General features: G+C 71.8%; 181 protein-coding genes, 1 tRNA gene, 1 rRNA gene, 4 pseudogenes and 1 riboswitch. Of the genes and pseudogenes, 111 read left to right on the forward strand and 76 right to left on the reverse strand.

What is annotated here, in order from left to right:
- The first annotated feature begins 32 nt into the window (after window positions 1–32).
- Window positions 33–719: an SIMPL domain-containing protein gene (locus LIU39_RS07085; protein ID WP_227045870.1), complete on the forward strand. Its 687-nt coding sequence runs from the start codon at window positions 33–35 to the stop codon at window positions 717–719.
- A gap of 143 nt (window positions 720–862) precedes the next feature.
- Window positions 863–2,299, forward strand: a complete 1,437-nt coding sequence (gene pyk / locus LIU39_RS07090) for a pyruvate kinase (protein WP_227045707.1) — start codon at window positions 863–865, stop codon at window positions 2,297–2,299.
- 51 nt (window positions 2,300–2,350) lie between these two features.
- Here pyk and LIU39_RS07095 read toward each other — a convergent pair whose 3' ends face one another.
- Entirely contained in the window at window positions 2,351–3,139 is a 789-nt protein-coding gene (locus LIU39_RS07095) for a helix-turn-helix domain-containing protein (protein WP_227045708.1), read from the reverse strand.
- A gap of 86 nt (window positions 3,140–3,225) precedes the next feature.
- A tRNA-Leu gene (locus tag LIU39_RS07100) sits at window positions 3,226–3,308 on the reverse strand.
- A gap of 88 nt (window positions 3,309–3,396) precedes the next feature.
- Here LIU39_RS07100 and LIU39_RS07105 point away from each other — a divergent pair.
- Window positions 3,397–4,047 carry an ANTAR domain-containing response regulator gene (locus LIU39_RS07105; RefSeq protein ID WP_227045709.1) on the forward strand — a complete coding sequence of 217 codons (651 nt, stop codon included), beginning with the start codon at window positions 3,397–3,399 and terminating at the stop codon, window positions 4,045–4,047.
- A 103-nt stretch (window positions 4,048–4,150) separates the two neighbouring features.
- Here the strand turns inward: LIU39_RS07105 and LIU39_RS07110 are convergent, their stop codons facing one another.
- Window positions 4,151–4,624, reverse strand: coding sequence for a PaaI family thioesterase (locus LIU39_RS07110; protein WP_227045710.1), 474 nt, complete (start codon window positions 4,622–4,624; stop codon window positions 4,151–4,153).
- A 114-nt stretch (window positions 4,625–4,738) separates the two neighbouring features.
- Entirely contained in the window at window positions 4,739–7,024 is a 2,286-nt protein-coding gene (locus LIU39_RS07115; protein ID WP_227045711.1) for an FdhF/YdeP family oxidoreductase, read from the reverse strand.
- A gap of 253 nt (window positions 7,025–7,277) precedes the next feature.
- Between LIU39_RS07115 and polA the strand changes: the two genes are divergently transcribed.
- Complete coding sequence (gene polA, locus LIU39_RS07120) at window positions 7,278–10,016, forward strand: DNA polymerase I (protein WP_227045712.1); 2,739 nt, start codon at window positions 7,278–7,280, stop codon at window positions 10,014–10,016.
- Between the two features lie 117 nt (window positions 10,017–10,133).
- On the opposite strand, the gene LIU39_RS07125 is transcribed toward polA, so the two are convergent.
- Both LIU39_RS07125 and LIU39_RS07130 read right to left on the reverse strand, forming a co-directional pair.
- Window positions 10,134–10,589, reverse strand: a complete 456-nt coding sequence (locus tag LIU39_RS07125) for a pyridoxamine 5'-phosphate oxidase family protein (RefSeq protein ID WP_227045713.1) — start codon at window positions 10,587–10,589, stop codon at window positions 10,134–10,136.
- 151 nt (window positions 10,590–10,740) lie between these two features.
- Window positions 10,741–11,613: a DUF4184 family protein gene (locus LIU39_RS07130; RefSeq protein ID WP_227045714.1), complete on the reverse strand. Its 873-nt coding sequence runs from the start codon at window positions 11,611–11,613 to the stop codon at window positions 10,741–10,743.
- 149 nt (window positions 11,614–11,762) lie between these two features.
- Here LIU39_RS07130 and LIU39_RS07135 point away from each other — a divergent pair, with 149 nt between their 5' ends.
- The 4 genes from LIU39_RS07135 (at window position 11,763) to LIU39_RS07150 (ending at window position 15,628) form a co-directional block, all read left to right on the forward strand.
- Window positions 11,763–13,643: a lytic transglycosylase domain-containing protein gene (locus LIU39_RS07135; RefSeq protein ID WP_227045715.1), complete on the forward strand. Its 1,881-nt coding sequence runs from the start codon at window positions 11,763–11,765 to the stop codon at window positions 13,641–13,643.
- Window positions 13,644–13,801: 158 nt separating this feature from the next.
- Window positions 13,802–13,936, forward strand: a complete 135-nt coding sequence (locus tag LIU39_RS07140) for an SPW_0924 family protein (protein ID WP_227045716.1) — start codon at window positions 13,802–13,804, stop codon at window positions 13,934–13,936.
- Between the two features lie 18 nt (window positions 13,937–13,954).
- Entirely contained in the window at window positions 13,955–14,980 is a 1,026-nt protein-coding gene (pgfA, locus tag LIU39_RS07145; protein ID WP_227045717.1) for a cell envelope lipid trafficking protein PgfA, read from the forward strand.
- Between the two features lie 9 nt (window positions 14,981–14,989).
- Window positions 14,990–15,628, forward strand: a complete 639-nt coding sequence (locus LIU39_RS07150; protein WP_227045718.1) for a hypothetical protein — start codon at window positions 14,990–14,992, stop codon at window positions 15,626–15,628.
- A gap of 177 nt (window positions 15,629–15,805) precedes the next feature.
- Here LIU39_RS07150 and hrpB read toward each other — a convergent pair whose 3' ends face one another.
- Both hrpB and LIU39_RS07160 read right to left on the reverse strand, forming a co-directional pair.
- Complete coding sequence (gene hrpB / locus LIU39_RS07155; RefSeq protein WP_227045719.1) at window positions 15,806–18,406, reverse strand: ATP-dependent helicase HrpB; 2,601 nt, start codon at window positions 18,404–18,406, stop codon at window positions 15,806–15,808.
- A 57-nt stretch (window positions 18,407–18,463) separates the two neighbouring features.
- The gene (locus LIU39_RS07160) at window positions 18,464–19,285 is read right to left on the reverse strand and encodes a class I SAM-dependent methyltransferase (RefSeq protein ID WP_227045720.1); all 822 of its coding nucleotides are present in this window, start codon (window positions 19,283–19,285) and stop codon (window positions 18,464–18,466) included.
- Window positions 19,286–19,656: 371 nt separating this feature from the next.
- Here LIU39_RS07160 and rpsA point away from each other — a divergent pair, with 371 nt between their 5' ends.
- The gene (rpsA, locus tag LIU39_RS07165) at window positions 19,657–21,174 is read left to right on the forward strand and encodes a 30S ribosomal protein S1 (RefSeq protein WP_227045721.1); all 1,518 of its coding nucleotides are present in this window, start codon (window positions 19,657–19,659) and stop codon (window positions 21,172–21,174) included.
- Between the two features lie 95 nt (window positions 21,175–21,269).
- Here the strand turns inward: rpsA and LIU39_RS07170 are convergent, their stop codons facing one another.
- Window positions 21,270–22,253, reverse strand: coding sequence for a right-handed parallel beta-helix repeat-containing protein (locus LIU39_RS07170; protein WP_227045722.1), 984 nt, complete (start codon window positions 22,251–22,253; stop codon window positions 21,270–21,272).
- Between the two features lie 421 nt (window positions 22,254–22,674).
- Here LIU39_RS07170 and LIU39_RS07175 point away from each other — a divergent pair, with 421 nt between their 5' ends.
- The 5 genes from LIU39_RS07175 to LIU39_RS07195 all read left to right on the forward strand — a co-directional run bounded on the left by LIU39_RS07175 (window position 22,675) and on the right by LIU39_RS07195 (window position 26,250).
- Complete coding sequence (locus LIU39_RS07175) at window positions 22,675–23,622, forward strand: proteasome assembly chaperone family protein (RefSeq protein WP_227045723.1); 948 nt, start codon at window positions 22,675–22,677, stop codon at window positions 23,620–23,622.
- A gap of 99 nt (window positions 23,623–23,721) precedes the next feature.
- Window positions 23,722–24,312, forward strand: a complete 591-nt coding sequence (gene coaE / locus LIU39_RS07180) for a dephospho-CoA kinase (protein WP_227045724.1) — start codon at window positions 23,722–23,724, stop codon at window positions 24,310–24,312.
- Window positions 24,313–24,471: 159 nt separating this feature from the next.
- Complete coding sequence (locus tag LIU39_RS07185; protein ID WP_372463822.1) at window positions 24,472–24,870, forward strand: cupin domain-containing protein; 399 nt, start codon at window positions 24,472–24,474, stop codon at window positions 24,868–24,870.
- A gap of 107 nt (window positions 24,871–24,977) precedes the next feature.
- Window positions 24,978–25,625, forward strand: coding sequence for a CatB-related O-acetyltransferase (locus LIU39_RS07190; protein WP_227045725.1), 648 nt, complete (start codon window positions 24,978–24,980; stop codon window positions 25,623–25,625).
- 214 nt (window positions 25,626–25,839) lie between these two features.
- The gene (locus LIU39_RS07195) at window positions 25,840–26,250 is read left to right on the forward strand and encodes a tetratricopeptide repeat protein (protein WP_227045726.1); all 411 of its coding nucleotides are present in this window, start codon (window positions 25,840–25,842) and stop codon (window positions 26,248–26,250) included.
- Between the two features lie 234 nt (window positions 26,251–26,484).
- Here LIU39_RS07195 and LIU39_RS07200 read toward each other — a convergent pair whose 3' ends face one another.
- Window positions 26,485–26,799, reverse strand: coding sequence for a DUF6343 family protein (locus LIU39_RS07200; protein ID WP_227045727.1), 315 nt, complete (start codon window positions 26,797–26,799; stop codon window positions 26,485–26,487).
- A 46-nt stretch (window positions 26,800–26,845) separates the two neighbouring features.
- Complete coding sequence (locus tag LIU39_RS07205) at window positions 26,846–28,477, reverse strand: UvrD-helicase domain-containing protein (RefSeq protein ID WP_227045728.1); 1,632 nt, start codon at window positions 28,475–28,477, stop codon at window positions 26,846–26,848.
- Between the two features lie 560 nt (window positions 28,478–29,037).
- Between LIU39_RS07205 and LIU39_RS07210 the strand changes: the two genes are divergently transcribed.
- The 4 genes from LIU39_RS07210 (at window position 29,038) to LIU39_RS07225 (ending at window position 37,976) form a co-directional block, all read left to right on the forward strand.
- Window positions 29,038–32,004 (forward strand): SCO1167/SCO6262 family helicase, encoded by a 2,967-nt coding sequence (locus tag LIU39_RS07210; protein WP_227045729.1) that lies wholly within the window; start codon window positions 29,038–29,040, stop codon window positions 32,002–32,004.
- On the forward strand, window positions 32,001–33,581 hold the full coding sequence (locus tag LIU39_RS07215) for an SWIM zinc finger family protein (protein ID WP_227045730.1): 1,581 nt from the start codon (window positions 32,001–32,003) through the stop codon (window positions 33,579–33,581). Before LIU39_RS07210 ends, LIU39_RS07215 begins: the two co-directional genes overlap by 4 nt.
- A gap of 14 nt (window positions 33,582–33,595) precedes the next feature.
- Window positions 33,596–35,527, forward strand: a complete 1,932-nt coding sequence (locus tag LIU39_RS07220) for a helicase-associated domain-containing protein (protein ID WP_227045731.1) — start codon at window positions 33,596–33,598, stop codon at window positions 35,525–35,527.
- A gap of 316 nt (window positions 35,528–35,843) precedes the next feature.
- Window positions 35,844–37,976, forward strand: coding sequence for a tetratricopeptide repeat protein (locus LIU39_RS07225; RefSeq protein ID WP_227045732.1), 2,133 nt, complete (start codon window positions 35,844–35,846; stop codon window positions 37,974–37,976).
- 88 nt (window positions 37,977–38,064) lie between these two features.
- Here the strand turns inward: LIU39_RS07225 and LIU39_RS07230 are convergent, their stop codons facing one another.
- Window positions 38,065–39,825: a CDP-glycerol glycerophosphotransferase family protein gene (locus LIU39_RS07230; protein WP_227045733.1), complete on the reverse strand. Its 1,761-nt coding sequence runs from the start codon at window positions 39,823–39,825 to the stop codon at window positions 38,065–38,067.
- Between the two features lie 362 nt (window positions 39,826–40,187).
- Window positions 40,188–41,849, reverse strand: coding sequence for an NAD(P)/FAD-dependent oxidoreductase (locus tag LIU39_RS07235; protein WP_227045734.1), 1,662 nt, complete (start codon window positions 41,847–41,849; stop codon window positions 40,188–40,190).
- Window positions 41,850–42,566: 717 nt separating this feature from the next.
- On the opposite strand from LIU39_RS07235, the gene LIU39_RS07240 reads away from it, so the two are divergent.
- The 4 genes from LIU39_RS07240 to LIU39_RS07255 all read left to right on the forward strand — a co-directional run bounded on the left by LIU39_RS07240 (window position 42,567) and on the right by LIU39_RS07255 (window position 45,827).
- Window positions 42,567–43,511: a quinone oxidoreductase family protein gene (locus tag LIU39_RS07240; RefSeq protein WP_227045735.1), complete on the forward strand. Its 945-nt coding sequence runs from the start codon at window positions 42,567–42,569 to the stop codon at window positions 43,509–43,511.
- Window positions 43,512–43,667: 156 nt separating this feature from the next.
- Window positions 43,668–44,594, forward strand: a complete 927-nt coding sequence (locus tag LIU39_RS07245; RefSeq protein ID WP_227045736.1) for an IclR family transcriptional regulator domain-containing protein — start codon at window positions 43,668–43,670, stop codon at window positions 44,592–44,594.
- Window positions 44,595–44,709: 115 nt separating this feature from the next.
- Complete coding sequence (locus LIU39_RS07250; RefSeq protein WP_227045737.1) at window positions 44,710–45,147, forward strand: hypothetical protein; 438 nt, start codon at window positions 44,710–44,712, stop codon at window positions 45,145–45,147.
- A gap of 41 nt (window positions 45,148–45,188) precedes the next feature.
- A complete protein-coding gene (locus LIU39_RS07255; RefSeq protein ID WP_227045738.1) occupies window positions 45,189–45,827 on the forward strand; it encodes a nucleoside/nucleotide kinase family protein in 639 nt (212 codons plus the stop codon).
- 52 nt (window positions 45,828–45,879) lie between these two features.
- On the opposite strand, the gene LIU39_RS07260 is transcribed toward LIU39_RS07255, so the two are convergent.
- On the reverse strand, window positions 45,880–47,310 hold the full coding sequence (locus LIU39_RS07260) for a WGR domain-containing protein (RefSeq protein ID WP_227045739.1): 1,431 nt from the start codon (window positions 47,308–47,310) through the stop codon (window positions 45,880–45,882).
- A gap of 215 nt (window positions 47,311–47,525) precedes the next feature.
- Here LIU39_RS07260 and LIU39_RS07265 point away from each other — a divergent pair, with 215 nt between their 5' ends.
- On the forward strand, window positions 47,526–47,984 hold the full coding sequence (locus LIU39_RS07265) for a type II toxin-antitoxin system PemK/MazF family toxin (protein WP_227045740.1): 459 nt from the start codon (window positions 47,526–47,528) through the stop codon (window positions 47,982–47,984).
- A gap of 49 nt (window positions 47,985–48,033) precedes the next feature.
- On the opposite strand, the gene LIU39_RS07270 is transcribed toward LIU39_RS07265, so the two are convergent.
- The 3 genes from LIU39_RS07270 to LIU39_RS07280 form a co-directional block, all read right to left on the reverse strand.
- Complete coding sequence (locus tag LIU39_RS07270) at window positions 48,034–48,576, reverse strand: DUF1697 domain-containing protein (protein WP_227045741.1); 543 nt, start codon at window positions 48,574–48,576, stop codon at window positions 48,034–48,036.
- Between the two features lie 40 nt (window positions 48,577–48,616).
- Window positions 48,617–49,171 (reverse strand): methylated-DNA--[protein]-cysteine S-methyltransferase, encoded by a 555-nt coding sequence (locus LIU39_RS07275; protein WP_227045742.1) that lies wholly within the window; start codon window positions 49,169–49,171, stop codon window positions 48,617–48,619.
- An 88-nt stretch (window positions 49,172–49,259) separates the two neighbouring features.
- Window positions 49,260–50,144, reverse strand: coding sequence for a glycerophosphodiester phosphodiesterase (locus LIU39_RS07280; protein WP_227045743.1), 885 nt, complete (start codon window positions 50,142–50,144; stop codon window positions 49,260–49,262).
- Window positions 50,145–50,718: 574 nt separating this feature from the next.
- On the opposite strand from LIU39_RS07280, the gene uvrB reads away from it, so the two are divergent.
- The 4 genes from uvrB to LIU39_RS07300 all read left to right on the forward strand — a co-directional run bounded on the left by uvrB (window position 50,719) and on the right by LIU39_RS07300 (window position 57,058).
- Window positions 50,719–52,860, forward strand: a complete 2,142-nt coding sequence (gene uvrB, locus LIU39_RS07285) for an excinuclease ABC subunit UvrB (protein WP_227045744.1) — start codon at window positions 50,719–50,721, stop codon at window positions 52,858–52,860.
- Window positions 52,861–53,073: 213 nt separating this feature from the next.
- On the forward strand, window positions 53,074–53,652 hold the full coding sequence (locus tag LIU39_RS07290) for a TerD family protein (protein WP_227045745.1): 579 nt from the start codon (window positions 53,074–53,076) through the stop codon (window positions 53,650–53,652).
- 87 nt (window positions 53,653–53,739) lie between these two features.
- Complete coding sequence (locus LIU39_RS07295; RefSeq protein ID WP_227045746.1) at window positions 53,740–55,803, forward strand: TerD family protein; 2,064 nt, start codon at window positions 53,740–53,742, stop codon at window positions 55,801–55,803.
- A 274-nt stretch (window positions 55,804–56,077) separates the two neighbouring features.
- Window positions 56,078–57,058 carry a TerC family protein gene (locus tag LIU39_RS07300; protein ID WP_227045747.1) on the forward strand — a complete coding sequence of 327 codons (981 nt, stop codon included), beginning with the start codon at window positions 56,078–56,080 and terminating at the stop codon, window positions 57,056–57,058.
- Window positions 57,059–57,151: 93 nt separating this feature from the next.
- Here LIU39_RS07300 and LIU39_RS07305 read toward each other — a convergent pair whose 3' ends face one another.
- The 3 genes from LIU39_RS07305 to LIU39_RS07315 form a co-directional block, all read right to left on the reverse strand.
- A complete protein-coding gene (locus LIU39_RS07305; RefSeq protein WP_227045748.1) occupies window positions 57,152–57,808 on the reverse strand; it encodes an MBL fold metallo-hydrolase in 657 nt (218 codons plus the stop codon).
- Between the two features lie 9 nt (window positions 57,809–57,817).
- Entirely contained in the window at window positions 57,818–58,543 is a 726-nt protein-coding gene (locus LIU39_RS07310; protein WP_227045749.1) for a maleylpyruvate isomerase family mycothiol-dependent enzyme, read from the reverse strand.
- Between the two features lie 80 nt (window positions 58,544–58,623).
- A complete protein-coding gene (locus LIU39_RS07315; RefSeq protein WP_227045750.1) occupies window positions 58,624–60,249 on the reverse strand; it encodes an FAD-dependent oxidoreductase in 1,626 nt (541 codons plus the stop codon).
- Window positions 60,250–60,332: 83 nt separating this feature from the next.
- On the opposite strand from LIU39_RS07315, the gene LIU39_RS07320 reads away from it, so the two are divergent.
- Window positions 60,333–61,007, forward strand: coding sequence for a TetR/AcrR family transcriptional regulator (locus tag LIU39_RS07320; RefSeq protein WP_227045751.1), 675 nt, complete (start codon window positions 60,333–60,335; stop codon window positions 61,005–61,007).
- Window positions 61,008–61,299: 292 nt separating this feature from the next.
- On the forward strand, window positions 61,300–64,269 hold the full coding sequence (gene uvrA, locus LIU39_RS07325) for an excinuclease ABC subunit UvrA (protein WP_227045752.1): 2,970 nt from the start codon (window positions 61,300–61,302) through the stop codon (window positions 64,267–64,269).
- A gap of 120 nt (window positions 64,270–64,389) precedes the next feature.
- Here the strand turns inward: uvrA and LIU39_RS07330 are convergent, their stop codons facing one another.
- The gene (locus LIU39_RS07330; RefSeq protein WP_227045753.1) at window positions 64,390–65,409 is read right to left on the reverse strand and encodes a carbohydrate kinase family protein; all 1,020 of its coding nucleotides are present in this window, start codon (window positions 65,407–65,409) and stop codon (window positions 64,390–64,392) included.
- Window positions 65,406–66,476, reverse strand: a complete 1,071-nt coding sequence (locus LIU39_RS07335) for a LacI family DNA-binding transcriptional regulator (RefSeq protein WP_227045754.1) — start codon at window positions 66,474–66,476, stop codon at window positions 65,406–65,408. Before LIU39_RS07335 ends, LIU39_RS07330 begins: the two co-directional genes overlap by 4 nt.
- A gap of 149 nt (window positions 66,477–66,625) precedes the next feature.
- Here LIU39_RS07335 and LIU39_RS07340 point away from each other — a divergent pair, with 149 nt between their 5' ends.
- Both LIU39_RS07340 and LIU39_RS07345 read left to right on the forward strand, forming a co-directional pair.
- Window positions 66,626–67,633 (forward strand): zinc-dependent alcohol dehydrogenase family protein, encoded by a 1,008-nt coding sequence (locus LIU39_RS07340; RefSeq protein WP_227045755.1) that lies wholly within the window; start codon window positions 66,626–66,628, stop codon window positions 67,631–67,633.
- A 124-nt stretch (window positions 67,634–67,757) separates the two neighbouring features.
- Complete coding sequence (locus tag LIU39_RS07345) at window positions 67,758–68,168, forward strand: Rieske (2Fe-2S) protein (protein WP_227045756.1); 411 nt, start codon at window positions 67,758–67,760, stop codon at window positions 68,166–68,168.
- 39 nt (window positions 68,169–68,207) lie between these two features.
- Here the strand turns inward: LIU39_RS07345 and LIU39_RS07350 are convergent, their stop codons facing one another.
- On the reverse strand, window positions 68,208–69,146 hold the full coding sequence (locus LIU39_RS07350; protein WP_227045757.1) for a hypothetical protein: 939 nt from the start codon (window positions 69,144–69,146) through the stop codon (window positions 68,208–68,210).
- 240 nt (window positions 69,147–69,386) lie between these two features.
- Here LIU39_RS07350 and LIU39_RS07355 point away from each other — a divergent pair, with 240 nt between their 5' ends.
- The 13 genes from LIU39_RS07355 to pgi all read left to right on the forward strand — a co-directional run bounded on the left by LIU39_RS07355 (window position 69,387) and on the right by pgi (window position 83,716).
- A complete protein-coding gene (locus LIU39_RS07355) occupies window positions 69,387–70,022 on the forward strand; it encodes a papain-like cysteine protease family protein (RefSeq protein ID WP_227045758.1) in 636 nt (211 codons plus the stop codon).
- Window positions 70,023–70,026: 4 nt separating this feature from the next.
- Entirely contained in the window at window positions 70,027–70,890 is an 864-nt protein-coding gene (locus LIU39_RS07360; protein ID WP_227045759.1) for a hypothetical protein, read from the forward strand.
- Between the two features lie 220 nt (window positions 70,891–71,110).
- Window positions 71,111–73,207: an excinuclease ABC subunit UvrC gene (gene uvrC, locus LIU39_RS07365; protein ID WP_227045760.1), complete on the forward strand. Its 2,097-nt coding sequence runs from the start codon at window positions 71,111–71,113 to the stop codon at window positions 73,205–73,207.
- Window positions 73,204–74,157, forward strand: coding sequence for an RNase adapter RapZ (gene rapZ, locus LIU39_RS07370; protein ID WP_227045761.1), 954 nt, complete (start codon window positions 73,204–73,206; stop codon window positions 74,155–74,157). The genes uvrC and rapZ overlap by 4 nt, the downstream gene beginning before the upstream one ends.
- Window positions 74,154–75,215, forward strand: a complete 1,062-nt coding sequence (locus tag LIU39_RS07375; protein WP_227045762.1) for a gluconeogenesis factor YvcK family protein — start codon at window positions 74,154–74,156, stop codon at window positions 75,213–75,215. Before rapZ ends, LIU39_RS07375 begins: the two co-directional genes overlap by 4 nt.
- On the forward strand, window positions 75,206–76,195 hold the full coding sequence (gene whiA, locus LIU39_RS07380) for a DNA-binding protein WhiA (RefSeq protein WP_159504431.1): 990 nt from the start codon (window positions 75,206–75,208) through the stop codon (window positions 76,193–76,195). The genes LIU39_RS07375 and whiA overlap by 10 nt, the downstream gene beginning before the upstream one ends.
- 291 nt (window positions 76,196–76,486) lie before the next feature.
- Window positions 76,487–77,491, forward strand: coding sequence for a type I glyceraldehyde-3-phosphate dehydrogenase (gene gap, locus LIU39_RS07385; protein ID WP_227045763.1), 1,005 nt, complete (start codon window positions 76,487–76,489; stop codon window positions 77,489–77,491).
- 145 nt (window positions 77,492–77,636) lie between these two features.
- Complete coding sequence (locus LIU39_RS07390; protein WP_227045764.1) at window positions 77,637–78,848, forward strand: phosphoglycerate kinase; 1,212 nt, start codon at window positions 77,637–77,639, stop codon at window positions 78,846–78,848.
- 38 nt (window positions 78,849–78,886) lie between these two features.
- Complete coding sequence (tpiA, locus tag LIU39_RS07395; RefSeq protein WP_227045872.1) at window positions 78,887–79,642, forward strand: triose-phosphate isomerase; 756 nt, start codon at window positions 78,887–78,889, stop codon at window positions 79,640–79,642.
- Between the two features lie 166 nt (window positions 79,643–79,808).
- Window positions 79,809–80,045, forward strand: a complete 237-nt coding sequence (secG, locus tag LIU39_RS07400; RefSeq protein WP_227045765.1) for a preprotein translocase subunit SecG — start codon at window positions 79,809–79,811, stop codon at window positions 80,043–80,045.
- A 157-nt stretch (window positions 80,046–80,202) separates the two neighbouring features.
- On the forward strand, window positions 80,203–80,538 hold the full coding sequence (locus LIU39_RS07405) for an RNA polymerase-binding protein RbpA (protein WP_006606296.1): 336 nt from the start codon (window positions 80,203–80,205) through the stop codon (window positions 80,536–80,538).
- Window positions 80,539–80,749: 211 nt separating this feature from the next.
- A complete protein-coding gene (locus LIU39_RS07410; protein ID WP_227045766.1) occupies window positions 80,750–82,006 on the forward strand; it encodes an MFS transporter in 1,257 nt (418 codons plus the stop codon).
- Window positions 82,007–82,063: 57 nt separating this feature from the next.
- A complete protein-coding gene (pgi, locus tag LIU39_RS07415) occupies window positions 82,064–83,716 on the forward strand; it encodes a glucose-6-phosphate isomerase (RefSeq protein WP_227045873.1) in 1,653 nt (550 codons plus the stop codon).
- Between the two features lie 84 nt (window positions 83,717–83,800).
- On the opposite strand, the gene pgl is transcribed toward pgi, so the two are convergent.
- The 5 genes from pgl to tkt are packed head-to-tail and all read right to left on the reverse strand — an operon-like array spanning window position 83,801 to window position 90,387.
- Window positions 83,801–84,583 (reverse strand): 6-phosphogluconolactonase, encoded by a 783-nt coding sequence (pgl, locus tag LIU39_RS07420; RefSeq protein WP_227045767.1) that lies wholly within the window; start codon window positions 84,581–84,583, stop codon window positions 83,801–83,803.
- Complete coding sequence (gene opcA, locus LIU39_RS07425) at window positions 84,580–85,620, reverse strand: glucose-6-phosphate dehydrogenase assembly protein OpcA (RefSeq protein ID WP_227045768.1); 1,041 nt, start codon at window positions 85,618–85,620, stop codon at window positions 84,580–84,582. Before opcA ends, pgl begins: the two co-directional genes overlap by 4 nt.
- The gene (gene zwf, locus LIU39_RS07430) at window positions 85,617–87,140 is read right to left on the reverse strand and encodes a glucose-6-phosphate dehydrogenase (protein ID WP_227045769.1); all 1,524 of its coding nucleotides are present in this window, start codon (window positions 87,138–87,140) and stop codon (window positions 85,617–85,619) included. The genes opcA and zwf overlap by 4 nt, the downstream gene beginning before the upstream one ends.
- Before the next feature lie 6 nt (window positions 87,141–87,146).
- Window positions 87,147–88,265: a transaldolase gene (gene tal / locus LIU39_RS07435; RefSeq protein ID WP_227045770.1), complete on the reverse strand. Its 1,119-nt coding sequence runs from the start codon at window positions 88,263–88,265 to the stop codon at window positions 87,147–87,149.
- Window positions 88,266–88,299: 34 nt separating this feature from the next.
- Window positions 88,300–90,387, reverse strand: coding sequence for a transketolase (tkt, locus tag LIU39_RS07440; RefSeq protein ID WP_227045771.1), 2,088 nt, complete (start codon window positions 90,385–90,387; stop codon window positions 88,300–88,302).
- A 431-nt stretch (window positions 90,388–90,818) separates the two neighbouring features.
- On the opposite strand from tkt, the gene LIU39_RS07445 reads away from it, so the two are divergent.
- From LIU39_RS07445 to LIU39_RS07455, 3 genes are all read left to right on the forward strand, one after another.
- Entirely contained in the window at window positions 90,819–91,775 is a 957-nt protein-coding gene (locus LIU39_RS07445; protein WP_227045772.1) for a heme o synthase, read from the forward strand.
- 80 nt (window positions 91,776–91,855) lie between these two features.
- Window positions 91,856–92,230, forward strand: coding sequence for a hypothetical protein (locus LIU39_RS07450; protein WP_227045773.1), 375 nt, complete (start codon window positions 91,856–91,858; stop codon window positions 92,228–92,230).
- Between the two features lie 111 nt (window positions 92,231–92,341).
- On the forward strand, window positions 92,342–93,394 hold the full coding sequence (locus LIU39_RS07455; protein WP_227045774.1) for an amidohydrolase: 1,053 nt from the start codon (window positions 92,342–92,344) through the stop codon (window positions 93,392–93,394).
- On the opposite strand, the gene LIU39_RS07460 is transcribed toward LIU39_RS07455, so the two are convergent.
- The 3 genes from LIU39_RS07460 to LIU39_RS07470 form a co-directional block, all read right to left on the reverse strand.
- The gene (locus tag LIU39_RS07460) at window positions 93,361–94,359 is read right to left on the reverse strand and encodes a COX15/CtaA family protein (protein WP_227045775.1); all 999 of its coding nucleotides are present in this window, start codon (window positions 94,357–94,359) and stop codon (window positions 93,361–93,363) included. The two genes, LIU39_RS07455 and LIU39_RS07460, sit on opposite strands and share 34 nt — an antisense overlap.
- A 108-nt stretch (window positions 94,360–94,467) precedes the next feature.
- Window positions 94,468–95,238 (reverse strand): ABC transporter permease, encoded by a 771-nt coding sequence (locus LIU39_RS07465; RefSeq protein ID WP_227045776.1) that lies wholly within the window; start codon window positions 95,236–95,238, stop codon window positions 94,468–94,470.
- Entirely contained in the window at window positions 95,235–96,206 is a 972-nt protein-coding gene (locus tag LIU39_RS07470; protein ID WP_227045777.1) for an ABC transporter ATP-binding protein, read from the reverse strand. The genes LIU39_RS07465 and LIU39_RS07470 overlap by 4 nt, the downstream gene beginning before the upstream one ends.
- Window positions 96,207–96,475: 269 nt before the next feature.
- Here LIU39_RS07470 and LIU39_RS07475 point away from each other — a divergent pair, with 269 nt between their 5' ends.
- From LIU39_RS07475 to LIU39_RS07535, 13 genes are all read left to right on the forward strand, one after another.
- Entirely contained in the window at window positions 96,476–97,309 is an 834-nt protein-coding gene (locus LIU39_RS07475) for a helix-turn-helix transcriptional regulator (RefSeq protein ID WP_227045778.1), read from the forward strand.
- Window positions 97,306–98,727: a Fe-S cluster assembly protein SufB gene (gene sufB / locus LIU39_RS07480; RefSeq protein ID WP_129296988.1), complete on the forward strand. Its 1,422-nt coding sequence runs from the start codon at window positions 97,306–97,308 to the stop codon at window positions 98,725–98,727. The genes LIU39_RS07475 and sufB overlap by 4 nt, the downstream gene beginning before the upstream one ends.
- A gap of 86 nt (window positions 98,728–98,813) precedes the next feature.
- The gene (gene sufD, locus LIU39_RS07485; protein WP_227045779.1) at window positions 98,814–99,998 is read left to right on the forward strand and encodes a Fe-S cluster assembly protein SufD; all 1,185 of its coding nucleotides are present in this window, start codon (window positions 98,814–98,816) and stop codon (window positions 99,996–99,998) included.
- A complete protein-coding gene (locus LIU39_RS07490) occupies window positions 99,995–100,324 on the forward strand; it encodes a non-heme iron oxygenase ferredoxin subunit (RefSeq protein ID WP_227045780.1) in 330 nt (109 codons plus the stop codon). Before sufD ends, LIU39_RS07490 begins: the two co-directional genes overlap by 4 nt.
- A 7-nt stretch (window positions 100,325–100,331) precedes the next feature.
- Window positions 100,332–101,096 carry a Fe-S cluster assembly ATPase SufC gene (gene sufC, locus LIU39_RS07495; protein ID WP_227045781.1) on the forward strand — a complete coding sequence of 255 codons (765 nt, stop codon included), beginning with the start codon at window positions 100,332–100,334 and terminating at the stop codon, window positions 101,094–101,096.
- Window positions 101,097–101,184: 88 nt separating this feature from the next.
- Complete coding sequence (locus LIU39_RS07500; protein ID WP_227045782.1) at window positions 101,185–102,441, forward strand: cysteine desulfurase; 1,257 nt, start codon at window positions 101,185–101,187, stop codon at window positions 102,439–102,441.
- 53 nt (window positions 102,442–102,494) lie between these two features.
- On the forward strand, window positions 102,495–102,953 hold the full coding sequence (gene sufU, locus LIU39_RS07505) for a Fe-S cluster assembly sulfur transfer protein SufU (RefSeq protein ID WP_227045783.1): 459 nt from the start codon (window positions 102,495–102,497) through the stop codon (window positions 102,951–102,953).
- Window positions 102,950–103,291 carry a metal-sulfur cluster assembly factor gene (locus LIU39_RS07510; protein WP_227045784.1) on the forward strand — a complete coding sequence of 114 codons (342 nt, stop codon included), beginning with the start codon at window positions 102,950–102,952 and terminating at the stop codon, window positions 103,289–103,291. Before sufU ends, LIU39_RS07510 begins: the two co-directional genes overlap by 4 nt.
- A 143-nt stretch (window positions 103,292–103,434) precedes the next feature.
- Window positions 103,435–103,755 (forward strand): DMT family transporter, encoded by a 321-nt coding sequence (locus tag LIU39_RS07515; RefSeq protein WP_227045785.1) that lies wholly within the window; start codon window positions 103,435–103,437, stop codon window positions 103,753–103,755.
- Entirely contained in the window at window positions 103,755–104,300 is a 546-nt protein-coding gene (locus LIU39_RS07520) for a TetR/AcrR family transcriptional regulator (RefSeq protein ID WP_227045786.1), read from the forward strand. The genes LIU39_RS07515 and LIU39_RS07520 overlap by 1 nt, the downstream gene beginning before the upstream one ends.
- 78 nt (window positions 104,301–104,378) lie before the next feature.
- Window positions 104,379–105,368, forward strand: a complete 990-nt coding sequence (gene dapD, locus LIU39_RS07525) for a 2,3,4,5-tetrahydropyridine-2,6-dicarboxylate N-succinyltransferase (protein WP_227045787.1) — start codon at window positions 104,379–104,381, stop codon at window positions 105,366–105,368.
- A 197-nt stretch (window positions 105,369–105,565) separates the two neighbouring features.
- On the forward strand, window positions 105,566–106,201 hold the full coding sequence (locus LIU39_RS07530) for a hypothetical protein (RefSeq protein ID WP_227045788.1): 636 nt from the start codon (window positions 105,566–105,568) through the stop codon (window positions 106,199–106,201).
- Window positions 106,202–106,227: 26 nt separating this feature from the next.
- Complete coding sequence (locus tag LIU39_RS07535) at window positions 106,228–107,172, forward strand: EI24 domain-containing protein (protein WP_227045789.1); 945 nt, start codon at window positions 106,228–106,230, stop codon at window positions 107,170–107,172.
- A 72-nt stretch (window positions 107,173–107,244) separates the two neighbouring features.
- On the opposite strand, the gene LIU39_RS07540 is transcribed toward LIU39_RS07535, so the two are convergent.
- A complete protein-coding gene (locus tag LIU39_RS07540; protein ID WP_227045790.1) occupies window positions 107,245–109,083 on the reverse strand; it encodes a DUF8508 domain-containing protein in 1,839 nt (612 codons plus the stop codon).
- A gap of 219 nt (window positions 109,084–109,302) precedes the next feature.
- Here LIU39_RS07540 and LIU39_RS07545 point away from each other — a divergent pair, with 219 nt between their 5' ends.
- Together LIU39_RS07545 and LIU39_RS07550 are read left to right on the forward strand one after the other, a co-directional pair.
- Window positions 109,303–110,811, forward strand: a complete 1,509-nt coding sequence (locus LIU39_RS07545; RefSeq protein ID WP_227045791.1) for a hypothetical protein — start codon at window positions 109,303–109,305, stop codon at window positions 110,809–110,811.
- A 324-nt stretch (window positions 110,812–111,135) separates the two neighbouring features.
- A pseudogene (locus tag LIU39_RS07550) lies at window positions 111,136–111,625 on the forward strand (alkaline phosphatase PhoX); the annotation flags it as partial.
- Here LIU39_RS07550 and LIU39_RS07555 read toward each other — a convergent pair.
- A complete protein-coding gene (locus tag LIU39_RS07555) occupies window positions 111,600–112,484 on the reverse strand; it encodes a class I SAM-dependent methyltransferase (protein ID WP_227045792.1) in 885 nt (294 codons plus the stop codon). The pseudogene LIU39_RS07550 and the gene LIU39_RS07555 sit on opposite strands and share 26 nt — an antisense overlap.
- Window positions 112,485–112,558: 74 nt before the next feature.
- Between LIU39_RS07555 and LIU39_RS07560 the strand changes: the two genes are divergently transcribed.
- The gene (locus tag LIU39_RS07560; protein WP_227045793.1) at window positions 112,559–113,602 is read left to right on the forward strand and encodes an MsnO8 family LLM class oxidoreductase; all 1,044 of its coding nucleotides are present in this window, start codon (window positions 112,559–112,561) and stop codon (window positions 113,600–113,602) included.
- 90 nt (window positions 113,603–113,692) lie between these two features.
- Here the strand turns inward: LIU39_RS07560 and LIU39_RS07565 are convergent, their stop codons facing one another.
- The 3 genes from LIU39_RS07565 to LIU39_RS07575 form a co-directional block, all read right to left on the reverse strand.
- Complete coding sequence (locus LIU39_RS07565) at window positions 113,693–114,946, reverse strand: TerD family protein (protein ID WP_227045874.1); 1,254 nt, start codon at window positions 114,944–114,946, stop codon at window positions 113,693–113,695.
- 82 nt (window positions 114,947–115,028) lie between these two features.
- Window positions 115,029–115,301 (reverse strand): GlsB/YeaQ/YmgE family stress response membrane protein, encoded by a 273-nt coding sequence (locus tag LIU39_RS07570; protein ID WP_227045794.1) that lies wholly within the window; start codon window positions 115,299–115,301, stop codon window positions 115,029–115,031.
- A 224-nt stretch (window positions 115,302–115,525) separates the two neighbouring features.
- A complete protein-coding gene (locus LIU39_RS07575; RefSeq protein ID WP_227045795.1) occupies window positions 115,526–116,335 on the reverse strand; it encodes an NAD-dependent epimerase/dehydratase family protein in 810 nt (269 codons plus the stop codon).
- Between the two features lie 283 nt (window positions 116,336–116,618).
- Between LIU39_RS07575 and LIU39_RS07580 the strand changes: the two genes are divergently transcribed.
- Entirely contained in the window at window positions 116,619–117,614 is a 996-nt protein-coding gene (locus tag LIU39_RS07580) for a 5-dehydro-4-deoxyglucarate dehydratase (RefSeq protein WP_372463823.1), read from the forward strand.
- Window positions 117,614–118,825: a hypothetical protein gene (locus tag LIU39_RS07585; protein WP_227045796.1), complete on the forward strand. Its 1,212-nt coding sequence runs from the start codon at window positions 117,614–117,616 to the stop codon at window positions 118,823–118,825. The genes LIU39_RS07580 and LIU39_RS07585 overlap by 1 nt, the downstream gene beginning before the upstream one ends.
- Before the next feature lie 61 nt (window positions 118,826–118,886).
- Here LIU39_RS07585 and LIU39_RS07590 read toward each other — a convergent pair whose 3' ends face one another.
- The 3 genes from LIU39_RS07590 to LIU39_RS07600 all read right to left on the reverse strand — a co-directional run bounded on the left by LIU39_RS07590 (window position 118,887) and on the right by LIU39_RS07600 (window position 121,403).
- Window positions 118,887–119,549: a class F sortase gene (locus LIU39_RS07590; RefSeq protein WP_227045797.1), complete on the reverse strand. Its 663-nt coding sequence runs from the start codon at window positions 119,547–119,549 to the stop codon at window positions 118,887–118,889.
- A 51-nt stretch (window positions 119,550–119,600) separates the two neighbouring features.
- The gene (locus tag LIU39_RS07595) at window positions 119,601–120,299 is read right to left on the reverse strand and encodes a GVDTG sorting domain-containing protein (protein ID WP_227045798.1); all 699 of its coding nucleotides are present in this window, start codon (window positions 120,297–120,299) and stop codon (window positions 119,601–119,603) included.
- 333 nt (window positions 120,300–120,632) lie between these two features.
- Entirely contained in the window at window positions 120,633–121,403 is a 771-nt protein-coding gene (locus tag LIU39_RS07600; RefSeq protein WP_227045799.1) for an IclR family transcriptional regulator, read from the reverse strand.
- Between the two features lie 120 nt (window positions 121,404–121,523).
- Here LIU39_RS07600 and LIU39_RS07605 point away from each other — a divergent pair, with 120 nt between their 5' ends.
- The 4 genes and pseudogenes from LIU39_RS07605 (at window position 121,524) to LIU39_RS07620 (ending at window position 125,570) form a co-directional block, all read left to right on the forward strand.
- On the forward strand, window positions 121,524–123,074 hold the full coding sequence (locus LIU39_RS07605) for an aldehyde dehydrogenase (NADP(+)) (RefSeq protein WP_227045800.1): 1,551 nt from the start codon (window positions 121,524–121,526) through the stop codon (window positions 123,072–123,074).
- 125 nt (window positions 123,075–123,199) lie between these two features.
- Window positions 123,200–123,517, forward strand: a pseudogene (locus tag LIU39_RS07610) (GNAT family N-acetyltransferase); the annotation flags it as partial.
- A gap of 171 nt (window positions 123,518–123,688) precedes the next feature.
- Window positions 123,689–124,393 carry a DsbA family oxidoreductase gene (locus LIU39_RS07615; RefSeq protein WP_227045876.1) on the forward strand — a complete coding sequence of 235 codons (705 nt, stop codon included), beginning with the start codon at window positions 123,689–123,691 and terminating at the stop codon, window positions 124,391–124,393.
- Window positions 124,394–124,505: 112 nt separating this feature from the next.
- Window positions 124,506–125,570, forward strand: a complete 1,065-nt coding sequence (locus tag LIU39_RS07620; protein WP_227045801.1) for an aminotransferase class V-fold PLP-dependent enzyme — start codon at window positions 124,506–124,508, stop codon at window positions 125,568–125,570.
- 20 nt (window positions 125,571–125,590) lie between these two features.
- On the opposite strand, the gene LIU39_RS07625 is transcribed toward LIU39_RS07620, so the two are convergent.
- The 5 genes from LIU39_RS07625 to ectA form a co-directional block, all read right to left on the reverse strand.
- A complete protein-coding gene (locus tag LIU39_RS07625; RefSeq protein WP_227045802.1) occupies window positions 125,591–126,910 on the reverse strand; it encodes an alpha/beta fold hydrolase in 1,320 nt (439 codons plus the stop codon).
- A 108-nt stretch (window positions 126,911–127,018) separates the two neighbouring features.
- Complete coding sequence (gene thpD / locus LIU39_RS07630; RefSeq protein WP_227045803.1) at window positions 127,019–127,918, reverse strand: ectoine hydroxylase; 900 nt, start codon at window positions 127,916–127,918, stop codon at window positions 127,019–127,021.
- 105 nt (window positions 127,919–128,023) lie between these two features.
- Window positions 128,024–128,437, reverse strand: a complete 414-nt coding sequence (locus LIU39_RS07635; protein WP_227045804.1) for an ectoine synthase — start codon at window positions 128,435–128,437, stop codon at window positions 128,024–128,026.
- 56 nt (window positions 128,438–128,493) lie between these two features.
- Complete coding sequence (ectB, locus tag LIU39_RS07640; protein ID WP_227045805.1) at window positions 128,494–129,762, reverse strand: diaminobutyrate--2-oxoglutarate transaminase; 1,269 nt, start codon at window positions 129,760–129,762, stop codon at window positions 128,494–128,496.
- Window positions 129,763–129,884: 122 nt separating this feature from the next.
- Window positions 129,885–130,451 carry a diaminobutyrate acetyltransferase gene (ectA, locus tag LIU39_RS07645; RefSeq protein WP_227045806.1) on the reverse strand — a complete coding sequence of 189 codons (567 nt, stop codon included), beginning with the start codon at window positions 130,449–130,451 and terminating at the stop codon, window positions 129,885–129,887.
- 454 nt (window positions 130,452–130,905) lie between these two features.
- Between ectA and LIU39_RS07650 the strand changes: the two genes are divergently transcribed.
- Window positions 130,906–132,006: an amidohydrolase family protein gene (locus LIU39_RS07650; RefSeq protein ID WP_227045807.1), complete on the forward strand. Its 1,101-nt coding sequence runs from the start codon at window positions 130,906–130,908 to the stop codon at window positions 132,004–132,006.
- Window positions 132,007–132,076: 70 nt separating this feature from the next.
- Here the strand turns inward: LIU39_RS07650 and LIU39_RS07655 are convergent, their stop codons facing one another.
- A complete protein-coding gene (locus LIU39_RS07655; RefSeq protein WP_227045808.1) occupies window positions 132,077–133,135 on the reverse strand; it encodes a bile acid:sodium symporter family protein in 1,059 nt (352 codons plus the stop codon).
- A gap of 57 nt (window positions 133,136–133,192) precedes the next feature.
- Entirely contained in the window at window positions 133,193–133,558 is a 366-nt protein-coding gene (locus LIU39_RS07660) for an ArsR/SmtB family transcription factor (protein ID WP_227045809.1), read from the reverse strand.
- A gap of 168 nt (window positions 133,559–133,726) precedes the next feature.
- On the opposite strand from LIU39_RS07660, the gene LIU39_RS07665 reads away from it, so the two are divergent.
- The 3 genes from LIU39_RS07665 to LIU39_RS07675 all read left to right on the forward strand — a co-directional run bounded on the left by LIU39_RS07665 (window position 133,727) and on the right by LIU39_RS07675 (window position 136,248).
- Window positions 133,727–134,134 (forward strand): hypothetical protein, encoded by a 408-nt coding sequence (locus tag LIU39_RS07665; RefSeq protein WP_227045810.1) that lies wholly within the window; start codon window positions 133,727–133,729, stop codon window positions 134,132–134,134.
- A gap of 52 nt (window positions 134,135–134,186) precedes the next feature.
- Window positions 134,187–134,933: an SDR family NAD(P)-dependent oxidoreductase gene (locus LIU39_RS07670; RefSeq protein WP_227045811.1), complete on the forward strand. Its 747-nt coding sequence runs from the start codon at window positions 134,187–134,189 to the stop codon at window positions 134,931–134,933.
- 202 nt (window positions 134,934–135,135) lie between these two features.
- Complete coding sequence (locus tag LIU39_RS07675) at window positions 135,136–136,248, forward strand: SCO1860 family LAETG-anchored protein (RefSeq protein ID WP_227045812.1); 1,113 nt, start codon at window positions 135,136–135,138, stop codon at window positions 136,246–136,248.
- A 172-nt stretch (window positions 136,249–136,420) separates the two neighbouring features.
- Here LIU39_RS07675 and cobC read toward each other — a convergent pair whose 3' ends face one another.
- The 3 genes and pseudogenes from cobC to LIU39_RS07690 form a co-directional block, all read right to left on the reverse strand.
- Window positions 136,421–137,509 carry an Rv2231c family histidinol phosphate aminotransferase CobC gene (gene cobC / locus LIU39_RS07680; RefSeq protein WP_227045813.1) on the reverse strand — a complete coding sequence of 363 codons (1,089 nt, stop codon included), beginning with the start codon at window positions 137,507–137,509 and terminating at the stop codon, window positions 136,421–136,423.
- Window positions 137,510–137,543: 34 nt separating this feature from the next.
- Window positions 137,544–138,314: pseudogene (locus tag LIU39_RS07685) on the reverse strand (sirohydrochlorin chelatase); the annotation flags it as partial.
- A 135-nt stretch (window positions 138,315–138,449) separates the two neighbouring features.
- Window positions 138,450–138,842 (reverse strand): annotated as a pseudogene (locus LIU39_RS07690) (cobalamin biosynthesis protein); the annotation flags it as partial.
- Between the two features lie 86 nt (window positions 138,843–138,928).
- Between LIU39_RS07690 and LIU39_RS07695 the strand changes: the two are divergent.
- Window positions 138,929–139,705 (forward strand): ZIP family metal transporter, encoded by a 777-nt coding sequence (locus tag LIU39_RS07695; protein WP_227045814.1) that lies wholly within the window; start codon window positions 138,929–138,931, stop codon window positions 139,703–139,705.
- Window positions 139,706–139,785: 80 nt separating this feature from the next.
- Here the strand turns inward: LIU39_RS07695 and LIU39_RS07700 are convergent, their stop codons facing one another.
- The 8 genes from LIU39_RS07700 to LIU39_RS07735 form a co-directional block, all read right to left on the reverse strand.
- On the reverse strand, window positions 139,786–140,436 hold the full coding sequence (locus LIU39_RS07700; protein WP_227045815.1) for a VOC family protein: 651 nt from the start codon (window positions 140,434–140,436) through the stop codon (window positions 139,786–139,788).
- Window positions 140,433–141,827, reverse strand: a complete 1,395-nt coding sequence (locus LIU39_RS07705; protein WP_227045816.1) for a cobyrinic acid a,c-diamide synthase CobB — start codon at window positions 141,825–141,827, stop codon at window positions 140,433–140,435. Before LIU39_RS07705 ends, LIU39_RS07700 begins: the two co-directional genes overlap by 4 nt.
- A gap of 7 nt (window positions 141,828–141,834) precedes the next feature.
- Window positions 141,835–142,431, reverse strand: a complete 597-nt coding sequence (gene cobO, locus LIU39_RS07710; RefSeq protein ID WP_227045817.1) for a cob(I)yrinic acid a,c-diamide adenosyltransferase — start codon at window positions 142,429–142,431, stop codon at window positions 141,835–141,837.
- On the reverse strand, window positions 142,431–144,626 hold the full coding sequence (locus LIU39_RS07715; RefSeq protein ID WP_227045818.1) for a putative cobaltochelatase: 2,196 nt from the start codon (window positions 144,624–144,626) through the stop codon (window positions 142,431–142,433). Before LIU39_RS07715 ends, cobO begins: the two co-directional genes overlap by 1 nt.
- 68 nt (window positions 144,627–144,694) lie before the next feature.
- Window positions 144,695–146,296, reverse strand: coding sequence for a cobyric acid synthase (locus LIU39_RS07720; protein WP_227045819.1), 1,602 nt, complete (start codon window positions 146,294–146,296; stop codon window positions 144,695–144,697).
- Complete coding sequence (locus LIU39_RS07725; protein ID WP_227045820.1) at window positions 146,293–147,291, reverse strand: cobalamin biosynthesis protein; 999 nt, start codon at window positions 147,289–147,291, stop codon at window positions 146,293–146,295. Before LIU39_RS07725 ends, LIU39_RS07720 begins: the two co-directional genes overlap by 4 nt.
- 148 nt (window positions 147,292–147,439) lie before the next feature.
- Window positions 147,440–147,590, reverse strand: a riboswitch (cobalamin riboswitch).
- 198 nt (window positions 147,591–147,788) lie between these two features.
- On the reverse strand, window positions 147,789–148,025 hold the full coding sequence (locus LIU39_RS07730; protein WP_227045821.1) for a hypothetical protein: 237 nt from the start codon (window positions 148,023–148,025) through the stop codon (window positions 147,789–147,791).
- A gap of 30 nt (window positions 148,026–148,055) precedes the next feature.
- A complete protein-coding gene (locus LIU39_RS07735) occupies window positions 148,056–149,309 on the reverse strand; it encodes an inorganic phosphate transporter (RefSeq protein WP_227045822.1) in 1,254 nt (417 codons plus the stop codon).
- Window positions 149,310–149,577: 268 nt separating this feature from the next.
- On the opposite strand from LIU39_RS07735, the gene LIU39_RS07740 reads away from it, so the two are divergent.
- From LIU39_RS07740 to LIU39_RS07750, 3 genes are all read left to right on the forward strand, one after another.
- Window positions 149,578–150,252: a class II aldolase/adducin family protein gene (locus LIU39_RS07740; protein ID WP_227045877.1), complete on the forward strand. Its 675-nt coding sequence runs from the start codon at window positions 149,578–149,580 to the stop codon at window positions 150,250–150,252.
- A 99-nt stretch (window positions 150,253–150,351) separates the two neighbouring features.
- Complete coding sequence (locus tag LIU39_RS07745) at window positions 150,352–151,479, forward strand: alpha/beta hydrolase (RefSeq protein ID WP_227045823.1); 1,128 nt, start codon at window positions 150,352–150,354, stop codon at window positions 151,477–151,479.
- Between the two features lie 170 nt (window positions 151,480–151,649).
- Window positions 151,650–153,071 carry a hypothetical protein gene (locus LIU39_RS07750; RefSeq protein WP_227045824.1) on the forward strand — a complete coding sequence of 474 codons (1,422 nt, stop codon included), beginning with the start codon at window positions 151,650–151,652 and terminating at the stop codon, window positions 153,069–153,071.
- Between the two features lie 54 nt (window positions 153,072–153,125).
- On the opposite strand, the gene LIU39_RS07755 is transcribed toward LIU39_RS07750, so the two are convergent.
- Window positions 153,126–153,539 (reverse strand): VOC family protein, encoded by a 414-nt coding sequence (locus tag LIU39_RS07755; RefSeq protein ID WP_227045825.1) that lies wholly within the window; start codon window positions 153,537–153,539, stop codon window positions 153,126–153,128.
- A gap of 321 nt (window positions 153,540–153,860) precedes the next feature.
- Here LIU39_RS07755 and LIU39_RS07760 point away from each other — a divergent pair, with 321 nt between their 5' ends.
- The 8 genes from LIU39_RS07760 (at window position 153,861) to amaP (ending at window position 159,509) form a co-directional block, all read left to right on the forward strand.
- Window positions 153,861–155,459: an ABC-F family ATP-binding cassette domain-containing protein gene (locus LIU39_RS07760; protein ID WP_227045826.1), complete on the forward strand. Its 1,599-nt coding sequence runs from the start codon at window positions 153,861–153,863 to the stop codon at window positions 155,457–155,459.
- Window positions 155,460–155,783: 324 nt separating this feature from the next.
- Window positions 155,784–156,005: a helix-turn-helix domain-containing protein gene (locus tag LIU39_RS07765; RefSeq protein WP_030283073.1), complete on the forward strand. Its 222-nt coding sequence runs from the start codon at window positions 155,784–155,786 to the stop codon at window positions 156,003–156,005.
- A 116-nt stretch (window positions 156,006–156,121) separates the two neighbouring features.
- Window positions 156,122–156,901 (forward strand): enoyl-CoA hydratase/isomerase family protein, encoded by a 780-nt coding sequence (locus LIU39_RS07770; protein ID WP_227045827.1) that lies wholly within the window; start codon window positions 156,122–156,124, stop codon window positions 156,899–156,901.
- Window positions 156,902–157,097: 196 nt separating this feature from the next.
- Window positions 157,098–157,589, forward strand: coding sequence for an Asp23/Gls24 family envelope stress response protein (locus tag LIU39_RS07775; protein ID WP_227045828.1), 492 nt, complete (start codon window positions 157,098–157,100; stop codon window positions 157,587–157,589).
- A gap of 69 nt (window positions 157,590–157,658) precedes the next feature.
- Window positions 157,659–157,856: a hypothetical protein gene (locus tag LIU39_RS07780; RefSeq protein WP_227045829.1), complete on the forward strand. Its 198-nt coding sequence runs from the start codon at window positions 157,659–157,661 to the stop codon at window positions 157,854–157,856.
- 21 nt (window positions 157,857–157,877) lie between these two features.
- Complete coding sequence (locus LIU39_RS07785; RefSeq protein WP_227045878.1) at window positions 157,878–158,255, forward strand: Asp23/Gls24 family envelope stress response protein; 378 nt, start codon at window positions 157,878–157,880, stop codon at window positions 158,253–158,255.
- Window positions 158,252–158,896, forward strand: a complete 645-nt coding sequence (locus LIU39_RS07790; protein WP_227045830.1) for a DUF6286 domain-containing protein — start codon at window positions 158,252–158,254, stop codon at window positions 158,894–158,896. The genes LIU39_RS07785 and LIU39_RS07790 overlap by 4 nt, the downstream gene beginning before the upstream one ends.
- A gap of 7 nt (window positions 158,897–158,903) precedes the next feature.
- On the forward strand, window positions 158,904–159,509 hold the full coding sequence (amaP, locus tag LIU39_RS07795; RefSeq protein ID WP_227045831.1) for an alkaline shock response membrane anchor protein AmaP: 606 nt from the start codon (window positions 158,904–158,906) through the stop codon (window positions 159,507–159,509).
- Window positions 159,510–159,562: 53 nt separating this feature from the next.
- Here amaP and LIU39_RS07800 read toward each other — a convergent pair whose 3' ends face one another.
- The 5 genes from LIU39_RS07800 to LIU39_RS07820 all read right to left on the reverse strand — a co-directional run bounded on the left by LIU39_RS07800 (window position 159,563) and on the right by LIU39_RS07820 (window position 164,434).
- Window positions 159,563–160,318: an SDR family oxidoreductase gene (locus tag LIU39_RS07800; RefSeq protein WP_227045832.1), complete on the reverse strand. Its 756-nt coding sequence runs from the start codon at window positions 160,316–160,318 to the stop codon at window positions 159,563–159,565.
- 4 nt (window positions 160,319–160,322) lie between these two features.
- A complete protein-coding gene (locus LIU39_RS07805) occupies window positions 160,323–162,116 on the reverse strand; it encodes a glycoside hydrolase family 15 protein (protein ID WP_227045833.1) in 1,794 nt (597 codons plus the stop codon).
- Between the two features lie 29 nt (window positions 162,117–162,145).
- Window positions 162,146–163,030, reverse strand: coding sequence for an SURF1 family cytochrome oxidase biogenesis protein (locus tag LIU39_RS07810; RefSeq protein WP_227045834.1), 885 nt, complete (start codon window positions 163,028–163,030; stop codon window positions 162,146–162,148).
- An 85-nt stretch (window positions 163,031–163,115) separates the two neighbouring features.
- Complete coding sequence (locus tag LIU39_RS07815; RefSeq protein WP_227045835.1) at window positions 163,116–163,349, reverse strand: metallothionein; 234 nt, start codon at window positions 163,347–163,349, stop codon at window positions 163,116–163,118.
- Window positions 163,350–163,411: 62 nt separating this feature from the next.
- Window positions 163,412–164,434 carry a DEDDh family exonuclease gene (locus tag LIU39_RS07820; RefSeq protein ID WP_227045836.1) on the reverse strand — a complete coding sequence of 341 codons (1,023 nt, stop codon included), beginning with the start codon at window positions 164,432–164,434 and terminating at the stop codon, window positions 163,412–163,414.
- A 291-nt stretch (window positions 164,435–164,725) separates the two neighbouring features.
- Here LIU39_RS07820 and LIU39_RS07825 point away from each other — a divergent pair, with 291 nt between their 5' ends.
- From LIU39_RS07825 to moaA, 6 genes are all read left to right on the forward strand, one after another.
- The gene (locus LIU39_RS07825) at window positions 164,726–165,652 is read left to right on the forward strand and encodes a sterol desaturase family protein (RefSeq protein WP_227045837.1); all 927 of its coding nucleotides are present in this window, start codon (window positions 164,726–164,728) and stop codon (window positions 165,650–165,652) included.
- On the forward strand, window positions 165,649–166,374 hold the full coding sequence (locus LIU39_RS07830) for a lysoplasmalogenase (RefSeq protein WP_372463824.1): 726 nt from the start codon (window positions 165,649–165,651) through the stop codon (window positions 166,372–166,374). Before LIU39_RS07825 ends, LIU39_RS07830 begins: the two co-directional genes overlap by 4 nt.
- 59 nt (window positions 166,375–166,433) lie before the next feature.
- Complete coding sequence (locus LIU39_RS07835; protein ID WP_227045838.1) at window positions 166,434–168,053, forward strand: TIGR03086 family metal-binding protein; 1,620 nt, start codon at window positions 166,434–166,436, stop codon at window positions 168,051–168,053.
- 419 nt (window positions 168,054–168,472) lie between these two features.
- A complete protein-coding gene (locus LIU39_RS07840; protein WP_227045839.1) occupies window positions 168,473–168,904 on the forward strand; it encodes a DUF485 domain-containing protein in 432 nt (143 codons plus the stop codon).
- Window positions 168,901–170,538, forward strand: coding sequence for a monocarboxylic acid transporter (locus tag LIU39_RS07845; protein ID WP_227045840.1), 1,638 nt, complete (start codon window positions 168,901–168,903; stop codon window positions 170,536–170,538). Before LIU39_RS07840 ends, LIU39_RS07845 begins: the two co-directional genes overlap by 4 nt.
- A 170-nt stretch (window positions 170,539–170,708) precedes the next feature.
- Entirely contained in the window at window positions 170,709–171,698 is a 990-nt protein-coding gene (gene moaA / locus LIU39_RS07850) for a GTP 3',8-cyclase MoaA (RefSeq protein ID WP_227045841.1), read from the forward strand.
- 79 nt (window positions 171,699–171,777) lie between these two features.
- On the opposite strand, the gene LIU39_RS07855 is transcribed toward moaA, so the two are convergent.
- Both LIU39_RS07855 and LIU39_RS07860 read right to left on the reverse strand, forming a co-directional pair.
- Window positions 171,778–172,023, reverse strand: coding sequence for a hypothetical protein (locus LIU39_RS07855; RefSeq protein ID WP_227045842.1), 246 nt, complete (start codon window positions 172,021–172,023; stop codon window positions 171,778–171,780).
- A gap of 244 nt (window positions 172,024–172,267) precedes the next feature.
- Entirely contained in the window at window positions 172,268–172,642 is a 375-nt protein-coding gene (locus LIU39_RS07860; RefSeq protein ID WP_227045843.1) for a DUF3099 domain-containing protein, read from the reverse strand.
- A gap of 219 nt (window positions 172,643–172,861) precedes the next feature.
- Here LIU39_RS07860 and LIU39_RS07865 point away from each other — a divergent pair, with 219 nt between their 5' ends.
- Complete coding sequence (locus LIU39_RS07865; protein ID WP_227045844.1) at window positions 172,862–173,140, forward strand: GlsB/YeaQ/YmgE family stress response membrane protein; 279 nt, start codon at window positions 172,862–172,864, stop codon at window positions 173,138–173,140.
- A 145-nt stretch (window positions 173,141–173,285) separates the two neighbouring features.
- Here the strand turns inward: LIU39_RS07865 and tyrS are convergent, their stop codons facing one another.
- Together tyrS and LIU39_RS07875 are read right to left on the reverse strand one after the other, a co-directional pair.
- Complete coding sequence (gene tyrS / locus LIU39_RS07870) at window positions 173,286–174,686, reverse strand: tyrosine--tRNA ligase (RefSeq protein ID WP_227045845.1); 1,401 nt, start codon at window positions 174,684–174,686, stop codon at window positions 173,286–173,288.
- A 99-nt stretch (window positions 174,687–174,785) separates the two neighbouring features.
- Window positions 174,786–176,243 carry a metallopeptidase TldD-related protein gene (locus LIU39_RS07875; protein WP_227045846.1) on the reverse strand — a complete coding sequence of 486 codons (1,458 nt, stop codon included), beginning with the start codon at window positions 176,241–176,243 and terminating at the stop codon, window positions 174,786–174,788.
- A gap of 302 nt (window positions 176,244–176,545) precedes the next feature.
- Between LIU39_RS07875 and LIU39_RS07880 the strand changes: the two genes are divergently transcribed.
- From LIU39_RS07880 to LIU39_RS34845, 3 genes are all read left to right on the forward strand, one after another.
- The gene (locus LIU39_RS07880; RefSeq protein ID WP_227045847.1) at window positions 176,546–176,791 is read left to right on the forward strand and encodes a helix-turn-helix transcriptional regulator; all 246 of its coding nucleotides are present in this window, start codon (window positions 176,546–176,548) and stop codon (window positions 176,789–176,791) included.
- The gene (locus LIU39_RS07885) at window positions 176,788–177,339 is read left to right on the forward strand and encodes a hypothetical protein (RefSeq protein ID WP_227045848.1); all 552 of its coding nucleotides are present in this window, start codon (window positions 176,788–176,790) and stop codon (window positions 177,337–177,339) included. The genes LIU39_RS07880 and LIU39_RS07885 overlap by 4 nt, the downstream gene beginning before the upstream one ends.
- 292 nt (window positions 177,340–177,631) lie before the next feature.
- On the forward strand, window positions 177,632–177,763 hold the full coding sequence (locus LIU39_RS34845; protein WP_264482502.1) for a hypothetical protein: 132 nt from the start codon (window positions 177,632–177,634) through the stop codon (window positions 177,761–177,763).
- Between the two features lie 80 nt (window positions 177,764–177,843).
- On the opposite strand, the gene LIU39_RS07890 is transcribed toward LIU39_RS34845, so the two are convergent.
- Window positions 177,844–179,379 carry a TldD/PmbA family protein gene (locus tag LIU39_RS07890; RefSeq protein ID WP_227045849.1) on the reverse strand — a complete coding sequence of 512 codons (1,536 nt, stop codon included), beginning with the start codon at window positions 179,377–179,379 and terminating at the stop codon, window positions 177,844–177,846.
- Window positions 179,380–179,610: 231 nt separating this feature from the next.
- Here LIU39_RS07890 and fabG point away from each other — a divergent pair, with 231 nt between their 5' ends.
- Window positions 179,611–180,315: a 3-oxoacyl-[acyl-carrier-protein] reductase gene (fabG, locus tag LIU39_RS07895; protein WP_227045850.1), complete on the forward strand. Its 705-nt coding sequence runs from the start codon at window positions 179,611–179,613 to the stop codon at window positions 180,313–180,315.
- Window positions 180,316–180,320: 5 nt separating this feature from the next.
- The gene (gene fabI / locus LIU39_RS07900; protein WP_227045851.1) at window positions 180,321–181,094 is read left to right on the forward strand and encodes an enoyl-ACP reductase FabI; all 774 of its coding nucleotides are present in this window, start codon (window positions 180,321–180,323) and stop codon (window positions 181,092–181,094) included.
- A 132-nt stretch (window positions 181,095–181,226) separates the two neighbouring features.
- Here the strand turns inward: fabI and LIU39_RS07905 are convergent, their stop codons facing one another.
- A complete protein-coding gene (locus tag LIU39_RS07905; protein ID WP_227045852.1) occupies window positions 181,227–181,910 on the reverse strand; it encodes a FadR/GntR family transcriptional regulator in 684 nt (227 codons plus the stop codon).
- 200 nt (window positions 181,911–182,110) lie between these two features.
- Between LIU39_RS07905 and LIU39_RS07910 the strand changes: the two genes are divergently transcribed.
- The 4 genes from LIU39_RS07910 (at window position 182,111) to LIU39_RS07920 (ending at window position 184,698) form a co-directional block, all read left to right on the forward strand.
- Complete coding sequence (locus tag LIU39_RS07910; protein ID WP_227045853.1) at window positions 182,111–183,439, forward strand: CynX/NimT family MFS transporter; 1,329 nt, start codon at window positions 182,111–182,113, stop codon at window positions 183,437–183,439.
- Window positions 183,440–183,455: 16 nt separating this feature from the next.
- Window positions 183,456–183,572, forward strand: coding sequence for an SGM_5486 family transporter-associated protein (locus LIU39_RS34850; RefSeq protein ID WP_264482503.1), 117 nt, complete (start codon window positions 183,456–183,458; stop codon window positions 183,570–183,572).
- Window positions 183,573–183,876: 304 nt separating this feature from the next.
- On the forward strand, window positions 183,877–184,092 hold the full coding sequence (locus tag LIU39_RS07915) for a hypothetical protein (RefSeq protein WP_227045854.1): 216 nt from the start codon (window positions 183,877–183,879) through the stop codon (window positions 184,090–184,092).
- An 87-nt stretch (window positions 184,093–184,179) separates the two neighbouring features.
- Entirely contained in the window at window positions 184,180–184,698 is a 519-nt protein-coding gene (locus tag LIU39_RS07920; RefSeq protein WP_227045855.1) for a SixA phosphatase family protein, read from the forward strand.
- A 162-nt stretch (window positions 184,699–184,860) separates the two neighbouring features.
- On the opposite strand, the gene serB is transcribed toward LIU39_RS07920, so the two are convergent.
- Window positions 184,861–186,108, reverse strand: a complete 1,248-nt coding sequence (serB, locus tag LIU39_RS07925) for a phosphoserine phosphatase SerB (RefSeq protein WP_227045856.1) — start codon at window positions 186,106–186,108, stop codon at window positions 184,861–184,863.
- A 404-nt stretch (window positions 186,109–186,512) separates the two neighbouring features.
- Between serB and LIU39_RS07930 the strand changes: the two genes are divergently transcribed.
- The gene (locus LIU39_RS07930; protein WP_227045857.1) at window positions 186,513–189,050 is read left to right on the forward strand and encodes an ABC transporter ATP-binding protein/permease; all 2,538 of its coding nucleotides are present in this window, start codon (window positions 186,513–186,515) and stop codon (window positions 189,048–189,050) included.
- An 85-nt stretch (window positions 189,051–189,135) separates the two neighbouring features.
- Here the strand turns inward: LIU39_RS07930 and LIU39_RS07935 are convergent, their stop codons facing one another.
- Together LIU39_RS07935 and LIU39_RS07940 are read right to left on the reverse strand one after the other, a co-directional pair.
- Entirely contained in the window at window positions 189,136–189,867 is a 732-nt protein-coding gene (locus LIU39_RS07935) for a transglycosylase SLT domain-containing protein (RefSeq protein WP_227045858.1), read from the reverse strand.
- A 326-nt stretch (window positions 189,868–190,193) separates the two neighbouring features.
- Window positions 190,194–190,895: a nitroreductase family protein gene (locus LIU39_RS07940; RefSeq protein WP_227045859.1), complete on the reverse strand. Its 702-nt coding sequence runs from the start codon at window positions 190,893–190,895 to the stop codon at window positions 190,194–190,196.
- A gap of 416 nt (window positions 190,896–191,311) precedes the next feature.
- Here LIU39_RS07940 and LIU39_RS07945 point away from each other — a divergent pair, with 416 nt between their 5' ends.
- The 3 genes from LIU39_RS07945 (at window position 191,312) to LIU39_RS07955 (ending at window position 193,606) form a co-directional block, all read left to right on the forward strand.
- Window positions 191,312–192,457, forward strand: a complete 1,146-nt coding sequence (locus LIU39_RS07945; protein ID WP_227045860.1) for a GAF domain-containing sensor histidine kinase — start codon at window positions 191,312–191,314, stop codon at window positions 192,455–192,457.
- Window positions 192,450–193,136 carry a response regulator gene (locus tag LIU39_RS07950; RefSeq protein WP_227045861.1) on the forward strand — a complete coding sequence of 229 codons (687 nt, stop codon included), beginning with the start codon at window positions 192,450–192,452 and terminating at the stop codon, window positions 193,134–193,136. The genes LIU39_RS07945 and LIU39_RS07950 overlap by 8 nt, the downstream gene beginning before the upstream one ends.
- A gap of 263 nt (window positions 193,137–193,399) precedes the next feature.
- Window positions 193,400–193,606 (forward strand): chaplin, encoded by a 207-nt coding sequence (locus LIU39_RS07955; protein ID WP_227045880.1) that lies wholly within the window; start codon window positions 193,400–193,402, stop codon window positions 193,604–193,606.
- Between the two features lie 203 nt (window positions 193,607–193,809).
- Here LIU39_RS07955 and LIU39_RS07960 read toward each other — a convergent pair whose 3' ends face one another.
- The gene (locus LIU39_RS07960; protein ID WP_227045862.1) at window positions 193,810–194,619 is read right to left on the reverse strand and encodes an Rv1486c family protein; all 810 of its coding nucleotides are present in this window, start codon (window positions 194,617–194,619) and stop codon (window positions 193,810–193,812) included.
- A 90-nt stretch (window positions 194,620–194,709) separates the two neighbouring features.
- Here LIU39_RS07960 and LIU39_RS07965 point away from each other — a divergent pair, with 90 nt between their 5' ends.
- The 4 genes from LIU39_RS07965 to LIU39_RS07980 all read left to right on the forward strand — a co-directional run bounded on the left by LIU39_RS07965 (window position 194,710) and on the right by LIU39_RS07980 (window position 197,887).
- Window positions 194,710–195,522 carry an ABC transporter ATP-binding protein gene (locus LIU39_RS07965; protein WP_227045863.1) on the forward strand — a complete coding sequence of 271 codons (813 nt, stop codon included), beginning with the start codon at window positions 194,710–194,712 and terminating at the stop codon, window positions 195,520–195,522.
- A 59-nt stretch (window positions 195,523–195,581) separates the two neighbouring features.
- A complete protein-coding gene (locus tag LIU39_RS07970; protein ID WP_227045881.1) occupies window positions 195,582–195,992 on the forward strand; it encodes an NfeD family protein in 411 nt (136 codons plus the stop codon).
- Window positions 195,993–196,116: 124 nt separating this feature from the next.
- A complete protein-coding gene (locus LIU39_RS07975; RefSeq protein WP_227045864.1) occupies window positions 196,117–197,055 on the forward strand; it encodes an SPFH domain-containing protein in 939 nt (312 codons plus the stop codon).
- 67 nt (window positions 197,056–197,122) lie between these two features.
- Window positions 197,123–197,887 carry a sulfite exporter TauE/SafE family protein gene (locus LIU39_RS07980; protein ID WP_227045865.1) on the forward strand — a complete coding sequence of 255 codons (765 nt, stop codon included), beginning with the start codon at window positions 197,123–197,125 and terminating at the stop codon, window positions 197,885–197,887.
- Window positions 197,888–197,927: 40 nt separating this feature from the next.
- On the opposite strand, the gene LIU39_RS07985 is transcribed toward LIU39_RS07980, so the two are convergent.
- The 3 genes from LIU39_RS07985 to LIU39_RS07995 all read right to left on the reverse strand — a co-directional run bounded on the left by LIU39_RS07985 (window position 197,928) and on the right by LIU39_RS07995 (window position 200,296).
- On the reverse strand, window positions 197,928–198,431 hold the full coding sequence (locus tag LIU39_RS07985) for an HNH endonuclease (protein WP_227045866.1): 504 nt from the start codon (window positions 198,429–198,431) through the stop codon (window positions 197,928–197,930).
- Between the two features lie 500 nt (window positions 198,432–198,931).
- Complete coding sequence (locus LIU39_RS07990) at window positions 198,932–199,471, reverse strand: YbhB/YbcL family Raf kinase inhibitor-like protein (RefSeq protein WP_227045867.1); 540 nt, start codon at window positions 199,469–199,471, stop codon at window positions 198,932–198,934.
- 42 nt (window positions 199,472–199,513) lie between these two features.
- Window positions 199,514–200,296, reverse strand: a complete 783-nt coding sequence (locus LIU39_RS07995; RefSeq protein WP_227045868.1) for a sporulation protein — start codon at window positions 200,294–200,296, stop codon at window positions 199,514–199,516.
- Between the two features lie 169 nt (window positions 200,297–200,465).
- Between LIU39_RS07995 and LIU39_RS08000 the strand changes: the two genes are divergently transcribed.
- Both LIU39_RS08000 and LIU39_RS08005 read left to right on the forward strand, forming a co-directional pair.
- Window positions 200,466–201,116: a DNA-3-methyladenine glycosylase gene (locus LIU39_RS08000; protein WP_227045869.1), complete on the forward strand. Its 651-nt coding sequence runs from the start codon at window positions 200,466–200,468 to the stop codon at window positions 201,114–201,116.
- Window positions 201,117–201,782: 666 nt separating this feature from the next.
- A 16S ribosomal RNA gene (locus LIU39_RS08005) occupies window positions 201,783–203,218 on the forward strand; the annotation flags it as partial.

Genomic DNA, 203,218 nt, shown 5'->3' on the forward strand with positions numbered 1-203,218 from the left:
ACCCCACCCCCGCCCAGCCGACCACCGACGCCCTGCCCTACGGCACCCCCGACACCCCCCGCCTCGCCGTACGCGGCGAAGCGCGCCTGGAGGTCGACCCCGAAATCGCCCGCATCACGGTCACCGTCAGCGCCCGCGGCACCGACCGCCCCTCCGCCCTCAACGACCTCACCCGCCGCAACGAGCAGGCCCTCGCCCTCATCAAGAGCTACGGCGACGCCATCGAAAAACTCGAAACCGGCTCCTTCAGCCTCACCCCCCAACTCTCCGACAAGGGCCGCCACGAACGCATCCGCGCCTACCACGGACGCGTCACCCTCACCGCCACCCTCAACGACTTCACCACCCTCGGCGAACTCACCACCCGCCTCGCCGACCTCGACCTCACCCGCGTCGACGGCCCCTGGTGGAACCTGCGCCCCGACTCGCCCGCCCACCGCGACGCCCGCACCCACGCCGTACGGGAAGCCGTCCAACGCGCCCGCGAATACGCCGAAGCGCTCGGCGCCCGCCTCGACGCCCTCGTCGAACTCGCCGACATCGGCGCCGAGAACACCCCGCCGATGCCCGCAGCCCCGGGCGCCCGACGCTCCTTCGGCGGCTACGCCGGAGGCCCACCGCCCCAGGCCGACACGCCCGCGCTCGACCTCGAACCCCAGCGCCAGACCGTCTACGCCCACGTCAACGCGCGCTTCACCATGACCCGCCCCGCACTCTGAGCCCCGCCCGCACCCCCGGAATTCCGCTCATCGGAGCGCCACCGCGCGCATTCCAATACTTGTCAACAGCCTTTCACCGAGAGGACGTTGGGCAGTCACTTCCACACAGTTCTCTACCCATGGGTAAGTCATAGGGTCGAACCATGCGCCGAGCAAAGATCGTCTGCACACTAGGACCCGCCACCGACACGTACGAGCAGATCAAAGCCCTCGTCGATGCCGGAATGGACATCGCACGCTTCAACCTCAGCCACGGCACCTACGCCGACCACGAGGCGCGCTTCGACCGGGTCCGCACCGCATCCGAAGAAACCCACCGCAGCGTCGGCATCCTCGCCGACCTTCAAGGCCCGAAGATCCGACTGGGCCGATTCCGCGAAGGGCCCGTACTTCTCGAACGCGGCGATGAGTTCACCATCACCGTCGAGCCCGCCGTCGAAGGCGACCGCCAACTCTGCGGTACCACCTATGAGGGCCTCGCCGCCGACGTCACCACCGGCGAACGCATCCTCGTCGACGACGGCAAGGTCACCCTGGAAGTCACCGGCATCGACGGACCCCGCGTCCGCACCCTGGTGATCGAAGGCGGCATGGTCTCCGACCACAAGGGACTCAACCTCCCCGGCGTCGCCGTCTCCGTCCCCGCCCTCTCCGAGAAGGACCAGGACGACCTCCGCTGGGCCCTGCGCACCGGCGCCGACATCATCGCCCTCTCCTTCGTCCGCAGCGGCCGCGACATCGAAGACGTCCACCGCATCATGCGCGAAGAGGGCCGCTTCCTCCCTGTCATCGCCAAGGTCGAAAAGCCGCAGGCCGTCGACAACATCGACGACATCGTCGCCTCCTTCGACGGCATCATGGTCGCGCGCGGCGACCTCGGCGTCGAAATGCCCCTGGAAACCGTGCCGATCGTCCAGAAGCGCGCCGTCAAGCTCGCCAAGCGCAACGCCAAGCCGGTCATCGTCGCCACCCAGATGCTCGACTCGATGATCGACAACTCCCGGCCCACCCGCGCGGAGGCGTCCGACGTCGCCAACGCCGTCATCGACGGCACCGACGCGGTGATGCTCTCCGGCGAGACCAGCGTCGGCAAATACCCCACCGAAACCGTCCGCACCATGAGCCGCATCGTCGAGGCCGCCGAGGAGGACATCCTCGCCAAGGGCCTCCCGCCGCTCACCGACCGCAGCAAGCCCCGCACCCAAGGCGGCGCCGTCGCCCGCGCGGCCGCCGAGATGGGCGACTTCCTCGGCGCCAAGTTCCTCGTCGCCTTCACTCAGTCCGGCGACACCGTCCGCCGCCTCTCCCGCTACCGCTCACCCATTCCCCTCCTCGCCTTCACCCCCGACACGGCCACCCGCTCCCAGCTCAACCTCACCTGGGGCGTGGAGACCTTCCTCGGACCGACCGTCAACTCCACCGACGAGATGGTCGCCCAGGTCGACGAGCAACTCCTCAAGATCGGCCGCTGCGAGAAGGGCGACGTCGTGATCATCACCGCCGGCTCCCCACCCGGCGTCGCCGGCTCCACCAACCTCGTACGCGTCCACCGCATCGGCGAGGACGATTCCCCGAAGTAGCCCCACCCCCGCACACGTTGATGCCGGGCCGAGGTCCTGACTGCGCCCCTGTCAGTACTTCGGCCCTATGTGCGCGTCCATGAGCACGACGGAGGCTTTGCGGGCTACGGAGATGCTGAACGGGTCGCTCCCGCGGGCGAGGACGGTCCATTCCACGCCGACTTTCGTGAGGGTGTCCGAGAACAGCCGACGAATATCGTCGGACTTGTTGGCGAAGAAGTACCGCGGATATTCATAGCGTTTGCGTTCGCCGCCCACGAACCGTGTTGTCCAGTTGATGATCCGGCAGCCGTCCGAGTGGATCAGTCCACGGACGAACTCCCATGGATGTGCATCCACGATCCGCTGTTGCCAGGGTTCGAGAACGATCGGACGCTCGTGTTTCTTTCCCTCGCCGTGCTGAGGAAACATGCACCACAAGTGCTTGGAGTAGATTTTCACGTAGTGGCAGCCGGTCCTGCGGACCCGGCACACGGAGTTGTCGGGGAAGACCGCGCGCATCGTTGCTTCGCAGGCGTCCATGAGGCCCGGCCAGTCGTCACCACACGCGATCACGAGGCTCGGTACGCGGTGCGCCGAGCACTGGATGATGTGGCCGTCACCGAGGTAGAGGGCCAAGAGGTAGGCGTACGCCGCGTCGTCGAGCTCGCGACCGTCGCATCGCGGGCACCTCGGGGCGTGAGTGCCGGGACACTCTCCGCGCTCGGCGCGGTCCATGTGCCGCCAGTAGCCAATGGTGCCGATGGGCACGCCCAGTGCGCGGGCGACGTCGGCGTTCCTCGCACCTGTGCGAAGTTGGGCGACCGCCCGATGCCGTAAGTCTGTGCCGTGAAGGTTCATTGCTTCACTGTGCGTGACGAAACACGGGCGTGGAGCGAAACCGCGTGCGGTTCACGGGATCGTGCAATTCCGCTTGTTTTCAGAGGTGCCCGGTGTGGGATTCGAACCCACATGCCCGAAGGCACGGCTGTTTGAGAGCCGCGTGTCTGACCAGTTCCACCAACCGGGCCGGTTGCGAGAGACACCCTACCGTGTGCATCACGATGACTGCCTCTAGGTAGGCTGCAAGGGCACCACCTGCCTGAACAAGGAGTCCCGTGAGCGCCCCCGAGCCCGAGCAGCCCGCCGCCGATGACGATCAGTCGCATGTCCCGCCGCTGACCACGCGCGTCGTGATCGCCGAGGACGAGGCTCTCATCCGTCTCGACCTCAAAGAGATGCTGGAGGAGGAGGGCTACACCGTCGTCGGTGAGGCCGGGGACGGCCAGAAAGCCGTCGAGCTGGCCCGCGAGCACCGTCCCGATCTGGTGATCCTCGATGTGAAGATGCCGATCCTCGACGGCATCTCGGCGGCCGAGAAGATCGCCGAGGAGAGCATCGCGCCGGTGCTGATGCTGACCGCGTTCTCGCAGCGTGAGCTGGTCGAGCGGGCGCGGGACGCGGGCGCGATGGCGTACCTCGTGAAGCCGTTCTCGAAGAGCGACGTGGTTCCCGCGATCGAGATGGCCGTCAGCCGGTTCACCGAGCTGAAGACGCTGGAGAAGGAGGTCGCCGACCTCTCCCAGCGTCTGGAGACGCGCAAGCTGGTGGACCGCGCGAAGAGCATTCTGCAGACCCAGTACGGCCTCACCGAGCCGGCCGCCTTCCGGTGGATCCAGAAGACGTCGATGGACCGCAGGCTGTCGATGCAACAGGTCGCCGAGGCGGTCATCGAGGACGCCGCGGAGAAGAAGCAGAAGGACCTGTAGAAGGACCTGTGCGCGGCGGGCGAATGCAGCGTTGCGTGCCGCTCCGAGTGGCCCCGTACCGGTGACCGGTGCGGGGCCACTCGCGTGCGGGCCCCGGGGCGGTTCAGCTGCGGTGGGTGTCGGGGTCCGCGTCGCGGAGCATGCAGGTGAGCCGGGCGGTGCAGACCCGCTTGTGCTGCTCGTCGCTGATGGCGATCTCGTAGGTGGCGGTGGAGCGGCCACGGTGGACGGGGGTGGCGATGCCGGTAACCAGGCCGGAGCGGGCGCCGCGGTGGTGGGTGCAGTTGAGGTCGACGCCGACGGCGAGTTTGCCGGGGCCGCCGTGCAGCATGGCGCCGACCGAGCCGAGGGTTTCGGCGAGGACCGCGGAGGCGCCGCCGTGCAGCAACCCGTAGGGCTGGGTGTTGCCTTCGACGGGCATGGTGCCGACGACGCGGTCGGGGGCGGCTTCCAGGACCTGCACGCTCATCCGTCGGCCGAGGTGTCCGGCGGAGAAGAGTGCGGGCAGGTCGTGGCCGAGGCCGGCCCACCGGTCGAGGATTTCCTGCGGAAACGTGGTGCTGTGCTGCTCACCCATGGCGTTCGGCTCCGTTCGCTCGCCTGATCGTCGTCGATCCGTTCCTGTTCCTATCAGGCCACTGAGCAAGCGCTCAGCACGGGGTCGTGGTTTCCGTGCGGCACGGCCGCCGGATCAGCTCTCCTGCGGTTGTTCCAGGCGGATCACCACGGACTTGGACGCGGGGGTGTTGCTGGTGTCGGCGGTGTGGTCGAGCGGGATGAGCACATTCGTCTCGGGGTAGTAGGCAGCGGCGCAGCCGCGGGCGGTGGGGTAGTGCACGATGCGGAAGCCGGGTGCGCGCCGTTCGCTGCCGTCCGTCCATTCGCTGACGATGTCGGTGTACTCGCCGTCGGCGAAGCCCAGTTCGCGGGCGTCGTCGGGGTGGACGAGGATGACGCGGCGGCCGTTTTTGATGCCGCGGTAGCGGTCGTCGAGGCCGTAGATGGTGGTGTTGTACTGGTCGTGCGAGCGGAGTGTCTGGAGCAGCAGGCGGCCTTCGGGGGCTGTCGGGTACTCCACGGGTGCCGAGGTGAAGTTGGCCTTGCCGGTGGCGGTCGGGAAGCGGCGGTCGTCCCGGGGGCCGTGCGGCAGGGCGAAGCCTCCGGGGCGGGCGACCTTGGTGTTGAAGTCCTCGAAGCCGGGGATGACGTGTCCGATGCGGTCGCGGATCGTCGCGTAGTCCTTCTCGAACGTGGCCCAGGGGGTGCGGCTGGTGTCGCCGAGGACGCGGCGGGCCATGCGGGCGACGATGGCGGTCTCGGACAGCAGGTGGGGGCTGGCGGGTTCCAGGCGGCCGCGGGATGCGTGGACCATGCCCATGGAGTCCTCGACGGTCACGAACTGTTCGCCGCTGTCCTGGAGGTCGCGTTCGGTGCGGCCGAGGGTCGGCAGGATGAGGGCGCGGGCGCCGGTGATGGTGTGGGAGCGGTTGAGCTTGGTGGAGACGTGGACGGTGAGGCGGGCGCGGCGTACCGCGGCTTCGGTGACGTCTGTGTCGGGGGTGGCGGAGACGAAGTTGCCGCCCATGGCGAAGAAGACCTTGGCCTGTCCGTCGCGCAGTGCGCGGATGGCGCGGACGACGTCGAAGCCGTGCTCCCGGGGCGGTGCGAAGCCGAACTCCTTTTCCAGGGCGTCGAGGAAAGCGTCGTTGGGGCGTTCGAAGATGCCCATGGTGCGGTCGCCCTGGACGTTGCTGTGGCCGCGTACGGGGCAGACGCCGGCGCCGGGGCGGCCGATGTTGCCGCGGAGCAGGAGGAAGTTGACGATTTCGCGGATGGTGGGGACGGAGTGCTTGTGCTGTGTCAGGCCCATCGCCCAGCAGACGATGGTGCGCCGCGAGTCGAGGATCATGCCGAGGGCGTTCTCGATCTCCTCGCGGGTCAGGCCGGTGGCGCGGAGCGTCTCGGTCCAGTCGTCGTCGGCGCGGGCGGCCTCGGCGAACGCCTCGTAGCCGTGGGTGTGTTCGCGGATGAAGTCCTCGTCGACGGCGCCTTCGGCTTCCAGGATGCGGCGGTTGAGGGCGCGGAAGAGTGCCTGGTCGCCGCCTAGGCGTACCTGGAGGAAGAGGTCGGTGAGGGCGGTTCCGCCGCCGGCCAGGCCGCGTGGGGTCTGGGGGTTCTTGAAGCGTTCCAGGCCGGCTTCGGGCAGCGGGTTGATCGAGATGATCTTGGCGCCGCCGGCCTTGGCTTTCTCCAGCGCGGTGAGCATCCGGGGATGGTTGGTGCCCGGGTTCTGCCCGGCGACGATGATGAGGTCGGCCTTGTAGAGGTCCTCCAGCAGGACGCTGCCCTTGCCGATGCCGATGGTTTCGGTGAGTGCGGAGCCCGACGACTCGTGGCACATGTTGGAGCAGTCGGGGAGGTTGTTGGTGCCGTATTCCCGGGCGAACAGCTGGAAGAGGAAGGCCGCTTCGTTGCTGGTCCTGCCGGAGGTGTAGAAGACCGCCTCGTCGGGGGAGTCGAGGCAGGTCAGTTCCTCGCCCAGGATGTCGAAGGCGCGCTCCCAGGGGACGGGGACGTAGTGGTCGGCGCCTTCGGCGAGGTACATGGGCTGGGTGAGGCGGCCCTGCTGGCCGAGCCAGTAGCCGCTGCGCCCGGCGAGGTCGGCGACGGAGTGGGCGGTGAAGAATTCCGGTGTGACGCGGCGCAGGGTGGCTTCTTCGGCGACGGCTTTGGCGCCGTTCTCGCAGAATTCGGCGGTGTGCCGCTGGTCGCCTTCGGGCCAGGCGCAGCCGGGGCAGTCGAAGCCGTTCTTCTGGTTGACGCGCAGCAGGGTGAGGGCAGTGCGGCGGACGCCCATCTGCTTCTGGGAGATGCGCAGGGCGTGGGTGATGGCCGGCAGGCCGACGGCGGAATGCTGGGGCTCGCCGACCTCGGGTGCGTCCTGGACGGGGTCGGTTGCGGGCGGCTTGCCTGCCATCGCGTTCTCCCTTGAGCCGGGTGCCGGGCCGTCTCGCGACTGGGCGGGCGGGACGGGGTGTTGTGATGCACAGGTGATCCTGTCACGGAGCGGCCGGACGGTGCAGGGGCGCGGGGGAGCCTGTGGATAACTGCGGTGACGGACCTGTCCGCGGCGGCCACGGACGGTGATTGCGGTGTCGCGGGCGACGGTCGGGGTGCGGGGACGGCCGTCGCGGCGGGGATTGTCAGTGGGGCGTGGCAGGATCGGGGGCGTGGCAGCAAAGGCAGCGAAGAAGAGCGAAGCGACCGGCACCGAAGCGGCGGGGGGCGGCCGTCCCCGTCTGCTCCTGATGGATGGGCATTCCATGGCCTACCGGGCGTTCTTCGCCCTGCCCGTGGAGAATTTCACGACCGCCACGGGGCAACCCACCAATGCGATCTACGGCTTCGCGTCGATGCTCGCGAACACCCTGCGTGATGAGGCGCCCACGCACTTCGCGGTGGCGTTCGACGTCTCCCGCAAGACCTGGCGCTCGGAGGAGTTCCCGGACTACAAGGCGAACCGTTCCAAGACGCCCGATGAGTTCAAGGGCCAGGTGGAGCTGATCGGTGAGCTGCTGGACGCGATGAAGGTGAAGCGGTTCGCCGTGGAGGGCTTCGAGGCCGACGACGTCATCGCCACCCTCACCGAGCAGGCGACCGCCCAGGGCTTCGCGGTCTCCATCGTCACCGGTGACCGCGACTCCTTCCAGCTGGTCTCCGATGACGTCACGGTCCTCTATCCGACCAAGGGTGTCTCGGAGCTGACCCGCTTCACTCCGGAGAAGGTTTTCGAGAAGTACGGCCTGACGCCTTCGCAGTACCCGGACTTCGCGGCGCTGCGCGGCGACCCGTCCGACAACCTCCCCGGCATCCCGGGGGTCGGCGAGAAGACGGCCACGAAGTGGATCAACCAGTTCGGTTCGTTCGCCGAGTTGGTGGAGCGGGCCGAGGAGGTCAAGGGCAAGGCGGGCCAGAATTTCCGCGACCACCTGGAGTCCGTCAAGCTCAACCGTCGGCTGACCGAGATGGTGCGTGACGTCTCGCTGCCCTGCGGCCCGGACGCGTTGGTCCGCGAGGCGTACGACCGTGAGGCGCTGGCGGTTTTCCTCAACGGTCTGGAGATCCGCAATCAGGGCCTGCGGGACCGGCTGCACGCCGTCGACCCGGGTACGGAGGAAGTCGCGGACGAGGCCGCTCCGGCCGGCGGCGTGGAGGTGGACGGCACGGTGGCCGGTGCCGGCGAGCTGGCCCCGTGGCTGGCCGAGCACGGCGCGGGGCTGCTGGGTGTGTCCACCGTCGACGTGTGGTCGCTGGGCAGCGGCAGTGTCGCCGAGGTGGCGCTCGCCGCGGCCGACGGGCCGGCGGTCTGGTTCGACCCGACGCAGCTGGACGAGGCCGATGAGAGGGCGTTCGCCGCCTGGAGCGCGGATCCCGCCCGGCCCAAGGTCATGCACAACGCCAAGGGCCTGATGCGGGTCTTCGGCGAGCACGGCTGGCACATCGAGGGTGTCACCATCGACACGGCGCTCGCCGCCTACCTGGTCAAGCCCGGCCGCCGCTCCTTCGCTCTGGACGCCCTGTCCGTCGAGTACCTCGGCCGCGATCTCGCGCCGGCCGCCGCGGGCAGCGGGCAGCTGGCCTTCGGCGCCGACGAGGAGGCCGAGGCGGACGCCCTGATGGGGAAGGCGCGGACGGTCCTGGATCTGGGCGCGGCCTTCGAGACCAAGCTGGCGGAGGTCGGCGCCGCCGAGCTGCTGCGCGACCTGGAGCTGCCGACGAGCCGGCTGCTGGCCCGGATGGAGCGGGCGGGCATCGCGGCGGATCGGGGCTGGCTGGAGCAGATGGAGCAGCAGTTCGCCGGAGCCGTGCAGCAGGCCGTGCAGGAGGCGCACGCCGCGGCGGGGCACGAGTTCAACCTTGGCTCGCCCAAGCAGCTCCAGGAGGTCCTCTTCGGTGAGCTGGGCCTGCCCAGGACGAAGAAGACCAAGACGGGCTACACCACCGACGCCGACGCACTCGCCTGGCTGGCCGCGCAGACCGACAACGAACTCCCCGTGATCATGCTGCGGCACCGTGAGCAGTCCAAGCTGCGCACCACTGTCGAGGGCCTGATCAAGACCATCGGTGCCGACGGCCGCATCCACACCACGTTCAACCAGACGGTGGCGGCGACGGGCCGGCTGTCCTCGACGGATCCCAACCTCCAGAACATCCCGGTGCGGACGGACGAGGGCCGGGCGATCCGCCGGGGCTTCGTCGTCGGTGAGGGCTTCGAGTCGCTGCTGACCGCCGACTACAGCCAGATCGAGCTGCGGGTGATGGCGCACCTCTCCGAGGACGAGGGCCTGATCGAGGCGTTCACCTCCGGCGAGGACCTTCACACCACCGTCGCCTCCCATGTCTTCTCGGTCGGGAAGCACCAGGTCGACCCGGAGATGCGCCGCAAGATCAAGGCGATGTCCTACGGCCTGGCGTACGGCCTGTCGGCCTTCGGTCTTTCGCAGCAGCTGGGCATCCAGCCGGATGAGGCCCGCAAGCTGATGGACAACTTCTTCGAGCGCTTCGGCGGGGTGCGTGACTACCTCCAGCGCGTCGTGGAGGAGGCCCGCGCCACCGGCTACACCGAGACGATTCTCGGCCGCCGCCGCTACCTCCCGGACCTCAACAGCGACAACCGCCAGCGCCGCGAGATGGCCGAGCGGATGGCGCTGAACGCCCCGATCCAGGGCACCGCGGCCGACATCGTCAAGATCGCGATGCTGAAGGTCGACGAGGCGCTGCGGGCCGCGGAGCTGGAGTCCCGGATGCTGCTCCAGGTGCACGACGAAATCGTCGTCGAGGTGGCGCCCGGCGAGCGCAAGAAGGTCGAGGAGCTGGTCCGCCGCGAAATGGCCGCGGCGGTCGAGCTGCGCGCGCCGCTGGACGTCTCGGTCGGCTCCGGCGGGGACTGGGAGTCGGCGGCGCACTGAGTCCACTGCCGCCCGCACTGGAGGCCCGTACTCGCCGGGGGAGTCACCTCGGTGAGTGCGGGCCCGGTGCTGCCGGGTGGCCAGGGGCGGCCCCGCCGGGGTGCGGCTGCTCCCGGATCACACCAGCCAGTGGCCGTCCCGCATCAACTCCCGGTCCGCCAGCTCGTTCTGCTCGCGCCAGGCCATGATCTGCCGCGGCCGGAAGCTGAGAAAGATCCACGGATCCTTCCCCCGGGGATCCCAGGCGAGCTTCGCCGCGAACGCCTTGCCCGCACCGTCGGCCAATACGTCGGACGTCACGGCCTCGGCGGTGCCCGTGAGGAGCACCACGTCCCGGGTGTGCCCCACGGCGATCCGGCATTCACCGCCCGCCATGAGGTTGCGGGCGGTGGGATTGGCCGCGCGGGTGGACATCACCAGTCGACCCTGGTGCCACACGAACGACAGCGGCACCAGGCAGGGTGTGCCGTCCGCTGCCGCCGTCGACACCCAGGCATCGATATCCGTCTCCAGCCGCTTCAGAACGTCCCGTTTCCGCTGCTCGGCGTTGCGCGCAGGAGGGTGCTGTGTCATCTCCGCAGGCTAGCGACGCCCGGCGGGGCGGCACCTCGGCCGTACGGCGTACGGGAGATGGGCCCTTGGCCGTAGGGCACAGCGGTAGGGCACGACGGATCGCTACCACTGCGTGACGCCCGAAGGGCCGGCCTCGGTGCCGGGTGCCTGGTCAGTCCCGGGCGGGCCGGTGTTCCGTGCGGCTCGGGCAGCGCAGTCGCACGGCCGCCGCGTAGAGCGCGAGCCCCACGATGAGACCGGCGCCGCCGCCGAAGAGCACCGAGGGGACGTAGTCGAACCAGGTCGCCGCGTCGCCGTAGACCGCGTGCGCCCGCACCGTGCGCTGTACGGCGCCGGCCACCACGCACAGGAGGACCGGCAAGGTCAGCAGCAGCCGCGCCCGCACGCTCATTACGGGGATGGCGGCAGGGCCGGCGCCCGGCACCGTTCCAGCCGGCCGGCCGTCGCCCCCGGAGGCGGGCGTTTCCCGGAGCGCGGTCCACAGGAACCAGCCGAGCGCCGCCAGGGCGAGCGCGGAGGTGGCGTACTGCAACGAGGCGGACAGCGGGATGCCGCCGACCATCTGGTTCAGCACGGGCACCAGCCGCGTCCCCCAGCGGCCCGCGTGGGTGAAGGCGTCCCAGACCACATGCGTGGCCGCCCCGATCACCGCAGAGACGAAGAACCAGCAGGCGGACGCGGCGAGTTCGCGCGGCCCCCGTGGGCGCAGGGGGCGGCCCCGGACCACGGCGTACACCCGGTCCTGCCGGTGGCGGGGCAGCAGGGCAACCAGTGGCTCCCGCACCAGCAGCCAGCCGCCGGTCAAGGCGGCGGTGATCAGGACGTCCACGGTCAGCACTCCGGGCAGGGAGTGGGTGACCTCCCCGAAGCGCATCGCGCCCGGTATGACGCTGTCCGCGAAGTACGTCAGGTCGGGTGCGAAGGACCCCGCGACCAGGGCGGCCGCGATCAGCGGGCCGCGTGCCGTGCCCGTCCGGTGCAGCCCCGGAAGCACTGCCGCGGCATGGCTGAGAGTGAACGGCATGCGCCTCTCCTTGATCGATTCGGATCATTATGTCGGCCGATGGGAGTGGTAGATGCACGGCCCGAGGTGTCGTAGTGTCACCTCAGTTGGAGCGCAGGGGAGTGCGATACCGCGGTGTCCACGCGGTCCACGTGGAGGGGATGTCACACATGGCAGCCATATTCGGGCGGCGACTTCGCAGGGGAGCGGCTTCGGCGGCGGTGACGGGCCTGGTGCTGGCCGCCCTGACCGCCTCACAGGCACCGGGCGTGGCGGGGACCGCGGCGGCCAAGGAGCCGGAGCCGGGCCCGCCGGCCGACGCCTCCATCGACGGCGGATCGTCGTTCTACACCGATCTGCCGCCCCGCAACAGCCCCACGCCGCCCGGAGATTCCGGCAAACCGGGCGGCGGCGAGGTCGTCACCGGGCCCGCCGAGGCGGGCATTCCCGCGACGGTTCTGGCCGCCTACAAGAAGGCCGAAGCCGGCATCGGCGCGTCCGACCCCGGATGCCGGCTGCCCTGGCAGCTGCTCGCGGCGATCGGCAAGGTGGAATCAGGCCAGGCACGCGGCGGCGCGGTCGATGCCGACGGCACCACCCTCAAGCCGATACTCGGACCGCAGCTCAACGGCGACGGCTTCGCCCTGATCACCGACACCGACCACGGCCGCTACGACGGCGATCTCACCCATGACCGTGCCGTGGGCCCGATGCAGTTCATCCCCTCCACCTGGTCCAACGGCGGCCCCGACGGGACGGGTTGGGGTGCGGACGGCAACGGTGACGGCAAGAAGGACCCGAACAACATCTTCGACGCCGCGCTCGCCGCCGGCCACTACCTCTGCAACGGCGGCCGCGACCTGGCGGTGCCCCGCGACCTGGATCGCGCGATCCTCGGCTACAACAACTCCGAGGACTACCTGCGGACCGTGCTGTCCTGGTACACGTTCTACCGCAAGGGCACGCACGAAGTCCCGGACGGCAAGGGCCTGCTCCCCGTACGACGTGGCGGAACGTCCACCGGAAGCGGCGACTCCGGTCAGGGCGCCCGGGACGGCAAGGTCACCGGCGCACACCCCGGCGACACCCTGGCCGGCACCCGTAAACCGGCCGCGAGCAAGCCGGGCACGGAACACGGCGACAAGAACAAGCCGGAGAACTCCACCACTTCCGGTTCCACCGGTACGGGAGGGACAGGTGGGACGGGCAGTACCGGCGGTACGGGCGGGACTCCCGGCAACGACGGCTCGTCAGGCACCGGTGGAACCGGCGGCACCGAGGGTTCCACCGGTGGCACCCCCACCCCGACCCACCCCGCCGACCCGGCACCGCTCACCGCCCTCGAACGGGTCGGCGGCAAGGAACTGACGGCGACCGCGGGTGACGAGTTCAGCGCCCCGCCGCAGGTACGAGCCAAGGACGCGGCAGGCAAGCCGGTAACGGGCGCCCCCGTACGCTTCACCCTCTCCGGCCCCACGGACACCCGCTTCCCGGACGATGCGACCGCCGTCACCGTCACCACCGGCAAGGACGGCCTGGCCACCGCGCCGGCCCTGCGCGCGGGCAAGAAGGCGGGCGGCTTCACCGTCCGTGCGGCCGCCGTCGGCCGCAGCGTTGCGCCCGTCGACTTCGGTGCCACCGTCAAGGCCAGGCCCGCCCCGAAGGCCGACGCGCTGGCCCGTACCTCCGACAAGGAGCTGACGACGGCGGCGGGCGGGACGTACGCGGCGGACACCATCGAGGTCAAGGCGACCTACCGCGGCAAGATCGCGGCGGGTGCGGCGGTCACCGCGACCATGATCACCGATGATCCTAAGAAGCCCGTCGAGAACGAGGCCGGGCCCTATTTCAAGGACCCGCAGGCCACCGGCGACGCCGCGGACAAGCCGGTCCGCACCCTCACCACCCTGCGGACGGACGCCGACGGCCTGCTGAAACTCCCGGCCATCCACACCGACTCGCACACCGGGACGTTCCTGCTGCGGCTGACCACGGCCGACGGCGCGACCCTGACCGTCGAGCTGAAGGTCACCGCCCCCGCCGGCGCGTAGCCGCCACCACGGGCGCGCCCCACGCGCCGCATCCAGCACATCCACCGCCGTCCCGCCCGCCTCCGGGCAGGACGGCGGTGCAACGTGTTCTCATCTCATCCCCCCGTTGCTACGGTGCCCCCGCCCTGACGCCGTATCAGTTCCACGGGAGGCCGACCATGCGCGCCCTGGCAGCAGCAGCCGTCGGACTGGCCGCGGCCCTCGCCCTCGTCCTCGTCCTCACGGCGATCGGCACGCCCGGCGGCGAGACCTCGCCCAAGCCGCTGCTGACCACCGTCCCCGCGCACCCCTGAGGGAGGGACGCCGCCACCATGCGCCGCAAAGCCAGCCTGGTCCTGCTCGCCTTCGCCGTCTTCTTCACCGCCCTGTCCCCGCTGATGCGGTGGTACGCGTTCCCCCGGCTCGCCAAGATCCCGCCCAGCCAGTACCAGACGATGGTCCTGGAGGCGAAGCCCGCCACCCTCATCGACTACGGCACGATGAAGGCCAAGAAGGTCCCCAAGGTCAGCATCGTGGAGACCCTGAAGGGGAACGTCGCCGCGTCCGACCGGATCGAGAAGACCGCGGGCCGTGACGTCGTCGTGTGGGACACGCTGACCCATGTCGCCGACCCCGAAGGCAAGATGGTCTCCCAGATCCCCGAGCGCTACATCTTCGACGCGCACTCCCAGGAGCCGGTGCACGCCACCGGAGAGATGGTCGACGGCGACCAGGTCCGCCGCGACGGCATCGAGTACAAGTGGCCGTTCCTCACCGAGAAGCGCGACTACGCCTACTTCGACGCACAGACCCGCACCTCCGCCCCCATCCACTACCGGGGCACCCGCACCTTCCACGGCCTGGAGGTCTACTACTTCGAGCAGACCATTCCCTGGACCAAGGTGCCGCTGCCCAAGAAGATGCCGGTCAAGGGCATCACGCCGGAATCCGTCGAGAAGATGGGCACCACCCGCTGGTACACCACCAAGCGGATGTTCTGGGTCGACCCGGTCACCGGGGCGCCCGTCAACGGCGAGGAGGTCCACAAGGAAGAGCTGCGGGGCGGGCAACTGCTGCCGGGCGGCGGCAAGGTCACCGCGTTCGCCGGCGACGTCAAGATGCGCCCCGACTACGTCGAATCCACCGTGGCCCTGGTCAAGTCCCAGCGGACGCTGGTGCTGCTGCTCACCAGTTACCTGCCGTGGGGGTTCCTCGTCCTGGGCGCCGTACTGCTCGCCTTCAGCCTGCGCCTCGAAGCCCGCAGCCGGCGGCCCAGGGGCGACGGCGAAGCCCACGACGCGGCATCCGCACCCGAATCGGGGCCGGGCACGCGGGAGATTGTCAGTGGCAGCCCGTAACGTGAACGCATGACGCTAGCGAACTGCCCTGTCACCGGCGAACTGGTGGACCACTTGCTGGAGTTGACCCATCTGACCTGCGAGGACGACGAAACCTTCGACAATTTCCTGACCGCCCACGGCTGGCGCTACTCCGAATTCGACGACTCCTACGAAACTGCCGCAGGACAGGTCGTCTCGTCCGGCCACTACGACGGCGGACCAGAACCGAACGGCCAGACCGCCTGGGCCACGTTCTGCGTCTACGACCCCGAGTACGACGGCGTGCCCGACGCCGACCACCTGGCCGCGGTCTGGGGCTGCGTCCGCGGCTGGACCCTCCATCCCGACCAAGGGCGCGGCCGGTTGGACGCCGACTGGCAGGACGCCGCCGCCCTCCTCACCGCCCGCTTCGGACACCCCTCCGCAGTCGCCGGCAGCCCCGGCCCGGCGGACCCTCCCACCGTCCCGCCCCGGCGCTACGCCCTCTGGCGCGGCGGCGACCGCGTCTTGTTCCTCGCCCAGGACACCGACCCGATCTGCTACTGCTGCTTCATCCGCAACGTCCTAGTCGTCGCCCCCGCCGACCGCGACGACGCACTACCGGGCCCCGACGCGCTGCCCGACTGGTACGCATCCAAGCTCCTGAGGGAAGGGGCGGCCGCCTGACAACGAACCGTCCGACAACGGCCATCGGGGCGTGAGGACGCCGGACACGGGAGAGCGGTCACGCATCTTCCCGCGCGGGGGCGCGCTCGGACCGCCAACCCGGCCGAACGGAAAACTGGACGACTTCGCGACCCGCCCGGCACATCGACCCGTCCCGGTACCGGAGTCCGCCCGGAATCAGGACCGCTTCAGCCGTGCCGTCGTATGCCGTGTCGGTGCGGCCGACGACGGATCCTCGGGCCAGGGGTGCTTGGGATAGCGTCCGCGCAACTCCGCGCGGACGGCCCGGTATCCGTCCCGCCAGAAGGACGCCAGGTCCGCGGTCACGGCCGCCGGGCGCCCGGCGGGGGAGAGCAGATGGACCAGGACGGGCACCCGCCCGCCGGCCACCCGCGGCGACTCCAGCTGCCCGAACAGCTCCTGCAACTTGACGGCCAGCACCGGCTGTTCACCGGCGTAATCCACCCGTACCCGCGAACCGCTCGGTACCTCGATCCGCTCCGGCGCCAGCTCGTCGAAGCGGACCGCGTCCCCGGTCGCCCACGGCAGCAACCGCGCCAGCGCCGCCCCCGCATCGACCCGCTCCAGATCGGCCCGCCGACGCGCCCGCCCCAGCTCCACACCGAGCCATTCCCCGGCCCGTTCCAGCAGCGCCTCGTCCGACACATCCGGCCACGGCGCTCCCAACTCCCGGTGCAGGAACGCCATCCGCTGCCGGGTCGCGACCGCACCCGCCGACCAGCGCAGCAGCCCGAGCCCCCCCTGCCGCAGACCGGCCACCACCGCGTCCCGCAGCAGCTCCGGATCGGGCTTCGCCAACGGGCGCTCCGCCAGCTCGATCGCCCCCAGCCGCGTCACCGCCCTGGCCACGACGTTCCCACCGGCCCAGTGGACCTCCTCGCCGCGGGAATACAGTGCCCCCGCCGCCGCACACGCCGTCGCCTCGTCGATCACCGCGGCGAGCCGCACCCGCGCGGACGCGGCGGCGACCGGCCGGTCCGCGACCGCGATGGCCAGCCACCGCGCGTCCCGCAGCCGCGACCCCTCACCGCCCCGCGCCGCCGAACCGTGCCCCGGCCCCGCCGAGCCCGTCTCCGCCCGGGTGCCGGACGCCATCAGATAGCTGCCCGCACCACGCGCCCGCGCCACCCGCTCGGGAAACGCCAGCGCAGCCACCAGTCCGGCGACCCCATCGTCATCCCGGGCGCCGGCACTCCCAGCCCCACCCGCCTCGTCATACTCGGCCGCGCCCTCCGCCCCGGCCGCTCCCACCGCCGCGGCCAACCGCCTGGCTTCCTGCCGCCACCGCCCCGCATACGCATCGCCGCCCCGTCGCGCCGTACGCCAAGCCGCCACCAGATCGTCCCCGTACGCACGCGGCGGTTCCTCGCTCAGCAGCGCCACGACCTCGGCCGCCCGCCGCACACCGACCTCCCTCGCGCCGTCCCACAACGCGCGGGCCAGCCGCGGGTGCACCCCCAGTCGGCTCAGCCGCAGCCCCCGAGCCGTCGCCCTGCCCTCCGCATCCACCGCACCGATCGCGCGCAGCACGTCCCGCGCCGCCGCCAGCGCGCCGGCCGGCGGCGGATCCAGCAGCGCAAGACCGGCGGCCGACGGATCGCCCCAACAAGCCGCCTGAAGGGCGAACGCCGTCAGGTCCGCCACCTTGATCTCCGGATCGGGGAACCGTGGCAGCCGCCCGTCCTCCCCCTCCGACCAGCAGCGGTACACCACTCCTGGCGCCTCACGCCCGGCCCGCCCGGCCCGCTGCCGTGCCGCCGCCCGCGAGGCGCGCACCGTCGCCAGCGCACTGAGCCCGCGCGCATGATCCGTCCGCGGCACCCGTGCCAGCCCGCTGTCGACCACGACCCGGACCCCGGGGACCGTCAGGCTCGACTCGGCAACGGACGTCGCCAGCACCACCCGCCGCACACCGTCGCCGCCCGCCAGCACCGCGTCCTGCACCTCGGCCGGCGCCCGCCCGTGCACCTGGAGGACATCCGCGTCCACACCCGCCAGCTGCCCGGCCACCCGTGCGATCTCTCCGGCACCGGGCAGGAAACACAGCACGTCACCCACCTGCTCACGCAACGCCCGCCGCACCACGGCCGCCACATGCGACAGCAGCACGGGATCCACCCGCATCCCGTGCGCCGGCCGCACCGGCCGCTCCGGGGGAGCCCACACCACATCCCCCGCGTGCGACACACCCGCCGCGTCCACCACCGGAGCCGGCCCGTCCGCACCGCCCAGCAGCGCTGCCCACCCCTCCGCATCCGTCGTCGCCGAAGCCGCCACCAGACGCAGCTCCGGACGCAGCGTCTCGCGTACGTCCAGGAGAAACGCCGCGGAGGTGTCGGCGTCGAGGTGCCGTTCGTGGCATTCGTCGAGCATCACCACGTCGACGTCGGCCAGCTCGGGGTCGCGCTGCAGCCGCTGCAGCAGCACCCCGGTGGTCACCACTTCCACGACGGTCCGCGGCCCGGCCCGCCGCTCCCCGCGCACCGTGAAGCCGACCTGCTCACCGGCCCGCTCGCCCAGCAGCCAGGCCATCCGCCGCGCGGCCGCCCGCGCGGCGATCCGCCGCGGCTCGGCGACCAGCACCCGGCGCCGCGGCCCGGCACCCGTCAACCCTGCCAGCTCCAGCGGGACCAGCGTCGTCTTGCCGGTACCGGGCGGCGCGCACAGCACCGCGCTGCCAGGACCGTCGAGGGCGGCGCGCAGCGCGGGCAGGGCGGTACGGGCGGGCAGCTGAGCGAGAGCGTCGTGGCGGATCACGGTCCCAGTCTGCCGCCCCGCCGGACCTCACCTACGGGCACGCCGCCCCCAGTACCCTCAGCCGTCCGCCACGCACACGAAGATCGCTGTGCCCGGAATCAGATGCCCGCGCAGCGGCGACCAGCCGCCCCATTCCTGGGTGTTCTCATCCGGCCATTCCGGTTCGACCAGGTCCACCAGCCGGAATCCGGCAGCCGCCACGTCCCGCACCCGGTCGCCCAGCGTCCGGTGGTGCTCGACGTACACCGCACGGCCGGTCTCGTCCTGTTCGACGTAGGGCGTGCGGTCGAAGTAGGAGGCGGCGACGGACAGCCCCTCGGGGCCCGGTTCGTCGGGGAACGCCCAGCGGATGGGGTGGGTGACCGAGAAGACGAACCGGCCGCCGGGCCGCAGCACCCTGCGCACCTCGCGCAGCACCCGCACCGGATCGGCGACGAACGGAATCGCGCCATATGCGGAGCAGGCCATGTCGAACGCCCCGTCGCGGAACGGCAGGGCCCCGGCGTCCGCCTCCACCAGCGCAACCGCAGGCCCGCCCGAGCCCTCGGCGATCCGCAGCGCATGCTGCAACTGCCGGTGCGAGAGGTCGAGGGCGACCGGGTGTGCGCCCTGGGCGGCCAGCCAGCGGGCACACTGCGCGGCTCCGGCCCCGATCTCCAGAACCCGCAGCCCCGTCAGCTCACCGGCGGGCCCGAGCAGCGCGGCCCGTTCCTCGTCCAGCCCCTCGGGCCCCCAGACGAAACGGTCGTCCCCGAGGAACGCACCGTGCTCGCTCTGGTACTCGTCGGCGTTGCGGTCCCACCAGCCGCGATTGGCCCGGCTGCTTTCCGTTGCCGAGGCGTCACGTCGGGTCGCCTCCGGCTCGTACTCTTGGTTCATCGCGCCCGTCGTCGTAGTCTTCGCTGAGCTTGTAGCTGTTGGGACTGTGAGGCCGCAAAAGCCTCGCGGAACATCACGCGTGCCGGTTATAGGGCGTTCCGCCCTGGGTGTGCGCCTTCGCGCATTGACCGTGTCCGGCTGCCCCCGTATGCTACAAGTTGCGCTGCGGGCTTGTGCGCCTCAGACGGAGCAGGCCGCGCTCGCATCTGTATATATGTCCCCTCGGTTTTCGAGGCGCTTCAGTTGCTCCGGTTTTTTGCGGGGCTTCGGAGGATGCGCCTTTGACGCTGTCCGGCTTGTGCAGAGGCGATAACGGCTCTCGGCGTAGCAGTACCTACGACTTCAATGTCCGCACCGGAGCCCTTTCCCACATGACGAGCAGCACCGAGACCACCGCCACCACCCCGCAGGTTGCGGTCAACGACATCGGTAACGAGGAAGCCTTCCTCGCCGCGATCGACGAGACGATCAAGTACTTCAACGACGGCGACATCGTCGACGGCGTCATCGTGAAGGTCGACCGGGACGAGGTCCTGCTCGACATCGGTTACAAGACCGAAGGCGTCATCCCCAGCCGCGAGCTTTCGATCAAGCACGACGTCGACCCCAACGAGGTCGTCGCCGTCGGTGACGAGATCGAGGCCCTGGTTCTCCAGAAGGAGGACAAGGAAGGCCGCCTCATCCTGTCCAAGAAGCGCGCTCAGTACGAGCGTGCCTGGGGCACGATCGAGAAGATCAAGGAAGAGGACGGGATCGTCACCGGTACCGTCATCGAGGTCGTCAAGGGTGGTCTCATCCTCGACATCGGCCTCCGTGGCTTCCTGCCGGCCTCCCTGGTCGAGATGCGTCGTGTCCGCGACCTTCAGCCCTACGTGGGCAAGGAGCTCGAGGCCAAGATCATCGAGCTGGACAAGAACCGCAACAACGTGGTCCTGTCCCGCCGTGCCTGGCTGGAGCAGACCCAGAGCGAGGTCCGTCAGACCTTCCTCACCACCCTCCAGAAGGGTCAGGTGCGCTCCGGCGTCGTCTCCTCCATCGTCAACTTCGGTGCCTTCGTGGACCTGGGTGGCGTGGACGGCCTCGTGCACGTCTCCGAGCTGTCCTGGAAGCACATCGACCACCCCTCCGAGGTCGTCGAGGTCGGCCAGGAGGTCACGGTCGAGGTCCTGGACGTCGACATGGACCGCGAGCGCGTGTCCCTGTCGCTCAAGGCGACGCAGGAAGACCCGTGGCAGCAGTTCGCCCGGACCCACCAGATCGGTCAGGTCGTCCCGGGTAAGGTCACCAAGCTCGTTCCCTTCGGTGCGTTCGTGCGCGTCGACGAGGGCATCGAGGGCCTGGTCCACATCTCCGAGCTGGCCGAGCGCCACGTCGAGATCCCGGAGCAGGTTGTCCAGGTCAACGACGAGATCTTCGTCAAGGTCATCGACATCGACCTCGAGCGCCGCCGCATCAGCCTCTCGCTGAAGCAGGCCAACGAGTCCTTCGGTGCCGACCCGTCGGTGGTCGAGTTCGACCCGACCCTGTACGGCATGGCCGCGTCGTACGACGACCAGGGCAACTACATCTACCCCGAGGGCTTCGACCCGGAGACCAACGACTGGCTCGAGGGCTACGAGTCCCAGCGCGAGGCGTGGGAGAACCAGTACGCCGAGGCGCAGCAGCGCTTCGAGCAGCACCAGGCTCAGGTCATCAAGTCCCGCGAGGCCGACGAGCAGGCCGCGGCCGAGGGCGCTGCGGCGCCGGCGGCCACCGGTGGCGGCAACACGGGCGGCGGCAACGTCTCCGGTGGGTCGTACTCCTCGGAGTCGGCGGACAACTCCGGCGCCCTGGCGTCGGACGAGGCCCTGGCTGCGCTCCGCGAGAAGCTGGCCGGCGGCCAGAGCTGAAAAGCTCCCCGCTAGGCACTAGCCGATAGGCGAAGGCCCGTTCCCTCAAGGGGGAGCGGGCCTTCGTCGTGTCCGGCGCCGACCGGGCCCGCGGGTCAGCCCACGGGGACACCTGGGTTGGCGACGCCGCGGCCGCCGGTGACCGTATTGTCGCCCGCGATGGTGACCGGGCAGTCGGCCGCGTCGTAGTTGGTGATGTTGAATCCGTACCGGCCCTCCCCCGAGGCGCCGCTCAGATCGGACTTGTTGCCGCGGAAGGTCGTGCCGCAGCCCCAGCCGGGCTCCTGGCTGTGGGTCTCGTAACCGTTGTTGGTGGTGTGCCGGCCGGTGTTGTTCTCGACGAGGACGTCGTTGCCCTTCACGTCGACCCATGAGTCGTCGTAGTGGGCGCCGGTGAGGCCGCTGCCGTCGAAGGTGTTGCCGACGATCTTCGTTCCCGTGGTGCCTTCCTTGACGTCGACGTTCTCGCCGCCGACACCGGGCCCGATGGTGTTGTCGAGGATCTGGACGTGGTCGCTCTTGTCGTCGGTGCCGCCGGCGCTGCCGACGTAGACCCCTTCGCCCATGCCGCTGCCGCCCTTGCCGGTGTCACGGATCGTGGAGTTCTTGATGACGCCGTCCTTGCTGGACTTGCGGAAGTGCACGCCTTCCATGTCCAGGTCGTGGACGGTCACCGAGTCGATGACCACGCCGTTCGCGGCATCCATCATGATCCCCTTCTGGCCGCCTGCGACGGTGATCCCCTTGACCGTCCAGTAGGAGGCGCCGTTCAGGTGCAGGCCGTAGCCGCCGCCGGCGGTGAGAACCGCCTTGGACGAACCGGTGAGGGTGATCCGGGAGTCCGCGCTGCCGGCGGCCGACGTTTTGAAGTTCCCGTTGTACGTCCCGTCGGCGAGCTGGATGGTGTCGCCGGGCTTGGCGCCGGTCAGCGCGTCCTTGAGCTGGGCCGAGTTGGAGACGTTGACCACTCGGGCGGGTGCGGATGTGGGGGTGGCTACCGCGCCGGCGGTGCTGGTGAGGGCCGTGCCGAGGACCAGCGCCAGGGCGGCCGAGGTGGCGAGGAGGGGTCCGGTGCGCATTCAACTGCCTTCCCGTATATGAACGTCGGGCGGAAACATGAATCGCGAGGGTTCCGGAGAAACTAGGGGTATGGCCGTTCGACCGTCAAGGGTTGTGCGGTGGGGCACTCGGTGAAGCCTTGAAGTGGCGGCTGAGGATGGGGCGTTGGGTAGGTGTGGCCGTGGGGTGTGCGTCAGCCGTTGTTCCTGCGGTGTTCATATGGATGGACAGTGGTTGTGAGGGCATCCTGGCGGGATGGGCGGGACGGCGTCCGCAGGCCGGGCGGAGGAGACGAGTGAAGGCGCGGTGGACGGCGCGGCCGAATCCGGTGGCGCTGTGGTCCCGTCCGACGTGCCGTTCCCGCCTCGTCCGGGACGCGTCCGGGAATGCGGCACCCGCGCCGTACGTTCTTCCCATCGGACACGAGGAGGAGCGGTCACTGTGTTGGATCCCCAGGGGTTGTACGAATGGGAGCCGAGCGGGCTCGCGGCGGTAGAGGCCATTGCGGCCAGGGACTCCGCCGGGCTGGTGCTGCTGTACCACTTCGACGGCTACATCGACGCAGGTGAGACCGGCGACCAGATCGTCGAGCGCCTGCTGGACGGCTTGACGCACCGCGTCGTCGCCCGTTTCGACCACGACCGGCTGGTCGACTACCGGGCCCGTCGCCCGCTGCTCACCTTCGAGAACCACCGCTGGACGTCGTACGAGACGCCGAGCATCGAGCTGCGGCTCGTCGAGGACACGACGGGCGCGCCTTTCCTGCTGCTGTCCGGCCCCGAGCCGGACGTGGAATGGGAGCGCTTCGCCGCTGCCGTCCGGCAGATGGTGGAACGGCTGGGCGTACGGCTTTCGGTCAACTTCCACGGCATCCCGATGGGTGTTCCGCACACCCGCCCCGTGGGCATCACCCCGCACGGCAACCGCACGGACCTGATGCCCGGTCACGCCAACTTCTTCGACGAGGCGCAGGTGCCGGGCAGCGCGGAAGCCCTGATCGAGTTCCGGCTCGCCGAGGCCGGACACGATGTTCTGGGAGTGGCGGCACACGTCCCGCACTACATCGCCAGGTCCCCGTACCCGGACGCTGCGCTCACGGCCCTGGAGGCGGTGACGGCCGCAACGGGCCTGGTCCTGCCCGGCGCCGCGCACTCGCTGCGGACGGAGGCACTCCGTACCCAGGAGGAGATCGAGCGGCAGATATCGGAGGGTGACGAGGAACTGGTCGCGCTGGTCAGCGGTTTGGAGCATCAGTACGACGCGGTGGCGGGCGCCGAGACCCGCGGCAACCTCGTGGCCGAGGCGGTGGAACTTCCCTCGGCCGACGAGATCGGCAGGGAGTTCGAGCGTTTCCTGGCGGAACGCGAGGCGGACGGGGGCACGGCCTGAGCCGGGCGGCCTGTGAGCGCACCATGGAGGAGTGGCTCGGCGCACAGCCGGCCGTCGCCCCCTGGGCCCGCCGCCGTGGCAGGCGTATAGCGTGGGCCCATGGTGAAGGTGGGGCTCACAGGCGGAATCGGTGCGGGGAAGAGTGAGGTCTCGCGACTCCTGGCGTCGTACGGTGCGGTGATCGTGGACGCCGACAAGATCGCGCGCGAGGTCGTCGCACCGGGAACTCCCGGACTGGCGGCGGTGGTTGCGGAGTTCGGGGACGGCGTACTCGCGTCGGACGGCACCCTCGACCGGCCCAAGCTGGGGGGAATCGTCTTCGCTGACGCCGAGAAGCTGAAGGCGCTCAACGCGATCGTGCACCCGCTCGTCGGGGCTCGCTCGGCCGAACTCGAAGGGGCGGCCGGGCCGGACGCGGTGGTGGTGCACGACGTCCCGCTGCTGACCGAGAACGGCCTTGCGCCGCTCTACGATCTGGTGGTGGTCGTCGACGCGGCTCCCGAGACCCAACTCGACCGCCTGGTACGGCTGCGCGGGATGACCGCGGACGAAGCGAAGTCCCGTATGGCGGCCCAGGCATCCCGGGAACAGCGCCTGGCCGTCGCCGATCTCGTGATCGACAACGACGGCCGGATGGAGGACCTCGCACCTCAGGTGCGGGCGGTCTGGGAACGCCTGCGGGCTGCCTGAAGGGAAGGGCCGTTGCCCGGTGCCGCGTGGGTACCGGGCGGCGCGCGGTGGGGACGAGGGTAATGCGAGGCGTGGGCGGGGCCGGCATGCTCGTGCCCAGTGCCTCCCGGCCGGGGAGCGGCTGCGGACGGCGCGGTGGCGGGCGGTAGCCTCACCGCCATGAACGTTACCGATCCTGACGCCCGGTTGGCCGGACCTGACGCTGCGACCGCATCGTTCGTCGTCAACATTCCCGGCGTCCCGGATGCCGAACTGGAGCCGGAGCCGCTCGACCCCGCCCAGATCGTCTCCGGGGAGCCCGTCGTGACCGGAAAGGTGCTGTGGGAGTCGCCGGACGGACGGCAGGTCCGGGGCATCTGGCAGATCACGCCCGGCGTGGTCACGGACACCGAGGCCAACGAACTGTTCGTGGTCGTCAGCGGACGCGCCACCATCGAGGTCGAGGGCGGCTCGGTGCTCCAAGTGGGTCCGGGCGACGCCTGCGTGCTGCGCGAGGGCGACCGCACCCGGTGGACCGTGCACGAGACATTGCGCAAGGCGTACCACATCAGTTCGTGAGGGCCGAGGGCGCCGACGTCCCCTTCGTGGCCTTGGGGCTTCTGGGCCGGAGCCTGGGGGCCATGAAGTGCCGTCATACGCACAGCACATGAGGAGAGTGATGCGTCATGCCGCCGATTCCTGCTGATCCGACGGTGGTTCACCCGATGTCGGAACAGCCGCGCGTGGTGCTGCTGAAGCCGTTGGTCACGTCGCCGCTGATCCAGGTCGGGGAGTACACCTACTACGACGACCCGGACGATCCCACGGCGTTCGAGACGCGCAACGTGCTTTACCACTACGGTCCGGAAAAGCTGGCCATCGGCAAGTTCTGCGCGCTCGGCGAGGGGGTGCGGTTCATCATGAACGGCGCCAACCACCGTATGGACGGCCCCTCGACGTTCCCCTTCCCCATCATGGGCGGCTCGTGGGCCGACCACTTCGACCTGATCGCCGGACTGCCCGGCAAGGGCGACACCGTGGTGGGGAACGACGTCTGGTTCGGATACCGTGCCATGGTGATGCCCGGCGTCCGCATCGGCCACGGGGCGATCATCGCTTCGGGCGCCGTGGTCGTCGAGGATGTCCCCGACTACGCGATCGTCGGCGGCAATCCCGCCGGGATCATCCGCTATCGCTTCGGTGACGCGGACATCGCGCGCCTGCTCTCCCTCGCCTGGTGGGACTGGCCCGCCGAACACCTCACCGCCCACATCCGGACGGTCATGTCCGGCAGCATCGATGCTCTGGAGGCCGTTGCCCCGGCCGAGGCATAGCCCACCGTTGCCTGCGGCCGCGACCGGGCTTCAGCCGGAGGTACCGGCCCGCGGCCCGGCCGTTTTGCGGCGCTGTCCGTACCGGCTGGGTGCCTACTGTGGAAGGGCACCTGCCGGGACGGGAATGCCCCGGCGGCCGCGCCTGTTGTGCGGCAAGTGACGCCGATGACGGGTGGCCGATGCCTGCCCGAACGGCGCCGGAGAGGAGACGGCCGTGCCCGAGCGCAGCCCCGAGACCCATGTCATCGACTTCCGTGCCGCGGAGCACCTGTTGGCCGCCCGCGACCCACGGGGAGCGGTCCGCCTGCTCGACTCCGTCATCACCGCGCACCCGGAGAACACCGCGGCACGGCTGCTGCGCGCTCGGGCCTTCTTCCTGGGAGCCCAATTGCGCCCGGCGGAGCTGGAGTTCCAGATCGTGCTGGACCGTGAGCCGGACAATGCGTTCGCCCACTTCGCCCTGGGCCGCACCCTTGAGCGTGCCGGCCGACCCGAGGAAGCCCTGCGGCACTTCCGCCTCGCCGCTGCTCTGGACCCTCGCCCCGACTTCATCGAAGCGGCACGCTTCGCACGGAGTGAGGAGGACGGGAGCCCCGGGCGGCCTGGACCGATCTCCGGGCCTTGACCTGACCTGTCCCGGCCTGGCCGTGCGTGCCGCACGGCCGCAGGGGCGGGCCCTGATCCTGCCCCCAGCCCCTGACCTCGCTATGGGCTATGGGCTCTTGGTCAGCTCCTGCTTCTTCTTCGCGCTCGCGCAACCGCGGCGTTCCGCTGGCTGTACGGCCGCTTCGGTGGACCATCGAGCGCAACCACCACCGACAGCCCACTGCGCAACGGACATCCGTGGGGCTTCACTGTTCTACGATCCGGCCCTGCGTCCGCGACCGGAAGAACTCGGTCTTTTGAGGGCGCCGTTCCGCCCGTGGTCCGGCTCGTACGGCGGTATCTCCTTGCCCGGTTGGTAGTGGGCTCCCTGGTGGATGTGCCGGATCACCAGTGTCAGATCCGTAGCGGTGATCGCCGCCAGCGCGGCACATGCCGCCGCCCATTCCGGTCTGCCGGCCGCGATGAAGGCAACTGTCCCGGCGGCGGCCCACAGCAGGCCCCACAGCGCCAGCCCACACCGAATCTTCAGTGGGCTGCGTGCGTGGAGGGGTTCATTTCCCGTACGCATTGGCACCCATCTCCCTTCTCCATGGTCCTCCCGATCGGTGTGTCCGTCACCTGTCTCCTTGTGTTGATTCGTCGTGGACCGTCGGTAGTGGACGGGCTTGCGGCGGTCTCTTCGTGGCCCTCGGCACGGGCTGTTCGTCTGGGTGGAGGTGAGCGGTCGCCGTGAGGCTGGGTTCAGAGGGGCGAGGATCACCGGCCGGGTGCCCGTTGATCCAGGACAGGCCGCCGATGTCGAGACGCGATCGGGCACGTGTCACCGCCACGTACGCCAGGCGGGCTTCATCCACGTCGATCGGGCCGGGGAGCGGCGCCCCGTCATCGCCGCGTTCATCGAGATCATCGGGGCCCGTGAAGTCACCCGCGATCCGTACGCTGTCCCATTCCCGTCCCTTGGCCCGGTGCACCGTGGACACTGTGACTTCGGCGATGTCTTCGGGGGAGAGGCGGTCCAGGGCGCGCAGGACGGCATCGGCGCCGTGCTCATCGACGAGTTCGACCAGCGGCAGCAGGTCGCGTCCGGCCGGGTCGCACTCCGCGTATTCGCGTAGCTCGGCCCAGGATTCGAACAGCATCAGCTCGGGGTGTGCCGTGCGCCGGCCGGACTCCAGGGCGTGTGCCGCGCGGGCCAAGGCGCGCAGAGCGTCGCCGCCACCGGCCAGTGCTACCCGGCGGCCCGCTTCCAGCTGCCATATCACCTCCACCATGGCTCCGGCGTTCGACCGGCACAGGACAGCCTGCGGCTTGGGGACCTTTGACAGTTCCGTGGCGAGCCACGGCGCGCCCGTGAGCCGGATCGGGGCATCGGCGATGGCCAGCCAGCGGTTGGCTTCGGTGGCCAGGGCGGGCCCGAAGCGAAAGGAGCGGGAGAGGCTGAGCTGTTGGCCCGGGAATCCGGCCATGACATCGCGGGCGCCGCGCCAGCCGTAGATGGCCTGTGCCGAGTCGCCGACCAGCACCAGCTGTGCGTGTCCGCGCTGTGCGGTGAATACCTGCTCGACCACAGGGTTGGTGTCCTGCGCCTCGTCCAGGAGGAGAACGTCGGCGGCGACGACGGGATCTTGCAGCGCCCACATCTTGAGGTAGTGGTCGTGCTCGAACCGGACGACGCCGTGGTCCGGATGCTGCAGATCCGCCCATGCCTTGCGTGCGTAGGGGAGCACGAGATCCGCCAGCCGACGGTGCAGCGGCTCGGACTCGGCCCCGCGCAGGGATGGGACATGCTGATGCCCGATGTCCTTGTCGGCGGATTGGCAGAACCGTGTGACGGTCCGCAGGACGGTGTAGGAGAGTGCCTTGTGAGTGACCTTGCGTGGGCCGAGGCGTAAGGATGTTCCGGCGTCGATGCCCAGGGCCGCTCCTGCCTTCCATCCCGCCTGCCGGGGTGCGTTCATCCGGGCCTGGTAGTGCCTGCCGATGGCGGCGTAGGCGAGGGCGTGTGCGGTGCTGCAGGTGATCTTGGCGGGGAAGGTCCGTGCGGCCTCGCGTGCGATGGCTTTGTTGAAGGCGATGTAGCGGCCCTGCCTGCCTTGGCTCCGTGCTTCCTGCGCGAGCATCGCGAGCGTGGTGGTCTTTCCCGTTCCGGCGCCGGCCTGGATCACTAGATCGGACCCGCTCCGGAACGCTTCTGCCGCGGCTGACTGCTCGGGTGTGGGGACTTGGGTGGGGGCAGGTGCGGACATGAGAACTCCTCAGAGGGATTGAGTGATCGCTGAGAGTTAATTCGTCACTCACGGTAACTGTTTTGTGGTGCGGGTGCGAGGAGTTTCGTGGGCCTGTGGATAACTCCGCGCCGACGGTTGCTGCAGATCGTGTGCACGGTCGAGCGCGGGGACGGGGACGTTGTGCGGGGCGGATTGTCAGTGGCGTCTGCTTCTATCGATTCCGAGGCGGTGGCACAGGTTCGCGGGGGGACGCAGCCCGGATCCCTCGGTGTAACGGCGCCCCCTACCGCAGGAGCAGGTGCTGGGCGAGCAGGAAATTGTCGTTGTGGAGGGGGAGTGGTTGTCGTGAGTGCAGGCGCGGTCGGAATCGTCGGATCGCGTACCCGGGCCGCGGCGTCGCCGACTGGGGGCGGTGATCACGGGTCGCTCGGCGTCGGGGGGAGAAAGGGGCGGGCGAGCACGATGGAGGAGGGGCAGTGCGCGCGATCGTAGACTCGCAGGTCGGGGCCGCCGGGAAGGGCCCGCAGGCGGGGAAAGCATCGTGAGCGGTATGGAGAGACCGAGTTCCAGGGGACGGCATGGCGAAGCGAGATGAGGCGGCGGGGCAACCCTGGCCGCCGCGCCGTGCCTTGTCCATCGCGGTCGGCGACACCGGGGACGGGGGCCCCGTCCCGAGCCACTGTGCTGTGACCTTCCTTCCAGCGCAGCCTCCGCGCAAAGGCCGGGTCGCCTTCTGGCGGCCGGACGGCGGCTCGCTTCCGGATCTCGCAACCAAGAGCGATGAAGCGCCCGGGGGAGCCGAGGCCGGTGGTGGCCGGCTTCCCGCCGAGCGGTCGCGGCTGACCGTGGCCCGTAGGCACGGTAACGGCGCCCGCAGCCGTGCAGTCCCTGCCGTGCTGCTGCCCGTGGCCGAAGCGGTCCCGCTGCTGATCGGCGCCCGGTACGACCCGGCCGCCCACCCTGCGGCGGCCGGCTGGGGTGCGGCCGCGCTCCATGCTCTCCACCTGGTGGCGCGCGGACGGCTGCTGCCCGGACTGACCGACGCGGACACCGATGCCTGGCGGGCGGGCCCTCTCGCTCCGGAGGACGCCGCACACCTCCGGGCCATCGCCGCCGCGATGCCCGCCGATGCTTACGCCACACCGCTCCCCGGTACCCGCCCACTGCGGCTGCCGGACCCCGCAGAGCTGGTCAGACACTTCGTCGACGCGGTCGTCGACGCGCTGCCGCGTACACCTGCCGCCGCCCTCATCACCGGCGCCCCGTTCGCCGCGCAGCCGTCCCAGCAGATCCCCGGTGCACGCGAGTGGGCCGCAGAGGTGGCAGCCGGGGTGGACGCCGGCGTACGGCTTTCCCTGCGCCTGGACCTCGCTCCGCACCGGCTCTTCGACACCAGCGAACCGCCCTCCGCCGACACCGTGGACGAGACCGGCACGGAGGGCGGCATGCCGGAGCACGGCGCTGCGGCGGCCGTGCTCCAGGTGCACAGCCTCTCCGACCCCACCCTGGTCGCCGACGCGCGGGACCTGTGGGAGGGCCTGGGCCCCGACCGGTTCGGCGCGCGGGCCCGTGTCGACACGCTCCTCGCGCTCCGCCGGGCAGCGCGGGTATGGCACCCGCTCGGCCGCCTCCTGGAGCGGCCGATCCCCGACGTACTGCCACTCGGCGAGGACGAGCTGTACGAGTTGCTCGGTCCGGCGGCGCCGCGGCTCAAGGCCGCCGGTGTGACCGTCCACTGGCCCAAGGAACTGGCCCGCGGGCTGACGGCCGCCGCGGTGCTGCGCCCCGCTCCAGGGTCCGCCGCGGACGGTTTCGGCTTCTTCGACACCAAGGAACTGCTGCAGTTCCGTTGGCAGATGACCCTCGACGGGGTGCCCCTGACCGAAGCGGAAATGGACGAGCTCGCCGAGGCGCACCGTCCGATGGTGCGGCTGCGCGACCAATGGGTAGTCGTGGATCCCGCGCTCGTCCGCAGGGCCCGCAAACGCGAGTTGGGGTACGTGGACCCGGCCGACGCGCTCGCCGCGACGCTCTACGGCACCACGGAGGTGGACGGCGAGGAGGTCGAGGTGGTCCCCCTGGGGGCGCTCGCCGCACTGCGCGACCGCCTCACCGTCGAAACCCGCCCGCTGCCCCAGCCACCCGGACTGCACACCACCCTCCGCGACTACCAACTCCGCGGCATGACCTGGCTCGACACCATGGCCTCGCTCGGCCTGGGTGGCTGCCTCGCCGACGACATGGGGCTGGGCAAGACCGTCACCGTCATCGCCCTGTACCTCCACCGGCGCCCGCCCGCCCCCGTTCTCGTCGTGTGCCCCGCCTCCCTGCTGGGCAACTGGCAGCGCGAAATCGAACGCTTCGCCCCCGGTACGCCCGTACGCCGCTTCCACGGTGCCGGGCGCAGCCTCGACGATCTCGACAGCGGCTTCGTCCTGACGACCTACGGGACGATGCGCAGCAGTGCCGCCCAACTCGCCGCCCGCTCCTGGGGATGGGTCGTCGCCGATGAGGCGCAGCACGTCAAGAACCCGCGGTCCTCGACGGCCAAGGCGCTGCGCGACATCAAGGCTCCCGCCCGCATCGCCCTCACAGGCACCCCGGTCGAGAACAACCTGTCCGAACTGTGGGCTCTCCTCGACTGGACCACTCCGGGGCTCCTCGGCCCGCTGAAGACGTTCCGCGCCCTGCACGCACGCGACGTCGAAGGTGGTGAGGACCCGGACGCGGCGCGGCGGCTCGCCCGGATGGTGCGCCCGTTCATCCTGCGCCGCAAGAAGTCCGACCCCGGTATCGCGCCCGAACTCCCGCCCAAGACCGAGACGGACCACCCGGTGGCGCTCGGCCGCGAACAGGCCGCGCTGTACCGAGCGGTCGTCCGGGAAACCCTCGCCAAGATCGAAGCCGCCGAGGGCATCGCCCGTCGCGGGCTGGTGATGAAGCTGCTCACCGCGCTCAAACAGATCTGCAATCACCCGGCGCAGTACCTGAAGGAGGCCGCGCCCGGCCTGGTCGCCCGCTCCGGGAAGCTCGAACTGCTCGACGAACTCCTCGACACCGTCCTCGCCGAGGGCGGCGCCGCCCTCATTTTCACCCAGTACGTGGAAATGGCCCGGCTCCTCGAACAGCACCTCCGCACCCGAGGCATCCCGAACCAACTCCTGCACGGCGGTACCCCCGTGGCGCAACGGGAGGCGATGGTCGACCGTTTCCAGTCCGGTGAGGAACCCGTGTTCCTGCTGTCCCTCAAGGCCGCGGGGACCGGCCTGAACCTCACCCGCGCCGGACACGTGATCCATTACGACCGGTGGTGGAACCCCGCGGTGGAGGAACAGGCCACCGACCGCGCCTACCGCATCGGCCAGACCCAGCCCGTCCAGGTTCACCGCCTGATCGCCGAGGGCACCGTCGAGGACAACATCGCCGACCTCCTCGCCGCCAAGAGGGCACTCGCCGACACGGTGCTCTCCGGGGGCGAGGCGGCGCTCACCGAACTGTCCGATGCCGAACTGGCCGACCTCGTCTCCCTGAGGAGGCCCGCATGAGCCCTCACTCCGCCGACGGGCCCGGCCGTCGCACAACAGGTGCGCCGGGCCCGGCACCGGGCGCGTCGTTCCGGAACCGGCACACCGCCTCCGGGCGCGCCGCCGCGGCGGACCGACTGGCCCGCGCCGACCGCTCCCGCACCTTCCCGCCCCTGCCGTCCCGCAGCGGTGACGAGGCATTCGCCGCGTCCTGGTGGGGAAGCGCCTGGTTGGACGCGCTGGAAACCACCGCCCTGGACGGCGCCCGCCTTGCCCGCGGCCGGACCTACGCCGCCGACGGACACGTGGACACCATCAACGTCACCCCGGGGCGCATCCTCGCCACCGTGCGAGGCAGCAGGCCCCGCCCGTACAGTGCCGAAATCCGTCTGCGGACCCTCACGGACGAGGACTGGTCCGCGCTCCTCGACGCCATTGCCGCCGAGCCCGACCACCTCACCGCCCTCCTGGCCAAGAAGCTGCCCGAAGCCCTCGCCGACGGCGCCGTACGACTCCTTCCGGGACCGGGCGACCTCGTTCCCCGCTGCTCCTGCCCGGATCATGGGAGGCCCTGCAAGCACGCCGCGGCGCTCTGCTTCCAGGCGGCCCGCCTGCTGGACGCGGACCCATTTGTGCTGCTGCTGATGCGCGGCCGTGGAGAACGCGAACTCCTCGACGACCTCACCCGCCGCAGCGCGGTCCACACTGTCCGCGAGACGCGCGAAACCCCGAGGACGGCGCCGTCGGACCGGGCCAGGAAGACCGCCCGTGGACTCCCTCCCGGCTCCGCAACCGGCGCTGCCCCCGTGGCGAACGGCCGTCCCAGCAGCGAAAACCCCGCCTCGTATGCACCACTTCCCGCCCAACCGGAGGCCGCGCCCCACGGCGCCGCCGCAGGCCGTGAGCTTTCGCCGGCCTCCGCAGTACGAGGCATCCTCGCCCGCGACGCGCTTGCCGAGCGCCCGCGGCCGCCGCTGCCACCGCCCTTCCCACCGCCCGCACAGCCCGGCGCGGCACCAGCCCTCCCCGACGGCGACGATCTCCCGTTCGACCCCGCAGCCCTCGAATTCCTCGCCGCCGACGCGGCCGCCCGCGCCCACGCCTGCCTGACCGCAGCCGCTCGGCCGCCCGGCCCCGCCCGCACACCGGTGCCGGGCCCGTTCCCCGCGCTCACCCCATGGGAGGACGCCATCCGCCTGGCCGCCACCGCCCACCCCACCGCGGGCCTGACCTCCACCACCCGCGCGCTCTTCCGCGATCTCGCGGCCGCCACCGACCGCGCCCCCGCTGACGTGGCGCGGGCCGTCGCTGCCTGGCGCCAGGGTGGCCTCGAAGGGCTTTCCCTCCTGGAGGAGCCGTGGAACCCACCGGCGGGCGACTTCGACCGCGCCCGCAGCACCCTGCTGGCCGCGGACCTGCCGGCCATGCGCCCGCAGGACAACCGCCTCACCGACCCCCAGCGCCACGTCCAGCTCAGGTACGGGCACGACGGCCGCTGGTACCCCTACGAATCCGAGCCCGGAGCCGAGGACTGGTGGCCCACCGGCCCCGCGGACCCCGACCCCCTGGGCGCCCTCACCGACCTCCTTGCGCGATGACTAACCTCGTCACCGTGGAAGGTCTTGACACACTCACCCGCTCCCTCGCCCGGCGCACCCCCGCACAGCTCGCCGCGCTCCTCACCCGGCACGCCGAACCGCTCTCGCGCCGTCCCGCAGCAACCGAACTGCGGGGCCTGGCAGCCGCGTTGTGGTCGTACGAAACCCTCCACCACCTGGTGCTGCACCTCGACCACCCGCGGCTCCAGGTACTCGCGGCCACCGCCCGCATCAGCCAGGACCGCGCCGGCCGCGGCACCCCCGCCCCGGCTGCCCCCTCCTCCGGCGCCGACTACCAGTCCCTGATGGCACACCGGCTGTCCTTCCCCCAGCTGGCCAGCGAGCCCGTGCCACCCGAGGAGACCTACGCCGCGCTCGACGCCCTGGACGGCCCCGCCCGCACGGCCGCCGAACGCGCCCTCGGCTCCCTCTACGACGACGGCCTCGCCGCCCCCACCGATGACGGCCTGATCGTCGTCCCACCACGCACCGCACAACTCCTGGCCGCCCACCCTCTCGGACCGTTCACCCCCGCCGCACCGCGCCCCGCGCCGTACGACGCCGGAGGAGCTGCCCGGCCCGGCATCGCTACCGTCGGCCCGGCCCCGCTCCATGACGAATCCGCCGCGGCGGCGTCCGCCCTCGCCACCGCCGTCGACCGCCTGCTCGCCGCCCTCGCGACGCATCCCGCGGCGCTCCGCAAATCGGGCGGCCTGGCCGTCCGCGAAATCAAACGCCTGGCCAAGGCCGCCGGCACCACCGAGCCGCACACCCGCCTGCTCCTCGACCTCACCCTCGCCGCCGACCTGATCGCGCTGACCCGCACTCCTTCCGGCATCACCGCGCTCCCCACCAGCGCGTACGACGACTGGCTCGCCCGCACCCCCGGCGCGCGGCTCGCCCCCGTGATCGCCGCGTGGCGGACACTGCGGGACGTTCCCACCCACACCCCCTTCGGGGAAACCCCGACGGCGCTGGTACGCGGCCACGACCGGCATGCCCCAGCCCTGCGGCACGGCTTGCTGGCCGCGCTGGCCACGGTTCCCCTCGGCGCCGGAGCACCCTTGCCGCCCCTGCCGCCCGAAGGGCACCCCGGGTGCGACGGAACCGGCCGCACCCCCTTGCAGGAGCTGCTGCATGCTGCCGAGTGGCACCGCCCGCTCGCTGTCGCCGCGCAACCGATGACCGAGGAGCGCGCCGCGCACACCCTCCATGAGGCGGCCCACCTGGGCCTCGTCGCGCACGGCACCCTCACCCCGCTGGGCTGCGCCCTGCTCAACGACCCGCACGACCTCGACGGGACGCTGGCGGACCTGTTCCCTCCGCTCCTCGAACACGCCCATTTCCAGGCGGATCTGACGGCCGTCGTGCCGGGCCGTCCCGCCGCCGACCTCGCCGAACTGCTCACCGCCGCCGCCGAACGCGAATCCGAGGGCCACGCCGTCACCTGGCGCTTCACCCCTGGCTCCGTGCGCCGCGCGCTGGACGCGGGGCACCCGCCCGGCACCCTCATCGACGCGCTCACCACTGCCTCGGCCGACGGCGGCCTCCCGCAGCCGCTCGTCTACCTCATCCGGGACACCGCGCGCGCCCACGGCCGGATGCGGGTCCTCCCGGCGGCCTGCTGCATCCGGTCCGACGACGAATCCCTGATCGCTGAACTCGCCGCCCACCGTGCCCTGCGCGACCTGGGCCTGCGCGCCGTCGCCGGCACGGTCCTGGTGAGCAGCCGCCCGCCCGCCGACACCCTCAAGGCACTTCGAGCAGCCGGCTACGCCCCCACCCTCGAATCCGATGAGGGCGTCACGACCATCGAACGCCTGCCCACGCACCGCACCCGAGCTCCCGTCCCCGCCCAGCGGCCGAACGCCGCGCTCGCCCTCGCACACCGCCTGCTGGGCACCGAACCACCAACGGAACGGGACGCACCGACCGGACGTACATGAAGCAGACCGGGGCGACGGAGCCCGACCGCCGGCCCACGGTGCCGAGCCCATCGTGTCCAGGCCACTGCCGCCCGCCCGCTTGCGCACGTTGCCCTGCCTACCGAGCAGCCGTATTGCCTTCGCCCGGCACCCCGCCGACCAGGCCGGTCTGCCGATCAGCCCCGGCTCGGCGACCGGTCCTTCCGAATGCTCCCGCGGGCGTCCGACGAGTTATCCACAGGCCCGCCGCGGTGTCACTGCCGTCAAGTAGCGTTTCGGAGTACGGAATCGGGGAGGGCCGATGGGGAGGGGCGAGGCAGAGATGGAGAGCCGGGGCGTGGGCGACGGGGGCGTACGGAACGAGATTTCTGGGGAAGTGCACGGGCCGGTGGTGCAGGCCGGCGTGATCGAGGGCGGCGTACGGTTCGAGCTGCCGCGGCCGGAGGTGCCGGTTCCTCGCCAAGTACCTGCGGCCCTGGCGCAGTTCGTCGACCGTGAGCCGGTGCTCCAGGCCATCGACAGCTGGGTGGCGGACGCCGGCGGGGCACCGCGGCTCGCCGTGCTCAGTGGACTCGCCGGGGTGGGCAAGACCGCCACGGCGCGGAGATGGGCCCACAGGAAGGACGGCGGATTCCCCGGTGGCGAGTTCTACGTCGACTTCTCCGAGCTGCGGGTCCAGACGGGCGGCGATGTCTCGGCAGGTGTGAGCCGGTGCCTGCGCGCGCTGGGGGTCGAGGACCGGTATCTGCCTCATTCGCTCGGGGAGTTGTCCGCGATGTTCCGCAGCCGCACGGCGGGGGAACGGGTGCTGATGGTCCTCGACAACGTGACCGAACCGGCACAGGTACGGGCACTGATCCCGGGCGGCCCGGGAAGCGTGGTCCTCGCGACGAGCCAGGGGCGGCTCGGCGAACTGATACAGGACGGAGCACGGCTGATGCCGCTGGAACCCCTCGGTGCGGAGCACGGACTGCAACTCCTCAAGGACCTCTGCGGGGACGCCCGGATAGCAGCGGCGGAGGAGGCCGCCGAACGGATCGTGGAGTGGTGCGGAGGGTTGCCGGTCGCGCTGCATGTGGCCGCCGCCCGTCTGGTGACGCATCCGCGGCTGTCCGTCGAGGCACTGGCCGGCGAACTCGCCGACGAACACAGGCGGCTGGACGCACTGAGGGTCGGGAAGGATCGCGCCGTGGCGGCCGTGTTCGGCATGGCCTACGACGGGCTGCCCGAGGAGGATGCACGGCTGTACCGCGTGCTGGGCATCTACCCCGGGCGCCGCTGGGACGCGGAGACGGCCGCGGCTGCCGCAGGCACGACCCTCGGGCAGGCCCAGGAGCAGTTGGACAGCCTGGAAACGGCGAGCCTGGTCACTGCGGCGGCCGACGGGCGCTACGACTTCCACGATCTGGTCCGCCTGCACGCACGGGAACAGGCGATTCGCGTGGAGAGCGAGCAGGAGCGGGCCGCAGTGGTGCGGCGCGCGGTGGACCATCTCCTCATCCGGGCCGGGCAGGCCGATCGGGCCGTGATGGCGGGGCGCATGCGGATCGGCCGGTACGTCGAGCGGCTGGGCGAAGCCGACGAAGCCCTCTCGTTCGGCAGCCGGGGCGAGGCTCTGGACTGGATGGACAGCTGGCGGGGCGAGCTGCTGTCGGCCCAGCGCGCCGCCGCCGCGCACGGCTGGCACCGGCCGGCGTGGGAACTCGCCGAGGCGCTGACGGCCCTCTACCTCAACCGGCGCTATCTGAACGACTGGGCCGAGTCCGGTGAGCTGGGCGCGGCGGAGGCCGCCGCGGACGGCAATCCGGCGGCCGAGGCCAGGCTGCGTGCGCTCCTGTCCCGCCCTCTGATGGACCGCGACGAGCTGGACCGGGCCCGCGCCGAGCTGGAGACCGCGCTCGCCAGGGCCGACGAGTCGGGCCATACGCTGCTCCGGGCCTCCGTCCGCGAGTTCTACGGCCGGTACTGGGACCGCTGCGAACCGTCGCGCGCCATCGCCACGTACGAGGAGGCGATGACCTTCTACCGCGAGGCGGGAGACGAACGCGGCATCGCCATCGGGCTGTACTTCATGGGCTGTGCGCAGGCTGCCGCAGGGCGTACGGAAGAGGCACTGGGCACTCTCCAGGACGCCTACGACCGGTTCCTGACGATCGACGACCGGCGGATGGGCGCACGCGCGCTGGCGGCGATCGGAGGCGTCCAACGCGGGCTCGGGCACACCGATGAGGCGCTCAGGGTGCTGGAGGAAGCCGTCGGGATGCTGCGGGAGCGCGGGGCCGTGCACTACGAGGCGCACGCTCGTGAGGTGCTCGCGGAGATCGCCGAAGAACAGGGCGACCGTGAGGCGTGGCGACGGCATGTGACCCGGGCACTGGAGATATACGAAGCGGGCGGCGGTCCGCGTGCGGAGGACCTGCGACGCCGTCTTGAGGCTTCAGCGGAGCCCACCGACGAGGCGGAGCAGTGATGTTGCGGCCGCGAACCTCTGGCGTGAGAGGGGTGGGGGGAAGTGCTGGCGTGCCGTGACGTGGTGTCCGTCCTGAGCGCCGGTTCCTTCAAGCGGTCCGGCGGACCAGGCGCAGGTCGGCGTCCCCGGTGCGGGCGCCGACCCTGATGACGACGGTGTCGTTCGTCAGCGGATGCCCGGAACGCAGCAGGGCGTAGACCGTTGCGGCCAGCACGGCGGCATCACTCATGCCTCCCGTGGCGGAGACGTCGACGGACCGGCCGTCGTGCAGCCTGATCCGGCAGCCGCCGCCGTTGATCTCTGCTGCTGCGATGCGGCAGCCCGGGTAGCGGGACAGAGTGGCCGTGGCCCAGCGGTCGGCCGCGACGGTGGTCGCTGCGGGTGTCTCGCAAACCAGGACCGAGGCGCTCTCCGGCAGCCTTCGGTCCCGTTCCCGGTCGCTGCAGGACAGGTGGCGGAACGTGCCGTCGGCGCCATCGGGTTCACCGCTGCTGGCGACGTCAGTGATGGTGCCGTCCATGGTGGCGTCGTTCGCGGTGGTGAAGTGGGCGACGACAGCGGGGGCGCGCCGCACGGTCACCTGTGGGCCGGCGGGCGTATCGGACACCTGGGTGGTGACGAATACCGCGGTGACGTCCGGCTGTTGGTCTGCCGGAAGCGGGTCATCCGGGGCGAGGCGGGGGAGGGGGGAGAGCGGTTCGGGGAGAGCGAGACGAAGGAGGTCGTAGACCGCCGTGCGCAGGCGGTGCAGGGCGTACCCCGGCGGCACAAGTGCACGGTCACCGAGAGCCGTCAGCGGATTGGCCCCTTTGCTGTCCGGAGCGGCGTCGGCAAGTGTCCGCTCGATCTGCGGGCGCAGCGGGACATCGGCGGCGAGCAGGGGTGCGAGACGGCCCAGTTCTGCCATGGGGGTGTCGGGCACGGCCTCGTCGCCGCCGAAGGCTCCGAGCAGCAGGGGCTTGCCGAGCGCGGCGCCGTAGAACGTCACGGAGCCGTGGTCGCCGATCAGGAGATCGCTGGCGAGCAGGGTCGCCTGCCAGCCGTCCGTCGGCGGGATACGCAGCAAACCGGCGTCCAGAGCGGAGCTCAGCACCGAGCGGAGCTGGTAAGTGCCGTGTGCCGCAACGATGTTGGGGTGGGTGACCAGCGCGACGGCGTATTCGTCCATCGGGAGTTCCGCGAGCAGGCGCGCGGGAAGGGAGGGATCACGGCCGAGGAGGGACCGGTCGCGCCAGGTCGAGCTGAGCATGATGAGACGGCGGTCGCCCCGGACACCGAGGGCCGCACGGTAGGTGTCGCGGAGTTCCTGCCCGTTGATCAGCATGTCGTGACAGGGGTCGCCGACGAGGAGGGTACAGCCTGCTGTCGAAGGGTGGGCGGCGGCCAACTGGGCGGCCTGATCGGGGTGCGAGACGGCGATCCGCGCGCGGCCGCTGCGCAGCAGGGCGTCCGGCACGACTCCGGCGAGGCGGTCCTGGTCGCTCCGGGAGTCGGGGACGACCTTGTGGAACCCGACGCCGTGCGGAAGGACGAGGACGGGGGCAGTATGCCCCTCGACGACGAGGTCGGCGTTCTCGGAAGCCGTGATGATCAGGTCGGGGGCGAGGTGGGGGAACTGGTGCCAGGGCAGTATCCGTGCGCCGACGGTGCGGGCGAGGTCGTGAACTCCGTCGTTGAAGGCGGAGGTGGGGTCGAACGCGAAGACCAGGTCCACGCGCGGATCGTCGCGGAACACGGGGCCGAGCACATCGAGGACCCGGACGGTCGAGGTGACGGTCCGGGCGACGACCACTACGGTCCGCTCGCCGGGGAACGTACGCCAGCGGTCGGGGTCCGGGCCGACGGGCACCCGCAGCGCGGGTATCAGACCGTGGCTGGTGTCCCGGCCGGCCGCGCACGCACAGCCGTCAGCGGTTCGCGGTTCGCGGTTCGCGGTTCGCGGTTCGCGGTTCGCGGTTCGCGGTTCGCGGTTCGCGGTTCGCGGTTCGCGGTTCGCGGTTCGCGGTTCGCGGTCAGGTTGCGATTAGCGTGTCTCACCGGTGAGCGCAACCCCTGTCCTGATCAGCTTTCTTTGTCGGCTCACCACCGTAATTCAGGCGCCGCGGGCCGTGGCGGCCAGGCCCGCTGAGGGCTCCCTTCGGCCGGAGGGAGCGAGGAGGCCGGGCCCGGCCGCACGGAGCGGCCGGAAGGGAGCTGACGCGCGGCCGTGGGTCAGTGTGTGGGCCACGGGCGGCGGCCCTGGCAAGGCCATCTGTCCGCCGGAGCCGATGAGTCGGGGCCGGGCGGCGGAGCGGCGGCGGACCGGGAATCGGACTGCGGATCCGGACATGTCCCCGGCGCGGGCGTCCCTGACGGCCGGTCCGGGGGTGCCGCATTCTCCGTGGAATCGTGGTTGACCTGCGGCGCCTCGGGGAGCGGCGCTGTGGGTGAGGCGGGCCCAGCCGGGTCACCCGGGGCGCCCAGGTCACCCGGGCCGCCCGGCAGCGCAGTCGACGGCAGCGGCGTCGACAGTGGCGGCGTGATCAGCGGCCGGGGTGAGACGGCCGGCAGCAGGCCGTGGACCGGTGAGGGGCGCAGCGGGCGCGTCGGCGGTGAGGCCGGGTCGGGGAAGGCGGTGGACCGGCCGGCGGTGTGCAGCATGCGATGCACGGAATCGTGGGTGAGCCGGTTGGCGGCCGAAGGGCGCGGCCCCGTGGCGCCCGGGTAGCGGATGTCCCGCTCGGCGACGAGCGACCATGGAGCCTGGACGAGGCGGCCGATGCCGCGCTGCAGGCTGCGCGCCAGTGCCGGATCGTCCAGGCCGTGCCGGCGCAACACGTCGCGCAGTGCGACGGCTTGGCGGGCGGCAGTCGGCAGCCCCTGGCCGTAGGTGGGGTTGAAGGCCGCCACGGCGTCGCCCAGCGCCACGAAGCCCGTGGGCCAGGACTCCAGCTGTTCGTAGTGGCGCCGGCGGTTGACCGTTTCGTGGGAGAGCCGTACCTCGCTCAACGGCTCCGCGCCGGCGATGAGTTCGCCGATTGTGCCGTCACACATGCCACGGGCGAACGGCACGAACCGGTCGGCGTGCTGGGACGGGCGTCCCCCGAGGATGCCCGTCAGCGTCACCAGCCAGCTCCCGTCCTCGATCGGGACCAGCGTCGCGGACTGCCCCGGGGTGGGCCCTTCCGGATCCGAGCCGGTGGTGAGCACAGGGTCAGCGCTGCCGTCCGGGGCCCGGAAGATCCTGGTCGCAGCGGTGAGGCCGGCGTCCACGACCTCTTCGCGGACATCCGGCAGGCCGAGGGCGGCCAGCCGCTCGGGTGTCTTGGAGCCCCTGCCGGTGGCATCGACGACCAGATCGGCGTCCAGTCGCCGGGCCTCGCCGGTGAGGGCGTCCCGGACCCGCACGCCGGTGACGTCCTCCGGGGTGCCCGTCAGGCCCTCGGCCTCGGTCTCGTCGAGGACGGTGACTCCGGGGAGAGCCAGCACCCGCTCCCGGATGACCCGGTCGAGCAGGTCGCGGGAGCAGGAGATGAGGTGCTCGGACGGGGTCCGGCGGCGGGCCCGGCCCGCTACGGGCGGAAGGGGGAACTCCGGCGGTAGCGGCAGCTTGAGGGCGCCAGCGGCCAGCCAGCACTCCGTGATGCCCGGCAGCAGGCTCTCGACCACGCCGGCCCCGGTCGTCGTCAGCAGATGCGCCCGCCGGGGGTGCGGGAGGACCCGGCAGGGCACCCGGGTGCGGGGCATCATCTCCCGTTCCACGATGACCACATCGGCGTCGTCGGACAGCGCCGCGGCGGCGAGCAGGCCCGTGAATCCACCGCCCAATACCACGGCGAGATGCGGATGGGTGAACTGGAGCCCGCTGCTGCTCGTACCGCTCGACGTGTTCATGGGCAGCCTCTTTCTCGGCGTGGGCGCGCGGCTCCCGGGCGTGCGCGGGCCGCCTCCAGGAAGGGCGGCACCGCGACCGGGCGGGTCCGTCGGCGCGCGGCGGCGATGACGGCATCGGTGGCGGCCGTGAACGAGGCCGACCACGCCGGGAGGATCGCGGTGGCGGTCCGTAACAGGCGCAGCTGCGCCGGTATCAGCGGCTCCGCCAGTTGAAGGTCTTGGCACGCCGGAGCGAAGGCCGGTACGCCCTCGCCGGATTTCCGCATCATGACTCCCCCTCAGCCTGTGCACGCCCCGCCGCCCGAGCGGCCGTGCGCCCCGCCATCCGCCCGTCACACATGCGGTGGGCGGGCGCCTCCGCCTCGCGGAGCGCGCGCAGCCCCGGGGAGCGCGGCCGTCACATCCTGTCGACGGTGGACACGACTCCGGATCGTAGGGCGCGGAGATCACATGCGGTACCCGGAAATGTCCGAGGGGCAAACGGGAGCCACCCCGCGGATACCCACGCGTAGATCTGATGCAAGACGATGCAATGGGTGGAAAACGTGTGGGTGCTTTCTCGCGACGTGAGAAAGCCTGCCGGAGATGCTCGCCCGACGCGGCACAACGAAGCTGGAAACCGACCGGGGTTGGCGTGAAATGGTCGGGAGCCTCCGGGAACACAGCTCCCATGCCTACCCTGTGCGGGCACAGCACCGGAGACCCAGGGGGAGAGTCGTGCGCGCGATTGTGATGCGGGAGTTCGGCGGCCCGGATGTGCTGAGGGTCACAGACGTTCCCGATCCCGAGCCCCGGTCCGGCCACGCGAGGGTCGACGTCACCCTGGCCGGCATCAACTACGCGGATGTGCACGTACGGGGAAACACCTACCTGGCGCCCGTGGACCTGCCCTACATCCCCGGCAACGAGGTCGTGGGGACGGTGGACGGCGGCCGACGGGTGGCCGGGCTGACCCGGGGCGGTGGCTATGCCGAGCGGGCCATGGTGCACCGCCGCGTCACCTGGGACATTCCCGACGGCATCAGCGACGCCCAGGCCGTCGCGCTGGTCCTGCAGGGCAACAGCGCCTGGCATCTCCTGTTCACCGTGCTGCGGCTCACTGCCGGTGAGACCGTCGTCGTCCCGGCCGCAGCCGGCGGGCTCGGCTCGCTGGCGGTACAGCTCGCCGCGCAGGCCGGCGCCAAGGTCATCGGGCTGGCCGGCTCGGAGGAGAAGCGCAAGCTGGCCCTGGAATTGGGCGCCCACGCGGTGGTCGACTCGACCGCCGAGGATCTGACCGAGCGCATCCTGGAAGCGGCGGGCGGGCCGGTTCAGACAGCGCTGGAGATGACCGGCGGCGCCACCTTCGCGCAGACGCTCGCCACCGTCGCGCCGCGCGGCAGGCTCGCGGTCTACGGCTACGCGGGCGGCGACATGGCGAGCGTACCCACCCGTTACCTGATGGAACGCTCCCTCACCGTCTCGGGCTTCTGGCTGCCGCAGCTCTACACCGACCGCACGGCCCTGCCGACCTCCATGCGGGCGCTGTTCGACGCGGTCGCGGCAGGCTCGCTCACCCCGCTGACCGGCGCCGCGTACGCGCTCGACCAGGCGGCGCAGGCCCACCGCGACCTGGCGGCCCGCACCCCGACCGGGAAACTCATGATCGACGTCGCCCGCTGATCCGCCGGTCCGGGCCGGCGCAGGGGCGCCCGTGGACGGTCCGGGAGGCCGCTGCGGAGAGCCACCGCGGGGCCCGTGGGCGGGGGACGTGCCGGCCGGCACCGGAATTGCCGTGCGTCTTCGGGCGCTGATCACTGTCAGGGGAGAGAGCACACGATGGGCAACACGACAGCGTCGGAAGCCGCCGCGACCGCCACCACCTCCGCAGTCCCGCACGCGGCGACGGGAACCCATGGGCGGGCGAAGCCCACGGGCCGGCCGCCCAGAGCCGCCGGCGCAGCGCCCCGTACGTCGGGATCCAGCCATGCCGAGCGGGTCTTCCTCGTCCAGACGGCCTTCGCCGAACTCGGCGGATCCGCCCACGGACCGGGCGAAATCGCCGACTTCACCGGGCTGGACGACTCCGTCGTCTACCGCATCCTGCAGTCCGGGGTCTACCAGCGGAGCTTCGAGCGGGTGGACCGGGGGCTCTACCGGCTGCGCGCCTCCGCGGCCCAACTGGCCTTCACCGCACTCGACCACCGTCTCGACGGGGCGACCTCGCAGACCGTGCTCCGTGAGCTGCGGCGGGCCACCGACGACGGGCTGGCGTTCCTCTACATGGTGGCGCCGTTCTCCGGGGCCCAACGGCAGTGCGTCGACATGGCGGTCGGTGACTCCGACCTCGCCGAACTGAGCATGACGCCCCGCGATGTGCTGTCCGTGACGCGCTCGCTGCGCACCGGCGCCTCCGGACGGGCGATCCTTGCCTACCTGCCCGGCGTGCTCCAGCAGCGGGTACTGGCCGAACCCGTCCCCGACCAGGCAGGGCCCGGGGTCTTCAGCAACAACGACGCCCTGCTGACCTCTCTGGCCGAGGTCCGCGACCTGGGCTGCGCACTCGGCTACGAGGAGTGCATGGTCGGCTGGAACTCCTGCGCGGCGCCGATCATGTGGGACGGCGCCGTCATGGGGGCCGTGCTGCTGCTCAGGCGCAAGTCCGTGATGCCGGTGGTGCCGGAGCACGTGATCGAGGCGACGAAGGAGGCGGCGGCCGAACTCAGCCGCTACGGAGCCGCCGGCCCGACGGCCGACCGGGCCTGACACGCGGGTACACGAACCAGCCCGTCCCCGGGCCGGGACACGGCACGGTACGACGGCGTACGGTCGACAGGCTGCCGCGCGGGCGGGGGCACGGGGGCGGGGACAAGGGGCAGTGATGGACGCAGAGTTGACGGCGCTCGCGGCGGCGGGCGCGACGACGCTGGTACAGCAGATGGCGACGGAGGGCTGGACGCAGGCACGTCGGCGGGTGGCCGCCTTCCTCGCCCGGCGTCGGGGGACGGCCGACGAAGAGGCCCTCGAAGGCGAGCTGGAGGCATCGCGTGCCGATGTCGCCGCCGCGCGGGAGACGGGCGACGCGGACGAGGTGGAGGACGTGACCGCTGCCTGGCGGGTACGACTGCGCCGCCTGCTGCGCGACGATCCGCAGGCCGCCGCGGAACTGCGCTCCCTGCTGGACGAACTGCGGCCGGAGGGGGGCCGGGAGACGGTACGGGAGGTGCACAACACCATCAACGGCGGCGTACACCACGGCACGGTCATCCAGGCCGGGGTGATCTCCGGCTCCCGCAGCGACGGATCCCTGCCCCGCTGACGCCCGGCGCCGCGCACCCCGCCGCCGTGCACAATGGCGGGGTGCGGCTCCAAGCGATCACCTGGGAACGGCTGACCGATGCGCTCGCCGAACGCATCATCGCGACCACGGCGCAGGACGGCAGCCCCTGGCTCCGGGTCGCCGTCGACGGTGCTCCCGCCGCGGCCCCGCAGGACCTGGCAGCCCGGCTGACCGAGGCGCTGCGGCTGCGCGGCCGCGCCGTGCACCGGGCCGGCGCGTACGGCTTCCTGCGCCCCGCCTCCCTGCGCCTGGAATACGGGCGGGAGGATCCGGACGCCTACCACGACGAGTGGTTCGACCGGCAGGCACTGTGGCGAGAGGTGTTCCAGCCGCTGGACCCGGGCGGCACCGGGCGCGTCCTGCCGGACCTCTGGGATCCGCAGACCGATCGGGCCACCCGCAGCGGGTACGTGGAACTGCCGCCGGGCGGAGTGCTGGTGCTGCACGGTCCCTTGCTGCTCGGTCACTGGTTTCCCTTCGATCTCGCGGTGCACCTGAAACTCTCCGGAGCTGCGCTCGCCCGCCGCACCCCGGAGCGCGAGCGCTGGACCCTGCCGGCCTTCGCGCGCTACGAGAGCGAGACCCGGCCCGATGAGGCCGCTGACGTCGTCGTACGGGCGGACGATCAGAGCCGCCCCGCCTGGAACGGGACGGCCTGAAAGCGGCCGCCCCGGCAGGCGGGAGGCAGACGTTCGGTGGGCTGCGGCGGGCTCAGACGAGCTGCCTGATCTCGCCCCGGACGCGGTAGAACCCGCCGGAGGCTGCCGCGAGGTCATCGACCACGTAGCGCACCCCCGGGCGGCGTATGTGCCGCGGGAACTGGACGTTCCACGAGGGTTCGTAGCCCTCGGAGACGACGTGCACCCGCAGCCGGCCGTTCTCCTGGACGCACTCCACGACAATCCCCGATGCGGCCGCCGGAGTCACCGTCTGCACGGCGGCCGACGGGGTGTAAGTGGGCAGCGCGGCAGCCGACTTGACGTCCCGGGCCACCGGCACCGTTCCCGAACGGGCCGCGGCGATGGCCGCGTCGCTCGCGTCCACGCACACCAGCGACCCGTCGGTGGTCACCATGTAGAGCTTCTCGTCGAGGTACTGCATGGACAGGGCGGAGCCGCCTCCGGTGCCCAGCTTCCACAGCCGGGTGCCGTCCGCGTCGAAGCAGTACACCGAGGAGGCCGAGTCACCGGCGAAGACGTAGCGCCCGCCGGGGGCGGTGGCGCAGGAATAGACGACGGTGTCGCACGGGTAGCTGGCCTCCAGCGCGCCGTTGCCCTTCGCCAGCCGCTGCACCACCCGGCGGTCGGTACCGGCGTACACCGAGTCGTCCTCCTGCCAGCCGAACAGCACCGCACCCTGGGTCGGCGTGTGCCACAACTCCCGGCTGCCGTCGGCGGCGTACGCCGTCACCCCGCGTCCGTGACCGTGGTAGACCGCGTGCCCGTCGCGCCGCACCATCCAGGCGTTGCTGCCCGCGCTGCGCCGGGACCACTGGTACTCGTCCTCGTGGTCGATGACGGTCAGCCCGCCGTTGCGGTCGGCGACGTTGAGGATGCCCTCGCGGATGTCCAGCCAGAAGATGTCGACATCCGGGGCGATGGCGTAGGCGGCGAACGGCAGTTTCGACGAGAGGTCGTACACCGTGCCGTCGTCGCATCCCGCGTAGATCCAGAAGTCGTCGGCGACCAGGCACTTGACACCCGCCGGGAGCTGATAGCGCGCCAGTACCTCGCCGTCGTGTCCGAGGGTGTGCACGTCGCCGTTCTGGTTGCCGACCCAGCAGCGGTCCTCCGCGATGTGGATCCCGAAGGCCGCGGCACCCGTACGGAACCGCCACAGCACCGGCGCCACCGCGCGCGCCGTCGACGGGGCGGAGGTGACCTGGCGGCGGGTCACCGGGCGGGCCGCGCGGCCGCCGCGGACGGCCGGCGCGTAGCCCTTGCGGACCTTCTCGCCGATCTTCTTGGCGGCCGCCGCCTGTGCCTTCTCCGCGGTCGGGAACGTCGAATTCTGCTGCTGGCCGGCCGCGCCGATCCGGCCGTAACGGACCGAAACGGCAGTGCCCCACACCGACACCTCGTAGAACTTGTGCGCTCCGCCGTCCTCTTGGGACAGTTCCAGATACGTCGTGGTCTCGGACATGGCGATCCCCTCCCCGGGCGGCCCCTGCGACCTTCCCCCGCTGCTGAAAACCGTACGACCCACCACTGACAACGGGCCGCTGACCAGCAGTCACCGGCTCGCGGATCAGGGCGGATACGGCGATTCGCGCGCTGCGTCGCAGCTCCGGTCCCGCGCCGGCAGGACATCCGGTGCCCGTGGCGGCGGCTCGCGGGCGGCCCGTTAGCGTGAGCCCCATGACGACTTCTTTCTCCGCAGGCGACGGGACGGCGCTGCCGGGCAGCCAAGGGGCAGGCGCGACAACGGAGGCTCTGCCGCGGACCGTCGGCGCCGTCCGGACGTCCTACGCGCAGGACCCGGACGGCGACCCGGACCCCGGCGAGATCGTGTGGACCTGGGTGCCCTACGAGGAGAACGACGGCCGGGGCAAGGACCGCCCGGTGCTGGTCGTCGCCCGGGAAGCGGCCGGGACGCTGCTGGCCGTGCAGCTGTCCAGCAAGCGGCACGACCAGGACAGGGAGTGGGTCGCTCTCGGGACCGGGCCGTGGGACCGGGCGGGCCGGGACTCGTGGGTCGACCTCGACCGGGTCCTGCGGGTACACCCCAAGGGCATGCGCCGGGAAGCCTGTGCGCTGGACCGGGACCGTTTCGGTCTTGTGGCGCAGCGGCTGCGGGAACGGTACGGCTGGCGCTGAGCCGCGTCGCACGGCCGGCGGCCCGGCCACTACCGGGCGCCGCGCGCGGTCAGGCGTCGGCCAGGGCCAGGATCTTGTTGACCGTGTTCCAGTTGCGGGCGGTGGCCGTGACGCCGAGAGGAGCCCGGCTCACCGCGCCGGCGAGCTTGGAGTGGCCGATGCCGTCGGGGCACCAGAGATACAGTTCGCGGCCGATCAGGCGGAAGCGGTCGGGAGCGTAGGAGCCGAGGTCGAGCGCCTCCAGCCGGGACACGTCGGCGGGCACGTCCGAGAGGAACGTGACGTGCAGGCTCTTGGGCGCCGCCACGGCCTGCGGATACGGATTCGCCGCCACGGCGGCGGCGAACTCGTCCCGCGTCCGGACGATGACGGGTACCGCAAGACCCAGATCGGCGGAGATCCGGTCCTGGATGACCCGTGCGGTCTCCTCGGGAGGGGTGCCGGGATCGGCGAAGACGATGTTGCCCGTCTGCAGAAGAACGGACACCCCCCGGAACCCCAGGGCCTCCGCCAGCGCCTGCTGCCCGGCCTTCGGGAAGGAATTGTGGCCCCCGACGTTGATGCCGCGGAGCAGCGCGATCTGGCGGGACATGGCGGTGGCCTTTCGTGCGCCGCATGCGGCCGGGCGGGGATCAGAACAGGGGAGCGGGAAGCACCCCCTCAAGCGCCAGCAGCAGGCGCTTGATCTCCAGGCCGCCGCTGAAACCGCCGATGCCTCCGTCGCTGGCCACCACCCGATGACAAGGGACGACGACAGGCAGCGGATTGGAACCCATCGCCGCACCCACCACACGGGCCGCCCCCGGCTCCCCGACCCGGTCGGCGAGGTCCTGATAGCCGACGACGCTGCCGTACGGCACGCCGACGGTCAGCGCGTGCAGCACACGGGCGTGGAACCCGGAGGAGAGCGACCAGTCCAGCGGCACTGTGAAGGCTCTGAGTTCGCCGGCGAAGTAGGCGGTCAGCTCCGCCGTGGCCGTGGCCAGATGCGGCGTCTCCGGGAGCGGGGCCGAACCGAAGATCCCCTCCAGGCGGGCCCGCTCGCGCCGGGAAGCCCGCTCGTCGGCGTGGAAGAGGACCCTGGCCAGCCCCTCGTCCGTAGCGGCGAGCAGCACGAGGCCGACAGGCGTGTCCAGCCGTCCCCAGGCCCACTCGCGCCGCTGTACGTCCTGCTCTGCATTCGTCACGTGGTCAGCCTAGGGCGCACCACCGACAACGCGGTGGCGAGCGGGCCGGAAAGGATGATCAGGGCCCGCCGGTCACCGCGTTCCGTGCTCAGCTGCTGTGCTTCCGCAAGGCGCTGCGGACCATGTCGGCCTTGTTGGTGATGATGCCGTCCGCGCCGGACCCGGCGAGCTTGACGGCGGCCGCCGCGTCGTCGACGGTCCAGGTGTAGACCTCCATAGGACGGCCGTGCGGGCCCTTCAGGGCGTGCACGGCGTCGATGTACGCCGGGGTCGCCGCCTTGTACGTGGGGTTGATCTGGTCGCAGAACTTGGCGTAGTCGGGCAGCTGGGCGGCGCTGGGGTTGCCGAGGAAGGCCGTCTTGATGTCCGGCCGCAGGGTGTGGACGGTCTTGATCGCGTTGCCGTTGAAGCTCTGGACGATCAGCCGGTGCTTGACGTGGTCCCGGTCGAGCCACCCTTCGTGGCGCAGCTCCCGGAGGGCCTGCAGTTCGATGCCCGGGTACAGCTCGGGAGACTTCAGCTCCAGGAGCAGCTTCTGGCCGTTGTGCGTGACCGCGTCCATGTACGCCCGGAGCGTGGGCACCCGCTCACCGGTGAACTTCGGCCCGAACCAACTGCCCGCGTCCAGCTTCTCGATCTCGTTGAGTGTGAAGTCCGCGACCTTCCACGGGGCGCGGCCGGGGAACACCTGCTCGACATTGGTCGTCCGGGTGAGCGTCGTGTCGTGCATGACGATCAGCTCGCCGTCCTTGGTGCGCTGGACGTCGTTCTCGACCCAGGTGGATCCCAGCCGGTGTGCCGTGTCGATCGAGGCGATGGTGTTCTCGGGCGCGTAGGTGGGGGCGCCGCGGTGCGCGACCGTCACCGTTTTGTGGTGGCCGGCCGTGGCCTGTGCGGTGGCTGGAGAGAGGACGAACGCTGACAGACCCATGAGCGCACCGGTGAGGACGGTGGCAACGGGGCGAAGACGCATACGGACTCCTCAGGACGTCGTGGACGTGAGCTGGCGTGATGCGGCCCGAACCGGTCGGATGGGCAGAGGTTCGCAGCCGGGCGGTACCGGTAGACAGGCGAGGGATGGACAGGAATTGAACGAGAAGTGGCCGGTGTTCCGTGTTTGCTGATCGTGGTGAAGGGATGCCCGGAATCGCCGTGCAACAGACGAACGCTCCGGTGCCGTCCAACTTGCCGGAGCCGCGGCGAGCCTGCATCTCGGCCGACGGATCGTCACCCCTCGTGCTTCTGAACGGTTTTGGCCTTGCCGGTCATCCGGAGTGAGCGCTTCCGGCACTGTGCGTGCGCGGGGCGGCGGCCGGGTGCGGGCGGACGCGGCGGCCGGCACGGCACGGTCCGGCGCACGGAAGGCGGCCGGCGCCGTGAACGGACGATGAGACGGACGATGGCCGGTACGGCCCTGACCCGCGACGGGCCGGGGCCGTACCGACCTGGTCGGTTTCCCCCACGCCCGATCCGGATCAGCTCGGAGAATCCGCTGGTCGGAGGGTTTTCCCGGCCGGATGTCAGTGCCGGGTCGTACGGTGGATTCCATGCGGCCCGTATCGAAGATCGAACGCACGGTGGCGCCTTTCGAGGTCGTCAGCCCCTACCAGCCCAATGGCGACCAGCCGGCGGCCATCGCCGAGCTGGAGCAGCGCGTCCGCGGTGGTGAGAAGGACGTCGTCCTGCTGGGAGCGACCGGCACCGGCAAGTCCGCGACCACCGCGTGGATGATCGAGAAGCTGCAGCGGCCGACGCTCGTCATGGCCCCCAACAAGACGCTCGCGGCCCAGCTCGCCAACGAATTCCGCGAGCTGCTGCCCAATAACGCCGTCGAGTACTTCGTCTCCTACTACGACTACTACCAGCCCGAGGCGTACGTGCCGCAGTCCGATACGTACATCGAGAAGGACTCCTCGATCAACGAGGAGGTCGAGCGGTTGCGGCACTCCGCGACGAATTCGCTGCTCACCCGGCGGGACGTCGTGGTCGTCGCGTCGGTGTCGTGCATCTACGGCCTGGGCACGCCGCAGGAGTACGTCGACCGCATGGTGCAGCTCAAGGTCGGTGACGAGATCGACCGCGACCAGCTGCTGCGCCGGTTCGTCGACATCCAGTACACCCGCAACGACGTGGCTTTCACCCGTGGCACGTTCCGGGTGCGCGGCGACACCATCGAGATCTTCCCGGTCTACGAGGAGCTGGCCGTCCGGATCGAGATGTTCGGCGACGAGGTCGAGGCCCTTTCCACGCTCCACCCGCTGACCGGCGAGGTGATCAGCGAGGACCAGGAGCTGTACGTCTTCCCGGCCAGCCACTACATCGCGGGCCCCGAGCGCATGGAGCGGGCCATCGCCGGCATCGAGGCCGAGCTGGCGGACAGCCTGGCCACGATGGAGAAGCAGGGCAAGCACCTGGAAGCCCAGCGGCTGCGTATGCGTACGACGTACGACATCGAGATGATGCGCCAGATCGGCTCCTGTTCGGGCATCGAGAACTACTCGATGCACATGGACGGCCGCGAGCCCGGTTCCGCGCCGAACACCCTCATCGACTACTTCCCGGACGACTTCCTCCTGGTCATCGACGAATCACATGTCACCGTCCCGCAGATCGGCGCCATGTACGAGGGCGACGCCTCACGGAAGCGGACCCTGGTCGAGCACGGCTTCCGGCTGCCGTCCGCCATGGACAACCGGCCGCTGAAGTGGGAGGAGTTCCTGGGACGGATCGGCCAGACGGTCTACCTCTCCGCGACCCCCGGAAAGTATGAGCTGTCTCGGGGCGACGGATTCGTGGAGCAGATCATTCGCCCGACCGGTCTGGTGGATCCGGAGGTGGTGGTCAAGCCCACCAACGGGCAGATCGACGACCTGGTGCACGAGATCCGCACCCGGACGGACAAGAACGAACGTGTCCTGGTCACCACCCTCACCAAGAAGATGGCCGAGGACCTGACGGACTACTTCCTGGAGCTGGGGATCCAGGTCCGGTACCTGCACAGCGACGTCGACACCCTGCGGCGGGTCGAGCTGCTGCGGGAGCTGCGGGCGGGCGAGTACGACGTCCTGGTGGGCATCAACCTGCTGCGTGAGGGCCTCGACCTTCCCGAGGTTTCCCTTGTCGCCATCCTGGACGCCGACAAGGAGGGCTTCCTGCGGTCCGGATCGGCCCTCATCCAGACCATCGGGCGTGCAGCGCGCAACGTCTCCGGCCAGGTGCACATGTACGCCGACAAGATCACCCCGGCGATGGAGCGGGCGATCGACGAGACCAACCGCCGCCGGGAGAAGCAGCTCGCGTACAACAAGGAGAACGGCATCGATCCGCAGCCGCTCCGGAAGAAGATCGGCGACATCGTGGCGACCATCGCGCGCGAGGAGATCGACACCCAGGAGCTGTTGGGCACCGGGTACCGCAAGGGCGGTGACGGGGCGGAGGGCAAGGCCAAGGCTCCCGTCCCGGCGCTCGGAGGCAAGCCGGCGAAGGGGCAGGCCGCCAAGAGCGGCAAGGCAGGCGCGCAACTGACGGACCGGCCGGCGGCCGAACTGGCCGAGCTGATCGAGGAGATGACGGAGCGGATGCGGGCAGCGGCGGCCGAGTTGCAGTTCGAGGTGGCGGCACGGCTGCGCGACGAAGTCGGGGAACTGAAGAAGGAGCTGCGGCAGATGAGGGAGGCGGGGGTCAAGTGACCGGGGCGCGGGTGCCTGCCGGGGCGACAGGCTGCCCCGGCGCTGAACGCCCGCGCCGCGATCCCGTGGGCGCCGCACCGGCGACCGCGGCATGTAGCAGAAACGCCACAAAACGCGGGGTGGGTGCGGCCACGGACCGGGCTCCTGCGTAGGGTCGGCAGGGCTGCCGGAGAGGCGGCGGGGACAGCGGGAAGCACAGAGAGGGGACGGCGCGTGTCGGTCAATTTGTCCAAGGGGCAGGGCATCAGCCTGGCGAAGTCGGACGGGGGCACCCTGACCGCGGTGCGGATGGGGCTGGGGTGGCGGTCGGCGCCGCGCCGCGGGCTCTTCGGGCGCCGCACCCGCGAGATCGATCTGGATGCATCCGCGGTGCTGTTCGCCGACAAGAACCCCATCGACGTGGTCTTCTTCCGCCACCTCATCAGCGATGACGGTTCGGTGCGCCACACCGGCGACAACCTCGTCGGCGGCGTGGGACAGGGCGGCGACGACGAGGCGATTCTGGTCGATCTGGCCCGGGTTCCGGTGCACATCGACCAGATCGTGTTCACCGTCAACTCCTTCACCGGGCAGACGTTCGCCGAGGTGGAGGACGCCTTCTGCCGGCTGGTCGACGAGACCAACGGCCAGGAGCTGGCCCGTTACACCCTCACCGGCGGCGGCGACTACACCGCGCAGATCATGTCCAAGGTGCACCGCGCGGGTTCCGGCTGGCAGATGACCGCCATCGGCGAACCCTCCAACGGCCGTACCTTTCAGGACGTCGTGCCGGCGATCCTGCCGCACCTGTAAGCACCGCGCCGCCCGGCCTTGCGGGTACTCCCGCGGAGGCCGGGCAGGGCGGCTCACGAGGCGGCACGAGACCCAGGGGGAAAAACGATGACGGCCGAGCTGGTCCGTGGGCAGAACCACCCGCTGGGCCACACCCGCGTCGAGGTCCGGATCATGGCCGGCGGGCCCGTCGTGGCCGGGGTCACGCTCGGGGACGAGCAGGGCAGGCTGCCCGGCGCCGAAGCGGTCGCGCACCCCGGGGCGCCGTCGCGCAGCGGTGTCGACGTGCCCCGCGACGCGGCGGCCGAGCAGCGCATGGCGATGGACCTGGAAGCGGTGCCCGCCGCCGTGCACCGGGTCAGCGTCCTGCTCGCGCTGCCCACAGGGGCCGCCGGGCCCGCCGGGTTCGGTGCCGCCGCCGCTCCCTCCGTCGCCGTCACGGGCCTCGACGGCACCGGCATCGCCACGTACACCCTCACCGGTCTCGGCGCCGAGACCGCCGTCGTCGCGATCGAGCTGTACCGCAGGCAGGGCGCCTGGAAGGTGCGGGCGGTGGGGCAGGGCTACGCCGGCGGGCTCGCCGCCCTGCTGCACGACCAGGGGTTGGGAGCGCCGCAGGCCGCGGAGCTGGCCGCGGTGATCGAGGAGGCGGTCGGCGCGGGTCGGGCGGCTGCCGCACCCGCGCCGTCGGCGGTGCGCAAAGGCGCAGCCCGAGGAGAACGCCGTTCCGGCCGCCCGGAAGGGGACGTGCCTCCTGTCCGGGATACTCCCTCGGGCCAGGCGGCCCCCGCAGCCCTGGGCGCCGCGTCCCCGGACGTTCTCGCGAAGGACCGGTCGAGCCCCGGTGACGGCCCCGCCGCCGGCACCCCGGGCCCTGCGGGCGGGCCGATCGACTACCGCCACCCGAAGCGCAGTTCCGCCCCGGTGTCCCCGGGTGTCCAGCCCCCGCCGGCCGCGGCTCCCGGGGCGCCGCCAGGCCAGGACGGGCCGCCCGCTCCGGTGGCCGGTGACGCGGCCGGCTGGAGCATGGACGAACGGCTCTACAACCAGGTCTGGGGCATGTTCGAGGACCTGGCACGGACGGTCGCCGCCTACCGCAGCGCCGTCGACTTCGCCGATTCCCGCAGGGAACAGGAGCTGGACGCCGTCCTCGCCGACCCGCGCAACCGTCTCGGCAGCGCGGCCGGCACCGCACGCGCGGCGGCGCGCGACCGGCACGCCCAGCTGGTCGACCGGGCGCGCGCCGCCCTCGATCGGGACCTCGCGCAGCTCGCCGCCGAATCGGACGTCGTCGAGCCTGCTCTGCCACCGGCCTACGCAGCCTGGAGCAGCCCTGTCTGGCAGGGCTACCACGCGCCGCTGGAGCGTCCGATGGCGCTGCGGCTGGGCGATCTGCACCTTCCGGAGGCCACCGGACTGCGGATTCCGATGCTGGTGCGGCTGCCCCTGGAGCGGGGCCTGTGGATCGACAGCGGCGGCGCGGTGGCGCTCCGCGAAGGTCACGACCCGGAGCGCGAGTTCGCCCGTCGTGAGCTGGGCAGCGCGCTCACGGACGGCCCGGTAGACGAGGCCGAGCGGCGCCGCCTCGCCATGAACACCGCGGTGGCCATCGCGGCGCGGCTGCTCGCCGTGCACCCGGCGGGCGAGTTCGCGGTCCAGGTCATCGACCCGGGAGGGACCGCGGCGCCCGCGCTGGCGCCCTTGTTGGAGACGGGCTCACTGTGCGCGGCCCCGGCGGCCGGGGCAGCCGGGGTGGCCGCGGTCCTGGAGACACTCACGCGGCGGGTGGATCTCGTGCAGATGGCGGTGCGCAGCCGTGCGGCGGACGCCTTGCCCGCCGATCTGGACACCGCGGAGCAGCTGCTGATCGTGCACGATTTCCCGCACGGTTTCGACGACCGCGCGGTCACTCAGCTCCGCTATCTGGCCGACGAGGGGCCTGCGGTCGGCGTGCATCTGATGATGGTCGCGGACCGTGCCCAGGCGCGGGAGTTCGGCCCCGTGCTGGACCCGTTGTGGCGTGCACTGCTGCGGATCACGCCGGTTCCCGACGCCCACCTCGCGGATCCGTGGGTCGGGCATGCCTGGACGTACGAGCCGCCGCTTGCGCCGCGAGGGAGCCAGGTGGTGCGCCATGCGCTCGGGCGGCTCGCCGAGGCCCGCCGCAGCTGACCCGATGGCCTCGGTCGAGGCCGCCCCGGCTCTTCTCTTTGACCTCCTCCACCTGCGGCTTTGCCTTTCTCTTTACTATTCCTTGGTGTTCCTTTACCCTTTGATGTGCGGAGGGGAGTATTCCTGCCACGGCGTACCCGTCATCACGGATTGCGAGTGTGACGAGATCCCGGGACGCCGGCCCGGCTCGGTGATCGTGTGATCGCGGTCCGGGTGGAAGAGACCTCCGGCAGCGACGACGCTGTACGTGCCGTACGACTCTGCCGGAGGAGCAGTGGACGTTTCCCTGACCCTGTGGGTGCTGACCATCCTCGGTCTCTGCGCCCTGATCACCGCCGATTTCTTCATCGGAGGACGCAAACCGCACGAGGTCTCCCTCAAGGAGGCCGGTATCTGGACCGGTGTCTGGATCGCGCTGGCCGCGCTCTTCGGGCTCGGGCTGCTGCTGTTCGCCGGCGGGGCCCCGGCCGGCGAGTTCTTCGCCGGCTTCATCACCGAGAAGTCGCTGAGCGTCGACAACCTCTTCGTCTTCGTCCTGATCATGGCCAAGTTCGCGGTGCCGACGATCTATCAGCAGCGCGTGCTGATGGTCGGCGTGCTGATCGCGCTCGTGCTGCGGGCCGGCTTCATCGGCGCCGGCGCCGCGATCATCGCCAACTTCTCCTGGGTGTTCTACATATTCGGCGCGTTCCTCATCTGGACCGCGTGGAAGCTGATCAAGGAAGCCCGTTCCGGCGAGGAAGACGAGGAGTTCGAGGAGAACCGCTTCCTGAAGACCGTCGAGAAGCGCTTCCCGTCGACCGACAAGTACCACGGCACCAAGCTGTTCGTCGTCGAGAACGGCAAGCGCCTGATGACGCCGATGCTGATCGTCATGCTGGCGATCGGCACCACCGACGTCCTCTTCGCGCTGGACTCCATCCCGGCGATCTTCGGCCTGACCCAGGACCCGTACATCGTCTTCACCGCCAACGCCTTTGCCCTGATGGGGCTGCGGCAGCTGTACTTCCTGATCGGCGGACTGCTCAAGAAGCTGGTCCACCTCTCGTACGGCCTGTCGGTCATCCTCGGCTTCATCGGCGTGAAGCTGGTGCTGCACGCCCTGCACGAGTCGGGGGTGGCCGTCCCGGAGATCAGTATTCCGGTCTCGCTCGGCGTCATCTGCGCCGTGCTGGTCGTCACCACGATCACCAGCCTGTGGGCGTCCAAGAAGCAGGCGGCCGAGGCGGAGTCCAAGGACCGCGCGAGCGCCTGACGGCCGTCCGCGGCCTGCGGCCCGCCGCCGAACGGACATCGGGTCGCGCTCCTCCTCGGAGCGCGACCCGACGCGTGTCCGTGCCCGCGGGTGTTACCAGCCGCGCTCGCGCCACTCGGCGAGGTGCGGCCGCTCCGTACCGAGCGTGGTGTCCTTGCCGTGCCCCGGGTAGACCCAGGTCTCGTCGGGCAGCTGGTCGAAGAGCTTGGTCTGGACGCCGTCGATCAGACTGCCGAAGTTCTCGGCGCTGCCCCAGGTGTTGCCGACGCCACCGGGGAACAGGCAGTCCCCGGTGAACAGATGCGGGGCGCCGTGCGGGTCGTCGTAGACCAGCGCGATGCTGCCGGGGGTGTGGCCGACGAGGTGGCGGGCGGTCAGTTCGACATGGCCGACGGTCACCGTGTCGCCGTCCTCGACGAGCACGTCCGTGGGGACCGGGATGCCCTCCGCGTCGTGCCGCCCCGCGTACGTCCGGGCCCCCGTCGCATCGACCACCTCGCGCAGCGCGCCCCAGTGGTCACCGTGCCGGTGCGTGGTGACCACGGACGCGATGCCGCTGTCGCCGATCAAGGAGAGGAGGGTGTGCGGCTCGGCCGCCGCGTCGATCAGCAGCTGCTCGTCGGTCGCCCGGCAGCGCAGTACGTAGGCGTTGTTGTTCGTCGGGCCGACCGCGACCTTCGAGATCATCAGGTCGGTCAATTCGTGCACGTCGGCCGGTCCGCCGACCTTCACTGCTCCGCTGTAGCCCATGAGATCAGTTTAGAACGGCGGGACGGCCGGCAGCGCGGCGCCGTGACTGTCGAGCGTGCGCCCGTCACCGCGCCCGGTGAGCCAGCCGAGCAGCGCCGGAGCCGGGCCCGACACCACCAGCGGAGCGGAGCCCTCCGCCCCGGTACGCCACCGCCTGCCGTCGTCCGTCCGCAGTTCCAGCGCGGGCAGGTCCGCCCGTCCCGCGAACTTCACGGTGGCAAGGAAGTTCAGCTGGGCGCCGACGAACGCGGCGGGCAGCCGGACGAGGGTGTAGCCGACACCCAGGTCGACGTGGTGCAGCTCCACCTCGCCCAGTCGGCGCAGCAGCAGCCGGTCGGCCCGCTCGATCACGCCGTTGCGCATCTCGACCCGGTAGTCCCGGCGTTCGGGCGGCAGCGCCCGCGCCGCGGCGTCGAATCGGCCGGCGCTCTCCCGGAGATCGTCCAGATGCGCCGACAGTGAACGTCCGGCGTCCCGTTCGATGTCGGCGTCGCGGGCCGTCGCGCTGGTGTACATGGGTGTGGGGACGCCGGTACGGGCCGAATTGAGGAGGTTGACGAGGGCGTCCGCGTTGCGCGCGATGTGGGCCAGGAGGTGGCCGCGGGTCCAGTCCGGGAGCAGGGACGGTTCACCGATCGCGGCGTCGTCGAGCGTGCCGACGGAGTCGAGGAATCGGCCGGTGGCTTCCTGGACGGCTGCCAGATCGTGCGCGAAGTCAGGCGCGGTATCGGTCATGTTCCGAAGCTAGCGCCGCGGCGGCGACTTCGGGAGACCACCGGGGCGGGGCGGCCCCCGGTCACCGCCCCGTTCCGGCCTCAGGCCGCGGCGTCGCCAGGCGCCCCGAACCAGCGGCGCAGCGCGTCGTCGAGACCGTCCAGGGTGGCCGGGGAAATGTCAACGGCGTGGGTGCCGCCCGCTTCCTGTTGTGGTGACGCCGAGGTTGACGTCGGCCCGTCGGCCCGGTCCGCGGCCCACGCCGTGCAGCCGTCGGGGCGGACCAACAGCCCGGCGAGCGCAGGGCGTTCCGGGCAGGCGGCGGTCAGCACCCGGACCCGGTCCGAGTAGCCCGCGGCGCGTGTGCGCAGGTCGGCGTCGTCCGCGAGATCGAGCAGCAGGGCGCAGCCGGAGTGCATCAGGTCGCCGAGCCTGTTGCCGTCGGCCAGCGGCAGGTCGGGGGCGCTGCGGCCGGTCAGCGGATGGTCGCCGGGAAGGTCGTAGCGCTGCTGGACGCCGGAGATCTTCTTGGCGAAGAAGGTGGTGGCGTCGATGGTGCCGGACAGCTCGGCGATGATGTTCCGCAGGGCGCGGGCGTGCGGTTCCGGGCGCATCAGGGCCACTTGGGCGCGTGTCCATTCCAGGACCCAGGCGCCGAGCGGGTGGCGTTCGGCGGTGTAGGTGTCCAACAGGCCGTCCGGTGCCCAACCGTGGACCGTCGCGGCCAGCTTCCAGCCGAGATTCACGGCGTCCCCGATGCCGAGGTTGAGCCCCTGCCCGCTGAACGGCGCGTGCACGTGCGCGGCGTCGCCGGCGAGCAGCACCCGCCCCTTGCGGTAGTCGGGCACCTGGCGGGCGTTGTCGGTGAAGCGGGTGGCCGAGTGCACCTTCGTGACGGTGACGTCCACACCGGACGTGTGCCGCAAGGAGTTCTGCAACTCCTCGGCGGTGATGGGCGCTTCACGGTCCGCGGGCGGCCCGCCGAATTCGACGGTGAGTATCCGGCCGGGGAACGGGCCGTGCGCGTACGTGCCGGTGTCCGTCCGGTTCCAGCCGATGCCCAGCGCATCGGCGCCGGTCAGCTCCACGATCGCCTGATGACCGGTGATCTCGGGGGCGGTGCCGGGGAACGGGAATCCGGCGAGCCTGCGGACCGTGCTGCGCCCCCCGTCGCAGCCGACCAGCCAGCCGGCGCGCAGGTCGCCGCCCGTGGTGCGTACGGTCACGCCGTCCGCTCCGGCGTCGAAGCCGGTCAGTTCCACCCCGCGGCGCACGGTGACGCCGAGGGCATCGGCGCGCGCGGCGAGCAGCCGTTCCAGGACCGCCTGCGGTGCTATGCCGATGGTGTCGGCGGGGCCCGCGGACGCCAGCTCCGGGTCGTCCGCGTCCAGCAGGTCGCCGCGCAGCATGATTCCCGCGAAGTGCCCGGCGAACCGCGGCGGTTGGCCGGGATTCGCCGACGCGCCCGCGAGGTTCCGCTGCCGCAGGAACGCGTCGAAGCCTTCCAGGGCTTCGCGCTGCACCTCCGCGAGGGCGGGCAGCAGCCCGCGCCGGTAGAAGGCCGTGGCGCTCGGGGTGTTGATCGACCCCGCCTTGATCGTCGTATCCACTTCGGTCAGCCGTTCCAGGACGGTGACCTGCACTTCTGCCAGTGCGAGTTCGCAGGCCAGCATCAGCCCCACGGGGCCGCCCCCTGCCACGATCACGTCCGCGTCACCATGTGTCATGAGAAAGAGTGTAGTGACTAAAAAAATATCGCGGCTAAAATTTTGGCCACGGGGGTGCGAGTGGTGCGGAAGGTGCGACGGAAGTGAACGGTGCGGGAGTTGGCGCGGTGGGCGAGGGTGCCGGGGATGCGGGTGAGGAGGGGCTCACCCTGCGCGAGCGCAAGAAGTGGCGGACCCGGCAGCGGATCTCCGGCGAGGCGACCAGGCTCTTCATCGAGCGCGGCTTCGACCGCGTCACCGTCGCCGAGATCGCCCGCGCCGCCGAGGTCTCCACGATGACGGTCTTCAACTACTTCCCCCGTAAAGAAGATCTCTTCCTCGACCGGATCCCCGAAGCCAGGGAACTGCTCGTCCGCGCGGTCCGTGAGCGCGGCACGGACGAGACGCCGCTCGGCGCGCTGCGGCGGCTCGGGCGGGATCTGGTGGCGGCGCGGCATCCGCTGGCGGGGGTGGGGGAGGACTTCGCGCACTTCTGGCGGACCGTGGCCGAGTCCCCGGCGCTGCGGGCGCGCGGGCGCGCGGCCGTCGAGGAGATCGAGGGCCTGCTCGCCGTGGAGCTGGCGCGGGCGGGCGGTGCCGGTGGCCCGGAGTCCCGGCTGGCCGCCGCGCTGATCGTGGCCGGGTGGCGTGCCGTCTACGCGGAGGTGGTGGGCAGGCAGCTCGACGGTGACCCGGTGGACGCGGTGGCCGTTGAGTATGCGGAGACGCTGGAGCGGACCTTCGATGCGCTGGAGCGGGCGCTCCCCGTCCTGCGGTGAGAGGAAACGGCGGCCAACGGTGCTGACCTGCGGGGGAGTGGCGAGGGGTGAGGCCGGGGCGGCGCCGGGAAGGATCCGGCGTCGCCACACGTTTGAGTGAAGCGGGCAGACGTCCGCCGTAAATCGAATGCGCGTGCTATAGGCTCGTGTGTGGCATCACTAAGACAGTGCCGTGGCGGTCCCCATACCCTGGGGCAGGGGCTCCGCTCCGCTCCGCCACCTCTGCTCATCCACCGAGCGGCGGATGCGATCTCCGCGGCTCCCGCCCCCCTCCAGAAAGGTGCCGACCGGCGTGGCCGACCGTCTCATCGTTCGTGGCGCTCGCGAGCACAACCTCCGCAACGTCTCGCTCGACCTCCCCCGCGACTCCCTCATCGTCTTCACGGGGCTCTCCGGGTCGGGCAAGTCCTCGCTCGCCTTCGACACGATCTTCGCCGAGGGGCAGCGGCGCTATGTCGAGTCGCTCTCCTCCTACGCCCGGCAGTTCCTCGGGCAGATGGACAAGCCCGATGTGGACTTCATCGAGGGCCTGTCCCCCGCGGTCTCGATCGACCAGAAGTCGACGTCCCGCAACCCGCGTTCCACGGTCGGCACGATCACCGAGGTCTACGACTACCTCCGGCTGCTCTTCGCGCGCATCGGCAAGCCGCACTGCCCCGAGTGCGGCCGCCCCATCGCCCGGCAGTCGCCGCAGGCCATCGTCGACAAGGTGCTCGAACTGCCCGAGGGCAGCCGCTTCCAGGTGCTCTCCCCGCTGGTACGGGAGCGCAAGGGCGAGTTCGTCGACCTCTTCTCCGACCTCCAGACCAAGGGCTACAGCAGGGCGCGGGTCGACGGCGAGACGATCCAGCTCTCCGAGCCGCCGAAGCTGAAGAAGCAGGAGAAGCACACCATCGAGGTGGTCGTCGACCGCCTCACGGTCAAGGACAGCGCCAAGCGCCGGCTGACCGACTCCGTGGAGACCGCGCTCGGGCTCTCCGGCGGCATGGTCATCCTCGACTTCGTCGACCTGGACGCGGACGACCCGCAGCGCGAGCGGATGTACTCCGAGCATCTGTACTGCGCCTACGACGACCTCTCGTTCGAGGAACTGGAGCCCCGCTCCTTCTCGTTCAACTCGCCCTTCGGCGCCTGCCCGGACTGCACCGGCATCGGCACCCGCATGGAGGTCGACCCCGACCTGATCATCCCCGACGAGGACAGGTCGCTCGACGAGGGCGCGATCCACCCCTGGTCGCACGGCCACACCAAGGACTACTTCGGCCGCCTGGTCGGCGCCCTCGCCGACGCGCTCGGCTTCCGTACGGACATCCCGTGGGCCGGGCTGCCGCAGCGCGCCAAGAAGGCGCTGCTGCACGGCCACCGGACCCAGATCGAGGTCCGCTACCGCAACCGCTACGGCCGCGAGCGGGCCTACACCACCCCGTTCGAGGGCGCCGTGCCGTTCATCAAGCGGCGGCACAGCGAGGCGGAGAGCGACAGCAGCCGGGAGCGCTTCGAGGGCTACATGCGCGAGGTGCCCTGCCCGACCTGCGAGGGCACCCGCCTCAAGCCCATCGTGCTCGCGGTCACGGTCCAGGAGAAGTCGATCGCCGAGGTCTCGGCCATGTCGATCAGCGACTGTGCCGACTTCCTGCGGGACATGAAGCTCAACGCCCGCGAGAAGAAGATCGCCGAACGCGTCCTCAAGGAGGTCAACGAGCGGCTGAAGTTCCTGGTCGACGTCGGCCTCGACTACCTCTCGCTGAACCGCGCGGCGGGCACGCTCTCCGGTGGCGAGGCCCAGCGCATCCGGCTCGCCACCCAGATCGGCTCCGGCCTGGTGGGCGTCCTGTACGTCCTGGACGAGCCGTCGATCGGGCTGCACCAGCGCGACAACCACCGGCTGATCGAGACCCTGGTGCGCCTGCGCGACATGGGCAACACCCTGATCGTGGTGGAGCACGACGAGGACACCATCAAGGTCGCGGACTGGGTGGTGGACATCGGCCCCGGCGCCGGCGAGCACGGCGGCAAGGTCGTGCACAGCGGCCCGATGAAGGAGCTGCTGACCAACAAGGAGTCGATCACCGGCCAGTACCTGTCGGGCAAGAGGGCCATCGCGACGCCGGAGATCCGCCGGCCCGCCGACCCCGCCAGGCAGCTGACGGTGCACGGCGCGAAGGAGAACAACCTCCAGGACATCGACGCCTCCTTCCCGCTCGGCGTGCTGACCGCCGTCACCGGTGTCTCCGGCTCCGGCAAGTCGACGCTGGTCAACGACATCCTCTACACGCACCTGGCACGCGAGCTGAACGGCGCCAAGTCCGTGCCGGGCCGGCACACCCGGGTGAACGGCGACGACCTGGTCGACAAGGTCGTCCACGTCGACCAGTCGCCGATCGGCCGGACGCCGCGCTCCAACCCGGCCACCTACACCGGCGTCTTCGACCACGTCCGCAGGCTGTTCGCGGAGACGATGGAGGCCAAGGTCCGCGGCTATCTGCCGGGGCGCTTCTCCTTCAACGTCAAGGGCGGCCGCTGCGAGAACTGCTCGGGCGACGGCACGATCAAGATCGAGATGAACTTCCTGCCGGACGTGTACGTCCCGTGCGAGGTCTGCCACGGCGCGCGCTACAACCGCGAGACGCTGGAGGTGCACTACAAGGGCAAGTCCATCGCCGAGGTGCTGGACATGCCCATCGAAGAGGCGCTGGACTTCTTCGAGGCGGTACCCACCATCTCCCGTCACCTCAAGACGCTCCACGAGGTCGGCCTCGGCTATGTCCGTCTGGGGCAGTCCGCACCGACCCTCTCCGGCGGTGAGGCGCAACGCGTCAAACTGGCAAGCGAGTTGCAGAAGCGCTCCACCGGGCGGACGGTCTACGTCCTGGACGAGCCGACCACCGGCCTGCACTTCGACGACATCAGCAAGCTGATCAAGGTGCTGTCGGGGCTGGTCGACAAGGGCAACTCGGTGATCGTCATCGAGCACAACCTCGACGTGATCAAGACCGCGGACTGGGTCGTGGACATGGGCCCCGAGGGCGGCAACGGCGGCGGACTGATCGTCGCCGAGGGCACCCCCGAGGAGATCGCCTCGATCCCGGCCAGCCACACCGGCAAGTTCCTGCGGGAGATCCTCGGCGACCGCGTCAGCGACGCCGCGTCCTCGGGGAAGCCGGCGAAGAAGACGGCCGCCAAGACCGCGGCGGCGAAGAAGCCCGCCGCGAAGAAGACGGCGGCCAAGAAGACGGCGAGCAGGGCCCGCCGGGCCTCCTGACCCCGTCGCCGGCGACACCGGAACGGGCCGCCGCCCCTCATCCTCCCCGGATCCGATGGACCGGGGCGCGAGGGGCGGCGGCCCGTTCGCCGTGCGGCGGCCGCGCCCGACCGGCCCTGGCTAGCGACCCGCCAGCTCTGCCGCGTACGGCGGTTCGGCGCCCGCGCGGGAGCAGGTGACGGCGGCGGCGCGGGCGGCGAAGCCGAGGATGTCGCGCCAGTCGCCGGGCCGGAGCGACGTCACGGCGGTGTGCGAGAGCGCGTCATGGGCGGCGAGCCGGTGCAGCAGCGCCGCGTTGACCGTGTCGCCCGCGCCGATCGTGTCGACGACCTCGACCCGCTCGCCGGGTACCGTCACCTCGCCGTCGGGTGTCAGCACGCTCAGCCCGTCACCGCCGCGGGTCAGGACGACCGCCGCGGGGCCCGCGGCCAGCCACTCACCGGCGGCCGCGGCGATCACCCCGGCGGCGTCCGCGCCCCCGGCGTCCGAACTCCCCGAGCCCGCGGCCCGCGCCGCCGGGCCCGGCCCCTGCTGCTCCTCCCCGCCCGCGAGCCAGAGCGCGTCCTCCTCCGAGAGCTTCAGGAGGGTCACATACGGCAGCCAGGACCGGAAGCGGGCGCGGTAGGCGGCCGGATCCGTGATCAGACCGGCCCGGATGTTCGGATCGAGCGCGGTGAACACCCCGCGCCCGGCCTCGCGCCGCAGCAGCGCCTCGTACGCGCTCGCGCCCGGCTCCAGCACCAGCGAACAGGTGCCGAGCGAGAGCGCACGGGCTTCATCGGGCAGGGTGGGCGGCAGGGCGAACAGGCGGTCGGCGGTGCCCTCCGCATAGAAGCCGTAGCCCGCCGAACCGTCCGGGCTGATATCCGCCAGGGCCAGCGTGGTCGGCTCGTCGCCGCGCTGCACCAGACAGGTGCGCACGCCGGCCGTGCGCAGTCCGTCCAGGAGGGCCTCGCCGAACGTGTCGGCCGAGACCCGCGAGCAGAAGGCGGTGTCCGAGCCCAGCCGGCCGAGCGCGACGGCGGTGTTGTACGGCCCGCCGCCGCGCCGCGGGAGCAGCGCGGGCAGTCCGGCCCCGGGCAGCGGGTCCTGCGGGCCGGGTACGAGGTCGATCAGGGCTTCGCCGGCGACAACGATCACGGGGTGCGGTTCCTTTCCTGAGCGGCCGGGGCCGGTGACGGGGAGAGCGTGTAGCGGGCCGCAAGCCCTGCGGCAGGGCATCCGCAGGAGGTGCGGTGCACCAGCGTGCAGGGGAGGCGGAGGGTGCGCGGCGGCCGGGCCGGGTCCGCCAGCCGGTCCAGCAGCAGCCGGACCGCGGCGGCCCCGATGTCCTTGCTGGGCTGCGCGACGGCGGTCAGGCGCGGCGCGAACAGGTCGGCCCAGGAGAAGTCGTCGAAGCAGGCCAGCGCGATGTCGTGGGGCACCTGGAGGCCGCGCGCGGCCAGTGCGTGCAGGGCGCCGATGGTCATCGCGTTGTTGGCGGTGATCACGGCGGTGGGCGGCTCGGGGGCGGAAAGCAGCTGGTGGGTGGCCTGCTCGGCGCACGCAGCCTCGGAGTTGCCACCGGCCAGCAGTCCGGGCGCGAACGGCAGCCCGCGGGCGCGCAGGCCCTCGCGGTAGCCCTGGACACGTTCGGTGGTCGTGCTGAGCCCGGGGAGGCCGGCCACCAGGCCGATCCGGGTGTGCCCCAAGTCGGCGAGATGCTCGACGAGTTGGCGTACCGGACCGGCGTTCTCCGCGCACACCTGGTCGTGGTCTTCGCCGACCAGCCGGTCCAGGAAGACGGTCGGCATCGACCGACTGGCCAGGTAGCCGGTCATCTCCGACGGCTCGGCGGACGGCGCGACGATCATGCCGTCCACCCGCCGCTCGTGCAGCAGTTGGACGACCTTGCGTTCATGGACCGGGTCGTCGTGCGGGTCGGCGATCAGCAGGCTGTAGCCCGCCTCCAGGGCGCCCGCCTCGACTCCCTGGAGGATCTCGGTGAAGTAGGGGTTGCTGATCGCGGAGACGGCCAGGCCGATCGAGCGGGTGCGGGCGGTGACCAGGGAGCGGGCGAGCGTGTTGTGCGTGTAGCCCAGTTCGTCGATGGCGCCGAGCACCGCCGCCCGGGTGCCGGGGCGGACCGGCCGGGTGTCGTTGAGTACGTGCGAGACGGTGGCGACGGACACCCCTGCGCGCCGGGCCACATCGGCCATCGTGGTCATCCGGATCTTCCTTCCTGCCGCTGCGCATCCCGCGCGGGGTGCGGCGTCGAAGAGGTCCATCACAGCGCAGACGTAAACGCTTGCGCAAGCGTTTACGCGCAAGCTACCTTCCCGGCATCCCACCCGCACCACGTCGTGAGGAGGCGCCGATGCGCGCTCTCGTGGTCACCGAACCGGGCAAGCCCGGCAGCACCGCCGTCACCGAACTGCCCGACCCCGAGCCCGGCCCCCGAGAAGTCGTCGTACGCGTCACGTCCTGCGGGCTGTGCGGCACGGACATGCACCTGCTCGGCGGCGAACTCCCCGCCGCGCGCTACCCGTTGGTCCCCGGGCACGAACTGACCGGCCGCGTCGTGGCGGTGGGCGAAGCGGTCACGGGGCCGGCCGTCGGCGCCCGGGTCGCCGTGGACCCCAACATGCCCTGCGGTGCCTGCCATTACTGCCGCATCGGGCGCGGCAACCTCTGCGAGGACTACAGCGCCGTCGGAGTCACCCGCAACGGCGGTTTCGCCGAGCTGGTCGCCGTCCCCGCGAGCTGCTGCTACGCGCTGCCCGACGACCTCCCCGAGGCCGCCGCCGGGCTCGTCGAGCCGCTGTCCTGCGCGGTGCACGGCCTCAACCGCCTGCCGCGCCGCCCCGGGGAGCACTACCTGATCTACGGCGCCGGCACCATGGGCCTGATGATGGCCGCTCTGGTGCGGACCGCGGGCGCCGCATCGGTCTCCGTCGTCGACCTCAACGAGGACCGCCTGGCCTTCGCCGAGTCCTTCGGCGTCGACGCGGCCGTCACCGACGCCGGCAGGCTCGGCCGGACACCGGGCTTCGAGGTCGTCGTCGATGCGACCGGTGTCATCGCGGCCATCGAGGACGGTCTGAGCCGGGTGCGCCGCGGCGGGACGTTCCTCCAGTTCGGCGTGGCCGACCCGGCGCGCGCCGCCTCCTTCTCGCCGTACCGCGTCTACCACCACGAGATCGACATCATCGGCTCGATGGCGGTGCACAACAGCTTCCAGCCGGCCATCGATGTGCTCGCCGCCGGGCTCGATCTCACCCCGCTGGTCAGCGATGTCCACGGCCTTGACGGCTTCGACGAAGCGGTGAATCGTTTCCGCGCGGGCGCCGGCCGCAAGATCCATATCGCCCCGCAGCAGGGCTGACCGCCGCGCCCGCACGCATCGGGAACGTGCTGGTCCGGGGCTTCGGGGCCTCGGCGGCAGCGGAACAACCCCGACCGGTATCGTCGGAGGCCGGTATTCCCGCCCCGTGATCTCTGGAGCAGCCATGAGCCAGTCCCCCGCCCGCCGAACCGTGCTGCGCGGGGCCGCGCTGGTGGGAGCCGCGGGCTTCGGCGTGGCGGCGTGCTCCACCGGCGGCTCGGGCCAGGCGTCGGCGGTGCCCACCGAACCGGTCGACCTGGGGACCGCGGCCGACGTCCCGGTCGGCGGCGCCAAGCTCTACCGCGAGGACCGGCTGGTCGTCTCGCAGCCCGCCAAGGGCGAGTTCAAGTGCTTCAGCGCCAAGTGCACCCACGCCGGCTGCATCCTGACCGAGGTGCAGAAGGAAGAGGGCAGCTGCCCCTGCCACGGCAGCCGCTTCGACGTCACCACGGGCAAGGTCCTCCAGGGCCCGGCCACCGAGCCGCTGCCCGAGGTACCGGTCAAGGCCAAGGGCGGCAAGCTGATCGCGGGCTGAACCGCGGGGCGCACGCCGGCGCCCGGCCCCGCCGCCGCGTCACCCCCAGTCCCACCCGATCCCCAGGATCCCGGGCCGCACCCCCTGCTCCACCAGGTGGACGGCACGGTGCCGGCCGCTCAGTGTCAGCTCCTGCCTGCCGCTGCGCGGGGCGCCGGCCGAGACCTGGGTGAAGCGGCGGCACCGCACCGGGAGCGCGGTCTCGTCGAACCGCACCTGGAGGACGTACTGCCCGCCGGCGAAGCGGAAGCCGCGAAGGTACTCGCTGCTCGGGCCGCCGCTGCCGTCCTCGAAGACATAGCCGAAGACGTGGGTGTCACCGGCCCGCAGCCGGGCGTCGAACAGCAGCTCGGCGACCACCACGCCGGCCGCCGCGTCCCCGCGCACCCGCCCCAGCCGGCAGTTCTCCGCCGCCCGCACCGCCACCCGGGACGGATCGCAGCCCGCCTCACCGCGATGGATGGCGACGTACCTGTCGACGCCGTCCCGGTGCGCGCGCACCACCTGGAGCGACTCGCGTTCGCTCAGCTCGCGGCGCGGCCCGATGCGGACGCGTTCGTGATGCCCGATGGTGTGCAGCCCGTCGTCCGCCGGCGTCTCCAGCTCGGCGAACAGCTGCTGCAGCGCTTCGGCCGGCTCCACCAGCGTGCGGTACGAGCGGGCGACGGGCCGCTCCGTCTCCTGGCGCGCACCACCCTCGGGCACCAGCAGCCGGTGCAGCGAGCGCGCCGGCAGGTCGAGGACCTCCTCCAGGGCACGCACCGCGCGCAGGGATTCGGGACGCTGCGGCCGCCGTGCGCCCTGCTGCCAGTAGCTGAGGCTGGTCACCCCGACCCTGATGCCGCGCTGCGCGAGTTTGTGCTGGACGCGGTGGAGCGCCAGGCCCCGTACGGTCAGCGCGCTCCGCAGCGCCAGATGGAAGGGCCCGGTCCGCAGCAGTTGCTCCAGCTCGGCCGACTCGGGAGTGTTCTGTGCCATGTCCTCAACCCTCCGGCGCGCAGGTGAATGTTCACAACCGGATCGCACGCCGCGCGCTCTCCCCGCCTGTTCACTGCAGTACGCCGGGCACCGGCCGTTCACACCCGGGCCCCTGCGTCCACACCCCCATGTCACCCCGCATTGAAGCGTGTTGACCTGCCTCCGACAACACCCGATGCTCCTCAGCAGCATCCGGATGCGCTCCTCCACCGCTCACCCCCCTCGTTCGGGAGGAACGCCATGAACCGTGCACTTTTCACCCGCCGCAGATGGCTGCCGGCCGCCGCGCTCGCCGTGGCGGCACTGACCGCGCTGCCCGGCGCGACCGCCACCGCAGCCCCCGCCGCAGCCCCCGCGGCCACCGCACACGCCGGCTCGGCCGCTCCCGCGCCGCGTGCCGCCAACCGCCTCGACATCTCGATGCAGGCCCAGGAGAACTCCAACTGGTGCTGGGCCGGCTCCGGTAACACCATCGCCACCTGGTACGGCAAGAACTACAGCCAGAACCAGTTCTGCAACGCCGCGTTCCAGCGCCAGCAGAACAGCAACTGCCCGAACAACCAGGCCACCCTCGGCAACGTCCAGAACGCGTTCGACTGGATGGGCATCAACCCCGGCAACTACGTCTCCGGGTACCTGAACTACAGCACCGTGCAGAACGAGATCAACGCCAAGCGGCCCATCGAGACCCGTATCCAGTGGTCGTCCGGGGGCGGCCACATGCACGTCATCTACGGCTACGACACCGCGAACAACTGGGTCTACTGGGGCGACCCCTGGCCCTCCAACAGCCGCTACAACTGGGGCGATTACCAGTACTACATCAACGGCAGCGAGTTCTCCTGGACCCACTCCCTCTACCGGATAGGAGCCTGAGGCCATGACGCAGCGCACCGTTGTACGCGCCGCCGCAGCCGGCACGCTCGCCACCCTGCTGACCGGCCTCGCACCGCAGGCATCCTGGGCCGCCCAGAACCCCGCGCTCCCGAAGGCACCGGCCGCCACGAGTGTCGCCGCCGCCCACGAAGCGGCCGCCGCCCCCGCGACGCTCGACACCCTCTCCCGGTTCTTCGCCCGGGACGGCGCCCTCGCCAGGTCCCAGGCCGCGCCGCGCATCGAGGGCAGCACCGTCCCGGTCTACGCGCTCTCGCCCGACTTCGTCCGCGGCAAGGCCGGGGCGCCGGTCGCCGAACTGGAATTCCTCGCCAGCAAGGCCGTCGCGTCCGACGGCCGAAAGGCATCGGTGTGGACCGTCCGGCAGGGCGCCACCTGGAAGGTCGTCAACATCGCCACCGGCGACGACGAGACCCGCTACGCGGCGGCCGGAGCCAGGACCGCCAAGGGCGGCACCGTTTTCCACGAACCGCAGATCGACGCCTGGTACGTCCAGCACGGCGACCGCATCCAGCCGCTGGACGCCGAGGCGAAGAAGGCCGTCGGCGCGCACGGCACCACCGTCGCCGCCTATCAGCAGCGGGTCTCCAAGGCGTACGGCGACAAGCTCCCCGGCTCCGCCTACGCCAAGCGCGGCGAGGCCGGCGGCTTCGGCGAGGCCGCCGGAGCGGCCGCCCCCGGCAGGACGAACCCCGGCAAGGAGAACCCCGCCACGCCGGCCACGACCACCGCCGCCGCGGTGGAGGACAGCACTCCGGTGACCGCGGCATCGGCCGTCGCCGGTGTGGCCGCCCTGCTCGCCCTGGGGCTCTCCGGCACCGTGGCGCTGCGCCGCCTGCGCCGCCGCTGAACGGGCGCCCCGCCGGGCGGGCGCCGGCCGTCCGCCTCCCCGCAGCCGGCCGGCACACGCTCCGCGGGCCGCGCACCGACGCGCAGGGGCCCCGGCCCGCCGACGATGCCGGGCCCCGGTCCCTGCGGACCACCGGCCCGCGGCCGCGCCTCCCGCGCGGCCGCGGGCAGTCCCCGAACGGACCCGCTGATTGTCAGTGGCGGTCAGTAGGGTGGTGGTCATGGCAGACCCCAGCAGCTACCGACCCAAGCCGGGACAGATCCCCGACTCGCCGGGGGTCTATAAGTTCCGCGACGAGCACGGCCGGGTCATCTACGTCGGCAAGGCCAAGAGCCTGCGCCAGCGCCTGGCCAACTACTTCCAGGACCTGGCCGGCCTCCACCCCCGTACCCGCACGATGGTCACCACCGCCGCATCCGTGGAATGGACCGTCGTCTCCACCGAGGTCGAGGCGCTCCAGCTGGAATACAGCTGGATCAAGGAGTTCGACCCGCGCTTCAACGTCAAGTACCGCGACGACAAGAGCTATCCGTACCTCGCGGTGACGCTCAACGAAGAGTTCCCCCGCGTCCAGGTCATGCGCGGCGCCAAGAAGAAGGGCGTGCGCTACTTCGGCCCCTATGGCCATGCCTGGGCCATCCGCGAGACCGTCGACCTGATGCTCCGCGTCTTCCCCGTACGCACCTGCTCCGCAGGCGTCTTCAAGCGTTCCGCGCAGATCGGCCGGCCCTGCCTGCTCGGCTACATCGGCAAGTGCTCCGCCCCCTGCGTCGAGCGGATCTCCGCCCAGGAGCACCGCGAACTCGCCGAAGACTTCTGCGACTTCATGTCCGGACGCACCGGTGCCTACATCCGCCGCCTGGAACGCAGGATGCAGGACGCCGCCGAGGAGATGGAGTACGAACGCGCCGCCCGGCTGCGCGACGACATAGTGGCGCTCAAGCGGGCGATGGAGAAGAGCGCCGTGGTGCTCGCCGACGCCACCGACGCCGACCTGATCGCGGTCGCCGAGGACGAACTCGAAGCCGCCGTCCAGATCTTCCACGTCCGCGGCGGCCGGGTCCGCGGCCAGCGCGGCTGGGTCACGGACAAGGTGGAGGCCGTCACCACCGCAGGACTGGTCGAACACGCCCTCCAGCAGCTCTACGGCGAGGAGCAGGGCGACGCGGTCCCCAAGGAGGTGCTGGTCCCGGCGCTGCCCGAGCCCGCCGAGCCGGTCCAGCAGTGGCTCTCGCACCGCCGTGGCTCTCAGGTCTCGCTGCGCATCCCGCAGCGCGGCGACAAGAAGGACCTGATGGCCACCGTCGGGCGCAACGCCCAGCAGGCCCTGGGACTGCACAAGACCAAGCGGGCATCCGACCTGACCACCCGCTCCCGTGCCCTGGAGGAGATCGCCGGGGCGCTCGGCCTGGAGTCCGTGCCGCTGCGCATCGAGTGCTTCGACATCTCCCACCTTCAGGGGGACGACGTCGTCGCCTCGATGGTGGTGTTCGAGGACGGCCTCGCCCGGAAGAGCGAATACCGCCGCTTCCAGATCAAGACGTTCGAGGGCCAGGACGATGTCCGGTCCATGCACGAGGTCATCGGCCGCCGCTTCAAGCGCTACCTCCAGGAGAAGCAGAAGTCGGGGGAGTGGACGGAGGAACCCGCCGCGGACACCGGCGCGGCGGCGGACGGCAACGGCGAGGCCGGCGCCGTCGACCGTGCCGCGGCCGCCGCCCTGGAGCCCGACCCCATGGCCGGCCGCCCCACCGACGACGACGGCCGCCCCAAGCGCTTCGCCTACCCGCCCCAGCTCGTGGTCGTCGACGGCGGCGCCCCGCAGGTCGCCGCCGCCCGCCGGGCCCTGGACGAACTCGGCATCGACGACATCGCCGTCTGCGGCCTGGCCAAGCGCCTCGAAGAGGTCTGGCTGCCCGGTGACGACGACCCGGTCGTCCTGCCGCGCTCCAGCGAGGGCCTCTACCTCCTCCAGCGGGTACGCGACGAGGCCCACCGCTTCGCCATCGGCTACCAGCGCAGCAAGCGCGGCAAGCGGCTGAAGTCCTCGCCGCTGGACGAGGTCGCCGGGCTCGGCGAGAGCCGCCGCCAGGCGCTGCTGAAGCATTTCGGCTCGCTCAAGAAGCTGCGGGCCGCGACCGTCGACGAGATCTGCGAGGTCCCCGGCGTCGGCCGCAAGACCGCGGAGACGGTCCTCGCGGCGCTGGCCGGAGCCGCACCGGCCGGCCCCGCCGTGAACACCGCCACAGGAGAGATCATTGAGGATGACGGGGCCACACCGGCCGCGTTGTCATCGGAACGGGGGCAGGACAGATGAGCACACCGCACGAAGCGCAGGAATCCGAAAGAGACGGTGCACAGGTGAGTACGGGCACGATGCGCGAGTCCGACCAGGGCGAGAGCGCCGCGATCCCCGAGCTGGTGATCATCTCAGGCATGTCAGGAGCGGGCCGGAGCACCGCGGCCAAGTGCCTGGAGGACCTCGGCTGGTTCGTCGTCGACAACATCCCGCCCGAGTTGATCCCCCCGATGGTGGACCTGGGCGCCCGCTCGCAGGGCAACGTCGCAAAGATCGCCGTCGTCGTGGACGTCCGCGGCCGCCGCTTCTTCGACAACCTCAAGGAATCGCTGGCCACCCTCGACGCGCAGAACGTCAAGCGCCGGATCGTCTTCCTGGAGTCGTCCGACGAGGCACTGGTCCGCCGCTTCGAATCGGTCCGCCGCCCGCACCCCCTCCAGGGTGACGGCCGCATCGTCGACGGCATCGCCGCCGAACGCGACCTGCTGCGCGAACTGCGCGGCGACACCGACCTGGTGATCGACACCTCCAGCCTCAACGTCCACGAACTCCGCGCCAAGATGGACGCCCAGTTCGCCGGCGAAGAGGTCCCCGAACTGCGCGCCACGGTCATGTCGTTCGGCTTCAAGTACGGCCTGCCGGTCGACGCCGACATGGTCATCGACTGCCGCTTCATCCCCAACCCGCACTGGGTTCCCGAACTGCGCCCCTTCACCGGCCTGAACGAAGAGGTCTCCGACTACGTCTTCGACCAGCCGGGCTCCAAGGAGTTCCTGGACGGCTACGCCGAGCTGCTGCGCATCGTCGCCAACGGCTACCGCCGCGAGGGCAAGCGCTACGTGACCGTCGCCGTCGGCTGCACGGGCGGCAAGCACCGCAGCGTCGCCATGTCCGAGAAGCTGGCCCGCAGGCTGGTCTCCGAAGGGGTGGAAACCGTCACCGTCCACCGCGACATGGGGCGCGAGTGACCGGCCGGGCACTGCGGCTGCGCCGGGTCCGCAAACTGGTCCCCGGCAGCCGCTCGAACAAGGGCGCCACGCCCAAGGTGGTGGCGCTCGGCGGCGGCATGGGCCTGTCCGCCTCGCTGGCCGCGCTGCGCCGGATCACCGGCGACCTCACCGCCGTCGTCACGGTCGCCGACGACGGCGGCTCCAGCGGCCGGCTCCGCGACGAACTGGGCGTCCTGCCGCCCGGCGACCTGCGCAAGGCCCTGGCGGCCCTGTGCGGCGACGACGACTGGGGCCAGACCTGGTCGCGGGTGATCCAGCACCGCTTCCAGAGCAGCGGCGAGCTGCACGGTCACGCCGTCGGCAATCTGCTGATCGTCGCCCTGTGGGAACAGCTCGGCGACCACGTCCAGGCGCTTGACCTGGTCGGCAAGCTGCTCGGCGCGCACGGCCGGGTGCTGCCCATGTCGGCCGTGCCGCTGGAACTCCAGGCCCAGGTCAAGGGCCACCACAAGGGCCGCCCCGAGGAGGTCGCCACGGTCCGCGGCCAGGCCACGGTCGCGCTCACCCGCGGCGAGGTGCAGTCCGTGCACGTCGTCCCCGAGGACCCGCCGGCCGTCCCGGAGGTGGTCGCCGCGGTCCGCGACGCCGACTGGGTGGTGCTGGGCCCCGGCTCCTGGTTCTCCTCCGTCATCCCGCATCTCCTGGTGCCCGAACTGCGCGAGGCGCTGGAGGAGACCAAGGCCCGGAAGGTCCTCTCGCTCAACCTCGCGCCGCAACCCGGCGAAACCGATGGCTTCTCACCGCAGCGTCATTTGGAGGTTTTGGCCCGACACGCCCCTAAACTCGCCTTCGACGTGGTGCTGGCCGACCAGGCCGCCGTGCCCGACATCGAGGGACTGACGACTGCCGCCAAGCAGCTCGTCGGCAGCGAGGTCGAGCTGGCGGCGGTCGCCGCACAGGGCGACGCCTCCCGGCCGACGGCCGGCGGCGCCTCCGCCAGGCACGACCCCGAGCTGCTGGCCGCCGCGTACGACCGTATTTTTCGGATGCATGGAAGGATCGGCCCATGGCGATGACGGCAGCGGTGAAGGATGAAATCTCCCGGCTCCCCGTCACCCGGACCTGCTGCCGGAAGTCGGAGGTCTCGTCGATCCTGCGGTTCGCGGGCGGTCTGCATCTGGTGAGCGGCCGCATCGTGATCGAGGCGGAGCTGGACACCGGCATCGCGGCCCGCCGGCTCCGCAAGGACATCCTGGAGATCTTCGGGCACTCCTCCGACCTGGTGGTGATGGCCCCCGGCGGCCTGCGGCGCGGCAGCCGCTACGTCGTCCGTGTGGTGGCCGGCGGCGACCAGCTCGCCCGGCAGACCGGCCTGGTGGACGGCCGCGGCCGCCCCATCCGCGGGCTGCCCCCGCAGGTGGTCTCCGGCGCGACCTGCGACGCCGAAGCCGCCTGGCGCGGCGCGTTCCTGGCGCACGGCTCGCTGACCGAGCCGGGCCGCTCCTCGTCCCTCGAAGTCACCTGCCCCGGACCGGAGGCCGCGCTCGCGCTGGTCGGCGCGGCCCGCCGGCTCGGCATCGGCGCCAAGGCCCGCGAGGTCCGCGGCGTGGACCGCGTCGTCGTACGGGACGGTGACGCGATCGGCGCACTGTTGACCCGCCTCGGCGCCCATGAATCGGTCCTCGCCTGGGAGGAGCGGCGGATGCGCCGCGAGGTCCGCGCCACCGCCAACCGTCTCGCCAACTTCGACGACGCCAACCTCCGCCGCTCGGCCCGCGCCGCGGTCGCCGCGGGCGCCCGGGTCCAGCGGGCCCTGGAGATCCTCGGCGAGGAGGTCCCCGAGCACCTCGCGGCGGCCGGCCGGCTGCGCATGGAGCACAAGCAGGCTTCGCTGGAGGAGCTGGGCGCACTCGCCGACCCGCCGCTCACCAAGGACGCGGTCGCGGGCCGGATCCGCCGGCTGCTGGCGATGGCCGACAAGCGGGCCCAGGATCTCGGGATCCCCGGCACCGAGTCGAACCTCTCCGAGGAACTGGCCGACGGCATGGTCGGCTGACGTTCCGGCCACCGGCGGCCGACCGGCCGCCGTGCTCCCGCTGGTTCCCGGGGGCCGCCGTCGGCCACCGGCCGCTGCCCTCACCCCCTCTCAAACCCCGCTCGCCCCCGGCCCTGCACGTGGCTCCGGGGGCGTCGCGCATCCCTGTCCGGAAGCGCCGGGCGAGTGTGCCGAGGCGGCTCCTGTCAATGTCACGTACCTCTCGTATTGGAGGTAGGGTCGGAGGCGGTCGGGGACATCCCATACAGCTCGCCGGTATCGCGCCGGCGCACCAACGAGGAGATCGGTTTCGTGACGATCCGCGTAGGCATCAACGGATTCGGCCGCATTGGTCGTAACTACTTCCGCGCGCTCCTGGAGCAGGGTGCGGACATCGAGATCGTCGGTGTCAACGACCTGACCGACAACGCCACCCTGGTACACCTGCTGAAGTACGACACCATCCTGGGTCGTCTCAAGCAGGACGTCAGCCACACCGACGACACCATCACGGTCGGCAACCAGACCTTCAAGACGATGGCCGAGCGCGACCCCGCGAACCTCCCCTGGGGCGAGCTGGGTGCCGACATCGTCATCGAGTCGACCGGCATCTTCACCAAGAAGGCCGACGCCTCCAAGCACCTCGCCGCCGGCGCCAAGAAGGTCCTGATCTCCGCGCCCGCCAAGGACGAGGACATCACGATCGTGATGGGCGTCAACCAGGACAAGTACGACCCGGCCAGCCACAACGTCATCTCCAACGCCTCCTGCACCACCAACTGTGTGGCGCCGATGGCCAAGGTTCTCCTGGAGAACTTCGGCATCGTCAAGGGCATGATGACCACGGTGCACGCGTACACCAACGACCAGCGCATCCTGGACTTCCCGCACAGCGACCTGCGCCGTGCCCGTGCCGCCGCCGAGAACATCATTCCGACCACCACGGGTGCCGCCAAGGCCACCGCCCTGGTGATCCCGGAGCTGGCCGGCAAGCTGGACGGCATCGCCATGCGCGTGCCGGTCCCCACCGGTTCGGTCACCGACCTGGTCATCGAGCTGGAGCGCGAGGTCACCAAGGACGAGGTCAACGCCGCCTTCCAGAAGGCGTCCGAGGGCCAGCTCAAGGGCATCCTGGAGTACACCGAGGACCCGATCGTCTCCTCGGACATCGTCAACTGGCCGGCGTCCTGCACCTTCGACGCCTCCCTGACCATGACCCAGGGCAAGAGCGTCAAGGTCATCGGCTGGTACGACAACGAGTGGGGCTACTCCAACCGTCTGGTGGACCTGACCACCTTCGTCGGCGGACAGCTCTGATCTCCCCCAGCTGACGCTGGGCGGTGCCCGCATGCTGCACGGGCGCCCAAGCACCGAGATGTAGCGGACGGGGCTCGTACGACGCGACGGCGCGTCGTACGGGCCCCGACCCATGACTGATCTGATGCAACGGAGTCAACTAGTCATGAAGACGATCGACGAACTCATCGCCGACGGGGTCGAGGGCAAGCGGGTATTCGTCCGCGCCGACCTGAACGTGCCGTTCGACGGCACGACCATCACCGACGACGGCCGGATCCGCGCCGTCCAGCCGACGATCGCCAAGCTCGCCCAGAACGGCGCCAAGGTCATCGTCGCCTCGCACCTGGGTCGCCCCAAGGGCGCCCCGGACCCGGCCTTCTCGCTCGCCCCCGCCGCCGCCCGCCTGGGCGAGCTGCTCGGGCGCGAGGTCGCCTTCGCCACCGACACGGTCGGCGACGCGGCGAAGGCCGTCGTCGGCGGCCTGGGCGACGGCGAGGTGGCCGTCCTGGAGAACCTGCGCTTCAACGCCGGTGAGACCAGTAAGGACGACGCCGAGCGCGGCGCCTTCGCGGACCGGCTCGCCGAGCTGGCGGACCTGTACGTCGGCGACGGTTTCGGTGCCGTGCACCGCACGCACGCCTCCGTCTACGACCTCCCGGCGCGGCTCCCGCACGCCGCGGGCGGCCTGATCGCCACCGAGGTCGGCGTCCTGAAGAAGCTCACCGAGGACGTCAAGCGCCCCTACGCCGTCGTGCTCGGCGGAGCGAAGGTCTCCGACAAGCTCGGCGTGATCGACCACCTGCTGGAGAAGGCCGACCGCATCCTCATCGGCGGCGGCATGGCGTACACCTTCCTCAAGGCCCAGGGCCACGAGGTCGGCATCTCGCTGCTCCAGGAGGACCAGATTCCGGCCGTTCTGGAGTACCTGGAGCGCGCCAAGGAGAAGGGCGTGGAGTTCGTCCTTCCCGTCGACGTGCTGGTCTCCGCGGACTTCCCCGACCTGAAGACCAAGGCTCCGGCGCACCCCACCACGGTCGCCGCGGACGCCATTCCGGCCGACCAGGAGGGCCTGGACATCGGCCCGGAGACCCGCAAGCTGTACGCGACGAAGCTCGCCGACGCGGCCACCGTCTTCTGGAACGGCCCGATGGGCGTCTTCGAGCACCCCGATTACGCGCAGGGCACCCAGGCCGTCGCGCAGGCGCTGCTGGACTCGTCCGCCTTCACCGTCGTCGGTGGCGGTGACAGCGCCGCCGCGGTCCGGCAGCTCGGCTTCGACGAGAACGCTTTTGGCCACATTTCGACCGGCGGTGGCGCCAGCCTCGAATACCTCGAAGGCAAGACGCTCCCCGGCCTCGCCGCACTGGAGGACTGAACAACGTGACTGCTCTTAACGAGGGCCGCACCCCGCTGATGGCGGGCAACTGGAAGATGAACCTCAACCACCTTGAGGCCATCGCGCACGTCCAGAAGCTCGCCTTCGCGCTCGCCGACAAGGACTACGAGGCGGTGGAGGTCGCGGTGCTGCCGCCGTTCACCGACCTGCGGTCCGTGCAGACGCTGGTCGACGGCGACAAGCTGAAGATCAAGTACGGCGCCCAGGACCTCTCGGCGCAGGACTCCGGTGCCTACACCGGTGAGATCTCCGGCGCGATGCTGTCGAAGCTCAAGTGCACCTACGTGGCCATCGGCCACAGCGAGCGCCGCCAGTACCACGGCGAGAACGAAGAGGTCTGCAACGCCAAGGTCAAGGCGGCCTACAAGCACGGCCTCACCCCGATCCTCTGCGTCGGCGAGGGCCTGGACGTCCGCAAGGCCGGCAACCAGGTCGCGCACACCCTCGCGCAGATCGACGGAGCCCTCGACGGCGTCCCGGCCGAGCAGGCCGAGTCCATCGTGATCGCGTACGAGCCGGTGTGGGCCATCGGCACCGGCGAGGTCGCCACCCCCGAGGACGCGCAGGAGGTCTGCGGTGCGATCCGCGGCCGCCTCGCCGAGCTGTACAGCCAGGAGCTGGCCGACAAGGTCCGCATCCAGTACGGCGGCTCGGTCAAGTCCGGCAACGTCGCGGCGATCATGGCGCAGCCCGACGTCGACGGCGCGCTGATCGGCGGCGCGGCGCTGGATGCGGACGAGTTCGTGAAGATCGTCCGCTTCCGCGACCAGTAGCAGCTATGACGACGGGCCCGGCCCGTCGTACCCTGTCGGGGCCGGGTCAGGCGCGCACGCGCCGCCCGGCCCCGCACGATTTCGCCGTCGTGCGGCGTCGCGACTGTCGCCGGCAGGCGTCAGCACCATCGATACCGTCCGTCAGTCCTAGAGAGTTGGTCCAGCCGTGGTCATCGGGTTCTCGATCGCCCTCATCGTCTTCAGCCTGCTGCTGATGATGCTGGTGCTCATGCACAAGGGGAAGGGTGGCGGCCTGTCCGACATGTTCGGTGGCGGCATGCAGTCGTCCGTCGGTGGCTCCTCCGTCGCCGAGCGGAATCTCGACCGCATCACCATCGTGATCGGTCTCCTCTGGTTCGCCTGCATCGTCGCCCTCGGTGTCCTGATGAAGCTCGGTAGCTGACATACCGTCGGAGGCGCGGCCTATCATGAGGGCGGCGTCCTCGGGCGGGGTGTAACTCCTGTCACTGGACGCGCGTTGGGCCTTACATAGACTGGAGCGCCCGCAGCGCAGCGGCAGTGAGATGCTTTGCAGCACCATGACGCAGGGAGTTACGACCGTGGCAAGTGGCAACGCGATCCGAGGAAGTCGGGTCGGGGCGGGGCCGATGGGGGAGGCCGAGCGCGGCGAGTCCGCGCCGCGTACCCGCATCTCCTTCTGGTGCTCCAACGGGCACGAGACACAGCCCAGCTTCGCCGGTGATGCGCAGGTTCCGGACACCTGGGACTGCCCGCGCTGCGGCTTCCCGGCAGGCAAGGACCGGGACAGCCCGCCCGACCCGCCGCGCACCGAGCCGTACAAGACGCACCTCGCGTACGTCCGGGAGCGCCGGAGCGACGCCGACGGTGAGGCGATTCTCGCGGAGGCGCTCGCCAAGCTCCGCGGCGAGATCTGACGGGCGAGCAGAAACGACTCACGGCCCGGTTCGGAGGGAACTGCCCCTCCGGACCGGGCCGTTCGTGTGTCCCGCTCAAGTCCCGCTCGGACCGCCCCGGTCGACAGCCTGTCCGTAACCTGCGGCAGTGGCCCGGGAGTTGGCCCGAGCCCGTTGTCAGTGCCCCCGCCTATCGTGTGCGTAGCGGTGGGGGAGCCGGGACGGGGACGGTATGGCGGATGTGGGGGCGGGGGCGCCGGGAGGTGTCGTCCTTGCGTGGCGCGGCGGGTTCGGCAGGCTGTGGAGCGCGGCGGCGGTCTCCCGCTTCGGTGACGCGCTGCGCGGCACCGCGCTGCCGCTGCTGGCGTATGCCCTGACCGATTCACCCGTGCTCATCTCGCTCGTCACCGTCTGCGGTTTCCTGCCCTGGCTGTTCTTCGGTCTGCTGGGCGGGGCGCTCGCCGACCGTGTGGACCAGCGGCGGGCGATGTGGGCGGTGGATGTGGTGCGCGGGCTGCTGATGGCGGGCTTCGCCCTCGCCGTGGCGTGCGGCCTGGCCTCGATCGGGCTGCTGCTCGCGCTCGCCTTCGCGCTCACGACGCTGGAGACGCTGTTCGACAACGCGGCCACCGCGCTGCTGCCGTCCGTGGTGCCCAGGGAAGCGCTCACAGCGGCCAACGCCCGGCTGATGACCGGTCAGGAACTGGTGCGCCGGTTCGTGGGCGGGCCGGTGGCACCGGCCCTGATCGCCCTGGGGGCCGCCGTCCCGTTCCTCGCCGACGCCGTCACCTACCTCGTCGCCGCCGCCCTCGTCGCCTCGCTGCGGACCACTGCGGTGCGCCGGGAGCCAGCCACCGCCGGACCCGCGCTGCTGCGCGAAACGGCCGACGGCATACGGGTGTTGTGGCGTGACGCGGTGCTGCGCGCGGTGTGCTTCTCGGTGGTGCTGGCCAACGTCGGCATCGGCGCGCTGATCGCCACCCTCGTCGTCCTGGTCAGGGGCTGGCTGGGGGCGGGGGACGTCGGCTACGTGTGCGTGACGACGGGGTACGGCGCGGGGATGGTGCTGGGCGGGCTGCTCGCCGGACGGGTCGTGGCGGCCGCGGGTGGCGCGGCCCGTACGCTGCTCGTCGCCGGCCTCCTCCAGGCCGTGACGCTGGCGCTCTTCGGCACGGTGCGGTCCCTGTGGGCGGCGGCCGTCCTGCTCGGCCTGTTCGGCTTCGCCGGGATGGTGTGGAACGTCCTGGAGACCACGATCGTCCAGCAGCGCAGCCCCGACGGGATGCTCGGCAGGATCAGCGCCGCCTTCCGCACGGTTTCCCTGGCCGGCACCCCGCTGGGCGCGGTGCTCGGCGGGGTGCCGGCGGAGACCTGGGGGCTCAACAGTCCGGCGCTGCTGGCCGCCGTGCTGCTGGGTGCCGGCGTGCTCGTCCTGATACCCGTCCTTCCGTCGGCCGACAGCGGACAGACACCTCATATCGCGCGCTGATCAATTAGGTTGGAGGGTGGCGGGGCCGGTACGAGACGAAGAAGGCTGATGTCCGAGATGAACGCAGAAGGCCGCAGCAGGCTCGACCAGATGCCTGAGTGGAATGCGCTGAGCAAGCACCGCGAGCAGCTGGGGGAGGTGCAGCTGCGCGACCTGTTCGCCGAGGATCCGCAGCGCGCCGCGCGCCACACGCTCCAGGTGGGCGATCTGCATGTGGACTACTCCAAGCACCTGGTGACCGACGAGACGCTGCTGCTGTTGCGCGAGCTGGCCGCGTCGACCGGTGTGGCCGCCCTGCGGGACGCGATGTTCCACGGTAAGAAGATCAACATCACCGAGGACCGCGCGGTGCTGCACACCGCGCTGCGCGCCCCCGGCTCGGCGGTCGTCACCACCGACGGCGAGAACGTCGTACCCGGTGTGCACGCCGTCCTGACGAAGATGGCGACCTTCGCCGACCGGGTGCGGTCCGGCGACTGGAAGGGCCACACCGGGCGGCGCATCAAGACCGTCGTCAACATCGGTATCGGCGGCTCGGATCTGGGCCCGGCGATGGCGTACGAGGCGCTGCGCGCCTACAGCCACCGGGACATGCAGTTCCGCTTCGTCTCCAACGTCGACGGCGCCGACCTGCATGAGGCCGTGCGCGACCTGGATCCCGCCGAGACGCTCTTCATCGTCGCCTCGAAGACCTTCACCACCATCGAGACGATCACCAACGCGACCTCGGCCCGCAACTGGCTGCTGACCGGCCTGAATGCCGGTGACGACGCGGTCGCCAAGCACTTCGTGGCGCTGTCGACCAACGCCGAGAAGGTGTCGGAGTTCGGCATCGACACCACCAACATGTTCGAGTTCTGGGACTGGGTCGGCGGCCGCTACTCGTACGACTCGGCGATCGGCCTGTCGCTGATGATCGCGATCGGCCCGGAGCACTTCCGCGAGATGCTGGCCGGCTTCCATCTCGTCGACGAGCACTTCCGCACGGCACCCGCCGAGGAGAACGTGCCGCTGCTGCTGGGTCTGCTCGGCATCTGGTACGGCAATTTCTTCGGCGCGCAGTCGCACGCCGTGCTGCCGTACAGCCATTACCTCTCCAAGTTCACCGCCTACCTCCAGCAGCTGGACATGGAGTCCAACGGCAAGTCCGTGGACCGCGACGGCAATCCGGTGCACTGGCAGACCGGGCCCGTGGTGTGGGGCACGCCGGGCACGAACGGCCAGCACGCCTACTACCAGCTGCTCCACCAGGGCACGAAGATGATCCCGGCCGACTTCATCGGCTTCGCCAGGCCGGTCGGCGATCTGGCGCCGGGCCTGGTTGCCCAGCACGACCTGCTGATGGCCAACCTCTTCGCGCAGGGCCAGGCGCTGGCCTTCGGCAAGACGCCCGACGAGGTGCGTGCCGAGGGCGTGGCCGAGGAACTGGTGCCGCACAAGACGTTCCGCGGCAACCACCCCACGACCACGATCCTGGCCGATGAGCTGACCCCGTCCGTCCTGGGCCAGTTGATCGCCCTCTACGAGCACAAGGTGTTCGTCCAGGGAGCCGTCTGGAACATCGACTCCTTCGACCAGTGGGGCGTGGAGCTGGGCAAGGTCCTCGCCAAGCGCGTCGAGCCGGCGCTGGTGGACGGCGCAGACGTGCCGGGCCTGGACGCTTCGACGGCCGCCCTGGTCGCCAAGTACCGCGAGTTGCGCGGCCGCTGAGCCGCCGGCCGGCTGTGCCGCCACGCCGAAGGGCCCCCGCACGGGCAGTACCGTGCGGGGGCCCTTCGGCGTGGAACCGGCAGGTCAGGCGGACGCCGGCGGATACAGGCCGCGCGGCAGCTGCGAAGCGGCCGCCTCGTCCAGCAGCCACAGTGTGCGGCTGCGGCCCCTGGCGCCCGCAGCCGGGGCCTGGATCTCCCCGGCGCCGGACAGTGCGATGGCCGCCGCCTGCGCTTTGTCCTCGCCCGCCGCGAGCAGCCAGACCTCCCGTGCCGCGCGGATCGCGGGCAGGGTCAGCGAGATGCGGGTGGGCGGCGGCTTGGGCGCGCCGTGCACACCGACCACCGTCCGCTCGCTCTCGCGTACGCCCGGCAGCTCGGGGAAGAGCGAGGCGACGTGGGTGTCCGGGCCGACTCCCAGCAGCAGGACGTCGAACGTCGGCACCGGACCGTGGTCCTCCGGGCCTGCGGCCGCGGCCAGTTCGGCGGCGTACGCCTCGGCCGCGGCGTCGGCGTCATTGCCGTACGGGCCGGCGGCCGGGGCCATGACGTGCACCCGCGCGGGGTCCAACGGGACGCTGTCCAGGAGGACTTCACGGGCCTGGGTGTGGTTGCGCTCCGGGTCGCCGTCCGGGAGGAACCGTTCGTCGCCCCACCACAGGTCGAGCCGTGCCCAGTCCACCGCGTCCCGGGCGGGGGCCTCGGCGAGGGCCGCGAGCAGCCCGTTGCCGTTGCGCCCGCCGGTCAGCACGACGGAGGCGGAGCCGCGGGCGGCCTGGGCGTCCACGATCTTCGTGATCAGCCGGGCCGCCGCGGCCTGGGCCATCAGCTCCTTGTCGCGGTGGACGACGACCTGTGGAGCGCTCACTTGGCGGCTGCCTTCTTGGCGGGCGCCTTCTTGGCCGGCGCGGGCTTCGCCGGAGCACTCCCGGCGTCGTCGCCCGGCGCGGAGCCGGCCTCGGCGTCCGCCTTCGGGCCCGCGTCGCCGAGCCGGTCCACGCCGTACTTGAGCGCGGCCGCGAAGGTGTCGTCCGGGTCGAGCCTGCGCAGTTCCTCGGCGAGCAGTTCGGCGGTCTCCCGCCGCTTGAGCGCCACCGCGCGGTCGGGCTGGCCGCGCATCGACAGGGTGGCCAGCGAGCCGTCCGGGCGGTCCAGCACGATCGGGCCGCAGCTGGTTTCCAGCCGTACCGCGGTCAGGCCGGGGCCCGCCGACACGGTGCGGGTGACCGGGACGTTCAGCCGACTGGCGAGCCACATGCCGAGCAGCTCGCAGCTGGGGTTGAACTCCTCGCCCTCGACCTCGGCCGATGTGACCTTGCACGGCACCTGGTCGAGCGCGGCCGCGACCATGGAGCGCCACGGTGTGATGCGGGTCCAGGACAGGTCCGTGTCGCCGGGGGTGTAGGTCTCGGCGCGGGCGGTCAACTCCCGGATGGGCTGCTCGGCGGAGTAGGCGTCGGTGACCCGGCGCTGGGCCAGCGAGCCGAGCGGGTCCTTGGCCGGGTCGAGCGGCGCGTTCACGGCCCACCAGACCACCACGGGGGCGTCCGGCAGCAGCAGCGGCAGCACCACGGACTGGGCGTGGTCGATCGCCTCGCCGTACAGCCGCAGCACGACCGTCTCGCCGGTGACCGCGTCCGCGCCGACCCGCACCTCGGCGTCCAGCCGGGCCTTGGCGCGGTCGCGCGGTGTCCGGCTGACCCGCTTGATGACCACGAGGGTCCGCGAGGGGTGCTCGCGGGACGCGTCGTTGGCCGCCTTGAGGGCGTCGTAGGCGTTCTCCTCGTCGGTGACGATGACGAGGGTGAGCACCATGCCGACGGCGGGGGTGCCGACGGCGCGACGGCCTTGGACCAGCGCCTTGTTGATCTTGCTGGCTGTGGTTTCCGTCAGATCGATCTTCATGGGCGACGCCAGCTCCGTCCGTCTCGTGCGAGCATTTCGTCCGCCTCGGTGGGGCCCCAGGTGCCGGCCGGGTACTGCGCCGGCTTGCCGTTGCGCTCCCAGTACTCCTCGATCGGGTCGAGGATCCGCCAGGACCGCTCGACCTCTTCCAGTCGCGGGAAGAGGTTGGCGTCGCCCAGCAGGACGTCCAGGATCAGCCGCTCGTACGCCTCGGGGCTGGACTCCGTGAAGGATTCGCCGTACGCGAAGTCCATCGAGACGTCCCGTACCTCCATGGAGGTGCCGGGCACCTTCGAGCCGAAGCGGACCGTCACGCCCTCGTCCGGCTGCACCCGGATGACCAGGGCGTTCTGCCCCAGCTCTTCCGTGGCGGTGTGGTCGAAGGGGGAGTGCGGGGCGCGCTGGAAGACCACCGCGATCTCGGTGACCCGGCGGCCCAGGCGCTTGCCCGTCCGCAGATAGAACGGGACACCGGCCCAGCGGCGGTTGTCGATCGACAGCTTGATCGCGGCGTAGGTGTCGGTCTTCGACTTGGGGTCGATGCCGTCTTCCTGGAGGTAGCCGACGGCCTTCTCGCCGCCCTGCCAGCCCGCCGCGTACTGCGCGCGGACGGTCTCCTTGCCGAGGTCCTTGGGCAGCCGGACCGCGCCCAGCACCTTGGTCTTCTCCGCGACCAGCGCGTCCGCCTCGAAGGAGGCGGGCTCCTCCATGGCGGTCAGTGCGAGCAGCTGGAGGAGGTGGTTCTGGATGACGTCGCGCGCCGCGCCGATGCCGTCGTAGTAGCCGGCCCGGCCGCCGATGCCGATGTCCTCGGCCATCGTGATCTGCACGTGGTCGACGTACGAGCGGTTCCAGATCGGCTCGAACATCGTGTTGGCGAAGCGCAGCGCCAGGATGTTCTGGACCGTCTCCTTGCCCAGGTAGTGGTCGATCCGGAAGACCTCTTCCGGCGGGAAGACCTCGTGGACGACCTTGTTGAGCTCCTGTGCGCTCTCCAGGTCGTGGCCGAAGGGCTTCTCGATGACCGCGCGCCGCCAGGAGTCCTCCTTCTGGTCGGCCAGCCCGTGCTTCTTGAGCTGCTGGACGACCTTGGGGAAGAACTTGGGCGGTACGGACAGGTAGAAGGCGAAGTTGCCGCCGGTGCCCTGGGCCTTGTCCAGTTCCTGGATGGTGTCCTTGAGCGTCTCGAAGGCTTCGTCGTCGTCGAAGTCTCCCTGGACGAAACGCATGCCCTGGATGAGCTGCTGCCAGACCTCCTCGCGGAAGGGGGTGCGCGCGTGCTGTTTGACCGCGTCGTGCACCACCTGCGCGAAGTCCTCGTCCTGCCACTCGCGGCGGGCGAACCCGATGAGCGAGAAGCCCGGCGGCAGCAGCCCCCGGTTGGCGAGGTCATAGACCGCGGGCATCAGCTTTTTACGTGACAAATCGCCCGTGACGCCGAAGATGACCAGGCCGGACGGCCCCGCGATACGCGGGAGCCGCCGGTCCTGGGCGTCACGCAGCGGATTGCTGCTGGACACAGTGGGTCAGCCCTCCGACGGGGCGAGGCGCTTGAGCTCCGCCTCGGTGGACTTGAGCAGGTCGTTCCAGGACGCCTCGAACTTCTCCACGCCCTCGTCCTCCAGGAGCTGCACGACGTCGTCGTACGAGATCCCGAGTGCGCCGATCGCGTCGAGGTCGGCCTGAGCCTGCTCGTACGTGCCGTGCACGGTGTCGCCGGTGATCCGGCCGTGGTCGCCGGTGGCCACCAGGGTCGCCTCCGGCATGGTGTTGACGGTGCCCGGGGCGACCAGCTCGTCGACGTACAGGGTGTCCTTGTACGCCGGGTCCTTGACGCCGGTCGAGGCCCACAGCGGACGCTGCTTGTTGGCCCGGGCCTTGTCGAGGGCCGCCCAGCGCTCGGAGGAGAAGACCTCCTCGTACGCCTGGTAGGCGAGGCGGGCGTTGGCCAGTGCGGCCTTGCCCTTGAGCGCCTTGGCCTCGTCCGTGCCCAGCTTCTCCAGGCGCTTGTCGATCTCGGCGTCCACCCGGGACACGAAGAACGAGGCGACCGAGTGGATCTTGGCCAGGTCCAGCCCTGCGGCCTTGGCCTTCTCCAGGCCCGCGAGGTAGGCGTCCATGACCTCGCGGTAGCGCTCCAGCGAGAAGATCAGCGTGACGTTGACGCTGATGCCCTTGCCGATGACCTCGGTGATCGCCGGCAGGCCCGCCTTGGTCGCCGGGATCTTGATCAGGGTGTTGGGGCGGTCGACCAGCCACGCCAGCTGCTTGGCCTCGGCGATCGTCGGCGTGGTGTGGTGCGCGAGCCGCGGGTCGACCTCGATGGAGACCCGGCCGTCCTGGCCGCCGGTGGCGTCGAAGACCGGCCGCAGGATGTCGGCGGCGTCGCGGACGTCCGCCGTCGTGATCATGCGGATGGCTTCCTCGACGGTGACCTTGCGCGCCGCCAGGTCGGAGACCTGCTGGTCGTAGCCGTGGCCGTCCGAGATGGCCTTCTGGAAGATCGACGGGTTGGTGGTGACACCGACGACGTGCTGCTGGTCGATCAGCTCGGCGAGGTTGCCGGACGTGATGCGCTGGCGCGACAGGTCGTCCAGCCAGATCGCGACGCCTTCGTCGGAGAGGCGCTTGAGTGCGTCTGTCATGGGGATTGCATCTCCTACTAGTCGTATACGGGCGTCAGCGCGCGGCGGCTTCGAGCGATTCCCGGGCGGCGGCCGTGACCGCGTCGGCGGTGAAGCCGAACTCGCGGAAGAGGACCTTCGCATCGGCCGAGGCACCGAAGTGCTCCAGGGACACGATGCGCCCGGCGTCGCCGACGAAGCGGTGCCAGGTCAGGCCGATGCCGGCTTCGACGGCGACACGGGCCTTGACGGACGGGGGAAGCACGCTGTCGCGGTAGTCCTGGTCCTGCGCGTCGAACCACTCGACGCAGGGCATCGACACGACGCGGGTCGGGACGCCTGCGGCCTGCAGCTGCTCACGCGCCTCGACGGCGAGCTGCACCTCGGAACCGGTGCCGATCAGCACGACCTCCGGCACGCCGCCCTCGGCCTCGAACAGCACGTAGCCGCCCTTGGCCGCGTCCTCGTTCGCCGCGTACGTCGGAACGCCCTGACGGGTCAGCGCGAGGCCGTGCGGGGCGCCCACGCCGAATTCCTTGGTGTAGCGCTTGAGGATCTCGCGCCACGCGATGGCGGTCTCGTTGGCGTCGGCCGGGCGCACGACGTTGAGGCCCGGGATGGCGCGCAGCGAGGCCAGGTGCTCGACCGGCTGGTGGGTCGGGCCGTCCTCGCCCAGGCCGATGGAGTCGTGCGTCCACACGTACGTCACCGGCAGGTGCATCAGCGCGGACAGCCGGACGGCGTTGCGCATGTAGTCGGAGAACACCAGGAAGGTGCCGCCGTAGATGCGGGTGTTGCCGTGCAGCGCGATGCCGTTCATCTCCGCGGCCATGGAGTGCTCGCGGATGCCGAAGTGGATCGTGCGGCCGTACGGGTCGGCGCCGGGCAGCGGGTTGCCCTCGGGGAGGAACGACGACGTCTTGTCGATCGTGGTGTTGTTCGAGCCCGCGAGGTCGGCTGAGCCGCCCCACAGCTCGGGGATGACCCCGCCCAGCGCGGCCAGCACCTTGCCGGAAGCGGCGCGGGTGGCGACGGCCTTGCCGGTCTCGAACGCCGGGAGGTGGTCCTCCCAGCCGTCCGGCAGCTCGCCCGCGGCGATGCGGTCGAACGAGGCGGCGCGCTCGGGGTTGGCGGTCCGCCAGGCGGCGAACGACTTCTCCCACCCGGCCTTGGCCTCCCGGCCGCGGTCGAGCGCCTCACGGGTGTGCGCGAGAACCTCGGGGGAGACCTCGAAGTTCTGCTCGGGGTCGAAGCCCAGCACGCGCTTGGTGGCGGCGACCTCGTCGGCACCCAGCGCCGAGCCGTGTGCGGCCTCGGTGTTCTGGGCGGTCGGGGCCGGCCAGGCGATGATCGAGCGGGCCGCGATGAACGACGGGCGCCCGGTCTCGGCCTTGGCGGCCTCCAGGGCCCTGGCGAGACCCGCCGGGTCCAGGTCGCCGTTGGGCAGCTGCTCGACGCGCTGGACGTGCCAGCCGTACGCCTCGTAGCGCTTGAGGGTGTCCTCGGAGACCGCGGTCTCGGTGTCGCCCTCGATCGAGATGTGGTTGTCGTCCCACAGCAGGACGAGGTTGCCGAGCTTCTGGTGGCCCGCGAGCGACGACGCCTCGGCGGAGATGCCCTCCTGGAGGCAGCCGTCACCGGCGATGACCCAGATGGTGTGGTCGAACGGGGAGGTGCCCGCCGCGGCCTCGGGGTCGAACAGGCCGCGCTCGTAGCGGGCGGCCATGGCCATGCCCACGGCGTTGGCGACACCCTGGCCCAGCGGCCCCGTGGTGGTCTCCACGCCGGTGGTGTGGCCGTACTCCGGGTGCCCGGGGGTCTTGGAGCCCCAGGTGCGGAACGCCTTGAGGTCGTCCAGCTGGAGGCCGTAGCCGGCCAGGAAGAGCTGGATGTAGAGGGTCAGGCTGGAGTGTCCGGCGGAGAGCACGAACCGGTCGCGGCCGGTCCACTCCGCGTCGGCCGGGTCGTGGCGCATCAGCTTCTGGAAGAGAAGATAGGCGGCCGGAGCCAGGCTCATGGCCGTACCCGGATGGCCGTTACCGACCTTCTGCACGGAATCCATGGCCAGGACACGGACGGTATCCACGGCCCGCTGATCCAGTTCGGTCCACTCGAAATCTGTGGTGGTCGGCTTGGTGCTCACCCTGAGTCAGGGCTCCTCTCCACATGTCGAATGCCGCGGACGGTATGTCCGCCAGGCGGTGTCGAGCCTACCCCCGCTGGTGCGTGCGTCTTTTCGACTCGGAGTCGATGGCGTAACCCCGCGGGGACTCGTCGCTTCGGGCAACCGAAACGGCATCTCCGGCATTCCCGCTCCTGCCGGGCGCACCCACGCCACCAGACTGCCGGGCATGGTGTGCCTTCGCCTCTTGAACGGCGTGCGAACGGTGTGGGAAAGAGCGGCCCGTGCGCGTGGGGGCCGGAGGGTCAACACGAGCCGACCCCCACGAAGATCGCGCTATGGCCAACGTCTAAAGTGGCGTGGTACGCGCAAGCTTCACGGCCGTCGGCCGGATGTGCTTGCTGGCCTTATCTCCGCGGCAGAAGCCGCAGATGTTACTTCCAGGGGTGTGCGTGACGGCCGTCGAATCCCGTCCTGCGGGGGCGCTCTCTCAGAGCCCCGGGAGTCCGAATCCCGGTCACCGGCCGCTCGGGGCCCGCGTCAAGGCGTTCGTATCGCTGACGAAGCCGCGGGTCATCGAGTTGCTGCTGATGACCACGGTGCCGGTGATGTTCCTGGCCGCCAAGGGGGTTCCGGACCTCTGGCTGGTGCTGGAGACCTGTATCGGCGGTTATCTCTCCGCCGGCGGCGCCGCGGCCTACAACATGTGGTTCGACCGCGACATCGACGCGCTGATGGACCGCACCGCGCAGCGCCCGCTGGTCACCGGCATGGTCTCGCCGCGGGAATGCCTGGTCTTCGCGACCGCCCTCGCGGTGGGCTCCACCGCCTGGTTCTGGTTCCTGGTCAATCCGCTGTCGGCGATGCTCTCGCTCGGCGCGCTGCTTTTCTACGTCGTCGTCTACACGATGATCCTCAAGCGGCGTACCACGCAGAACATCGTCTGGGGCGGTATCGCGGGCTGCATGCCGGTCTTCATCGGCTGGTCATCGGTGACCAACTCCGTCTCCTGGGCCTCGTTCGTCCTCTTCCTCGTCATCTTCTTCTGGACGCCGCCGCATTACTGGCCGCTGTCGATGAAGGTCAAGGAGGACTACGCGCGGGTCGGCGTGCCGATGCTGCCGGCCGTCGCGGGCAACAAGGTCGTCGCACGCCAGATCGTCGCCTACAGCTGGGTGATGGTCGCCGTCTCGCTGCTGCTCCAGCCACTGGGCTACACCGGCTGGTTCTACACCGCCGTCGCTGCGCTCTGCGGTGCCTTCTGGCTCAAGGAGGCGCACGGGCTGCAGTCCCGCGCCAAGGCCGGCATCACGGGGCCGAAGCTCAAGGAGATGCGGCTGTTCCACTGGTCCATCACCTATGTGTCGCTGCTGTTCGTCGCGGTCGCGGTGGACCCCTTCCTGCGCTGACACCTCCGGTCCTCGTCCCTCCTCTGCCAGTGGGCGGGATCACCCGTACACATGGGCGTACCGGCGGGTAGCATCCCTGTATGGCAGACACCAAGCAGGCGGATGAGCAGCCGGCGGCCGAGACGCGGGCCGGCTCGGCGGACAAGCGGGCCGCCCGGCACACGGCCAGGCTCGCCAAGGAGATCCGGGCCTTCGCGGCCACGCACGGCGGCAGCGCCGAGGGCCAGCTCGCGCACATCGGCCGCGGCCGCATCCGCGTCGCCCTCGTGGGGGCCAACGGCGAGTGGGGCAATCTCGTCGCCGACTCCTTCGACTCGGCCAAGGACGCCGCCGCCCAGGCGGGCCTCGCGCTCCAGGACGATTTCGACGGAGACCTCGCGGCCAAGGTGCGCACCGGCCGCTACGAGTGGTCCCGGATGGCGGGTATCCAGGTGGGCGGCCCGGCCAACGACTGAGCCCGGCGCCGGCGCCCCCGCTCCGGGGCGCGCCGGTTCCCGGCCGCCTTCCGTTGAGTCCACCGGGTGCGGGCCGTGTCACGCCCGGTGGTTCCGGGGCAGGAGAAGCGGATGGACACCATCCCGCCGCTCATCGATCAGTACAGCCACGGCGCGGTCCACGGCGAACTGGGCCTGGGCTCCTTCGAGGCGCAGCTTGCCGCGGCATCCGGCGCGCACGGCCCGGCCCCCGCGGGCACCAGCCACTTCGACAGCTGGACCGGCCTGGCGCTGCGCCGCTGGTGCCCGCCACTGCTCGGCCTGGAGCCGCACTGCACCCCGGCCCGCGATATGGCCCGCAGGCGCGAGATCGGCGCGTACGAGGCCGGCCGCCGGCTGCTGCGCGGCGCCGGCATCGGGACGTTCCTGGTGGCCACGGGCGCCCGCAGCGAGCTGACCTCGGCCGCGGAGCTGGCCGACGCCGCCGGGGGCCGCGCCCACGAGGTCGTACGGCTCGAAGCGCTCGCCGAGCAGGTCGCCGACACCTCGGGGAGCGTCGACGCCTTCATCGGCTACACCGCCGAGGCCGTGTACGCCGCCGCCCAGCACGCCACCGCCTTCGCCTCGGGCGCTGCCCACTGCGACGGGCGCGCGCCGGAGGCCGGTGAGGTGCGGCGGGCGGCGGACCGCTGGCTGCGCGGGCGCCGGCCGGGCGACCGGCTCACCGGGCCCGCGCTCGTCCGGCATCTTCTGTGGAGCGCGGTGGCGACGGGGCGTCCGGTGCAGCTGCACGGCCCCGACCCCGGGGCGCTGGAAGGTTTTCTGCGGGCCACGACCGGCCTCGGGGCCGATCTGGTGCTGCTGCCCGCGGCGCTTCACCACCGCCGCGCGGCGCAGCTCGCCGCGGTGCACGCGCACGTCTACGCGGACGCGGGCCCCTGCCCCGAGGAGACGCTGCGGCTGGCGCCGTTCGGCAAGCTGCTGTTCTCCTCGGGGGCACACGGGCTGCCGGAGCTGTACGTGACCGGGGCGCGCCTGTTCGTGCGGGCCATGGAGCGGCTCACGCGGGAGTGGGTCCAGGAGGGGATGTGCCCGGAGTCCGAGGCACGGCGGATCGTCGCACTGGTCGGTTCCGGGACGGCGCGCAGGGTCTACAGGCTGCCGGCCGGGGCGCCCGCGGACTGAGCCGGCAGGGACTCGTGCTCCCCGGCGGGGGCGGGCGCGTCCGCCAGCGGCCCGCGGTCCCGCAGCGCGAGCACCACCCGGAGGACGGCGATCCAGACCAGGGCCGAGCCCAGCATGTGCAGGCCGATGACGATCTCCGGCAGGCCCAGGAAGTACTGGACGTAGCCGATGGCGCCCTGGAGGAGGAGGCAGCCGAACAGTTCCAGTACGGCGCGGCGGGAGGCGGCCGGTGCCTTGACGGCGCGCAGGGTGAACCAGAGGGCGACGGTCAGGCCGCAGACGATGTACACGAAGTCGACGTGCAGCTGGGTCACCTCCTGCCAGTTCAGCGGGATGCGGTGGACCTTCTCGGCGTCGCCCGCGTGCGGTCCTGTGCCGGTGACGACCGTCCCGATGAGGATCAGCACGCCGGTCGCGGCCAGCAGCAGCCAGGCCAGCTGGCGCACCGGCCGGGCGACCACGTCGCGCGGCGCGTCGTCGCCCTCGCAGGCGCGTCGCCAGGACACCACGGCGATCGTGAGCAGGCCGGCGGCCAGCAGGAAGTGCGCGCTGACGATGTAGGGGTTCAGGCCGGTCAGGACGGTGATGCCGCCGACGACGGCGTTGCCCATGACGCCCCAGAACTGGGCCCAGCCGAGCCTGGTCAGCGAGCGGCGCCGCGGCGTGCGGGCGCGGGCCGCGACGATGAACAGGCCGATGAACGCGCACAGCACGTACGTGAGCAGGCGGTTGGCGAATTCGATCTTCCCGTTGATGCCCATCGCCGCGGTCGGCGTGAGGCTGTCCGGGGTGCACCGCGGCCAGGTGGAGCAGCCGAGGCCGGACTGGCTCAGCCGCACGGCGCCGCCGGCGACGACGATGACGACGGCCATCACGACGGTGGCGAGCGCGGCCCGCCGCACGAAGCGCGCGGACGGCTGCCAGCGGCGGGCGATCAGCTCAAGGGGGTTCAGCGTGTTCGGCACGGGAGACATCGTAGGGGGCCCTTTGTGCAAACTTTCACGAGGGGGGCGTACCGCGACACAACCGCCCGGGGCCGACCGGCCGCACGGCCCCGTCGCCGGGCCGCCGGGCTACTCCCAGCGGAAGAACCGGGCCGCCGCGCCCAGTCCCAGCACCGCCCACACGGCCAGGATGCCGAGGTCGGACCAGGGGATGCCGGCGCCGTGCTGGAGGACGTCGCGCAGCCCGTCGGAGAGCGCCGAGATCGGCAGCAGGCCCAGGACCGACTGCGCGGCCTCCGGGAACTTCTCCAGCGGAACGATCACGCCGCCGCCCACCAGGAGCAGCAGGAAGACCAGGTTGGCCGCGGCCAGGGTGGCCTCCGCCTTCAGCGTCCCGGCCATCAGCAGGCCCAGGCCGGAGAACGCGGCAGTGCCCAGGATCAGCAGCAGCACCACGGCCGACGGGTTGCCGTGCGGGGCCCAGCCGAGCGCGAAGGCGACCGCGCACAGCAGCACGATCTGCAGCACCTCGGTGACCAGCACGGCGCAGGTCTTGGCCGCCATCAGGCCCCAGCGCGGCAGCGGCGAGACGGCGAGCCGCTTGAGGACGCCGTAGCGCCGCTCGAAGCCGGTGGCGATGGCCTGGCCGGTGAAGGCGGTCGACATCACCGCGAGCGCCAGGACGCCCGGCGCCAGGAAGTCGACGGACCGGCCAACGCCGGTGTCGATGATGTCGACGGCGGAGAACAGCACCAGCAGCAGCGTCGGGATGACGACCGTCAGCAGCAGCTGTTCGCCGTTGCGCAGCAGCATCCTGGTCTCCAGCGCCGCCTGCGCCCGGATCATCCGGGGCAGCGGGGCGGCCCCGGGCCGCGGGGTGAACGTGCCGGTCGCGGTCATGCCCGCAGCTCCTTGCCGGTGAGTTCCAAGAAGACGTCTTCCAGGGTGTGGCGTTCGACGGCTATGGCGTCGGGGAGGACGCCGTTCTGGGCGCACCAGGAGGCGACGGTCGCGAGCAGCTGGGGGTCGATCGTGCCGTCGACGCGATAGCTGCCGGAGGCCGGTTCGGATGCGGCGCTGCCCGCGGGCAGCGCCTTGAGCAGCGAGGCGAGGTCGAGGCCCGGCCGCCCGGTGAAGCGCAGGGTGTTCTCCGCGCCGCCGCGGCACAGCGCCTCCGGGCTGCCCTGGGCGATGACCCGGCCGCCGTCGATGATCGCGACGTCGTCGGCCAGCTGCTCGGCCTCGTCCATGAAGTGGGTGGTCAGCACGACCCCGACGCCGTCCGCGCGCAGTTCGCGCACGAGATCCCAGGTTGCGTGGCGGGCCTGTGGGTCGAGGCCGGCGGTCGGCTCGTCCAGGAAGACCAGTTCGGGGCGGCCGACGACGGCCATTGCCAGGGCGAGCCGCTGCTGCTGCCCGCCGGACAGCCTCCGGTAGGACGTGCGTCCGCAACTGCCAAGGCCCAGCCGCTCGATGAGGAGGTCCACGTCGACGGGGTGGGCGTGCAGGGTGGCGGTGTGCCGGAGCATCTCGTCGGCGCGGGCCCCGGCGTAGATCCCTCCGGACTGCAGCATCACGCCGATCCGCGGGCGCAGCCGGGCGGCGTCGGCGACCGGGTCGAGGCCCAGGACGCGTACGGTGCCGGCGTCCGGGCGGCGGTAGCCCTCGCAGGTCTCGATGGTGGTGGTCTTGCCGGCGCCGTTGGGGCCGAGTACGGCGGTCACGGTGGAGCGCGCGACGGTGAGGTCGAGCCCGTCCACCGCGGTCTTGACCGGTTTGGTCCCGTACCGCTTGACCAGGCCGGTGACCTCGACGGCAGGCTCTCGGCCGGGGGACCGGGGGGCGGCCCCCGGGGAGGTGCTGGGCATGCCGGGCAGTCTACGGAGCGGACGCGGGGCGGCGGAATCCGGGTTTGGGCCGTGCGCACGGCTCGGGAGCGGCCCGGATGGCGGTGTGTCCGGTGGTGAGTTCCGGGCCGGTGCGCCAGAGGTGGGGTGCCGGCGTCGGAGGCCCTTCCTCACGGGCTTCCGGCGGCCTGGAGGAGGGCTGAATTAGGTGACCCTAAGTGATCGAGACCACCAGTCCGTGATCCGGACGAGGGTTGTATCGGCTTGACGAATTACGCAACAATGGCGTTGTGAAATACGCGAGCGAGGACCGGAAGGGGCCCGTGGTCGACGAGACCGCCGGGTCGACTGCCGTCGCGCCCGAGCAGCCCGCCCAGGGCGCCGTCGGCGCGAGCTCCCCGCAGGACGAGCAGCAGGGCACCCGCAACAGGGTCGCCCGCTCCATCCTCGACCACGGCCCGTCCACCGCCGCCGAGCTGGCCCTCCGCCTGGAACTGACGCAGGCGGCGGTGCGCAGGCACCTGGATGCGCTGGCCGCCGACGGGGTCGTCGAGCCCCGCGAGAAGCGGGTCTACGGAACCCGCGGCCGTGGCCGCCCGGCCAAGGCGTTCGCGCTCACCGACTGCGGCAGGGACGCCTTCGACCAGTCCTATGACGAGCTGGCCTCCGACGCGCTGCGCTGGATCGCGCAGACCGCCGGCGGTGGCGAGCTGGGGGAGGCGGCGGTTGCCGCGTTCGCCCGTGCCCGTCTGGCCGCCCAGGCCGAGGGCTACCGCCGCGCGGTGGAGTCCGCCGAGCCCGGGGCCCGCACCCGGGCCCTTGCCGAGGCATTGACCGCGGACGGGTACGCTGCTACGGCGCGCGGCGCGCCCAATTCCCAGCTCGGTGAACAGCTCTGCCAGCACCACTGCCCGGTCGCCCACGTCGCCGAGCAGTTCCCGCAGCTGTGCGAGGCGGAGACAGAGGTCTTCTCCCGTCTGCTGGGAACCCACGTACAGCGTCTCGCCACGATCGCCCACGGCGACGGGGTGTGCACGACCTTCATTCCGAAGGCCGGCAAGACCGCTCACAGCACCAAGACCACCACAGCATCTGCAAGCACGGCCGGGAGGAACCCCGCATGACGCTCCCCACGGAGACTGCTCACCCCGAGCTCGAGGGCCTGGGCAAGTACGAATACGGCTGGGCCGACTCCGACGTGGCCGGCGCCTCCGCCAAGCGAGGGCTTTCCGAGGCCGTCGTCCGCGACATCTCGGCGAAGAAGAACGAGCCGGAGTGGATGCTCAAGCTCCGGCTCAAGGGCCTGAAGCTGTTCGACAAGAAGCCCATGCCGAACTGGGGCTCGGACCTGTCGGGCATCGACTTCGACAACATCAAGTACTTCGTCCGCTCCACCGAGCAGCAGGCCGCCTCCTGGGAGGACCTGCCCGAGGACATCAAGAACACCTACGACAAGCTGGGCATCCCGGAGGCGGAGAAGCAGCGCCTGGTCGCCGGTGTCGCCGCGCAGTACGAGTCCGAGGTCGTCTACCACCAGATCCGTGAGGACCTGGAGGAGCAGGGCGTCCTCTTCCTGGACACCGACACCGCGCTCAAGGAGCACCCGGAGCTGTTCCAGGAGTACTTCGGCACGGTCATCCCGGTCGGCGACAACAAGTTCGCGTCGCTGAACACCGCCGTGTGGTCGGGCGGCTCGTTCATCTACGTCCCCAAGGGTGTGCACGTCGACATCCCGCTCCAGGCCTACTTCCGGATCAACACCGAGAACATGGGCCAGTTCGAGCGGACGCTGATCATCGTGGACGAGGACGCCTACGTCCACTACGTCGAGGGCTGCACGGCGCCGATCTACAAGTCGGACTCGCTGCACTCCGCGGTCGTCGAGATCATCGTGAAGAAGGGCGGCCGCTGCCGCTACACGACCATCCAGAACTGGTCGAACAACGTCTACAACCTGGTCACCAAGCGCGCCGTCGCCTACGAGGGCGCGACCATGGAGTGGGTCGACGGCAACCTCGGCTCCAAGGTGACCATGAAGTACCCGGCGGTCTACCTCATGGGTGAGCACGCCAAGGGCGAGACCCTGTCCATCGCCTTCGCGGGCGAGGGGCAGCACCAGGACGCCGGATCCAAGATGGTCCACATGGCGCCGAACACCTCCTCCAACATCGTCTCCAAGTCGGTGGCGCGAGGCGGCGGCCGCACCTCCTACCGCGGCCTGGTCGAGATCGGCGAGGGCGCGGCGGGCTCCAAGTCCAACGTGCTGTGCGACGCCCTGCTGGTGGACACCATCTCCCGCTCGGACACCTACCCCTACGTCGACGTCCGCGAGGACGACGTCTCCATGGGGCACGAGGCGACCGTCTCCAAGGTCAGCGAGGACCAGCTCTTCTACCTGATGGCCCGCGGCCTGACGGAGTTCGAGGCCATGGCGATGATCGTGCGCGGCTTTGTCGAGCCGATCGCCCGTGAGCTGCCGATGGAGTACGCGCTGGAGCTCAACCGGCTGATCGAGCTGCAGATGGAAGGCGCGGTCGGCTGACGGCCACGGAACACCCCTGACCGACGCGGCGGCCTTCCTCCGGGAAGGCCGAGTATCGCAACCAGAAAGCGAGCACGACGACAGCCATGGCTGAGGCTCAGAACATCCCGGCGGGTTCCACGACCACCGGTTCCATCGCGGTGGCCGCGGAGTCCACCGTTGCCACCCGGATGAGCGCGCCGCCGTCCTACGACGTGGCCGACTTCCCGGTGCCGCACGGCCGCGAGGAGGAGTGGCGCTTCACTCCCCTCGCACGCCTGAAGGGCCTGCACGACGGCAGCGCCGTCGCGGGCGGCGCGGACCTGAGGATCAACATCACGGCGCCGGAGGGCGTCACCCACGAGCTGGTGGACCGCGACGACCCCCGGGTCGGCAAGGCCGGCAAGCCCGTGGACCGTGTCGCCGCCCAGGCGTACAGCTCCTTCGAGAAGGCTTCGGTCCTCTCGGTGCCCAAGGACACCCAGCTCGACGAGCCGATCCGGATCGCCGTCCAGGGTGACGGCGGCACCGCTTTCGGCCACCAGGTCATCGAGGTGGGCGCGTTCGCCGAGGCGGTCGTCGTCATCGACCACACCGGCGACGCCGTGCTCGCCGCCAACGTCGACTTCCTCATCGGCGACGGCGCCAAGCTGACCGTCGTCTCCGTCCAGGACTGGGACGACACCGCGGTGCACGTCGGCCAGCACAACGCGCTGGTCGGCCGGGACGCCACCTTCAAGTCCGTGGTGGTCACCTTCGGCGGCGACCTCGTCCGGCTGCACCCGCGCATCACCTACGCGGGCCCCGGCGGCGAGGCCGAGCTGTACGGCCTGTACTTCACGGAGCAGGGCCAGCACCAGGAACACCGCCTCATGGTCGACCACGAGGCGCCGAACTGCCGCTCGCACGTCACGTACAAGGGCGCGCTCCAGGGCCAGGACGCGCACGCCGTCTGGATCGGCGACGTGCTGATCCAGGCCGCCGCGACCGGCACGGACACCTACGAACTCAACCGCAACCTCGTCCTCACCGACGGCGCGCGGGTCGACTCGGTCCCCAACCTGGAGATCGAGACCGGCGAGATCGTCGGAGCAGGACACGCATCGGCGACCGGCCGCTTCGACGACGAGCAGCTGTTCTACCTGATGGCCCGCGGCATCCCGGCCGACGAGGCCCGCCGGCTGGTCGTCCGCGGCTTCTTCGCCGAGCTGGTCCAGCAGATCGGCCTCCCGGACGTCGAAGAACGCCTCATGAGCAAGATCGAGGCCGAGCTGGAAGCGTCCGCGGCATGAGTTACGTACGCGTGGCGGCGCTGAGCGAGCTGGAGGAGGACACCCCCAAGAGGGTGGAAATCGACGGCACGCCGGTCTCCCTCGTCCGTACCGAGGGCGAGGTGTTCGCGATCAACGACATCTGCTCGCACGCGAACGTCTCGCTGTCGGAGGGTGAGGTCGAGGACTGCTCGATCGAGTGCTGGCTGCACGGTTCGAGCTTCGACCTGCGCACCGGCAAGCCGTCCGGTCTCCCCGCGACCCGCCCCGTCCCCGTTTACCCCGTCAAGATCGAAGGAGAGGGCCCGGACGCATCCGTGCTCGTCTCCGTCACCCAGGAGTCCTGAGTTCCCCATGGCAACGCTTGAGATCCACGACCTGCACGTCTCCGTCGAGGCCGAGAACGGCCCGCGCGAGATCCTGAAGGGCGTCGACCTGACCGTGAAGCAGGGCGAGACGCACGCCATCATGGGCCCCAACGGCTCCGGCAAGTCGACCCTCGCCTACTCGCTCGCGGGTCACCCCAAGTACACGATCACCGGCGGCACCGTCACCCTCGACGGCGAGGACGTCCTGGAGATGTCCGTCGACGAGCGCGCCCGTGCCGGCGTCTTCCTGGCCATGCAGTACCCGGTCGAGGTCCCCGGCGTCTCGGTCTCCAACTTCCTGCGGACGTCGGCCACGGCGATCCGCGGCGAGGCCCCCAAGCTGCGGCTGTGGGTCAAGGAGGTCAAGGAGGCCATGGAGCGCCTGTCCATGGACCCCGCGTTCGCCGAGCGCAACGTCAACGAAGGCTTCTCCGGCGGTGAGAAGAAGCGCCACGAGATCCTTCAGCTGGAGCTGCTCAAGCCGAAGATCGCGATCCTCGACGAGACCGACTCCGGCCTGGACGTCGACGCGCTGCGCACCGTCTCCGAGGGCGTCAACCGCGTCCGCGAGACCGGTGAGGTCGGCACCCTGCTGATCACGCACTACACGCGCATCCTGCGCTACATCAAGCCCGACCACGTCCACGTGTTCGCCAACGGCCGCATCGCCGAGTCCGGCGGCGCCGAGCTGGCCGACAAGCTGGAGGCCGAGGGCTACGAGGAGTACACGAAGGGCGGCGCAACTCTGTGAGCGACGCACGCGAGGCCACCGGCCTGCGGACGACCTGTGACCCGCAGGTGCGCCTCGTGGGCGGAGAAGCGAACGAAAGGGCAGGGGCGTGACACAGATGCCGGGCCTCCTCGACACAGAGGCGATCCGCAAGGACTTCCCCATCCTGGACCGGCTGGTCCACGACGGGAAGAAGGTCGTGTACCTGGACAACGCGGCGACGTCGCAGAAGCCGCGCCAGGTCCTCGATGCGCTGAACGCCTACTACGAGCGCCATAACGCCAACGTCCACCGCGGCGTGCATGTCCTCGCCGAGGAGGCCACGGAGCTGTACGAAGGCGCCCGCGACAAGGTCGCCGCCTTCATCAACGCGCCGAGCCGCGACGAGGTGATCTTCACCAAGAACGCCTCCGAGTCGCTCAACCTCGTGGCCAACATGCTGGGTTGGGCCGACGAGCCGTACCGCGTGGACCACGAGACCGAGATCGTCATCTCGGAGATGGAACACCACTCCAACATCGTTCCGTGGCAGCTGCTGTCGCAGCGCACCGGCGCGAAGCTGAAGTGGTTCGGGCTGACCGACGACGGCCGGCTCGACCTCTCCACCATCGACGAGATCATCACGGAGCGGACCAAGGTGGTCTCGTTCACCCTGGTCTCCAACCTGCTGGGCACGATCAACCCGGTCGAGACGATCGTCCGGCGGGCCCAGGAGGTCGGTGCGCTGGTCGTCATCGACGCCTCGCAGGCTGCCCCGCACATGGTGCTGGACGTCCAGGCGCTGCAGGCCGACTTCGTGGCCTTCACCGGCCACAAGATGTGCGGCCCGACCGGCATCGGCGTGCTGTGGGGCCGCCAGGAGCTGCTGGAGGACCTCCCGCCGTTCCTCGGGGGCGGCGAGATGATCGAGACCGTGTCGATGCACTCGTCGACCTACGCGCCCGCGCCGCACAAGTTCGAGGCGGGTACGCCCCCGATCGCCCAGGCCGTCGGCCTCGGTGCGGCCGTGGACTACCTCTCGGCGATCGGCATGGACCGGATCGCCGAGCACGAGCACGTGATCACCGAGTACGCCGTCAAGCGGCTGCTGGAGGTCCCCGACCTGCGCATCATCGGCCCGAGCACGGCCGAGGACCGCGGGGCGACGCTCTCCTTCACGCTCGGCGACATCCACCCGCACGACGTCGGCCAGGTGCTCGACGAGCAGGGCATCGCGGTCCGGGTCGGCCACCACTGCGCGCGGCCGGTCTGCCTGCGGTACGGAATTCCTGCGACCACGCGAGCGTCGTTCTATCTGTACTCCACCCCGGCCGAGGTCGATGTCCTGGTCGAGGGCCTGGAGCACGTCCGCAACTTCTTCGGTTAGACAAGACAGCGGTTGATCACGCACGGCGGATGAGGACGAGGACTGACTGAGTCGTGAAGCTGGATTCGATGTACCAGGACGTCATCCTGGACCACTACAAGCACCCGCACGGGCGCGGTCTTCGGGACGGCGACGCCGAGGTGCACCACGTCAACCCCACCTGCGGGGACGAGATCACCCTGCGCGTGAAGTACGACGGCACGACCATCGACGATGTGTCCTACGAGGGGCAGGGCTGCTCCATCAGCCAGGCCAGCGCATCGGTGCTCAACGACCTTCTCGTCGGCAAGGAGCTCGGCGAGGCGCAGCGGATCCAGGAGACGTTCCTGGAGCTGATGCAGTCGAAGGGCAAGATCGAGCCGGACGACGCGATGGAAGAGGTGCTGGAGGACGCGGTGGCTTTCGCCGGCGTCTCGAAGTACCCGGCGCGCGTGAAGTGCGCGCTGCTCAGCTGGATGGCCTGGAAGGACGCCACGGCCAAGGCCCTCTCCGAGGAGGCGAAGACCGCATGACCGAAACACCCGAGAACACCCTGACCAAGCCGGCCTCGGAGGAAGAGGTCCGCGAGGCGCTGTACGACGTCGTGGACCCCGAGCTGGGCATCGATGTCGTCAACCTCGGTCTGATCTACGGCATTCACGTCGACGAGGCCAACATCGCCACCATCGACATGACGCTGACGTCCGCGGCCTGCCCGCTGACCGACGTCATCGAGGACCAGGCGAAGTCCGCCACGGACGGCATCGTCAACGAGCTGAAGATCAACTGGGTCTGGATGCCCCCGTGGGGCCCCGACAAGATCACCGACGACGGCCGCGAGCAGCTGCGTGCCCTGGGGTTCAACGTCTGACACGTCTGATCCCGCGCCCGTCGCACCTTTTGCGGCCCTGCCCGCCAGATCTCTGGCGGGCAGGGCCGTTTTTCTGCGGTCGGGGCGGATCCGGACCGCACAGGTATGTACGTCCGTACGCATCGTTGTGTACGCTCGTACGTATGGTGTATCTGACGCTGGCCGGTGCGATCCTCTCCGAGATCCTCGCGACCACCGCGATGAAGTACAGCGACGGCTTCAGCAAGCTGTGGCCCTCGCTCGGTACGGTGGCCGGGTACCTCCTGGCCTTCGCGCTGCTCGCCCAGACCCTCAAGTCGATGAGCATCGGCACCGCGTACGCGATCTGGGCCGGAGCCGGCACGGCGCTGATCGCGGCGATCGGCATGGTGTTCCTGGGGGAGAGCGCGAGCGCCCTGAAGATCCTCGGGGTGCTGCTGGTCATCGCCGGGGTCGTGGTGCTGAATCTGGGCGGTGCGCACTGATGGCGCGGCGCTACGACCCGGACCGGCGCCAGCGCCTGATCGACGCCGCGATCGGCGTGGTCGGCGAGCGCGGTATCGCCGGACTCAGCCATCGCGCGGTGGCCACCGCGGCGGATGTGCCGCTGGGCTCGACGACGTACCACTTCGCGACGCTCGACGAGCTGCTGGTGGCCGCCCTGCGGCAGGTCAACGGCGGCTGGATGGCCGACTTCGCACGCTGGGCCGACGGCATCGATCCGGCGGTGCCGCTCGCCGACGAGGTCACCCGGCTCATCGAGGAGAGCCTGGCGGGCGACCGCTCCCGGGTGGAGCTGGAGTACGAGCTGTACCTGGCGGCGCTGCGGCGCGAGGCGGTGCGGCCGATCGCCGCCGAGTGCCTGGAGGAGATGGTGCGGCTGCTCGCCCGGCGCACCGGCGACGTGCCGGCCGCGCGCGCCGTGGTGGCCTTCGTCGACGGCCTGATGCTCCAGCACCTGCTCACCGGGCAGCCCTTCGAACGCGCCACCGTACGGGCCGGGTTGGCCGGTGTGCTGGGCGGGGAGTGACGGGCCGGAGGCGGCTCGGGGCGGCCGGTCGATGAGACCGGTTCGCCTCGGCGGGCGCCCTCCGGTTAGGTTTTCGGCATGACCGATGCTGCTACCCCCCGTACCGCCGGCGCCGTCGCCGCCGGGCTCGCCACCGTCACCCCCGACGGCACCGTTCTCGACACCTGGTTCCCGGCGCCCGAGCTGGCCGCCTCGCCGGGGCCGGCCGGCACCGAGCGCCTGACCGGCGAGCGGGCCGCCGAACTGCTGGGCGCCGCCGCGCCGAAGGCCGTCGGCCCGGACCCGGTCCGCGGCGTCGAGGTCGTGGCCGTCCGTACGGTCATCGCCTCGCTGGACGACAAGCCGCTGGACGCGCACGACGTCTACCTGCGGCTGCACCTGCTCAGCCACCGGCTGGTCAAGCCGCACGGGCAGAGCCTGGAGGGCCAGTTCGGGCTGCTGGCGAACGTCGCCTGGACCTCGCTCGGCCCGGTGCCCGTCGACCAGCTGGAGACGGTGCGGCTCAACGCCCGCGCCGAGGGGCTGCACCTCCAGGTCACCAGCGTCGACAAGTTCCCGCGGATGACCGACTACGTCGTGCCCACCGGCGTACGGATCGGGGACGCCGACCGGGTCCGGCTCGGCGCGCACCTCGCGGCCGGTACCACCGTCATGCACGAGGGCTTCGTCAACTTCAACGCCGGCACGCTGGGCACCTCCATGATCGAGGGCCGGATCAGCGCAGGCGTCGTCATCGGCGACGGCTCCGACGTCGGCGGCGGCGCCTCCACCATGGGCACCCTGTCCGGCGGCGGCAAGCAGATCATCTCGATCGGCGAGCGCTGCCTGCTCGGCGCGGAGTCCGGCGTCGGCATCGCCCTCGGCAACGAGTGCGTCGTCGAGGCCGGCCTGTACCTGACCGCGGGCACCCGCGTCACCCTGCCCGACGGCCAGATCGTCAAGGCCCTGGAGCTGTCCGGCGCCGACAACATCCTCTTCCGCCGCAACTCCACCACCGGCGCGGTCGAGGCCCGGCCGAACAAGGCGGTGTGGGGCGGCCTCAACGAGGTGCTGCACAGCCACAACTGACCGCACGGCGCGGGGCGGCGCAGCGCCCCGCCCGCACCGGCGCCCCCGCACGGACCTCGGACGGACCGTGTGGGGGCGCGCTGCGTCCGGCGGCCGTTTGACGCGGCCTCGTGAGGGCCGGAACGCGCCGGTGCCCGCGCGGCGGCGCGGGGCCACCATGGAGGGACGGTGTCCGACGGGCCGTACCGGGAGGCGTCATGCGGCTGGGCGGGGAGTTCACCGGCACGCCGGAGGGGCGGTGCCCACCGGAGCCGTCCGCAGGCGGGCCACTGTGCGGCTACAAGCTCGCCCACCTCCTGCTGTCCCGCGACGGCACCCGCGCCGGCTTCACCGGCGTCTCCGTCGGCGGCGCGCTCCCGTACGGCGTCCTGGCCGACGCCCGCTGCGCGTACGGCCGCCGGCACCCCCGTCCCGCGCCGCGCTGCGACTGCGGATTCCACGCGCTGCACAGTCGCGCCGACGCGTTGGCCCTGACCCGCGCGGGCGCCCACCGGTGTACCGCGCTGCTGGAGGTCACGGCGCTCGGCGGCCGCATCCGGTACGCGCGGGGGATGCGGTACGCGCGCCAGCGGGTGCGGAGCGTGCACGTCGGGCCGTGCGACTGCGGGCTGCCGCCCGGGGTGTTCGTCGACGCGGGCCGTGGACGGGCCGGCTGCCGGGCGCTGACCGGGGCCTGCGCCAGGTGCGCGACCGGCCGGGACACGGTGGGCTTCGGCACGTTCGCACAGCTCGCGGGCGGCGGTCTGCGGGTGATCGCGGGGCACGGCCGAGCGGACGGCAGCGGGGCGCCGTCCGGCACGGCCGGGGCCTGCTGGCATGTGCGTGTCAGGTGAGCCGCATCCCCCCTTAGGGTGATGCCATGCGTGATCTCATAGCGGGAATGCGGTACTTGGGCAGGGGCCAGCGCTGGGTCGCGGGACACGGCCGCTGGTGGGGCTTCGGGCTGATCCCCGCACTGATCACCCTCGTGCTGTACGCCGCCGTGCTGACCGTGCTCGTCCTCTGGTCCGGCGACATCGCCGCCTGGGCCACGCCGTTCGCCGACGGCTGGGGCGCACCGTGGCAGGGCCTGCTGCGCGGCCTGTTCGTCGCCGCCGGGCTGCTGCTGTCCGTACTGACCTTCACCGCGGTCACCCTGCTGATCGGTGACCCGTTCTACGAGGAGCTGTCGGAGAAGGTCGAGGAATCCGAGGGTCACTGCCCCCGGAGCCCCGACCGGCCGCTGTGGCGGGAGATCTGGATCGCGCTGCGGGACAGCGTCCATGTGCTGCTGCGTGCCGCGCCCTTCGGCATCGCGCTGTTCGTCCTGGGCTTCGTGCCGTTCATCGGGCAGACCGTCATCCCGGCCGTCGGCTTCTGCGTCTCCGGATTCTTTCTCGCCGTCGAGCTGACGTCGGTGGCGATGCAGCGCCGCGACATCCCGGTGCGCGAGCGGCTGCGGCTGCTGCGCGGCCGCAAGGCACTCGCCGTCGGCTTCGGCACCCCGCTCGTGCTGCTGTTCCTCGTCCCGTTCGTCGCGGTGGTCCTGATGCCGGGCGCGGTGGCCGGCGCGACGCTGCTGGCGCGGGACCTGGCGCCGGACGAGGCGGAGCCGTCCGCCGACGGCACGGACGCGGGCGCCCCGGACCGGTACGGGCACCCGCAGGCGAGCGGCCCGCAGTACGCACCGGCCGCCGCCGGATACGCCCGGGTACCGGCCGCGCCGGGCGGCGGATTCGGGCCGCCGCCCTCGCAGTTCACGCCGAAGGAGGGGCCGGGGCAGGCGCCGAGGCGGTCCGCAGGTCCTGGGCCGGCCGGCTGGTGACCTGCGCCCTCCTGGAGCAGGGGCAGGTCGAGGCCACGGTGGTCATTCCGGGGGTGTGGCCCCGCCCCGTCCTCACGGCCTGATCCGCAGTACCTGCGGGTCGTGGTCGCTGGCCTGGTCGGCGTACTCGGCGTTGATGTGCACGATGTCGTAGTCGGTCCTGGCCGGATGGCTGCTGGTGAGCATGTGGTCGAGCACCTGCGAATTGCCGTTGTAGACGTAGCCGTAGCGCTCGTTCCGCGGCAGTCCGTTGACGAGGTCGGTGAGGACTCCGCCGTCGGTGAGGGCCTTGAGGGCGGGCGAGAATTGGTAGTCGTTGAGGTCGCCGGCCACCACCACGTCGGCCTTCGGGTCCTTGACCAGCAGGTCCTTGACGAAGCCGTTCACCAGCCGGGCCTGTGCGGTGCGCTGGGTCTCGGAGCTGCGGGCCGGTGGCTGGAAACGGCTGTCCAGGCCCTGGTCGCCGCCCTTGGAGTTGAAGTGGTCGGCGACCACGAACACCCGGCTGCCGGGGCGGTTCTTGACGGAGAACTGGCCGGCCAGCGGCTTGCGGCTGTCCTTCCACGCCGGATCCGTCGGCGCGATCCGGCCGGGCGAAGCGGAGAGCGCGGCCCTGCCGTGGTCGTCGACCGCCCGCACCGGGGTGGTGGCGTCGCCGCCCGGGATGTCGGTGAACGACACCCGGTCGGGGTTGAAGAGGAAGGCGACCCGGATGTTGCCGCCGGGCTGCCCGCCGTCCTGGTCGTTGACCGGATCGATCTGCCGCGCCTCGTACGCCGGGCCGCCGGCCGCCTTGATCGCGTCGGTGAGCTTCTTGAGGGTGACGCCGGCGGACACCACGCCGTCGTCCGTGGGGCCGTTGTCGTCCTGGACCTCCTCCAGGGCCACCACGTCCGGCGCGGCCAGGTGGTGGACCAGCGCCCGGGCGAGCCGGTCGAACTTGGCCTGCGGGGTGGCGGGGGAGAGGTTCTCGACGTTGTAGGTGGCCACGGCCAGCTCGTCGGCCTGCTGCTTGCGGGTGGTCTCGGGGGCCGGGCCGTGGTCGGTGACCTTGCCCAGCGCGGTGGCCTGGAGCGTGTAGCCACCGAAGCTGTCGTAGTCCAGTGGCCCTTCGGTGGTGCCGGTCAGCTCGTCGCCGACATCGGCCACGGGGAACGGGTGCTGGTCGAGGGGGAGCAGCGAAGCCACCTTGACGCGGCCGGAGTTGGGGTCCGCGTACGAGCTGTAGAGCGCGCCGCCGCGGGCGGTACGGGCGTGACCGGGCTCGGCGGTGACCCACAGCTCGTGATGGCTGCTGGTCGGGCCGACGACGGGCGCGTCGGCCACCGAGACCCGCATGCCCTCCAGGGACTCGTAGCGGTCCAGGGCGTACGAACCGGGGCGCAGCGGCAGTGCCTCGATGTTCCTGCCGCCGGCGTCGGGGGCGTAACGCGCCGGTATCGCGGCGGCGTTGAGGCGGAAGGCGGCCGGCAGCGGGGTGCCGGATGCGGTGACGTTCCAGGTCGCGTCGGTGATCTCGGTGACGGACTGGAGCCCGGCGTCCTTGCCGCCCGGGTAGTACTCGCCGACCGTGCCGGCGAACGTGACCGCGTCCCCGACGGCGGCCTTCGGCGTCTCCTTTCCGGTGAAGACGAAGACGGCTTCGCTGGTCGCCGGGTCGTCGTCGGGATGCGGGTCCTGCACCCAGAAGCCGCGGGCCGAGCCGAACGACCGGACGGCGGTGACCGTGCCGGGGACGCCGGAGACCTGCCGGCCCGCCAGCGGGGAGAGCCGGGTGCGGCCCTGGATGTCATGGATCCGGGTGCCCGCGGCGGCGGCGGACTGCGGGAGCGCGAGCAGTCCGGCGGCGAGCGCGGCGCAGACCACCGCGGTGACGGCGGCCGGCCTGCGGAACGGACGACGGGACGGCATGGAGAGCCTCCGAGGGAGAGGAAACGGGACGGACTGCGGTGCGTACGAGCGGGACCGGCGCTCTCTACGCGCGTCAATCTCTTGCGTGCGCAAGGGAGTTGTCAAGATGCCCGAGGTGACCGGGAGAGGGCGGGTGAGTGAACCGTCCGGCTCACCCGGAATTCCGTCTACGCTTGGGCGTCGCACGAGCCGTAGTCCGTTCGAGGAGCTGAGCACCAGATGTCCGCAGACCGCCCGACCCTGCCGCCGGTGCGGCTGCACTCCGAAGCGGAACTGGCCCGGGACGCGCTGAGCGCACCGCTGATGGCCCGCGCGGCCGCGCTGGCCCGCTGGGCCGAGCGGGGCGTGCCGGTCGGCGTCGGCGGCGAGATCCTGGAGGAGTCCCTGGCGGCGGCCACCGAGCACCTCGGCCTGGCCGGAGACGAGGACGGGCCCGGCTACACCGCCGAGGCGTGGCAGCTCGCCGTGGACACCGGCCTGGTGGACATCGAGGAGACCGAGGACTCCGAAGGGGAGACGGCCGACGGCACGCAGGACGCCGGGCTCCCCGACGGCATCGCCGTGGGCATCGCGACACCGAGCGAGGAGCTGGCCCAGCTCACCTCCGGCAGCCCCCAGGACGTCCTCGACATCTGGCTCGGCGGCATGGAGACGGTGCTCGCCGACGCGGTCGCCCCCGACCTCTCCGACATCGCCGACCAGCTCGCCGAAGGCGGCGAACTCGACCTCGACGCGATCGACTGGAACCCCGAGGAGGAGGCCGAGCTGCTCGACGGCATCCTCGGCAACCTCTACCTGCTCACCGCCCTGAACGAAGGCCCCGAGCAGGACGTCCCGCTGCCCGCCCTGGCCGCCTCCATGATCGTCCCGGACGACATGGAGGAGCCCACCGACGACGTGCTCGAAGAGGTCTCCGAGGCGATGATGCGCCTGGACGACCAGTTCCGGGTGCTGGAGCCGATCGGCCTGGTCAGGTACACGCCGGTGGACGAGGCGCTCATCGAGGAGATGGACGAGGACGGCGAGACGGTCAAGGCCGCCGAGCCGCTCGACGAGGAGGACGTCTCCCGCTACGGCCTGGTCCGCCTCACCCCGCTCGGTGTCTACGCCGTCCGCGCCCGGATGCTGGACGCAGGGGTGGACGCCCCGGCCCTCGGCGACCTCACCGACAAGGGCGCCGACGTCCTGCTGGAGGCGCTGCCCGACTACCCCGAGGCGCTCGCCCAGGCCGAGGCCGAGCAGTGGCTCGCCGCCCGCACGCCGGTGGACGCCGCACGGGATCTGCTCGCCGCCGCCCGCGGCGACGACGAGCGCGCCCCGCTGCGCCGGCTGGCCGCCCAGCAGGCACTGTCCCTGGTCTCGCCGGACGCCGAGTCCGCGCTGCGGGACGTGCTGGACGACCCGCAGCTGGGCGGTCTGGCCCGGGTCTGGCTCGCCGAGCGCGCGCTGCCCGGCATTCCCGAGCCCTCCCAGGACATGATCTTCTGGCTGACCATCGACACCATCGCGGCACAGCTGGGCGTCGCCGACGAGGACGCGGCCGAGCTGCGCGAGCTGGTCGAGGGGCTGACCGGCCAGCACAGCGGGTTCTTCGATGCCGCCTGGCGGGTGGACCACCCGGCCACCGCCGACGTCCTGGAGGCGATGGGCCGGCTGCACCCGGACAAGAAGGCCGCCAAGGAGGCCCGCAAGGCCGCCTTCAAGGCGCGGTCCCGCTCCGGGAGCTGAATCCCGGCAGGAGGCGGGACGCCTGACGGGTGTAACGGGCGGTGCGGGTGCGGAAAGCGCCGGCGCCGCCCGTCGTCGTGTCCGGGCGGTTCTCCGGTGCCGGACGCCGTCCGGCGAAGGGCAACCGCTTCCTGGCCGACGCGCCCCGTTCAACCGGCTTTCGCCACCGCACCGGGGCCGTCGCGGCCCCGGCCCCGGCCGGACCGGCACGGGCGGATGGCCTCGCCGGTACGTCCACCAACCGCGCGGGCGGGCACACCCCTCGGGACACCTGGCCGACCTGCGAGGAGACCGCGGGCAAGGCCGGAGTGCACGGCATGACCGGTGCCGGTGCGCCAGCAGTTCGACGACGCGGACATCACCCGGGCCCGGAGGCCGGAAGGGCTCCGGTGGGCCGACGGCGGCGCTACGTCGTGTCCTCGTCCGCCCGCGCGGAGAGCCCTGTGCAGCACGGCGGGCAGGTGTGGTTCCACGACCCGCGGCGCCGGACCCTGGCGCTGAAGGTGCTGCTCGGCGTCGACCCGGACCCCGCCGGGGACGGCGGGGTCGACGGCCCCGACACCATCACCGTCTCGCCCTGCGGCGGGCTGATCATCGCCGAGGACGGCGAGGGCGTCCAGCACCTCTTCGGGGTCACCGAGGACGGCCGGACGTACCCGGTCGCCCGCAACGAACTCACCATCGGCACCGCGCAGCAGCCGGAGTACAGCGAGTTCACCGGGCCGGTCTTCGTCCCGACGGGCGGATGCTGTGCGCCGGCATCCGGACTCCCGGCTCCAGGTCGGCGGTCACCGGCCCGTGGCGGCGGCCGTGAGGAGGTAGTAGTCCAGCAGGCCGTCCCGGTAGGCGGTCAGATACCGGCGCGGCCACTTGTCGCGGAGTTCCGGCCGCTCGGCCATGTAGCGGTCGTAGAACTCCCAGACGCCGTCCCCGACGGCCCGGATCCGCACCTGCGCGAGACCGGCGCCGGCGAGCGCCCCGGCCACCTCGTCGACGACGTGCGGTACGTCCAGGCCGTCGGCGAACGCGGGCAGCAGGCCGGGCAGCTCCCGTGCGGCCTCCGGGCTGCGGGCGAAGAACGTGGTCAGCGCGAGCCTGCCGTGCGGGCGCAGTACCCGCGCCGCCTCCTGGGCGAAGCCGGGCAGATTGCGGAAGTGCTGCACCGCTTCCACGGAGAAGAGGCAGTCCGCCGAGTCGTCCGGCAGCGGGATGCGCTGGGCGGCGCCGCGGAGGAACTCCAGCCGGCCGGTGCCGGGGCGCTCCGACAGGTCGGGGTGGGTGCGGCGGGCGCGGTCGATCTGGTCGGGGTGGGCGTCCAGGCCGGTGACCGAGGCGAAGCCGTATTCCTGGAGGGCCAGCGCGCTGCCGAGGCCGCGGCCGCAGCCGACCTCCAGGGCGTCGCGTCCCTCGGTGTGCGCGAAGGTGTCCAGGACCAGCCGGTAGAGGTCCTGCTCGCTGCGGATCCGGTCGGCCTCGGTCAGCGGGCCGCGCTGCCCGGCGTGCGGCATCCGGGCCCAGTAGCCGAAGTTGATGAAGCCGCCGGCGAAGGCGGCGACGGTGCTGAGGTCGAAGTCGCCGTAGATCTCGGCGACCCGGTCGGGGAGGCCGGGGCCGTCCGGGTGGTCCCGGAGGCCCGGACGGTCGGTGTCGTCCGGGGGCGGCTGCTGCGTCATCACACGCTCCTCGTGCATGCCGTGACGTATGGGGCGGGGCGGAATCCTGGGCGCGCGCGGGTGTTGAAGGAGAGGTGAGCTCGACGATACGGACGACACGATTCTCGGTCCTGGACCGGTCCCGCACCAGGCAGGGACATCCGCAGGCGGACGCGCTGCGGGACACCGTGGCCCTGGCGCGCCACGCCGAGCGGCTCGGCTACCACCGCTTCTGGGTGTCCGAGCACCACAGCGTGCCCGGGGTGGCCGGCTCCGCGCCGACCGTGCTCGCCGCCGCGGTCGCCGCGGCGACCTCCGTGATCAGGGTCGGCACCGGCGGGGTGATGCTGCCCAACCACCGGCCGCTGGTCGTCGCCGAGCAGTTCGGGGTGCTGGAATCGCTCTTCCCCGGCCGGATCGACATGGGCCTCGGCAGGTCCGTCGGGTTCACCGGCGGCATCCGCCGCGCGCTGGGCACGGACAAGGACGCCGCCGACGGCTTCGGGGCGCAACTGGCCGAGCTGACCGGCTACTTCACCGGCACCCAGCGCAGCCACCCGCAGGTGCACGCCTGGCCTGCCGAGGGGCTGCGGGTGCCGGCGTTCGTGCTGGCCACGGGCGCGGGCGCGCAGCCGGCGGCCGAAGCGGGGCTCGCCCTGGTGATCGGGGACGTACGGGGCAGGCAGCGCATGCGGGAGGCGATCGAGGGCTACCGCGCGGCCTTTCGCCCCTCGGCGCTGTGGGACCGGCCGTACGTCGTCGTCTCGGGGACCGTCGCGGTGGCCGGCAGCGCCGGTGAGGCCCGCCGACTGCTGCTCCCGGAGGCGCGCGCCCTGGCCCACTCCCGTACGCACGGCGTCTTCCCGCCGCTGCGGCCCGCCGCGGAGGCCGAGGCTGCGGCGGAGGCGATGCCGGAGCGGGAGCGCGGCTTCTACGACGCGGCGCTGCGCGGGCAGCTGTACGGCACGGAGGACGAGGTCGCCGACGCCCTGGGCACCTTGATCGAGGACAGTGCGGCGGACGAGGTGCTGGTCACGACCAGTACTTATGAGCGCGGGCCGCTGCTGGAGTCCTACGAGCGGCTGGCCAGGGTGGCGGGCCTGGCGGGCGCGGCCGGTCCGGCGGCGGACCTGCGGTGAGCTGTGCGGCCTGCCCGGTGTGCGGGCGCGGGCCGGGCGCGCCCGGAGGACCCGCGGGGCGGCGGGTCCTCCCGGGCTGCGGTGCCGGGGTCAGAGCGCGGCGGCTCCCGGCTTGACCATGCCGCGGACCGTGCGTGCGTCGACGAACTCGCCCATGGCCGTCATCTCCCACTCGCCGGAGAACTGCCGGATGAGCTTGGCCATCATCACGCCGGTGCGTGCCTCGGCGCCGGTCAGGTCGAAGCGCACCAGCTCCTCGCCGGTCCGGGCGTCCGTGAGCCGGCAGTACGCCTTGGCGACTTCCGTGAACTTCTGTCCGGAGAAGGAGTTCACGGTGAAGACCAGGCCGGTGACCTCCGGGGGGATGCCACCGAGGTGGACGGTGATCACTTCGTCGTCGCCCGAGCCGTCGCCGGTGAGGTTGTCGCCGGAGTGCTGGATCGCGCCGTTGAGCACCTGCAGTTTGCCGAAGAAGCAGTTGGCGACCTTCTTGCGGTCCGGTCCGTAGGCGATGACCGAGGCGTCCAGGTCGATGTCCTTGCCGCGGAAGGCGGGCTCCCAGCCCAGGCCCATCGCGACCGAACTCAGCAGCGGGCGGCCGCCCTTGACCAGCGAGACGGTCTGGTTCTTCTGGAGGCTGACCCGGCCCTTGTCGAGATTGATCTTGCCGGCGCCGGGGGCGGGCGCCGCAGGCGGGGCGGGCGGGGCCGGGGGCACGGCGGCGGGCGGCGGGGCGAGCGGCGCGGGGGCGCCGGCGGGCGGTCCCCACTGGCCGGCGGGCGGCGCCACGGGGGCCTGCGGCTGCGGGGCGGGCGTCGGCGCGGGAGCGGCCTGCGGCTCGGACGCCGCGGGCTCCTCGACGCTGACGCCGAAGTCGGTGGCGATCCCGGCCAGGCCGTCGGCGTAGCCCTGGCCGACGGCGCGCACCTTCCAGGCGCCGTTGCGGCGGTAGATCTCGACGACCACCAGCGCGGTCTCCGCCCCGAGCTGCGGCGGGGTGAAGGAGGCGAGGACGCTGCCGTCCTGGGCGTTGCGGACGGTGCCGGTCGGTTCCGTTCCGGCGAAGGTGGCACCGGGCGCGTCCAGGCTCGCCGTGACGACGATCTTCTCGATGCCGTCGGGCACCGCCGTGGTGTCGACGGTGATGGTGTCGCCGCCGCCGGCCGCCCCGGAACTGTGCGTCACACCGGGGCCGTTGGGCTGGTTGTAGAAAACGAAGTCGTCGTCGGAGCGCACCTTGCCTTCGGCGGTGAGCAACAGGCCCGACACATCCAGCCGCGCGGGAGCGGTGACGTCCACCGCCACCCGCGCGGAGGTGAGCGGGAGGTTCGAGCCAGGAGTCATAGCGGTCATGCCAGCAGTAACGAACGACCGGCTTTTACGGTTCCATTACCCGCTGCCGATCCGCTGCCTCCCGCCCGACCGTTCAGCGCCGGTCGCGGGAGTTGCCGAACAGCAGCCGGTAGGCGATCAGCAGGACGAGGGCGCCGGCGACGGCGGCGACCCAGGTCGAGAGGTCGAAGATGTCCTTCGGTATCGGGCGGTCCAGGATCTTGACGGACAGCCAGCCGCCGATGAAGGAGCCGACGATGCCGATCAGGGTGGTGCCGACGAGCCCGCCCGGGTCGCGTCCCGGGAGCAGGACCTTGGCGATCACGCCGGCGATCAGTCCCAGTACGAGCCAGCTGACGATACCCATGGTGCGTTTCCTCGTTCCTGCGCAGTGCCGCGCTGACGTGCCGCCGCCCCGTGCGCTGTTGCGATGCGCCGCCCGTGTGGCGGCGCTGCCGGTGTGACGTGGTGTTTTCGATGTAGCGTTGTGTCTTCGAAGACGCCAGGGGAGGGTACAGCGTTGCGTGCGGCGGCGGATCGGCCGCAGCACATCGCCGGGCGGGGGGCGGGCGGCGCCGCCGCGCGCCCCCGTCAGTACGGCCAGAGGGGCGGGTCGGTGCAGAACGCCCCGCCGATATGGGTGTGTTCGGGATTGTCCGGGTCGAGTGCGCCCTGGGCGGCGAGCAGCGCGGCCGCGTACGGCTCGGAGTCGTCCTGCGGCGCGTACCCGAGGGCGCGGGCGCTCGACAGGTCCCACCACAGCCGGGTGTTGGCCGACGAGGCGTAGGCGACGGTGTGGCCGACGTGCTCCGCGGTCAGGGATGCGTGCAGCAGCCGCGCGCAGTCCGCGGGGCTCAGCCAGATCGACAGCATCCGTACGGTCGTCGGCTCGGGGAAGCAGGAGCCGATGCGCAGTGAGACGGTCTCGATGCCGTGCAGGTCCCAGTAGAGCGAGGCGAGGTCCTCGCCGAAGCCCTTGGACAGGCCGTAGAAGGTGTCGGGACGGCGCGGGGTGCCCACGGGGATCGCGGCGGAGCCGTCGGCCGGCCGCGGCGTGAACCCGACGGCGTGGTTCGACGAGGCGAGGACGACGCGGCGGACGCCTTCCTCGCGGGCCGCTTCGTAGAGGTGGTGGGTGCCCTCGATGTTGGCCCGCAGGATCTTCTCGAAGGGCGCTTCCAGGGAGATGCCGGCGAGGTGGATGACCGCGTCGACGCCGCGCACCGCATCGCGCAGCGCGTCCGTGTCCGCCAGGTCGGCGGTGATCGCGTCCGGCGCGTCGTCGATCGGCCGCTGGTCGAACAGCCGCAGCCGGTAGCCGTACGGCGGCAGCAACGCGCGCATCAGGGTGCCGAGTCCGCCGGCGGCGCCGGTGAGCAGGACGGTGCGGGGTGCGGTCATGGGCGGGGCTCCTCGGGCTGAGCTGCGAGGCTGTATGCGCGGACAGCATTCAGATCTGTGGACACCGTAGGGACGCGGATCAGGGCAGGTCAAGACGCCGACTGCGGCGGCCGGTTCGGCCTGTGGCGCGGTGGTTTCGGGCCCTTGACCGGCGTGGGAAGGCTGCTCTAGCGTGACGGCGTTCAGGGATATGTACGTGGATCAGAGACGTGCACGGGCGCGACGGTGTGCGGGGAGAGACGCGTACGCGCCGCCACACGTACGAGCACGCCAGGGAGAGCCCGTGACCTCAGACCCTCCCCCAGCTACCGCTGGGAGGTACCCCCAACTCGCCGACCGCCTCGACGGACTGCTGTTCTTCCCCGTGACCGCCTACGCGCCCGACGGCACGGTGGACCTGGACACCTTCCGCGCCCATGTGCGGCGCGGCATCGATGCGGGCGCCGCCGCCGTCTTCGCCTGCTGCGGCACCGGCGAGTTCCACGCGCTCACCCCCGAGGAGTTCGCGCGCTGCGTCGCCGCCGCGGCCGAAGAGGCCGCCGGGCAGGTGCCGGTGGTGGCGGGGGCGGGCTACGGCACCGCGCTGGCCGTGCAGTTCGCCCGGCTCGCCCGCGACGCGGGCGCCGACGGGCTGCTCGCGATGCCGCCCTACCTCGTCGTCGCAGGACAGGACGGCCTGCTGCGGCACTACCGCGAACTGGCCGCGGCCACCGAGCTGCCGGTCATCGTCTACCAGCGGGACAACGCCGTCTTCGAGCCGGCCACCGTCGTCGAACTGGCCAGGACGCCGGGCATCATCGGCCTCAAGGACGGCCTGGGCGACCTCGATCTGCTCCAGCGCATCATCAGCACGGTCCGCACGGACGCCCCGGGCGAGGACTTCCTCTACTTCAACGGCCTGCCCACCGCGGAGCTGACCGGGCCCGCCTACCTGGGCCTCGGCGTCCGTCTCTACTCCTCGGCCGTCTTCGCCTTCGCGCCCGAGATCGCCCTCGCCTTCCACCGGGCGCTGACCACCGGTGACCAGGCCACCGTCACCCGGCTGACGGACGGCTTCTACCGGCCGCTCGTCGAGCTGCGCAACCGCGGCCGCGGCTATGCCGTGTCGCTGGTCAAGGCGGGGGTGCGGCTGCGCGGCCTGGACGTCGGCGGCGTCCGGCCGCCGCTCGCCGAACCCGACCCGGCGCACCTCGACGCACTCCGCACCCTGATCGGGCACGGCCTCGGCCTGGTGGCGGACGCCGCCCCGGGGGCCGCCGCCGGAACAGCCGGTCCCTGATGCGGGCCGCCGCCTTCCTCTACCCCTGGGACGTGGTGGGCGACCCGGAGGCCGCGCAGCGCATCGCCGGGCTCGGCATCCGGCAGGTCACCCTGGCGTCGGCCTACCACTCCACCCGCGCCCTCACCCCGCGCCACCCGCGCCACCGCATCGTCACCGCCCGGCACTCCGCGGTCCTCTACCCGCCGGACCCGGCGCACTGGGCGGGCCACGAGCTGCGCCCCCGCGTCCAGGACTGGATGCCGGGCCCCGACCCGTTCGGCGAGGCCGCGCGGGCGCTGGCCGCCGCCGGCCTCGACGTGCACAGCTGGGTCGTCCTGGCCCACAACTCCCGCCTGGGCACCGACCATCCGTCATCCGTCGTACGCAATGCCTACGGCGACCCCTACCCCTGGGCGCCGTGCATCGCCCGCCCCGAGGTGCACGATCATCTCGTCGCGCTCGCGGCGGAGGCGGCCGTGCGGCCCGGAGCCCGCGGCACCGAGCTGGAGTCCTGCGGCTGGTACGGCATGGCGCACCTGCACGCCCACGACAAGATCGGTGGGGTGCCGCTCTCCGGAGCCGCGCAGTACCTGATGTCACTGTGCTTCTGCCCAGTCTGCTGTCGCGGCTATGCCGAACTCGGGCTGGAGGGTGAGGAGTTGCGTACCGCCGTCGTCCGTGCGCTGGAGCCGCTGTGGGCCGGGGCCGCGGATCCGGCGGGCGCGGACGGCCGGGCGGGGGAGTGGGCCGCGGTCGAGGCGCTGCTCGGCGCCGGGCGCGCGGCCGTGACACGCGCCTGGCGCGACGGGGTGGCCGGCAGGATCCGGCGCGCGACGGTGGCGGCGGTCCGCGCGGCGGCCACCGGGGGGTTCCGGGTCCTGCTGCACGCCGATCCGGCCGCGCACCGTTGCGGGCCCAACGCCGGGGTGGATCCGGTGGCGGTGTTCGGGTACGCGGACGGTGTGGTGGTGCCGTGCGGTGGCGGCGCTGCGGCGCGGGCGGACGCGCTCGCCCCGTTCGCCGCGGCGCCCGGAGCCGGTGGCGCGGCCATCGCCGCCAACTTCGCCGTGGTCTCCGGGATGGGCGGCAGCCCCGGCACACTCGCCGCCGACGCCGCGCACGCCGCCTCGCTCGGCGCGACCGAACTGCGGCTCTACCACGCGGGCCTGGCGAGCGACGCGGACCTGGCCGCCGTGCGCACGGCCCTGGCCGGCCGGTCCGCGCGGTGAACAGCGGACCGGGGCGGCTCCCGCGGGCCGCCCCGGCGTGTGTGGCCCCCCTGCGCGGCGGTTACCCGCTGCCGGTCAGATGCGCGAAGACGACGACGTTGCCGCGGTACGCGTGCCGTTCCCTGTCGAAGCCGCCGCCGCAGGTGATCAGGCGCAACTCGGCCCGCCCTGAAGGGCCGTAGACCTTGGCGTCGGGGAAGTCGTCGCCCCGGTAGACCTCGACCGCGTCGACGCTGAACACCGCGGTCCTGCCGTCCGCGCGCCGGACTTCGACGGTGCTGTGCTTCTTCAGCGAACCCAGGTCGTGGAAGGCGGCCGGGCCGTCATCGGTGTCGACGTGGCCGACGACCAGAGCGGTGCCACGGGCGCCGGGCGCGGTGCCGCCCCGGTACCAGCCGGCCAGGTTCGCGGGCCGCGCGGGCGGCGCCTGGAGGGTGCCGTGCGCGTCCAGGCGCAGCGGGGTCAGGGGCGCGTCGATGCCGGCGGCCGACACCGTGACACGGAGCGGCCGCGACGCGGGCAGCGGCGCAGCGGCGGCCCGCGCCGGGGGTTCCACGGCACGGGGGGCGGCCGCCCGAGCGCCGAACGCCTGGGCGGTGGACGGCTGGGGCGGGGCGGTGGCCTGCGCGCCGGTGGCGATGAGCCAGATCCCGGCACCCAGCGCGGCCACCGTCAGCACGGATATGCCGGTCGTCCCGCCGTTCACACGGCTCCTGATCCCCATCGCGATTCCCTGCCTCCAAGAGGGCGTATCCGAACGGTGTTCCGGCCGGTGTCAGGACCGCTCGCCGGTACGCCGGCGGCGCAGCATCCAGATGCCGCCGGCCCCCGAGGCCAGCAACGCGCCCACCCCCGCGGCGATCTCGGCGGAGCCGGATCCGTCGCTGGTGCTGCCGGTGCCGGCGTGCACCATGCCGCGGGGCGGCCCTGTGGGGGCGTGGGGGGCCGTGGTGACGGCGGGCCCGGACCGCTCACCGCCGTCGGCGTGGGCCGTCTTCTCCCGGCCCGCGTGCCGGCCCGTGTTCCGGCCCGCCGCCTTGCCCGCATTCCCGCCGTCGTGCCGGGCGGGGCCGGGGGCCGCGCCGTCCGCCGCGTCGGGGCGGGTGCCCGTGCCGGTTTTCGCGCCCGATGCGACCTTCACCGCTCCGGTGAGCTGGGTGCCGTCGGGGCAGCTGCCGCTGATTCCGTAAGTGCCGGGCGCCACACCCCGCTTGACGTGGAGGGTGCCGACCAGGCGGCCGCCGTCCGCGCCGGGGGTCAGGGTGAGGGTGCCCGCGCCCAGCGAGCCGGCGTCCACCTGTGCCGGTCCGCCGCCTTGGCAGTCCGCCGTGGACAGGGACGCGGTGTGTCCCGGAACGGTGGGACGGGGCGCGGCATCGACCACACCGAAGTCGTCGGCGTACGCGGACGTGGTGGCCAGCCCCAGAACGGCGACGGCCAGCGCGGACCCGAGGTGCAGTCGAGTGGGGCGCATGCGAGGAACCTCCGCGAAGGGCGGCCGCGGCACGTCGGTGTGCCGCCGGAACATCGGGAGTTCCGCGCCTTCTGTCTCCGAGATAAGCGGTCCGGCGCGCCCGGAGCCTGCTGACGGCGGGTCAGAACTCGCCTTCCCGGAGGGCGTGTCGCCCGAGCGGCCCGGCAAACCGCCAGGTCAGCACGGGGACGCGGGAGGCATCGGACCGTGCGGTGACTTAGGGGTGATCGGGTGATCGCTCCGCGTGCCCGTGTGTGGTATCGGCGACGCCGGAGCCCCGCGGGCCTTCCGGTGGCCGCGCGGCCGCGTGCGGCCGGCTCACGCCGGCCCGCGTCACAGCCGCCGGGTCGCCAGGGTCAGCCGGTCGCGGGCGTCGAAGAGGGTGTCCTTGATCATCTGCTCGTGGGCCGGGGTCAGCCGCGCCACCGGCACCGAGCAGCTGATCGCGTCCCGGGCCGGCGTGCGGTACGGAATCGCCACGCCGAAGCAGCGCAGCCCCAGCGTGTTCTCCTCGCGGTCCACCGCGTAGCCCTGCTCGCGCACCGCGTGCAGCTCCTCGATCAGCTGCTCGCGGTCGGTGAGGGTGTGCTCGGTCAGCGCCGTGAGCGTCGGCGGCAGCATCGACCTGACCTGGTCGTCGGTGTACGTGGCGAGCAGCGCCTTGCCCAGCGAGGTGGAGTGCGCGGGCAGCCGGCGGCCGACCCGGGTGAACGGCCGCAGGTAGTGCTGGGACTGACGGGTCGCCAGATACACGACGTTCACGCCGTCCAGGCGCGCGAGGTGAATGGTCTCGGTGGTGTCGTCCGAGAGCCGGTCCAGGGTCGGCCGGGCCGCGGCGACCACTTCGTCGCCGTCGATGTAGGACGTGCCCACCAGCAGGGCCCGGACGCCGATGCCGTACCGGGTACCGGTACCGTCCGTCTCGACCCAGCCCAGCTCGACGAGGGTGCGCAGCAGCATGTACAGACTGGACTTCGGGTAGCCGACGGCTTCCTGGACGGAGGCCAGGCTGTGCATTCCGGGGCGGCCGGCGAAGTACTCCAGCAGCTCGACCGTCCGCACCGCGGACTTGACCTGCGATCCACCGGTATCGGCAGCTGACATCGCCCTTGACCCCTCTGTTCGGACCGCCATAGAGTCCCAGATATTCAGCATTCGGGACGCTGTTCAGCATATAGAACGGGGCCCCGGGTGCGGCAAGCGTTCGCCCGGGAGGAATGCACGGTGGCAGCAGCGGCAGCAGCACCAGTCTGGAGTGTCGACCCCCGTACCGGGAAGCGGCGCGAGCAGGTTGCGGTGGAGGCCACAGCGGCCGAGGTGGACACCGCCGTGCGGGCCGCACACGCCGCCCGCCCGGCCCTCGCCGACCGCACCGTCCGCGCCGCCCTGCTGCGCCGCGCCGCCGACCTGCTGGACGCGGCAGGGGAGCGGGTCATCGAAGCCGCCGACGCCGAGACCGCGCTCGGACCCGGCCGGCTCACCGGCGAACTGGCCCGCACCACCTACCAGTTGCGGGCCTTCGCGGACAGCGTCGACGAGGGCGCCTTCCTCGACGTCCTCATCGACCACGCCGACCCCGCCCTCGCCCCGCCCCGACCCGACCTGCGCCGCTACAAGATCCCGCTGGGCACCGTCGCGGTCTACGCCGCCAGCAACTTCCCGCTCGCCTTCTCCGTCCCCGGCGGCGACACCGCAAGCGCCCTGGCGGCCGGCTGCCCCGTCGTCGTCAAGGCACACCCCGACCACCCGGCCACCTCCGAACTCTGCGCCGCGCTGCTGCGCAGGGCAGCGGCCGACGTGGGGCTCCCCGACGGCGTGATCGGCCTGGTCCACGGCTTCCGGGCGGGCCTCGACCTGGTCCGCCACCCGCTGGTCGGCGCCGCCGGATTCACCGGCTCGGTACGCGGCGGCCGCGCCCTCCACGACGCCGCGGCCGCCCGCCCGCACCCCATCCCCTTCCACGGCGAGCTGGGCAGCCTCAACCCCGTCGTCGTCACGGAGTCCGCCGCGGCGGAGCGCGCCGAGGAGATCGGCGCCGGGCTCGCCGGGGCGATCACCCTCGGCACCGGCCAGTTCTGCGTCAAGCCCGGCCTGGTGCTGGCCCCCGAAGGCGAGGCCGGCGACCGGCTCCTGACGGCGCTGACCGCCGCGGTCAGCGACACCGAAGCCGGGGTACTGCTCGACCACCGGATGCGCGACGCCTTCCTCGACGGCGTCCGCACCCGCGCGGCTCTCCCCGGCGTCCACGCCCCGGTGACCCCCGGAGCCGGCGGCGAACACACCGTCAGCGCCGGATTCCTCACCCTCCCCGCCGCCGCACTCGCCGAGGACAGCACCCACGACCTCCTCCTGGAGGAGTGCTTCGGCCCGGTCACCGTCCTCGCCCGCTACACCGACGAGGCCGAGATCGCCGCCGTACTCGCCAGGCTCCCCGGCAACCTCACCGCGACGCTCCAGCTCGGCGCCGACGAGAGCGCGGGCCGGGACGGCGCGGGCCGCGGCGGGCGGCTGCTGGCCGACGTCACCGAGCTGGCCGGACGGGTGGTGGTCAACGGCTGGCCCACCGGCGTCGCCGTCGCCCCCGCCCAGCACCACGGCGGCCCCTACCCGGCCACCACCTCCACCGCCACCTCGGTCGGCACCGCCGCCGTCGAACGCTGGCTGCGCCCGGTCGCCTACCAGGACACCCCGCCCGCGCTGCTCCCGCCCGAACTGCGCGAGGACAATCCGCTCGGCCTGCCCCGCCGGGTCGACGGCCGCGCCGAGCCCGCGTAGCCGCCCCGGTGCGCCGCGAAGGGCACCCGCTCCAGGTCCGTACGGCCGCCCCCGCCGACCTGGAGCAGGTCGCCGTCCTGCACGCCCGCGCCCGCGTCGCCCACGACCGGCTGCGGTTCCCCGGCGTGCCCTTCGACGAACCTGCCGAACGGGCCAGGACCCGCGCCTGCTGGGACCGCGCCCTGGCGGCCGGCGGCGCACGGGTGCTGTGCGCCGAGCGGCACGGCCGGATACTCGGCGCCGCCTGGTACGCCGCGGACGCCGCCCCCGGCACCGTCACCCTCCACCAGCTCCAGGTCGATCCCGCCCACTGGGGCACCGGCATAGGCGGCGCCCTGCACACGGCCTGCCACCGCGCCTGGCACACCGCCGGCTGCCGGACCGCCTCCCTGGAAGTGGTCTGGCACAACCGCCGCGCCCGCGCCTTCTACGCGGCCCGCGGCTGGCGCCCCGATCCGTCCCGCAGACCCGCCCCCGACGCCACCCACCTCACCCTGACCCTGCCGCTGACCCCGCCCGCAGGCTCGGACGCCGCGCCGTCCGGCCCCCGGGGAATAGCCCGCCGCCCGCCCGGGTTGTCCCGTGACCATCCCCCGTACGAGGAAAGTCACCCCATGCGCGTCGAAATCTGGTCCGACATCGCCTGCCCCTGGTGCTACATCGGCAAGGCCCGCTTCGAGTCCGGTCTGGCCGGCTTCGCGCACCGCGACGACGTCGAGGTCGTGCACCGGTCCTTCGAGCTGGACCCGAACGCCCCGGCGTCCTCCGGCGTCCCCGTCATCGACATGCTCGCAGGCAAGTACGGCGTGAGCCGCGAACAGGCCGAGGAGATGGAGGGCAGGGTGGCGGAAGCCGCCGCGGGCGAGGGCCTCGGCTACCGCTCCGACCGGCTGCACGGCAACACCTTCGACCTGCACCGCCTGCTGCACCTCGCCAAGGAGCACGGCGTCCAGGACGCCCTCATCGGCGCGCTCTACCGCGCCCACTTCGCCGAGGCCCGCCCGCTCGACGACCCGGAAACCCTCACCGCCCTCGCCACCGCAGCGGGACTGCCCGCCGACGAGAGCGCCCGGGTGCTGGCCGACCCGACGGCCTACGCGGACGCGGTGCGCGCCGACGAGCGCGAGGCGTCCGAACTGGGTGCGTCCGGCGTCCCGTTCTTCGTCATCGACCGCCGCTACGGCATCTCCGGCGGCCAGCCCGCCGAGGTCTTCCGGCAGGCCCTGGAGCGGGCCCACGCGGAGCGCCCCGTGCAGATCCTGCCGGACGCGTCGGCGGAGGTCTGCGGCGACGACGGGTGCGCCGTCCCCGGGAAGTGACCCGGGGGCCGGCCCGCCCGCCCCCTTGCGGCCTGCGGCAACGAGGAAACGCGCGGGCCGGCCCCGCTCACCGGTCGTGGACGCGCGGCGGCCGGACGCGCAGAGTGGATCCATGCAGCGACACGAGTCACTCGGCGGGGCCGAATTCGCCCCCGAGATCCGCTACCTCAACTCCGCGTCCAGCGGCCTGCTTCCGTTGCGCGCCGTCACCGCCGTGCGCGCGGCCCTCGACGAATCCCTCTCGTACGGCAGCATGGGCCGCGACTACTTCGGCCCGTCCGCCGAGGCCAGGGCGGCCTTCGCCCGGCTGCTCGGGGTACCGGCCGACCGGGTGGCGATCGGCAGCTCGGTGGCGGTGCAGTCCGCCTTCCTCGCCGGAACCCTGCCGCCGGGCTCCGAAGTCCTCGCCCCCGAAGGGGACTTCAGCTCCCTGGTCACCCCGTTCGCCGCCCGCCCCGGCATCACGCTCCGTACCGTGCCTCTCGACGAACTGGCCGCCGCGGTCCGCCCCGGCACGACGCTGGTCGCCTTCAGCGTCGTGCAGTCCCGGGACGGCCGGATCGCCGACATGGACGCCGTACGGGACGCCGCGCGGGCGGTGGGCGCGCGCACCTACCTCGACCTCACCCAGGCCGCAGGCTGGCTGCCGATGCGCGTCACCGACTTCGACTACGCCGCCTGCGGCGGATACAAGTGGCTCCTGTGCCCGCGCGGCACGGCCTTCATGGTGTTCGGCGGGGAGCACGCGGAGCCGTGGCCGGACGCGCTGCACGCGGGCTGGGCCGCAGGCGAGGACCCGGGCGCGTCCTGCTACGGACCGGTCACCGAACTCCCCGCCACCGCCCGGCGTTTCGACGAGGCGCACGCCAACTACTCCTACGCCGGCGCCGCACAGTCCCTCGGTCTCCTCGGCGAAATCGGGGTGCCCGCGGTGCACGCGCACAACACCGCCCTGGCCGCCCGGTACCGCGAAGGGCTGCTCGCCCGCGGCATCACCCCCTGTCCCGCGCCCGGCTCGGCGATCGTCTCCGCCCCCGGCATCGCCGGCGCCGCGGACCGCCTGGCCGACGCCGGCGTACAGGTCTCCGTACGCGACGGACTGCTGCGCGCCGCCTTCCACCTCTACAACTCCGCCGACGACGTGGACCTGCTCCTGGACCTGCTCGGCAGCGACTGACCCGCGCCGCCGCCCCGGGCTCACACCTCCCCGCGCACCGACCTGATCAGCCGGTCGAGCACCGCGCCCTCGCTCACCCGCAGGCCGTCGTGCTCCCACTCGTTGGTCACCCACACCCGCAGCCCGCGGATCCGCTCGGCGGTCCGCAGCGCCTGCGCGGTGTCGACGTACATGTCGTCGAAGTAGACCGCGGCGGCGGCCGGCACCTCATTGGCGGCCAGCCGCCCCGCGTCGTACAGGTCCGGCCAGTCCGTCCGCTCCGCGAGCGCCTGCGCGGTCTCCTTCAGCGGACGCAGCGCAGGGTCGGTGTCGAACATCCACGGGTACATCATCTCGCCGGTGAAATATAGCGGCCCCGTGCCGTCCAGCACCGTCCGCACGGCGAACTCCGGATGCTCAGTGAGCCCGTCCCGCACCCGCTGCGCCGCCCACCCGGTCGGCCCCGGATCCACCGAGCGCTGCCCGTAGATCGCCTCGTGCAGCACGGCGAACAACGGCGTTGCGGCATACGACAGATGACCCTGCACGGCCTCCAGGAACGCGTCGCCCGGCTCCGGTCCCGACGGGCCCCGCACCCAGGCGTCGGCGACGAGATGGTGCAGGACGTGCGACCCGTTGCCGCTGCCCAGCATCAGGCCCAGCGACTGGAACGCCTCGGCGGTCAGCGTCCCGCCGCCCGGCAGCCGCACCTCGTGCTCGCACAGATACTCCGCGATCGTGCGCACCGCGGCCACGTCCTGCGGATAGCGCGCGTAGTGTGCCGCGTTCTTGCGGGCGACCCGCGGATAGGCCGCGCGGTAGACGTCATCGGCGCTCGCGTAGATCCCCGGCAGCCCGCCGGTCACATACGCCTCGCGCAGCCCCTCGGGCGCCCGCGAGAGATAGGCGACGGTGCAGAAGCCGCCGAAGCTCTGCCCCAGCACGCTCCAGGGCGTGCCGTCACCGGCCAGGTGCCGGCGGAAGTGCTCGGCGTCCCGCACGATCGCGTCGGCACGGAAGTGCGCCAGGTAGGCGGCCTGCGCCTCGGGGCCGCCGCGCAGCGGGAGGGTCTGCCGGCCTGCGGGCGCCGAGCGGCCGGTGCCGCGCTGGTCGAGCAGCAGCACGCGGTAGTCGTCCAGCGCCCTGGCCAGCCAGGACTCCCGGCCCAGCGGCCGCGGGGCGGGGCAGCCGGGGCCGCCCTGGAGGTACACCAGCCAGGGCAGCTCCTCCCGTTCCCGGCCGGCCGCCACCACCTCGCGCCCGTACACCGCGATCCGCTCACCGTCCGGAGCGTCATGATCCAGCGGCACCTCCCGCACGTGGTCCCTCAGCACGATCCCGGGCAACCGGTCGGCATGCATGCAGCACTTCCTCAACTCTCGTCGACGCACACGGCGCGGCCGCCGCACGGACTTCTCCGTACGGCGGCCGCGCCACCCGAATGTGCCGGCCGGGCCGGCGGCGGGTACCTATCTCACCGGTGTGAACTTACGGGCACCGATGTACTCGGGACGTCTCACCGGCGCCGCGAACGGCTCCACCGCGGTGTTCTCCACGCTGTTGAAGACGATGAAGACGTTGCTGCGGGGGTACGGCGTGATGTTGTCGCCGCTACCGTGCATCGCGTTGCAGTCGAACCAGGTCGCCGAGCCGGCCGCTCCGGTGAACAGCCGGATGCCGTGCTTGTCGGCCATCTTCGTCAGGACCTCGTCCGACGGGATGCCCGCGTCCTGCATCTGGAGCGACCGCTTGTAGTTGTCCTTCGGCGTCTCGCCCTCGCACCCGACGAAGTGCAGGTGGGAGCCCGGCATGATCATCAAGCCGCCGTTGGTGTCGTGGTTCTCGGTGAGCGCGATCGAGACCGAGACCGTGCGCATGTTCGCCAGACCGTCCTCGGCGTGCCAGGTCTCGAAATCGGAGTGCCAGTAGAAGCCGGAGGCACCGAAGCCGGGCTTCACGTTGATCCGCGACTGATGGACGTACACGTCCGAGCCGAGGAGCTGACGGGCCCTGCCGACCACGCGCGGATCGGAGACCAGGCGGGCGAACACCTCGCTGATCTTGTGCACCTCGAACACCGACCGGACGCTCTGCGATGTCGGCTCGACGATGGAGCGCGGATCCGCGCGCATCGACGGGTCGTGAACGAGCCGGTCCAGTTCGGTGCGGTACACCGCGACTTCTTGCGCCGTGAGCAGTTCCCCGATGGCGAAAAAGCCGTCGCGTTCGAAGTCGCTCAGCTCGGACGGCTGGAAGGGCCCTGCCGTGCCGGGCTGCGACCACACCACCGGATCCTTCCGCGGAGTGATCACTTCGGTGGATCCACGGGTCGGGTACAGGTCGGCGGTGCGCTCGGGTGCGGTGGTCATGGTGTTGCCTTCCTCTCCTCTCGTACGTGCTCTTGTCCTACGCGCGTATGCGTGCCTTCCTCAACTGCCGGACGGGGCAGACGGGCGGCGTCCGGGGCCTGTCGGCTACCGGACCGCTTCCGGTTCGGGTTCGGTGAGCAGCGGGTAGACGCCGTTCTCGTCGTGGTCCTCGCGGCCGGTGACCGGCGGGTTGAAGACGCAGACGCAGCGGAAGTCCTTCTTGATCCGCATGGTGTGCTTCTCGTGGCCGTCGAGCAGGTACATCGTGCCCGGCGTGATGACGTGCTTCTCGCCCGTCTCGTCGTTGGTGAGCTCGGCCTCGCCCTCCACGCAGAGTACGGCTTCGATGTGATTCGCGTACCACATCGACGTCTCGGTCCCCGCGTACAGGGTGGTCTCGTGGAGCGAGAAGCCCACGCGCTCCTTGGCGAGCACGATGCGCTTGCTCTCCCAGGTGCCGGATGCGGCCTTGACGTGGCGGTCGGTGCCCTCGATGTCCTTGAAGGATCGGACGATCACGGTGAGTCGGTGCCTTTCTGTGAAACGGATGCGGAGTGGTGACGCCCCGGGACTGCTCAGGCGCAGTCGCGGACGGCGCGGGCGAGGATCCGCAGACCCTCGTCCAGCTCCTCGGGGGTGGTCGTCAGCGCCGGCAGCAGCTTGATGACCTCGCTCTCCGGCCCTGAGGTCTCGATCAGCAGACCCAGGTCGAAGGCGCGCTTGGCAATCTTGTTGGCGAGGCTCTTGTCGATGGACTCCAGGCCCCACACCAGACCGCGGCCACGGTACTCGGCGATGGCTTCGGGGTGCTCCTCGACGATGGCCTTCAGGTGTGCTTCGACGATCTCACCGCGGGCGAGAGTCTGCTTCTCCATCTGGCCGTCGGCCCAGTAGGTGTCCAGCGTCGCGGCGGCGGTGACGAACGCCGGGTTGTTGCCGCGGAAGGTGCCGTTGTGCTCGCCCGGCTCCCAGATGTCCAGCTCGGGCTTGAACAGGGTCAGCGCGAGCGGCAGGCCGTAGCCGCTGATGGACTTCGAGACGGTGACGATGTCCGGCGTGATGCCCGCTTCCTCGAAGGAGAAGAAAGCACCGGTACGGCCGCAGCCCATCTGGATGTCGTCGACGATCAGCAGCATGTCGCGGCGCTCGCAGAGTTCGGCGAGGGCACGCAGCCATTCGGGTCGTGCGACGTTGACGCCGCCCTCGCCCTGGACCGTCTCGACGATCACGGCGGCGGGGGTGTTCAGGCCGGAGCCCTGGTCCTCCAGGAGGCGCTCGAACCAGAGGAAGTCCGGGTACTTGCCGTCGAGGTAGTTGTCGAACGGCATCGGGGTGCCGTGCACCAGCGGGATGCCGGCGCCGGCGCGCTTGAAGGCGTTGCCGGTCACCGCGAGCGAGCCGAGCGACATGCCGTGGAAGGCGTTGGTGAAGGACACGATCGACTCGCGGCCCTTGACCTTGCGGGCCAGCTTGAGCGCGGCCTCGACGGCGTTGGTGCCCGTCGGGCCCGGGAACATGACCTTGTAGGGGAGGTCACGCGGCCGCAGGACGATGTTCTGGAAGGACTCCAGGAACGCCCGCTTGGCCGTGGTGGACATGTCCAGGCCGTGCGTGACGCCGTCCCGCTCGATGTAGTCGATCAGGGCGCGTTTCAGCACCGGGTTGTTGTGGCCGTAGTTGAGCGAGCCGGCCCCGGCGAAGAAGTCGAGGTAGGTGTGGCCGTCCTCGTCGATCATGCGGCTGCCCTGCGCACGGTCGAACACGGTCGGCCAGCTGCGGCAGTAGCTCCGCACCTCCGACTCCACGGTCTCGAAGACGCTCAGGTCGGGCTGGGTGATGGTCACAGCATGCTCCAGGGAGATGAGTGGCGTGAGGGAGTACGAAGACTGAGGGGGTGAGGGTGTCCGGCGGTGGCACGGGGTGTGCCGGACGGCTGCGGATACGGGGACCGCGCGGGCCGGACCCGTCAGAACAGGGGGCCGGGCGGTGGGTCGAACGGGCCGATGAGGTGCAGCACCTCCGACTCGTGGCCCGTCTCGGGGAAGCGGCCCGCGTCGAAGAGCACCTCGCGGCGGTGCGGCGCTCCGTGCCGCTCCGCGAACGACGCGAAGAGCCGGTTGGACGCGGCGTTGTCCTGCGTGATGGTCGTTTCCACGCGGCGGACGCCCAGGTCGTGTGCGGTGCGGGTGGTCAGCCCGTCCAGCAGTGCGGCCGCCAGGCCACGGCCACGGTGCGCGTCGTCGACGGCGATCTGCCAGACGAGGAGCGTGTCAGGACGCTCGGGGCGGACGTAGCCGGTGACGAAGGCGGCCGGCTCACCCTCGGCGTCGCGTGCGACGGCAGAGGTGGTGGCGAAGTCGCGACACCACAGGAGGTAGCTGTAGGAGGAGTTGAGGTCCAGTGCCTTCGAGTCGCGGGCGATACGCCAGATCGCGGCTCCGTCCTCCACGCGTGGGGTGTCGAGCTTGAAACCCTCCGGCAATTCCTTGATATCGCTACGGGCACGTGCATGGTCTGCTTGTGCGGCGGTCATGGGAATTAAATTTACCCACGGAAAAAGGAAATTGCATCGCGAGGAGGGGTTACGCGGACACATGCCTTCATGTTATCGCGCGGGGGCGCCCGAGCGCGCGGGCTGGCCGCCGAATGTGTCGTTTTGCCCTGAAAATCTGGGGCGAAACGGGCGTTCTGTGGAGTCGGTCACAGGTCCGTAACGTCCGTGAGATGCGTCCGAATTTTGGCACTTGCCACTAGCGAAATCTTGGCGTTTGAGGTCCGGAAAAGCGGGAAGAAGAATACGGGAAGCTGTGCATTTCAAGAATTGGGAATTCGCCTCCGGAAGGTGTTCTGCGGGGCCTGTGATGGCTCCCGGAAGGACCTTGCGGGGAAAGCGCGGCAGGCATCCCGGTTTCCGTGAAATGGCCGGAGTGTTGCGGGCCGTGAGAGGGCGGGACAGGCCCGCCGCACCGTACGCATAAAGTGCCGTCATGACGTCGAAGAGTGAAGGTGCGACGCTGCACCTCAAGGGGCGGGTCCTCGCCGGGCCGGACGACGTACGCGACGAGATGTGGGTCGTCGGCGGGCGGGTCAGCTACGAGCGCCCGCGGGGAGTGCGGGACCTCACGACGGTCGAGGGCTGGGTGCTGCCCGGCCTCGTCGACGCGCACTGCCATGTGGGCCTGGACGCGCACGGCCCGGTGGACGCCGCGACCAGCGAGAAACAGGCGCTCACCGACCGCGACAACGGCACCCTGCTGATCCGGGACGCCGGATCCCCCTCCGACACCCGCTGGATCGACGACCGTGAGGACCTGCCGCGGATCATCCGCGCCGGCCGGCACATCGCCCGCACCCGCCGCTACATCCGCAACTACGCCCACGAGATCGAGCCGGACGACCTGGTCGCCTACGTGGCGCAGGAGGCCCGCAGGGGCGACGGCTGGGTCAAGCTCGTCGGCGACTGGATCGACCGCTCGACGGGCGACCTGGAGTCCTGCTGGCCGCCCGGCGCGGTCGCGGCGGCCATCGCCGAGGCGCACCGCCTGGGTGCCCGGGTCACCGCCCACTGCTTCGCCGAGGACTCGCTCGCGCCGCTGGTCGAAGCGGGCATCGACTGCATCGAACACGCCACCGGCCTGACCGAGGACACCATCCCGCTGTTCGCCGAACGGGGCGTGGCGATCGTCCCCACCCTCGTCAACATCGCCACCTTCCCCGACCTCGCCGCCGGTGGCGAGGCGAAGTTCCCCCGCTGGGCCGACCACATGCGACGCCTGCACGCGCGCCGCTACGACACCGTCCGGGCCGCCTACGACGCCGGGGTGCCGATCTACGCGGGCACGGACGCGGGCGGCTCGCTCGCGCACGGCCTGGTGGCCCAGGAGGTCGCCGAGCTGATGAAGGCCGGCATCCCCGCGGTGGACGCGCTCTCCGCGACGACCTGGGGCGCCCGCGACTGGCTGGGCCGTCCAGGACTCACCGAAGGCGCACCGGCCGACCTGGTGGTCTACGCCACCGACCCGCGCGCCGACGTCCGGGTACTGGCCGCACCGCGCCGGGTGGTGCTGCGGGGCCGCGTGATCGGCTGACGGGCGGCGGGCCCGAAGCCCGCGAGGCCCCGCCCGGAGCGCCGGACGGGGCCTCGTTGCCGTGCGTGTCCTACTGGGTGCGCCGCGCGGAGCGGGCCATCCAGGCGGCGACCACCGCGCCCGAGACGTTGTGCCACACCGAGAACACCGCGGCGGGCAGTGCCGCCGCCGGGCTGAAGTGCGCGGTGGCCAGGGAGGCGGCCAGGCCGGAGTTCTGCATGCCGACCTCGAAGGCCATCGCCCGGCTGGCCGGCCGGCCAAGGCGTGCCAGCTTGCCCGCGCCGTAGCCGAGCGCCAGGCCGAGACCGTTGTGCAGCACCACGGCGACCACCACCAGGGCCGCCGCGTCCTTGATCGCCGCGGCGCTGCCGGAGACCACGGCGAGCACGATGGCGGCGATGGCGACGACGGAGATCCAGGGCAGCGCGCGCAGCACCTTGTCGACATAGCGGCCCGCCGCGAGCCGCACCAGGAGTCCGGCCAGGACGGGCAGCAGCACCGTCTTGAGGATGTCGGTGACCATCACGCCGGCGTCCACGTCGAGGAACTGCCCGGCGAGCAGCAGCGTCAGCGGGGGTGTGACGAGCGGGGCCAGCACGGTGGAGACGGTGGCGACCGAGACCGACAGGGCGACATCGCCACGGGCCAGGAACGTCACGACGTTGGACGCGGTGCCGCTGGGTGCGCAGCCGACCAGGATCACGCCGGCCGCCAGCTGCGGCGGCAGGTGCAGCACGGTCGCGATCAGCCAGCCGAGCCCCGGCATGATCACGTAGTGCGCGACCAGACCGAGTCCCACCGCCCAGGGGCGCTTGGCGACCGCGGTGAAGTCCGGCAGGGTCAGCGTCAGACCCATCGAGAACATCACGACGCCGAGCATCCATGGCACCGCCGGCGCCCAGCCGGTGAAGTGCGAGGGCCACAGCAGGCCGACCGCGCCGGCGGCGATCACCAGCAGCGGGAAGACCGTGACGGCGCGGCGGGCGGCGCGGTCGGACGACGGGAGGTCGCCGGCCTGCGCCGGGGCGGGGGCGCCGTCGCCCGCCGGGGGCCGCGCACCGCCGTCCGTCGGCTGCGGCGGCCCGGACGCGCCGGGTTCGTTCGGGGTGTTCGTCTGCTCGGTGGACACGGCCGCACCTTAACCGCCGTCTCCGTGTAGAGGGCAACGGATTCCGGATGGTGGACGTCAGCCGGCCGCCGCGGCCGCCGCCGCATCCGCTGCCGCCGCCCGCAGCAGCGCGTCGAGCAGGCCGGGGAAGCGGGCTTCGAGGTCCCCTGTGCGCAGCGAGATGTAGCGCTCGCGGCCGATCTTGCGGGTGTGCGTCCAGCCGGCCTGCCGCAGGATCCGGAAGTGGTACGAGCCGGTGGCGCGGGTGACCGGCAGCTCGATGTCGCCGCAGCCCGCCTCACCGTCGGCGGCCAGCCGGCACACGATCCGCTGCCGCAGCGGGTCGCTGTACGCCTGGAGCAGCTCGCCGAGCCGGATGGCGCCGGTCGCGGGCTGGTCGGCGTCGGCCGGCGGGGAGGCGCTGGGGGGATCCTTCAGGGGCATATTTCGATAGCTCTCTAAGTGAGTGATAGCGTCCGGAGCGTCGAACCTTTCGACGTCTCTCTAATTATCCACCCGGGGTGGGCACCTTCGCGTGCCGTGTTCCGCGGGCCGCAACGGTGTGCCCGTTCGCCTGCCGCGGCCACCCCGCCCGCATCCGACGAGGTGACCATGCCCGGTACGACCCATGATCCCGCCCCCGCCGACCAGGAATCCGCGGGCCCGGCCTCCGGCGCCCCGCTGCGCACGCTCTTCTGCATCGGCGTGACCCAGGACTTCTTCGCCGCGGACGACGAGGAGCGCGCCGCCGTCGCCGCCGCCCTGCCGCCCGCCTTCGGCCGGCTCGCCGAACGCTTCGGCGTGCGGGTGCTCGGCACCCTCGACGACGACCAGCTGATGGTCGGCGCGTCCACCGCCTGGCCGTGGACGTCGTACATCCTGGCCGACGTGCCCGACCTGGACACCGTCTCCGCCGTCTGCGGCATCGTCCGCGACACCGAGGCGGGCGCCGGGCGGCTGTGGCGCTACCTGCGCATCGAGGCCAGGGTCGGCCGCCCGCTGTTCTTCGGCACCGACTGATGCCCCGCACTGTCGCCTCGCCCCGTCACCACTGTCACGAAAGGCCCGCACCGTGCTCGACACCGGCCTCGCCGACCGCACCGTACTGATCACCGGCAGCGCGCAGGGCCTGGGCGCCGCCCTCGTCCGCGCGTTCCACGCCGAAGGCGCGTACGTCGCCGCCCTGGACGTCGACGAGGAGGGCAACCGCGCGCTCGCCGCCGGACTCGACCCCGACGGCGACCGCATCCTCCCGGTCCGCGCCGATCTGCGGGATCCCGCGGCCATCGAGTCCGCACACCAACTCGTCGACGCCTGGCGGCCGGTGGACGTGCTGGTCAACAACGCGGCGCGGCCGCTGACGACTTCGCTGTGGGAGATCACGCCGGAGCAGTGGGACGAGGTGTTCGCGGTCAACCTGCGCGCCGCCTTCCTGCTGACCCGCTCCGTCGCCGCCGGGATGCGCGACCGCGGCTTCGGACGGATCGTCAACATGGCGTCCGTCGCGGGCCAGACGCCCCGGCCGACCGGCGCCGCCTACGGCTCGTCCAAGGCCGGGCTGATCGCACTCACCCGCGTCTTCGCGGCCGAACTCGCCCCGTACGGCGTCACGGTGAACGCCGTGTCGCCCGCGATGATCGATACGCCGATGGTCCGCTCGGTCGGCGCCGAGGCGCTCGCGGAACTCACCGCGCAGGTGCCGCTCGGCCGGATCGCCACCCCCGAAGAGGTCGCCAGGGTCGCCGTCTTCCTCGCCTCCCGTACCTCTTTCGTCACCGGCGCGACCTATGACGTCAACGGTGGCGCCTTGATGCGGTGAAACGGTTGGGGCGCGGGGAGTTGGATGTGTCACGAGAATCGAATGCCAGCACGGAAACCACTCATAATGATGAACTCACCTCTCGTGGCTGACTGTTCACCCTCTGTGCGTACAGTATGAGTGCGTCGAGGTCGTCGGCACGCGTGATGTCCCCCATTGGCGCGGCCGGCGACTCCACTTCTCTTGTGGGGGTTCCACACACGTGTCCACCAGCTCCACCGGCCCGTCCGGCATGCCCGTACACCCGCGGCCGACCGGTCCCGAAGCCCCGGCGGCCCGCCGTTCCGTGCGCCGCTTCGCCGCCGCCTGCGTCGCCACGGCGCTGACGGCGGGCCCCGTCCTCCTCCTCGGCGCCGGGTCCGCGCACGCCGCCGAAGGCCACGGCGCATCCGGTGCCGCCGTCCTGCGCACCAACCTGGACGTCGGCCTGCTCAACAAGGCCGTCAACGTCCCGCTGCACGTCGCACTGAACGACGTGCACGCGCCCGCCGACGCCGACAAGACGGCGCTCAGCGTCGACCTGGACGGCGTCGACCACGGCAAGCCGTTCAGCGTGCTCAGCGCCGACGTCGCCACCGCACGCGCCACCGCGGAGGCGAAGAAGGCCGAGGGTTACAGCAACCTCGCGCACGCCAAGGTCCACGTCCCCGGCCTGCCGCTGCTGTCCCTGATCGAGGTGGAGAAGGTCACCTCGCGCGCCGTGTGCGAGGCGGGCAAGCGCCCGGTCGCCTCGTCCAACGTGCTGGGCACGGTGAAGGTGCTGGGCAAGACCGTCACGCTCACCGCGGGCGGCACGACGGAGGTCAAGGTTCCCGGAGTGGGGGACGTCCGTCTCGATCTGTCGAAGAAGAGCGTCACGTCCGCGACGGCTGCGGCCACCGCGCTCGACCTCAAGGTCGCCATCAACCCGCTGAAGCTGAACGTCGCCGAGGTGAACGGCCACGTCCAGCTCGCCGATGCCACCTGCACCACGCCGGGCGGCAAGGGCGAGGGCGAGACCGGCGGGACGACCGGCGGCAACAGCGGCGGCGCCACGTCCGGCGGTCAGGACGGTGGCCAGACCGGCGGCCAGACCGGCGGGCAGAACGGCGGCCAGTCCGGCGGCGGGTCGGACGGCGGTGCGTCGGGCGGCGGCAAGGGCTCCGACGCGAACGCCGGGACCGGGTCGGGCGACAAGAACCTCGCCGAGACCGGCAGCAGTTCGACCACGCCGTACCTCGCGGGCGGCGCCGCACTGCTGCTCGTCGCGGGCGCCGGATCGCTCGGCTACGCCCGCAAGCGCAAGGCCGCGGCCCAGCAGGGCGACCGCGGCTGACCGACCCCGTATGCCGGACCGGTGCCGTGGGGGCGCCGGTCCGGCATACGGCCCGAGGCGTGCCGGCCGGTCCGGCGCGCCTCACTCTCGCCGGGCCGGCCGGAGCGTGGTCCGCCCGGCCCGGCGAGTCCAACGCCCGGTGTCCCGGCCGGAGTTCAGCCCGCCGCCCGGCTCACGCCTGCTCGTCCAGGACGTCGGCGAGCGCGGCCGTGAAGCGGTCCGTCGTCGCCCGGTCGCGCACCGCCAGCCGGAGCCAGTCCGGGCCCAGACCGGGGAACGTGTCGCCGCGGCGCACCGCGAAGCCGCGGGCCCGCAGCCCGGTCCGTACCGCCGCCGCAGCCGGCAGGCCGATGAGCACGAACGGGCCCTCGGCAGGCCCGCACACGGTGATCCCGCCGAACTCGCCCAGCCGGGCCAGCAGATGCTCCCGGTCCGCGGCGATCCGCACCGCCGCCGCCTCGGCCTCGGCCAGCGCGGCCGGCTCGCAGCACGCCTCGGCCGCCACCAGCGCGGGCGACGACACCGGCCACAACGGCTGCGCCCGCGCCAGTTCCGCGAGGATCTCCGGCGCCGCCAGCACATAGCCGATCCGCAGCCCGGCCAGCCCCCAGGTCTTGGTGAGGCTGCGCAGCACCACAAGACCCGGCAGGTCCTTCCGCCCGGCCAGCGACTCCCGCTCCCCGGGCACCGCGTCCATGAACGCCTCGTCGACCACCAGCGTGCGCCCCGGCCGCGCCAACGCGCCCAGCACACCCGCCGGATGGAGCACCGACGTCGGGTTGGTCGGATTGCCGACGACGACCAGATCCGCGTCATCGGGCACCGCGGCCGGATCAAGGCGGAAGCCGTCGCGTGCGTCGAGCAGCACCCGCCCCACGCTGTGCCCGGCGTCCCGCAGCGCCGCCTCGGGCTCGGTGAACTGCGGGTGCACCACCACCGGCCTGCGGGCCCGTACCGCCCGCGCCAGCAGCACGAACGCCTCCGCCGCGCCCGACGTCAGCAGCACCCGCTCCACGGGCAGACCGTGCCGGGCGGCCACCGCGCACCGCGCCGCCGTCCCGTCGGGATACGCGGCCAGGCCGTCGAGGGATGCGGCGATCCTGGACTTCAGCCACGCCGGGGGAGTGCCGGTGCGGACATTGACCGCCAGATCGGTCAACCCGGCCTCGCCGCCCCGCACTTCGGCGTCGCCGTGATGCCGCAGATCGGGCTCGTGGACCGCGCCCGCCCGCGGCGGCGCGGACTCAGCGGGCGCCGACACGGTGCCCCCGCGACGCGGCCGGCATCCCCGCGGCGAGCACCTCGCGGTACCGCTCCACGAGCGCGTCGGCCAGCTCGGGACCGGGACCGGCCGGCTCCGCGCAGGTCACCGCGGTTTCCGGATGCGCGGCCGTCCACCCTTCCACCTGGAGCCGCAGCCGCTCCACCGCGCCACCGGACAGCGGGAAGGCGGGCAGCACCACGATCCGGCCCGGCGCACCCGGCACCGCACCGCCCAGCACCCGGCAGCGGTCCAGGCCCGCGGGCACGTCGGGCGCGGTGTACGAGAGGAAGGCGGTCTCCACGCCGGCGAAGCCGCGGCCCTCCCACAACAGCCGCGCCATCCGCGCCACATCGGCATTGGCGTATGGATCGCCGGAGCCGCCGCCCACCAGCAGCACCGTCGTCCGCGCCCGGTCGCCGGGCCGCCGCGCGCCGCCGCCCAGCGCCTCGTCGAGCTGCCGCTCCAGCGCGTCCAGGAGCCGCGGATGGCCGCCAGGATCCTGCCCGCAGACGTACGTCAGCTCCGGATGGCGCCCGGTGGCCCGCGCCAGCTGCGCCGGCACCCCGCCGTAGGTCTCCGGCAGCAGCGGCACCGCGGCGATCCGCGTCACGCCCTGCCCGACGAGCGCGTCGACGGCGTCGCCGAGCGGCAGCGCGGACGGCGCGGGGCCGGCGAACCCGCCGGCGACGGGCACCTCCGGATGGCGCGCGCCGATGACGTCGAGCAGCGTGCGCAGGGCCTGCGCACCACCGTCGTCACGGGTGCCGGGACCGGCGATGAGCAGAGCGGGAGGGGTGGTCACACTGTCTCCTTGGTACGGGTTCCGCGTCCGCAGGGCCGGTCCGCAGCCGGGCCGGGTGGGGGAGGGCATGACGATAGCGGAGGGGGCGGCGAGGTCCCGACCGCGGTCGCCGCCGACCGGGGCCGCGACGGCGCACGTGGCACGCGCCGGGCCGCCGGGCGGCGCCGACTTCCGTTTGCCGACGAGCAGTTCGGCGCCGGGCCCGGCGGCCAGCAGCGCCGCCGCCTCGGCCACACTCGGCGTCCCGGCAGCGGCCAGCGCGGCCGCCGACGGCGGCGCCTGCACCCGGACGGCGGCCAGCGCACCGGCCGGATACGCCAGCAGCGGCACGCCCAGCAGCCGCGCCGCGCCGGTCAGCCCCGGCTCCGCCGCCTTGGTCTCCACGGTCGCCAGCGCGGCGAGCGCGCCCGCGGGGCACCCGGCCGCCGCCAGCGTCTCCCGGACCAGCTCCAGCACCTCGGGCACGGTGACGCCACGGCTCGCGCCGACGCCCGCACAGAACCCGCGGCCCGCCCCCTCCGCGGTCACCGGCGGGCCCGCCGGACGTGCCGGGACGGCGGTGGGTAGGTAAGCAGGTGACAGTGAAGGGCGGGTCCGGGGAAAGGAGCGGGACAGTGCCGGTGGCCATCGCGCTGGGCGCGTTCGTGATGACGCTGTTCGGCGGCTGGGTCGCTCAGCACGTCACCGACCGCAGGCACCTCGTCCTGGGCCTGGCGGGCGGCCTGATGCTGGGGGTCGTCGGCCTCGACCTGCTGCCCGAGGCGCTGGCAGCCGCGGGCGGCAAGGTGTTCGGCGTTCCCCTCGCCCTGCTCTGCTTCGTCCTGGGCTACCTCGCCGCACACGCCCTGGAACGGCTGCTCGCGGTCCGCGGAGCCGCGCACGGCGCAGGACCGCCGCACGCCACCTCGCACCGGCCGCCCGAAAAGAACGGACAGCGGGCGGCGCCCGGCCGGGTGCCGCAGGTCGGGCTCACCGCCGCCACCGCGATGGTGGTGCACAGCACCATGGACGGCTTCGCGATCGGCCTGGCCTACCAGGCGGGCGACGAGATGGCGGTGTCCGTGGCACTCGCCGTCATCGCGCACGACTTCGCCGACGGCTTCAACACGTACACGCTCACCAGCCTCTACGGGAACGCCAGGAAACGGGCGCTGCTGATGCTGGGCGCGGACGCGGTGGCGCCGCTGATCGGCGCGGGCGCCACCTTGCTGGTCACCCTTCCGGAGCACTGGCTCGGCATCTACCTCGGGTTCTTCGGCGGCCTGCTGCTCTACCTCGCGACCGCCGACATCCTGCCCGAGGCCCACCACGACCACCCCGCGCTGACCACCCTGACCTGCACGGTCGCCGGAGCCGGTTTCATCTGGCTGGTGGTCGGCCTCGCGGCCTGAATGCCTGCGTCCGCACCCCGGCCGGGCGCCCGGCCCTCCGGACACGGACGCGGACCGCGGCGCCGGGCGGACGGCGCCCCTCATACCGCCGCGACCCCCCGGCCCAGCCGCACCGCGCCGCGGTGGCCCGCCACGACGGCGGTGAGCGAGGCGGGCCCGGCGGCGAACGGCGCGCCGGGCCACCGGACGCCGAGCGCCGCCAGCCGGTCGGCCGCGGCACCGGGATCGGGCGCGGTCGCGTGCAGCGAGAGCAGCGGCAGCACGGGGAGTCCGGCGGCGGTCGGGTGCGGGGTGTCACCCCAGTCGAGCAGGAACGGCGTGAGGCCACAGGCCGCACCCGGGGGCGTCAGCCGCCAGGCGAGTCGGCCGCCGTCCGGGGTCCGCCGGGACATCGCGACCGGCGTGCCCGGATCGAGGCCCGCCGCCCGTGCGCGCGCCACCCGCGCGGCGATATCCGTGCAGCGGGCCGCCCACGTCACCAGGCACGGCCCGGACAGCGTGTCGATGCCGAACCAGCGCGGCCCGGCCGGCGCCGGCGCCTCCCGATCAGGACCGATGATCTCCAGGTACGCGCCGTCGCCGAGACCGAGCAGGCAGTTGCGGGTGCCACGGCCCGGATGGCTGCCGCCGGGCACCGGCCGCAGACCGGTCAGCCCGGCGAACTCGGCGACGGTGCGGTCCAGATCGGGGGTGGCGAGGACGAGGTGATCGAGCACGGCCGCCCCGCTCACCGGGCACCCACCGCGGTGCCGCGCACGGCGCCCGCCACCAGCCGGGTGGCCAGCGACGGCGCGGCCGCCCAGTGCACATGCAGATACGAGGCGTGCACCCCGCCCTGCACGAAGCCCTCCACCCGGCGCTCGGGATGCGTGAGGCCCCAGGCGGGGGACGCCCCGGCGCCCGGTTCGACGGCCGTGCGGTGGAACTCGTGGCCGCGCACCCGGGTGCCCGCGGCGGCCAGCGCGTTGTCCTCCAGCGCCACCGCCTCCCGGTACCCCAGCGTCAGCCGCTCCGACATCCGCGCCTCGGCCGGCAGCACCCCGCACATCGGCTTCCCGTCGATCGACCCGGCGAGGTACAGCAGCCCCGCGCACTCGGCCGAGACCGGTGCCCCGGAAGCGGCGAGGCCGGCCACCGCTGCGCGCAGCGGCGCGTTCGCCGACAGGTCCGGCGCGTACACCTCGGGAAAGCCGCCGCCGATCACCAGCCCGCCGGTGCCTTCCGGGAGTTGCTCGTCGCGCAGCGGATCGAACGGCACCACGTCGGCGCCCGCGGCGGCCAGCAGTTCGGCGTGCTCCGCGTACGAGAAGGTGAAGGCGGCGCCGCCCGCGACGGCGATCAGCGGCCGTCGGCCCCCGGCCACCGGACCCCCGGCCTCGGCGGCCTCGGCGGCCGGATCCCAGGCCGCGTCCGGCAGTTCGGGCACCCCGCGCGCCAGCGCCAGCAGGGCCTCCATGTCACAGCCCGCGCGCACCCGTGCGGCTAGCTCGCGCACCGCATCCAGCGCGTCGGCCCGCCGCTCGGCGACCGGCACCAGGCCCAGGTGCCGGGACGGCGTACGGACCTCGCCGGTGCGCCGCAGCGCACCCAGGACCGGCACCCCCGAGGACTCCATCGCCTCGCGCAGCAGCGCCTCGTGGCGGTCCGAGCCGACCTTGTTCAGGATCACCCCGGCCAGCCTGACCTGCGGATCCCAGGACGCGAAGCCGTGCACGAGGGCGGCCACCGACCGGGACTGCGACGACGCGTCGACCACCAGCACCACCGGCGCCCGCAGCACCTTCGCGACCTGCGCCGTGGAGGAAAGCTCCCCCATGCCGGACGCGCCGTCGAACAGCCCCATCACACCCTCGACGACGGCCAGATCGGCGCCTCGCGCACCGTGCAGGAACAGCGGCGCGAGCCGGTCCGTGCCGCACAGGTAGGCGTCCAGATTGCGGCCGGGCCTGCCGGTCGCCAGCGAGTGGTAGCCCGGGTCGATGTAGTCGGGCCCCACCTTGTGCGGCGACACCGCGAGACCGGCCTCGGCGAACGCCGCCATCAGGCCGGTGGCCACCGTCGTCTTGCCGGCGCCCGACGCCGGCGCGGCGATCACCAGCCGGGGAATCGTGCCCGCGCTCATGCCACGGTCACCATTCGATGCCCCGCTGGCCCTTCTGGCCGGTGTCCATCGGGTGCTTCACCTTCGACATGTCCGTCACCAGATCGGCGAAGTCCACCAGCGGCTGCGGGGCGTTGCGCCCGGTGATCACCACGTGCTGGGTGCCGGGACGGTCGCGCAGCACCGACACCACCTCGTCGGTGTCGATCCAGCCCCAGTGCATCGGGTACGCGAACTCGTCCAGCACCAGCAGCTTGTACGTCTCGGCCGCCAGGTCCCGCTTGACCTGCTCCCAGCCCTCGCGCGCCGCGTCCTCGCTGGACGCGATGTCGCGCTGCACCCAGGACCAGCCCTCGCCCATCTTGTGCCAGGCGACACTGCCGCCCTCGCCGCTCTCGCCGAGCACCTTCAGCGCCCGCTCCTCGCCGACCTTCCACTTCGCCGACTTCACGAACTGGAACACCCCGACCGGCCAGCCCTGGTTCCAGGCCCGCAGCGCGAGACCGAACGCGGCGGTCGACTTGCCCTTGCCGACGCCCGTGTGGACGAAGACCAGCGGGCGGTTGCGGCGCTGGCGGGTGGTGAGCCCGTCGTTCGGTACGACGGACGGCTGTCCCTGCGGCATTACGCGACCCTCCTGGATCCCTGAGTGTGTGCCTGCCCGCGGGCGGACCTGCCGCCCGCGATCTCGCCTGCGGCGCCCGCGGGTACACCGCCGCGGCCGCCCTGCACGTTTCGTACCAGCGCCGAGACGCTGTCCGCGCGCAGCTCGTCGAGGGTGACGGCGGTGCCCTGCAACTCCCGCGCCAGCACGCCCGCGAGGCCCAGCCGTACGGGCCCCGCCTCGCAGTCCACGACCACCGACGCGACGCCTTCCGCGCCGAGCAGCCGGCCCGCCCGCGCGGCCCGCTCCAGCGGCCCGCCCGCGGCCCCGCCGCCCTTGCCGGTCGCCCGCCCGTCGGTCACCACCACCAGCAGCGGCCGCCGCGAGGCGTCCCGCATCCGTTCCACGCGCAGCACCTCGTGGGCCTTGAGCAGCCCCTCGGCCAGCGGCGTACGGCCGCCGGTCGGCAGCGTCTCCAGGCGCGCGGCGCCTGCCTCGACCGACGACGTCGGCGGCAGCGCGAGATCGGCGCCGGTGCCGCGGAAGGTGATCATGCCGATCTTGTCGCGCCGCTGGTACGCGTCCAGCAGCAGCGACAGCACCGCGCCCTTGACCGCGCCCATCCGCTTGCGCGCCGCCATCGACCCGGAGGCGTCCACCACGAACAGGACGAGATTGCCCTCCCGCCCCTCGCGCACCGCCTCGCGCAGGTCGTCCCTGCGCAGCACCAGACCCCGTCCGCTGCGCCCGCGCGCCCGCTGGTGCGGCGCCGCCGCATGCACGGTCGCCGCCAAGTGCAGCTTGCCCAGGGCGCCTTGCGGCCGCCGGGAGCCGGTCGTCCTCCCGCGCGCGGTACGCGCCCGCGACCTGCGCCCGTCCGCGCCCTCACCCAGACCCGGCACGTCAAGACGCCGGGTCTTGAACGGCTCCGCCGCGCCGACCGCGGCCTGCTGCGCCCGGGGAGCGCCGGCGGGCTGATCGGCGGGCGGCGCATCCGGCGCGCCGTCCGTGCCGTCGGCCCCGCAGTCCTGCTCGGGTACGGACGGCGGGCTCTGCTCGCGCGGCCCCGGCACGGTGTCGTCCTGCGGCGCGGGTCCGCCGCCGTCGGGCCCGCCGTCGGGGCCGCCCCCGTCGGGACCGTCGCCGCCGCCGTCGGGACCGTCGTCCGGGCCCTCGGGTTCCGGGTCGTCGCCGCCGTCCTGCCCGCCGAACTCGTCCAGGGTCTCGTCGAGTTTGTCCTCGTCCAGGCCGGGGGCATCGAACGGATTACGGCGCCTGCGGTGCGGCAGCGCCAGCAGCGCCGCCTGCCGGACGTCCTCGGCGAGCACGTCATCGCGCCCCGCCCACGCGGCCAGCGCCGTCGCCGTACGGGCCATCACGATGTCCGCCCGCATCCCGTCCACCTCGAACGCGGCGCAGGTCGCGGCGATCTGCCGGAGCGCGGCGTCGCCCAGCGTCACCTGCGACAGCAACTCCCGTGCCGCGACGATCCGTTCGCGCAGCGCGTCCTCATCGGCCGCCCAGCGCGCGGCGAACCCCGCGGGGTCCGCGTCATAGGCAAGGCGCCGCCTGACGACCTCCACCCGCAGGTCCGGCTCCCGCGACGCGGCGACCTCCACCGTCAGACCGAACCGGTCAAGCAACTGCGGCCGCAGCTCGCCCTCTTCGGGGTTCATCGTGCCCACCAGCAGGAACCGCGCCGCGTGCCGCACCGACACGCCCTCGCGCTCCACGTACGAGGCGCCCATGGCGGCCGCGTCCAGGAGGAGGTCGACGAGGTGGTCGTGGAGCAGGTTGACCTCGTCGACGTAGAGGACCCCGCGGTGCGCGTCGGCCAGCAGGCCGGGCTCGAACGCCTTGACCCCGTCCGACAGCGCCCGCTCGATGTCCAGCGCCCCCACCAGCCGGTCCTCCGAAGCGCCGACGGGCAGTTCGACCATGCGGGCCGGGCGGTCCTGGCCCGCGCCCTCCTCGTGCGGGCCGTCAGGACAGCCGGGGTCGGGGGCGAGCGGCCCGCAGGAGAAGCGGCAGCCGGGCACCACGTCGACGGCGGGCATCAGCGCCGTCAGGCCGCGCACCATCGTCGACTTCGCGGTGCCCTTCTCGCCGCGTACCAGCACCCCGCCGATGGCCGGCGAGATGGCGTTGAGCACGAGGCCGAGGCGCATGTCGTCCTGGCCGACGACCGCGGTGAACGGGTAAGGAACCGAGGCCATGTAACGGGTACCCCTTTCGAGGGTGGATTCGCGGGATGGAACGTGGTCGGGCGGTACGGATCGGGACGTCACGGCGCCCCCGGAGGAACGAACGGCAGCCCCTCCGGCACCCCCTTCTCGATCAGCCGCAGCAGCGCGTCCGTGTCCGCGTGTTCCTCGATCAGATCGCCGAGCCGGTCCAGCTGTTCCTCCCGCAGCGCGCCGAAGGCGGTGTCGGGCGCGGGCACGAACGCCCGGCCCGCATCGGCCGCCACCCGCCGCAGGAACTCCCGCCGGAAGGCGTCGCTCTCCAGCGAGCCGTGCCAGTGCGTGCCCCACACCGCACCCACCCGGCAGCCGTCCAGAGCCTGCCCCCGCGCGTCGGTGAAGAACGCCTCCCCGCCGTCGACCTCGGCCACACCGTGGTGGATCTCGTACCCCTCCACGGGCTCACCGAGCGCCGTGCCGGCCGGCCTGGCCAGCGTCTTCTCGGCGGCGAACCGCACCCGTACGGGCAGCAGTCCCAGGCCGGGCACGGTGCCCGCCCGGGACTCGACCTCGTCGTCGATCAGCGTGCCGAGCATCTGGAAGCCGCCGCAGATGCCCAGCACCGGGCGGCCGTCCGCGGCCCGCCGCGCGACGGCGTCCGCCAGGCCGCGCTCGCGCAGCCACTCCAGCGCCCGCACCGTGCCGCGGGTGCCCGGCAGCACCACCAGGTCCGCGTCGGCCAGCTCCTCGGCGCGGTCCACGAACCGCACCACCACGCCCGGTTCGGCGGCCAGCGCGTCCACGTCCGTGAAGTTCGACATCAGCGGCACCGCGGCGACCGCGATCCGCAGCACATCCGCGCCGTGCGGCGGCGCCACCACGCTCTCGCGCACCGCGCCGCGCAGCGAGACCCGCAGCCCGTCCTCCTCGTCGATGCCGAGCCCGTGCGCGTACGGCAGCACGCCCAGCGTCGGCCGCCCCGTGAGGGTGCGCAGCATCTCAAGACCCGGCTCCAGCAGCGACACATCGCCCCGGAACTTGTTGACGAGATACCCGGCGACCAGCGACTGGTCCTCGCGCGAGAGCAGCGCCGTGGTGCCGAAGAAGGAGGCGAACACCCCGCCGCGGTCGATGTCGCCGACCACCACGACCGGCAGCCGCCCGGCCCGCGCGATCCCCATGTTGACGATGTCGGTACGCCGCAGATTGATCTCGGCGGGGCTGCCGGCGCCCTCGCAGATCACCGCGTCGTGGGTGCGCCGCAGCTCCTGGAGGCAGTCGGTGACGGTGCCCAGCAGCTGCTCGCGCCGTCCCGTCTGCGGCGTGCCCGCACCGCCCCGGCCGTCGCTGCGGCCGAAGTACCCCTTGGCGCTCATCTCGCCCACCGGCCTGCCCAGCAGCACCACTTGGCTGCTGCGGTCGCTGCCCGGCTTGAGCAGCACCGGGTTCATCAGCGCGGTCGGCTCCACCCCGGCGGCCGCGGCCTGCATCGCCTGCGCCCTGCCGATCTCCGCGCCCTGGCGGGTCACGAAGGAGTTCAGCGACATGTTCTGCGCCTTGAACGGCGCGACGCGCACGCCCTGCCGCGCCAGCCAGCGGCAGATCCCCGCCGTGACCACGCTCTTGCCCGCGTCCGACGTCGTACCCGCGACCAGCAGGCCGCCGCCGAGCGCCCCGCCCGGCGCCGTGTGCCGCCCGTTCACCCGGTTCTCCTTCCGTGCCGGGAGACCGCGGAGCGCAGCGCGCCCGCGGCCAGCCGCCCGGCGACCGTCGTCGTCAGCGCCAGCACACCCACCCGGCGCGAGAGCCGCACCGCACGCGCGATGTCGGCGGCCCCGGCCGGCCGGCCCGCGCCGTTGAGCTGCGGCCGGTGTTCCATGCGTCCGCCGTACGTCAGCGTGCCGCCGAGGCGCACTCCCAGCGCGCCCGCGAACGAGGCTTCCACCGGGCCCGCGTTGGGGCTCGGATGCGCGGCGCCGTCCGCCTTCCAGGCGCGCGCGGCGGCCCGCCTGTCCGGTGCGGCGAGCACCGTCAGCGCGGCGGTGAGCCGGGAGCCCGGCCAGCCGGCCACGTCGTCGAGCCGGGCCGAGGCCCAGCCGAACTTCCGGTAACGGGGCGACTTGTGGCCCACCATCGCGTCCAGCGTGTTCACGGCCCGGAACGCCACCAGACCCGGCACGCCGCCCAACGCGCCCCAGACGAGCGCGCCCACGACGGCGTCCGAGGTGTTCTCCGCCACCGACTCGACGACCGCGCGCGCCATCTGCGGTCCGTCCAGCGCCTGCGGGTCGCGTCCGCACAGATGCGGCAGCCGCCGCCGCGCCCGGTCCGTGTCCCCGGCCAGCAGCGCGTCGCCGATGGCGCGCGCCTCCCGGCCGAGTGAGGTGCCGCCCAGGACGGCCCAGACGGCCGCCGCGGTCAGCGCCGTGCCGGCGGCTGCGCGGGCCGGGCCATGGGCGCGCGGGCCGCCGCGTACGGCGCGCTCCAGCAGGGCGGCACCCGCGGCGGCGCCGCCCGCGCACAGCACGGCGTGGGCCGCGCCGTAGCCGCGGTGGTCGCGCCAGAGACGGGATTCGACGGCGGCCGCGGCCCGGCCGAACGCGGCCACCGGGTGGCCGCGTCGGGGATCGGCGGCGATCAGGTCGCCGAGGAAGCCGAGGGCTGCGCCGCACGCGTAGCCGGCGTGTTCGGCACGCATCGGATCAGGCCGCCGTCACGCCTCGAAGGGACAGGCCGACGGCAGCGGGGGCCGGTGCGTCGTCGCGCGAAGATCTCGAACTGCGGCCGGGCATGGCGGTATGTCCTCACTCAGGGTCCGCGCCCTGGCTCGACGTGACGGCGACAAGAGTCTCCTGGCTCCCGGATCGGCGCTTCCCCCGGCCTTCCCGTCCCCGCGTACCCACCCGGCGGGCGGGCACGGTCGGACCGTGGCCTTCGTTGGAGGAGCGCTCCCCGGTGACAGTGGCGGGACCGCGCCGGATTCTCACCGGACTTCCTCTTCTGTCGCCGATTGGCTCCGGCAGTCCACCACGCCCCGCGAACGCCGTCAACTCACCCTTGACCTGCGGTGCTCCGCCCCGTCATGCGCTGTGGCGCACACCACAGGACGGCCGGCGGACGCACGGACGAGGCGCCCGGCAGCCGCACCACAGCGGACCACCGGGCGCCTCGGACGCGCCGTCGTACCAGGCCGCGTCAGGCGGCGACGATCAGATAGATGCCGTACGCCACGGCCGCCGCGCACACCGCGAAGGCGGCGTACGCACCGATCCGCGCCCCGGCCCCGGGTGCGCCTGCGCCGGCCGCGGCACCCTCCTGCTGCGTCGTGCGCGCCGTACCGACGATGCCGACCGTGAACAGGCCCACGATCCCGACCGTCACCACGAGGGTGACGCCGAAGACCTGGCCGAGAGCTGCCCAGTCGATACTCATGTTGCGGATTCCTTAGGTGAGGGCAGCCGGCTAGCTGGTGAGGGACGCGGTCTTGGCGCGCGGGGCGCCGGCGCCGTTCGCCGGGGTGATGGCACCGGCCGCCTCCTGGGCGGGCACGGTCTGTCCTGCCGGGGGAGGGGTGACGGTCTGGAGGGCCGCGGTGACCACTCCGGCCGGCTCCGGCGCTTCGTTGACGTGGGTGTGGTCGATCGGCTTGCGCCGGGACGCGGCGAAGATGGCGCCGCAGACGCCGAGCGCCAGGATGGCGACCGCCGCGACACCCCAGTCGCCCTGGTCGGCCAGGAGCGCGGCACCGGCCGACACCAGCCCGGCGGCCGGCAGGGTCAGGCACCAGGCCACGACCATCCGGACGGCCGTCGACCAGCGCCCCACGCCGCCCTTGCGGCCCAGACCCGAGCCCATCACCGAACCCGAGCAGACCTGGGTGGTGGAGAGCGCGAAGCCGAGGTGCGAGGACGCCAGGATGGTGGCGGCGGCGCCGGTCTGGGCGGCGAAGCCCTGCGGCGGCTGGATGTCGGTGATGCCCTTGCCCATCGTGCGGATGATCCGCCAGCCGCCCAGGTACGTGCCGAGCGCGATGGCCAGACCGGCCGAGGCGATGACCCACAGCGGCGGGTCGGCGTGCGGGGCGACCACTCCGCCGGTGATCAGCGCGAGCGTGATCACACCCATCGTCTTCTGTGCGTCGTTGGTGCCGTGGGCCAGCGAGACCAGGGCCGCAGAGGCGATCTGGCCTGCGCGGTAGCCCTTGGCGGTCTCCTGCTCGTCGCGGTTGCGGGCCAGCCGGTACGTGAGCCGGGTCGCGGCCATCGAGGCGATGCCGGCGACGATCGGGGCGGCCACTGCCGGGATGAGGACCTTCATCACGACGGCCCCGCCGTGCACACCGTCCGTGCCGACCGACACCAGCGTGGCGCCGATCAGGCCGCCGAACAGGGCGTGCGAAGAGCTGGAGGGGAGGCCGGCGAGCCAGGTGAGGAGGTTCCAGACGATCGCGCCGACCAGACCGGCGAAGATCACTTCAGGTCTGATGCCGGCGCTCTCGTCGATGATTCCGCCGGAGATGGTCTTGGCGACCTCCACCGAAAGGAAAGCGCCGACGAGATTCAGCGAAGCCGACATCGCCACCGCGATCTTGGGCTGAAGTGCCCCGGTGGAAATGGTGGTGGCCATCGCGTTGGCCGTGTCGTGGAAGCCGTTCGTAAAGTCGAACACCAAGGCCGTGACGATCACGATCCCGATGAGAAGCGTGATGTGTTCCATTCACCCAGGCAATCAGTTCGATGGTCAGAGACGCTGAGACCGTAGGAAGAGTGGATGAACGGAAGATGAACGTGACCGGGCGCATCGGTGACACCCCCGCACTGTTCACGAGGAGGAGTCCCAGGGGCCACGCGGGCACCATCCGCCGGCCGCTTCCCCGCGCTGCGGCCGCCCCCGTACGGTAACGCGCAGCGCGCCCTCGCCCACGCACCCGGAGGACCCCGTGAAGGACCGCCCCGCCCCCTCGCCCCGGCCGGGCGCGGATGCCGTGCCACCAGGCCCGGAACCCTCCGGCACGCCGGACCGGGAGGCCCTCGCGAGCGCCTGGGACGCACTCGTCGCCACCGCCCGCCGCACCGTCACCGACGGCCTCGTCGTCGGCACCTCGGGCAACGTCTCGGTACGCGTCGGTGACCTGATCCTGGTCACCCCCAGCGGCGTCCCCTATGAGCAGCTCGGCCCCGCCGACCTCACCGCCGTCGGCCTCGACGGCCGGCCCGCCCTCGGCACCCTGCGGCCCACCAGCGAACTCCCCATGCACCTCGCGCTCTACCGCAGCACCACGGCCGCCGCGATCGTGCACACCCACGCCCCGCACGCCACGGCCGTCTCCACCCTGGTCCCCGAACTCCCGCCCGTCCACTACATGACGGCCGCGCTCGGCGGCCCCGTCCGGGTCGCCCCGTACGCGCTCTACGGCAGCGAGGAACTCGCCGCGCACGTGCTCGACGCGCTGCGCGACCGCACCGCCTGCCTGCTGCGGAACCACGGCACCATGGCGTACGGCGCGAGCCTCGGCCAGGCCCTGGACCGCACGGCCCAACTGGAGTGGATGTGCCGGGTCTGGCTCGCCGCGTCCTCCGTGCCGGGACTGACCCCCGCCCTGCTGTCGGACGCCCGGCTCGACGAGGCCGGCCGCAAGCTGCGCGGCTACGGCCAGTAGACCGGCGACGGGGGCTGAGCGGCGCTCGCGCCGCGGTTTCCGTCACCCGCCCGCGCCCGCCCGCTGGCCGCGCCCGCCGGCCCTCCGCACACTGAGCAGATGCGCCTGGGTACTGCGGCGGCTGCGGCCGCCACCACCGTGATCGGCGCCGGGGCGGCCGCGGTGGCGGTCGGCCGGTACGCCGGCGACGCCATCCTGAAGCCGTCCCCCGACCACCCCTTCCCGGGCGACTCCCGCCTCACGGTGCACTCCGTCACCGACGAGCTGATCACCCTCACCCGCAGCCTGGCGTCCCTGCGGCCCGGCACCTACGGCCTCACCGGCAGCGGCTGCCACGCCGTCGTCGGCCCCGTCGTGCACCACACCCCGCACCCCGCGGACACCGTCGTACGCCGCCTGGAGCGGGTCACCCACGGGACGCTCGCCCCGGGCATCCGGATGCGGCTGACCCCGCAGGTGTACATCGGCAACCCGCGCGACGCGCTCGGCCTGGAATGCGCCGACGTCGACATCCCCGGCGAACTCGGCGCCCTTCCGGCCTGGTTCGTCCCCGGCGCCCGCGAGACCTGGGTCATCACCGCGCACGGCCTGGGCACCACCCGCGAGCACCCGATGGTCGTCCTGCCGTTCCTGCGGCGCCACCAGCTCCCGGTCCTCGACCTCGCCCACCGCAACGACGTCGGCGCCCCGCAGACCGCCGACCGTGTGCACCACCTCGGGGACACCGAGTGGCGCGACCTGGACGCGGCGATCCGCTACGCGATCCGCTACGGCGCCCGCGACGTGGTCCTGCACGGCTGGTCCACCGGCGCCACGATGGCGCTGCGGGCCGCCGTCAACTCCGCGCTGCGCGGCCGTATCCGCGGCCTCGTCCTGGACTCGCCGGTCCTCGACCGCCGCGCGACCGTCCGCGCGCTGGCCGCCGCCCGCCGCGTGCCACGCGCCCTGCTGCCCCTGGCCGTCCGCGCCGCCGAAGGCCACACGGGACTGCCCGTCGACCGTCTCGCGGACGCGGTCGACCCCGCGGCGCTGACCGTCCCCACCCTGCTCTTCCACGGCCCGGACGACACGCTCGCGCCCTGGACCTTCTCCCGCGCCTTCGCCGCCCGCCGCCCGGAGCTGATCACCTTTCACCCCGTGCCGCACGCCCCGCACGCCGCGATGTGGAACGCCGACCCGGCGCGCTACGAAGAGGTGCTGCGCCGCTTCCTCACCCCGCTGATGTGACCCGCGGCGGGCTCGCGCCGGCCGTCCCGGCGCCGCCGTCCGGTGACACGGGGGCGTACAGGGGGACAACTCGCCACAACCGTGATGGGTCGCCGAGGTGCCGCGAGGTGCGCAGGCCGTAACCCGTCACCCGATTGGGTTTTCGGGCCGTCAGCGGCAAGACTGCTCCTGTGACGTCCCGTACTCCGCGCGACTCCCGGCTCCGACTCGTCCCCCGACAACCGATTGCCGCCGCCCGCCGGGCGGTGAGCACCCGGGCCGCCCGGCCGGCCCCGCGCCCGCCCGAGGGCACCCCGCCGCCCGCGGAACTGGCGCGGCAGGCGCGCGCCGCGCTGTCCGGCGCGGCCCGCCTGGCCCGCTGGGCCGACGGCGCGGACGCCGGGCTGCGGGCCGGCCGGGACGGCGCGCTGCCGGCCGCCGCGGTGGAACGCGCGGCCGGGGCGCTGGGGCTGCCCGCCGCGCAGGTGCGCGCCGACTGGGACCGCGCACGGCTCGCCGGGCTCATCGAACTGCACGGCGGCCTCGCCCGCGCCGGCTGGCGGCTGCGCGCCTGGGACCGTGACGACACCGCGGCGCTGCGCGGCTGGGTCGCCCTCTTCGACGCCTGGTCGCTGGCCCGCCCCGCTCCGGAGGGCGCGGGGCCGACGATCGTCGCCGAAGTGGTCGAAGCGGTGCCGCAGTTGCTGTCCCTGCTGCATCTGTCGGCGGGGCCGGTACGGCTGCCGATGCTGCTGGACATGCTCGACCAGCGGGTCGCCGAACTGCGCACCGAGCGCTGCGAGGTGCCGTACGGGCCGCGGCAGGACGACCCGGACGCCGAAGGGCCGGTGGACGACGCCGCGCGGGCGTCACTGGCCGGCCTGCTGGACTGGGCGCTGGCCTCCCTCACCACCGTCGGGGCACTGGTGCCGCCGCAGGGCGTGGAGGCGGTCGACGGCGGCCGCGAGGCGCAACTGACGCCGCTGGGCAACTGGTCGGTGTGGGTCAAGCTGGAGCAGATCTGCGTCGCCGCCCAGAGCCCGGCGGGGAACATCGAGCAGACCGCGGCGGCGATGCTGCGCGGCTGCGCCCGGCTCACCCCGGGACCGGCCCGCGCCGAGTACCGCGCCTGGCTCGCCGCCCGCTCCGTCGGCGCCGCGGTCGAGGAACTCCTCGTCGTGGCCCGCGGCGAGGACGCGCTGCTGCGCGGGCTGGCCTTCGAGGCGCTGCGCGCGGTCGGCGCCCCCGCCGAGCCCGCCGTACGCGCGGCCGCCGACGAGCCGGCCCTGCGGCCGTACGCCCTGCTGTGGCTGGTCGAGCACGAGGGCGGCGACCCGGAGACCGCGCCGGACGTGCTCACGCGCGAGGAGTCGACCTGGCTGTGGGTGGACACCGCCGCGGCCGTCGCCGACCACGGCGAGAGTCAACTGCTCATCCGGCACCTCGACTCGGCGGTCCAGGGCTCCGTCCCGCGCCTCCTGGAAGAGGTACGGGCGGTCGGTCACCCGCGCACCGTGCAGGTCCTGGTGGCACTGGCCGCGGCGCACCCCGACCCGGCGCTGGCCAAGGCCGTGCGCCGGGCGGCCTTCCAGGTGCACACCGGCGGGGTGTGAGACCCGGGCCGGCGTGCGCGTCCCGGGAGGGCGGGCGGCACCGGCCCGTCCTCGTCAGGACGCGGCACCGGGGACGTACGTCCCGAAGCTCCAGATGTTGCCCTCGGCGTCCCGGGCCAGGTAGTCCCGCGAGCCGTACTCCTGGTCCGTGGGAGGTATCAGGATCTCCGCCCCGGCCGCCGCGGCCCGTGCGCAGTGCGCGTCGGTGTCCCCGACGACGACGTAGACGGCGGTCGGCCCGGCGCCCGTCATCGCCGTGTCGAAGGCACCGCCGCGGCCCTTCGAGCCGAGCATCACCCGGCCGTTGCCGTGGGACAGTTCGGCGTGCAGCACCGTGCCGTCCTCGCTCTCGTACAGTGCTTCCTTCTTGAAGCCGAAGGCGCGGGTGAGCTGCCGGATCGCCGCGTGGGCGTCGCGGTAGAGCAGGGCGGGATAGAGGCTGGGTGCGGTCGCCGGGTCGAGGGTCATGGCATCCGCCTTTCCGGGAACGCGGTGTTCCCTTGCGTCCGTGGGCCCGCGCGGCCGCGCGCCCGGACCTCCGTGAGATCTGCATCACAGTCTCGCAGTCGGCACTGACAATGCATCCGCGGTACCCGTGCACGCCATGCCGCCTGTGGGCCCCGCGTGCGGGCCGCCGGGCCGCCGGTGCGGGCTCCGCGGCCGGGAAAAGTGGTTGCGCGGCACCGTTAGACTGCCTGTATGGCAGTTCTCCTTTGGGTTCATTAGACGGCGTAGACCGCTCTCGGACCGTCCGTCCATTCCGCCGTCTTCCTGCCCTGGAGTTTTTCCGTGATCACCGCCTCCGGCCTTGAGCTGCGCGCCGGCGCCCGCGTCCTCATCGAATCCGCGTCCTTCCGTATCGCCAAGGGCGACCGCATCGGCCTGGTCGGCCGCAACGGCGCCGGCAAGACCACGCTCACCAAGGTGCTGGCCGGCGAGGGGATCCCCGCCGCCGGCTCGGTCGCCCGCTCCGGCGACGTCGGCTACCTCCCGCAGGACCCGCGCACCGGCGACATGGACGTCCTCGCCCGCGACCGCATCCTGTCCGCCCGTGACCTGGACTCCGTGCTCCGTAAGATGCGGGAGAACGAGGACCGGATGGCGAACGGCAAGGGCGCCACCCGCGACAAGGCGATGAAGAAGTACGAGCGCCTGGAGACCGAGTTCCTGACCAAGGGCGGGTACGCGGCCGAGGCGGAGGCCGCGACCATCGCCGCCAGCCTCGGCCTGCCCGACCGGATCCTCGGCCAGCCGCTGCACACCCTCTCCGGCGGCCAGCGGCGGCGCGTCGAGCTGGCCCGGATCCTCTTCTCGGATTCCGACACCCTGCTGCTCGACGAGCCGACCAACCACCTCGACGCCGACTCCATCGTCTGGCTGCGTGACTACCTCAAGACCTACCGCGGCGGCTTCATCGTGATCTCCCACGATGAAGATCTGGTCGAGACCGTCGTCAACAAGGTCTTCTACCTCGACGCCAACCGCTCGCAGATCGACATCTACAACATGGGCTGGAGGCTCTACCAGCAGCAGCGCGAGGCCGACGAGAGGCGCCGCAAGCGCGAGCGGCAGAACGCCGAGAAGAAGGCCGCGGCCCTCAACTCGCAGGCCGACAAGATGCGCGCCAAGGCCACCAAGACCGTCGCGGCCCAGAACATGGCCAAGCGCGCCGAGCGGCTGCTGGCCGGCCTCGACGAGGTCCGTGCGTCGGACAAGGTCGCCAAGCTGCGCTTCCCCGACCCCGCGCCGTGCGGCAAGACCCCGCTCACCGCCGAGGGCCTGTCGAAGTCCTACGGCTCGCTGGAGATCTTCACCGACGTCGACCTGGCCATCGACAAGGGCTCCCGGGTCGTCATCCTCGGCCTGAACGGCGCCGGCAAGACCACCCTCCTGCGGCTGCTGGCCGGCGTCGAGACCCCGGACACCGGCGAGGTGCGCCCCGGTCACGGCCTCAAGATCGGCTACTACGCCCAGGAGCACGAGACGCTGGATCCGGACCGCACGGTCCTGGAGAACATGCGCTCCGCCGCCCCCGACATGGACCTCGTCGCCATCCGCAAGACGCTGGGTTCCTTCCTCTTCTCGGGCGACGACGTCGACAAGCCCGCAGGCGTGCTCTCCGGCGGCGAGAAGACTCGGCTCGCCCTGGCGACGCTGGTCGTCTCCTCCGCCAACGTCCTGCTGCTCGACGAGCCCACCAACAACCTCGACCCGGCCAGCCGCGAGGAGATCCTCGGTGCGCTGCACACCTTCACCGGCGCCGTCGTCCTGGTTTCCCACGACGAGGGAGCGGTGGACGCGCTGGAGCCGGAGCGCATCATCCTGCTGCCCGACGGCGTCGAGGACCTGTGGGGCCAGGACTACGCGGACCTGGTCGCGCTGGCCTGATCAACCCCGTATGGATCATTCGGCCGACGGGTGATCCATCATCTGAGTGAGAACGGCTCGTACACCGGCGAGCCTGCGACACGAGGCCGGGCCCACCGGGGCCCGGCTTTCGCATGTCCGGCCGCATACCCTCTGACCTGGCGCTTTTCGCACATCGCGGCACGGAGTGCGGGCCGGAGGGGCGGCGGGAGCGGTGCCCGTCCAATTCGTCCGGGTACGGACGGTTGGCAAGGTGGTGTCATCGACCTTGCTGAATGGGTGGCCAGGAAGCCGGGGAGGGGTGATCATGAGAGTCCAGAGCGCACTTCCCACGAGGAGGCACGGGTGGCCGAGACTCTGAAGAAGGGCAGCCGGGTAACCGGCGCCGCGCGCGAGAAGCTCGCGGCAGACCTGAAGAAGAAGTACGACTCCGGAGCGAGCATCCGGGCGCTGGCCGAAGAGACCGGCCGCTCCTATGGATTCGTGCACCGGATGCTCAGTGAATCCGGTGTGTCCCTGCGCGGTCGGGGCGGAGCAACGAGGGGCAAGAAGGCCACCTCGGCCTGACGACCGCGACTCCGGGTATTGCACGGTGTCCCCCCGGCCGGTCGAGCAGTCGGCCGGGAGGTTACCGTTCAGTCACTTACGCACGCTGGTGCGACTGGCTGACTCGGAGGCGTCTGATGACTCTGCTCGACAAAGACGGTGTGCGGCTCACCGTGGACGGCGAGATCGCCACGGTGACCCTCGCCCACGCGGCGAAGCGCAATGCCCAGTCGCCGGCCATGTGGCGGGCGCTGGCCGAAGCGGGTTCGCTGCTGCCGGGCACGGTGCGGATCGCGGTACTGCGCGGTGAGGGCAAGTCCTTCTCCGCGGGCCTCGACCGGCGGGCATTCACACCGGAAGGCTTCGACGGCGAGCCGTCGTTCCTCGACATGGCGCGCGGCTCGGACAGTGAGCTGGACGCCACCATCGCCGCGTACCAGGACGCGTTCACCTGGTGGCGGCGCACCGACCTGGTGTCCATCGCCGCGGTGCAGGGCCATGCCATCGGTGCGGGCTTCCAGCTCGCCCTTGCTTGTGATCTGCGGGTGTGCGCGCAGGACGTGCAGTTCGCGATGCGTGAGACCAGCCTGGGCCTGGTGCCCGATCTGACGGGTACGCACCCGTTGGTCGGACTCGTGGGCTATGCGCGTGCGTTGGAGATCTGTGCCACCGGGCGGTTCGTGCATGCCGATGAGGCCGGGCGGATCGGCCTGGCCAACCTGGTCGTGCCCGGCGACGAGTTGGATGCCGCGGTGTCCGACCTGGCCTCGGCCCTGATCGCGGCGCCGCGCGACGCGGTCATCGAGACCAAGGCGCTGCTGGCCGGCGCCGTCGGCCGCAGCTTCGATGAACAGCGCACCGCCGAGCGGGCCGCCCAGGGCCGTCGGCTGCGCGATCTCGCCGGCGTCGGCGAGTAACCGCCTGCGGTCCGCGGACCGGCCCCGGCCCACCACGGTGGCCGGGGCCGGTCGCCGTTCACGGCCGTGAACGGCGCGGGCGGCAGCCGGATGCGGCACCCGGCTGCCGCATCCCCGAGGCGGGCCCGGGGGAGCGCACCTACTGTGGGCGCCGGAGCGGCAGGCCGTTCCTCGCCTCGGAAAGGGACGATCGGAGATGACCGACAGCGAGCAGTGGAACCGGTCCGGAGCCTCCGGTGGGGCGTCGGGCGGAGCGACGGCGTCCGGTGGTGCGCGCGGTGGTGTTGACCCCGCGTCCCGTGGGCGTACGACCATCGCCGACGGCGTCGTGGAGAAGATCGCCGGTCTCGCGGCCCGCGACGTGGCCGGTGTGCACGCGATGGGCAGCGGTTTCGCGCGCACTCTCGGCGCGGTACGCGACCGGGTGCCGGGCGGCGGCAGGTCGGGCACCGTGACCCGCGGCGTGAAGGCCGAGGTCGGTGAGGTGCAGACCGCACTCGACCTGGAAATCGTGGTGGAGTACGGCGTCTCCATCGCCGACGTGGCCCGCGCGGTCCGGGAGGAAGTGATCTCCGCCGTCGAGCGGATGACCGGTCTTGAGGTCGTCGAGGTCAACATCGCGGTGAGCGATGTGAAGCTGCCCGACGAGGAGGACGAGGAAGCGGAAGCGGAATCCAGGCTCCAGTAGCCGGCCCCTGCGGCAGCAGGTCCCGGCGGCCGTCGGACGCGGCCGGAGCGGCTAGTGAAGGAGCGCACGATGAGTATGGCCGTGGTCGGTCTTCTGGCCGGTATGGCGCTGGGTTTCGCCGGGTACTTCGGCGGTTTCGGGGCCTTTGTCCTGGTGGCGGCCCTGGGCGCCATCGGTTTCGTGGCCGGCCGGTTCCTGGACGGGGACCTGGAGGCCGGCGATTTCTTCCGTACGCGGTCCGGCGGCCGCGACGAGCGGCGGCGGTGAGCCCGGGTGGCGACGCTGTCCATGGCGGCCGCCGTCGCCGAGGTGCCGGCCGGGGAGCGGGGCGCGACGCGGGTCGCCGACCGGGTGGTGGCGAAGATCGCCGCCCAGGCGGCCCGCGAGGCGCTGCGCACCGCGGCGCCGGACACCCGCACCGACGCCCACGCGTCGGTGACCATCCGCAGGCGGGACGACCGGCAGAGCCTCGGTGAGGCGCATGTGCGGGTGGCCGTGGAGCTGGGCTACCCGTCCGACATCGGTGCGCAGTGCGGCACGGTGCGGTACCAAGTCGCCGAGCGGGTAAGGGCGTTGGCGGGCATGGAGGTGCCCGATGTGGCGGTGGAGGTGGAGCGCCTGCACTCACCGCTGGAGGAGTCGGCGGGCCGGGAACGGGTGCGATGAGCGACGACGAGCCCACCCGGAGACTGCCGGTCATCGAGAAAGAAGCGGCCCCCGCCGGCCCGCCACGGCCGGACGCCGCACAGCGGGCCCAGGCGTACGGCAGGGCGGGCCGCTTCTGGTCGTCCCGCAGGGTTCCGGCGGCGATCGTCGCGCTGGTCCTGCTGGCCGCCGCCGGGCTGCTGCTCTACGACGTGGCGGCGGTGCGGGCCGGCCGCCCGGCGATGGCCTGGCGCAAACGGCTCGCCGGTGAACTGGCCACCCGGCACCTGGACAACGCCTGGGTGCTCGGCGCCGCGGCGGCCGCCGTGCTGATCGGCTTCTGGCTGATCCTGCTGGCGCTCACGCCGGGGCTGCGCGGGCTGCTGCCGATGCGCCGCACGGCCCCGGACGTCCGGGCCGGGCTCGACCGGTCGGCCGCCGCCCTGGTGCTGCGCGACCGTGCCATGGAGGTGCCCGGCGTCCAGTCCGTGCAGCTGTCGGTGCGCCGCCGTAAGACGAGGGCCAGGGCGGTCTCGCACTTCAGGGAGCTGGACGAGGTGCGTACGGATCTCCGCGCGGCGCTCGGTGAAGGGCTGCAACAGCTGGGACTGGCGCGGCGGATGGGTCTTTCCGTCCGGGTCCGGCGTCCGAAGAAGGGGTGAGCGTGCGATGCGCAAGGTCCGCAGAACCGTCAACCGGGTGTTGCTGGGGCTGATCGGCGCGGTGCTGCTGGGCACCGGCGGTGTGGTGCTGCTCGCCGGTCTCGGCCTCGCGTCGGCGTGGCACTTCTCGCTGCCCGGCGGTTGGCCGTGGACCCGCCCCGACGACGTCCTGCTGTCCGATGAGCACCGCACCCGGTGGGTGGACCGCGGCTGGTGGTGGCCCGCGGTCATCGCCGTCCTCGCGGTCGTCGTCCTGCTGCTCCTGTGGTGGCTCCTGGGCCAGCTGCGCCGCCGTCGGCTGGGCCAGATCCTGGTCGACAGCGGGGACGGCGAAGGGGCGACGCTGCGCGGCCGGGCGCTGGAGGGGGTGCTGGCCGCCGAGACGGAGGCGCTGGACGGGGTGGAGCGGGCCGGGGTGCGGCTGACCGGACGCCGCACCCGGCCGCAGGTGCGGGCCGTCCTGGCGCTGGCCCCGCACGCCGACCCCGGCACCGTCCTGCTGCGGTTCTCGGACGGGGCGGTGGCCCGTGCGCGCGGCTCGGCCGGGCTGGAGCGGCTGCCCGCCGAGGTGCGGCTGCGCGCGGTGCGGCACCGCGCCGAACGGGTCAGCTGACGCGGCGCCGTACGGGACCTGCGGCGCACGCCGGTACGTGCGCCGCCCGGCCGTCAGAATCCGTGCCGTGCCCCGCCGTCCACCGGCACCATCACGCCGGTGAGGTAGGAAGCGGCGGGCGAGAGCAGGAACGCCGCGGTCCTGCCGAATTCGGCGGGCTCGCCGTAGCGGCCCAGCGGGATCGCCGCGGAGTTGCGGGCGCGGGAGCCCTCGGGGTCGCCGGAGTGCGCGTCGAGCTGGGTCATCCGGTCGGTGGCGATCCGGCCGGGCAGCACGCCGACGACCCGGATGCCGCGCGGGCCCAGCTCGTTGGCGAGCGACTTGGCGAAGCCGGCCAGGCCGGGGCGCAGGCCGTTGGAGACGGTCAGGCCGTCGATCGGCTCGTGCACCGAACCGGACAGCACGAAGCCGATGACGCCGTCTTCGCCCAGCTCCGCCGCCACGGTGCGGGCCAGCCGGACCGCGCCGAGGAAGACCGCGTCGAAGGCGGCCTGCCACTGTGCGTCGGTGGTGTCGGCCGCCGATCCGGGCGGCGGGCCGCCGACGCTGATGAGGACGCCGTCGAGGCGCCCGAACCGCTCGCGGGCGGCGGCGACCAGGCGGGCCGCGGACTGCGGGTCGGCGTTGTCGGCCGCGACGCCCAGGGCGTGCTCGCCCAGCTCTGCCGCGGCCGCCGCCGCGCTCTCCTCGGTGCGTCCGGTGAGGACGACGTGGGCGCCGTCGGCGACCAGTTCGCGGGCGGTGGCGAAGCCGAGGCCGCGGGTGGCTCCGGTGACGAGGTATGTCCGGTCGGTGAGTCCAAGATCCATGGCTCTAGGGTCTCGCGTCCGCCCCCGCGCCGTCGAGCAGGGTGAAGGCGGTCCCGATCAGGCCGACGTGGCTGAACGCCTGCGGAAAGTTGCCCAGTTGCCGGCCGGCTCCCGGGTCGTACTCCTCGGCGAGCAGTCCGACGTCGTTGCGGAGCGCGAGCAGCCGCGCGAACAGGGCGTGGGCCTCGTCGGGCCTGCCGGTCAGATGGAGGGCTTCGGCGAGCCAGAACGAGCAGGCCAGGAAGGTGCCTTCGCCGCCGGGCAGGCCGTCGACGGAGCTGCCGTCGGTGGCGTAGCGGCGTACCAGGCCGTCGTGCGTCAGCTCGTTGCGGATCGTGTCGACGGTGCCGATGACGCGCGGGTCGCTGCCCGGCAGGAAGCCGAGGCGGGGGATGAGCAGGGTTGCCGCGTCCAGCTCGGTGGAGCCGTAGGACTGGGTGAAGGTGCCGCGTGCGGCGTCGTAGCCCTTGTCGCAGACCTCGCGGTGGATGGCGTCGCGCATCGCCCGCCAGCGCGTCGCGTCGCCCCGGGCGGAGGGGTGTGCCTCGACGGTGCGTACCGCGCGGTCGGCGGCGACCCAGGCCATGACCTTGGAGTGGACGAAGTGCCGGCGCGGGCCGCGGATCTCCCACAGTCCTTCGTCGGGGTCGCGCCAGGTGGATTCGAGGTAGTCCACCAGGGACCGCTGGATGTTCCAGGCATGCGGCTCCGACGGCAGGCCGGCGGTGCGGGCGCTGTGGAAGGAGTCCAGCACCTCGCCGTAGACGTCGAGCTGGCGCTGGTCGACGGCGGCGTTGCCGATGCGTACCGGAGTGGAGCCGGCGAATCCGGACAGCCAGGGCAACTGGGATTCCGGCAGCCGCCGTTCGCCGGCCAGCCCGTACATGATCTGGAGGTCGTCGGGGGCGCCGGCCACCGCGCGCAGCAGCCAGTCGCGCCAGGCCGACGCCTCCTCCAGGTAGCCGGCGGCGAGCAGCGAGTTGAGGGTCAGGGTGGCGTCCCGCAGCCAGCAGTAGCGGTAGTCCCAGTTGCGGACGCCGCCCACCTCCTCGGGCAGGGACGTGGTGGGCGCGGCGACGATGCCGCCGGTGGGGCCGTAGGTCAGCGCCTTGAGGGTGATCAGCGAGCGGATCACGGCCTCGCGGTGCGGCCCGGTGTAGCGGCAGCGCGCCGACCAGGTATGCCAGTCGTCCAGGGTGCAGTCCAGCGCGTCGTACGGATCGATGAGCAGCGGCCTGGGCTCGTGCGAGGGGTGCCAGGTCAGGATGAAGGCGACCTGCTCCCCCTGGGCGACGGTGAACTCCGAGCGGGTGCTGAAGTCCTTTCCGTAGGTGGTGACTTGGGGGTCGTTGCGCAGCCAGACCGAGTCCGGCCCGGCGACCGCGACCCGGCAGCCTTCGGTGTGCCGCACCCAGGGCACCACCCGGCCGTAGTCGAACCGCAGCCGCAGGACGCCGCGCATGTCGACGCGGCCGCGCAGGCCCTCGACGATGCGGATGACGTCGGGGGCGCGGTCACGCTGCGGCATGAAGTCGGTGACCTTGACGCTGCCCGTCGGGGTGTCCCAGACGGTGTCCAGGACGAGCGAGTCGCCGCGGTAGGAGCGGGTGGCGCAGGCGTCGGCCCCGGCGGGCGCCAGCCGCCAGTGGCCGTTGTCCTTGCCGCCGACGAGGGCGGCGAAGCAGGCGCCGGAGTCGAAGCGCGGCACGCACAGCCAGTCGATGGAGCCGTCGCGGCCGACGAGGGCGGCGGTCTGCAGATCGCCGATGAGCGCGTAGTCCTCGATACGTGGGGGCATCCAGCGCCCCTTCCCGCGGGGCGGGGGAGCTATTCGGGGGTGGGGGCTGTCCGGGCTACCGCGTCGGCCGGTGCCGCGGCCTCGGCGTCCGCCGCCGCCGGCACATCCCCGGTCCCGTCGGTCTCTCCCGGTGGCCCTGCCGCCGCGCCGGCCTTCTCGGCGGCCTCCGCCGCCTGGTCCCGGCGTTCGCGGCGTACCAGGATGACCCAGCCGACCGGCACCGCCGCGGCGAACAGCCACCACTGGACCGCGTACGCCATGTGCGGGCCGATGCTGTCGTGGTCCGGCTCGGGGACCTGTTCCGGCGTGCCGCCCGCCGAGCGCGGCGCGGTCTGCTCGATGTAGCCGCCGAGCACCGGGCGGTGCAGCCTCTGCGCCTGCTGCCCGCTGTTGATGAGCATCACCTGGCGGGCCGGCAGGCCCTGGGTGTTCTTGATCCCGCTGCCCGCGGTGGTCTCGTCGGCCATCATCCGGCCGGTCACGCTGACCGTGTCCTTGGGGGCGGCCGGGACGTCGGGGAACTTGGTGAGGTCGTTGCCCGCCGGGATCCAGCCGCGGTTGACCAGCACGGTCCGCCCGTGGGCGAGGTTCAGGGGGGTGAGGACGTAGTAGCCGATGCTCGACTCGTCGGAGCCGGTGCGCTGGCGGACCACGACCTCGTGCGCGGCGTCGTACGTGCCGGTGGCGGTGACCCGGCGCCACATGTCGTCGTGCGGCAGCGTCCTGCCGGGAGCCGCCAGGTCGGTGACCGGGACCGGCTTCGCGTGCAGGTTGTCCGCGATGAGCTGGTTCTGCGCGACCTTGTGCTCATGACGATGGAGCTGCCAGAAGCCCAGCTTGATCATTACCGGGATCAGGACGAGGCCCACGAGGGTGAGGATCACCCACTGCCGGGACAACAGGAAGCGGTACACGGCTTTGACGGTACCTGGAGCGTGACGACCCCCGAGCAGGGGGTCCTGCCGGGGGCCGTCACGGTGCGCCGGGGCGCGCCAGGGGTCAGACTCTGTCGACGATGCCCATCCTCCCCTCGGAGCGGGCGCAGTGGGCGCCGCAGTACCAGTGGCCCTCGGCCTCGACGCCCTGGCCGATGACCTGGCACCGGCAGTGCTCACAGATGGGCGCCATGCGGTGGATGGCGCAGGAGAAGCAGTCGAAGACGTGCACCGCGCCCTGCGCGTGCACCTCGAACGTCATTCCGTATTCGTTTCCGCAGACCTCGCAACGTGCCATGCGCCACAGGGTGGCGCGGGCCGGCCACGGGACGAGGCGTCGGCGGGTGTGTTGGCCGCGCTTCACCCGGACGCAGGCGCCACGTCCTGGAGCAGCTGCATGAAGGCGGCCTCGTCGATCACGACCGTGCCGAACGAGCGGGCCTTGGCGGTCTTGGACGTCTGCGCGTCGGGGTCGTTGGTCACCAGCAGGCTGGTGAGCCGGGACAGGCTCGTCGCGACGTGCAGCCCGGCCTCGACGGCGCGGTCCTCCAGTAGTTCGCGGTCGACGGAGGTGTCCCCGGAGAAGGCGACCCGCATGCCCTGCACCAGCCGGCCGCCCGCTTCGTAGCGCCCCGGATTGGGGTACGGGCAGGCGGGGCGCTTGCGGGACGGCCGCCAGGTGCCGGGGCGGTACGACGCCGAGTCCGTGTGCTGCCGGGGCGCCGGGGTGTCGGACCATTCGGTGAGCGGCTGGCAGGTCAGCAGCGGCAGGCGCAGATTCTCCCGCGCGGCCCGGCGCAGGCTGGGCCGGAACGCCTCGGCCAGCACCCGGGCGTCGTCCAGGGCGTGGTGGGCGCGCTCCTGCACCACGCCGTAGTGGGCGGCGAGGGACTCCAGCTTGTGGTTGGGCAGCGGGAGGCGCAGTTCCTTGGAGAGCGCGATCGTGCACAGCCGGCGGTCCACCGGGGCCACCGCGCGGGCGCGCGCGTACTCCCGCGCGATCATCGACCAGTCGAACATGGCGTTGTGCGCGACCAGTACGCGGTCCGCCAGGCGGCGGGACAGCTCGGGGACGATCTCCGGGAAGAGCGGGGCGCCGGACAGCACCTCGCTGGTGAGGCCGTGGATCCACACCGGGCCCGGATCGCGCTGCGGGTTGACCAGGGTGTACCAGTGGTCCTGGAACTCGCCCTGCGCGTCGAGTTGGTACACGGCGGCGGAGATGATCCGGTCGTCGCGGGCCAGTCCTGTGGTCTCGACGTCGACCACCGCGTAGCCCTCCGGATACGCGTCCGGCCAGGGGGCCGGCGGGGTCGGCGGTCCCGGCTGCTGCCCGATCCTCGGCGTGATCGGGTCGGCTGCTGCCATGTGGTCTTCGAGCATGGTCACTGAGGATACGGGCCGGGACCGACAGTCACCGAACCGCCGTCGGCCCGGCCCCCGCGCGGGCGGCATCCCCGCGCCGGCCGCCCGGCATCCGCTCACGGCCGGTCAGGCGGATCCGGCGGGCCGGACGGTGACGAGAGCGAGGCGGGCGTAAGTGAATAAAAGGGGCAAGTTTCCGACCAGTGGTTACCGGTGGTACAGGGGTGTCGGCAGCTGACGGCGCGTCTTACATACTTATCGGTAACCACCTCTAGCGGCGCCCCGTCCGCCGCCCTTATGGTGCGGGGCATGCCGCACCTTCCCGATGTCGTGCTGTGGTCCGTTCCCGCTTTCGTCCTGCTCACCGTCATCGAGATGGTGAGCTACCGCCTGCACCCCGACGAGGACGCGGCGGGCTACGAGGCCAAGGACGCGGCCACCAGTGTCGGCATGGGACTCGGCAGCCTGGTCTTCGACGCGCTGTGGAAGATCCCGATCGTCGCGATCTACGCCGCGGTCTACGAACTCACCCCGCTGCGCGTGCCGGTGCTGTGGTGGACGCTGCTGCTGATGCTGCTCGCGCAGGACTTCTTCTACTACTGGTCGCACCGCGGCCACCACGTCATCCGCATCCTGTGGGCCTGCCACGTCGTGCACCACTCCAGCAAGAAGTTCAACCTCACCACCGCGCTGCGGCAGCCCTGGACGACCTGGACCGTCTGGCCGTTCTACGTGCCGTTGGTCGCGCTCGGCGTGCATCCGGCGGCCATCGCCTTCTGCTCCGGCGCGAACCTCGTCTACCAGTTCTGGGTGCACACCGAGCGGGTCGGCAAACTGCCCAGGCCCTTCGAGTTCGTCCTCAACACCCCCTCCCACCACCGCGTCCACCACGCCTCGCAGGGCGGCTACCTGGACCGCAACTTCGGCGGGATCCTGATCGTCTGGGACCGGATGTTCGGCTCGTTCGTCCCCGAGACCGAGCGGCCGGTCTACGGCCTCACCAAGAACATCGACACCTTCAACCCGCTGCGCGTCGCCACCCACGAGTACGCCGCCATCGCCCGCGACATCCGGGCGGCAGGCAGCTGGAGCGAGCGCGCCGGGCGGGTGTTCCGCGGCCCCGGCTGGCAGCCGGCCGACACCAACTCCCGGACGTCCGCTGCGCCTTCGCCGTCCGGCCGGGCCGCCGAAGCCGCTCCCGCGACGGCGGCCACCGCGGGCGAGCGCACCGCGTGAGCCCGCTGCGTCCGCGGCCCCGCGCCGCCCGGCTGCTGCTCGCCGTCTTCGCGGTGCTGGCCGCCGTCCACCTCACCGCGCTGCTCCTGCGCGCCGCCGGACCGGGCCACGGCCCCGCCGACCTCGTCGTCCACCTCACCAAACCCGCGCTGATGCCGGTCCTGGCCGGCTACGCACTCAGCCGCGGCGGCCCGCCGCTGCTGGCCGCCGCGCTGGTGTGCGGCTGCGCGGGCGACACCCTCCTCCAGGCGGGCGGCGACACCCTCTTCCTGCTGGGCATGGGCGCGTTCGCCGCCGGACACCTCTGCTACCTCGCGCTGTCCGCACGCCACGGCACGGCGCTGCGGCGGAGCCGTACCGGCGCGGCGGCCGCCGTCTACCTCGTCGCCTGGGCCGCCACCGTGACGCTGCTGTGGCCCGGCCTGCCCGCCGCGATGCGCGTCCCGGTGGCCGGATACAGCCTGCTGCTCACCGCGATGGCCTTCGGTGCCCTCCGTGCCGGTCCCCTCGCCGCGGCCGGCGGACTGCTCTTCCTGCTCTCCGACACCCTCATCGCCACCGGCATCGCCGACTGGCCGCAGCTTCCCGAGCCGCAGTTCTGGGTCATGCTCAGCTATGCCGCCGCCCAGTTCGCGCTGGCCGGCGGGGTGCTGCGGGCCGCCGCCGCGGGCCCCGCGCCACCCCCGTACGACACCGCGCCGGCCTGCCGCGAAGCGGTCTGACCGCCCGCCCGCCGCCCCGCTGCCCGCAGCCCGGCCCCCGCGTGCTTGAGTCTCCCCCCGTGGGAGACCCGAAAGTGGAGGGCATGTACGAGGACGGCACGGGCCTGGTCACGATCGGCGCCTTGGCTCATCTGACCGGAATCCCGGTCAAGACCATCCGGAACTGGTCGGACCTGGACCTGCTGCCGCCCGCCGCCCGCACCCCCGCGGGCTACCGGCTGTACGGCCCCGACGCCCCCGCCCGCCTGGAAATCGTGCGCACGCTGCGCGAACTGGGCCTGGGGACGGCGGCGATCCGGTCCGTCCTGCACCGCGAGAGCACCGTCGCCGAGACGGCGGCACGCTGGGCGGACGCCCTGGATGCGCAGATCCGCACCCTGCGGCTGCAATGCGCCGTACTGCGCTCGGTGGCCGCGCGGGGCAGCGCAGCAGAGGAGCTGCCGGACATGACCGCAATCGCCCGCCTCTCGGCCGGGGAACGCCGCCGCATCATCGCGGACTTCATCGACGACGCCCTGGACGGAGTGGACGCCCCCGCCTACCGCAGCGGCCTGCTGGCCGCCACCCCTGACCTGCCCGACGACCCGACGCCGGAACAGATCGGCGCCTGGATCGAACTGGCCGCACTGGTCCGCGAGCCGGAACTGCGGTCCGCACTGCGGCGGTTGGCCGAATACAGCGCACAGCACACACCCGGGGCCGGGCAGCCGGACGCCGGACAGGAGACGGGAGAGGCCGCCTCGCTGCGCGTCGCGGAGCTGATGCGCGAGCGCGGCGAGGCGGCGCTGGCCGCCGGCGTCGCCCCGGACTCGCCGGCCGCGGCCCCCTACGTCGCCGAACTCGTCGCCGCCTGGCTCCCCACCCAGGCGGCCACCGCCGACCCGCCGGACGGGGACGGCGCCGCCGCCCGCGACCGGCTGCGGGAACAGCTGGAGGCCGCCGCGGAACCGTCCGTCGCGCGCTACTGGGAACTGCTCTGCGCGCTCACCGGCCGCCCCGCGCCGCCCCGTTGGGACCGCGCGGGCACCTGGACCGCCGCCGCCCTGCGCGCCCACCGCACCCCGGTGGGGATCGACCGCACCGCCTTCGCGGAGTGCGACCCGGACCGGGTGCTGTACGCCTACGAGACGGTCGCCCGCGAGGTCGCCACCCTGGCCGCCGCCGTACGGCCCGCCGACCTGGAGCTGCCGACCCCGTGCGGCGGCTGGCGGGTGCGCGAACTGCTCGGCCACCTGGTGTGGGAGAACCTCATGGCCGCCTCGGTCGCCGACGGCACCCCGCGCACCGACCACGCCGCCGACCACCTCGGCGACGACCACGCCACCGCCTTCGAGGAGAGCACGCGGGCCGCGCTCGCCGCGTTCACCGGCAGCGGCATGCTGCACCGCACCTTCGGGCCGTACGCGGCACCGGGCGCGATGCTCGTCCAGCAGGTCGTCGTCGAACTCCTCGCGCACGGCTGGGATCTGGCGCGGGCCATCGGCGCGCCGACCGGGCTGGCGCCGGAGGTCGCCGAGGAGACGCTGGCCGCCGCACGGCGGATCTACGGCGCCGCGCCGCGCACCGAAGGCGGCTCCTTCGCCCCGGAGCGCCCCGCCCCGCCCGGCGCGACCGCCGCCGACCGCCTCGCCGCGTACCTGGGCCGCGACATGTCGCACCCACCGGCCGCACGTCTCTGACGGGAAAGCTCAACACCCCGACAGCAGTGCTGACTTGACGGTGGCTCAGCACCCTCTCCGCAGCGCGCCGATGCTCAACGGGGGCAGCGGGATGCGGGGGCCGTACCAGCGGCCTGGTCCCGCGCCCTGCCGCCGGGGTGCCGGCGGATCGACGGCGAGCGGGACCGGCAGCCGCACGCTGCCGAACGGGCGCCGCCCGGGACGGGACGGCTGGGGGAGGGGCGGATGCGGCGGCGGATTCACATCCGGCACAACGAACCGCACGCCGGGCGGTGGCGGCCGACCGACCCATTGGCTGCGGAATTCAACCATCAACCCCTGTTGAAAGCAGTGGCCGCACCTCTACGATGCGTGATCCACGTCACTTGCCTGTCCTCCGCCGTCGTCCCGCCGGCGGTCACCCCGTGTCAGGAGAATCCGTGAGCAGCGCACCGCCCTCCGGCCCCGGGCCGCACCAGCCGCCGTCCGGCGGCACCCCGGAAACCGGCCCGGCATCTGCAGACACCGTCCGGCCGCCCCCCACCGAAGCGGGCCCCGGCGGCGTTCCGTACCCCTTCACCGAGGTGCAGGCGAGCGGCGAGTTCGCCGAACTGCGCCACGCACACCGCTCGTTCGCCTTCCCGCTCACGGTCGCCTTCATCGCCTGGTACCTCGCCTACGTCCTGCTGTCCAGCTACGCGGGCGGCTTCATGGCACTCAAGATCCTCGGCCACGTCAACGTCGCCCTCGTCCTCGGCCTCGCCCAGTTCCTCACCACCTTCCTCATCGCCTGGTGGTACTCCCGCCACGCGGCGGCCCGGCTCGACCCCAGGGCCGAGGCCATCAAGACCCGCCTGGAGGGCGACGCATGAACCTCACGCAGCAGCCGCTCGCCCTCCAGCTCGCCGCGGGCGGCGCGGGCGAGCACCGCACCCTGATCGTCAGCCTCTTCGCCGTCTTCGTCGCCGCCACGCTCGGCATCACCGTCTGGGCCGGCCGCCAGACCAGGAGCGCCGAGGACTTCTACGCCGGCGGCCGCCAGTTCAGCGGCTTCCAGAACGGCCTGGCCATCTCGGGCGACTACATGTCCGCCGCGTCCTTCCTGGGTATCGCGGGCGCCATCGCGCTCTCCGGCTACGACGGCTTCCTCTACTCCATCGGCTTCCTCGTCGCCTGGCTCGTCGCCCTGCTCCTGGTCGCCGAACCGCTGCGCAACTCGGGCCGCTACACCATGGGCGACGTCCTCGCCTACCGGATGCGCCAGCGCCCGGTGCGCACCGCGGCCGGCGCCTCCACCATCGTCGTCTCGATCTTCTACCTGCTCGCGCAGATGGCCGGCGCCGGCGCCCTGGTCACCCTGCTCCTCGGCATCACCAGCGAGACCGGCAAGATCCTCGTCGTCGTCCTCGTCGGCATCGTGATGATCCTGTACGTCTCCATCGGCGGCATGAAGGGCACCACCTGGGTCCAGATGGTCAAGGCGGTGCTGCTGATCGCCGGCACCCTGCTGATCACGTTCCTGGTGCTGCTGAAGTTCCACTTCAACATCTCCTCGCTGCTCGGCGCCGCCGCCGAGAACAGCGGCAAGGGCGCCGCCTTCCTGGAGCCCGGCCTCAAGTACGGTGTGAGCGCCACCTCGAAGATCGACTTCATCTCCCTGGGCATCGCCCTGGTACTCGGCACCGCAGGACTGCCGCACATCCTCATCCGCTTCTACACCGTGCCCACGGCCAAGGCCGCCCGGAAGTCCGTGAACTGGGCGATCGGCATCATCGGCGTCTTCTACCTGATGACCATCGCGCTGGGCTTCGGCGCCGCCGCCCTCATCAAGCCCGGCGCGATCACCGCGTCCAACAAGGCGGGCAACACCGCCGCGCCGCTGCTCGCCCAGCAGATCGGCGGCGGCCCCGACTCCACCGGCGGTGCGATCCTGCTCGCCGTCATCTCCGCGGTCGCCTTCGCCACCATCCTCGCGGTGGTCGCCGGGCTCACCCTCGCCTCGTCCTCGTCCTTCGCGCACGACCTCTACGTGAACGTCATCCGCAAGGGCAGGGCCACCGAGAAGGAAGAGGTCGGCGCGGCCCGCTGGGCGACCGTCGGCATCGGCGCCGTCGCCATCGTCCTCGGCGTCTTCGCCCGCGGCCTGAACGTCGCGGGCCTGGTCGCGCTCGCCTTCGCCGTCGCCGCGTCCGCCAACCTCCCGACGCTGCTCTACAGCCTGTTCTGGAAGCGCTTCACCACCCAGGGCGCCCTGTGGTCCATCTACGGCGGCCTGGCCTCATCCGTCGTCCTCGTGCTCTTCTCACCGGTCGTCTCCGGTGCCGGGACCTCGATGTTCCCCGGCGTGGACTTCCACTTCTTCCCGCTGGAGAACCCGGGTCTGATCTCCATCCCGCTGGGCTTCCTCCTCGGCTGGCTGGGATCCCGGCTCTCCAAGGAGGAGCCCGACGTGAAGAAGTACGCCGAACTGGAGGTCCGTTCACTGACCGGCACCGGGGCGCACTGAGCCGACGTACGGCCCCGGGGCGCATCGCACATCCGCACGGACCCCGGGCGGGGCGGCATCGTAGAGATATACGACGCCACCCCGCTCACCTCGTGCTTCTCACGCCTGCTCACTGTCACCCCCATCGCGTAGGCTCGAAGAGTAATGATCCGAATCGGGGAGGGGGTCCAGTGCTCATCGACACCTACGGTCGGGTGGCCACCGACCTGCGCGTATCGCTCACCGACCGCTGCAACCTGCGGTGCACGTACTGCATGCCGGAAGAGGGCCTGCAGTGGCTCGCCAAGCCCGACCTGCTCACCGACGACGAAATCGTCCGGCTCATCCGCATCGCCGTCACCGAGCTGGGCATCGACGAGGTCCGCTTCACCGGCGGCGAGCCCCTGCTCCGCCCCGGCCTGACCGGCATCGTCGAACGCGTCGCCGCCCTGACCCCCCGCCCTCAGATGTCGCTGACCACCAACGGCATAGGGCTGGAACGCACCGCCGCCGCCCTGCGCGAAGCCGGCCTGGACCGCGTCAACGTCTCGCTCGACACCCTCCGCCCGGACGTCTTCCAGACCATGACCCGCCGCAAGCGGCACGGCGACGTACTGCGCGGCCTGGCCGCCGCCCACGCCGCCGGACTGACCCCGGTCAAGGTCAACACCGTCCTGATGCGCGGGCTCAACGACGACGAGGCCCCCGACCTGCTCGCCTGGGCCGTGGAGAACTCCTACGAACTCCGCTTCATCGAGCAGATGCCGCTCGACGCCCAGCACGGCTGGAAGCGCGACGGCATGATCACCGCGGGCGACATCCTCGCCTCCCTCCGCACCCGCTTCACGCTGACCCCCGAGGGCGAGGAGAAGCGCGGCGCGGCGCCCGCCGAACGCTGGATCGTGGACGGCGGACCGCACCGCGTCGGCGTCATCGCCTCGGTCACCCGACCGTTCTGCCGGGCCTGCGACCGCACCCGGCTGACCGCTGACGGACAGGTGCGGACCTGCCTGTTCGCCACCGAGGAGACCGATCTGCGCTCGGCCCTGCGCTCGGACGCGCCGGATGCCGAGATCGCCCGCATATGGAAGCTCGCGATGTGGGGCAAGAAGGCCGGATCCGGGCTCGACGACCCGTCCTTCCTCCAGCCCGAGCGGCCCATGTCGGCGATCGGCGGCTGAGCCCGGCCCCCCGCGCGCGGCCTGCGCCCGGCCCGCACGGAGCCGACGGCCACCGCAGGCCGGGCCGCCCGCCGACGGTTCAGCTCCCGGAGGCCGAGGACTCCCAATCCTCCAGCGTCACCACGTCCTTGAGGAAGCCGCGCACGTCCAGGAACTGCGACAGATGCTCCCGGTGCTCCTCGCAGGCCAGCCAGGTCTTGCGGCGGTCGGGAGTGTGCAGCTTCGGGTTGTTCCAGGCCAGCACCCACACCGCGGCGGCGCGGCAGCCCTTGGCCGAGCAGATGACGGCGCTCTCGGTGGAGCCGGGAAGATCAGGGGAGTTCACAGCCTCAACCCTACGTCCCGTACCGCGCGGCGCCGACGGTCCCGCCAACTGCCCTGCGGCACAAGCCGAACAGGGCGACGCCGGGCAGCCACGGGGGGAGCCGCCCGGCGTCGGTCCATCGCTCCGACGGGGGATGCGGAGCGCAGACGCAGTATGTCACGCGAGGGTGGGGCGGGTGCACTGGATCCGCAGGATTGCTCGGAGTTGATCTGAGGCTCCCTTGAGCTTCCGCACTGCCCGAAGCTCAGCCGTGGCCGGCCTGCCGGTCCGTCGCGTCCGCCTGTCCGGGTTCCGCTACCGGCTCCGCGGGCCGGTCACCGCCGCCGGGCGCCAGCGCCGGACGGGCCGGCGCCGCGACGAACGTCGAAGGGAGCGAAGGGACGTTCTCCCGGCCCGCGTTGGCGATGACGACCGCCACGTACGGCAGCCCGAAGCCCAGTACCAGCGTCGCGATAGCGATGGGCCGCTCGACGTTCCAGAGCACGATGGTGAGCACCACGGCCACCGTCCGTACCACCATCGAGATCACATAGCGCCGCTGCCGTCCCCGCACATCGTCGGACAGCCCCTGCCGGGCCCCCGTGATCCGGAAGGTCTCAGCGCTGCTCTGCTTCCGCATCACGTTCCACCACCTGGTCGCTCATGCCGGATTCTCCCCGCTTCCGGACGCTCCCACGGTACGCCGCGGGTGCGCCCGGTACGAGACCGGGGCGTGCCATCGGGTGCCCGGACGGTGCCCGACGCACGGCGTACGCCGGGCTCCGGCGTGCGGCGTACGGGAAGCGGCGTGACACTGGCGGGGCACGGTCCGTGCTCCGTTCGCGCCGGAGGAGGCGACATGAATTGGTTGTGGGCCATCATCGTGGGCCTGATCCTGGGCCTGATCGCCAAGGCCATCATCCCGGGCAAGCAGCAGATCCCGCTCTGGCTGACCGTGATCTTCGGAATGCTCGGCAGCGTCCTGGGCAACTGGGTGGCCACCGGGATCGGGGTGAACGACACCAGGGGCATCGACTGGATCCGCCACCTGTGCCAGCTGATCGGCGCGGTCATCATCGTCGCGGTGGGGGACCGGCTCTGGACCGCCCTGCGCGGCAACCGCAGGAAATCCGTGTAGGACACGTCCGCCACGGACCGGCACGCCGGCACGGTACGCACACCCCGCCGGCGTACGGAAACGGCCGGTGCGCGAAGAACGCGCACCGGCCGCCCGTCTGCCCGTGGGATGTCTGCGGGGTGCCTGCCGTACCGCTGCCGGACGGTCAGCGGCCGTCGAGCCGGGCGAGCTTGCGCCCGGCCTTGAGGTAGGCGGTGCCGTCGCCCGCCACCCGCTCGGCGAGCACCTCGGCCAGCGGCCGTACCGCGTCGGCCTCGGCGAGCACCACCGTCTGCTGTCCTTCGGCGCCCTCGACGACCAGCCGCAGCGCGTTCTGCTTCGCCAGCCGCCGGGCCGCCGATGCGCTCGGCGTGAACTCCAGGACCTTGGTGAGCACCGCTGCCACCGTCTCCGTGCCGTGCGCGGCGACGTCGACGACCGGCAGCGACTCGACGTCCGTGAACGACTTCTTGGAGAACTGGGCGACGAACCCGGCCCGCGCGGCCATCGCCGCCTCCAGGCCGTACAGCGCCGTCACGACCTCGCCCGCCAGGATCTTCTTGAGATCCATCGGGTGCAGCGACCGCGCGGTGACCCGGCCCAGGACGAGCGCAATCTCCTCGTCCGTCCACTCCGTCCATGCCTTGAGGTACGGCTCCATCAGCCGGTCGGGGACCGACATGATCTTGCCGAAGACGTCGTCGGCCGGCGCACCGAGCCCGACGTAATTGCCCTTCGACTTGGACATCTTGGCGCCGGTGCCGTCCGTGCCCTCGATCAGCGGCATGGTGACGACCAGCTGCGGCTGCTGCCCGCGCAGCTCCATCAGCTTGCGGCCCATCTGGAGGTTGAGCAGCTGGTCCGAGCCGCCCAGCTCCACGTCGCACTCCAGCGCCACCGAGTCCAGGCCCTGCGCGATCGGGTACAGCAGCTCGGTCATGGTCAGCCCGGAGCCGGCCGCGAGACGGTTGCGGAAGTCCTCACGCTGCAGCAGCTGGGAGGCCGGCACCTGCGAGAGCAGCGACAGCAGCTCGGGGAAGGTGTACGGCGCCAGCCACTCGCTGTTCTGCCGGAAGCTGACGTTCTCGAAGTCGAAGAACGGGCGCACCTGTTCGCGGTAGGTGGCGAGGTTCTTCGCGATGTCGTCGTCGGTCAGCGGCGGACGCTCGGCGGTACGGCCCGACGGGTCGCCGATCTTGGCCGTGAAGTCACCGATGATCAGCGTGACGGCGTGGCCGAGCCGCTGGAACCGGCTGAGGATGATCAGCGGCACGGCATGCCCGAGGTGCACATCGGTCGCGGTCGGGTCGATGCCCAGCTTGATGTGCAGACCCCGGCCCGCCGCGCGACGCTCCTCGATCCGCTCGGCCAGCTTGTCCACACCGGGCAGGACCTCGACCGCACGGGCCGCGATCAGCGCGGCCTGCTCCTTGGCGGGCAGGTCCGTCAGGTCGAGATAGCGCCGGGCGCCCGTCTCCTGGAGCAGCTCCTGGACGGTCGCGTCCGAGGAGAGGTCGGCGGAGAGCAGGGTCGTGGCGCGGGCGACGGATTCGCCGAGGCGTGTCATGGCGTTCCTGATCGGTTGTGGTTCCCGGAGGGGAGGACAAGGGGACAGTCTATTCGGTGTCCGCGCACCGCCCTCGCCTCCCCGGCCGGGGCAGCCCGCTCACACGCCGCGGCTGACCGAACTCATGTGGAAGTCCGGAATGCGCAGCGCCGGCATCGCGGCCCGCGTGAAGTCGTCGCTCCACTCCCGCGGCAGAGTGCGCTCGGTCCGGCCCGCCTCCTCCACGCGCCCCAGCAGATCCACCGGTGACTCGTTGAAGCGGAAGTTGTTGACCTCGCCGACGACCTCGCCCTTGTCCACCAGGTAGACGCCGTCCCGGGTCAGCCCGGTCAGCAGCAGCGTCGCCGGATCCACCTCGCGGATGTACCACAGGCAGGTCAGCAGCAGCGTGGGACCGTCGTGGCCGCTCGCCGCCACCATCTCGTCCAGGGAGCGCGAACCCCCGCCCTCCAGAAGGAGGTTGTCGATACCGGGCGCCACCGGGAGCCCGGTCAGCGCGGCGCTGTGCCGGGTGGTCGGCAGCTGGCGGAGCACGCCGTCGCGCACCCAGTCGGTGGCCGCAAGCGGCAGCCCGTTGTCGAAGACGGAGGCGTCGTCGCCCGAGGCGTGTGCCAGCACGAACGGGGCGCATTCGAGCCCGGCGGCAAGCGGATCGCTGCGCAGGGTCAGCGGCAGCGCGGACAGCCGTTCGCCCACCCGGGTACCCGCCCCGGGACGCGAGCCCGCCGCGGCGTCTTCGGGCCGGGAGAAGACCGTCCGGCCCTCGGCGGCATCCCGGGCCGCCGAGGACCACATCTGGCAGATCAGCAGATCGGCGACGGCGGTCGGCGGCAGCAGCGTCTCGTACCGCCCGGCCGGCAGCTCCACCCGCCGCTCGGCCCAGGCCAGCCGCCCCGCCAGCTCGGCGTCCAGCGCCACCGGGTCGACATCGGTGAAGTCGCAGGTGGCCCGGCCCGCCCACGCCGAACGGGCCGCGCCCGCGCCGGAACCGGCCGCTTTCGCGTTCACCTCCAGCGTCCCGGTCGGCTGGTCGTGCCGCAGCCGCAGCCCGGCCGACGTGCCCAGATACGAGGAGACGACGCCGTGCTGGGCGAAGCCGTACAGTGCGCGCCCGCCGGACCCGGCCTGCCGGAACGCCTCGCCGAGCGCCGGCGCGAAGGCGGCGAACACCTCGGGCGAGGTGGTGGCGGGCGCCGCGGTGAACCCGGCGTCCGCGGCCCCGCCGCCGACCAGCGGCTGCGCGTCCTCGGCGGGCCCCGCCTCCCGCGCCGCCGCCTCCGCCGCGCGCACCAGCGGCTCCAGATCGTCCGCGGTCACCGCCGACCGGGTCACGACGCCGGAGGCGGTGCCCCGCCCGCCGTTCACCGTCGCGACGACCGTGACCGTACGGCCGCGGGTGACGCCGTTGGTGGTCAGCGCATTCCCCGCCCAGCGCAGGTTGGCGCTGGAATGCTCATCGGCGATGACCACGCAGCCGTCGGCCCGTGACAGGTCCAGGGCCCGCTCGACGATCTCGTGCGGTGCGCCGCTGCGCGAATTCATCGAACGGGAACGCATCGACCGGCCTCCTGTGAGGTGTTGAGGACGTTTTGCCGCGTGAACAGGGAGTTCACCGGGGGAGCGGAAGGCGCACCCGTCCGACGGGCATCCATGCAGGCCGGTGTCGACCTGGGAGGAGAGCCTATCGAGCGGTGCGGTGCCGGTGGAGGCGTGCGACGAAGCGCGACCTGGCCGGCGCCTGCACGTGGTGACCGGCCACCGTCCGGCAGGTCGAGCGCGCGAGTCACTCAACAGTCTCCAGCGATCGGAACGCGCTCCGCCTGTTGTGATCCTGCCCCCTGGTGTAGTACTTCTTATACATGAGTGAGCAGGTGCACAACAGGCTGGCGATGGTGCGCGCGGAACGCAAGGTGTCGCGGCAGGCGCTGGCCGAGGCGGTGGGCGCCCACTACCAGACCATTGGCTACATCGAGCGCGGGCAGTACAACCCGAGCCTCGATCTCGCCCTGCGCATCGCCGAGTTCTTCGAACTGCCGGTGGAGGCACTCTTCTCCCTCCGGCCGTTCCGCCCGCTCACGGATGAGGTTTACGGGAGGAAACAGTGACCACCGCAGGTACGACGCAGCGAGACCGGCGCACCCGCTACGACGAGCGCATGTTCGCCCTCATGAACAACCGTGAAGGGGCCGCGCTGTACGCGACGGCGGCCCGCCGCCGCGCGGCCGTAGCGGCCCATGTGGCCCTTACCGCGGCATCTGTGGCTGCGGGCATCGGCATGTACGCCGCCGACCAGCGGTGGCCCGCCTTCGCCCTGCTCGCCCTGATCATCCCCTGGTGCCTGGCCACCGGCGTGATCAACGGAGCCACCCGTGGCCTTCTCGAACTGCGGACGCACGTCCTGGACGAACGTCAGCTGGCGGAGCGGGACCGGGTGCGGGCGCGGTCCCACCGCCTGACCACGTACCTGCTGGCGGGCGCGGTCGTCGGTGTCGCCGCGTGCGTCCGGTTCGGTCAGGTACGGACCGAAAACCTGCTGGTCCCCGTCCTGATCGCGGTGTTCGTCATGCACTGGCTGATGCCGATGTGGGTGGCCGGCCTGGCCGTCCGGGACGAACCGACGGAGGAGTCGGAGCAGGGGCCGGAAGCGCTCTGAGCACGGTCCGGCGGGTCACGGGCAAAGCCGGAGGCGAACAGCGGCGACGTCCACCGCGCCGTGGAGGAGGCACGCCCTCTTGCCGAAGCGGATGGCTACGGCGCGGACTGTGCGGACACCGCCCCCACCAGGCCATGTCCGGGGATCACTTGCGGTCGTGATGGGTGCCTTTCTCCGGGATAGGCTGAGGTGGCAGAACCAATGTCGATGTGGAACGGGGAATCACATGAGCCGGCAGATGATGAGTCAGGAGCGTTCCAGGGCACTCGTATTGCTCTTGGCGCTGGCTGCCGTGACAGCAGCCGTGGGAAGCGTGGTCCTTTACCAGCAGACCGCGGTACGGGCCGCGCTCATCGGCGCCTCGGTCGTTCTTGCCGTCGCTGCTGCCGGCCGGGCCAGGTCCGCAGCCAGGCCGCGCAACTGACCCTCGACGCCACCCAGGACGTGCCGCGTGCCGGGCCGGGGCCAACTCGCCCCGTCTTTGACCGGCTACGGGGTACCGGATCAGGAACGGCCGGACTCCGCCGACGTGTTCAAGATGTTCACGTTCTGGAACAGTGCGGACGGGCACCCGTGGGAGACGGCAGCGATCTGCCCCGGCTGGCCCTTTCCGCAGTTGAAGGCACCTCCCAGGACGTAGGTCTGGGGCCCGCCAAGGCCCTCCAGTGACCCCCAGAAGCCGGTGGTGGTTCCCTGGTAGGCGACGTCCCGGAGCTGTCCGCGAAGGCGGCCGTTCCGGATGGCGTAGGCCCTCTGCTGGGTGAACTGGAAGTTGTACCGCTGCATGTCGATCGACCACGACCGGTCGCCGACGACGTAGATGCCACGCTCGACGCCGGCGATCAGCTGCTCGGTCGACGGTCCGTCCGGCGCGGGCCGGAGCGAGACGTTGGCCATCCGCTGGACCGGGACATGGCCGGGGGAGTCCGCGTACGCGCAGCCGTTGGAGCGGCCAAGGCCCGTCAACCTGGCGATTCTGCGGTCGAGTTGGTAGCCGACCAGGATGCCGTCCCGGATCAGGTCCCAGGACTGCGCGGCCACGCCCTCGTCGTCGTAGCCGATGGTCGCGAGTCCGTGTTCGGCGGTGCGGTCGCCGGTCACGTTCATCAGGCCGGAGCCGTACGCCAGCGTCCCCAGCTGGTCGAAGGTGGCGAACGAGGTGCCCGCGTACGCCGCTTCGTAGCCCAGCGCCCGGTCCAGTTCGGTGGCGTGCCCGACCGATTCGTGGATCGTCAGCCACAGGTTGGAGGGGTCCGTCACCAGGTCGTAGGCGCCGGGCTCGACGACGGGCGCGCGCATCTTCTCGGCGAGCTGCTCCGGCAGCGCCGCCAGCTCGCCGTCCCAGTCGTAGCGGCCGTCCGTCAGGTACTCCCAGCCGCGGCCGGCCGGCGGCGCGAGGGTGCGCATCGCGTCGAAGTCGCCGGTCGCCGGATCCACCGCGACCGCGGTCAACTCGGGGTGCAGCCGGACCCGTTGCTGGGTGGTGCTGGTGCCCGCGGAGTCGGCGTAGAACTTGTTCTCCCGGACGGTCAGGACCGAGGCGTCCGCGTGCGCGACACCGGGCGCGGCCAGCAGCCGCCCGCTCCACTCCGCCAGCAGCCCGGTCTTCTCCGCGTCCGGCACCGCGAACGGGTCGACCTCGTACGAGGAGATCCAGGTGCGGTCCGGGTACGCGGGCTCATCGGCCAGCTCCACCCGCTCCCGGGAACCGGCCGCCTCGGTCACCTTGGCGGACAGTTTCGCCATCGCCACCGCCTGGGACGCCACCCGGGCCGCCGCGTCCATCGTCAGGCCCACTCCGGAGGCGAAGCCCCAGGCGCCGCCGTGCACCACCCGGACCGCGTACCCGAGGTCGGTGCTGTCGGAGGACCCGGACAGCTGGGCGTCGCGCAGCCGCCAGGTGGCGCTGCGCACCTTCTCCAGCCGGAAATCGGCGTGTTCGGCGCCCAGTGCGCGGGCCCGCGCCAGCGCGGCGTCGGCCAACGCGCGCAACGGCAGGGCCAGGAACGTCTCGTCAAGGGCGTGGGGTACAGCAGGCACGGCTTCCTCCCGTAGTCGGCGCCTGCATCATGCCCTGCGCGGCCCGCAGGGCCCAGGGCGCGTGGGCGGCGGCCGCGGGAGCCGCGCGGTAAGGGGTGCGGGCCGCGGATTCTGTAGGGACCTGACAGTGACGGCGCGGCGCCCCTGTCCGCCTCGATTCCCCTTCCGGGCCCGGTGACCGATAGTTTCGTACCGAACGCAGGACGGACAGGAAACGGAAAGGGTGATCTCGTGAGCCGCTCGGTTCTGGTCACCGGAGGCAACCGCGGCATTGGTCTCGCCATTGCCCGCGCCTTCGCCGAGGCCGGCGACAAGGTCGCCATCACCTACCGATCGGGCGAGCCCCCTGAGGGGTTTTTGGCCGTGAAGTGCGACATCACGGACAGTGAGCAGGTAGAGCAGGCGTACAAGGAGATCGAGGAGAAGCACGGCACGGTCGAGGTGCTGGTGGCCAACGCCGGCGTCACCCGCGACCAGCTGCTGATGCGGATGTCCGAGGAGGACTTCACCTCGGTCGTCGAAACCAACCTCACCGGCACGTTCCGGGTGGTCAAGCGCGCCAACCGCGGCATGCTGCGGGCCCGCAAGGGACGGGTCGTGCTGATCTCGTCCGTGGTCGGCCTGCTGGGCTCCGCGGGCCAGGCGAACTACGCCGCGTCCAAGGCGGGCCTGGTGGGCTTCGCCCGCTCGCTCGCCCGCGAGCTGGGCAGCCGTAACATCACCGTCAACGTCGTCGCCCCCGGCTTCGTCGACACCGACATGACCCGTGCGCTCACCGATGAGCAGCGGGCAGGCATCGTGAAGCAGGTGCCGCTGGCGCGCTATGCGCAGCCCGAGGAGATCGCCGCCTCGGTCCGCTTCCTGGCCTCCGACGAGGCCGCGTACATCACTGGAGCCGTCATTCCTGTCGACGGCGGATTGGGCATGGGTCACTGATCAGCATGAGTGGAATCCTTGCAGGCAAGCGCATCCTGGTCACGGGCGTGCTGACCGAGTCGTCGATCGCGTTCCAGGCGGCCAAGGTCGCCCAGGACGAGGGCGCCGAGGTCATCCTCACCGGCTTCGGCCGGCTCTCGCTTGTGGAGCGGATCGCCAAGCGGCTGCCCAAGCCCGCACCGGTGATCGAGCTGGACGTCACCAACCAGGAGCAGCTGGACGGGCTCGCCGACAAGATCCGCGAGCACCAGGGCGCGGACGCCCGCCTCGACGGCATCGTGCACTCCATCGCCTTCGGCCCGCAGGGCGCCTTCAACTTCCTGGAGGCGGAGTGGTCGGACGTCGGCACCGCGGTGCAGGTGTCGGCGTACTCCTACAAGTCGCTGGCCATGGCCTGCCTGCCGCTCATGGAGGAGCACGGCGGCGCGGTCGTCGGCCTCACCTTCGACGCGCAGATCGCCTGGCCCGTGTACGACTGGATGGGCGTGGCCAAGGCGGCGCTGGAGAGCACCAACCGCTACCTGGCGCGTGACCTGGGCGCCAAGGGCATCCGCTGCAACCTCGTCTCGGCCGGCCCGCTCAAGTCGATGGCCGCCAAGTCGATCCCGGGCTTCGAGCAGCTGGCGGACGTGTGGGACCACCGCGCCCCGATCGGCTGGGACCTGGCCGACCCGGAGCCGGCCGGCCGCGGCGTCGTCGGGCTGCTGTCCGACTTCTTCCCGCGCACCACCGGCGAGATCGTGCACGTCGACGGCGGCGTGCACATGATGGGCGCCTGACCTCGGGCCGCCTCGCGCCCGTAGCGCATCCGTACTGCCCGCCCCGGTCCGCCGGGGCGGGCAGTACGCGTTACCGGAGAGCCGGTGCGCGATACGTCCAAAGGCACGGGCCGCGCCGCCCGTGGTGCCGTGTCAGGCGGAGCCCGGCACCGTGAGCCGGCAGCCGAACGGATGGGTGCTCGCCTCGGCGGCGGCTCGCTCGCCGTCCCTGCTGCGGATCGCCTCCACCAGACGCGCATGATCCGTCCGCGCCTCCGGACGCAGCTCCTCGCCGACGTCCGCGCGCAGGAAGTCCCGCAGCACGCCCCCGAGATCGGCGTAGAGCTCCGCCAGGACCTCGTTGTGGGAAGCCGCCACCACCGCCGTGTGCAGCGTCGCGTCCGCCTCGACGAACGCGGCGGCGGCCCCGGACTCCCAAGCACGCTCGCGGCGCTCCAGCAAGGTGTCGATCTGCCGCAGGTCCTGCGGCGTACGGCGGCGGGCGGCGAGCCTGGCCGCCGCCGCCTCCAGCGCGCTGCGCAGTTCGGCCACGTGACCGGGGGCGGCGTCGGCGAACCTGCGGTTCATCACCCCGGCCAGTTCGCTGGTCGCCACGACGTAGGTGCCCGAGCCCTGCCGGATGTCCAGCAGCCCGTTGTGTGCCAGGGCCCGTACGGCCTCACGGACGGTGTTGCGGGCCACGCCCAGCTGCCCGGCCAGCTCGGGTTCGGTCGGGATGCGGGAGCCCACCGGCCATTCGCCGGCGGTGATCTGGCCGCGCAGCTGCGCGATCACCTGGTCCGCCAGCGCGGAACGGTGGGGTGAGGTCAGTGGCATGGTTGCGCTCCCGGGTGCTCGGGCGGGACGGGCGGGGGACGGCGGGTCCGGCCGGTCCGGGGCGGGGGCCGTCCTCCTGGAGGTGTCGTCCCGGGCCCGCCGGGACACTCGGCGCCGTGCCGGGCCCCCGGCCGCCGAGGTCACCGTGGCCACCGGAATCGGCTGGACAGACATTCATCCTATGATTCTATGATGTCGCCATGGCAGACGAAGACCTGGCGACCCTCGGCACCGCCGCCGAGCCCGCACCACCCGGCACGACCTCATCGGATGCGGCCTGTCCCGGGGCCACGGGCGCCGACGGCGCCCGGCAGGACGGCGCGTCCCCGGCGGCAGGTTCGCCCTGGCCTGCCCGGATCCTGATCGCCGGTCTCGTCCTCGCCGCGCTCAACCTCCGCCCCGCCATCACCAGCCTCGGCGCCCTCATGGAAGAGGTCCGCGACGGCCTCGGCATGAGCGGCACCGTCGCCGGACTGCTGACCTCCGTCCCCGCCCTGTGCTTCGCCGCCTTCGGCATCGCCGCGCCCCGGCTGGCCAGGCGCTGGGGCCCGGGCGCCATCGTCTGCGCGGGAATGGCGGCGATAGCCGTCGGCGTCGCGGTCCGGCCGTTCGCCGGCGGCACCGTGGGCTTCCTGGCGGCCAGCGCGCTCGCCCTGGCAGGCATCGCGGTCAGCAACGTCCTGCTGCCGGTGGTCATCAAGAGCCGGTTCCCCGACCGGGTCGGCGCGATGACCGGCCTCTACTCCATGGCCCTGGCCCTCGGCACGTCCCTGGCCGCCGCCGTCACGGTCCCCATGACCTCGGCGCTGGGCGGCAGTTGGCAGGTCGGCCTGGCCGTCTGGGCGGCGCTTGCCGTCCTCGCCGTCCTCCCCTGGATCGCAGCCCTGCGCACCGGCCCCGCGGCCCCCCGGCCGGCCGCCGGCACCACCGCGCACCCCGGGGAGGCGCCGATACGGATCATCTCCTCGCCGACCGCCTGGGCGCTGGCGGTCTTCTTCGGCCTCCAGGCCACCGCCGCGTACATCACCATGGGGTGGATGCCGCAGATCTTCCGCGACGCCGGGGTCTCCGCCGGCACCGCGGGGGTGCTGCTCGCGGTCACGATGGCGATGGGTGTCCCGCTCTCCTTCGTGCTGCCGCGGCTGGCCGCACGGATGCGGCACCAGGGCCCGCTCGCTGCCGGGCTCGGTCTCTGCGGCCTGGCCGGATACGCGGGCCTGTGGCTCGCCCCGGCCTCGGGTGCCTGGGCATGGGCACTGCTGATGGGCGTCTCCAACTGCGCCGTCCCGCTGGCCCTGACGATGATCGGGATGCGGGCGACCAGCTCCGCGGGCGTCGTCAAGCTCTCCGCCTTCGCCCAGAGCGTCGGCTATCTGATCTCCATCCCCGGGCCGCTGCTGGTGGGCACCCTCTACCAGCACAGCGGGGGCTGGGGTGCGCCGATCGCGCTGATGGCGGGGCTGATGGTGCCGCAGATCGCGGTGGGAGTGCTGGCAGGCCGGGACCGCCGGATCGAGGACGAGAGGTGAGTGCGACACTGGGCCCATGCCAGTGCTCGAACCGAATCCGCAGGGCAGCCAGAAGAAGCTGCTCATCGTGCTGGGCGCGATGCTCGGCGTGACCATCCTCATCGCCGTGATCGCGAGTATCGCGGCGCCTTAGGACGTGCCCGACGGGCCTCCGTGGCGTCGCGGCGCCCCATCGGACGCGTCCTGGGCGGCCGCAGCCGTGGTCCCCGGTGCCGGGCCGCTCGCCTGGGGTGACCCTGGCCGGGCCGTCCCGGGTGAGGCTTGTCCGGGGTGGGGCTGTCCCCACCGTCCCCTAGGGGGCCCGGGTCAGGGGCGAGTGGGTGGCTTCCCGGATGGGAACGCCCGCCGCAGCTCCGTAGTTTCGAAGAACACCGCACCGCGGTGGTGCGCGCCACTCCGCCGTGGCGCGTCCTTCGATCCGTCACGGAGGCGATCCCATGCCCGCCGCGTCCCGCCGCTCGTCCGCTTCCGTGCCACCGGCCGGTGGCCTGCGGATACGGCTGCCGTGGTGGGCGCTGGGGCTGCCCGTCGACTCCTTCGTCGTGCTGCTGTCGCTCACGGGGTCCGCCGCCCCGGCGGGTGCGGCGCCCGCAGTGCCGGGGCTCGCGCGGCTGCTGGAGGTCCTCGCCCGGCTCATCGGCGCCACCTCCTGAGACCCGTGCGTGCACCTCCGCCACCCTGTAGAGGGAGCACCCCAACACCCCGCGCCCCGCGCCGCCTTTCGTGCGAAGCTGGGACGCATGAGCGCCGATACACCTCGCCGGATTGTCCTCCTTCGACATGCCAAGGCCGAATGGTCGCAGGACAGCGACCACGAGCGTCCGCTCGCCGAGCGCGGCCGTAAGGATGCCCCCGCAGCCGGACGCCGGCTGGCCGGAGCCGGGATCACCCCCGATCTGACCCTGTGCTCGACCGCATCCCGCACCCGCGAGACGTGGAAGCTCTTCGTCGGTGAGCTGCCGCAGCGACCCAAGACGGTCTACGAGGAGCGGCTGTACGAAGCCTCGCTCGGCGAGCTGATCGCGGTGCTCAACGAGATCCCCGACGAGGTGCGGGATCTCCTCGTGATCGGTCACAACCCGGGGATGCACGCCCTCGCCGACGCCCTGGCGGGCGAGGCCGAGGACGACCTGCTGCCCCGCCTCAACCGCGGCGGTTTCCCGACCGCGGCGATGGCCGTCATCGAGTTCAACGGCTCCTGGAAGTCGGTGGAGCACGGCGTCGGCCGCCTGACCGCGTACCTGCCGCCGCACGAGTGAGGCACCCGGCCCCCGGCATCCGTCCCGCCCCTGGATGAGCGGGTGGCCGACGGGATGAGGGCGGCCGACAACGCGCGAGGGCCCCGGCAGCAGCCGGGGCCCTCGATGCCGTCCCGGGCCGCGCGGCCCGCCCGTCACCGGACGCCGCCTGGGCCCGCGCCGTCAGCCGACGTGGGTGTCCGCCGCCTCGACCTCTTCACGGGTGATGCCGAGCAGGTAGAGCACGGTGTCCAGGAACGGCACGTTCACCGCGGTGTGCGCCGCCTCGCGCACCACAGGCTTGGCGTTGAACGCCACCCCGAGACCCGCCGTGTTGAGCATGTCCAGGTCATTGGCGCCGTCCCCGATGGCGACGGTCTGCGCCAGCGGCACCCCCGCCTGCTCCGCGAAACGGCGCAGCAGCCGTGCTTTGCCCGCCCGGTCCACGATGTCGCCCGTGACCCGGCCGGTGAACTTCCCGTCCTTGATCTCCAGGGTGTTGGCGGAGGCGAAATCCAGCCCCAGCTCGTCCTGGAGCGCGTCCGTGACCTGCGTGAAACCCCCCGAAACCACGCCGACTTGATAGCCGAGCCGCTTGAGGGTGCGCACCAGCGTGCGGGCGCCGGGCGTGAGCCGCACCTCCTTGCGTACGGTCTCCACGACGGACGCGTCGAGCCCGCCCAGCAGCGCGACGCGGGCGTGCAGCGACTGCTCGAAGTCCAGCTCGCCGCGCATCGCCTGGGCGGTCACCTCGGCGACCTCCGCCTCGCAGCCCGCATGCGCCGCGAACAGCTCGATGACCTCGTCCTGGATCAGCGTCGAATCGACATCCATGACCACCAGCCGCTGCGCACGCCGCTGGAGACCGGCGGAGACGACCGCGACGTCCACGCCGAGTACCGCAGCCTCGGGCGCCAGCACGGTGCGCAGCGCCTCCGTCGCCGGGCCCGAGACCGCGAACTCCACGGCGGTGACCGGGTACTTGGCGAGCCGGAAGATGCGGTCGATGTTGCCGCCGCAGGACGTTATGGCGGCGGTGATCGCGGCGGTGGACTCGGCGGTCAGCGGATGCCCGAGCACCGTGACGTGCGAACGGCCGGTGCCGCGTGGCCGGTTGTCGCCCCGACCGGAGATGATCTCGGCCTGGAGGTCCAGCGAATCGGCCCAGCTGTGCACGGTGGCCCGGAGGTCGCCCTCGGTCGAACCGCTGCTGCCCTCGGCGGGCGACGGGGCGGTGACCAGCGCGCACAGCACGATGCGGCCACGGGTCACGACCTGCTCGATGTCCACGACATCGACGGAGTAGGCGGCGAGGGTGTCGAAGAGACCTGCGGTGATGCCGGGCCGGTCCTTCCCGAAGATCTTCACGAGAAGGGTCGGTACGTCATCGCCCAGTACGGCGGTGGCAGGCGGTGTCTGCGATGCGCTCATGGTGCCTTTACGGTAACTGCCCGGCGCGGACGACCGTACAGGTGTCCGTCGTTCGGACCGGCGGGACGGCGCCCCGGGCCCGGCCCGCGCCGTACGGATGGCCGCGGAGCCCGCAAAGGCCACGCGGGGCGGCCCGAAGACCCCCGCGGTGATCGTTACCGACTCGTGTCCGCCCTCGTCGGAGGGCGCCACCGGGTGCACGGTTTCGCCCCTCGGGCGACGTTTGCCGGTTGCCCCGGAGGCACCTCACGGTCACCTCACGGCCGGCCGGTCGGCCGCGGCGGCCAGGACGTGTGCCCCGCCCACGTCCCGGTTTCCGGTACGAGGGCCGAGCCTGAAATAGTTCCCCACGATGTTCGCCATCCCTGGATTCCCATACAGGGCGTCACTCGGGGGACTATGTAATGGGGCATGGAGTGCCTGAACTCGTACTCGAATTGAACGGAAGGACCTGGACGCTCGACCCGTCCAGGTCCTACCTCGTGGGCCGTGATCCGCAGGGCGATGTGGCCCTCGACGACGCCAGGGTTTCCTGGCGGCACGCCACGGTGCGGTGGGCCGGTCACAGCTGGGTCATCGAAGACCAGGGCAGTACCAACGGCACGTACTCCCAGGGGCAGCGGATCCAGCAGCTGGAGATCGGCCCCGGCTCGGTCGTGCACCTGGGCAATGCCACCGACGGTCCCCGGATGACGCTGTCGGGCGGCGCGGCACCGGCCGCCGCTGCCTACCAGGCGCAGCCCGCGATGGCGCCGCCGCAGCAGGGCCACCGGCCGCCGGCCGCGCACCAGCCGCCCGCCCCGCACGGCCACCAGGCGCCGCCCCAGGGACAGCAGCCGTACGTCCCACCCCAGCAGGCCCAACAGCAGCCCCCGGCCCCGAACGTGGGTGGCGCGGTCCCGCCGCAGGGCGGCGACCGCAGCCCGACCACGTTCCACCGCCTGGACCTCGGCCGGGTGATGCGCATCGGCCGCGCCCTGGAGAACGAGCTGGTCGTCTCCGACCTCCAGGTCTCCCGCCACCACGCGGAGTTCCGGGCCACCCCGGACGGCCGGTTCGAGATCCGTGACCTGGGCAGCCACAACGGCACCTACGTCAACGGCCAGCCGGTCCCCAAGTCCGGCACCACCGTCATCGGCCCGAACGACATCATCGGCGTCGGCCACTCCACCTTCCGGCTGGTCGGCGACCGGCTGGAGGAGTTCGTCGACACCGGCGACGTCTCCTTCTCGGCCCGCCACCTGACGGTCACCGTCGAGGGCGGCAAACAGATCCTCAAGGACGTCTCCTTCGGCGTCCCCGAGAAGTCGCTGATCGCCGTCATCGGCCCGTCGGGCTCCGGCAAGTCGACCCTGCTCAAGGCGCTGACCGGCTACCGCCCCGCCAACCAGGGCGACGTCCTCTACGACAACCGGAACCTCTACAAGCAGTTCGCCGAGCTGCGCCAGCGCATCGGCCTGGTCCCGCAGGACGACATCCTCCACAAGGAACTGTCCGTCCAGAAGGCGCTCCGCTACGCCGCCAAGCTCCGCTTCCCCGGAGACACCGCGGAATCCGAGCGCGAGGCCCGGATCGACGAGGTGCTGCGCGAGCTGAAGCTGGACATCCACAGGGACAAGAAGGTCACCTCGCTCTCCGGCGGCCAGCGCAAGCGCGTCTCGGTCGCCCTGGAGCTGCTGACCAAACCGTCGCTGATCTTCCTTGACGAGCCGACCTCCGGCCTCGACCCGGGCATGGACCGCGACGTGATGCAGCTGCTGCGCGGCCTCGCCGACGACGGCCGCACCGTCCTGGTCGTCACGCACTCGGTGGCCGAACTCGGCATCTGCGACAAGCTGCTGGTCATGGCGCCCGGCGGCGGGGTGGCGTACTTCGGGCCGCCCGAGGAGGCGCTGAACTTCTTCCAGTACGACACCTGGGCCGACGTCTTCTCGGCGTTCGAGAACTACCGCGACTACGACTGGATGGGCCGCTGGCGCGGCTCCCCGCACTATCAGATGTACGCGGCCGACATCGACGCCGTCGCCGCGCAGTCGGCGCAGATCCAGTCGCCGCCGGCCCGGATGCAGAAATCGCAGAGCTGGGGCTCGCAGCTGTGGACCCTGATGCGGCGCTACGTCTCGGTGCTCGCGTCCGACCGCGGCTTCCTGGCGCTGATGGTGATGCTGCCCGCGGTGCTCGGCGTCGTATCGATCCTGATCCCCAGCGACTACGGCTTCGCGTACGGCCCTGACAACCGGCACGGCGCGAACCGCGACGCCAGCACGATCATGCTGATCCTCGCGGTCGGCATGTGCTTCTCCGGCGCGGCCAACTCGGTCCGGGAACTGATCAAGGAACGGGTGATCTACGAACGCGAACGGGCCACCGGCCTGTCGCGGTCGGCGTATCTGATGTCCAAGGTGATCGTGCTGGGCGTCGTCACGGCCTTCCAGGGCGTGATCATCTCGGTGATCGGCTTCTGCACACGGAACATGCCCAGCGAGGGCGTGATCCTGGAGCACCTGCCCGCCGTCGAGATGGCGCTGGCGATCATCGCGCTCGGCTTCACCTCGATGATGTTCGGCCTGGTCATCTCCGCGCTGGTCAAGACCGCCGAGAAGACCATGCCGCTGCTGGTCATGTTCGCCATCGTCCAGGTCGTCTTCACCGGAGTGCTCTTCCAGCTGTTCGACACCATCGGCGTCGCGCAGCTCTCCTGGCTGATGCCGTCGCGCTGGGCCGTCGCCGCGATGGGCGCGACCGCCGACATGAACAGGCTGCTGCCCTGGGAGCCGGCCAACCCGGTCAAGGGCACCCCCGCCAACCCCGACGCGCTGTGGCAGCACCAGCCCGGCGTCTACGCGATGGACATGATCATCCTGATCGCGCTGGGCGTGGCGCTGGCCTTCGTCGTGGCACGGCTGCTGCGCCGCCACGAACCGGAGGTCATGCGCAAGTGACGCGGTCCGCCCCGTGCGGACACACCAACGCCGAGGGGCGGCACCCGCGATCGGGTGCCGCCCCTCGGCGGTGTGCGCTGCCGGCTCAGTAGGCCGAGTTCACGTTGTCCATCGAGCCGTACTTGGCGGCCGCGTAGTTGCAGGCGGCGGTGATGTTGGAGACCGGGTCGTAGATGTCCCAGGCGGTGCCGTCGACGTGGTACGCCTGGAAGGTCGGGGCGATGACCTGGAGCAGACCCTTGGACGGCACGCCGTTGACGGCGTTGACGTCCCAGTTGTTGATGGCCTGCGGGTTGCCCGCCGACTCCCGGATGATGTTCCGGTGGATGCCCTCGTACGAGCCGGGGATGCCCTTCTTGGCCATGATGTCGAGCGACTCGCGGATCCAGCCGTCGAGGTTGTTCGGGTAGAGGGTCTTCGCCACCTGCGTGGTCGCGGCGACGGGCACCATGGTGCGCGCGGCGGACCGGCTCGCGGTCTCCGTCGTCGCCCGCTCCTTGGCGGCCTTTTCGGCCTTCGCCCTGGCGGCGTCCGCGGCCTGCTTCTTCGCCACGGCGGCCTCGGCCCGGCCGGCCTTGGTGGAGGCGTCCGCCTGCTGGGCGATGGTGGCCTGCTGGGTGTGCGCCGCGGTGGTGACCGCACGGAAGGTGACCGGCTGCGTGTGCTGGACGGATGCCTGGTCGGTGCTCTGGCCGGCGTCGGCGCCGGGGACGAGGCCGAAGACCAGGGCGGCGGCACCGGCGGTGGCAACTCCGGCAGCGGAGAGCTTGTGGGTCAGCGTCAGGCGATCAAGGCCGGGAATGGCGTGCTTGGGCATGGCGAGGGAGACCTTCCGATGGGGGACGTCGCAGGGTGCCTCGGTTGGCGGAAAACGCCGGGTGGAGACCGCGGCGCCGAGCGACGGGAGCCATTCTTAGCGGCCGTAAATTCGCCGGGCAAAGGTGTGACGTACGAGGGCGGTTAGTGGGACCGGGGGGTGGAATATCGCGTCACCGACGGGAGCATCCCAGCTCATACCGTCTTTATGCGGCGACTACCCCTGGTCGTAAGTGACCTGCGCCCTATGCGCGGCGTCACACCCGGACCGGGTTTAACTCGCCGGGTGTGATCGCAAATGCACAGCCTGTGTGCCGTATTGAGGGCTCAGACCTCGACCATCACCTGGTCCAGGGACTTTCGGACCAAATCGGGCACTTTGCAATCCGGGGCGGGATAGCCGACCGGAATCACGGCGAACGCCTTCTCGTTGGCGGGCCGCTCCAGGACCTCCTGCAGAAACCGCATCGGACTCGGCGTGTGCACCAGCGCCGCGAGCCCCGACAGATGCAGCGCGGACAGCAGCATCCCGACGGCGATGCCCACCGACTCGTCCACGTAGTAGTGCTTGCGCTTGCTGCCGTCCTCGCCCAGCCAGTGCCGCTGCTGGAAGACGACGATCAGCGCCGGCGCGTCGGTCAGGTGGGGTTTCACCTCGTCGGTGCCCAGCGGCCGCAGCGCCGCCAGCCACTCCTCGCCCAGCCGTCCGTCGTACGAGACGTGCTCCTCCTCCTCGGCCGCCGCCCGGATCCGGCGCCGCACCTCGGGATCCTTGACCAGGACGAACGTCCATGGCTGCTGATGGGCCCCGGACGGTGCGGTCGCGGCGCACGCGATGGCGTCCCGCACCACCTGCGCGGGCACCGGATCGGTGGAGAACTGCCGGACGGTGCGACGGCCGTCCATCCGCTCCCGCAGCTCGGCGGCGCGGGCGAGCGACTCATCGGCGGGCATCCGCGCGGGGCGGTACGGCACGGGGCGGTAGGGATCGCCGTGGGTCGGTATCCAGTTCCTCGTGGGTGCATTCATGCCCCGAGTCTGGAACCCGGGGCGACGGCGCGGGGGCGGATCCCCGAATTCGTGCCACGGATCCCGCCACCCGGCACGCGGCGCCCCGCCCACCGTGGCCACGCGACGGCCCCCGCACACAGAAGATCGGCGCGATCCGACCCCCGCCACCACAACCCCCCAGGCCGCGCCGATTCGCTCTGTCTCACCCCTCTTTCATCGATCTGCGCTCTATGCCCCTATATAAGGGGACGAATCCCAAAAGTGATGCTCGTTCCCGCGCGCCCCGTATAAGGAGGACGCCCGGAGCCCGGGCGCCCCGGCCGGGCCACCGCGCGTGACACCCCTTCCAGGGCGTCCGACCTAGGGCCGCAGACCGAGGACCGGGGCGCCGGTGGACCGATACGGGGCGGTCGAACCGCCGGTACGGTGAATCCATGACCAACGGACCGGGGGCCGGGATCCCCGCGGTGAGCACTGCGATCCTCGCGATGAGCCGGCATCTCGAAGTACGCGACGTCCTCAAGACGATCGTCGCCTCGGCCCGTGAGCTGCTGGACGCCGAGTACGCGGCACTGGGCGTGCCCGACGATCACGGCGGCTTCGCCCAGTTCGTGGTGGACGGCGTCAGCGAGGAGCAGTGGAAGGCCATCGGCCCGCTGCCCCGCCAGCACGGCATCCTCGCCGCGATGCTGCACAACGCCACCCCCGAACGCCTCGCCGACGTCCGCGCGGACCCCCGCTTCGGCGGCTGGCCCTCCACTCACCCCGATATGTCCGACTTCATCGGTCTGCCGGTCGCCGACGGGAACGAAATCCTCGGCGCCCTCTTCCTGGCCAACAAGCGCCACCCCAAGGCGGCGGGCACCTGCGGCTTCACCGCCGAGGACGAACGGCTGCTCGGCATACTGGCGCAGCACGCCGCCATCGCGCTCACCAACGCCCGGCTCTACGAACGCAGCCGCGAGCTGACCATCGCGGGGGAGCGCGCCCGGCTCGCCCACGAGCTGCACGACGCGGTCGCCCAGAAACTTTTCTCGCTCCGGCTGACTGCCCAGGCCGCCACCGCCCTGGTCGACCGCGACCCGGCCCGCGCCAAGGGTGAACTCCATCAGGTCGCCGCGCTGGCCGCGGAGGCCGCCGACGAGCTGCGCGCCGCCGTCGTGGAGCTGCGCCCCGCGGCCCTGGACGAGGACGGCCTGGTCGCCACGCTGCGCTCGCAGGCACAGGTCCTGGACCGGGCGCACGCCGCCTGCGTCACGTTCGAGGCCCAGGGGGTCAGAGCGCTGCCCGCTTCCCAGGAGGAGGCTCTGCTCAGGGTCGCCCAGGAGGCCCTGCACAACGCCCTGCGGCACTCCGGGGCCGAACGGGTCGACGTCACCCTCACCCGGCACGGCCAGGGCGCCCTGCTCCGGATCGCCGACGACGGGTGCGGATTCGACACCGGCACCGTCCGCCGGGCCGGCCGCCACCTGGGCCTGGTCTCGATGCGGGACCGGGCCGGCGGCGTCGGCGGAAAGCTCACCGTGGATTCGGAGCCCGGCAAGGGCACCGCTGTTGAGATGGAGGTGCCTGGTGGCTGACAACGAAACCCCCCGCGCGGGCCGCGCGGAATCGGGCGCGGGCCATGCCATCCGTGTCCTGCTCGTCGACGACCATCAGGTCGTACGCCGCGGCCTGCGCACATTCCTTGAGGTGCAGGACGACATCGAGGTGGTGGGGGAGGCGTCCGACGGTGCGGAAGGCGTCGCCGCCGCCGGGCAGCTGCGTCCGGACGTCATCCTGATGGACGTCAAGATGCCCGGCATGGACGGCATCGAAGCGCTCCGCAAACTGCGCGAACTGGACAATGCCGCACGGGTGTTGGTCGTCACCAGCTTCACCGAACAGCGCACCGTCGTCCCGGCGCTGCGCGCGGGCGCCGCCGGATACGTCTACAAGGACATCGACCCGGAGGCGCTGGCCGGCGCCATCCGGTCCGTGTACGCCGGGCACGTCCTGCTCCAGCCCGAGGTGGCCGGCGCGCTGCTCTCCCAGGACGAGAGCAACGGCGGCCAGGGGCGCGGCACTTCACTCACCGAGCGGGAGCGCGAGGTGCTCGGCCTGATCGCGGACGGACGCTCCAACCGCGAGATCGCCCGCGCTCTCGTGCTCTCCGAGAAGACCGTCAAGACGCATGTCTCCAACATCCTCATGAAGCTCGACCTCGCCGACCGGACGCAGGCCGCGCTGTGGGCCGTCCGGCACGGAATCGGTGCCTGAGACGTTTCCCGGGACACTCCGACTGCCTTGCCGGGACCGGGCGTTGGGTCGCAGCGGCCGGGCCGGACCGAGTGCGGCCGTCGTCTTGCCGATGCGAGATTCATACTGTCGTGTAGATGTCCCCCACTCGGCGTAACCCTCTTCGCGTCATGCCGTTGTCCAGTGCAGTCGTGGCGGCCGGTCACGACACCGGCACATCAGTAAGTGGCAATGAGGAGAGCAGAGCAGTGAACAAGAGCATCAAGCGCGCAGCGGCCGTCACCATGCTGGCGGGCGGTCTCGCCGCAGCGGGCGCCGGAGTCGCCTCCGCCCAGTCCGGGGCGCAGGGTGCCGCGGTGCACTCGCCCGGCGTCATCTCCGGCAACGCCGTGCAGGTTCCGGTGCACATCCCGGTGAACGCCTGCGGCAACACCATCAGCGTCGTCGGCGTCCTCAACCCGGCCTTCGGGGCGCCCTGCCTGAACGGCTGACCGCGCAGCCGCCCAACCGGGCGGCGTGATTTCCCCCGGCCCCGCAGGCAACCGCCCGCGGGGCCGGGGCCGTTGTGCGAGACGACACCCACGCGATACGTCACGACGCCGGCCGGCAGAGACCACCGACCGCGAGATCACTCGCGTCCCCGCCGCGTCGCCCCCCCGCTCTCTCCTTCCCCCCACCTACAACATCCCCCTCATCACCCCCTGCGTTCCCGCTCCTCCACCGCCGAGTTGTACGCCGCCACCTGCGCCCGCCGGGCCGTACGCTCCACCGGACGCAGCGCCTCGGCGCGCGCCGCGATCTCCGACGCGCTCACCGCCGCGCCGTGCTCGCCGTCGCCGCCGGCCTGCCGGGCGATGCCGATCAGCGCGCCCACCCGCTGCGCCAGCTCCAGCACCCGGACCGCCCGCGGCGGATAGCCGGGGGCCAGTACCTGCCGCCCGGCCTCCGCCCGCGCCCGGTACGCCTCCAGCGCGGCTTGCGCCACGGGCCCGGATCCGGCCACATCCAGCGACGACAGCGCCTCGGTCGCCTCCCGCAGCGCCTCGGCCAGCTCCCGCTCCGCCTCGCCGAGCGAGGGCACATCGGCGGGCGGCGCCTCGCGCACCGGCAGGCAGTGCCAGACCACCTCCACATGGACGTCGGGCCCTTCACCGCTCTCGGGCCCGGCCGCGTATATCTCCGGAACCAGGCCGAGACCCGCCCCGACCGCGAGCACCGCCTCACCGGCATCCAGCGCCCGCGCGTTGAACTCCGGAGGCCCGCTCAGGCCCAGCGGGTGCCCCGGCGCCGGCAGCGCCGTCCGCAGGCCCACGGCGCCCAGGGCCCGCAGCCGCCCCAGCGCGAGCGTCAGGCCGACCGGTCCCGTCTCACCGGGCAGGCCCTGTACGCGGTGCACCGCGTCGTCGTCCGCGATCCGGTCCGCGGCTTCATCAGGCGAGACAAGTCCGGCCAATAGGGCATTTCCCCACGACGCCAGCCGTCCCGAACGAGGTTCATCGAGCATGGTCCCCAGCCTAGGGAACGGCACTGACATCGAGTGGCGTAGGTTTGCAGGGGGGATGCGCCTACAGGCGCACGCGACGACCGAGAAGCAATGGGAGACAACGCGCTCATGAGCGATGTGCTGGAGCTGGTGGACGTATCCGTGGTCCGCGAAGGACGGGCTCTGGTGGACCAGGTCTCCTGGTCGGTGAAGGAGGGGGAGCGCTGGGTGATCCTCGGCCCCAACGGCGCCGGCAAGACCACCCTCCTGAATGTCGCGTCCAGCTACGTCTTCCCGACCACGGGAAGCGCCACGATCCTCGGCGAGCGGCTCGGCAAGGTCGACGTCTTCGACCTCCGCCCGCGCATCGGCATCGCCGGCATCGCGCTCGCCGACAAGCTGCCGCGCAGCCAGACCGTCCTGCAGACCGTGCTCACCGCCGCCTACGGCATGACCGCGCACTGGCAGGAGAACTACGAGGACATCGACGAGCAGCGCGCCCGCGCCTTCCTCGACCGCCTCGGTATGACCGAGTACCTCGACCGGAAGTTCGGCACCCTCTCCGAGGGCGAGCGCAAGCGCACCCTGATCGCGCGCGCCATGATGACGGACCCCGAACTCCTCCTCCTGGACGAGCCGGCCGCAGGGCTCGACCTCGGCGGCCGTGAGGACCTCGTACGCCGCCTGGGCCGTCTCGCCCGCGACCCGTACGCGCCCTCGATGGTCATGGTCACCCACCACGTCGAAGAGATCGCCCCCGGCTTCACCCACGTCCTGATGATCCGTCAGGGCAAGGTGCTCGCCGCCGGGCCGCTCGACCTCGAACTGACCTCGGCCAACCTCTCCCGCTGCTTCGGCCTCCCGCTGATCGTCGAGCGGAACGGCAGCGACCGCTGGACCGCCCAGGGACTGCCCCTTTCCTGACGCTTTACGCCCTGTCCCGCGCCGCACCCCCGGCCTACCATGAAGCCGTGGACGCATGGGTGTGGTGGCTGATCGCCGCCGTAGGGCTGGGTATTCCGCTCGTCGTGACCGCGATGCCCGAGTTCGGGATGTTCGCGGTGGGCGCCGTCGCAAGTGCCGTCACCGCAGCGCTCGGTGGCGGCACGGTCATACAGGTCCTCGTCTTCGTCGTCGTCTCGGTCGCCCTGATCGCGGTGGTGCGCCCCCTGGCCAACCGTCACCGAACCCAAAGTCCCGGACTGGCATCGGGTATTGACGCCCTCAAGGGCAAGACCGCGACCGTCCTGGAGCGGGTCGACGAGGGCGGCGGCCGCATCAAACTCGGCGGCGAGGTGTGGTCCGCGCGCGCCTTCGACACCGAACAGGTCTACGAGCCGGGCCAGAAGGTCGACGTCGTCGAGATCGAGGGTGCCACCGCCGTGGTGATCTGACCGGAAAACGTTGTGGTCATCTGACCGGAACGCACTGCGCGACGAGCCAGGGTTCTGAAAGACTCGATCAACAGGCAATCCGGCCGCGGCCGGAGGATCAGTAACGAAGGGCACGGGAGCCGCTGTGGAACCGATCATCATCGTCCTGATCATCCTGGTGGTGCTCGTCTTCATCGCACTCATCAAGACGATCCAGGTCATCCCGCAGGCCAGCGCCGCGATCGTGGAGCGCTTCGGCCGCTACACCCGCACCCTCAACGCGGGCCTGAACATCGTCGTCCCGTTCATCGACTCCATCCGGAACCGCATCGACCTCCGCGAACAGGTCGTGCCGTTCCCGCCCCAGCCGGTGATCACCCAGGACAACCTCGTCGTCAACATCGACACGGTCATCTACTACCAGGTCACCGACGCCCGCGCCGCGACGTACGAAGTCGCCAGCTACATCCAGGCGATCGAGCAGCTGACGGTCACGACGCTCCGCAACATCATCGGCGGCATGGACCTGGAGCGCACCCTCACCTCCCGCGAGGAGATCAACGCGGCGCTCCGCGGCGTCCTCGACGAGGCCACCGGCAAGTGGGGCATCCGCGTCAACCGCGTCGAGCTGAAGGCCATCGAGCCGCCGACCTCCATCCAGGACTCGATGGAGAAGCAGATGCGCGCCGACCGTGACAAGCGCGCCGCGATCCTCCAGGCCGAAGGTACCCGGCAGTCCCAGATCCTCACCGCCGAGGGCGAGAAGCAGTCCTCCATCCTGCGCGCCGAAGGTGAGGCCAAGGCCGCCGCGCTGCGCGCCGAGGGTGAGGCACAGGCGATCCGTACGGTCTTCGAGTCCATCCACGCCGGTGACCCGGACCAGAAGCTGCTGTCCTACCAGTACCTCCAGATGCTCCCGAAGATCGCCGAGGGCGACGCCAACAAGCTCTGGATCGTGCCCAGCGAGATCGGCGACGCCCTCAAGGGCCTCGGCGGCGCCCTCGGCAACTTCAACCCCACGGGCGGCGGCGGCCCGCTCACCAAGTCCACCACCCCGCCCCGCCAGGCGCCTCCCATCGACTGACCACCGCGGCCTCTGTGGTGCATGATCGGCCGGGCCAGTACCCACCGATCATGCACGGGGGAACCGCATGACCCTCTGGGAAGCACTCGCCGTCCTCGCGGCGGGACTCGGTGCCGGCACGATCAACGCCATCGTCGGCTCCGGCACCCTCATCACCTTCCCGGTGCTGCTGGCCGTCGGACTCCCGCCGGTCACCGCCAACGTCTCCAACTCCCTCGGCCTGGTGCCCGGTTCACTCAGCGGAGCCATCGGCTACCGCCGCGAACTGGCCGGCCAGCGCCCCCGCATCCTCCGCTTCGGCATCTTCGCCCTCATCGGCGGCCTGGCGGGCGCGGTCCTGCTGCTCGCCCTGCCATCCGACGCCTTCGCCGCGATCGTCCCCGCATTGATCGCCGTCGCCCTCGTCCTCGTCATCGTCCAGCCCCGGCTCGCCGCCGCCCTGCGCGCCCGCCGCGCACGCAAAGGCGCCACGCTGCACCCCGACGGCAGCATCGCCCTGCTCGTCGGCCTGATGCTGGCCAGCGTGTACGGCGGCTACTTCGGCGCCGCCCAAGGGGTCATCTACCTCTCCCTGATGGGCCTGCTGCTCAACGAGGACCTGCAACGCATCAACGCACTCAAGAACGTCCTCGTCCTGCTGGTCAACGGCGTGGCCGTGCTCTTCTTCCTGTTCGTCGCCACCTTCGACTGGACCGCGGTGGTCCTCATCGCCGTCGGCTCGGCGGTCGGCGGCCAGATCGGCGCCAAGATCGGCCGCCGGCTGCCGCCCGCAGCCCTGCGCGTGACGATTGTCGCCGTCGGCGTGGTGGCCATCGTCCAACTCCTCCGCTGAGGAGGGCCGGAGACCACCATCCGACGGCGGCCACGCCCCGCTACGCGGGCAGCCCCAGCCACTCCGGCAGCTCGTCGCGCACGGACACCCCGAGCGCCGACAGCATCGCGTCCGCAGGCGTCGGCTCGAACGGCCGCCGCAGCAGCCGCATCCCGGCCTGCTCGGGCGTACGGTCCGCCTTCCGGTGATTGTCCTCGGCGCACGAAGCGACGGTATTCAGCCAGGTGTCCCCGCCACCGTGCGACCGCGGCACGATGTGGTCCACGGTCGTACCCCGCCGCCCGCAGTACGCGCACACATGCTGGTCACGAACCAGCACACCCCGCCGCGACCACGCCGCCCGTCTTCGGAACGGCACCCGCACGTACCGGCTGAGCCGGATCACCTGCGGCACCGGGACATCCACCGAAGCGGCCCGGATACGCAGCCCCGGATGCGCGTGCTCGACGACGGCCTTGTCCTGCATCACCAGCACCACCGCGCGCCGCAGCGATACCGTCGACAGTGGCTCGAAGCTCGCATTGAGCACCAGCGTCTCGCGCATCCCGCCCACCTCCCGGACCCCGTTCGCCCCCGCGGCGACCTGGCTCCACTGTGCAGGGAAGCATTCCCCCCGACAACGCAATTTCCGCACGCCACAAGGGAGATGACAGGTAATCAGGAGAGGAGGACCAGGCGAGGAGAGCCCGCCCGGAGGGGATACGCGCACAGCGCTCAGGAGGACGACCGAAGCCGGGCGGACCGGCCTCCGCCACGGACCCGCCTCCGCCACCGCCCCGAAGAAGCGTGCGCTCCGGATCCCACCCCCGTAACTGCACGGGATCCGGAGCGTACGACGGCCGGCGAGGACACCCGGCACACGGCCGGGCTCCGGCGAACGGGGGACGACACACCTGCGCCCCGCCACTCCCGCCACAGCGGCACCGGCTGCCCGGCGGCTCCTGAGAACCACCGACCGACACCACTGTGCGTACGGGGAGCGCCGGGGCGCAACGGAATTACGGGCCGCAGCCCAACTGACGGGCCGCAGCCCGTCTTCGGTCCTCAGCCCTCCGCGGGCAGCTCGAACTCCGCCACCAGCTGGGCCCGCCCCAGCGTGTGGAACCTCAGGTTGAAGCCGACCACCGCGGGTGAGGCATCCGCGTCCGGGCCGAGCTTCTCCTGGTCCACCGCGTACACGGTGAAGACGTACCGGTGCGGACCGTCCCCGGGCGGCGGCGCCGCGCCCCCGAAGTCCCGCGTCCCGTAGTCGTTGCGGACATGGACCGCGCCCTCGGGCAGCCCCTTCATGTCACCCGAACCGGCGCCGGCCGGCAGCTCGGTCACCGACGCCGGAATGTCGAACAGCGACCAGTGCCAGAAGCCGCTGCCCGTCGGCGCGTCGGGATCGAAGCAGGTGACGGCGTAGCTCTTCGTCCCCGCCGGCGCGCCCTCCCACCGCAGCTGCGGCGAACGGTTGCCCTCGGAGTACACCTGCTCCGGACGCAGCGTCCCGCCCGGCTCCACCTCGTCGCTCAGCACCGTGAACTCCGGCACCTGCGGGTGGAAATCGTGCGGCAGCGGCCGCCGCTTCAGCTCGGACACCTCGACACCTCCTGGTCGCTTGCTGACACCTGTCCGGCCAGGTTAGAGCCAGTTCCGCTGACCGCCGACCTCGGCCAGCCACTGGTTGAGGTAACCCGCCCAGTCGGTCTGCCCGAAGTCGTGCAGGCCGACGGTGAACTGCCGATAGGTGTCCGAGCCACCGGTGAACAGCCCCGGCTTCTTGTCCATCTCCAGGACGACGTCCATCTCCCGGTCATCGGCGACGAACGACAGCTCCACCTCGTTCAGCCCGCGGTACTGCTGCGGCGCCTGAAACTCGATCTCCTGGTAGAACGGCAGGCTCTGACGCGTCCCCCGGATGTGCCCCTGCTCCAGGTCCGCCGCCTTGAAACGGAACCCGAGCTGTCCGAACGCGTCCAGGATCGCCTGCTGCGCCGGCACCGGATGCACGTTCACCGGGTCCAGATCACCGGAGTCGACCGCACGGGCGATGGCCAGCTCCGTGGTCACCCCCACGCTCATCCCGCGCAGATGCCGCCCCAGGAACGTCGTGATCGGCGTCTCCCACGGGATCTCCAGACCGAACGGCACGGTGTGCACGGCGCCGGCCTGCACCTCGAACGCGCCCCCGAGCTGCACCTTGGTGAACTCGACGTTGCGCTTGTACTCCTCGTCGCCGCTCTCGACCTCGACGCGCGCCTGCAACCCGACGGACAGCCCCTGGATCTCCTGCGCCACGGACCCGCCCTGGATCCGCACCTCACCCTGCGCGACCCCGCCAGGGACGACGTCCTCCTCGAAGAGAACCGTCTCCACCGACGCGCCCCCGGCCCCCATGCTCGCCAGCAGCTTCTTGAACCCCATGCTCGTCCTCCCCAGGCGCACGCCTGTGCTCTGTGTACCCCGCCGAGGACCTCGGCTTGATCCCTACGAACGTGAAACGGCGCAGGCCGGTTCCACGACCACACCCTCCCAACGTCCCTGCCCTCCTGGCCGGCCACCCGCCCTCCGCGCCGCACTACCCTCGGAACGCATGACCGACGTACCGGAACGTATGCCGCTCAGCCGCACGTTCTTCAACCGCCCCGTACTGGAAGTAGCCCCCGACCTCCTGGGCCGCACCCTCGTCCGCACCACCCCGGACGGCCCGATCGAACTCCGCCTCACCGAGGTCGAGGCATACGACGGCCCCCGCGACCCCGGCTCACACGCCTACCGCGGACGCACCCCCCGCAACGCCTCGATGTTCGGCCCGCCCGGACACGCCTACGTCTACTTCATCTACGGCATGTGGTTCAGCATGAACCTCGTCTGCGGCCCCGAGGACCACGCGAGCGCGGTCCTGCTGCGCGGCGGCGAAGTCCTCACCGGCAGCGCCCTCGCCACCGAACGCCGCCCCAAGGCCCGCACCGCCCACGAACTCGCCCAGGGCCCCGCCCGCCTCGCCACCGCCCTCGGCATCGACCGCTCACTGGACGGAGCCGACCTCTGCATCACCCCCGCCGGGCCGCTGTCCCTTCTGCACGGCAGCCCGCCCCCGACCGGCCGGGTCAGCAGCGGCCCCCGCACCGGCGTCGGCGGCGACGGCGCCACCCACCCCTGGCGCTACTGGATCGACGGCGACCCCACGGTCAGCCGCTACCGCCCACACGTCCCGCGCCGACGTCCCGCCAAGGCAACGTGACCGAGCCCATACTTGACTCGTACAGACCGACCGTCTAACGTGGCCCGAGCCGCTGGAGACGGGCAGCGCTATCTGCGCAGACCGGTCGGCGGCACAACCACTACCTACGAACGATTCCCTCAACGGGGTCTTATTTCGCGTTGCCGAAATTCGATTCCATCGGCCCGATTATGAGCCTCCGAGGAAAGCCGCTAAAGTAGTGACCGCGCCGAAAGGCCGACAGCAAAAGCAGTCGGGCCAAGGCGAACCCTCCGACAGAAAATCGGAACCCGATTCGGACCGGAAACGGAACGGAAAAGGATCTGGTAGAGTCGGAAACGCGAAAAGGCCGAGAGGCCGGATCGCACCGGCGAAAATCGGGACCGCGAGGATCTGATAGAGTCGGAAACGCAAGACCGAAGGGAAGCGCCCGGAGAGCCTGGTGAAACAGGCGCAAAGGAAGCGTCCGTTCCTTGAGAACTCAACAGCGTGCCAAAAGTCAACGCCAGATATGTTGATACCCCGTCCACCTCGGTGGATGAGGTTCCTTTGAAAGTCCATCCGGCCCTGACGGGTTCGGGTGGCACACACAGCGAGGACGCTGTGAACGAGCGACCTATTCCGTCGCTTGTTCCGCTCTCGTGTGTGTTGACCCGCGGTTTTTCATTAAACGCAGTCGGGTAGACATTCACGGAGAGTTTGATCCTGGCTCAGGACGAACGCTGGCGGCGTGCTTAACACATGCAAGTCGAACGATGAAGCCTTTCGGGGTGGATTAGTGGCGAACGGGTGAGTAACACGTGGGCAATCTGCCCTTCACTCTGGGACAAGCCCTGGAAACGGGGTCTAATACCGGATACGACACGGGGTCGCATGACCTCCGTGTGGAAAGCTCCGGCGGTGAAGGATGAGCCCGCGGCCTATCAGCTTGTTGGTGGGGTAATGGCCTACCAAGGCGACGACGGGTAGCCGGCCTGAGAGGGCGACCGGCCACACTGGGACTGAGACACGGCCCAGACTCCTACGGGAGGCAGCAGTGGGGAATATTGCACAATGGGCGAAAGCCTGATGCAGCGACGCCGCGTGAGGGATGACGGCCTTCGGGTTGTAAACCTCTTTCAGCAGGGAAGAAGCGAGAGTGACGGTACCTGCAGAAGAAGCGCCGGCTAACTACGTGCCAGCAGCCGCGGTAATACGTAGGGCGCAAGCGTTGTCCGGAATTATTGGGCGTAAAGAGCTCGTAGGCGGCTTGTCACGTCGGATGTGAAAGCCCGGGGCTTAACCCCGGGTCTGCATTCGATACGGGCAGGCTAGAGTTCGGTAGGGGAGATCGGAATTCCTGGTGTAGCGGTGAAATGCGCAGATATCAGGAGGAACACCGGTGGCGAAGGCGGATCTCTGGGCCGATACTGACGCTGAGGAGCGAAAGCGTGGGGAGCGAACAGGATTAGATACCCTGGTAGTCCACGCCGTAAACGTTGGGAACTAGGTGTGGGCGACATTCCACGTCGTCCGTGCCGCAGCTAACGCATTAAGTTCCCCGCCTGGGGAGTACGGCCGCAAGGCTAAAACTCAAAGGAATTGACGGGGGCCCGCACAAGCAGCGGAGCATGTGGCTTAATTCGACGCAACGCGAAGAACCTTACCAAGGCTTGACATACACCGGAAACGTCTGGAGACAGGCGCCCCCTTGTGGTCGGTGTACAGGTGGTGCATGGCTGTCGTCAGCTCGTGTCGTGAGATGTTGGGTTAAGTCCCGCAACGAGCGCAACCCTTGTTCTGTGTTGCCAGCATGCCCTTTCGGGGGTGATGGGGACTCACAGGAGACTGCCGGGGTCAACTCGGAGGAAGGTGGGGACGACGTCAAGTCATCATGCCCCTTATGTCTTGGGCTGCACACGTGCTACAATGGCCGGTACAATGAGCTGCGATACCGCGAGGTGGAGCGAATCTCAAAAAGCCGGTCTCAGTTCGGATTGGGGTCTGCAACTCGACCCCATGAAGTCGGAGTTGCTAGTAATCGCAGATCAGCATTGCTGCGGTGAATACGTTCCCGGGCCTTGTACACACCGCCCGTCACGTCACGAAAGTCGGTAACACCCGAAGCCGGTGGCCCAACCCCT

Source organism: Streptomyces pinistramenti, assembly GCF_020564935.1.
Classification (GTDB): Bacteria; Actinomycetota; Actinomycetes; order Streptomycetales; family Streptomycetaceae; genus Streptomyces; species Streptomyces pinistramenti.

Excerpts from the sequence above, each read along its gene's own strand:
- pyk (WP_227045707.1), top strand. The coding sequence starts at position 863 with ATGCGCCGAGCAAAGATCGTCTGCACACTAGGACCCGCCACCGACACG.
- LIU39_RS07095 (WP_227045708.1), bottom strand. The coding sequence starts at position 3,139 with ATGAACCTTCACGGCACAGACTTACGGCATCGGGCGGTCGCCCAACTT.
- LIU39_RS07110 (WP_227045710.1), bottom strand. The coding sequence starts at position 4,624 with ATGGGTGAGCAGCACAGCACCACGTTTCCGCAGGAAATCCTCGACCGG.
- LIU39_RS07115 (WP_227045711.1), bottom strand. The coding sequence starts at position 7,024 with ATGGCAGGCAAGCCGCCCGCAACCGACCCCGTCCAGGACGCACCCGAG.
- LIU39_RS07125 (WP_227045713.1), bottom strand. The coding sequence starts at position 10,589 with ATGACACAGCACCCTCCTGCGCGCAACGCCGAGCAGCGGAAACGGGAC.
- LIU39_RS07130 (WP_227045714.1), bottom strand. The coding sequence starts at position 11,613 with ATGCCGTTCACTCTCAGCCATGCCGCGGCAGTGCTTCCGGGGCTGCAC.
- LIU39_RS07135 (WP_227045715.1), top strand. The coding sequence starts at position 11,763 with ATGGCAGCCATATTCGGGCGGCGACTTCGCAGGGGAGCGGCTTCGGCG.
- LIU39_RS07140 (WP_227045716.1), top strand. The coding sequence starts at position 13,802 with ATGCGCGCCCTGGCAGCAGCAGCCGTCGGACTGGCCGCGGCCCTCGCC.
- pgfA (WP_227045717.1), top strand. The coding sequence starts at position 13,955 with ATGCGCCGCAAAGCCAGCCTGGTCCTGCTCGCCTTCGCCGTCTTCTTC.
- LIU39_RS07150 (WP_227045718.1), top strand. The coding sequence starts at position 14,990 with ATGACGCTAGCGAACTGCCCTGTCACCGGCGAACTGGTGGACCACTTG.
- LIU39_RS07160 (WP_227045720.1), bottom strand. The coding sequence starts at position 19,285 with ATGAACCAAGAGTACGAGCCGGAGGCGACCCGACGTGACGCCTCGGCA.
- rpsA (WP_227045721.1), top strand. The coding sequence starts at position 19,657 with ATGACGAGCAGCACCGAGACCACCGCCACCACCCCGCAGGTTGCGGTC.
- LIU39_RS07170 (WP_227045722.1), bottom strand. The coding sequence starts at position 22,253 with ATGCGCACCGGACCCCTCCTCGCCACCTCGGCCGCCCTGGCGCTGGTC.
- coaE (WP_227045724.1), top strand. The coding sequence starts at position 23,722 with ATGGTGAAGGTGGGGCTCACAGGCGGAATCGGTGCGGGGAAGAGTGAG.
- LIU39_RS07185 (WP_372463822.1), top strand. The coding sequence starts at position 24,472 with ATGAACGTTACCGATCCTGACGCCCGGTTGGCCGGACCTGACGCTGCG.
- LIU39_RS07190 (WP_227045725.1), top strand. The coding sequence starts at position 24,978 with ATGCCGCCGATTCCTGCTGATCCGACGGTGGTTCACCCGATGTCGGAA.
- LIU39_RS07200 (WP_227045727.1), bottom strand. The coding sequence starts at position 26,799 with ATGCGTACGGGAAATGAACCCCTCCACGCACGCAGCCCACTGAAGATT.
- LIU39_RS07205 (WP_227045728.1), bottom strand. The coding sequence starts at position 28,477 with ATGTCCGCACCTGCCCCCACCCAAGTCCCCACACCCGAGCAGTCAGCC.
- LIU39_RS07210 (WP_227045729.1), top strand. The coding sequence starts at position 29,038 with ATGGCGAAGCGAGATGAGGCGGCGGGGCAACCCTGGCCGCCGCGCCGT.
- LIU39_RS07215 (WP_227045730.1), top strand. The coding sequence starts at position 32,001 with ATGAGCCCTCACTCCGCCGACGGGCCCGGCCGTCGCACAACAGGTGCG.
- LIU39_RS07235 (WP_227045734.1), bottom strand. The coding sequence starts at position 41,849 with ATGAACACGTCGAGCGGTACGAGCAGCAGCGGGCTCCAGTTCACCCAT.
- LIU39_RS07245 (WP_227045736.1), top strand. The coding sequence starts at position 43,668 with ATGGGCAACACGACAGCGTCGGAAGCCGCCGCGACCGCCACCACCTCC.
- LIU39_RS07250 (WP_227045737.1), top strand. The coding sequence starts at position 44,710 with ATGGACGCAGAGTTGACGGCGCTCGCGGCGGCGGGCGCGACGACGCTG.
- LIU39_RS07260 (WP_227045739.1), bottom strand. The coding sequence starts at position 47,310 with ATGTCCGAGACCACGACGTATCTGGAACTGTCCCAAGAGGACGGCGGA.
- LIU39_RS07265 (WP_227045740.1), top strand. The coding sequence starts at position 47,526 with ATGACGACTTCTTTCTCCGCAGGCGACGGGACGGCGCTGCCGGGCAGC.
- LIU39_RS07270 (WP_227045741.1), bottom strand. The coding sequence starts at position 48,576 with ATGTCCCGCCAGATCGCGCTGCTCCGCGGCATCAACGTCGGGGGCCAC.
- LIU39_RS07280 (WP_227045743.1), bottom strand. The coding sequence starts at position 50,144 with ATGCGTCTTCGCCCCGTTGCCACCGTCCTCACCGGTGCGCTCATGGGT.
- uvrB (WP_227045744.1), top strand. The coding sequence starts at position 50,719 with ATGCGGCCCGTATCGAAGATCGAACGCACGGTGGCGCCTTTCGAGGTC.
- LIU39_RS07295 (WP_227045746.1), top strand. The coding sequence starts at position 53,740 with ATGACGGCCGAGCTGGTCCGTGGGCAGAACCACCCGCTGGGCCACACC.
- LIU39_RS07305 (WP_227045748.1), bottom strand. The coding sequence starts at position 57,808 with ATGGGCTACAGCGGAGCAGTGAAGGTCGGCGGACCGGCCGACGTGCAC.
- LIU39_RS07310 (WP_227045749.1), bottom strand. The coding sequence starts at position 58,543 with ATGACCGATACCGCGCCTGACTTCGCGCACGATCTGGCAGCCGTCCAG.
- LIU39_RS07315 (WP_227045750.1), bottom strand. The coding sequence starts at position 60,249 with ATGACACATGGTGACGCGGACGTGATCGTGGCAGGGGGCGGCCCCGTG.
- LIU39_RS07335 (WP_227045754.1), bottom strand. The coding sequence starts at position 66,476 with ATGACCACGATGGCCGATGTGGCCCGGCGCGCAGGGGTGTCCGTCGCC.
- LIU39_RS07340 (WP_227045755.1), top strand. The coding sequence starts at position 66,626 with ATGCGCGCTCTCGTGGTCACCGAACCGGGCAAGCCCGGCAGCACCGCC.
- LIU39_RS07345 (WP_227045756.1), top strand. The coding sequence starts at position 67,758 with ATGAGCCAGTCCCCCGCCCGCCGAACCGTGCTGCGCGGGGCCGCGCTG.
- LIU39_RS07350 (WP_227045757.1), bottom strand. The coding sequence starts at position 69,146 with ATGGCACAGAACACTCCCGAGTCGGCCGAGCTGGAGCAACTGCTGCGG.
- LIU39_RS07355 (WP_227045758.1), top strand. The coding sequence starts at position 69,387 with ATGAACCGTGCACTTTTCACCCGCCGCAGATGGCTGCCGGCCGCCGCG.
- LIU39_RS07360 (WP_227045759.1), top strand. The coding sequence starts at position 70,027 with ATGACGCAGCGCACCGTTGTACGCGCCGCCGCAGCCGGCACGCTCGCC.
- uvrC (WP_227045760.1), top strand. The coding sequence starts at position 71,111 with ATGGCAGACCCCAGCAGCTACCGACCCAAGCCGGGACAGATCCCCGAC.
- rapZ (WP_227045761.1), top strand. The coding sequence starts at position 73,204 with ATGAGCACACCGCACGAAGCGCAGGAATCCGAAAGAGACGGTGCACAG.
- whiA (WP_159504431.1), top strand. The coding sequence starts at position 75,206 with ATGGCGATGACGGCAGCGGTGAAGGATGAAATCTCCCGGCTCCCCGTC.
- LIU39_RS07390 (WP_227045764.1), top strand. The coding sequence starts at position 77,637 with ATGAAGACGATCGACGAACTCATCGCCGACGGGGTCGAGGGCAAGCGG.
- tpiA (WP_227045872.1), top strand. The coding sequence starts at position 78,887 with ATGGCGGGCAACTGGAAGATGAACCTCAACCACCTTGAGGCCATCGCG.
- LIU39_RS07410 (WP_227045766.1), top strand. The coding sequence starts at position 80,750 with ATGGCGGATGTGGGGGCGGGGGCGCCGGGAGGTGTCGTCCTTGCGTGG.
- pgi (WP_227045873.1), top strand. The coding sequence starts at position 82,064 with ATGAACGCAGAAGGCCGCAGCAGGCTCGACCAGATGCCTGAGTGGAAT.
- opcA (WP_227045768.1), bottom strand. The coding sequence starts at position 85,620 with ATGAAGATCGATCTGACGGAAACCACAGCCAGCAAGATCAACAAGGCG.
- tal (WP_227045770.1), bottom strand. The coding sequence starts at position 88,265 with ATGACAGACGCACTCAAGCGCCTCTCCGACGAAGGCGTCGCGATCTGG.
- LIU39_RS07450 (WP_227045773.1), top strand. The coding sequence starts at position 91,856 with ATGGCAGACACCAAGCAGGCGGATGAGCAGCCGGCGGCCGAGACGCGG.
- LIU39_RS07455 (WP_227045774.1), top strand. The coding sequence starts at position 92,342 with ATGGACACCATCCCGCCGCTCATCGATCAGTACAGCCACGGCGCGGTC.
- LIU39_RS07465 (WP_227045776.1), bottom strand. The coding sequence starts at position 95,238 with ATGACCGCGACCGGCACGTTCACCCCGCGGCCCGGGGCCGCCCCGCTG.
- LIU39_RS07470 (WP_227045777.1), bottom strand. The coding sequence starts at position 96,206 with ATGCCCAGCACCTCCCCGGGGGCCGCCCCCCGGTCCCCCGGCCGAGAG.
- sufB (WP_129296988.1), top strand. The coding sequence starts at position 97,306 with ATGACGCTCCCCACGGAGACTGCTCACCCCGAGCTCGAGGGCCTGGGC.
- sufD (WP_227045779.1), top strand. The coding sequence starts at position 98,814 with ATGGCTGAGGCTCAGAACATCCCGGCGGGTTCCACGACCACCGGTTCC.
- LIU39_RS07490 (WP_227045780.1), top strand. The coding sequence starts at position 99,995 with ATGAGTTACGTACGCGTGGCGGCGCTGAGCGAGCTGGAGGAGGACACC.
- sufC (WP_227045781.1), top strand. The coding sequence starts at position 100,332 with ATGGCAACGCTTGAGATCCACGACCTGCACGTCTCCGTCGAGGCCGAG.
- LIU39_RS07510 (WP_227045784.1), top strand. The coding sequence starts at position 102,950 with ATGACCGAAACACCCGAGAACACCCTGACCAAGCCGGCCTCGGAGGAA.
- LIU39_RS07515 (WP_227045785.1), top strand. The coding sequence starts at position 103,435 with ATGGTGTATCTGACGCTGGCCGGTGCGATCCTCTCCGAGATCCTCGCG.
- LIU39_RS07520 (WP_227045786.1), top strand. The coding sequence starts at position 103,755 with ATGGCGCGGCGCTACGACCCGGACCGGCGCCAGCGCCTGATCGACGCC.
- dapD (WP_227045787.1), top strand. The coding sequence starts at position 104,379 with ATGACCGATGCTGCTACCCCCCGTACCGCCGGCGCCGTCGCCGCCGGG.
- LIU39_RS07530 (WP_227045788.1), top strand. The coding sequence starts at position 105,566 with ATGCGGCTGGGCGGGGAGTTCACCGGCACGCCGGAGGGGCGGTGCCCA.
- LIU39_RS07535 (WP_227045789.1), top strand. The coding sequence starts at position 106,228 with ATGCGTGATCTCATAGCGGGAATGCGGTACTTGGGCAGGGGCCAGCGC.
- LIU39_RS07540 (WP_227045790.1), bottom strand. The coding sequence starts at position 109,083 with ATGCCGTCCCGTCGTCCGTTCCGCAGGCCGGCCGCCGTCACCGCGGTG.
- LIU39_RS07545 (WP_227045791.1), top strand. The coding sequence starts at position 109,303 with ATGTCCGCAGACCGCCCGACCCTGCCGCCGGTGCGGCTGCACTCCGAA.
- LIU39_RS07555 (WP_227045792.1), bottom strand. The coding sequence starts at position 112,484 with ATGACGCAGCAGCCGCCCCCGGACGACACCGACCGTCCGGGCCTCCGG.
- LIU39_RS07565 (WP_227045874.1), bottom strand. The coding sequence starts at position 114,946 with ATGACTCCTGGCTCGAACCTCCCGCTCACCTCCGCGCGGGTGGCGGTG.
- LIU39_RS07570 (WP_227045794.1), bottom strand. The coding sequence starts at position 115,301 with ATGGGTATCGTCAGCTGGCTCGTACTGGGACTGATCGCCGGCGTGATC.
- LIU39_RS07575 (WP_227045795.1), bottom strand. The coding sequence starts at position 116,335 with ATGACCGCACCCCGCACCGTCCTGCTCACCGGCGCCGCCGGCGGACTC.
- LIU39_RS07585 (WP_227045796.1), top strand. The coding sequence starts at position 117,614 with ATGCGGGCCGCCGCCTTCCTCTACCCCTGGGACGTGGTGGGCGACCCG.
- LIU39_RS07590 (WP_227045797.1), bottom strand. The coding sequence starts at position 119,549 with ATGGGGATCAGGAGCCGTGTGAACGGCGGGACGACCGGCATATCCGTG.
- LIU39_RS07595 (WP_227045798.1), bottom strand. The coding sequence starts at position 120,299 with ATGCGCCCCACTCGACTGCACCTCGGGTCCGCGCTGGCCGTCGCCGTT.
- LIU39_RS07600 (WP_227045799.1), bottom strand. The coding sequence starts at position 121,403 with ATGTCAGCTGCCGATACCGGTGGATCGCAGGTCAAGTCCGCGGTGCGG.
- LIU39_RS07615 (WP_227045876.1), top strand. The coding sequence starts at position 123,689 with ATGCGCGTCGAAATCTGGTCCGACATCGCCTGCCCCTGGTGCTACATC.
- LIU39_RS07620 (WP_227045801.1), top strand. The coding sequence starts at position 124,506 with ATGCAGCGACACGAGTCACTCGGCGGGGCCGAATTCGCCCCCGAGATC.
- LIU39_RS07625 (WP_227045802.1), bottom strand. The coding sequence starts at position 126,910 with ATGCATGCCGACCGGTTGCCCGGGATCGTGCTGAGGGACCACGTGCGG.
- thpD (WP_227045803.1), bottom strand. The coding sequence starts at position 127,918 with ATGACCACCGCACCCGAGCGCACCGCCGACCTGTACCCGACCCGTGGA.
- ectA (WP_227045806.1), bottom strand. The coding sequence starts at position 130,451 with ATGACCGCCGCACAAGCAGACCATGCACGTGCCCGTAGCGATATCAAG.
- LIU39_RS07650 (WP_227045807.1), top strand. The coding sequence starts at position 130,906 with ATGACGTCGAAGAGTGAAGGTGCGACGCTGCACCTCAAGGGGCGGGTC.
- LIU39_RS07660 (WP_227045809.1), bottom strand. The coding sequence starts at position 133,558 with ATGCCCCTGAAGGATCCCCCCAGCGCCTCCCCGCCGGCCGACGCCGAC.
- LIU39_RS07665 (WP_227045810.1), top strand. The coding sequence starts at position 133,727 with ATGCCCGGTACGACCCATGATCCCGCCCCCGCCGACCAGGAATCCGCG.
- LIU39_RS07705 (WP_227045816.1), bottom strand. The coding sequence starts at position 141,827 with ATGAGCGCGGGCACGATTCCCCGGCTGGTGATCGCCGCGCCGGCGTCG.
- cobO (WP_227045817.1), bottom strand. The coding sequence starts at position 142,431 with ATGCCGCAGGGACAGCCGTCCGTCGTACCGAACGACGGGCTCACCACC.
- LIU39_RS07715 (WP_227045818.1), bottom strand. The coding sequence starts at position 144,626 with ATGGCCTCGGTTCCTTACCCGTTCACCGCGGTCGTCGGCCAGGACGAC.
- LIU39_RS07725 (WP_227045820.1), bottom strand. The coding sequence starts at position 147,291 with ATGCGTGCCGAACACGCCGGCTACGCGTGCGGCGCAGCCCTCGGCTTC.
- LIU39_RS07730 (WP_227045821.1), bottom strand. The coding sequence starts at position 148,025 with ATGAGTATCGACTGGGCAGCTCTCGGCCAGGTCTTCGGCGTCACCCTC.
- LIU39_RS07735 (WP_227045822.1), bottom strand. The coding sequence starts at position 149,309 with ATGGAACACATCACGCTTCTCATCGGGATCGTGATCGTCACGGCCTTG.
- LIU39_RS07745 (WP_227045823.1), top strand. The coding sequence starts at position 150,352 with ATGCGCCTGGGTACTGCGGCGGCTGCGGCCGCCACCACCGTGATCGGC.
- LIU39_RS07755 (WP_227045825.1), bottom strand. The coding sequence starts at position 153,539 with ATGACCCTCGACCCGGCGACCGCACCCAGCCTCTATCCCGCCCTGCTC.
- LIU39_RS07770 (WP_227045827.1), top strand. The coding sequence starts at position 156,122 with ATGACTCTGCTCGACAAAGACGGTGTGCGGCTCACCGTGGACGGCGAG.
- LIU39_RS07775 (WP_227045828.1), top strand. The coding sequence starts at position 157,098 with ATGACCGACAGCGAGCAGTGGAACCGGTCCGGAGCCTCCGGTGGGGCG.
- LIU39_RS07780 (WP_227045829.1), top strand. The coding sequence starts at position 157,659 with ATGAGTATGGCCGTGGTCGGTCTTCTGGCCGGTATGGCGCTGGGTTTC.
- LIU39_RS07785 (WP_227045878.1), top strand. The coding sequence starts at position 157,878 with ATGGCGGCCGCCGTCGCCGAGGTGCCGGCCGGGGAGCGGGGCGCGACG.
- LIU39_RS07790 (WP_227045830.1), top strand. The coding sequence starts at position 158,252 with ATGAGCGACGACGAGCCCACCCGGAGACTGCCGGTCATCGAGAAAGAA.
- amaP (WP_227045831.1), top strand. The coding sequence starts at position 158,904 with ATGCGCAAGGTCCGCAGAACCGTCAACCGGGTGTTGCTGGGGCTGATC.
- LIU39_RS07800 (WP_227045832.1), bottom strand. The coding sequence starts at position 160,318 with ATGGATCTTGGACTCACCGACCGGACATACCTCGTCACCGGAGCCACC.
- LIU39_RS07805 (WP_227045833.1), bottom strand. The coding sequence starts at position 162,116 with ATGCCCCCACGTATCGAGGACTACGCGCTCATCGGCGATCTGCAGACC.
- LIU39_RS07815 (WP_227045835.1), bottom strand. The coding sequence starts at position 163,349 with ATGGCACGTTGCGAGGTCTGCGGAAACGAATACGGAATGACGTTCGAG.
- LIU39_RS07820 (WP_227045836.1), bottom strand. The coding sequence starts at position 164,434 with ATGCTCGAAGACCACATGGCAGCAGCCGACCCGATCACGCCGAGGATC.
- LIU39_RS07825 (WP_227045837.1), top strand. The coding sequence starts at position 164,726 with ATGCCGCACCTTCCCGATGTCGTGCTGTGGTCCGTTCCCGCTTTCGTC.
- LIU39_RS07845 (WP_227045840.1), top strand. The coding sequence starts at position 168,901 with ATGAACCTCACGCAGCAGCCGCTCGCCCTCCAGCTCGCCGCGGGCGGC.
- LIU39_RS07860 (WP_227045843.1), bottom strand. The coding sequence starts at position 172,642 with ATGCGGAAGCAGAGCAGCGCTGAGACCTTCCGGATCACGGGGGCCCGG.
- LIU39_RS07865 (WP_227045844.1), top strand. The coding sequence starts at position 172,862 with ATGAATTGGTTGTGGGCCATCATCGTGGGCCTGATCCTGGGCCTGATC.
- tyrS (WP_227045845.1), bottom strand. The coding sequence starts at position 174,686 with ATGACACGCCTCGGCGAATCCGTCGCCCGCGCCACGACCCTGCTCTCC.
- LIU39_RS07875 (WP_227045846.1), bottom strand. The coding sequence starts at position 176,243 with ATGCGTTCCCGTTCGATGAATTCGCGCAGCGGCGCACCGCACGAGATC.
- LIU39_RS07880 (WP_227045847.1), top strand. The coding sequence starts at position 176,546 with ATGAGTGAGCAGGTGCACAACAGGCTGGCGATGGTGCGCGCGGAACGC.
- fabI (WP_227045851.1), top strand. The coding sequence starts at position 180,321 with ATGAGTGGAATCCTTGCAGGCAAGCGCATCCTGGTCACGGGCGTGCTG.
- LIU39_RS07905 (WP_227045852.1), bottom strand. The coding sequence starts at position 181,910 with ATGCCACTGACCTCACCCCACCGTTCCGCGCTGGCGGACCAGGTGATC.
- LIU39_RS07910 (WP_227045853.1), top strand. The coding sequence starts at position 182,111 with ATGGCAGACGAAGACCTGGCGACCCTCGGCACCGCCGCCGAGCCCGCA.
- LIU39_RS34850 (WP_264482503.1), top strand. The coding sequence starts at position 183,456 with ATGCCAGTGCTCGAACCGAATCCGCAGGGCAGCCAGAAGAAGCTGCTC.
- LIU39_RS07915 (WP_227045854.1), top strand. The coding sequence starts at position 183,877 with ATGCCCGCCGCGTCCCGCCGCTCGTCCGCTTCCGTGCCACCGGCCGGT.
- LIU39_RS07920 (WP_227045855.1), top strand. The coding sequence starts at position 184,180 with ATGAGCGCCGATACACCTCGCCGGATTGTCCTCCTTCGACATGCCAAG.
- serB (WP_227045856.1), bottom strand. The coding sequence starts at position 186,108 with ATGAGCGCATCGCAGACACCGCCTGCCACCGCCGTACTGGGCGATGAC.
- LIU39_RS07930 (WP_227045857.1), top strand. The coding sequence starts at position 186,513 with ATGGGGCATGGAGTGCCTGAACTCGTACTCGAATTGAACGGAAGGACC.
- LIU39_RS07935 (WP_227045858.1), bottom strand. The coding sequence starts at position 189,867 with ATGCCCAAGCACGCCATTCCCGGCCTTGATCGCCTGACGCTGACCCAC.
- LIU39_RS07940 (WP_227045859.1), bottom strand. The coding sequence starts at position 190,895 with ATGAATGCACCCACGAGGAACTGGATACCGACCCACGGCGATCCCTAC.
- LIU39_RS07945 (WP_227045860.1), top strand. The coding sequence starts at position 191,312 with ATGACCAACGGACCGGGGGCCGGGATCCCCGCGGTGAGCACTGCGATC.
- LIU39_RS07955 (WP_227045880.1), top strand. The coding sequence starts at position 193,400 with ATGCTGGCGGGCGGTCTCGCCGCAGCGGGCGCCGGAGTCGCCTCCGCC.
- LIU39_RS07960 (WP_227045862.1), bottom strand. The coding sequence starts at position 194,619 with ATGCTCGATGAACCTCGTTCGGGACGGCTGGCGTCGTGGGGAAATGCC.
- LIU39_RS07965 (WP_227045863.1), top strand. The coding sequence starts at position 194,710 with ATGGGAGACAACGCGCTCATGAGCGATGTGCTGGAGCTGGTGGACGTA.
- LIU39_RS07980 (WP_227045865.1), top strand. The coding sequence starts at position 197,123 with ATGACCCTCTGGGAAGCACTCGCCGTCCTCGCGGCGGGACTCGGTGCC.
- LIU39_RS07985 (WP_227045866.1), bottom strand. The coding sequence starts at position 198,431 with ATGCGCGAGACGCTGGTGCTCAATGCGAGCTTCGAGCCACTGTCGACG.
- LIU39_RS07995 (WP_227045868.1), bottom strand. The coding sequence starts at position 200,296 with ATGGGGTTCAAGAAGCTGCTGGCGAGCATGGGGGCCGGGGGCGCGTCG.
- LIU39_RS08000 (WP_227045869.1), top strand. The coding sequence starts at position 200,466 with ATGACCGACGTACCGGAACGTATGCCGCTCAGCCGCACGTTCTTCAAC.